This is a genomic window from Clostridium sp. CTA-5, assembly GCF_054768135.1.
Window position 1 is genome coordinate 1 of sequence record NZ_BAAAAT010000001.1, and the last position, 230686, is coordinate 230686.

Genomic DNA, 230686 nt, shown 5'->3' on the forward strand with positions numbered 1-230686 from the left:
GTATATTTCAGAGGATATGAAGATAAAGATGAAATAGAATATAATAAACAATTAATAGATTTTAGAAATAAAATAAGAGGTACAGAAACAAAATATAGTGAAAAAATAGATAAAGATAATAAAAATGAAACAGAAAATATAGTTAATGATAAAGAAAAACTATTACCATTAGGTTCAATAATTACAGTTGAAGGAAGTAATAAAAAATTAATGATAATAGGAAGAGTAGGAAATGCTAAAGGTGGAAATCCTGACAAAATATATGATTATATAGCTTGTATATATCCAGAAGGGAATATTAGTCCCGATAATGATTATTTATTTAATGCCAATATTATTAATAAGGTATATTTTAGAGGATATGAAGATGAAAAAGAAATAAAATACAATAAACAACTTATAAAAAACAGAGAGCTTTTAAAAAAATAAGTTGTTTATAAAATTATAGATGAAAAATCTAATTTATGCCCATTAAGTAAATACAAATTAAGTAATATGTGTTTATTTAATGGGTTATTTTCATAATATGTAGATGCTATTTAGGATTATTAAATGCATGTATAGAAGCAGGAGAAAAAGCATTTGAAGGATTTTTAGAAATTTATCAAAATGCATTAGCAGTGTCAGGAGGTATTTATCTACTAAGTAGCGTAGCTAAAGGATCAATTGCATTATCAAAAAGTAAAAAAGCAAAAGAATTTATAGACTTATTAAAAGGTACTAAAATAGCTAGTAAAACAAATGATAAAATTGATGATTTTGAAAAATGGTTAAAAGGAATATTAAAACCTAATGAAGGTGTAAGTGTAAATAAGGGAGTAGGTAAAGCTGAAGCTATTAGAGAAGATATGTTAAACAATGGTGCTAAATGGAAGTCAGATAAAGCACTTGATAAACATGTCGCTAAACGTATTAAAAAAGGACATATTCCAGATGATTGGACGGCTGAGGAGTATAATAATAAAATAAATGAAATTATGGAAAAAGATAATCTTGAAGTATATGAGTATACTAAGAATGAAAAAACGGGAGAACCATTTGAACAAAAATATTATATTTATGGTGACAGTGAATGGGTGGTAATGGTTGGTGAAAATGGAGCTATGGAAACAGCATTTCCACCAGATGCTGTTAATGGAGGATACTCAGGATATTTAGAAAGTTTAAAGGTTGATAGAATAAAATAAGGAGTTAGATAGTTATGAGTGAAGAACTAAAAAAATTAATAAAGAATTATGGCATTGATATGGAAGACGAATTAGATGTTAGTCCATTTGAGTTTGATTATACATTTAGAACTAGAGAATATTTAGCGAAAGAATATCAATTATTGGATAGTGATGATAAAGAAAAGTTAGAATATTATGATACAATATTAATTAGTAGAGCGAAAGAGTTTTATGAATATTTAAAACCGTTGAAAATATGGGGCAATAGTACCACACCAATTGAATACTGGTGGTGGCATTTGGAGAAAGTTATATCAGGAGAACTTAAAGTTGAGATTAAAAAGAATGAAGTTAGTTATCATGGAAAAATTATTAAATTAAATATAAAATAACGCTATGTTACTACAAATTAATATATTATCTGAATGCATAAACCAAAATTGGAATAGAAGATATATAAATCAATATAATAACGAAGATATTTTACTGCATAATTCAAATTTTGTAGCAAGTTTTGGTAGAAACAATAAGAAAAATACACTCTAAAAACTGCAAACAGCCATCAAAATGAGGTTTGAATGTTCTCTTCTATGGAAAGCATAGGATATTCAGCAAAAACTTCTTTTTATGTCTGATTCAAGCAAATAACAAAATTCCAACTGATGCTGTAAAGGTATCGGTTGGAATTTTTCTTTCTAATGTCTAACTTGTATACAGTAGGACATAGCTTGGTACACGGTAATTAAAGATTCCTTTGAGTTTACAAAAGATTAACAGATTTATTAATGACAGTAGATGATGATATAATTTTTATCATAATTAAAGATTGAAGTGTTTCGAAATGATTTTCTAAAATCATTCCGAGATGCTCTTTTTTAATTATCTAATTTTAGTAAAGATAACCATAAATTAACCGATAATAACAGGTATAGCTGTAAAAAATTATCATTTAAAGGCAAAAGGATATCTGGGTGTACTTGCTTCTAATTCGAAAAAAGATTTTATTAATGGAGACTGTGAAGTAGGATTGGCTGATGGAATGGGAGGCAGTCTTGAAATAGAATCTAAGAAAGATACAGATTAAAGGATTTTAGAATGATTAATTTATAAGTATTTAATATATAAGGTGGAAGTAAAATGAAAATAATTAATTTAGTAGAAAAAAGATTATACAAGAAAAATATCATTTTAGGAGTATTTGTAATAAGTATAGTTGTTATGTTAAATGGATGTGGGTTTAAATTAACAATTGGGAATGCAGATAAAAAAGATGATACAAATACAACAGTTAGTCAACAGAGGGAAGTGGAATATAGTAAAGATGAATTGTTGCCATTAGGAACAGTAGTATTATTAAAGGATTCAAATAGACAGTTAATGATAACAGGAAGAATGCGAAAACTTGAGGGGGATTCAAGCGAAAAAATATGGGACTATTCTGGGTGTGAATATCCAAGGGGATTTATGAGTCCTCAGGATAGTTATTTATTTAATATAGATCAAATTGAAAAAGTATATTTCAAAGGATATGAGGATGAAGAAGAATTTGAGTATAGAAGTAAAATAAGTGAGGAAAAAATAACTAACAGTGGTAAAACATCAATAACTAAAGCTAGTAAAGATTCAATTGAGGATGTATCTAATGATAAGAATGAATTATTACCATTAGGTTCAATAGTTACATTTGAAGGAACCAATAAAAAAGTTATAATAATAGGACGAATTGAACATTTAAAGGGAGACGATTCTGACAAAATATATGATTATGCAGGGTGTATATATCCAGAAGGAAGTGTTAGTGCTAATAGCAATTATTTATTTGATGCCGCTCTTATTAATAAAGTATATTTTAAAGGATATCAAGATGAAAAAGAAATAGAATATAATAAACAGTTAATAAAGTATAGAGAATCATTAAAAAAATAAAGATCAAAAATCTAATTTATGCCCATTAAGTAAATACAAATTAAGTAATATGTGTTTGCTTAATGGGTTATTTTCATGATATGTAGATGATATTTAGGAGTAGTAAATGCATGTATAGAAGCAGTAGAAAAAGCAATTGAAGGATTTTCAGAAATTTATCAAAATGATTAGCAGTGTCAGTAGGTATTTCTTTAATAAGTAGAGTAGCTAAAGGATTAATTGCATTATCAAAAAGTAAAAAAGCAAAAGAATTTATAGACTTATTAAAAGGTACTAAAATAGCTAGTAAAACAACTGACAAAATTGATGATTTTGAAAAATGGTTAAAAGGAATATTAAAACCTAATGAAGGTGTAAGTGTAAATAAGGGGGTAAGTAACCCTGAATTTAGTGAACTTAACAATGTATATTCTAATATTGAAGAAATAAGAAGTGGAAATAAAAGTTTAGTATATGATGAACGAACATTAAGGAGAATGTCAGAGGATGGAGGAGCTTATCATAATATTCCAACTATTCTTGATGAATCTATAATGTCAGGTGAACCATATGTTATAAGAGCTAATGGAAGAGTTGAATTCTTAAAAAAGGGAAGCGTAGGCACTATATCAGCAAAAACAAATAAATATAGTGTAAAGGAAGGGATATATCATATGACTAAAGAAGGTAATTCTGTTAAACATAAGTTATTTGTTCCAGAGGATGATTGGGCTAGATTTGCTAAACGTTGGGGGCTTCCTGGCTATGATTTAATTGATTAATTGGAGGAGTATAAATATGGAAATAGTTTTAAGTGGTGACATATATGATGAAAAAATTAGTGTTAAATATGATGATATTATAATTTACAATGGTTATGTAGATAACTTGGTAACATCTGTAGACGCAGATTCAGGTTTAGAATTAAAATTAAATTATAGTAATCAATCTAATCAGAGCAATGTTATAGCTAGGCGTTTAGGAGAGGATATATTCTGGATTCCGAATATAAATTATTGCTTTAAAGAAAAGTATAAGTATATACCAATAATCTTTTCAGTATCTGAATTTAAAAAATTATGGGACAATATGAGATACGATTTTCATGATGATATTAATAAAATAAAGGAAGTAACTAATGAGGAAGTTATGTTAACTTGGTATATTACAAGTAATATTAGAGAGAGTATAAATAGTATAGATGATTATGCAAATATACTAAGTAGTAAGTTTATATGTACAGATATAGAGGGGGAAAATATAGATAAACAAATTTTAAAACTTTTCAATTATAATGAAATACTAGATAAAATTAATCTCGTTGGTATATGTGAAGGAAGTAATAATATAGTTAATGCTAAGATATATTTAGATGATAATATTGAATGGGATGCAATTAAAATTGATGATGAAACTAATATTTATTTAAACTTAGCTAATAAAAAGTATATACCTATATTAAACTAGATTCAAAATTAAGGAATAACTTGCTACAAAATTACTAGATTAAAAGAAATATAGTAAATTAACAAAAGCTCTAAATTGGATTGATTGCATAATCTAAATAATGCAGTGACAAGATGAAATGAATCAGTTGAATTTAAGTAGGCTGGTTCATTATCTTTTTAGCAGTTAACATATTCAATAAATACATCATTCAAAAGAACTATATTAAAAAGCAACAATAATACATCAGAAAACAGAGTTTTAAAAGCCTCTGGATAAGAGTTGCATTGAATTTAAAAAGTGATTAATAAAGGCTAAAACAACTGATTTAATAGAAATTGATATATGATTAAAATCTTTTTAACAATATCTCAAGTATAAGCATCTGATAAAGGAGTCCCTATGCAATAATCAATAATAGCACATTTAGGAGACAGTAGAACAAGGCTAATAGCGATATTTACCTTGATGACCTAGGAAATCCTAGGTTCAATAATTCCACTTAAAAGTTAATGGAATTATGAACATAATACATGTATATCACCTACAAAAGCTTATTCCGAGCAATATGAAGGCGTACTAGTGTAATTCAAAGTGAAAGCAGGTACTACACAAGTCCTAGAAGAAATAGGAGTAAGAAATGGTTCAAGTATAGTAGCTGAAACATACCCTAATATGCCAAGGGTTTCAAAAGGTTGGAATCAAAATAATGCTTTCTTTAAAGGTGAAGGTATAAGTGTGAATATGTCTATAGGTGAACCTCAAATTAATATCGGATTGGGAAAAGGTAAAGCATTAGATATATTTAATGATAATATAATTAATTTTAAGAGGGAGTAATTAAATGACACAAAAGGAAAGAGAATTAATTAGGCAACTTATTAAAAAGTCTGTATCTAAAGAATACTTTTTAGAAAATTTTACTGTTAATGTATTAGATAATTCGAATTATATTAAACAATTGTTAGAAAGCGCTTATGATGAAAAGGAGGCTTATTATGTTGACTACTTATTACATGTTGGATTTACGTTTAAACTTTTCACAGAAGAATATATAGAAATACTATGTAAGCTTATTGAATCAATATGGCATGAGCAACATGAAAACATTGCTGGGATTTTTCAATTTCTAAAATCACCGCAAAGCGTAGAAAGTTTATATAAGACAGCTATTACTCAGTTTGAGTATTTAGATTATGATGAGGGCTATGCACTAGCTGTAAAAATGGATGATGTACAGGTCTGGCTGGGCAGAAAAAGATGGTCAAGAGCGAATATTAGCTATTGATATAAAAAGAGAAGGATTTGAAGAAATTATTGAAAATGCGGTCTTGTCTTCTTTTAAGGAAGAAATATATGTGTCTTACGAAGAGTGGAAATCTAGACTTAAAGTATCAGAAGTTAGGTGCCAATGGGACCCGGATAGAGATATATATGGTAATCCATTAAATAGACGTGCTATACAATTAGGACTTAGGGGAAGTATGGTTGAGAATTATGTTAATAAATGGATTACTAGTATTCTCGGCATCACAGATTATGTGAATAATGTTTGCGAGTCAATAAGGTTGGGAAAATTTCAGGAAAATATGTTACCGAAAGAACAGGAATATCTGTTGAGTAATAATCAGAAAGTGATACTAGGGGTAAAATCAAAAGATTAATATGAATTTAACTAGGTATTTTGATATGCTTCCCGTACAATAGACAGTTTAAATAATAAAACTATCTATTGTAATAAGGAGCATATTTGGGAGTTAATATAAAATAGTGAACACAAAAAGTCAAATTTTTCAGACTACAATCCTTGCTGAAATTATAATTAATAAGATATAATAAAGATATATAAGCGTATTAAGATATATATAGAAATTAACTCTTTTAAAGAAAGTGAGGTGAAGACTTTGTCAAAGAAACATGACTATGACGCAGCATGGAAAACAATACTTGAAGCATTTGAAGTGGAAGTTGTGGAAGTATTATTCCCTGAAATATTTGATGAGATTGCATGGGAACTTGGAACTGAAAGTTTAGATTTAGAGCTTCAAGAAATTCAAAGAGAAATTTTTGATAAAGATAGTGCTGAAAAGATAATTTCAGATAAAATAATAAAAGTAAAACTTAAAGATAATAATAGCAAAATTTTATTTATTCATGTTGAAGTTCAAAGTTATAGTAGTGATGAAGATGCTTTCGGCGAAAGAATGTTTAGATATTTTTATAGAATATGGGATAAATTCAGATATAAAAATAAGGATAAGAGTGAAGTTATAGGAGCAGCTATATATACCTATAAAGGTGAACGTGGAAAAGACAAAAGGTATGTATATAAAGTTCCAAATATAGAAGATGAAATTTTAATTTATAATTTTAGAACAATAGATGTTGAAAAAATAAATTTAAAGAGCATAAGTGAAGATAATCCACTTAAATTAGTATTTAAGATGGCAAAAACGTTATTAGAAACAAAGTCATTAGATGAGGATATTTATAAAGCAAAAATACAACTTGCAGAAGAATTAGTTGAGTATGATAAAGTTAAAAATGAAGAACAAATAAAAGCATTAGCAGATTTTTTAGAATATTTATTTTTAATAAAAGATAAAGAATTAGAACAAAAATTTGAAGAATATAAAAGAGAAAGAGGAGGTGCTGTAAAAATGACTGTTGATCAAATAAGACAAAAATATTATGAACAAAAAGGGGAAGAGAAAGGAATCGAAAAAGGAATTGAAAAAGGAATCAAAAAAGGAAAAATTGAGATTGCTAAAAATTTGTTAGATCTTTTAGATGATGAAACAATAGCATTAAAGACAGGCCTGACCATTGATGAAATAAAGAAACTAAGATTAAATTAAAATAATTAAGAATTAGAGTAACAGCAATAATCAGAAGTGGTGATATTGCTGTTATTTTTTATTTGCAAAATTATACTTATAATAGTATGAATAAATTAACTTCTATATATAATGAAGAAATAGGGATCATAGAAAAAACTTTTGAATATGATCTTCATGGAAACATAATAAAAGAAATAGATAATGAAGGGAATATAACTTTATTTAAATATGATTTAACTAACAACTTAATTGAAAAGAAGGTTCCAGTTGAAATAGTAAATTCAGATTCAAATGAAAGCTCAGATAATAAAAATTCAGAAAGTAAAATTAAATATCAAGTAACCTCATATTGCTATGATAAAAATGGAAATAAGATATTAGAAAAGCATGGAATTGATTCAGTATTTGAAGATGAAATATGCAACAACTATAATGAAATTTATTTTACTTATGATAAAGAAAATAGACTTATAGAAGTTAAAGATAAATGTGGAGCTAAGGCAAGATATAAATATGATTGCTTAAACCATAAAATATATGAAAGCTTTAAAATTAATGATACTACAAATAAAATAATTCATTATGTTTATGATAAAGTAGGAAATTTAATTGAGAAGAAAGAAGAAATAGATGGTAAATTTATATCTTCTAAGAATAAAGGAAAAAATATTTGGTCTATAACAAAATATGAATATGATAAGAATGGAAATCTAACTAGGATAATAACGCCAAAGGGCTATGAAATATTAAAAGTTTATGATCAAATTGATAGAGTTATAGAAGAACATGAAAAAGATAAAATTATGATGAAAAAGTTGGAAAACTTGCGAGTAGATTTAACAAATTAAGAAAAAAGAATCAACTAACGGTCTATGAATTAAATAATGGTATAACAGCACAATGGATACCTATAGATATTAATGGTATGTTTGGACATTTAGGATGTGTTTCAGAGCTAGAGACACAAAATTCTGTGATTAAAAATCCAAAGTGCCCTAAATAATCATAAATTTAAAAAAGCAGAGAATAAGCCTGACAGATATTCTTTTACGACGTTTTGTGCATAGAGAAAGGAATGGTTATAATTATGAAAGATATAATAATTGATGATAGTGTAATTGGAAAGTTAATTTATAGAAAAGATAATTGGAGGAGAATTAATCCTGTAAATTATAGCTTTAATGGGGAAGAGAGAAATATAGAAATCGAAATTGATATATTAGCTGGAGAAGCCACAGAATATGAGCTAGGAATAGGGAATTGGGAAGAAGAAGATTTTGATGACGATGAATTAACAGAACATAGAGAATATAAAGAGCAAGTGAGATATATGTATAAAAAATATATCGGGGATTTCGAAGAGACCTTAAAGTTAATTGAAAAAATTATAAGAGAAGATTATGATGAGTTTATTAGCAAAACAACAAAAGATGATATTGTTAAAATTATAGGTAAAGAAAATTACAAAATTATAAATAAAAATAATAGTAATATCATTAATTTAGTTGAATTAGATAAAGTAACTATATTCGATAAGAGAGTTAGAATTATTGGCAGATGTAAATGGTATGTTAATAATGAGTTTGGCATTAATTTCTGGAAAGATGGTAAATATAGTGTGGGTAATTTGGATACTATTTACTAGATTTAAATATCTAAAAAGGAAAAGTGTACCCAAGAAGGTAGAGTATAATAAAAAGTGACTCTACCTACTTTATGTTCTATGAAAAAATAATAATATCAATAGTATAAAAGACATCACAGGAAAGAGCAGTATTTATAACTGATGAAAATGAAAGAGTTAGAAATGAATACTATTATGATGTATTTGGTAATGTATTAGATTCAAGAGAAGAAGTCCATAAGAGAATAACTTATACAGGTCAACAATTTAATGGAATAACTAAGCAATACTACTTAAGATCTAGATATTATAACCATGTTATAGGTAAGTTTACCCAAGAAGATGTATATAGAGGTGATGGGCTGAATATTTATGTTTATTGTAGAAATAATCCGATTGTTTATTATGATCCTAGTGGATTTCATAAAGAAATACCTATGTATGAAATTGTGGGTCAAATAAAACATCTTATAATTCAGCAGCTATTAATATAGTAAAATCTAATACTCAATCTAAAAGAAGTGGAAATAGGATTGTTCAAATTAATATAAATAAATTTTCTAATGATCAAGTAATAGTTAATTTATCATTAGATGATGAAACAAGAAGTGTAAGATTAAATAGAAATAAGAAAGCAATGAATTCTTCAGCTAATTTTTCAGAGGTATTAATAAAAGGTAAAATACCACCAGAAGCTGTTACACTTTTAGATGAGTCAGAAATAAAAAGAATTAGGAATACACCTAAACAAATAAGTACAATAGATAAAGATTATAAAGAAAAGGGAGAACGTCTTAAAAAGAAAAATGCATGTATTGGAAAGGGAAAAAGTTTCAAATAGGAAGAGGAATCAGATTATGAAAAATAACGAAATTATAGCTGATATTGAATTGTTAAATAAGTATGAATATTATGCATGGGAAATTGTATGTGAATTAAGAGCAGCAGACGATTTAGACCATAAAAAAGTAAAAGAAGTTTTGGGCATATTAGAAAATATGGTAGAAGTGTATAAAGGGAAAAATCAAATAGACAAGTTAGTAGCAGAAACATTTGAATCAATACCAGAAACTATTATTGATATAGGTAAAATAAATATAGTAGAAGGAAAAGAAATACAACTTTTTGGATATAAATATTTAGAATTTAGAACTTTAATATTAGGAAAAAAGATATATAGTAAGCAGACAATAGTAAACAAAGAATTAATAGATGAGTTTAAAGAAAATAGTATAGGAGAAACAGGAATTTTTCATTTGATTAAGCAAAACAATAAATTAGATATGGAAAAGGTAAAAAAAATATTTAAAGCTTTGAATGATATGGTAAAAATTTATGAAGATCATTGCATAATAGATAAAGAAATTGTTGAAATAATAATATCAATTAATTTCTATCTATATGAAGAAAATTTACAAACTAATGGACAAATTTCAAATAATTTTGTTGGACAATTTCAAAATTATAAAAGAAAATTATTTGAAATTAAAGAGTAAAATTGAGGTGATTGTTTTGAGTACAAAGAGAGTATTTAGAATTATAAATGATAGAGAAATAGAATCAGTAGATATAGAAGTTGATGAGGTTGCTAGAGCAAGTTATAAAGAAAAACAAAATTATGTTAGGATATTGCATAAAAAATTTAATGATATTTATAAGAATGAAAAAGTTTTAGAAATATCAACAAAGGCCCCTGTTGATTTAGGAAAGAAACTTAGTGCATTTAATTTAGAGTATGAAATTAAGAATAACAAATATTTTCTTGAATGTGTGTTCCAATCAAGTAAGATATTTAAAACTGGAGGACCATATAAAGATTTTCTTTTAATGGAGCCAGTAGAGGTAAAAAGGGATAAAAGACTAAGGAATTCAGGTGAATTAGTAGGATTTAGGCTTGAAGGTATAGACTATCCTTTAGAACCTAAAACTTTATTTTATGATTGGATTTATGTAAATACATTGTATAAGCAACCTAATTTATACAAGAAAATTATTGAATATAATGCATTTACAGATATTGAATTTAATCCCCAAAGGGCTATAAATTGTCAAGCAAAATCTGTTGCATTATTTGTATCTTTATACAAAAGAAGATTAATTGAACAAGCATTATCAGATATAGATATATTTAAACAATATGTGTAGTTAATAGAAAATTACTCGTAAACTTATGATAGCTACATTGAAGGTATAAAATTTTCTAAATATGAATTTGAAATAAATAAAGAAATTATTAAAGCAGATGATACATGATATGCTCCTCATACAGTAGACAAGTTTAAATAATAAAACTATCTACTGTAATGAGGAGCATATTTGGGGGTTAATATAAAATAGTGAACACAAAAAGTCAAGATTTTCAGCCTACAATCCTTGCTGAAATTATAATTAATAAGATATAATAAAGATATATAAACGTATTAAGATATATATAGAAATTAACTCTTTTAAAGAAAGTGAGGTGAAGACCTTGTCAAAGAAACATGACTATGACGCAGCGTGGAAAACAATACTTGAAGCATTTGAAGTAGAAGTTGTAGAAGTATTATTCCCTGAAATATTTGATGAGATTGCATGGGGACTTGGAACTGAAAGTTTAGATTTAGAGCTTCAAGAAATTCAAAGAGAAATTTTTGATAAAGATAGTGCTGAAAAGATAATTTCTGATAAAATAATAAAGGTAAATCTTAAAGATAATAATAGCAAAATTTTATTTATTCATGTTGAAGTTCAAAGTTATAGTAGTGACGAAGATGCTTTCGGTGAAAGAATGTTTAGATATTTTTATAGAATATGGGATAAATTTAGATATAAAAATAAGGATAAGAGTGAAGTTATAGGAGCAGCTATATATACGTATAAAGGTGAACGTGGAAAAGACAAAAGGTATGTATATAAAGTCCCCAATATAGAAGATGAAATTTTAATTTATAATTTTAGAACAATAGATGTTGAAAAAATAGACTTAGAAAACATAAGTTATGATAATCCTTTAAAATTAGTATTTAAGATGGCAAAAACGTTACTAGAAACAAAGTCATCAGATGATGATATTTATAAATCAAAAATACAACTTGCAGAAGAATTAGTTGAATATGATAAAGTTAAAAATGAAGAACAAATAAAAGCATTAGCAGACTTTTTAGAGTATTTATTTTTAATAAAAGATAAAGAATTAGAACAAAAATTTGAAGAATATAAAAGAGAAAGAGGAGGTGCTGTAAGAATGACTGTTGATCAAATAAGGCAAAAGTATTATGAACAAAAAGGTAAAGAAGTTGGAATTCAAGAAGGAATGCAAAAAGGAAAAAAAGAAGGTAAGATTGAGGTTGCTAAAAATTTATTGGATGTTTTAGATGATGAAACAATAGCATTAAAGACAGGCCTTAGCATTGATGAAATAAAGAAACTAAGATTAAATTAAAATAATTAAGAATTAAAGTAACAGCAATAACATGAGATAGTGGTATTGCTGTTATTTTTTATCTAAAAGAATTATATTTACGATACCTAAAATACACTTACTCATTTTACAAATGTAAGTGGAAATGCAGCAAGATTATTTAATAAAGCACATTGATAGAAATGAAAATCATGTTGATAGAAAGTATAATATTGATAGAAATATAGTTTCAATAAAAGCTTATACAATAGATGAGGGGACGATTAATCCGGGAAAAACTTTTGTTTATATGATGGAGCCGGCAGAAGTAGCTAGATATGAAGCATATTGGAAACATTGAAAAAATAAAAGAAAATGGAGAATTTGTATATAAAGTGATGAATGGAAAAAACATCAATACAAGGCAACGATTATATACGGTAACAGGAGAAAGAAGCATTAAAGATGTAAAGAATTAATAGTAAGACTGGAGAAACGTATATAAGATAAACTATATTTAATAAATATGGAAGAAGAATAGGTAATAATGATTATACTGACCATGGTAGACCTGATATTCCATCACATACAAATCCTCATCCAAATCCTTATAACAATCCAGCACAACATGGTGACGGGTATATCCTGATACACCATAAGGGAGGTGAGTAAATGACAATAGCAAACTCTCTATATATAGCGGTAATAATTGGTTATTATTCAAAATCAGATTGGCAAAAATGGGCTGATGAAGAAATACTAAATAATGATGATGTTGAAGAATGGGTATATAATGTTTCATTAGCTAAAGATACAGATGAGTTATACAAAGCTATATATGAAAAAAGAATAGAAGAATCATATTATCAAAATAATGAATTTTTACAAGAGGATGTTATAGTTGGATATTACTATATGTTATATAGAGAAAAAAGAATAATCTTATATGAATTAATTAGTAGACTAAGTGATGAAGATGATATAAGTTCTAGTTCATCTATACATGAAATTCAAAACTTTTATATAATATTAAAAGAGATAAATGAAAACAATGGATTAATAGAGAATTGTGAATTTATTGAAAAAATCATGGGTTTATTGGAGACTTATAGAAAACTAGCAGAGGAACAAAAAATAAAGTTAAATTTACATTAAATTATTGAATAACTAAATGCAAAATTAGATATTAACTCAATTCATAATAATTTTAATTAACATAGTATAGTGATGTTAATAAAATATAAAGATTAGATTACTGCATAATCTAAATAATGTAGTGCATAGGGGGGAATGTGGAAGCGTGGCAGATAATATTAAAAAGTAAATTCTAGTTAATGAAACTAAAAATACTTTCTAAAATATTTACCACCTATTACCCCTTTTAACCTAAAGTAAAAGAAAATATCGTTGTAATGAAAATATAGATACTATAGTAGTGTCGATATTTTTTATAGAAGGTGTTAAGGGATGAAATATATCCAAGAGTAAACGGAGTAAAATGATTGCCATATCACTATTTTATTTGACAACAAGAAGTTTCTATATATCAATAATACTAAAGAAGCAATAAGGAAGAATGTAAAATGATAAATAATAAAATGATAGAAATTGAAGAAAGTATTAATAAACTAACAGTTGATTTATTAGTTCCAATTAGAACTTCAAAGACTGTTAATAAAGAAGCATTTGATAAATTATATTTACTACTTGATGAGTTAAAGATTCTTATAAAAGGAGAGCTGATAATAAGTAGGAAACTAGCAGGATTGTTGTTCTTTATTTATACTTCTATATCAGCAGAAGCAGAACACGCTCATTATTTAAGTCCTATCTTTATTGAGGTAGGAAGACTAGAAGACTATTTAAGCAAGATATTATGGGACTCACCTTTCGGTCAAGGTGTATAAAATAAATTTGGAGATAAGGAGATAATTGAGAAAACCACTAAAGACTACTATTGGGGATGCGGTGAAGATGGAACTGGGAAAAATATTGTTGGAGACTAGAGATATTTTACGTAACTATAAATATGGTTATTAACCAAAGATAAAATATTAACTGCAAAGAAATGAGCAATCTAACTGAAAAATAATATAATGATTTTTCAGTGCTCAAAGCGATTGAATTTGCTAGTGTACAGGTTAGAAGTTAAAGTACTATTTACTGCATAATATTAATAATGCAGTAAAAAGATAAAATGAATCAGCTGAAAGTAAGTAGGCTGGTTCATTTCGTTTTTTTAGCAGTTTTATAGACATAAGTGTATGATAAAGCAGATATTGGAGTTGAATTAGATATTTGTAAGCCGGGTATGTTATACTATTGGCAAGTAAATAGAAAAGATGAACAAGAGCAATTAGAAACAAGTACTTCAAATGTACCAGAAGTTAGCTCATCTCAAACTACATCTCCAATATTAGATAATTCTGCTGAAGATTCTTATGAATATCCAGCAGATTATTCATAAGAATTTTAGGAAAAGTGGAAGAGGTAACTGGGCTTATTGGTGCAGTTTTAGTAACATATGTAATAATATTAGAGGGATCTCGATTGTTTCCTCCAATAAACTTAATACCAGTACTATAAATATTTTTTGAGGTGAAAATATGAATAAAATAGTAGAGTATGGAAAACACATTTATGGATGTATCTCAACATATGATTCTTTGTTAGATAAAGGAATAGTAATTATTGAACTTGTAGAAGAATTTATAGATAAAGTAGTTAAATCAATAAATAAAAGCTTGAAATATGAAATTAATTTAAATGGAAAAAAATATAACTATGAATATTCAAATTGGGAAAAAACTAAAATTTTAATTAATGAAGGTAAAGTTGAAAAGCTAAATTTTGTTCATTTTGATAAAAAAATGATTGATGCAAAAATTAAAGGAATAGATTGTCCAGAGGCGTATACATCGCCAGATATTATTAACTTAAATATTTTATCCAATATTGAAAATCCTAAAAGGGCAAGTCTTATAGAATTTTCAATAAATAAATGGACTTGTGTCAAAGATGATTCTAAGTATGTTTGTTTGGAATATCAAAAGTTAATAGAAATGGTGTTAGCGAATATAGATTGTGTAGGAGGGTTTATTACATTAGATTGTATGGGATCATATTGTTCTTTTAGTCCACATGAAAGATATGTAGGGCTTACATATTTGAGCGCATCAGAAAAATTTGATAAATATTTTAGAGGATACAGCTGGGGAAATTATTTAAGTAAAAACCATGTAAATTTATTAGGTGGAATAGAAAAAATCAAAAAGGAAGCACCTGTTTATTTGGTTAAATCACTGAGTGATAATGGAGCATATTTGCAGTTGACAGAAGATATTGATAATGTATCAGATGAAGATTTAAGAAAATTAAAAAGATATTTTCAACCTATATTACCTAAAGCTCCAAGAATGTTTTTTCCATCAGAAGCTTTATATAAAAGAATGATAATTGATGAAGATGATGAATTAACTTATTTAGAAAATGATAAGTAAATATAAATAAGTTCAATAAAAGACGATAACCTAAGGAATACAGTAGCTGGATTTATAACTAAAGCTCAAGATACTAAAGATATGAATGGTAATATTATTTCTGAGTACACAATGTAATATTTGAAGCTTAACGAAGGTGCAGAATTATACAGGATAAATAGTGAAACAGGAATTAATTGTGAAATATTTGGATGATAAGTTTGTAAAAAAAAATAAATGGAGAGGAGTTATTTATGTTACTTGGTAAATATACGTTATATATGGGTAGACAGTATGAAGTTCTTGATTATGACAAAAAAATAAAATTATTAAACTAAAATCAGATGATAGTAAGATAAAAAATAAAATTGTAAAAAGAAGTGATGTTGAAGAAATATACTATATACAGACTAATTGTTTTTATAAAGGATACAAGTTTCAAGTTATATCAGAAAAAGAGGATAGTATATTGATTTATAATAGTAACAATGAAGTAGGAGTTAAGTTAAATATGGAATTCATAGAACGTTCTGTATATCATAAATGGATAAGAAAGAGCGAAGTAGATAGAATATTGGAAGATAAGACTCTATTGAACTTATGAAATTTTACTTAACCATTAACTGAAATTATAAAGTTGGGGTATAAAAATGCATAATTATGATGTTAGAAATAGAATTATAGAAATAAGCAAAAAGTAGGAGTACTTACAGGAGTTATTACAAATCCTTTCAAGAGAAGCAATGATATATTATTGCTCGTGTAATTCTGAAAATTTACTGGCTAAAGTTATGAAAAAAGGGTTAGTTGATGGTGAAATTATTAAATGTAATGAGTATGGTATAATGACTTATTGGTCAGAATTGAAGCTGATGTAAAAAATTCTATATAGATTTTGTAACTAAAATTGAAATGCAAAATGAATTAAAGCATTAAAATATAGAAAAAAGGTTTAGAGTTAACCAAAATTAAGGTTAATTCTAAACCTTTTGTTTTTAGCAAATATAACCTCTATTAAAGCTAATTGTAAATTAACCGATAATAAATCTGTTTGGGAAAAAATAATAAATAAGTCTTTTTTATATATTTAAGTATTAAATTAGAATTATTATTCGTAATTAATGTAAGAATGCCTAAGAGAATTTATTAGTAAAAAGGTTGGAGAAATGGACAAAAAATTAAATTAATAAAAAGAGTGATCATAAACTTTGACCAGTTTTTGTGATCGCTTTGTAAATATAAGGAGGTAATTATGGAATGTAAGTTTAATGAAAATCTACCAGAACCAGAATTGATTACTAAAAGTAGAAGGATTTTAAATATTATACAAGCTGTATTAATAGGTTTTAGAGTTATAATCATTTTATTTTATGGTATATTGTCAACTATGGGAGCAGATATAGGGGAAGAACCCCTAAAATTACTTATAGAAATAGGTGTAATAAGTATCTTTTTAGATATTATCAAAAGTGGAAAAAAGCAAATTGCTATACTGCCTTTACTAGGAGGAATTAAATCTATAGTTGAAGTTTTTAGTCTATCTGATAGTAGTATTATTGTTATATTTATGAGTTGCTATCTAGCAGTTATGGGTTTTTTTCAGATTTTATCTATGGGCTATATTCTTTTTAGTAAAAAAATTGAATTTTATTGCAACTATGTTTTATATAATAAGAATAATTAAAAATGTTAAAGATTAAAGTTTATTAAAGAATGAAAAATGAGGTAAGAATAAATAAAATGAAAATTAACTTTATTCATGATTTTAATCTGAATTCTGAAGAAGGATTCTTTAAAATCCAAAAAAGACTAGCTAAAGATATTAAATTAAAAAATAGTTTTTGTATTGATAATATAAAAACATGTGCAGGTGTTGATCTTGCATATTGGATAAAAGATGAAGAAGAGTATGCTACATGCTGTATAGTAATAATTGATTATAAAACTAAGGAAGTATTAGAGAAAGTATATAGTTATGGGAAGATAAATGAACCATATATACCAGGATACTTAGCATTTAGAGAATTACCTTTAATAATTAAAGCGGTTGAAAAATTAAAAATAGAGCCTGATATTTTTGTATTTGATGGGAATGGATATTTACATTTTAATCATATGGGAAGTGCAACACATGCTTCATTTTTCTTAAACAAAGCAACAATAGGTGTAGCAAAAAGTTATCTTAAAATTAAAGGAATAGATTTTGAAATGCCTAAAGAAGAAATAGGAGCATATAATGATATAGTCATAGACAATGAAGTTTATGGAAGAGTGTTAAGAACTAGAAGTAATGTAAAACCAATATTTATTTCATGTGGAAATTATATTGATTTAGAAACAAGTACAGAGATAATAATGAATTTATTATATAAAGACAGTAGAATTCCAATTCCAGTTAGATTAGCTGATTTAGAAACACATACAATGAGAAATGAGTTAAAGGAAAAAATTTGATTGTATAAAAATCATTAAATTAACTTAAATATATATCTATAGTCAAAAAATTCTATATAGATTTTGTAACTAAAATTGAAACGCAAAATGAATTAAAGCATTAAAATATAGAAAAAAGGTTTAGGGTTAACCAAAATTAAGGTTAATTCTAAACTTTTATTTTTAGCAAATATAACATCTATTAAAGCTAATTGTAAATTAACCGATAATAAATCTTGCTGGGAAAAAATAAGAAATAATGCTTTTTTATATATTTAAGTATTAAATTAGAATTATTTTTAGTAATTAATGTAAGAATGCCTAGGAGAATTTATGAGTAAAAAGGTTATAGAAATGGATAAAAAATTAAATTAACAAAAAGAGTAGTCATAAACTTTGACCAGTTTTTGTGATAGCTCTGTAAATATAAGGAGGTAATTATGGAAGATAAATTTAATGAAAATCTACCGGAACCAGAATTAATCACTAAAAGTAGAAGGATTTTAGATATTATACAAGCTGTATTAATAGGTTTTAGAGTTATAATCATTTTATTTTGTGTTATATTGTCAATTATAGGAGAAGAAGATATGGGAGGAAATGTAATAAAATTAATTATAGAAATAGGTGTAATATGTTTCTTTTTACATATTATCAAAAATGGAAAAAAGAAAATTGCTATATTGCCTTTGCTAGGAGGAGTTATAGGTCTTACATCTATAAGTGAAATTTTTAGTTTATCTGATGGTAGTATTATTCTTACACTTAGCAGTTACTGTCTAGTATTTATGGTATTTTTTCAGATTGCATCTATGCTATATATTCTTTCTAGTAAAAAAATTGAATTTTATTGTCATTATGTTTTATATAATAAAAATAATTAAAAATTAAAGTTTATAAATTATGTAAAAGAACAGTCTACTGTTTTATTTGAAACTTGAACTGGTTATTAAATTTTATATAAAAGTATTGAGAAACAAAATGCCGTAAATTCATTGTCCTGAAATAGACAAAGAAATATGATGATTAATATTTTTTAAAACACTTAGGATTTAATTATCTTAGGTGTTTTTTAGATTATAAATATCCTTTTTAGTGGAGTTTTATTAGAAACTGATAAAGGTAATATGAAAAGATTAGGTGATGTTGTATTAAGAGAAAAAATAGAAGACTTATTAATTGATTTTGTATATTAGGGAATCAATTAATTGTAAATTTCTTTAAACTTTTATATTTAATATAAATAGATTTTTATTCTGACTTGGAAATCAAAGGTAAAGAAATGACTAATTCAAACGAAAATATACTATATATAGTTAAAAATGGAACCTATTATAATGAGTTAAAAGTAAAAGTTTTTTATTAATTAATACTAAAGGAAGGTATCTTAATAAATGTAAAATGTGATTTGATATACACAAATTTTAATTATAAATAAAGGCTATGTTTTAAGTGAAAAAATAAAAAACAGGGGGATGAATAATGGCCATTATAGGAATTGACTTAGGAACTACTAATAGTTTGGTATCTTATTTTACTGAGGATGGACCTGTTATTATACCAAATAGATTAGGAGATTTATTAACTCCGTCTGTAGTAAGTATAGATAAAAATGGACAAATTTATATTGGTAAGATTGCTAGAGAAAGACAGAGTGTTTATCCAGAAAACACTGTTGCAGTTTTCAAAAGAAGTATGGGAAGTGAAAGGGTATTTAAGATTGGAAGTAAAGAGTTTTTATCAGAAGAGTTATCTTCTTTTATACTTCGTTCTTTAAAGGAAGATGCAGAACTTTATTTAAAAGAAGATGTAGTTGAAGCAATTATCAGTGTACCAGCGTATTTTAATGATGCTCAACGTAAAGCAACTAAAAGAGCTGGAGAGCTTGCAGGATTAAAGGTTGAAAGATTAATTAATGAACCAACGGCAGCGGCCATAGCTTATGGGCTTAATCAAAAAAATGATAATACTAAGTTTTTAGTATTTGATCTTGGTGGAGGAACATTTGATGTTTCTATTTTAGAATTATATAAAAATATTATGGAAGTAAGGGCTGTAGCTGGGAATAATTATTTAGGTGGAGAAGACTTTACTGAGATAATTGAAAGCATGTTTATTAATACACATAAATTAGATAAGGAAAAGTTAGATAACAAAACTTTATCTAATATAAGAAGACAAGCTGAAATTACTAAATTGAGCTTTAATAAAGAAAAAGAAGTAGCAATGAAATGTAAGATTAAAGAGGAAATATTAGAATACAAACTAAATTTAGATGATTATGAAAAGTCATGTCAATTAATACTAAAAAAACTTAGAAGACCGATTGAAAGAGCTTTAAGTGACGCATCTATAAAAATTAGAGAAATAGATAGCATAGTTCTTGTTGGAGGAGCAACAAAGCTACCTATTATAAGAAATTTTGTTGCTAAATTATTTGGAAGATTACCTCTTGTTCATATTAATCCTGATGAAGCAGTAGCGCTTGGAGCTGCTATTCAAGGTGCTATGAAATCTAGAGATAAAGCAATTAAAGAAATAGTTTTAACAGATGTATGTCCTTACACTTTAGGTACAAGTATTTCTATTGAAAAAGCTAATGGAAATTATGAAAGTGGACATTTTTATCCAATCATTGAGAGAAATACTATAATTCCTGTTAGTAAGACTGATAGATTATATACGATATATGATAATCAAAGTGCTATATCAGTAAAGGTGCTTCAAGGTGAAAGTAGATTATCTAAAGATAATATTTATCTTGGTGAAATTAATGTACCAGTTCCAAAAGGGAAAGGTGGAGAACAATCTATAGATATACGCTATACATATGATATTAATGGAATATTAGAAGTAGAGGTAAAAGTAGTTAGCACTGAATTTAAGAAAAGAATAGTTATAAAAAATAATTCAAATTCTATGAGTGATGAAGAAGTTGAAAAAAGATTAGAAGAACTTAATGAACTTAAAATTCATCCAAGAGAGGAAGAAGAAAATAAACTTCTTTTATCTAGGGGTGAAAGACTATATGAAGAAAACATAGGAGAGAGAAGAGATTATATAGCTAAAATTCTTGAAGAATTTGAAAATGTATTAGATAAACAAGATAGAAGAGAAGTTGAAAAAGCAGCAAAAGAGCTTAAAGAAATATTAGATAATATTGATTATGACTGGTTATAGGGGGATAGTATGGATAAATGGTTAATACTAGGAATAAAAGAAACTAAAGATAAAAATTTAATTAAGGAAGCTTATATAGAGAAATTGCCTATATATAACCCTGAAGATGATGCTGAAGGATTTCAAAAGTTAAGAAATGCTTATGAAGAAGCTTTAAAAATGGCAGATGAGTGCGATAAGGATGAAGATAAATCACCAGCAGGAATATGGATTAATAAAGTTAAAAAATTATATAATGAGTTTTCTTTAAGGATTGATGAAATATATTGGGAGCAATTATTAGATGAAGATATTTGTTTTCAATTAGATTCAGCAGAAGAAGTTAGTGATAAGTTAGTTACTTTTCTTATGGATAAATATTATATTCCAAGTAAGATATTTAAGTTATTTGATGAAAATTTTAATTGGAGTGAAAAAGAAGAAGAACTTAAACAAAGTTATCCTGAAAACTTTGTTGATTTTTTGATGTATAAAATAAATAGTAATGATGATATAAGATATGATCTTTTTAATTGTGATGAAGACGGAAATTATGATGAATTTATATACCTTTTTTATGAGTTAAGATCAGCACTAAAAGAGGATAAACTAGATGAAGCAAAAAAATTATTAGATAGTGTAGAAGAACTTAATATTGAGCATCCAGATATGACAATATTAAAAATTAAGTATTATCTTTATTCAAAAGAAGTTGAAAAGGCTAAAGTATTAGGAGACGAGTTAATTAAAGAATATGAAGACAAAGATTCTTATTTTATATTAGCACAAGTTGAGTCTTATTTAGGAGAAGACCATATTCAAAATGCCAAGGAATATTATGAAAAAGTTCTTGAAGAGGATAAAGAAAATATAGGTGCTATAAAAGGCCTTGGAGATTGTTATTTTGAATTTGGTGATTATGAAGAAGCAAAAGAGTATTACATAAAAGTATTAGATGTATATCCTTATAATGAATATGTAATGGCATGTGTTCGTAATACTGATTTAAAGCTTATAGAAAAGTATAAAGAAGAAGTTAAAAGTGCAAAAGATAATAAACTTAAATTTAAATTAGCTTGGCTACAATTTCAAGTATATGATTATGAAAATACAAAAGAGACAGCAGAAAGTATAGAACCAGAAGATGATGAAAAGTGCCAATATTATGATTTATTAGGAAGAACTTATTCTGAATTAAAAAAATATGAAGAAGCTTTTACTTTGTTTGAAAAATGGTATGAAATAAATGATGATGAGGATAACACAGCATATATTTGTCTTCAAAAGGGTAAACAGCTTGAAAATTTAAATAAATTGGATGAAGCTTTAGAATTGTACAATAAAGCCCTAGAATTAAATAATAAATATGGAGAAGCTAACTTTAGAAAGTGCAGAGTGCTTAATGAATTAAATAGATATGAAGAGGCTGTATATGCCTGCGATATAGCATTAGAACTTAACGATAATAACGCACACGTGTATTTATGCAAAGGGGAAGCACTTTATAAATTAGGAAACTTTAGAGAATCAATAGAAAGCTTAGATAAATGTATAAGTATATATCCTTATTTTATAGATGCCTACATTATTGAAATTAAAATATATTATAAAGTAGGACAATATGAAAGTGTATTAAGTTTAATAAAGGAAACTGAAGATTATGATATAACAAATAGAGAAGTTCAAATAAATAAGCTTAGAGCATTAATAAAATTAGAAAAATATGATGAAGCTTTTGATTTAGCTAACAAACTTTTAGAAGAGGAAGGAGATAAGGATGAGGTTTACTATGAATTATCTTTATTAAGTTCTTATAAAGAAGATTATGATAAAGCTATTTTTTATGTTAATGAGTGCATAAAAATAAATGAGGATAAATTAAGTAATTATTACTTACGTATGAGTTTATATAGGGATCTTAAAAAATATAATGAGGCATTAAAAGATGCAGACACAATTATAAAAAAAGATCCTAATCAAGATGTTGCTTATGAAAGAAAGGCAATGTTATTCAATGAAATGGGATTATATAAAAAATGCATAAGTTGTTATATAAGAGCTATAAAAATAGATCCCAACTATGATGAATATTATAATAGCCTTGGACAAGTTTATGAAAAAGTGGAAAACTTTAAAGAAGCCTTTAATTGTTATGAGAAAGCTATAGAAATAAATCCTAAACAAGCATATGCATATTGCAATATAGCTAATTTATATGGAAGCTGGCGTGGAGATTATCAAAAGAAGATAGAGTATATAGAGAAACAAATTGAATTTAATAATGACTATGAATATTTTTATAATTCAATAGGTGCTACTTATGCTTATGATTTAGATGATTATGAGAACGCTATAAAATACTTTAATAAAACAATAGTTGTAAATAATGAAAATGACTATGCCTTTGTAAATTTAGGATATTGTTATGGATTCTTAAAAGAGTATACAAAAGCTATTGAGTGTTATACAAAAGGATTAGAAATAACAGGTGGTAATGAATATATATATAATCAACTTGCAAAGTTATATGAAAATGATGTAAATGATTATAATAAAGCAATTGAAAACTATAAAAATTTAATCAAGTTAAACCCAAATAAAGAGGAGATATATTCTGATATTGCAAATTGTTATAGAAAGTTAGGAGATTATAATTCAGCATTAACTTATTATCAAAAACAAATTGAAGAAACTGGAGAAACTGCATATTTATATAATTGCATAGGGGTACTATATGAAATAAGATTTGAAAATTATAAAAAGGCAATTGAAAATTATAAAAAAGCTGTTGAACTTGATCCAATGCATAAGGATGCATATAAAAATATTGGAGATTGTTATGAAAAAGCTTGGGATAATTATAAAGAAGCAATTAAGTATTATAAAAATCAAGAGAAATACTTAGAGGATGAAAGAGAAATTAGTATTAATATAGCAGAGGCATATTATAAATTAGGAAAGAAATTAAGTGCTAAAAAGTATTATAAAAAAGCATTAGAATATTATCTGGAAAAGATTAGAGATGGAGAAAATATTGCGTGTACTTATAAGAGTGTAGCACATTGTTATAGCAAATTAGGAAAGAATGATGAAGCTTATAATTTTTATATAAAGGCAATTGAAACAGCACCAATTGGTTGTGATTGTGATGAGAAAAATTGTCATTCATCTTACTTTGGAATTGGAAAGATATATAAGGAAAAGAAAGACTATGAAAAGGCACTAGAATATTTTGATAAAGCTTTGGAAATAAAATTTGATGATGAATATAAAGAAGAAAAAGATAAGATTTTAGAATTAATTAAAGGATAACACTATATTAAAAAATACTAATATTTTCTTAAAAGTCTATGTTTTAAAACAGTGTTGATATTATAAAAAAGTTATTTAACTTTAGGGATAGGGCTTAAATATTCAATTTATAAGAAAATTAGTGTAATTAATTTATAAATCATTATAAAAAATTCCAAAATAAATAAAAAATGGTTGACAAGAAAAATTAACAGGAATATAATTTTAAACAAGTCACAAATAAATCTAATATATTTTATGTTTTAAAATATAAACATAGTTTTAAAGCATAATGAAATTTTAAGAAAGAATTTTTAAAGGAGGTAGGATTATGTTTACAAAATTAGTAGCGGAATTAATGATTCCAGTAACAGGATTAAAAACAAATAATAATAGTAGCCCTATCTCAAGTAGTGGAGTGTAAATATAATTAGTTTTTACCTTTGCTATAATAAACTTTGATTTTACAAGGTTGTGGGCTATTGCCCATGACCTTTTGTTATTTAAAATTCATTCTAGATAAAATTTTAATGTAATTTTAGGTCATGGGATATCCGTGGCCTTTTTCTTTTGGTCATGGAGGAAATTTTACATTTAGGAGGGGCAAAATGAAAAGGATTTTTAAGTATATTTTCAAATATAAACTATGGGTAATCATAGGAAGTTTGGGGATGATGGGAGTTATTGGATTAGATTTATGTGTACCTTTTCTTCTAAAAGAATTTTTAGATAGAGGGATTACTGGTGGCGAAACACAGGTAGTTAAACCTATTATATTAATACTTTTAGCAATAACAATATTAAAGGCTTTATTAGGATATGTTAAGGAATATCTTTATGATATAGCTAGTAGTGAGGTTCATGAAGAAATAAAAGATGATTTATTTAGTCATATACAGACTTTAGAATTCAAGTATTTTGATGATATGAATACCGGAGAACTTATGTCAAGAATAGGTGAGGATGCTGAAACAATTTGGGAAACCATAGCATTTGGCTTAAGATTTCTTATAGAAAATATATTGTTTTTTGTAGGATCGTCTATCATTCTATTTTATCTAAATTGGAAATTAGCATTAGCATGTATAGTTGTTATGCTTCCAATTGGATTTATTGGGATAAAGCTTGAAAATAAATTTGATGAAACTTATGGGAAAATAAGTGATAAAACTGCCGATATAAATACAGCTGCACAAGAAAATATTGCAGGAGTTAGATTGGTTAAAGCATTTACTAGAGAAAAATATGAGATTAAAAAATTTATGAAGTTAAATAATGAATATTGTGATTTAAATATGGAACAAGCAGATATAATCGGAAGGTACTTTCCACCAATTGAGTTTTTAACTAATGTATCTTTAGTAGTTATGATTGTTTTAGGCGGATATTTTGTAATGGATGGTGAGGTTTCTTTAGGGATATTAATAGCTTTTAGTGGCTATATATGGAATCTTATATGGCCTGTTAGAAATCTTGGAGAACTTTTAAATCTTTTATCAAGAAATGCTGCTTCAGTTAAAAAGATTTTTAATATTATGGATAGAAAATCTGAAATTACAAGTAAAAAAGAAAATTATGCACCTGAAAAAATAAGAGGAGAAATTGAGTTTAAAAATGTAACTTTTAAATATTCTGATGAAGAGGTATTAAAAAATGTTAATCTTAAAATTCCAGCAGGAAGTACAGTAGCAGTCATGGGAACTACAGGTTCAGGCAAAACTTCATTGTTAAGTTTAATTGGTAGACATTATGATATTTTAAATGGCGAAGTTTTAGTAGATGGTGTTAATGTTAAAAATTATGCTTTAAATTCTTTAAGAAATAATATGAGTATAGTACCACAAGATACGTTTCTGTTTTCTGATACTATTATGAAAAATCTTAAATTTAGTAATAGTAGAGCTAGTTATGAAGAAGTTGTTGATGCTTGTAAGGCAGCTTGTTGCTATAAATTTATTGAATCTTTAGAAGATGGATTTGAAACAGAGATAGGGGAAAGAGGGTTAGGTCTTTCGGGAGGACAAAAACAAAGAATAGCTATTGGAAGAGCTCTTTTAAGAAAGTCACCTATATTAATTTTAGATGATGCCACATCTGCTTTAGATATGGAGACTGAACATGAATTATTATCAAATTTAAATAAGAGAAAGATGTCTTGTACAACATTTATTATTGCTCACAGAATTTCAGCTGTAAAAAATGCAGACATAATACTCTATATTGAAGATGGGAAAATAAAGGAGATTGGAAATCATAAGGAATTGCTTAAGAAAAAAGGAGAATATTTTAATATATATTCTGAGCAATTTAAGGATTTTGGTTCACTTGAAAAAGAGGTGATATAATGTCTAGAAATACAATAAAAAAAGATGAAAAAACAACTAGAAGAAGTAAAAAGGAACTTATTAAAAACTTATTAGTTTATTTAAGACCTTATAAGAAAGAATCTTTGCTAGTTATTGTATTAATGCTATATGTAATGCTATGTGGAGTTTTAAATCCATATTTATTAAAAGTAGCTATAGATAATAAGGTTGCTAACGGAGATATAAAAGGATTAATTAATATTGGAATAATTCTTATAGGATTAAACTTGGTTGCATGGATAGTATCCGTGATAAGATGGAAAAAAATATACTTTATTACTAATAATATATTGCTTAATATAAGAGGTGAATTATATACTCATATACAAACTCTTTCTTTTGATTTTTTTGATAGTAGACCAGTAGGAAAGATATTAGCAAGAGTTGTGGGTGATGTTAATTCTTTAAAAAATTTATTTAATCAAAGTATTCAAATGTTAATACCACAAATATTAAATTTAGTTTTGTTATCAATAGCTATGCTGATGCTTAATGTTAAACTTGCTCTTGTATGTATAATTCTTTTACCTATACTAGGTGTAGCTATGTTTTGTATTGAAATATTCTCAAGAAGAAGATGGGAAGTGTATAGAGCTAAAAGATCAAATTTAAATGCTTTTACACATGAAGAATTTTCAGGGGTTAAAGTGGTACAATCTTTTGCAAAAGAAAAAGATACTAATGATGACTTTCAAAAATTAGTAACAGAGCAAAAGAAAAGATGGAATGCCGCAGTTAGACTTAATGATTTATTTTGGCCTTTAGTTGAATTATCATCAGGTATTGCGATTGTAGTAGTACTAGCAGTAGGATATAAATTAGTAATATCAAGAGAGATAGAAATAGGAACTTTAATAGCTTTTTCAATGTATTCAGGTATGTTTTGGAGACCTATAATGAATCTTTCAAGTTTTTATAATACACTAATAACAAACCTTTCAGCAGCAGATAGAATATTTGATATTTTAGATGTTAAACCAGGTATAGTTGATGCATATAACGCTAAAAAAATAGGTGAAATTAATGGTATGGTAGAATTTAAAAATGTTAGTTTTGCTTATGAAGAAGGTAATGATATTTTAAAAAATGTAAGTTTTAAGATTAATCCAGGTGAAAAAATAGCTTTAGTTGGAGCTACAGGTGCTGGAAAATCTACTATTGTTTCATTATTAAGTAGATTTTATGATGTTACTTCAGGTCAAATTTTAGTTGATGGTAAAGATATTAGTAAAGTAGAGCTAGAATCATATAGAAGTCAAATGGGTATTATGCTTCAAGATACATTTCTTTTTTCTACATCTATAATGGAGAATATAAGATATGGCAGACTTGACGCCACTGATGAAGAGGTAATTAAAGCTGCTAAGGCAGTAAATGCTCATGAATTTATTATGAAGCTTGAAAAAGGATATGATACTGAAGTCAATGAAAGAGGTTCTAGATTATCTTTAGGTCAAAGGCAGTTAGTGTCATTTGCAAGAGCTCTATTAGCTGATCCAAGAATATTAATTCTAGATGAAGCAACTTCAAATATTGATACTCAAACAGAAAGATTGGTTCAAGATGGTATAGAAAAATTATTAGAGGGAAGAACTTCTTTTGTTATTGCTCATAGATTATCAACTATAAGAGATTGTGATAAAATTATGGTTGTAGATGATGGAAGAATTATTGAATCTGGTAATCATGAACAATTAATCAATAAAAAAATGGCTTATTATGATTTATATATGGCTCAATATAAGTTTTTAAATCAAGGAGCTTAGAATAAAAGAAACCAATACAAGTTATTTAAATACAATTTAGATATTTAAGAAGTATTAGGAATATATAATAAAGGAACTGTTATATAAAAAATAAATCTAAATTAAAATAAAAATGGATTCGTAAGTAATGCGAATCCATTTTTAAATTTGTGAAGAATTTTAAAATATATTTGAATTTTGAGATGATGGATTAAATCCAGAATTAAGAAAATAGTTTTATAAACTTAAAAGAACAATATAAAAAGGTAAGTTTAAGTAAAGTTAATTATAAATTAGTTGATAATAAAAAAAATAATGTGATATTTTTCAAGTTAAAGATTTTGCATAACGTATTTTTAATAGGAGAATATAATAGGGTAATAATTTTGAAGGAGGTAATCAATATGCCAGGAAAAGCACAAGATTATGTAAATCAAGGAATGGGTACTGTTCAAACAGCAGTAAATGCATTACAACAAGCTATGAATAAAGCAGAAAAGCAAGAAAATAAAGATGTCATTCAAAATGCTATTAGTAGCCTTAATAATGCTTGTAGTTCTTTATCAAATTATAAAGACTAATATAGTTTAAAAATGTTAAAAAGTTTAGATTTAACTGATATTTTAAGTTAAATCTAAACTTTTTAATTTTTTCATTAACTTCTTTTCACTTATAAAGTGTGTAATAGAAATTTTTAAATGTTAACTATCAATTAAGATTCGGGACAGCTACTTTTTTATACAAAATATTGATAAATTCCTAGAATAATTACTATAAATCCACATATCAAGTAAGAATATTTAATAATGAATTTTGAAAAAGAAGTTTTGCTTAAATATTCTCCGACAATAATAGATAATATAGTAACTATAAAATTAAAGAAAACACTAATAGGTATATTTATTCCAATAAGTCCTCCTAAAATTCCAAATCCTAAATTATTTTTTGAAAGATTTAGTGCCAATAATAGAGAGTTTTTAAAACTTATATTGTTGGAATTAGCAACTTTAGAAAAATCTCCTTCGTTTAAAATAACACTAAAGTTAGATGTATTTTCTACATAATAATAAGTATCTTTTCCTAAACGTTTTTTTTGCATTCTTATATATTCTACAAAAAAGTAAATTCCTATAAATATTAAGACAACACATCCAAATAAAACTAAAATTTCATTTAATAAAAACTTTTTAATAAAAACTCCTAAATACATAGAACAAAATGTTGAAATTGTTGTAATAATTGAAATGATTATAATTTGAAATTTGCTAATAGGTATCTTTTTTATTCCTTGAAAGTTTGAAATTCTAAAAGTATCTAAGTTTGATGAAATTGATAGTAATAATGGAGAAAAAAATTCCATATCGTACTCCAAAAACATTGATTTAATATAGTATATTCTTATTAATCAAAAATGACTAAAAAATAGGTCTATTAACAGATAAATAAAAATATATTAAAATAATTAATAAAACGTATGATAAAAGTCGTATTTATTTTACATATAGTTAAAAATATGATAAGATAATTCTAATTATTATTATATGTAAGTTATTTGTAATTAAAAAATAATATTAAAGAGGTGATTTAGATGGGGTTAAGAAAGTAGACAAAAAGATTATATTTATTATAAAAATATATGGAATAATTGAGGGACTGCTTCTCTGTTTTTAAATTGATTTATATTTTAGGCATAATCAAAAAAATAATCAGTGTATTTTGAATTCATTATTTTTATTCATATGCCTTATAACACTTATTTAATTTGGGGAGATGATAAAATGTTAAATTATAAAAAATATAAAAGATTTGAAACAGTTAAGTTGGAAAATAGAAAATGGCCTAATAATGAAATAAAGAAGGCACCTATCTGGTGTAGTGTTGATCTAAGAGATGGTAACCAAGCTCTTATAAATCCAATGACGGTAGATGAAAAATTAGAAATGTTTAAATTACTTGTAAAACTTGGTTTTAAGGAGATTGAGATAGGTTTTCCATCAGCATCTCAAATAGAATATGATTTTTTAAGAAGATTAATTGATGAAAATCATGTTCCAGATGATGTTGTATTACAAGTTTTAACACAGGCTAGACCTCATTTAATAACTAAAACTTTTGAATCACTAAAGGGGCTAAAAAAAGCTATTGTTCATATATACAATTCAACATCAGTACTTCAAAGAGATGTTGTTTTTAATATGAGCAAAGAAGAAATTAAAAAGATTGCTGTAGAGGGAACTGAATTAGTAAAAGAATATTCTAAAGAATTTGATGGAGAGATATTACTAGAATATTCTCCAGAAAGTTTTACTGGTACAGAAGTAGAATATGCTTTAGAAATATGTGAAGCAGTAGCAGATGTATGGGAAGCCAGTAAAGATAAAAAAATAATTATAAATCTTCCATCAACAGTACAAATGGACACTCCTAATATATTTGCAGATCAAATAGAATGGATGTGTAGAAATTTTAAAAACAGGGAAAGAATTATTGTAAGTGTACACCCTCATAATGATAGGGGAACTGGAGTTGCAGATGCAGAATTAGCTCTTTTAGCAGGAGCAGATAGGGTTGAAGGGACTTTATTTGGAAATGGAGAAAGAACCGGAAACGTTGATATTTTAAATATAGCATATAATATGTTTTCGCATGGAGTTAATCCAAATTTAAATATAGAAAATGTCAATGAGATTATTGATGTATATGAGAGATGCGTTAAAATCCCAGTACATGTAAGACATCCATATGCAGGAAAACTTGTTTTTACAGCTTTTTCAGGATCACATCAAGATGCTATTAATAAAGGTATGGACAAGTATAAAGAAAGAGAAAATAAAATATGGGAAGTTCCATATTTGCCAGTGGATCCAAGTGATTTGGGAAGAGAATATGAAGCTTTAGTTAGAATAAATAGTCAATCTGGTAAAGGCGGAGTTGCTTTTGTTATGGATCATTGCTTTGGATTTAAGCTTCCTAAGATGATGCAAAAAGAATTTTCAGATGTAATACAAAAATTATCTGAAGAAAAAGGAGAAATTGCACCCGATGAAATAATGGAACAGTTCACTAAGGAATACTTAGATATTGAACAACCATTTAAGTTAATTAGTTGTATAATTACTGATATAGATGATGATGATTGTACAGAAAATACTAAGGTTGATGTACTATTAATATATAAAGGGGAAGAATTTAAACTTCAAGGTTTGGGTAATGGACCAATAGATTCATTAAAAAGAGCTTTGGTTGCAAGTAAATTAATAGATACTAGAATAATTGATTATAAGGAGCATGCTTTAAGCACTGGATCTGAGGCTAAGGCTGCGGCATATGTGTATATGGAAAGAAATGATACACATGAAAAAACTTTTGGTGTAGGTGTTAATAGTAATATTACAAGAGCTTCAATAAAATCGATATTTAGTGCTCTTAACCGTCTATATTTATAGAATAATAAGTTGAATTTTATAATATTACTTAATCTATTTTAAATAATAACATTTATTTAAAACTTATAATAACAATAAAATATAATTCTTAGTAAACCTTCAAAGTCTTAAAGTGATTCTTGAAGGTTTATTTATGATAATATTTAACTTTAAAAATAAATATAATTTATTCAATAAAATATATTTAAAAATTTGTATAGATATTAGCTTATTAAGTCGAATCATAAAATAAGCTACTATATTTTTTAATAATTTCATGTTATTATTTTAATATACATATTTTAGGATTATGTTGTTTGAAAATAATAATAAATATTAAAATAATACATTAATGTTTATTAAAAACGAAGCAAAAAAGAATAAAATTATGGTGGTGAAGAATGAATAGCATTATTGATCTTAAAGAGATAATAAACATTGAAGCTTTCCAAAATATTCAGGATGACATTGCAAAAGCTTCTGGAATTGCTATTATAACTGTTGATTATAAAGGTAAGCCTATTACAAAACATAGTTGTTGTTCTGAATTTTGTAATATAATACGCAAAGACCCAAAAGAAGGAGAACTTTGTGAAAGATGCGATTCAAGAGGTGGGATTGAAGCTACAAGAACGGAAAAACCATACATATATATTTGTCATAAAGGTATAGTAGATTTTGCAGTTCCTATCATAGTTCGAGGTCAATATTTAGGGGCTATAATGGCAGGACAAGTTTTAATTAATAAAGATGAAGAAAAGTATTTAGAAAAGGTTGTAAATATTAATTCTGATTTAGGTGATAATAAGGACGTTGTAAATGCATATAACAATTTGACAATAATTCCATTAGATAAAATTAAACATATTGCTCAAATGATATTACATTTATCAAAATACATAGTAGAAGAGGGTATGCATAAAATAACGACTAAAAAATTAAGTGAAAGTAATGAAAAAATTACTAAATCGGAAATAAACCAATTAAAATTGCAAAATGAATTAGAAAAGTTAAAATTAAAATCTTTAACTTCTAAGATAAATCCTAATTTTGTATTTGATATTATGAATAATATTTATTCACTTTCACTAATAGAAGATGCAGAACAAACTAGCAATATCACTTATAGGTTCACAAGATTTATTAGAGATACATTTTATAAGTCTAATAAAATAGTTACTATAAAAGAAGAACTTGATTATTGTTTAGAGTATTTAAATTTACAAAAAAATAGATTTGTTCATAGATTAAATTATAATATAAATTTAGAAATTCAAGAAGATTTTAAAGTTCCGTTTATGAGCATATACCCTTTTGTTGAAAACGTTATTCAACATGGGTTAAAACAAAAAGAAGATGTTGGAAATATAGATGTAATTGTGAAAAAAAAAGATGAACATATTATAATTTCTATAATAGATAATGGAATTGGAATATCGAATGAAAAATTAAAAAATCTGAATTTAAAAGAAGATAATTTTACTTGTTCTTCTGGAGGGATAATAGTTGCAAAGCAAAGAATAAAAAATTTTTTTAAGTATGATTATTGTATAAATATAAAAAGTGATTTAGAGATAGGTACTAAAGTTACAATAAGCTTACCAATTGATGAAAGGTAGGTAAATATATGTGTAATGTTATTTTAGTGAATGATGAATGCATTGAATTAGAAGCACTAAAAAAAGTTATAAATAAGACTAGTGCTAAAATAGACATAGTTGGAACAGCTGAAAATGGTAAAAAAGCAATAGAGCTTGATAAAAGACTTAATCCAGATGTAATAATTATTGATAATGAAATGCCTGGAATGAATGGTGTTGAAGCTGCAAAGATTATTAAAGAAAGAGACAAGGATAAGATTATAATATTACTTATGGAATATTATAATTTAAATAATATAAAGAAAAATTTAAATGCAGATGATTATATATTAAAGCCAATAAGTTTAGAGAATTTGTCAGAAGTTTTAAATAAACATATTATAAATTTAGAAACAAATGAAAATAAATTGCTCTCAAAAGAATTATCACTTTTAAATAAAATAATCTCTAATGAAGAAGATATTGCTGATGTATTTAATAATTTACTATATGGATACAAGCTTTTAAGTAATTGGGATATTGATAAATATAAAAGTAGATGTAAAGATCTATTAAATAAAATGATTAATATATTTGTAAGGATTAGAAATAAAAATAAAGTTAGTACAAATATCAATTCATATACAGAGAAAATAGATAATCTTTATAATATATCTAAGATTGATATTATAATGAATGAATTTTTAGATTTTATGTGCAAAGATAATTCAGATGATATTATTAGGCAAAAATTAATTGGGTGTAAAGAAATAAGCAAGGTTTTAAATCCTGTATTAAACTATATAAGCGAAAATTATAGAGAAAAAATAACATTAGAAAGTGGAGCAAAATCTTGTAATTTAAGTATTTTCTATTTTAGTAAATTGTTTAAAAGAGATATAGGAATGAAATTTGTTGATTATATTAATTTATATAAAATAGAAAAGGCTAAAGACTTATTGGTTAATACAGATATGACAATTATAGATATATCTATAAATTTAGGCTATGATGAATCGGGATATTTCTCTAAAGTATTTAAAAAAATAGTTGGTGTTACTCCTTCTGTATATAGAAATAGTAGTAAGTAATACAACTAAATTAAAAGTTATTTGATGATGAGGAAAAATCATTATCAAATAGCTTTATTTTTTACTATGTTTTAATTTTAGATTGATATTATAGATAAAAACGTATGGACAGAGTTAAATTTGTAGTTTGATTATCAATAAATACAAGTTTTAATCACATTATACTTAATGAATCTTAAGCTAAGATTTTTAAATTAATAGATTATTAAATATAACAATTGATAAAAACGTTATCATAACAGCAAAAAATTACTGTATTATAAAAAATAATATAAAAACAGCAAAATAGTACAAATAGTAAACAATATAATTTGTTAAAAAATTATCAATATAATGATAATATTAAATCAATCAAATGAGAGTTGTGATTGGAGGAATTAAAAAATGATAAGTAAAGGGTTTAGTAAACAAAGCGAAAGAATAAACGTTTTAAAAGCTCAAATATTAAATGCAAAACCATGTGTTGAGGCAGAAAGAGCAGTATTAATAACAGAATCTTTTAAAGAAACAGAAGGTCAGCCAGCAGTATTAAGAAGAGCATTAGCGTTAAAGAATATCTTAAAAAATATTCCTGTAACAATTAGAGAAGAGGAACTTATAGTTGGCAGTTTAACTAAGGAACCAAGATCTTCTCAAGTATTCCCTGAATTTTCAAACAAGTGGTTAAAAGATGAACTTGATAGAATTGATAAAAGAAATGGAGATGCATTTCAAATATCAGAAGAAAGCAAAGAAAAATTACAATCTGTATTTGAATATTGGGATGGAAAAACAACAAGTGAATTAGCAACTTCGTACATGTCAGAAGAAACAGTAAATGCAGTAAATGCAGATATATTTACAGTAGGAAATTATTATTATAACGGAGTAGGACATATTGCAGTAAGTTATGATAAAGTATTAAAAATTGGATTTAATGGAATTATAAAAGAAGCAAAAGAACAATTAGAAAAAAGTAGAAGTATAGATCCAGATTTTATAAAAAAAGAAAAGTTTTTAACTAGTGTTATTATTTCTTGTGAAGCTGCAATAGAATATGCAAACAGATATGCAGAAAAAGCTAAAGAACTTGCAAAAAATATTAATGATGAAAGAAGAAAAGTAGAACTTGAAAGAATTTCGGAAATATGTACAAAAGTACCAGCAGAGGGAGCTACATCATTCTATGAAGCTTGTCAATCATTCTGGTTTGTTCATGCAATAATAAATATAGAATCTAATGGACATTCTATTTCACCAGCAAGATTTGACCAGTATATGTATCCATATTATGCAAATGATAAAAATATAACAAAAGAATTTGCACAAGAATTAATAGATTGTATATGGATAAAATTAAATGATATTAACAAGGTAAGAGATGAAATTTCAACTAAGCATTTTGGTGGCTATCCAATGTACCAAAACTTAATTGCTGGAGGGCAAACTCCTGAAGGAAAAGATGCAACAAATGAAATATCGTATATGTGTTTAGAAGCATCAGTACATGTTAAATTACCTCAACCATCTTTATCAGTAAGAATATGGAATAAGACACCAGATGAATTCATGCTTAGAGCAGCAGAATTAACTAGAGAAGGATTAGGACTTCCTGCTTATTACAATGATGAAGTTATTGTTCCAGCTTTAGTTGCTAGAGGACTTACATTAGAAGATGCAAGAGACTATGGAATAATTGGATGTGTTGAACCACAAAAGCCTGGAAAAACAGAAGGATGGCATGATTCAGCATTCTTTAATCTTGCTAGAATAGTAGAATTAACTATAAATTCAGGATTAGATAATAACAAGCAAATAGGACCTAAGACTCAAAACTTTGAAGAAATGACTTCTTTTGAAGAATTTATGATTGCTTATCAAGCGCAAATGGAGTATTTTGTAAGACATATGTGTACAGCGGATAATTGTATAGATATTGCTCATGCAGAAAGAGCACCATTACCTTTCTTATCTTCAATGGTTGATGATTGTATTGGAAGAGGAAAGAGTCTTCAAGATGGTGGAGCAGAATATAACTTTAGTGGGCCACAAGGTGTTGGAGTAGCTAATATTGGAGATTCACTAGTAGCAGTTAAAAAACTTGTTTTTGATGAAAAGAGAATAACTTCATGTGAGTTAAAGAAAGTATTAAATAATGATTTTAAAGATTCAGAAGATATACAAGCTTTACTTAAAAAAGCACCTAAGTTTGGAAATGATATAGATGAAGTAGATGATTTAGCTAGAGAAGGCGCATTAGTATATAGCAAAGAAGTTAATAAATACACAAATCCAAGAGGTGGTAAGTTCCAACCAGGATTATATCCATCATCAATAAATGTATTCTTTGGAAGTTTAACAGGGGCAACTCCAGATGGTAGAAACTGTGGACAACCATTAGCAGATGGTGTTTCTCCATCAAGAGGATGTGATACTTCAGGTCCTACTGCGGCTTGTAATTCAGTTGCAAAATTAGACCATTTTATAGCATCAAATGGAACATTATTTAATCAAAAATTCCATCCATCAGCATTGAAAGGTGATAATGGATTAATGAATTTAACAGCATTAATAAGAAGTTACTTTGATCAAAAAGGATTCCATGTTCAATTTAATGTAATAGATAAAGATATATTAATTGCAGCACAAAAAAATCCAGAAAATTATCAAGATTTAATTGTTAGAGTTGCAGGATATAGTGCACAATTTATATCACTAGATAAATCTATACAAAATGACATTATTGCAAGAACAGAACATGTTATGTAAAAAGTTTTAAGAGGAGGATATGAACGTGATGAGTACAGACATAAAAGGAGTTATATTTAATATACAGAAATTTTCATTGCATGATGGACCAGGAATAAGAACTATAGTGTTTTTCAAAGGATGTCCAATGTCATGTTTATGGTGTAGCAATCCAGAATCACAAGATATTGCTCCTCAAATAATGTTTAATAAAAATTTATGTACTAAATGTGGAAGATGCAAATCACAATGTGAAAGCTTAGCTATTAATATTGATTCATCATATAGAATAAATGAAGACAAATGCACTTTATGTAGTAAGTGTGTTGAGAATTGTTTAAATGGAGCACTTGTTATGGAAGGCAAAGAGTGTAGTACAGATCAAATCATTGAGGAATTAAAAAAAGATAGTGTCCATTATAGAAGATCAAAGGGTGGAATAACTTTATCTGGAGGAGAAGTACTGCTTCAACCTGATTTTGCAGTAGAACTTTTAAAAAAGTGTAAAGCATATGGATGGCATACAGCTATTGAAACTGCTATGTATGTAAATAGTGAAGCTGTTAAAAAAGTACTTCCATATATAGATTTAGCTATGATTGATATAAAGAGTATGAATAGCGAAATACATAAAAAATTCACAGGAGTAGATAATAAAATAATTTTAAATAATATTAAATTAAGTGATGAAATATCAAAAGAAATAATAATTAGAGTCCCTGTTATTGAAGGATTTAATGCAGATTTTGAAAGCATAAGGGAAATAGCAGAGTTTTCAAAAACATTAAAGAAATTAAAAAGAATAGATCTTCTTCCATATCATAACTATGGAGAAAGCAAATACGAGGCTATTGGAAAAGAATATCTTTTAAAAGAATTAAAAACTCCTAGTGAAGAGAAGATGAGAGAATTAAAATCTCTAGTAGAAAATATGGGAATATATTGTACCATAGGGGCACAGTAATTTGTAGTTAACAAATATTATTAAAGTCAAAAGAATTTATAAAAAAGCAATATATTACCAAATTGATAAACCTTAAGAAAGAATTGAACAATAGATTACTAGTACAAAACAATAAAATTTATTAATAATAAATAAGTGATTTGATAGTATTAACTTTGAAGAAAAACTATTAATAAACAAAAGTTGATTAAAGTTAATATTGATTAGTAAAAAAATATATTAATGGAGAGTGAAATATAATGAGAATGTACGATTACTTAGTACCAAGCGTAAACTTTATGGGAGCAAACTCAATATCAGTAGTAGGCGAAAGATGCAAAATATTAGGCGGAAAGAAAGCTTTAATAGTTACAGATAGATTTTTAAGAGATATGGAAGGTGGAGCTGTTCAATTAACAACTAAATATTTAACTGAAGCAGGATTAGAAGTTGTATATTATGATGGTGTTGAACCTAATCCAAAGGATACTAATGTTTTAGATGGATTAGAAATTTTCAAAAAAGAAAACTGTGACCTGATAGTAACAGTAGGTGGAGGAAGTGCACATGACTGTGGTAAAGGAATAGGAATAGCTGCAACTCATGAAGGAGATCTTTATGATTATGCTGGAATAGAAACACTTTCTAATCCACTACCTCCAATAGTAGCAGTAAATACAACAGCAGGAACAGCAAGTGAAGTAACACGTCATTGTGTTTTAACTAATACAAAAAAGAAAATAAAATTTGTTATAGTAAGCTGGAGAAACTTACCATTAGTTTCTATAAATGATCCAATGCTTATGGTTAAGAAGCCAGCAGGATTAACAGCAGCTACAGGAATGGATGCATTAACTCATGCAATTGAAGCTTATGTATCAAAAGATGCAAATCCAGTAACAGATGCAGCAGCTATACAAGCAATTAAATTAATTTCACAAAGCTTAAGACAAGCGGTAGCTTTAGGTGAAAACCTTGAGGCAAGAGAAAACATGGCTTATGGATCATTACTTGCAGGAATGGCATTTAATAATGCTAATTTAGGATATGTACATGCTATGGCACATCAACTTGGTGGATTATATGATATGCCACATGGTGTTGCAAATGCTATGCTATTACCACATGTTGAACGTTATAATATGATTTCAAATCCTAAGAAGTTTGCTGATATAGCAGAATTTATGGGTGAAAACATTCAAGGTCTTTCAGTTATGGAAGCAGCAGAAAAAGCTATAGATGCTATGTTTAGACTTTCAAAAGACATTGGTATTCCAACAAGCTTAAAGGAAATGGGAATTAAAGAAGAAGATTTTGAATATATGGCAGAATTAGCACTTCAAGATGGAAATGCATTTAGTAATCCAAGAAAAGGAAATGAAAAAGATATAGTAAACATCTTTAGAGCAGCTTACTAAATTTATAATTAACATATTAAAGCCTCAAAAAGTTATTTAGTTAAGTAACTTTTTGAGGCTTTGTAATTTAATTAGTCAGCTATATTTTGAGTAAATGTTGATATTTTAGAGTTCTTAAAGTAAATTCTTCTGTCCATGAGCTTTATACTACAATATCAACACTGTTTTAAAACATAGCCCTTTATCGTAATTTCTTTAAATCATCTAAAGTAAGAGTTCCTTTGACATCAATAATAATTTCATTATTATTTACTTTAAAATCTTTAATTTCTATACCTTTAAGATTATTAGCTAAGACAATATCGCCAGAATTTTTATCAATATATATAAATTCATTAGATTTTAATCTTGAAAATACCAAATCTTTATTTATATTTATGAAGCCTAAGTGCCCACTTTCATAGTGGAAAGTGCATTTATTATTTATTAATTTTCCAGTAAAAATCATATTACCTTCAAGAGGAATTCCATTATATTTTAAATGAAATAGGATATTTATTTTATTATCAGCTATATCAACTTTTAATCCAGTTAATGTATCTGATATTTTAGCGTTGCTATCTTTAATTAAGCTAATAAATAAATCAGTTAAATCATCTTCAGAAAGAGTTAAAGAAGTTTCTAGAGAGATTTCTTTAGATGAAAGGTTTAGATGATTTGCAGTTAATTTATCTAATAAAATTTTTTCATTAAAGTTTGATGAAGAATTTATATTTTTGACCTCAGTTTTAGGATAAAAACCTATATAATAAGTTGCGCTTAAAGCCACAATTATAAAGAATATAGTTCCTAAAAATATATTGAATTTTTTTACTTTACTCATGTTAAATTTCACTTCCCTAATTTGCTTTATATAATTTTTGTCAATTAGATTCTATAACAAGTTATTATATATTTAGTGTAATGTTTATTTTAGACTAAAAAATAAATAACTTAGTAATGTTATAAATCAGATAAATATTTGTATTATTAATATTGTAACTTAATTTTAACTTAGATGATATAAAAAAGAAATGATTATAAAGTAAATCTTAATAAATTATAAGAAATATTTAGCATTATTTTATATTAGATTAAGAAATATTATGTTAAAATTCAGTTTGTTATATTAAACAAACTTATAGATAAACTTATGAAGGGAAGAATTTATAAAGTATGAAAGCTTTAAAAAAAATAATAATTACTATATTTTCTACAATTATGACGATTTTCTTTATGTGTATATTAATATTTATATATTCGTGTTATGTAGAACCTAAATTATTAAGTGTTAAAAATATAGAATTTAATTCAAAAGATAATGTTCAAAATTCTAAAAGAATAGAGGTTGCACAAATATCAGATATTCATTTAGGTAAATATTATTCCATTGAACAATTAGAAAAACTAGTAGATAAGGTTAATAAACAAAACCCAGATATCATAGTTTTTACTGGAGATTTATTTGATAATATAAGTACTTTTGATAGGGCAAAAGATGTTTCCCCTATATTAAGTAAACTAAGTGCTTCTATTGGTAAATTTGCTGTTTTTGGTAATCATGATTATGGAGGAGGTGCAGAAAAAGCATATAAAAATATTATGAAGGAAAGTGGGTTTAAGCTTTTAGTTAATGAAAAATATAATATTAACTTAAATTCAGGAAAAAATTTAAGTATTTTAGGATTAGATGATGGACTTTTAGGTAAGCCAAATATAAATCAAACTATTAAAAATATAGAAACAGATAGTTATAATTTATTGCTTTTACATGAACCTGATTTAGCCGATAAATTTTTAGATTATAATATTGATTTTATACTTTCAGGCCATAGCCATGGAGGACAAGTTAAAATTCCTTTTTGGGGAGAAATAGTAACTCCACCTCTAGCTCAAAAATATAAAGATGGACTTTATGAACTTAATACATCAAGGAATACAAATTTATATGTTAATTCTGGTATAGGAAATACAAAACTTCCGTTTAGGTTTTTAAATGTACCAGAGATATCAATTTTTGAGTTAAATATATAAAAAATTATGCCATATTGTTTAAAACAAAATTTTGACAAATAACATTTTGTAAGTTAAATAATATTTTTAGATACAGAGAGTTTCTTTTATTGAAATATTAAGTAAATTTACAATAAAATTTCTTTTAAACTCTCTTTTTTCTAAATTTAGGACATTTTTTTGAGTTTGTTAAATGTATTATTAAATGGTACAATTTATTAGACATAATAAGGGGGAATTTTACAATGAATAAAAAAATAGTCAAAATAGGAGCGATTGCGTTAATTGCAATATGTGGTAATAGTGTACCAGCATTTGCTTATGATAAAAGTACAAGCTCAGAAGTTGAAATTTCTGAACAAAATAAATTTGAAGCTGAAAGAAATTGGCTTAATATGGAGGTAGCAGAACAATTACATAAAGATTTAAGAGATCTTACAGAACAAGATTTTCTTAAAATCAAAAAGATTGATTTGCATTATAAGAGACTAGAAGGAGAAATACCAGAAACTATAAGCTTATTAAAGAATTTAGAGTATTTAAATTTAAATTATTGTAAATTAGATAAGGTACCAGAAAGTATAACAGAATTAACAAAGTTAACATATTTAGATTTAGGAGATAATAAATTTAGAGAATTACCAAAAAATTTCGAAGAAAAGATAGCATCTGGACAATATGCATATGTAGATGTTGAAGGCAAAGATCTTAGATTAAATGAAGGAATGTATTTTCTAAAAGGAAAATGGTCTTACTTAGATAGACATGGAGAAAGACTTACAGGAGTTCAAAAGATAGATGGAAAAACTTATAATTTTGGTGAAGATGGAACTTTAAAAATTGGTTGGGATAAGATAGAAGATAAGTGGTATTATTATGATACATCAGGAGAAATATTAAAGAATACATGGAAAGTAATAAATAATAAAACATATTATTTTAATGAAAATGGAGAAATGAAAACAGGGTTTCTTACAGTAGGTTCTAATAAATATTATTTAAGTGAAAATGGCGATAAAGTAACAGGCTGGAAAACTATAGATAATAAAACATATTATTTTAATAGTGATGGAGTTATGAAAACTGGATGGTTAGATATTGGAGAAGATAAGTATTATTTTGATGAAAATGGAGCAATGGCAGCTGGCGAAGAAAAAGTTATAGATGGCAAAAGATATAGATTTTATGCAGAAGGTATGCTAGCTAAAAATTTATGGCTTGATGATTATACATATGTACAACCTAATGGAGATGTTGTAAATACGTATTCTAATTATTCACATTCTAATGATCAATATAATGCCTTTAAGTATATGACAAATGTTAATAATCAAGTTAGTGTTCATAATAAGGCTATATATTTACATGGAGGAGACACTAGCAATAATTGTGTATACTTTTTGTCAGAGGTTTTAAGAAGAAATGGAGTATGGTTACCAGAACAAACATGTAATACTTATCAACTTGAAAGAGAATTAATAGATAGAGGGTTTGTATCAAGTACTGATTTTACTCAATTAAAACCAGGAGATATTCTTTTTACAAATGGTTATACTCATGTTTATATGTTTATGTGCTGGAAGGACAACCAGTATGCATATATAGTAGATAATCAAAGAGATAAGTTTGGAAATAATATACTTCATATAAGAAATGTATATAATGATGATGCGATATATAGTACAGATAGAGCAACACATTTTTATTATTATCAATCTAGATAATATTTAAATTGGGGAGGGAGATAAATATGGATATACAAATTAATAAAGAATATCTTTTAAATACAGCAAAAGAAATATTAGAATTCAATAGTCCAACTGGTTTTTGTTTTGAAATAATGGACAAGATAAAAGAGATAGCAGAAGGATTCGGATATGAATTTGAAACAACAAGAAAAGGCTGTGGAATAATAACTATAAAAGGAAGTTCGTATGATGAAGTAATAGGGTTATCAGCTCATGTTGATACTTTAGGTGCAATGGTAAGATCCATAACAAGTGAGGGTAAGCTTAAGTTTACATTGCTTGGAGGTCCTATAGTTCCTACTTTAGATGCTGAATATTGTACAATTAGAACAAGAGAAGGTAAACTTTATAGTGGAACATTTTTAAGTACAAGTCCTGCTGCACATGTATTTGAGGATAGTTCAAGTAAAACACGTGAACCTAAAAATATGGAAATAAGAATTGATGAAATAGTAAAATCTAAAGAAGATACTGAAAAATTAGGTATTTGTCCAGGTGATTTTATATTTATTGATCCCAAAACCACAATAACTGAAAGTGGATTCATTAAATCAAGGTTCATAGATGATAAAGGAAGCGTATCTTGTTTAATGGCTTTATTAGAATTATTTAATAGAGAAAAAATAGTTCCTAAGTTCACAACTAAAATATTTATTTCTGTGTATGAAGAAGTAGGACATGGCTCTTCATATATTCCAGAAGATATTACAGAGATGATAGCAGTGGATATGGGATGTATAGGTGATGATTTAAGTTGCACAGAATATGATGTTTCAATTTGTGCAAAAGATTCAGGTGGACCTTACGACTATAATATGGTTACAAAGTTAGTTAATTTAGCAAAAGGCAATAAATTAAATTATGCAGTAGATATTTATCCAATGTATGGTTCAGACGTTGGAGCAGCACTTAAAGGGGGAAACAATATAAGAGGAGCCCTTATAGGACCAGGTGTTCATGCATCTCATGGTATGGAAAGAACTCATTACAATGCCTTTGAAAATACAATTAAATTATTGTATTTATACTTAACTAGATAGAAATTTTATTCATTGATTTTATATAAAAAATACATTCGTCAAAAAAATTGTCAAAAATAGATTAAAAAAGATTTTTATTATTACTAGCTGATTTCTGTATGGTACAGGAATCAGCTTTTTATATTATTCTATATTAGATTTGGCATAGGTCTAAGTAATATTAAAATTACTTAAGGCAAACAGGAATATAATTAATAAATATTAGGCATAATCAAAAAAATAACAAGTCCATCTACCAAGCCTATTTTTCATTATACTGCGTCAGTAGATTTGCCTAATAGACTAGCTATGAAGCAAATCTACTTTCTTGTCTAATGAAAAATAATCAGGGTATTTTGGACTCGTTATTTTTATTCGTATGCCTTATTAATAAAATACTATAAAATTTAGAAGGAATTTCATAGTATTTTATATAATAAACTTATATGAGAGGAGGGATAAAATGAAGGTCATTAATAAAGAAAGTAAATGTAATGCATGTCATAATATTGTAAAGTGGAATTGCATAATCTATGGTGAAAAATCACCAGAACATATTAAAAGAGAAGGGATGGAAGCACAAGAGGTGATAGCAATTGGTGAAAGTGCAGGTAATGAGGGTATAGTAACAGATTATATTGCAATTGTTAAATGTCCATTTTGTAATACAAAAAATAAATTTTCAATATAGAAGAACGCGTTGTGCTATTATTATCTTTAAAGATAATAATATATAATTAATTAAATTAACTAATGCATATGAAATAAAATAGACGAGCATACTTGTTTATTATTTTTTTGAATGTGCCTAAAGTAATTAATTAAAAAGACGATAATTAATTAAGTACGGTTTAATTATCCAAAAAATTAGAAAAAATAAATGGTAGTAATATATTAATTATGTTACTACCATTTATTTTTTTACTATGTTTTAAGTGAATGTTGATATTGTAGTACAAACAAAGTTCTATTTATATATAACTTGTAGAAAACGCATAAACACATAGTATGTAAAGTAGATTTTTTTATAATATTATTTGTAAAATCTTATATTTAAGAAATAATTAATATATTTGACAACAATCTGACAAAATCTAATAATAATATATTTATAGAAAGGATGTGCAATTTGAATGGCAACAGAAAATAATAAATTAGAAATTAGAAAAGAAGTTACAATAGAAGATAAAAAAATATTAAATATAGCTTTAAATGGTATAAAAGGATGGAATTTTAATCCTATAGCAGTGGTTACTAATGATATAGAAGAGTATTATTTTATATGTAAAGTAAAAACTATTATAGAAAATTTTCAAATGAAAGTAGCAAAATTATATATTAAAATTAAAGATAATACTCCAATTTTATTGGGGATAGAGGAAATAGCTTAGTCTAGTAAATATTAAGAATAAATAAAATACTTAAGATTTAAATAAGTAATATATATTTACTATTAAAATAACAGACTAAAAAAATAGTCTGTTATTTTAGGTACAGTAATAAACTTAACCCTTAGAAAATTTATCATTTCCTTTACAATTAAAGTCTTTTTTCCAAGCCTTATCAGCATATGGTTTAAAATCAGCTGCTAATTTATCAAGTTTATCTTGAAAAGTTTTATTACGCAGCATATTTCTACCACTATCGTCAGTTGGGTATGCTTTTACTTTTTTACTTACCTCTCTAATTACATTTGTATTATCAATCATCATACATGGCATTAACATATTTTCATTATAAGGTTGTTTTTTTCTTAGTTCTTTGAATAACTCACTTCTAAATATATCAATTAAAGATTTATTTTTTACATTATCACACGCTATATGAGCAAATATACATGGTTCTACATCACCATTAGCATTTATATGACAATAATATTTACTAGCAATGCAACCACCAACATGAGGTGCATCATTAAAGAAATCTATAGTAAAATAAGGTTTTGTTACTCTGATTTTTTTTGTTCTTCTACCAAGTTCTATTCTTTGAGTAGGAGTAAGCATATTATCTAGATTGACTCCTTCACCAACAGGCATGTACATGAAATACCAGTTCATTTTTGAACCCTTTGTAATTAACATATCTATAAATTCATTAGATGTTACTGTATTCATATTATGGGTTGAAGTAGCAGAAGATACACCAAAAGGAATGCCCCTTTCTTTAAGAAGATCCATCCCAGCCATAACCATATCAAAAGTACCTTCTCCTCTTCTTGAATCAGTTTCTTCTTTAAAACCTTCAAGTGAGAACATTGGCATAACATTACCTAAAGTAGCTAATTTATCAGCAGTTTTTTCAGTGATTAAAGTTCCGTTTGTAAAAGGAGTAAATAATATATCATTATATTTTTTATAAATATCATACATAAAATCAACGAAGAATGGTTCTCCACCTAAAACAATTATATAATGAATTCCTAAATCGTGGGCCTCACCAATAATTTTATCTACTTCTTCGTATGTAAGTCCTTTAGATTTATCATATTTGGCAGCATAACATCCACTGCAATGTAAATTGCATTTCATTGATGGACTTATAAGTAAAACAAAAGGGACTTTAGTATTTTCTGATAAAAGCATTTTTTTTCTTTTTTCCCCACCTGACCATATAGCATTACCTAGAAAGTTTATAAAAAACTTTTTTAAGAATTTAGGATTTACTGTTGTTAATATATTTTGTATAAATTCTTTAACAGCAGGTATTTCATTATAATAAGAATGTATAGATTCTAAAGCAACCTTACTATCTTCATCTTTAGATAGCTTAGTAATTAAATTAAAAAGTTTTTCAGTATTTTTCTCTGGATTTTTTTCTAGAAATGAACATACTTTTGCCATAACTATATTCCGAGTTGAGTTTTTAAAATATTCATTAAAACTCATAATAAAATTTCCTCCTTAAAATATATAATATATGCAAAAAACATATAGTATTTACTTTATAGATATATTCGACAAATATGAAAATATACTACAGGATATAGTACAAAGCATAAAATGTATCTAATAAAAGAATTAAATATTTATATATATGTTCTAATTAAGTTGTTACATTTAAAATTTTTTATAGAATTTTTATAGAAAATTATATAAAAGATTAACAATATTGACTCAGAATCATATATATCATAAATTCTTTGTACAAGTTCTTCACTATACTGGTAAGCAATACTATTTATAAATATTTTAAGATTTATATTAATGAACAAACTTTATTGGAACTTATATAATTCTTTAATTTATTTAATATCTCTTATTGCAACATATAGAATAAAATAATTATATAGTTATATTAGGTTATAATTTAAGGAGATTAAAGATTTATCTTTTACTATATAAATTATTTCTATTATAATATAGTAGGTATAAGACACATTAAAAAAATAATAGTCCAGTATGAGTATAATCATCTATTTTATGTTAACAAATTTACCTGACAGTGTAGTATTAAGTAAACTTGCTTCATTGTCTGACATAAAATATACAACGCCTCTTTGGTTTATTATTTTAAGTAAAATTTTAAGGTTGGTACATAAAAATGGAAAAAAGAATTGATTTAACAGAAGGAAAGATTGTAGAAAAACTTATAAAATTAGCTTTGCCTATTATGGGGACATCCTTTATTCAGATGGCTTATAATATGACAGATATGATATGGATTGGAAAAGTTGGAAGTAAAGCTGTTGCTGGAGTTGGAACAGCAGGATTTTTCCCATGGCTTGCTATAGCATTTATAATGATTTCTAAAACAGGAGCTGAAATAAAGGTTGCTCAAAAGATAGGAGAAAAAAATATAAAGAAAGTAAAGTCATATATAATAAGTGCTATACAAATAAATATAGCTCTTGCAATTATATATACATTAGTGCTACTTATATTCAATAATTCATTAATAGGCTTTTTTAATTTAGGAGATTCAGAAGTAATATCAATGGCTAAAACTTATTTAATAATAGTGGCGATTGGTATGATTTTTACATTTATAAATCCTGTATTTACAGCAATATTTAATGGAGTTGGTAGTAGTAAAACTCCGTTTATAATTAATACTATAGGACTTATCTTTAATATGGTTTTTGATCCGGTTTTAATACTAGGAATAGGACCATTTCCTAAATGGGGAGTTGCAGGAGCTGCTATAGCAACAGTAGGGGCGCAAGTTATTGTTAGCTTATGTTTTATATTTATTATTATTAAGTCAAAAGAAGAGTATTTAAAAATAAATATTCTAAAAAGACCAGAGTATAGATATATAAAAATATTATTTCAGATAGGGCTTCCAGGAGGGATTCAAAATGGACTATTTACTATATTTTCTATGTGCATAGGAAGAATTATAGCTGTATTTGGTCCAGTTCCAATAGCAGTCCAAAAGGTAGGATCACAGATTGAAGCAATATCGTGGATGACAGCCGGTGGTTTTTCTACAGCACTTGGAACTTTTGTGGGACAAAACTATGGAAGCAAAAAATATGAAAGAATTAATAAAGGTGTAAAAGTAACAATAATCATGGCTGTAATTATTGGTATATTAGCGACTTTTTTATTGGTATTTGCTGGTGATCATGTATTTAGATTCTTTTTAAATGATCCTGAGGCTGTAGAACAAGGAAAAGTATATTTAAGAATACTTGGATACTCACAATTGTTTATGTGTATAGAAATAACTATAACAGGAGCATTTAATGGACTTGGACGAACTTATATACCATCTATTATAAGTATTTTATTAACTGGAGCTAGAGTGCCAGCTTCATATATTTTATCTCAAGCTAATTTACTTGGCATGGATGGAATTTGGTGGAGTATAAGTATAAGTAGTGTTTTAAAGGGAATAATTTTAATTTCAATATATCTATTTTTATTTAAAATCAATAAACTATATAAAAAGTATCATAAGAATTCAGAAGAGCTTGTAAGTTAATAAATTTTATGTGATATTTTAGCTTAAAATAAATGATTTTTAAAGATCATCCCTAAAATAAGATTATTTTACATTAAATGCATAAAAATGTATGATAATTGTACGAATATATAAATAGGAGGGGATTTAAAATGATAACTTGTAAAAATCTTTATGAAAATAAAAATATTGAAATTATAGAAGCTAAAGGAAATGTTAAAGTTCTTGAATATAAAAAAGATTTAAGTACAAATACTGCAAATGCAATGGCTTCATATTACGCGTCAGAAATGAATGTTAGAAAAAGACAAGTTCTAATTGAATTAAAAGGAAATGCTTATACAATCAGTGCAGGAGCAATGCAATGGACTGCAGGAAATGTTAGTATGTCTGCTGATGTTAAAGGAATTGGTGATTTTTTTGGAAAAGCATTATCATCTAAAGTAACAAAGGAATCCACAATTAAACCTAAATATCAAGGAAATGGATTATTAATGTTAGAGCCTACTTATAAACATATTTTACTTGAAGATGTTTCACAGTGGGATGGTATGGTACTTGATGATGGACTTTTTCTTGCTTGTGAATCAAAAATTCAACAAAAGGTAGTAGCTAGAACAAATCTTTCATCAGCAGTACTAGGAAAAGAAGGATTATTTAATTTATGTCTTAAAGGGGAAGGAATTGCAGTATTAGAAAGTCCTGTTCCAAGAGATGAACTTATAGAATTTGTACTAGATAACGATGAAGTTAGAATTGATGGGAATTTTGCAATTGCTTGGTCTAATTCATTAGATTTTAGAGTTGAAAAGTCTAGTAAAAGTTTAATTGGATCTGCTGTTTCAGGAGAAGGATTTGTAAATGTATATCGTGGAACAGGAAGAATCCTTATGGCTCCTATAGGATAACATAAAAATTAAATTAAAAAATATAATTTATCTTTTTGATACATATTTAGGAACATTCAAAAAATAATAGACTAATAAGCTCGTTTATTTTGTGTCATACTGCGTCAATAAGTTTAGCTATTAACTGAACTTGATTCCTTGTCTGACACAGAATATACAATACCTGTTTGGTCTATTATTTTATTTTTAGGCTATGTTTTAAAACCGTGTTGATATTGCAGTATAAGAGTAAATTCCTCTGTCCATGAGCGTTATACTACAATATCAACATTCACTTAAAACATAGCCTATTTTTAAAATAATATTAAGAAAAGCATAATTGCATAATAGAAAAATATTATAATTTTCTTATTATTTAATTATATAATCTCATATTTAACTTTAATTTTTCTTATTGCACGAGATTCATCATAATGATATTTTAATCCAGATTTAAAAATAGTATTTTTTCTTTTAAGAGTAGGAATTTTATCAAGAGGAAAACATCCAAAATCTCTAATTATAAATTTAACCATACGACCAATCATTTGCTTAAACATATCTTCAGGCATACCACCTTCAAAAAAATTTTCTATTTCAGGAATAACGCCTTCAATTGCAGGTCTATTTGATTTCGCTGCTTCAATCATATTATATATACTCTTAGCTTCACATAAAAAACAAAAAATTTTAGGTGTAAGATAAAAAGATTCATATTTTATATACATCCTATGTTCTGCTTGATTAAAAAAATCATCTACATCATACATAAAATCACTCCTAAGCTTTCATTAATTATTAAACGTTAATATAAGATACCTTAATTAATATAACATAATAATAAAAAATTGGCAATATTTATAAAAATATATATGGAAAAACACATTATATATATAAATAATAAAATTAAGTAATATTTATAGGAGTTTTATTATAAATAAATATATAGAGTATTATTTTTAATAGAATAGGAGGGTGAGCTTTATGGTGAGTAAAATTGATATATTTTCAGGATTTTTAGGTGCTGGAAAAACAATGTTAATTAAAAAATTATTGAAAGAAAAAATTTATGGTAAAAATACAGTTATAATAGAAAATGAATTTGGTGAAGTAGGAATAGATGGATCTATATTAAGAGAAACAGAAATTGAGATAAAGGAAATAAATGCAGGATGCATTTGCTGTCAAGTAACTGGAAATTTTACAGATGCAATAATAGAGGTTATAGAAAAATATAGTCCAGAAAACATTATTATTGAACCTTCAGGGGTAGCTAAACTGAGTGAAATATTAAAAATTCTTGATAATAGTAAGTTTAAAGAAAAATTTGTAATTAATAATATAATTACAGTAATAGATATACAAAGATACAATATGTATATAAAAAATTTTAGTGATTTTTATAAAGATCAAATAAAAAATGCTAGCACATTAGTGCTAAGTAGATGCCAATTAGTAAATAGTAGTGAAATAGATTTAGTAGTAAATTCTCTTAACAAACTTAATGTTAAGGCTCCAATTATTTATAAATCATGGGATAATATAAGTTCTGATGAATGGAAAGAAATATATAAAATTAAACCTAAAAAAACTTATAATGAAAATGAATTCATAATCAATAAAATAGCTAAACATTCAGCATTTAGAAGAGAAATTAGTCATTCGGCTAAAGAGTTTTTTGAAAGTTATCCTATAGATCTAAATGATAAGATGAGTGAGGAAGAACTACGAACTAAATTCAAGATTATTGAAGAGAATAAAGAATATGGAAATATAATAAGAGCCAAAGGTATAGTTGAAGTTATAAATGAGGGGTACTATCAATTTGATTATGTACCAAATGAATTTCAAAGTAGAAAAATAAAATGGGCAAATAAAAGAGTGATTTCTATAATTGGAAGCAATTTAAACAAAAAAGAATTAGTTAGATTATTTAGCTAAGGTGGTATTAAAATGAAAACAGAAATAGAGATCGTAACAGGTTTTTTAGGTGCTGGTAAGACAAGCTTTATAAATTCATTAGTAAAAGAGAGTTATGTAGATGGAGAAAAAATTATTGTAATACAATTAGAAAAAGGACAAAGTAATATAGATAAAAGTCTAATAAATGAAAATTTAATAGAAGTAATTTATTTAAATGACTTAAATGAACTAAATGATAAAATGCTAACATTAATAAAAGAAAATTATCCTAATCGTATAATTATAGAATTTAATGGAACTTTTAATATAGAAGATTTATTTAAAATAATGAATGAAAGAGAAAATAAAAAATGTATTAGAGTTGAAACAATATATTTTATTGGAGATAGCAAAAATTTAGAGTTATATATAAAAAATATGGGAAACTTTTTAGTTCCATTTATAGAATATTCAAATATTTTAGTTTTAAATAATATAGAGTATTGTAATGACAAAGAAAGAGAAAATATACTAAAAATAATAAATAATTTAAATCCAAGCGCTTTTATTTTGGAAGTAAAAAATAAATACTTATTTAATGCATCTCTTATAGAAAATAAAGTACTAAATAATAATATATTTAAAAGGATAAAAATTAAATTAGGAAAATCCAATAACATTTTAAGGAGAAAAAAGAGTGAATAATAGAAGAAGAGGTTTTTGGCTATTGGTGCTTATTGTTTTTTCTGCAAGTATTATATTATATAAATTAGGCATTGATGATAAAGAAAAAATGCAAAATTTTTATCATATATTCACACATATAATACTAGAAGCAATTCCTTTTATTATTTTAGGTGCTATTGTTTCTGCAGTAATGCAGATATATATATCAAATGAGACTATAACTAAGATCATACCTAAAAATAATGTGATTGGGTATTTTGGAGCAGCTTTAATAGGTTTGATTTTTCCAGTATGTGAATGTGCAATAATTCCAATAACTAGAGCACTTATAAAAAAGGGTGTACCATTAGGATTTGCTATAACATTTATGTTAGCAGTACCTATAATAAATCCTGTGGTTATAATGTCAACTTACACTGCATTTTATGATGTACCCTCAATGGTGATTATTAGAGTTGTTGGTGGGATAGTTGCAGCAATTTCAATAGGAATTATTGCAAGTTTACTTCAGGGGAGAAAAAATTATTTAAGATTAGATTATTTAATAGAAAATAGGTCTTATTGTAATTGTGGATGTAATAGTAATTTTTCTATTGATAAAAACACAAATAGATTGAAATTAGTGTTAGAACATGCAAGTAAAGAATTTTTCGATATATTGATTTATCTTTTAGCTGGAACTTTTATAGCAACAGGATTTCAAGTAGTAATATCTACTGATAAGTTTAATAGTATTGGAAATGGGAAAATATTATCTATAATATTTATGATGGTTTTAGCATTTATTCTTTCTATATGTTCAGAAGCGGATGCTTTTATAGGAAGAAGTCTACTTAATCAATATTCCTTTAGTAGTGTAGCTGTGTTTTTAATTATGGGACCTATGCTTGACATTAAAAATCTTATGATGTTATGTGGAACATTTAAAAAAGGTTTTGTATTAAAACTATCACTAATCATTACTTTAGTAATTGGAACACTTGGATATATATTTGTAATATCAGGTTTATAAATATAGATTTAAATTCTAAATTACATTTTTTGGCTTATTAATAACTTATAAGTTATTAATTATGATATTACTATAAAAATAGATTAAAAAAATCGCTATGTTTTAAGTAAATTTATCTGTTTATGAGTTTTATCAGATATCTAGCATTTATGACTTTATAACATCTACACGCTCCTGGATAATAATTTGTAACCCTCAGTTGAAAGCAAGTTTCACTGAGACTAATAACTTTGTTGATACTTACAATATTAACACTATTTTAAAATATAACAGAAAAAATAAATAATAAGGTGTTGTTATTTATTTTAATAGAATATATTAACTCACCTTATTATATAAAAAATTATTTATTAATTAAATTTTTGAGCTTAAAATCTTTATCTGACATGTGACTGAATACTAAACCATATGATAAATTTAAGAGTGATTTTAGTTCATTATAGTTTTCCTTATAGATATTCTTTATATTTATATTTATAATTTGATTTTTAAATTCCTCATGTTCTAATAAGTGTTCCTCTAAATCAGAAACATTAAGTTTCTTTAAATAAATTTCTTCATAATAAAAATGAAAAGTTAAAAACTCTCTAAAATCACAAATTATTTTAATAGCGTCATCTACTTTATAAACACCTATAGGTTTTTCTAAAAGCATTTCAAGTGATCTACATAGATCAAAGAGATATTTATGATGATCGTCTATAATTTTTATTCCAATTTTTAGGTTGTCATCCCATTTGATCATAAGATAGTCCTCCTATTTATATAATATATCTGTTATTATATAAATTATACAATAAATATACATTTAAACACAAATAAATATTTAATTTTATTAAAGTAAATATTTCAAATAAGTAAAATACATGAGAAATTTAGTCGTAAATAGTAGAAAATATAAGTTTTTAAATAAAAAGTTTAGTATGTTTATAAAAATTTAAGTATATTTATGCAAAAAAGAGTGGGCTAAAACAATTAAAAATTTATTTTAACCTACTCTTTTATAATAAACATATAAAATATATAAAAATTAATTATACATAATTAATTTTTATATTATTGAGCATATTTTTCATCTAAAATAATTTCAATATAACTAAGTTTATTTTCAACTTTAGCATCTGAAGCTACTGTTATTTTAAATGTATCAAATTTATTATTCCAGATAAGTCCAATAGGAGCAGTTACGTCTGGAGTATCTGCATTAATGCCTAATACATTTAATATATTAATACCATCATTAGGATATCTCATAGTTTTTATAGGTGTTATCTTAATGATCGCAGATTTTGAATCAACATAAGTTATTTCAAAGTTATAATTATCTTTTTGATAAGTAGACTTAATATCTTCAGTATTTTTAGGTTCTCCTAAAAGTTTACTAATTGCTTTTGAATCTTTTTCCTTTAAGTCAGAAATACTAACTACTTTTTTTACTTCTACAGTAGGAGTTTCAACATCTCCAGGAGTAGCAGGCTCAGGTACTGGTTCAGGTTCTTTTTCTTCACCATTTACTTGAGTTTGTTCAGTAGTTGAGTTAGTATTATTAGCATTTTGTTTATTACCACCACAAGAAATTAAAGTTGTAGTAGATAATATTGCAACTAATAGAAGTGTAATAACCTTTTTTTTCATAATCTTTCCCCCTAAATTACTAAATTTATAAGTGTAATTTTAGTAATATATCTAATGAATTGAAATAAAACAATTTCTTCATTAGATTATAACATCATTTTATACTTATAAAGTCAATTTAATAAAATCGTAATAAAGATTAAATTATAATTTAATCTTTTTAGAACTTTGAGTATTTAAAGAAAAAGGTATTTTAAAATCATGTTCACAATAATACACTCCAAGAAGTATTAATATAGCACCTATAACAGAATATGTTGTAATCTTTTCATGAAGTATGAAAAAAGAACTAACCATTGTTATTGCAGGAATTAAATAGATATAATTATTAGTTTTGATTACACCTAGCTTGTCTACAGTGTAGTTCCATGTTACATAACATATTCCAGAAGCTATTATTCCTAAAAATAATAAATTAAAACTATTTTCAAATTTAAATAAGTCCTTAATAATTATTTTGTTTTTTGAAGTTAATACAATTGGCAAGATTGTAATTAAGGCATAAAAAAATACTTTTCTAGTTATGTATATGGAATTATAATTATTAATTATTTTCTTTAAAGTTACAGAATAAATAGCCCAACATAAAGCAGCACCAAAGGCTAATATGTCGCCTAAAGGGTTTAATTTTAAAATGAAGTTACCATTAAAAATAACTAAAAAAACACCATATATTGCAATTATAAAACCAATAAAAATATTCTTATTTAGTTCTTCACCATTAGTGAAAAAATGTGCCATAAATGCTGTAAGAATAGGTGCAGTTGCAAGAATTAAAGCTACATTTGAAGTAAGAGAATATATCAGTGCTGTATTTTCAGTGATAAAGTAAAGGGATCCTCCAGTTATTCCACTAACTAAAAACATTAATTCTTTCTTAAATGATTCTATCTTATGGAATTTAGGATAAATAATAATAAGCATTATATATGCTATTAAAAATCTAAGAAACATGATTTGAGAGGGATCAAAAGTATTAAGCAATATTTTTGTTGATACTAATGTATTTCCCCAAACTATTACTGTAAATAGTGCTAATAGATTTAAAAATAAATTTTTGTTTTTCATTAAATCACCTCCATTTTTTTATTATACATATGTTGAAAATTTAATGTGCAACAAAATATTATACAGTTCTTTAATTTATATAAGTTCCAATAAAGTTTGTTCATTAATATAAATCTTAAAATATTTATAAATGTTATGACATTCCAGTATAGTGAGGAACTTATATAGAAAATTTATGATATATATGCTTCTAACTAGATATTATTAATTAAAGATATAATTTTCTATAAAAATTATATAAAAGATTATAAATGTAATAACTTAATTAGAACATATATATTAAATAATTTTTATTGCAACATATATACTTTATAAAAGATTATACATTAGTGGTTAAATAGTGTAAATCTATAAAAATAATGAATCAAAAGATATCATATATTTTATACAAGAAGAAAAAATTAGTTAATAATAACATATTATTAATTTTGTCTATAAAGTATCCTACACAATATATAAACGTATTAGTTTATTATTTTTAAATATACGTTAATATAAAATAGAAAGTCTAATTTTAGAATAGTGTTTACATATCTAAAATTAGACTTTTCATATAATTAAAATTTTTTATTTATTAGAATTATTAATGGATATAGCAAATATTCTATATAAGTTTCTTGCTGTATTTATATCAATGAAGAAACTTTAATGGAACCTAGATACTTTCTAATACACCTTTATAAACTCTTTTTTCTTCAAAATTAATATTAAATTCTTTTTCATATTTTTTAATTATATTAATTTGTTTGTCTGTAGCTAAACAAATACAAGTACCATCTGCGTTTCCTCTTGCAGTTCTACCAGATCTATGTAAGTATTCATTAAGTTTTAATGGAAGATCAAGATTAAATACATGAGTTATATCTGGAATATCAAGACCTCTAGCTGATATATCAGATGAAACTAATATTTTAATCTTACCATTTCTAAAACTATCAATAGCTTTTTTTCTTTCCTCTTTAGATATGTTTCCACTCATAGCAAAGCAATCTTTACTGTGATAATTAAGTTTTAATGTAGTTAATTCAATATCTTCATTACTATTAACAAATACTAAAGCTTTTGCAGGATTTTCAGCTGCAATAATTTTTCTAAGAACTTCAAATTTATCTCTTCTATCACATTTTACATATATATGTGAAATATTAGGATTAACGGAAGCTTTAACTTCAGATTTTAATACTAAAGGTTCTTTCATTAATTCCTTAGCCGTTTCAAGGGTTTCTTTTCTTATAGAAGCAGAGAAAGCCATAAGCTGTCTATCTCTCATAGTTGTTTTTATTACATCTTTAACAATAGATGATCTCTTAGGGTCTAAAAGATTATCGGCTTCATCTATAACTATTGTTTTTATTGTATGAGCGGTTATTTTCTTCTTTCTTATAAGGTCAAGCACTCTTCCTGTTGAACCTACAATTATATGTGGTTTATTCTCCTTAAGTTTTTTTATTTGATTATTAATATTAACATCACCAATTATCCCCATTGATTTTACAGGAATTCCTGAATTAGTTGAAAGTAATTTTATTTGTGCATCTATTTGCATAACTAATTCATGTGTTGGTGCTAATATTATAGCTTGCATTTCTTTTTTTTCAGTATTTATTCTTTGAAATATAGGAAGAACATAAGCAAGAGTTTTACCGCTTCCAGTAAAAGCTTCACCTATAATGTCTCTATTTTCTAAAGCTGGTTCAATTGTAACTGCTTGTATTTCAGTAGGAACTGTTATTCCTTGTTTTTCTAACCCTTTTATTATATCTAAACTTAAATTTAAATCTTTAAATGAAGTGTTCATATAAAAAAATTCTCCTTTGCTTAAAATTTACTTAAAAATAGTTAATACGCTTAATTATATACTTAAAACATTTATTTTTCTAGTTAAACTTGTATATGTAGGATATAATCATATAGTTGAGGTGTATTATTAAAGTTATACTTTAATATGTAAAAATATAATATTTTTAAACACAAATAATAAAAGAAATAGTAGTATTACTAATTGCGTATTTAATAGATATAATATTATATTTTTAAAACTATGATATATTAGTTATTTTATTAGGGGATAGCGATAATATATTTAACTATAAAATATTTACTTTAGGCTATATTTAAAATGAATATTATTTTAAATGATAGTTTTAGTTAAAATAATATTAAAACTTAATTTTAGAGTTGTAAATTTGTTTATAAAGAATAAATGAAGATTATACTAATTTATATATAGTTTATGTATAAAACGAATTTTTATAGAGCAATCTTAATTATGATTAAATGAGGAGAATTTTAAAGAATGAATAAAGAATTTGAAAAATTTGAGCTTAGTGATGAAATTTTAAAATCTATCGAAAGCTTAGGATATAAAAAACCATCAGAAGTACAAGAAAAAGTAATACCTGAAATACTTAGAAATAAAGATTTAGTAGTTAAATCTCAAACAGGTAGTGGTAAGACAGCAGCATTTGGTATACCATTATGTGAAAAAATAGATTGGGATGAAAATAATGCACAAGTATTAGTGCTTACACCAACTAGGGAACTTGCAGTTCAGGTGAATGAGGATATATGTAATATAGGAAGATTTAAGAGAATAAATTCAGTTGCCGTATTTGGTAAACAATCAATTATAGAGCAAGAAAAAAAGTTAAAACAAAAAACTCATGTTGTTGTTGGTACTCCAGGAAGAATATTAGACCATATAGATAGAGGAAGTCTTGATGTATCGAAAATCAAATATTTTGTTATAGATGAAGCTGATGAAATGTTTAATATGGGATTCATAAGACAAGTAGAGGGTGTAATAAGAAGAATACCTAAAAATAGGATTACTTTATTATTTTCGGCTACTATTTCAGATGAGATAAAAGAATTATGTGATAAACATATGAAAAAACCAGTAAATATAGAGATAAAGGCTCAAAAATTAATAACAGATAAAATAGATCACTATATTTATTATGTAGAACATGATGAAAAATTAGAAACATTAAATAACTTACTTATATATGAAAGACCTGAAACAGGAGTTGTATTTTGTAGAACAAAAGAAAATGTAGATAAGGTATTTGATTATTTAAAAGATAAGAATTATTCTATTGGAAAAATCCATGGTGGAATGCTTCAAAAAGAAAGACTTAATGCTATGGAGGAGTTTAGAAAAGGAAACTTTAGAATATTAATAGCAACTGATATAGCCTCAAGGGGAATTGATATCGAGGGAATAACTCATGTGATAAACTTTGATATTCCAGTAGAAAAGGAAGCATATGTACATAGAATAGGAAGAACAGGACGTGCTGGTGCAAAGGGGAAAGCATTAACTTTTTGCAAAAATGAAGGAGATAGATATTTAAATCAGATTGAAGAATTTATTGGTTTTAATATAGAAGTTAAAGAAATTCCAACTAAAGAAGAAGTGGATAAAAATTTAAAAAGTGAGATAGAATTTTTAAAAACAAGACCTAAGAAGAAAACAGAAAAAGCTAAGGTCATAAATAAGAATATAATGAAAATATATTTAAATGGAGGAAAGAAAAAAAAGATTCGTCCAGGGGATATAGTTGGAGCAATCACTAAAATATCAGGAGTAAATGGAGAAGATGTTGGAATAATTGATGTTCAAGATATGGGTTCATATGTTGATATACTGAATGGAAAAGGTAACATTGTTATTAATGCTTTAAAAACTACAACAATTAAAGGTAAGAAGCTTAGATGTGAAAAAGCAAGAAACTAAAAAGAAATTGTGGTAAAATATATATAATAAAACCATTTTTATGATTTTCAATATAAAGCTATGTTTTAAAACTGTGTTGATATTTGAATATAAAGCCCATGGATAGGAAAATTTATTTAAAATATAGCATAATATAATAGAGAAGATTAATTATAAAAATATATTTTTAATAATAGTCATAAAAATGAAATATAGTAAAGAGGTGTAGTAAAAATGCTTTCAAATAGAAATGCTAAATGTTGGTGTGGCAGTGGATTAAAATATAAAAGATGTCACTTGGAATTTGATGAAAAACTAGAAAGTTTAAGATTAAAAGGTGAAATAGTTCCTGATAGAGATATAATAAAAAGTCAAGAGGACATCGAAGGAATAAGAAAGAGTTCAGAAGTTAACAATGGAGTTTTAGATTTAGTTGCAAGTAAAATAAAAGCAGGAATGTCTACGGCTGACATAGATAAATTAGTTTATGATTATACAGTAGAACATGGTGCAATACCTGCACCTTTAAATTTTGAAGGTTTCCCAAAGAGTGTATGTACTTCAATTAATAATGAAGTATGTCATGGTATACCAGATGAAAAGATAATTCTTAAAGAAGGAGATATTGTAAATGTAGATGTATCAACAATTCTTAATGGATATTATTCAGATGCATCAAGAATGTTTATGATAGGAGAAGTTAGCGAAGAAGCTAAAAAATTAGTTGAAGTAGCTAAAGAGTGTATGGAAGCTGGGGTAAAAGCTATAAAACCTTGGGGACACTTAGGAGATATCGGAGCAGCTTGTCAAGAAGTAGCTCATAAAAATGGTTATACAATAGTTAGAGCTTTAGGAGGACATGGAGTAGGAAACCAATTCCACGAAGAACCTTTTGTACCTCATATAGGAAAAAAGGGAACAGACATGGTTTTAGTACCAGGTATGGTCTTAACAGTAGAACCAATGGTTAATGCTGGAGGATATGAAGTATATGTTGATGCAGAAAATGAATGGACTATATATACTGAAGATGATTCATTATCAGCTCAATGGGAACATACAGTTTTAATAACTGAAACTGGAATTGAAATTTTAGCTAAATAATTACAGGATATTTAATAATCAAAATGTTTATATAATTGTGAAATGAAATACTATCTTATGTTTTTTAAATATGGGGTAGTATTTTTTATTTGTATAAAAATTTTAAAGTTTAGAAGACTGATAAAATCTAAGGTTATTAAGAGATTGTTAATTGTTCATTAAGCGTTAGAATGGCTTCTATTTTAAATATTAAAAATTATTATTAAATGATATTGACAAAACTAAATTTGGTTGTATAATATATCTAATAAATACAGAAAATGTATTGATTGGGAAGAGTATAAGTATAAATTTATTACAGAGAGCCTTAGATATGCTGAAAAGAGGTATAATATATATATTTAGAAAATCACCCATGAACAGTCTACTGAAATTAATTAAGGGATAGGAAATAAAATAATAGATCAAAGAGGTGTTTGTATATTCTGTGTAAGACAAGGAAGCAAATTCAGTTAATAGGGGGGCTATTAGCTAAATTTACTGATGCAAAATAGACTAGCATACTGTTCCATTATTTTTTTGAATGTACCTAAAGTAAGTAAGAACGTCTGACATACGTTATAGTGTTACATACAATTAAAGTATAATTTGTATGTGTTAAAGTGGCTGAGATTATCAGCAAATTGAGTGGTACCGCAGAATAATAAGTTTTGTCTCATTTAGAGATGAAGCTTTTTTTATTTTATATAAAAATAATAAGCAATAAAACAGGGGGAAACAAAAATGAAATATTCTAATCAATTTTTACCAAACTATACTGTTGGGGAAGAGTCCTATAAAGCAGTTTCAGCTATTACTGGAAGGTATGGAAAAAAGGCAGTGGTAATTGGGGGCAAAACTGCAATATTAAAATCAAAAGATGTATTATTAGAGGGTATAAAGAATTCAGAAGTAAGAATAATTGACTTTGTATGGTATGGGGGGAATTCTTCTTATGAAAATGTAGATATATTGATAAATAATGAAAATGTAAAAAATGCAGATATGATTTATGCAGTAGGAGGAGGAAGAGCTATAGATACCTGCAAGGTTGTAAGTGATAAATTAAATAAACCTCTTTTTTCATTTCCGACTATTGCGTCTAATTGTGCAGCGTGTACATGTATTTCAGTGATATATAATACTGATGATACATTTAGGGAATATTATTATCCAAAGACACCAGCAGATCATACATTCATAAATACAAAAATAATTGCTGAAGCACCGGTTTCATTACTTTTTGCAGGTATTGGAGATGCTTTATCTAAAGAATATGAAGTTCTTTTAGCAGCAAGAAAAGAAAATTTATCTCATTCACCACTTATGGGTGCAAATTTAAGTAAAGCCTGTGGTTTACCATTAATAGAATATGGCAAAAAAGCATTGGATAGTTGTAAAAATAATATGGTAACATTTGAATTAGAACAGGTTGCATTAGATATAATAATTTCAACTGGAATTGTATCTAATATGACTTCGAAAAAAGGCGAGTATTACTATAATAGCAGTTTGGCTCATTGTGTATATTATGGAGCTACAATGGTTCCTAAAGCGGCTTCACATCTTCATGGTGAAATAGTTGCATTTGGTGTTTTATGTCTTCTTACTTATGATGAGCAGTTTGAAGAAAGAAAAAAGATTGCAGAATTCAATAAATCTGTAGGATTACCTTTATGTCTTGATGATATTAATATAACTAAGAATGATGTAAAAGTAATGGCTCAGAAGGCTTCAACAGTTACTGAATGGACATGTGCTCCTTATGAAATAACAAAGGAAAAGTTTGTTAAGGCAATTTTAGATACTGATGATTATGGAAAATCATTAAAGTAATATAGAAATTTATTTTATTAATAAAGATCTCCTTTTTATGAAATTGATTGTTTTGCAGTAAGAATAATTTTAGAACATTTATTTTAGATTGGTATAAATATATTATATAAGTACTTATCTTAGTAAAGTTTTATTAATATATAAGTTATTAATATTAAGGAGTTTTTTATATGGAAGATGAACAAATAAAGGATATTATAGTAGCTTTAATAAACAATAAGATGTTTCCAGAAGGAAAAGATGAAGAACATACTGCTAAATATGTAGCTAGATTTATTAAGACATTAAGAAAAGAATTAGAAAAGTAAGATTATTTTAAGAATGTAGTGGGGGCTGGTGGTGCTTCGCCTCCACCATAAAATCCACGACTATGTGTAATGTAGCTTAAATATCTGATTACACATAGTCGTGTTTTTTGTTGTTACAGTTGTGTTATTAATATAGTAGAGTATATATCAATCAAAGTCATGAAATTTAATAAGAAAAATAATAACTAAGTTATCGCTTTAATAAAAGTACTTAAAATTATAAATTATACTTCTGCTATGTGTTGATTCTTTTATGCGTACATTAGACAAATGGGATTTGCGTTAAAATTTGAGTATGGAGTATTTGGTTAGATTAAAATCAATAAGGCTCAAAATGAGTTTTTGGTATTAATGTGTTTTATTGACAAATAACTCACTGGACAATTATACTAATTATGGATGAATATATATAATTATGTACTGATGAGAGAATTGAAGAAGTATATTACTTTTAGATAGAAAATATTAATAATATAAAAACGCTTGATATAGATATTGAAGAAAGTAAATTAAATAAGCGGGGGTAAAACAAGTGAAATTTAGTGGAAATGATATATTTAAATTTATTTTTCCAGAGCTTCAGATAATTGAAGTTATTAAGGAGCATGGTTTTATAGTAAGACCTAGTGAAAATAAAAGGCAAAAGCAAACTCAAAATATGAGTCAGAAATATAGCCAAGAAAGTTCATATTCAAGAGATAATCATATAAGCATGAATAATCGTATTAAACAGACTTTTACTAATAGAGCAAATGCAGAACAGAATATAAATACAGCAGCATATCAACATAAAGATACTTCAAAAGTAAATAGCAACAATATATCAGATATGTTTAATATTGTTAGAAGAGAAATAGGAAACTTAATTATAGGACAAGCAGATTATTTAGATAATCTCTGCATAGCATTTAAGCGTCCTTTTGTAACAGGATATGATAATTTGAAGCCTAAAAATGTTATTTTTATTCTTGGAAATAAAGGTACAGGGAAGCATAGCAGTATATCTTTTATTTCAGGACTTCTTAAACAAAGTAAAATAATTAGCAGTGATGTTATGTCGACTATAGACCTTTCTTTATATGCTACTGTTTCAGAATTTCAGATATTTTTATCAGATTTATATAAAGCGTTGTATGGTGAGTCTGACATCGTAATTTTTGATAATTTTGACAAGTGTCATTCTAGTATTATTGATGTAATAGAAACTTTAACAACTACTGGAAAATATACTCTTAGCTCAAGATATGTATTTCAGAATAATAATCTTGTTGAGGCAAATGGAATGCTTCTGCAAGACTCAATAAGTGAGATAAGTTCTAATAACAAGTATTTTGTTTTTCCTTCAGAAAAGTCCGAGAAGGATGTAATGAATACCTTTGGAGCAAAGTTTATGGAATGTGTAGGTGATATACTTCATACTGAAAACTTTAGTTGTGATGAATTAAATAAAATAGCAGAAAAATTAATTGGAAAAAATAAGAGAAAATGTAGTGAAAATCTCTCAATAGTTTTACAGTGTGATAATACTGTTTCTCAGGTGATTGTATCAAATTATAGAAGTGTATCTGGAATAAATGGTCTGGAAAAGTACATTGATTCTAATATATACAAGCCATTGGCGGAGCTTAAACTTAAGATTATTATTAAAAATAATCAGAACGTATTTTTATCTGTTATAGATGGTAAACTTTCAGCACAAATTGATGATAATTTAATAAGATTAACTGATGTTTTACCACAAAAGAACATGTCTGGGCTTGATGATGTAAGAAAGGAAGTAAAAGAAGTTATAGGGCTTGAATCTGTAAAACAGTATGTTTTAAGTCTTGAAGATAATTTAAAAATCCAAAAAATACGTGAAAATGCTGGATTTAAGGCTGCAAATATTTCAATGCATATGATATTTACTGGGAATCCTGGGACAGGTAAAACTACAATTGCACGTATAGTTGCAAAATATCTAAAGGCACTTGGTGTGTTATCGCAAGGACAATTAAGAGAAGTCACCAGGGCAGATCTTGTGGGGCAATATGTGGGACAGACAGCAAAATTAACTAATGACGCTATAAAATCTGCGTTAGGTGGAGTTTTATTTATTGATGAAGCCTATGCACTTTGTAGAGATAAGCATGATGCTTTTGGACTTGAGGCAATAGATACATTGGTTAAAGGTATTGAAGATAACAGAGATGATTTAGTTGTAATTTTAGCTGGATATAAAGATGAAATGGGAGAGTTTTTAAAAACTAATTCAGGTTTAAAATCGCGTTTTCCAAATCTAATTGATTTTGAGGATTATACATCTGAAGAAATGTATGAAATTTCGCTTATTACAGCAAAATCAAAGGGCTATAAAGTATCAGAAGATTGCAAAGATCCACTTATAAAATTATTTGATAAGAAACAAATTAAAGGCAGAAATGATAGTGGAAATGGTCGTCTTGTTAGAAATGTTATAGAAAGTTCTATACTTAATCAATCCAAACGTCTATTAGTTAATCAGACTGCAGCAATGGACTTATTAACCTATGATGATTTTAAATTTGAAGAAACAGGGAAGTTTGATTTGGAAGCAAGTCTTTCTAAGATTATTGGTCTTGAAAATGTTAAGGATTTTGTTAGAACTCAATATAAGTTATTAATTGCACAAGAAAAACGTAGAAAAGCAGGAATGATGATAGATGCATCACAGGCTCTAAATATGATTTTCAGTGGTAATCCGGGAACAGGGAAAACAACAATAGCAAGAATTGTTGCAGAGATGTTCAAAGAAATGGGACTTTTAAAATCTGGTCATTTAATAGAAACTGACCGCAGTGGCCTAGTAGCTGAGTATGCAGGGCAGACAGCTAAGAAAACTGAAGAAGTATTTAGGTCTGCTTTAGGAGGCATTTTATTTATTGATGAAGCATATGCATTAGCTAATGATGGTGGAAGCTTTGGAAAGGAAGCGATAGATACACTAGTTAAACTTATAGAAGATAGTAGAGGAGAAATAATTGTCATTCTTGCTGGTTATAAGAAAGAAATGTCAGACTTCTTAAAGAGCAATTCTGGACTTGAATCAAGATTTCCTCTTATGATTGATTTTCCAGATTACAGTGCAGATGATTTATTTGAAATAAGTTTAAAGATGATTAAGGATAAAGGCTTTGTATTAGATAATGGAGCAGATACACTTATGAAAGAACAAATCTCTCAATTGCATAAACAATCCAATGCACATTCTGGAAATGGACGTATGGTGAGAAATTATATTGAAGAAATAATGAGAAAACAATCATCTAGAATTGCAATGAATGATGTGTCAGTAGCTGAGATGAATATAATTATAAGTGATGATATAGAAGTTAAAAATAAATCAGTGGATAACTTCAATTTAGAGAATCAATTATCTAAAATAATAGGTCTTGAAGAAGTTAAAGATTATATACGTGGTTTAAGTGCAAGGCTTAGAATGCAAAATGAACGTAAAAAACTTGGACTTCCTGTTGATAGTAAACAGACTCTTCATATGATTTTTAAGGGGAACCCTGGAACTGGAAAGACTATGATGGCAAGAACAGTAGCTGAAGTTTTGTATAATATGGGTGTAATTAAAACAAGTAAACTTGTAGAAATAGATAGAGCTGGACTTGTTGCAGGTTATGTGGGACAAACAGCAATTAAAACAAGGGAAAAAATTATGGAAGCAATGGATGGTGTATTGTTTATTGATGAAGCATATTCATTATCTCAAGGTGGAGATAACGATTTTGGAAAAGAAGCAATAGATACATTAGTAAAGCTTATGGATGATTATAGAGATAGACTAGTTGTAATATTAGCTGGATATAGTGATGATATGGATAAATTCCTTTTTATAAATGCCGGATTGAAATCAAGGTTTCCTAATATAATAAAATTTGAAGATTATTCTGGAGAGCAATTAGTAGAGATAGCTGAAATGTTATTTGAAGATAATGGATATGAAATTCATTCATCAGCTAAAAACAAGCTTAAAGATATATTTGATGCAGTAAGGCTTGAACCTCAATTTGGAAATGGGCGTTATGTGAGAAATCTGTATGAAAAAGCAGTGAATAATCAAGCAGTGCGCTTAAGTTCAGATATGGATTTAACAAAAGAAGAATTGATTACAATAGTTGATACTGATATAGAAAGGGTGTGATTTAGGTGAAATCTTTAAAAAAAATTTTAGGAAATACTGTAGCTGCTGTTTATTTTGTTTTTCCAATGTCTTTGGTATTACTTCTGTTAATTTTTATGCCCATTGCTTTTTTAATGGATGTTAGCGCTGTAAGAGGTTCTGGATTTGCTGGACCGAATTCAAGTGCTGCATTTATAGGTTTTGGCGGATTATTTATTGGTTTATCTTTACTTATTCCACCACTTAGAAAAATGTATAGAGTATTTCCTTGGTTATATTCATTTACAAAGATTTTCTATGTAAATCTAATAATTCTTTGTATTGGAGAGTCAATATTAAACTTTGGATATGAGGTACAGAGCAATGCTCGTCATGTTACCTTTTTCATTCTGATGATAGTGCAATTATTTATTTGTAGAATAGGAATGTGTATTTATTTTAAGTTAAAGCCAGTAAAGCATGTTGAAGAGAGGTAAATTTATGAGTAATGAACAACAGAATTTTAAAAATAACATTAAAAAGGATATTAAAACTAATTTAAATACGAATTATGATACAGATGAACAGTCAAATAGTTTTAGAAATCAGTCTGATGAGGAACAACTTGATGTTAATGATAAGGAAAATGTCAGATTTGAAGATACAGAAAGAGAAGTTGATGAGAAAGCTAATAGAAAACAAATTGATAAGCCTCTTAAAATCTTTGGAATAATATGTATTGCTGTTTCTATAATTGCAATTACGTTATCAGGTACTTCAAAAGTAGATACTTCTGAATCTGCACAAAATGCATTGAAAAATGGAGAATCTACAGCTGTTTCAGCAGGAACTATTTTATTATCAAAAGATGAAAATGCTGAACCTAAAGATTACACAATCACACATAAATCTGATGCGGAGGATACTAAAATTTGGGTATGGGATTATGCAGCAGAAGATGGAGACTATGTACAAGTACTTGTAAATGGCTCTCCAATAGGAGATGCTTTTATGATTAAGCATAAACCTAAAGAAATTAATGTTCCATCGGTAGGTAAAGTTCAAATAAAAGGAATAAAAGATGGTGGCGGTGGCATAACTTATGCTGTTAGGTATGATATCAATGGAACAAGTTATTTCAATGGAACTCCTGAAGGGGAATCAAATACTTATACGTTAACTAATAAGTAGATAGATTCTAATTTTTAAAGTAACAGAATGAGATGAAACTTATTGGTGGATTTCAAAGGTAAATTTTCGTCTCAACCATTAAAACTCTAGACAGAAATGTTGTTGACTAGCTTATCTTTGTATTAATTGACAATGTATTTATAATAAGTTATAATAATTTAAAAATTAATGAAAAAATTATTTGTATAACCTCAAGAATATGGTTTGAGGGTATCTACCAGGAACCGTAAAATCCTGATTACAAAGAAAAAGATGTATCTTTTTTTCTTTGTAATCAGGATTTTTTATTTTAAACAAAATTTAATTGGTAATTTTTGGAGAGGAAGTGCTTTATGAAAATTGATATGAATTTATTAAAGAAAAGAATTAAGGTGGCTAGTAAGGAGGTAAAGGCAGATACTATTGTAAAAAATGGGAAAATACTAAATGTTTTTACTGGAGATATTACAGAAGGTGATATAGCTATTGTAGATGGGATTATAGCAGGTATTGGTCAGTATGATGGAGAAGAAATTATAGATGCACAGGATAAGGTTATAGTTCCTGGATTTATTGATGGCCATATGCATATAGAAAGTACAATGTTAACACCACATGAATTATCAAAGGTTCTTGTTCAACATGGTGTTACTACAGTAATGGCAGATCCTCACGAACTTGCAAATGTTGCAGGTACAGAGGGAATTGATTTTATGTTAAATGGATCAGAAGGATTGCCATTAGATGTGTTTATTATGCTTCCTTCATGTGTTCCAGCAACTTCTTTTGAAAATAGTGGAGCAAAACTTGATGCAGAAGATTTACAACCTTTTTACACACATCCAAGGGTATTAGGACTTGCAGAATTTATGGATTATTCATCAATAGTGAACTTAAATGAGGAAATGTTACAGAAAATTATCAATGCTCATTTAAATGGAAGTGTCATAGATGGACATGCTACAGGGCTTAGTAAAGAAGAACTAAACGTATATATATCAGCAGGAATTTATGCAGATCATGAATGTGCAAATGTAAAGGAAGCAAAGGAACGTTTAGAGTTAGGTATGTATTTAATGATTAGGGAAGGAACAGCAGCTAAAGAATTAAAAAAACTAATAAAAGTTGTTACTCCAACAAATTCAAGAAGATGTATGCTAGTCACAGATGATAAGTTACTTGATGATTTAATTGCAGAAGGTAGTGTAGATCATAATGTTAGGCTTGCAATAAAAGAAGGATTAGATCCAGTTACAGCAATTCAAATGGTAACAATTAATGCAGCAGAATTTTTTGGACTTCGTAGTTTTGGAGCAATAGCACCAGGATATCAGGCTGATTTATTAATATTAGATGAATTACAGAGTATTTCAATAGATAAGGTTTTAAAAAAGGGAAAATGTGTTGTTGATAATGGGGAAATAAAGAAAGAAGAATTTAAAATAAATGATAATAGTAAAGAATTAGCATCTAAGTTACCGAAGATAAATATGAAAGAGTTAGAAAAAAATAATTTTGAAATACCTTTATCTTCTGATTTATGTAATATAATAGAAATAATTCCTGATAGTTTAATAACATATCATAGGGTCGAAAAAGTTGATATAGATAAAGGAATTTTTATCACATCCATTTCTAATGATCAATTAAAGATGGCTGTAATAGAAAGACATCATCAAACAGGAAATATTGGACTTGGAATTGTCAAAGGATTTGGTATAAAAAATGGTGCAATTGCAACAACAGTAGCTCATGATTCACATAATATTGTTGTTATTGGAACATCTGATGAAGAAATGTTTTTAGCAGTTGATCATCTTAAAAAGATGAATGGAGGAATTGCAATTGTTTCAGGTAAAGAAGTTATAGCATCACTACCTCTTTCAATAGGAGGATTAATATCAGAAAATAGTTATTTAGAGGTTAAAAAGCAACTTAATAGTTTAAATCAAGCTTTAAGTATAATAGGATTTGAAGCAGATTTTAATCCTTTTTTAACTTTATCATTTTTAACTTTACCAGTTATTCCAGAAATTAAGTTAACAGATACGGGGTTGTTTGAATTTAAAACATTTTCTCATATAAAAGTTCAGGTTTAAAAATTTTTTACACTAGAATTATTATTTAATGAACATGTTCATTATTTCCTGCAAAATAACAAATCATATAATGAAATTCATTATATGAGAATGAAGGTAAAAAATAATGATATAAAATAGTGGATTTTACATGTTGCCCTTTGCTTTTAGCATGAAACCTACGAAAATCTAGAATTTCGTAGGTTTTTAAATTTGCAATAATTTAGGTGAATATTCTATAATTTATAATAAACATAAAGTGATTTAATTAATAAAAATCTGTTATATGCTACTGATGTAGAGGAAGTGTTATAAGAAATTGCATCTAAACCAATATATGAATTTTACTAAGGTGCTTAAGTAATACATAGACAGATTCTGTAAGGGAGAGATTATGAATAAAATTAAGTTTAGAAATTTTATAAAAAAGATATTAGTATCATTATTGATGATTTTTGTATTTGATGGATCAACCATTGCATTTGCAAGAGCAGGAGGTGGTGGACATTCAAGTTCATCTCATAGTAGTTCATCAAACAGCAGTTCTTCAGGAAGTGGTAACTTACTTGAACTTATAGGTATTTTTATTGTATTGCTTTGTATTTTTTCAGCTGTAAAATTTGTTTTTAAATTAATATTAGATAAAAGGAAAGCCAAAAGTATTTCAGTGATAAAGGAATTATCCCAAAATGACAATGATTGGGATTATAATAATATGAAGAAAGATATTGAAGAAGCTTTTTATAAAGTACAAGCTGCGTGGATGGAAAGAAATCAAGACTTAGCAAGAGAATATATGAGTGATAAATTGTATAATAAACATAAATTAGAAACTAAAGACATGAGAATTAAAAAAGAGATAAATATTCTTGAAGACATGACATTATTAAGTGATGCTCCTATTGGACTACAGGATTTTGAAGGTATTAACAAAGATTGTATATGGGTTCATATTAGGGCAAAATCAAAGGATTATACAGTTGATGAAAAAAACGGTAAAGTAGTAGAAGGGGAACCTGATAAGATTGTTCATTTTGAAGAATATTGGAAGTTTATAAGAAATGAATATAGATGGATATTAGATGAAATAAGGCAAACAGATGATATAAGAACCTTAAAGTTCCTTCAAATAAAGGTTAACAATTAGAAAATTTAATGAGTATGCTTTTCCTCAATCAAATAAGAATAGCAATTTTAATACAATGATTTAAAGTATTTGTGTATATCTTTTAATGGATTTTTAGTGGCAGGGGATGTATATTTTTATGTAAAATTAAAATTTTATTATAATTCAAAGAATATAAATGTAAAACTGAAGAATTTTAATATTATAGATAGGCTTTAAGGTAAGTCTATCTTATTTTATATGTCTAAAAATATATGGGTGTTACTGGTGAAAAGTATAATAAAATTAAAGAATTTTATTATATGTGTTGAAGGGGAATTTTTATTTAAAAATTATTTATAGTTTATTATGATTACAAGTTTTTAGATGTTTATTTATTGTAGAAGTACATAATGAGCTATATATTTTGTATCAGAATGTAAGATTGAATATTCATAATTTTGCAAAAAAAGCATTAACATTATTTTTGTGTTACAATATACACAACGAAATTTTTGCGTGTCTTTTTATAAGAACCAGAGTTAATCACTATTAACTAGAGGAATACAGCATAAATGGCAAATTTTATTATAAATACTAAAATGAAAGTTTTCAGATTTATGAATTTATATATAGAAAATTATGCATATATATTTGCTGTAAGAAACTAAAATGATAAAACTTTAAAGTATAAATTACTGAAAGGAGATATTAAATGAAAAAATTAGGATTAGCAATTCAAATTGTTTTAGGTCTTGTACTAGGAATTATAGTAGGAGCTGTTTTTCATGGTAATTTAGTTATTGAATCATATTTACAATCCCTAGGAGATATTTTTATACGTTTAATCAAAATGATAGTTGTACCTATTGTATTTTCATCACTTGTTGTTGGGGTTGCAGGTGTTGGAGATATCAAAAAGTTAGGAAGAATAGGTGGAAAAACACTTATTTATTTTGAAGTAGTAACTACAGTAGCTATTATATTAGGGTTATTGGTAGCTAATTTATTTCACCCAGGCATTGGGGTAAATATTCAGGAACTTTCAGCAACTAGCATTGATAAATATGTGGCTACAGCAGAAACAGCAGCTAAACATGGATTTATGGATACTTTAATAAATATTGTTCCAACTAATGTTTTTGAATCTTTTGTAAAAGGAGATTTACTTTCAATAATCTTCTTCTCAGTTATGTTTGGACTAGGAGTTGCTGCTATTGGTGATAAAGGAAAGCCAGTTCTTAAATTATGTCAAGGGATAGCAGATGCAATGTTTTGGGTGACAAATCAAATTATGAAAGTTGCACCACTAGGAGTATTTGGATTAATAGGAGTAACGGTTTCTAAATTTGGGTTAGCTTCGTTAGTTCCATTAGCTAAATTAGTTATAAATGTTTATGGTGCTATGATCTTCTTTGTATTTGTTATACTTGCTTTAGTTGGCAAAATGTGCGGAGTAAAGATTATGTCAATCATAAAGATTTTAAAGGATGAACTTATTCTTGCTTATACTACAGCAAGTTCTGAGACAGTTTTACCAAAGCTTATGGAAAAAATGGAGAAGTTCGGATGTCCAAAATCAATTACATCATTTGTTATTCCAACAGGGTATTCTTTTAATTTAGATGGCTCTGTATTATATCAAGCTATTGCATCAATTTTTATTGCACAAATATATGGAATTCATTTACCAATCTTAACACAAATTAATTTAATGATTGTGTTAATGGTTACTTCAAAAGGTATGGCAGCAGTGCCAGGAACATCTTTTGTAGTTTTATTAGCTACTTTAGGTTCTGTAGGGATACCAGTAGAAGGAATAGCTTTTATAGCTGGAATAGATCGTATTATTGATATGGGAAGAACTGTTGTAAATGTAATTGGGAATTCATTAGCTGTTGTTGTTATATCTAAGTGGGAAGGACAGTATAATACTGATAAAGGAAATGAATACTTTAAATCTATTAAAGAGGCAGCATAATTAAGAATTTACATAGAAAAAATATTCAATACATATATAATTTTAAATCTCTTACACTTATAAACGTAGTATAATTATGATTATAAGTGTAAGAGATTTTTTTAGGAGGTATTATTTTGGAAAAAGAAGAAGTTGAATTTTTACCATCAGGACTAGTAAGCTGCTTGTTAGATGGCAGAGAAGTAAGTATATTAAAGATATCTCCTGAAAAGTTAACTGTTCGTGTTACTCAGGAAATAGACAATATAGACTGTATAAAAGTAGCATTTTATATATTTGATGAATGCATATATAAGGAAGTATTAATAAAAGATTATAGTATTATAGAAAAAAGAAAAGCTGATTTTAGTTTAGTATATGCTTTCTCTATTAAAGCTCAAGAATATGTATATAATGTAAGAAATATTTTTAAAAATTATTCAAAATATATTAGGCTAAAAGCTTTTGGTGATGTAAATGAGTTTTCAAAAGAAATGGTTGGATATCCAGAGGAATTGGATTATGAATTTTATGAGTATTATTTAGAGCAAAAAAGAGATTGGATGTTAGAATTAAACTATGAAAACTGGAATGAGAATATTATTGATTCAACAGAATTAGCTATTACTTTAGATAATAATATTTTATATAAAAAGTATATGGACAAGGATATTAAAAATTTTAAGAATGATTATTTAAAAGATAATTTCGCTGATAATTATAAGTTGTTTCAAAAAGATATTACAAGGCTTTATATTGGAAATCAATTTTGTCACAATTTATTTCCAGACATGAATTTATTAAAGAATATGATTAAAAAAGCTAAAGAAGAAAAGCTAAATATAACATTATGTTTTACATATATGAGAGAGAATTATATAGAAAAAATAAAAGAGATTATAAATGAAGTATATAATTGGTGTTATGAAAATAATACGAAAATAGAGATTATAATAAATGATTTTGGAATGATAAAATTAGTTGAAGATAAAACTGATTATTTGAATTTGTCATTAGGAGTTTTATTAAATAAGAGAAAAAAAGATCCAAGATATATTTATAAGAAAGGATATATTGAAAATAAAAAACTTATAGCAGAAAACAGTCTTGATAGTTCAATTTTAAAAAAATTTCTTAAAGACTGTAATATTGAACGATATGAATATGAAAATTGTGCCTATAAAATTTCTATTGCAGAAGGAAGTCATAGTCTTCATATTCCTTTTTATCAAACAAACACATCACAATATTGTCCACTATATGCAATGTGTAAAACAATGGACAGAGGGAAGCAGAAGCTTGTTGATGGCTGTCCAAATTATTGCAAGGATTATGTAGTTATGTATCCCAAACATTTAAAAATGGTTGGAAGATATAATTCTTTATTTGGGTTTGATGATACTTTACTTAAAAATCCAAAAGAGCTAGAGCAATATATAAATAGCGGTATAGATAGAATTGTTTTAAATTTTATATGAATACAGTTTAAGATAAAGAAAATCATAGACAAGTATTTAGGTCTAGTATTTTCTTTCATTTACTTAGGAGGAAAATATAATGAAGATAGTAGCTGGATTAGGATGTATTGATGATTATATAGCATTGGTGAAAGCAGGAGCAGATGAAGTATTTTGTGGTTATGTTCCTTATGAGTGGAATAAAAAATATGGTAATTTGTTTCCTTTAAATAGAAGAGAAGTGCTTTATTATAATATTCAGATAAGTTCTTTTGAGGACATGAAAATACTAAAAAAAATGGTTGATGTATATAAGGTGCCGGTAAGTATAACTTTTAATTATTTATATTATATTGAAGAACAATATGAAATGATAGCTAAAATAATAAAAGATTTAATACAGGTTGGATTTAATAATTTTATTATAGCAGATATTGCACTTATATTATATTTGAAAGAAAACCATATAAAATGTTCTATACATTTAAGTGGAGAATGTGCTGAACTAAATAGTTTTTCAATTGATTTTTTTAATAAACTAGATATATCTCGTTACATATTTCATAGAAAAAATTCAATTGAAGATATGAAATCATGTATAAGTAATAATAAAGTAAAAAATCTAGAGTATGAAGCATTTATTTTAAATGAGAGATGTCATTATACTGGTGCTTTTTGTAATTCTCTACATTGTGATGAGATGATACATTTATGTAAAATGCCATATTATTTATCAAAAGTTAGTAAAGATATAAATAATTTTAAAGAAGTTGATAAGAAAATTGAAAGTTATTATAAAGAACCAGATGATAATGAAGAATTTTATATGAAAAATGAATTCGATATAGAAAATGAAGATGAAACAGCAGATTCTTATATTTTTGGAGAGACAGGCTGTGGAGTATGTTCTTTAAACAGATTAAAAGAAGCTGGTGTTACACATTTAAAAGTAGTTGGAAGAGGAAATTCAATTAATAATATGGAAAAGGATGTACAAAATTTAAAAAAAGCTATAGATATGCTAGATAATATTCAAGACAGTAATACGTATGAAAAAGAAGTGAAAAACAAATTATTTAGTGGTAAATGTAGTGGACAATGCTATTATAATTAAATTCAATAAAATTCACTTTAATTCAAATGGGAGATATGATATTAACAAAGTTGACATTTTTCTTTTAGATGGAATTAAAGCTAATGAAAAAGGAATTTATAGATATGGTTATACACTAACATAATTTTATATTGATGAATAATGAAAAGTCCTTGGAGTTAAGGGCTTTTTTGTTTTTTTAAACTTAAAATATTAGATGAAAAAAATATATACTTCAAATTAATAATAGTCAAAAGGTATGTTTATAATAATTTGTATTATAAATATATCTATATGAGTGATAATGTTATGTTATTAAATAATAAAGTTAATAATTATAAATTTAATACAAATCTTTATAACATAAAAACAAACATGAATTTATTAGTAGGATGAATTTAGTGGAATGAATTTTAAAAAATAATACATAATAAAACTAGAAACTAAATTTATTACTAACTAGAATAGGATATTTTAATAAATTCATGATGTAATACATATTTGTTGTGCATCAAGAAAGTATATTTCTTTCATAGTAAACCTATTAGATGAATATAGAGTAAAAAAATAAACTAAGGAGAATAATATGTATTTATTAAGAAGAGTATTAAAAATTATAACAACTTCAATTATAATTTTAATTATACTAGCAAGCAACAGTAGAAAAGCTATAAGTATTACCAAAGATATTCAAACAAGAGACCTTATTAAAGTAGCTGTACTTGCAAAAGATCTTGCTAATGATGATTATCTTATAAAGATATGTAAAGATTTCGAAGAGATTGAAAGAAAAAATCAAGGCAAGATTAAATTTACCTGTTATGATTCAAAATCTAATTTAGCAATACAAAATGAAATTATTGATAAAGTACTTAAAAGTGGTATTGATCTTATATTACTAGATACAGCTGATACAAGATATTTACAAGAAACTATTAATAAAATTAAGATATATAATGTTCCGGTAATCGTATTTAATAGAGAACCACTTACAATGGAGGCTATTAAATCTTATCCAAAAGCTTTATATATAGGAACCGATTCAAAACAATCTGGAATAATGCAAGGAGAAATGCTTATTGATGAATGGAATACTAATAAAGAGCTGATTGATAGAAATAAAGATAATACAATGCAATATATTATGTTACAAGGTGAACGTTATAATAAGGTGCCAATCGAAAGAACCAAATATTCTGTTTTAACACTTCAACAAGCTGGAATACAAACAGAAGAACTTGCGTCAATAGTTGGTCAATGGGATTTGGAATTAGCTAAAAGTGAAGTTAAATCATTGCTTTTAAAATATGGAAACAGAATTGAAGTTATAATATCAAACGATGATACAATGGCACTAGGAGCTATTCAAGCGTTACAAGAATTTGGATATAATAAAGGAGATAAAACAAAAACAATTCCTATTGTTGGAGTTGATGCAGTGCCAGAAGCTCGAGAATTGATTGATAAAGGAATGATGCTAGGTTCTGTTGTTCATGATCCAATTGATTTGGTTGACGCTCTTTATAGTGTAGGTATGAATTTAGTTAATAATATAAATCCAGTTGAAGGTACTAAATATAAGCTTGATGATACAAAAGTTTCAATACATATTCCATTTAGAGGTTATATACAAAATATTAAAGGTTATGTGGAAAACAAATAATAATCACAAATATATAAGTAAAGTCTATTCTTCATTTAAATGCGTTAAAGATAAATAGCATAAAATTAAAATTAAAGAAAATCTCCTGTTATTTGAAATGCACCAAATATTAGATATAAAAATCTAATATTTTAAGGTGCATTTTAAATGAAAAAATATTCTAGTATAGTTATCCATTTAGAATTTTAAAACATAGGGATAAATATTTTTATTTATGTTATACTATATGCTGTGAATTGGATTTTTATATGGAATTTTGTCGAATATATTCCATTATAGAAAGTCTAAGGAAAAAATTAAAACTTATAGACAATTGAAAGGGGCTTTAAATGAAAAAAATAGGACTAGCAATTCAAATTCTTATTGGACTTACACTAGGTATTATAGTAGGAGGTGTTTTCTATGGTAATCCAGTTGTTGGGTCATATTTACAACCATTTGGGGATATTTTTATTAGATTAATCAAAATGATAGTTGTCCCTATCGTATTTTCATCACTTGTTGTTGGTGTCGCTGGTGTAGGTGATATTAAACAAGTGGGTAAAATTGGTGGAAAAACAATACTTTATTTTGAAGTGGTAACTACAGGTGCCATTATATTAGGTTTACTAGTAGCAAATTTATTTCATCCAGGAACTGGGGTAAATATTCAGGAACTTTCAACAATAAGTATTGATAAATATATAAGTACAGCGGAAGCAGCAACTAAGCATGGCTTTATGGATACATTTATAAATATTGTTCCGACTAATATTTTTGATTCACTTGTTAAAGGGGATTTACTTCCTGTTATATTCTTTTCAGTTATGTTTGGCTTAGGTGTTGCTGCAATTGGTGATAAAGGAAAACCTGTTCTTGCTATTTGTCAAGGTGTGGCTGATGCAATGTTTTGGGTAACCAATCAAATTATGAAACTTGCTCCACTAGGGGTATTTGGTTTAATAGGTGTAACAGTTTCTAAATTTGGACTAGCTTCATTGATTCCATTAGGAAAATTAATTATTACTGTTTATGGAGCTATGATTTTTTTTGTACTTGTTGTGCTTGGTTTTGTGGGAAAAATATTTGGAATAAGTATTATGGCACTTATAAAAATTTTAAAAGATGAAATTATTCTCGCTTATACTACAGCAAGTTCTGAAGCAGTTTTACCAAAACTTATGGAAAAGATGGAGAAGTTCGGATGTCCAAAGGCAATTACATCATTTGTTATTCCAACAGGATATTCTTTCAACTTAGATGGATCTACATTGTATCAAGCTATTGGAGCACTTTTTATTGCACAAATATATGGAATTCATTTACCGATTGCTACTCAAATTAATTTAGTATTTGTATTAATGCTTACTTCAAAAGGTATGGCAGGAGTGCCTGGTGCATCTTTCGTAGTTTTACTAGCCACTGTAGGTTCAGTGGGTATCCCAGTAGAAGGAGTAGCTTTTATTGCTGGAATCGATCGTATTGTTGATATGGCAAGAACTACTGTTAATGTAATTGGAAATTCATTGGCTGTTGTTGTTATATCTAAGTGGGAAGGAAAATATAACTCTGAAGAAGGAGAAAAATATTTTGAATCTATTAAAAATGTAGCGTAATTAAATAAAATAAAAAACAGAGATAGAGAAGAAATATTTAATACATAATTAAGACGAACATACAGTCTTCTTTTACGGAAAATATGCATAATATTAGGAAAGGTTATTTTCTTTATATATGACTTAAGTTTAATCTCTTGTCCTTATAATCATAGTGAATTTATGTTTATAAGGACGAGAGATTTTTATTATTATCTCAAAAATAATTTGTGCAAGTTTGTATAGATAAATCAGATATAATTTATGAGATAAACTTTATGCTTTAGTAAGATTAAGAAAGTAATTTTTACTTGAATTCTTTATAATTTAGTAATAGGTACAAATACTTCTATAAAATGATAAATTTTCTTAATATGTTACATGAATAATAGTTAAATATATGTTTATAATAATGTAGATTATAAATATTATGTATAGGGATGATGATTATGGAAGCTTTAGAAAGAGTATATTCATATGTATTTAAAAAAATACTAAAAACTATAAATCCTGTAAAGAAGAGAATAATGAAAGCTGAGTGTATAGTTCATAAATTTATAAATATTCAGTCTTTGGTAATATTAGAAAATGATGGAAATATGGAGGCCTATAAACTTATGAAGTCATATATAAATGATATTAATGCGGGAGTAGTTTGGGCAGATCAGGATTTAAAAAGTAGTAATCATTTTTATAATCCACATAGGGATGAGGGGTTATATGGTAATAGTGATGCGAAAAAAGAATGTGTATCTTATTATATTAGGGCACTAAATGAATATTTTCATGGAAATATTAAAGGTTCAATGTTCTATTTAGGTGCTACTTGTCATTTAATTCAAGACTTAACAGTTCCTCAGCATGCTAATGTTCACTTATTAAATGACCATAAAAGTTATGAGAATTGGGTAATTAGAACTCATAAAACTTATAATGAATTTAAAATAGAAAAAGGGGGTATATATTTTAATTCCTTAAAACATTATATTGATTTTAATAGTAATAAGGCCATAAATGTATATAGAAAGTATTCTTGTGTGCCCAATAAGCAGATTAGATTTCGTATGATTACTTTAAATGTTTTAACAATGGCTCAAGCTACTACTGCTGGTTTGATGTTTAAGTTTTATAAAGATATACAAAGAGTTAAACCTCTTATAGCTAAAAAACATAAAAAGCATTTTGAAAACATATTAAGCAAGTTACTATAGTAGATATATTAATTTTTCTAGAAGTTAGATTTAGAAATTAGATAAAATTATAAGTAAAAATAATAGTTTTATAATATTAATTAAGTTTAGATAGTTACTAATGCCTTGCTTTGCTTCAAAAATTAAACTCATAACAATATAGAAAAACGTATTGTTGTGAGTTATTTTAGTTTATAGGCATTTAGAGAAAAAAAGAATACTTATAGTAACTTTAAGAAAGAATATATATAAGTTAGAATTATTAAATTATGTTTTAACAATTAATATAATAAAATTTAGAAAGAATTAATAGGAATAGAATGAATATCTAATTTAGATAATTATTTCACTAATTTTATTTAGTTTTAAATTGATATTGTTACTTTGTTATAAATGTTTTTAATATTATGATAAAAATGCTTTTCGATTTTGATTAAAGTAAAAAAAATGTTGCAACTTTATTAAAAATATATTAATATATAACAATAAAAGTTAAAAGTTCAGATGAAGATAGCGGGAGAGTAATGGCTATGGCTGTTCACCGAAGAAGTAAATCTTTCAGGTACCTATTTAATTAGAGATGACCGCTATTGGATGAACCCTTGGAGAGACTCGAAATAGAGCACCGAAGGAGAAAGTTGTAAAGGCGAAACTCTCAGGTAAAAGGACAGGGGACAGGTAACATATCTTACAAAAGTAATATATTATTAATTACTTCATTTAGATCTTATCTATTCCCATTTGTATCTCCAATTATAAAATATTTACATAAGAAAAGGTATATTTTAGTATATGCTTTTTAACTAACATGGAGGGATAAAATGGATAAATCAACAAAAGTATTTACTTCAATCTATTCTATAGTATATGGAGGGTCCACTTTTAGTGTTACTGATGGAAACTGGAATCTATCTAATTGGGTGTCTAGGATTAACTGAAAGTTTTTGATACATCATTGAAATAGAAAGTTATATCTCAATGATTAAATAAAAACTTTAGAAAGTTGTGATTACAGTAAAACAGATAAAAAACAGTAACATTCAGAAAGGCGGGATATATATGTCAGAGAATCAAAATTTATCGAGAGGATTAAAGAATCGTCATGTTCAATTACTTGCAATTGGAGGGGCTATTGGTACAGGGTTATTCCTTGGTTCAGGCAGGTCTATTCACCAGGCAGGCCCATCTATTTTATTTGCTTATATGATAACAGGAGTAATTTGTTTTTTTATTATGCGTGCCCTTGGGGAATTATTACTTTCTAATTTAAACTATCATTCTTTTGTAGACTTTGTACATGATTATTTAGGGAACGGAGCAGCATTCATTACTGGGTGGACATACTGGTTCTGCTGGATTTCACTCGCTATGGCTGATTTAACTGCTGCAGGACTTTATATACAATACTGGTTTCCTAATATAGCTCAATGGGTTCCAAGTCTTATAGCTCTTGTAATTTTACTAATTATGAATCTTACAGCAGTTAAGTTATTTGGAGAAATGGAATTTTGGTTTGCTTTAATTAAAATTGTTGCAATTTTATCACTAATAATTATTGGTATATTTATGATTATTAAAGGTTTTTCTACAGATGCTGGTGTATCTAGTTTTACAAACCTTTGGAGTCATGATGGTTGGTTCCCAAATGGGGTAAGTGGTTTTATTCTTTCATTTCAAATGGTTGTATTTGCTTTTACTGGAATCGAATTAGTTGGTTTAACAGCTGGTGAAACTGAAAATCCAGAACATGTTATTCCAAAGGCTATTAATAATATTCCAATTAGAATTATTATTTTCTATATCGGAGCACTTACTGTTATTATGAGTATATACCCATGGAATTCAATTAATCCAGATAAAAGTCCATTTGTACAGGTATTTGCTGCAGTAGGAATAGCGGCAGCAGCAAGCATTGTAAATTTTGTTGTACTAACATCAGCTGCATCTGCTTGTAATAGCGGTATATTCAGTACGAGTCGTATGGTTTATTCACTTGCTAAAGAAAATAATGCACCTGAGTCAATGAAAAAATTAACTTCGCATCAAGTACCTTCTAATGCTATAATGTTCTCTGCAACTGTTATTTTGATTTCAGTTATTCTTAATTATATTATGCCAGAAGGGGTATTTATACTTATTACCAGTATATCAACATTTTGCTTTATTTTTATTTGGGCAATTATAGTTATCTGTCATTTAAGATATCGTAAAGTTAATCCTGAACTTGCTGCTAAAAGTAAATTCAGAATGCCACTTTATCCAATTGCTAATTACATAATTTTAGCATTTATTACGTTTGTTATAGTTGTATTGGCACTTAATAAAGAAACTCGTGTAGCATTGTTTGTAACACCTGTATGGTTTATAATGCTTGGATTGATTTACAAGATACTTAAAGCAAAGAAATGTTAAAAAATTAATAAATATAAAATATATACATATGGTATTTATAATACCAAAGAGATTTATAAATTATTTTGAATAAATATAAAATAGATGAAAAATTATTTATATCATTTATATTGGTAATTTGTTAGATTATAATATATTACTAAGTAGAGATATTTTAATAAAAGATTAGATAAATTTAAGAAGATGATTTCTAAATTAAACAGGAATCATCTTTTTTAATTATAAAATTTAAAATAAAAATATATATTTATATATAAGTTATATATTTTCAGATTAAAGATAATACTTTAAATTAATTTTTATTTTCAGTATAATATTTTAAGAAATGATAAGAAAAGTTACAATAAAAGTATTAACTAAGTAGTTTTAAATGGAGAGAGAATATGACAGATTATTATAAAATATTGGGTGTAGAAAAAAGTGCATCAAAAGCAGAGATAAAAGAAGCATATGAAAAGCAAGTAGAAAAAATAAAAAAAGAAGTAGTTAATGAAAAACGACTTAATGAATTTTTAAAGGTATTTGATCAGGCATATGAAGCTTTAAATAGTTTAGAAGGAAGTCAATTTGATAAAGATGAAACATTAATTATAAATCCTAAAGATGTGCAAAAAGAATTAGATTTTAATAATGTAAGCAATACTTATAAAGCTAAAAATAATCCAAGAAGTAAAAGAAAAAGTTCTAATATTCAAAAGAATAATTTTACTTCCAAAGGAATTTCGAAAAATAAAGATAAAAAGAATAAGTATAATGATGATAAATTAGAAAATGATAGAAAACAAAAAGAGAGTGAAAAAACGCCTAAAAGTGATAGTGGACAAATATTTGATTTATTTATGTTGCCATTTAAAATATTAGCATTACCATTAGTAGTGATATTATCAGTAATAATATTATTATTTCAAATAATAAATGTGGTTTCATGGATAGCATCTAAATTATTAATAGTAGGATCTATATCAGTAGGAGCAATCCATTTATATCAAGTTAAATTAGGACAAACTATAAATTATAATATATTAATTTTAGCTGTGTCAGTTTTATTAGCATCATTCTTTTTGCCTTACATATTAAACTTTATGTTAAAGGTATTACAAAAATTAAATAATGTATTGAAAGATTTTGTTTTTTAATTAAGTAGATAAGAAAAAAGAAGCTTGATATAATGTTTTTTCAGAATATTTATAAAGGAGTTAATTATTAATGAAATATTATTTAGCACCAATGGAAGGAATTACGGGATATGTATATAGAAATTCTTATGAAAAATTTTTCAATAATATTGATAAATATTTTACCCCTTTTATTGTTACAAACAAAAGTAAAAGTCTTAAAACAAAAGAATTAAGAGATGTTTTACCTGAAAATAATAAAGGGATGAATATAGTACCACAAATACTTACTAATGATTCAGAAGGTTTTATTCTTACTTCAAGAAAATTACAACAATTAGGTTATAATGAGGTTAATTTAAATTTAGGATGCCCAGCAGGTACAGTTGTTTCCAAAAACAGAGGGTCAGGATTTTTAGCAAAAAGAGAAGAACTTGATAGGTTTTTAGAGGAAATATTTAAAATTGATGATATGAAGATTTCTATAAAAACTAGAATAGGAAAAGATAGTTCAGAGGAATTTTATGAGTTAATAAAATTATACAATAAATATCCTATAGAAGAATTAATTATTCATCCTAGAACACAAAAAGATTTTTATGGGAATAAGCCTAATTTAGAGGTATTTAAAGATGCATTATCTTTAAGTACTAATCCAGTATGTTATAATGGAGATATTTTTACTAGTGATGATTATAATAAATTAATAAAGACTTTTCCAGAAGTAGAAACAGTAATGTTAGGAAGAGGTATATTAGCTAATCCAGGCTTAATGAATAAGATAAAAAATAATACTGATATAGATAAAAAAGTGTTAAAGGATTTTCATGATGAAATTTTTAATAAATATAGAGAATTATTTAATGAAGATAGAAATGCAATTTTTAGGATGAAAGAATTATGGGGATATATGATTTATATATTTTCAGATAATAAAAAATATGCTAAAAAAATAAAGAAAGCACAAAAATTAAGTGATTATAATGAAGCAGTTTTAAGTTTATTTAGAGAACAAGAAATTATAGAAGGGGCAGGATTATTTAATAATCAATGTTAAGTAGAGTTATTATGTAAAGACAAATATATGAGAATATAATAAGTTATTTAGATAGTTTATAATTTTATAACTTTTAAGAAAGTTTTAGATGTTAGAATAGGATTATAATATAAAAAATATATTCATTGTATAGTCAATAAAGATATAAGAATTTTAATTTGTATTCTTATATCTTTATTTTTTACTTTTTATAAAATGATATTGTTATAGAAATTGTATAATGTTAACTAAATAATTGGACTATGTTTTAAAATAAATTATATGATGGTAAACATAAAATTATAAGAAACAGTTTAGTACAAGGATTTGGATTTACTTATGAACTGACAAATAAAACATTAAAGCTTAATAATACTGAATTAGAATATTTTTTTTATTAATACAAATGCTAAGATTAATAATTATATTAAAAATGTATTTGGGAGGAATTAAATGAGCATTTTAAAAAAAATATTAATATCTATTATGATTCTAATAATAATAATAATTCTACCAATAGGAGTTTTAAAAAATAATGTATGTGCTAATTCAAATTTTACTCAAGAGACCCCAGTTAAAATAGCTGTATTCTCAGATAATTCTAATGCCATGTACATTTCTTTACTTAAACAAAATTTAGAACGTATTGAAAATGAAAATAAAGATAAAGTTAAATTTACTTTTTTTGATGCAAAAGATAACCAAAGTTTACAAAATGAAAGTATTGAAAAAGCTCTTACAGAAAAATATGATCTTTTTATTATAAATTTAATTAGTCATAATTTAGAAGATGTAGAAAGTACTTTAATTAAAGTTATGAAAAAAAATATTCCTTTTATTTTGAATCCAGATCCAACTGAAGAAGTAAGAAACTTGGTTAAAGGATATAAGAGATGTGTGATTGTTGGGGCAGATTTTAAGCAATCTGGTACTATGGAGGGAAAAATACTTGTTAATGAATGGAATTCTAATAAAGAGTTAATAGATAAAAATCATGATAATGTATTGCAGTATGTTATGTTAAAAGGTAGAATCGGTAGTCCATTAACATCTTTAAGAACAAAGTATTCCATTTTAGCACTTAATGAAGCTGGAATAAAAACAGAAGAGATTGCTTCAGTTAATTGTGAATGGATACAAGATTGCGCTAGAAATTCTATTGAATCTCTGTTTCTTAAATATGGTAACAAAATAGAAGCTATAATTTCTAATAATGATGCGATGGCAATTGGTGCTGTCGAAGCTTTACAAAAGTACGGATATAATAAAGGAAACAAAGAAAAAACAATCCCAGTTGTAGGGATTGATGGTATGCCAATTGCTAAAGATTTAATTCAAAAAGGGTTTATGACAGGTACTGTTGTTTTAGATCCCCAAGAGCTTGCTGAAGCGCTCTATTCAATTGGGATGAATTTAGCAACTGGTAGACCACCACTTGAGAATACAAACTATAAATTTGATGATACAGGATTTACAGTTCATTTAAATTATAATGAATACACAAAGTAAATATGAAAGTTTAATCATTCTTAAATTGTAAGAACATTAACTATTTTATAATATATTTTAAAGATGTTATATTAGCAAAAGGAAATGATTAAATTAAAAAATATAAAGATAATATAAAATTTATTAAAATAGTTTTAAAACTAAGCCAACTGTTTAGATAAAAATTCTAAATAGTTGGCTTTTTTGTATAGTTTATTAAATATCAATTATATAGTAAAAAAATAATTTAGACAAAAAAATAGTATACTAAAGATAAAGAATTTTATTATATTTGTTAATAAGAGATTTAGTAAATAAAGTATAGTATAGCTCTTTAATAGACATAAATAATGATTTTAATACAATAGAAAAGAAATTTCCTTATATAAATATATAGTCATAAAAATAGTTAAAATGTTGAAGAATAAAAATCTAAATATGGGATTTATTGACTGGGAAATGTTGGAGTGGTATTCTATTTGTATAGAATACCAAAGAAAATGATTACGGTGAGTTCTCATGCAATAAAATTAAATACTAAAAGAAAGGATAATTTTTATGAAGAAAAGAAATTCACTAATTCTAATTTCAACATTATTAATGATATCTATTATGCTAGGAGGATGTGGACAAACATCAAAACCTACGACTGCAAACAATAAACAGGATAAGTCTTTATTAATTTATTGTTCTGCAGGTTTAAAAAAGCCTATGGATGAAATGGGTAAAAAATTTGAGGAACAAAATGGTGTTAAAGCCGAATTTACTTATGCCAATGCATCAGATCTTATAGGACAAATGGAAATTTCACATAAAGGAGATATTTGTGTATTGCCTTCAAATAAGGACTATGAAACAGCAAACCAAAAAGAATTAACATTAGACAAAAAAGATTTAACATATCATATACCAGTTATTGCTGTAACTAAAGGAAATCCGCTTGATATAAAAAGCTTACAAGATTTTTCAAAGTCTAGTGTTAGAGTTATTTTAGGAGATCCTCAAACATCACCATTAGGAAAATTAGCTATGAAATTATTTACGAAAGTTGGTATTCAAGAGGAGGTAAAACCTAATGTTGTTTCAACTGTTTCAACTGTAAATGAAATAGTGACATACCTTTCAATGAATAAAGCAGATGCTTCAATTATTTGGGAAGATAATGCTCTTAATGCAGGTAAAGATATAGATTGTGTTCAAATTCCAAAGGAACAAAATTCTGTTGAAAAGGTAAATATAAGCACTCTAAAAAGCTGTGAAGATAAGGAACTATGTCAAAAATTTATTGATTTTACTAATTCAGATGAAGGAAAGGCTATATTTACAAAGCATAATCTAAAACCTATTGAATAGTATTTGGATTGTAAATGTTTACTTAAAGTATTGAGAGGCTAATTAATGAGACTTAATAAAAATTTTAAAGACATTTTTTTTAAAACATCTATATGTATATTTCTTTTTGCTTTTGTATTATTTATAATTTTTGCAATATTGGGTGTATTACTAAGAGGCATTCCTAATTTAATAGAAAGCCTCTTAGACAAAGAAATTCAATTTGCAATTAAGTTAAGCTTTTTTACATCAACTATATCAACAATAATTTGTCTGATATTTTCAATACCTATATCGTATGGACTAGCTAGGTTTAATTTTTGGGGTAAAAAAATTATAAATGCAATAATACAAATGCCAATTTCAATTCCACCAATTGCATCAGGAATAGCACTTTTACTGTTATTCACTACAAAGCCGATAGAGAATACAGTTGCTAAATTGGGAATAGATCCTGTTTTCTCTATATATGGAATAATAGTAGCTCATTTTTTTATTAATACTCCATATATGATAAGAATTTTAAAAGTAACTTTTGAAAGTATTAATCCTAAGTTAGAATTTGTTGCTAGAACACTTGGTTATAGCAGTTGTGAATCATTCTTTAAGGTAACGCTTCCTTTAGCTAGAAATGGGTTAATTTCAGGGGTTATAATTGTATGGACTAGTGCATTAGGTGAATTTGGTACTGCACTTATGCTTGCAGGCGCTATTCGTATGAAAACAGAAACCTTACCAGCAGCAATATTTTTAAATTTAGCTGGTGGGGAATTAGATAAAGCTTTAGCAGCAGCAACAATATTAATAATTATGTCTATAGTTTGTTTGTCTGTTTTTCAATTATTTGAAAAGAGAAGTATAGAAAATATTAAATAATACGTAAAAGGGGTTATTTCATGCTTAAATTAGAGCATATTTATAAAAAACTTGGTAACTTTATACTTAAGGATATAAGCTTTGAAGTAAAAGAAGGCGAATATTTTGTTATATTAGGACCAACGGGATCAGGGAAGACTATAATTTTAGAAACCATAGCTGGAATTTATAATCTGGATAAAGGAAGTATATACATAAATGATAAAAATTTAAGCAATGTTCCGCCGGAGCATAGAAATATAGGATTTGTATATCAAGATTATTTGTTATTTCCTCATTTATCTGTAAGAGAAAACATCCTTTTTAGTTCTAAAGTAAAGAGTATGTCTAAAAATAGTGCAGAACAGACTTTGATTGATATATGTGAAATGCTTAATATAAAGCATTTATTAAATAGAAATACATCTATGTTAAGTGGAGGAGAACAACAACGAGTTGCCTTTGCAAGAGCTATTATTACTTCTCCACAAATATTATTATTGGATGAAGTTAGCAGTGCACTTGATCCTTGTACTAAAGAAGTTTTTCAACAAAATCTAAAAAAGTTGCATAAAAACCTAAATACTACAACTATTCATGTTACTCATGATTTTAATGAGGCGTTGTATTTAGCAGATAGAATAGCAGTTATGAATAATGGAGAGATTCATCAAATTGGAACTCCTGAGGAAATATTTAAACATCCCGCATCAGAATTTATAGCTAACTTTACAGGATTCAGTAATTTATTTAAATGTAAAGTAAGTGATGGAATAGCAACTTTATTAAATGGAATGAAGTTTGTTGTTAAAAGTAGCAAAACAGTTAATGAGGGATTAGCAGCAGTACGTAGTGAAAACATTTTTTTATTTTTAGATTTTAAAAATAAAAGCTTTGAAAATACATTCAAAGGTAGAATTATTGAAATCATTAATCAAGGTTTTATAAAGAAAGTTATAATTGATATAGGAATTGAATTAAGTTCTTTTGTAACAGAAAAATATATTGAAGATTTAAGGCTAAATCCAGGAAAAGAAGTTTATGTTGGAATTAAAGATAGTGATATACAAATTTTGTAATATAATCATGGGGGTAATAGTATGAAGCAAATAGAATTTTATAATAATCTATTTAATAAATTTATTAATATAGTTAATGATAATAGTTTTTTTAATGATGAAGTTAAAATAAAAGGAAAGGCTTTAAAACCAGAAGAAGCTATAGGAAATCCAGAAAGAAAAGATTTTCCTATTATAAAGGGAAAGGAAAAATTACTTGAAGCAGATTTTAGAGGACAAAAAGGCCAAGCTTTTACTGATATGCCTAATAATTTTGAAGGAACTTTAAAACAAATTGTTGAAATGCCTTTAAAAACTAATTTTGATACTGCTGTATATATTGCAACTTTAAATGCTGTATGTAGATATTTAAACTTAACAGACAAAACAATTCATTGTAAAGATGGAGAGCCAGAAGTATGTGCAGAAAAGTTTGCTGATTACATTAAAGATAAATATGGTGATCCTAAAATAGCGATGATAGGATATCAACCTGCAATATTGGAGAATCTTTCTAAAAAATTTTCTCTTAGAATTGTGGATTTGGCTTCAGATACAATCAGTAAGATTAAATATGGTGTATTAGTTGAAGATGGAAATAAATCTACAGATGATTTGTTGAATTGGTGCGATATAGTAGTTGCTACAGGCAGCACAATAGCAAATAAAACAATAACAAATTTTTTAATAGATAAGCCTGCTATTTTTTTTGGTACAACTCTTGCAGGAGCAGCAGCTTTAATGAAGCTTGAAAGATTTTGCCCATGTTCAAAATAATATGCAAACTGTTAATAAATAAGATATATTATTTGGTGTAGTTAACTACAGTGTGTAAATTAAATATTTGAGTTTAAATATAACTGGAATTTTATTTTCTAGTTATATTTTTTTCATGCAAATTATTAATTTAAAAAATTCTATATAGCTGAGAAATAATAATTGTATTCAAAATTTAATAGTAATTAACATAAATAGAATTTATCAAATTAACGTTTATAAATTTATAATTCTTAAGGATAACATAATTATATATGGTAAAAATAATTTATAAGAGGTGAGATAAATGAGTACAAAATATAAAAATACTAAAAAGAAAATGGCATCTTTGGGTCTCAAAAAGACTGAAAATGGTGATTATACTTATATAGATGTCAATGATAAAAATTCAGAATTTAAACCAGTAAGACGAAGTCAAAATAAAAGTTAGATATTAAATTAAAAAAATATTTAGATAATCATCCCACAAAAAGTATATTTTTTGTGGGTATTTTCTTAGTTGACAGAGTATATCTTCAAATGTACCGATACATTTGAAATTTATTTAGTACAAGCTATAATAAGCATAACGATAAAAAAGTTGGGGGTAATATATATGTCAAAATATGAATTAAACAAAAATTTAGCACAAATGCTTAAAGGTGGAGTAATTATGGATGTAGTAAATGCTGAGCAGGCTATCATTGCTGAAAAGGCAGGAGCATGTGCAGTTATGGCACTTGAAAAGGTACCAGCAGACATTAGAAAAGAAGGCGGAGTTGCAAGAATGTCTGATCCTAAGATGATAAAGGAAATACAAGCCGCTGTTTCTATACCAGTTATGGCGAAAGTTAGAATAGGGCATTTTGTTGAGGCTGAAATATTAGAAGCAATAGGAATAGATTTTATAGATGAAAGTGAAGTTTTAACATATGCAGATGATAAGTATCATATAGATAAAAAAAGTTTTAAGGTTCCTTTTGTATGTGGTGCAAGAAATTTAGGAGAAGCTTTAAGAAGAATAGGAGAAGGGGCAGCTATGATAAGAACTAAGGGAGAAGCAGGAACAGGTGATGTAGTTCAGGCAGTTAAACATATGAGATGTATTATGGATGATATTAGAAGAGTTAAAAATTCTCCAAAGGATGAATTAATGACTTTAGCAAAGGAATTTGAAGCACCGTATCATCTTATAGAATATGTTTGGGAAAATGGTAAGTTACCAGTAGTTAATTTTGCAGCTGGTGGAGTTGCTACACCAGCTGATGCAGCACTTATGATGAAGCTTGGAGCAGAAGGTGTATTTGTTGGTTCAGGAATATTTAAATCAGGAGATCCTGAAAAAAGAGCGAAGGCTATAGTTATGGCAACAACATATTATAATGAGCCTAAAATGCTTGCAGAAATATCAGAAGATCTTGGAGAAGCAATGGTTGGAATAAATTGTAGTGAATCAGTTACTAAATTTGAAGAAAGAGGCTGGTAATGGTGAAAATAGCTGTACTAGCACTTCAAGGTGGAGTAGAAGAACATATTAATCATTTAAAATCTCTTGGTTGTGAAACCGTTGAAGTACGAAAAGTTGAAGAATTGAATGATTTAGATGGACTTATTCTTCCAGGTGGAGAAAGTACTACAATTGGAAAATTATTAAAGAAAACTGGTATTTTTGATAAGCTTAAAGAAAAAATACTAGATGGTTTTCCGGTTTGGGGAACTTGTGCTGGTATGATACTACTTGCGAAAAATATTGAAAATGATGAAACTAGATATTTACAGACAATGGATATAAGTGTAAAGAGAAATGCTTATGGTACTCAAATTGATAGTTTTGTAATAGAACAAAAGGTAGTAGATGTTTGCCAAGAACCAATACCATTGGTATTTATAAGAGCACCATATATTACAGGGGTAGAGTGTAATGTAAAAATAATATGTAAAGTGGACGATAATATTGTAGCAGCAAGACAAGATAATATGTTAGTAACATCATTTCATCCTGAGTTAACAAATAACTTAGAAATGCATAAATATTTTATAAATATGTGTAGTAAAAGATAGTTAATTATAAATTAAGCCAATAAAAATCGTGGATATATGGAGGTTACAATATATTAAAATAATATAATAAGATTAAATTAAATATTTAAGTTTAAATATAACTGGAATTTTGTTTTCTAGTTATATTTTTTTTCATGCAAATTATTAATTTAAAAAAGTATAACGTTTAATTAAATGCAGAATAATTATAAAAATGTAAGAAATTTAACGAATTATTTAAAAAAGTATATATAATATATTAAATATAAAATAAACATAAATTTACATCATAAATCCAAAATAGTAAAGTATAGAACGTTAATGAATTATGTGGAAAATATATATAAAGGAGAAGAGAATGGATTTATTTAAACAAAAGAATAAAAAGAAATTAATATTTAAATCAGTTGAAAGCAAATTTATGGCTATTGTTGGAACTATATTGATAATTAGTTCAATAATTACTAACAGTATTATTTTGAGGTTTATGGAAAATAAACAATATAAACAAATATTATCTAATTTTGAATCACAAATAAGAGGAATGTCAACATCAATTGATTATTTATTAAAGAGTGAATCAGTAGAACTCAATGGATATTTGTATGATAAAAAGTTTATTGATTTTGCTAAAGTTAATATAGATGAACTGAAAAGTGAAAATAGTGATTTAATTAAATCTCAAAGTACATTAAATAATATATTTATAAAAAATATTAAAAATACTAATATTGAAAATGAATATTTAATTAATAAAGATGGAATAATCATCGCTGCTGCGAATGAAAAAGGATTATTATTAGATGTATCAAGTAGAGACTATTTTATTAATATAAAGAATGGGGAAGATACATACATTTCCGATATAATTAAATCAAATGAAACAGGAAATTGCATTAATGTTATAGCTAGAAGAATGTATGATGAAAATGGTAATTTTAATGGATTGATATGTAGGGATGTTATTGCAGATGTATATAAACCTATATTAAGTCAATATAATAATGGCAGATATAATGTGATTTTAACTGATTCAAATGGAAATATTATATATGATGAAAATAAGGATTTGATTGGAAAGAAAACAGGTATAGATGTATTAGATAATAATTCAAATAAAAAAACTAATGAAATCAATAAAATTAGTTATAAATATGAAGAAAAAGATAAACTTGCTTTATGTACTGTAGTTCCGAGTGTTGGATGGTATGTTTATTCAACAGGATATATAGAAGATATGTCTGCTTCAGCAAAAGTAGCTTCTAATTATGCTAAAATTATTTTAATAGTAGTATTAATAATATCATTAATAATTACTTATTATTTATCAAAGAAGTTTACCAATCCTATAAAAAAATTAACTAATCATATGGACGTAATCTCAAATGGAGATTTAAGCATTAAAATTAAAGATATTTGTACAGAAGATGAAACTGAACAATTAGCTAATAAAATTAATTCAACTACTAAAAAATTATCAAGTATAATAGGAAATGTTCATCATTCTGTAGTTATTGTTAATGAACAATCACAAAAATTATTTGTAATTAGTAAAGATGTTTCAGCTTCAAATATAGAGATAACTCAAGCTATGAATGGTATATCTGAAAAAATATGTAATGTAGCTCAGCAAGTAGAAGAATGCAGAATACAAACTTTAGATTTAGATAATGCTATAAATAATCTCGAAGAAAAGAACAAGTCTATGATTCTTCAAAATAACGAAGTAATAAATTCACTTAATGAAAATGAAAAAAAGGTATCTTCTTTAGTTGATTTAAAACAAGAATCAATATATAGTTTTAATGAATTAAAAAATATTATGAAAAAGTTATTTGATGAAATAAATAATATATCTAACTTTTTAGAACTTATCAATAATATTGCAAAACAAACTAATCTCTTATCACTTAATGCAGCAATTGAAGCTGCAAGAGCTGGAGAAGCAGGAAAGGGGTTTGCAGTTGTTTCAAATGAAATAAAAAGTTTATCTAATGAAACACAACAAGCTACTGAAAATATTTTTTCAATTATAGAAAATATTAATTCTTTAGTTAATACAACTAGGAGTACTTTAAATAATACAGAAGAAATAAGTAATGCAGAAAATGAAGCATTTGAACTTATGCAACATGCTTTTATTGAAATACAAAAAGTTTTAAATAAAATGGTTAAGACCACGACTGCGATATCAAAAGATATAAATATAGTAAATGATAAGAAAACAAAAGGATTATCTGCAATTTTAGAAGTTACAGATTCAACTCAGCAAATAGCAGGTATAACTGAAGAAGTAACTGCATCTATAAATGAACAGCAATCTTCATTTGAAAATGTAAATAATAGTGTTCAAGAATTACAACATATGTCGGAAGAAGTATCAAGAAATGTTGATGTATTTAAAATATAATAAAACAGTTAAGGTTTAATTAAACTGATAGAGAAAGCACTCATTTATAAATATGAGTGCTTTATTTTATAATTTTATATAAAAATTATAAATGTATTAACTTATTTTTGGAATTTTTCTATATAGAGTCCTGTTAAAAAAATGTAGATTTTATGTTATGTCTTTTTAAGACATTAAGTATATCTAAAGTTTCATTATCTTCAAAACCTGAATCAAAAGTAAAACAAATTTGTTTAGTTTTATTTTTTACTAGATATAAGAATTGATGGATCTGCTTTAAAATTTTCTACTTGATCCAAGATATCACCTCACTTTCTTATATCATAATATGAAACCATATTTCTTATGTGCATAATGAATAAAACCATAAATTTACATTTGTACAAAATTTAATTTTAATTAAAATGATATTTTGATTAAAAATTACGTTCTGGAACAACCCAATTTCCAGTAGCAACTATCATAGCTATAAGTTTAAGTGTGTTGCCATAGAAAAGCGAATTTTCAATTGGTGTGTCTATTAATATTTTCCAAAGTTCTATTGTCCATATTTCATTTTTATTTTGAATGAGTGATGAAACTAAAAATGGAGCAATAAAGGATAAATCATTAGGAACACCAAAAGCTTCACCGGGAGTAGATTGAGCTACATAGTAACCAGAAACTATATTTTTAGGATTAGAATTCGTCTTTGTAATTATCCAATTATTTAGTGTAGAAAGTTGATTTGTAATAGGAGTATTATTTAATAAAATATCCATTGAATAACGCCAAGGAGTTTTACAGCTGTTATAATAATAATCTCCATCATGAATTGTTTCTAGAATTTTTTCTTTTGGCGCTATAAATTGATTTTTATCTTTAATAAAAAAATCTGGCATAAGTCCATTTTTTTTACTTTCTCTATTCATTTGATTATTTATTATATTATTAATTCGTTTAATTACATTTCTCCAAGCGTTACTATTTGTTAAATCAACTTTAACAAATTCCTTTAAAATATAAACACTAAAATCGGAGCTCCTAGTTATGCCTTTAAATTTACTATTAACATTTGTATTAACCCAATCTCCTAAATTTAATATATAATCTTCTTTATCAACACAACTATCCATTAATGCATTAATTCTTTTAAGAGCTTCTTTTTTATACTCTATTTTGTCTTCTTTTCTCCAAAGTTTATTAGCAATAAGGAGTCCATAGCATATATCTATATCACCATTAGTAGCAGAGGCGGTTTTAGGGTTAGTGTTTATTATATCGCCATTATTAGCAATAATTTGTTGCCATGCCATTAGATTATCGTTATAAATACTAGGATAAGCTTTTATGAAATTATAGATATTATTAAAATGTTCTTTAGCTGTAGTATCAAAGTTACTCATAATTGAGAAAATTATCATACCATACCCCATTGCTGTAGAAGATGTAACTGCATTATTTTCAGTAGGAGCTTCCAAAGTATCAAAGAGATATTCTTTTGTAGGAGAGGAGTTTTTTACAGTTCTTAAGTAAAGTTTTTTCCATTTATGATAAAAAGAGAGTAGTTCTAAAGTAAGTTCTTCATTAGAGTATTTTTTCATAATAATATTTTTATAGATTTTTATCACCTCAATAAAATTATATTATTAACATATGTGTTAGAATAAAAAATGAAGACAAAAAGCTTTAATTATTTTTGTAGGTATATTTATCTAAAAAAGTATTAATATACATTGAATAAATGAAGAGTCTATGATATTATAAATCGGAAATATAAAGAAGCGGAGTCTTGAAATTTGTGATTGTCTCTAAGTTAATGTAATATACCAACTTTTGTTTAGACATAGTAAATAAGGCATATATGTATAAGATATTTTTTGAGACAACTTAAAATTAAATAACAGACGATGAGCATTTAAGGAGAACGGACGATTATGAAAAAAAATGAATACGGATTATTTACAGCAATAACCATGATTATAGGGATAGTTATTGGATCAGGGATTTTTTTTAAGAGTGATAATATATTAGTTGCTACTGGCGGGAGTATTAGTCTAGGAGTATTAGTTTTTTGTATTGCGTCGATAGCTATTATATTTGGTAGTTTAACAATTGCAGAATTAGCATCAAGAAACTCAAAAGAGGGCGGAATAATAGCATATGCTGAGGAGTATTATAGTAAAGCAGTTGCTTGTTCATTTGGATGGATGAATACATTTATATATTATCCTGCATTACTTGCAGTTGTTGGATGGGTAACAGGAATATACACATGTATGTTATTTGAAATAGAAGGAACATTAGAAAAGCAAATAGCTATAGGACTATTTGTTATTTTACTTTTCTTTTTATTAAATATTTTATCAGCTAAATTAGGAGGATATTTTCAAAATTTAGCTACAGTAATAAAATTAATACCTTTAGTAATGATTGCAGTTATAGGAGTTACTTTTGGACATGCAAGTAGCATAAACTTAACAGATGTTACTAATATGCAATCATTTGCTTGGATTTCGGCAATAGCTCCAATATCATTTTCATTTGATGGATGGATAATAGCTACATCTATTGGACATGAAATAAAAGATTCTAAAAAGAATTTACCTATAGCGTTAATTGTAGCACCAATAATTATTCTAATTATATATATAGTATATTTTGTGGGAATATCAATATATATAGGGCCAGAAAAAATTATGGCTTTAGGAGATGCTCATGTTGATGTTGTAGCAAATAATTTATTTGGACCTATGGGTGCTAAAATACTATTAATATTTGTTATTACTTCAGTTTTAGGTGCTGCTAATGGATTAGTATTAGCAATGCTAAGAATGCCATATTCTTTAGCAAAAAGGGAGATGTTCCCATACTCTGATAAAGTATCTAATTTTAATAAAAAACTAGGTATTCCTGTGATTTCAGCTTTTATTGCTATTGGAATTTGTTTTATATTAATTATTATGCATTATTTAACTCAGAAGTTTAATTTATTACCTAATTCAGATATTTCTGAAATAGCAGTTACAATAAATTATGTGATATATATACTTTTATATTATAAAGTATTAAAAATGGGACTAAGGAAAGAAATTAAGAGTAAATTTAGAGGAATTGTATGTCCAGCTATGGCTATATTAGGTTCAGTTATTATTTTATTAGGAAGTATATGTAATCCATTATTTATTTTATATATTATAATATGTGCTATGGTTACAGGAACAGCAATTTTATTCTGGAAAAGTAAAGAAAATAAGAAGGGTGACAATATAAAGAATAGTATAAATATAATAGAAGAAATATAATTTAGTAAGAATTTAATAGAAAAAGGTGTTACTACAAAATGATTAAAAATTTATTTTGTAGTAACACCTTTTTGCTTTATAAACCTTTTAAAAAGAAAATGTATGGGTTAAGGTTTACTATAATACCATTTTGGAGATTAAAGAGTTTCATATAGTATTAATTATTTAACTTTGATTAGCATATTCTATATCAGTTACTAATATTAATCAAACTAATAATTAAAATGGAAATAAGTCTGACAAAGTAGATATAAGGAGGAGATTAATATAAAGAGATTAGACTTATTTAAGGATAATGGAGATAGTAGAGATAGCATAGTAGAAGATGATATAGCTAATATGCCTGATGAAAAGTTTTTTGCATTACTAGATACTGTTTATGCTGTAATAGAATATAAAGGTGATATTGCTAGCGTTGTAAAAAAAATTCCTAATGCTCGTGTTTTTATTGTGGATCAAAATCGTGCAATATTAGCAGTTAGAGGAGATATGAAGGAAGTAACAGATAAACTTTTTGATGTAATTGTTTATGTAAATAGAAGTTCACTTTATACATTATGTGACATTTCACCAGTAGAAGCATCCGGAGCGACTAAATTCCATAATAGTGTTTATTTACCATTAGATGGACATGGAATTATTGTTGGAATAATTGATACAGGGATAGATTATTTAAATGAAGAGTTTATCAATGAAGATGATACTTCAAGGATTTTAACTATTTGGGATCAAAATTTAACTATTGGTAAAAAACCAGAAGGGCAGTTTGTTGGAAGTGAGTATAATAGAGAAGAAATAAATAAGGCTATTAAAGCTAAAAAAGAAGGGAAAGATCCTTATGAGATAGTGCCTTCAAAAGATGAAGTAGGACACGGGACAAGCATGGCATCAATTGTTGGAGCAAGAGGGGTAAATCCATCAGTTAAGGGGACTGCACCAAATTGTGAATTTTCTATTGTAAAATTGGGGCCTGCACCAGAATCATTAAGAGATACACTAGGAGTTTATGGTGATAGTCCTACGTTTTCAACTTCAGTTGTATTTTTAGGTATGAAATATTTATATGATATATCTTACAAATTTAAAAAGCCTATAGTAATACTTGTACCTTTTGGTGGAGCTAGGGGAGGGCATAATGGATTAGCAATTAACGAAAGATATATAGATGAAATTTCAAAGAAGAGAGGAATAACTGTAGTTGTGCCAATAGGTAATCAGGGTAATGCAGAAAATCATACATCAGGAAAGATAGCTAAAAATGGTGATATCCAAAATATTGAAATTAAAATAGGAAAAAAACAAAAAAATATAAATTTTGAAATTTGGATTAAGAAACCAGACAAATTTGCATTGTCAATTATTTCACCTTCAGGAGAAATAATTGAGAGAATACCACCTAGCGTTAATAAAATAACAAAATTTAAATTTTTATATGAAGGTACTATGATATATGTAGAGTATTTTATACCTGAAGCATTAACAGGTGAAGAATTAATTCAGATTAATGCTAAAAACATAACAGAGGGAATATGGACATTTAAACTTATAGGAGAACTGGTAGCAACAGGTACTTATGATGCATATTTATTACAAAGAGAACTATTAGCACCAGATACAAAATTTTTAAAACCAGATTCATATGGAACTTTAACTATTCCATCATCATCAGATTATGCTATATCTGTTGGCTATTATAATCAAAATGATAATTCAAATGTAGTAGAATCAGGTAAAGGATATACAAGAGATGGAAGAGTTAAACCAGATTTGGTTGCAGGCGGAATAAATGCTTTAGTAACTACTATAGATTCTAAAACAAAAGCTGTCAGTGGATCAAGTGTAGCAGCTGCGATAGTGGCTGGATGTGTAGCACTTATATTACAATGGGGAATTATTAATGGTAATGATATAAAATTATATTCTACAAAAGTAAAAACTTATTTAATAGGAGGGACAGCAAAGAGAGAAGGAGATATATATCCTAATCCACAGTGGGGATATGGAATTATTGATATGAAAAATATTTTTGATAATATTAGATCAAAGTTTAGTCAATCTAGATGTAATAATTATAGAGTTATTGAAAAAGCAATAGATAAAAATGAATATTATGTAGGTAATTTATTTATAAGACTACCGAGAAAGTAATTAGTTAAGATGTTAAAATAATTAATTAACTTATGAGGCGTTTTTATACTGAAAAAGAATTAGATAAAAGATAAAATTATAATTGGTTAAATTATGGGGAATTTCTATATTAGTTAATTGAAATATTACAATTTAAATTAAAAGATATGAAGGTTAAATGTTTTTTATTAATTAATATTTGAATAATCTATTATATAGCTATATTTTTGGGAGGAGATTAACATAGAAATTAACAAGTTTGATTCTAAATTAAACTTATTAAATTTGCCCCAAAGAGCTAATGTTAGAAGCCAAGTTAACTTAAAGAAGAGTATAGAAAATATTACAAATCAGGAATTTTTTACACTGGAAGGTACTATTTTTGCAACTATAGAATATCAGGGGGATATTATCGGTGCCGCAAAAGAAATCCCTAATGCTCGTATTTTTATTTATGATAAAAATCGTGCAATATTAGCTGTACAAGGAGATTTAAATGAAGTAATTAATAAGCTTTATGATGTAATTGTTTATGTAGTTCCTACTGTATTGCATACATTATGTGATATTTCGCCAGTAGAAGCATCCGGAGCACTTATGTTTCACAATAGTGTTTACTTACCACTAGACGGATTAGGGGTTACTATAGGTATAGTTGATACAGGCATAGATTATCTAAATGAAGAGTTTATTAATGAAGATGATACCACAAGAATCTTGGCTATTTGGGATCAAGATATTTCTAGTGGAAAAACACCAGTGGGGCAGTATGGTGGCAGTGAATATACTAAAGAAGAAATAAATAAAGCAATTAAGGCTAAAAAAAATGGTGAAGATCCTTACAAAATAGTGCCGGCAAAGGATGTAAATGGTCATGGGACTAGTATGGCAGAAATTATAGGAGCAAGAGGTGCAAATCCAGCTGTTAGAGGAGTAGCACCAAAATGTAATTTTGCTGTTGTAAAGTTAAGTCCAGCAGTATGGGCATTAAGAGATAATTTTGGAGTATATGGTGATGTCCCTGCTTTTTCAACTTCAGTTGTATTTGCAGGTATTAAGTATTTATATGATCTATCGCGTAGATTAAAAACACCTATGGTAATACTTGTACCTTTAGGTACAAATATTGGTCCTCATAATGGTTTATCTTTTGTTGAAAGATATATAGATGAGATTTCAAGGGTGAAAGGTATAACTGTAGTTGTAGCTGGTGGAAATCAAGGAAGTTCAGATACTCATACATCTGGAACTATAGCTGAGACCGGTGATATTAAGAGTATTGAACTTAAAATAGATAAAGATCAAAAAAATATATATTTTGAAATTTGGATTAAGAAACCTGATAAATTTGCATTGTCAATTGTTTCGCCTTCAGGAGAAATAATTGAGAGAATACCTCCTAGTCTTAATAAAATAACAGAAATTAAATTTCTATATGAAAGTACCATAATATATGTAGAATATTCAATACCAGAAACATTAACTGGTGAGGAGAGAATTATAATTAAAGCCAGAAATATAAAGGAAGGAATTTGGACATTTAGACTTACAGGTGAATTAGTTATAAGTAAAAAATATGATGCATATTTACTGCAGAGAGAGTTATTAGCTCCAGGTACGAAATTTTTAAATCCAGACGCAGATATAACATTAACGATTCCATCAACATCATTATATGCTATATCTGTTGGTTATTATAATCAAAATGATAATTCGAATATAGTAGAATCAGGCAAAGGATATACAAGAGATGGAAGAGTTAAGCCAGATTTGGTTGCAGGTGGAATAAATGCTTTAGTAACTACTATAGATTCTAAAACAAAAACTGTTAGTGGGTCAAGTGTAGCATCTGCTGTAGTGGCAGGATGTGTAGCACTTATATTACAATGGGGAATTATTAATGGTAATGATATCAATTTATATGCTACAAAAGTAAAAACCTATTTAATAGGAGGTACAACAAAGAGAGAAGGAGATATATATCCTAATCCACAGTGGGGATATGGAATTATTAATATGAAAAATATTTTTGATAATATGAGAGCAAAAATTATTCCATATATAAAGCATATAAATGGAGTTGAAGAAAAAATAATGTATAAAAATGAATATTATGTAGGAAATCTATTTATAAGATTACCTAGATAGTATTTTAATTTCAATAAGTTAGAATATATAGATATCTTTTGGAAGGTGATTAATATAGAAAATATCAAGCTTGATGCTAAATTAAACTTATTAAATAAAATACCTGAACAATTATTATATAAGATAGTGTCTTTATCTGAAAATGAAAAAATTAATAAAGGGAGCGTAGAATTGGTAGTTTTATTTGGAGATAAGTTAGATAAAGTTACTAAATCTATAGAAAGTATAGGCGCAACATTTGAAAATTTAGGCTTTGGTTTTGGAATTATTACATTAAAATCTGAAGATATACGTAAAGTATCTCAAATAGAAGGTGTACAATATATAGAATTACCTAAGGTTCTATTTACTTCTGATTTTGAAAGTAATAAGGCTTGTTGTGTTCCAAATGTTTGGGATCGTTATGGATTAACAGGAGAAGGAGTATTAGTTGGTTTTATTGATACTGGTATAGATTATACTCATCCTGCTTTTAGGGATGAATCTGGGAATAGTAGAATTGATTTTATTTATGATTTAGGAGAGGATAAAAAAGTTTATGATAAATCACAAATAAATGAAGCATTAAAAGCAGAAGACCCATATTCAGTTGTAAATGTACAAGATTTAATGGGACATGGTACACATGTGGCTGGAATAGCTTGTGCAGGTGGAAAAATACCTAAACAAAATTATGGAGTAGCTTTTAAAAGTTCTATTGCTATGGTTAAAATAACTAAATATGGTTTTCTAAACTTTGCTTTAAGTACACAAATAATGAGGGGGATAAAGTTTCTTATAGACAAAGCTGAGGAAATCAATAAACCTCTTGTAATAAATCTTAGTTTAAGTACTAATGATGGAGCACATAATGGAACAAGTCTTTTAGAACAATATATAGAAACTATATGTAGACTTGAGAGAGTAGCAATAGTTATTGCAGCAGGTAATGAGGGAGAGGCAGCTCACCATATTGGTGGTAATTTAATGGATATAAACATAATTTCTTTAAGTATATCAGATTCCGAAAGGGCAATAGCATTACAATTATATAAGCCTCTTTTAGCGGAAATTTCTATTGAAGTGGAGAATCCCTTAGGACAAAAAAGTGGAGAAATAGTTATACGTTCCGGATATAGAGAGGTTAACATTGGTATTGATAAATGTATTATTTATAATACAGGTCCAAAACCCTTTGATATAAATGGAGAAATATCTATAAGTCTTTTACCAGGAGAAGAATTTTTACCAAGTGGAGAATGGAAAGTAACTTTAAAGGTTCTTAATAAATATAATGGAGTGTATGATATATGGCTTCCTATTACAGAGTCTCTTAATCCAAAAACAAGATTTCTCAATCCAAATGTTTATAATACATTAGGAATTCCTGCTACAGTACAAAGTGTAATATCGGTTGGAAGTTATAATAGCATGACTAATACTTTTTCATCTTTTTCTGGCAGGGGAAAACTTTATAAAACATCATTTATAAAGCCTGATATAGTTGCGCCAGGAGAAAATATATTATCAGTATCTCGAAATGGAGGATTTGATACTAAGACAGGAACTTCAATGGCATCGCCTCATGTAGCAGGAATATGTGCATTACTTTTACAATGGGGAATAGTTAAGGGGAATGATCTTTTTCTTTATGGAGAAAGGCTTAAATATTATATTTCAAAAGCAGCAAAGAGAGATAGGGTAGAGGTATCTTATCCAGATCCTAGTTTCGGATATGGCACTATATGTGCTTATGATTCTTTAGATTTATTAAAATTAGCTAATATCAGAGGTGATAATTTAGAAGAAAGTAACTTAGATAATGTTATATATAAAAATTATAGAGTTCAAGAAAAAATAATAAGTAACCTAGAGTATTATATAGGTAATTTGTTTATAAGATTACCTACATAAAATAAAAAGAATAGCACATATTGACACATTTAAATTGTTAATCTAAACAATATTATTATATATCTGAAAGGAGGGATTAGTATAAAAAAGAGTAAAATTTATAAAAAAGATATTAGAGAGACATCAGATGATATTTTAATTGGGCCAGATATAAGTTATGCAATAATAGATTATGCTGGAGATATTGTTAATGAAGTAAAAAAAATAAAAAATGTTAATGTATTTATAATTGATGAAAATCGTGCATTATTATCAGTTAAGGATATAAGTGTAGATGATGTAGTTTCCAAACTTTCAGATGTAATTATTTATGAAAATAAAACATTTGTGTATTCATTATGTGCTATTTCGCCAATAGAAGCATCAGGAACACAACAGTTTTATAACAATAAATATTTACCATTAGATGGCTCAGGAATTATTGTTGGAATAATAGATACTGGTATAGATTATTTAAATGAAGAGTTTATTAATGAAGATGGAACCTCGAGAATTTTCACTATTTGGGATCAAAGTATTAATACAGGAAAAAGACCTACTAATCAACCAATAGGAAGTGAATATACAAGAGAAGAGATAACAAATGCAATTAAGGCTAAAATTGATGGGAAAGATCCATACGAAATAGTTCCTTCTAAGGATGAAATAGGTCATGGTACTAATATGGCAGGAATTGTTGGAGCTAGAGGAGCAAATTCAGAATTTTTAGGAACAGCACCACGATGTGATTTAGCTATTGTAAAGTTACTTCCTGCAAGTCAAAAATTAAGAAATGAATCATATATATATGGGAATGCAACAGTATTTTCAGGTATTGTAATATTTTTAGCACTTAAATATCTATATGAACTTTCAATTAATTTAAAAAAGCCAATTGTAATATTACTCCCTTTAGGATATAACATTGGAGGTCACAATGGGTTAGCTCTTAATGAGAGGTATATAGATGAAATTTCTAGAATTAGAGGAGTTGCAGTTGTTGTACCAACTGGAAATGAAGGAGATGCAGATATTCATACATCAGGAGTAATTGCTAAAGAAGGTGATGTTGGGAACATTGAACTTATAGTTGATGAAAATCAAAAAAATTTAAGATTTGAGATTTGGATTTCTAGACCGGATAAGCTTACATTATCAATTACTTCGCCTTCAGGAGAAATAGTTGAGAGAATACCTCCAACAAGTCAAAAAGTTACAGAGATTAATTTTATATATGAAAAAACAAAAATGTTTATTCAATATTTTAAACCAGAAGAAATAAGTGGAGACGAAAAAATTAGTATTACAGCATTGAATATAACTGGAGGTATATGGAACTTTAAACTTTTAGGAGAAATAATATATATAGGAAAGTATGATGCGTATTTACCGCAGAAAGAAATAATTGCTCCTAATACAAAATTTTTAAGTCCTAATCCAGAAGAGACATTGATGATTCCTTCAACATCAAGATATGCAATAACAGTTGGATATTATGATCAAACTAATAACTCTATTGTAGTAGATTCTGGTAGAGGATATACAAGAGATGGTAGAATAAAGCCTGATTTAGTAGCAGGAGGAATTAACGCCTTAGCTTTATATGGAGGAAAAACTAAAAAATTTATAAGTGGATCAAGTGTAGCAGCTGCTGTAGTGGCTGGATGTTCAGCACTTGTATTTCAATGGGGAATTATTGATTTAAAAGATAAAGCAATGTATTCAATAAAACTTAAAACATATTTAATAAGAGGGACATCAAAAAGAGAAGGTGATATATATCCAAATCCACAATGGGGATATGGAGCTATAAATATGAAGGGTGTTTTTGATAATATTAGAGGATTAAAAGAGAAAGAAAGTAGACAAGAGATTCAAAAACAAAATTCTGTTGATTCAAATAAAAACTATTTTTTTGATGTAAATAATAATATTGTCTTAATAGAATATAAAGGTGATATTATCAAGGCTATAAATAAGTTTCCTAACACTGAAGTATTCATAATAGATGATAAACGTGCATTGATTACAACACCATATTCAATCTATAAAGAAGTATTAAAATTAACACCTGAAATAGTGTATGTAGATTTAGATGCACCTCTTACACTTTGTGATATTTCACCAATAGAAGCATCTGGAGTAACTGTATTTCATAATAATGTATATTTGCCACTAAATGGTTCAGGTGTAATTGTAGGCATAATTGATACTGGAATAGACTATTTAAATGAAGAATTTATAAATGAAGATGGAACATCTAGAATTGTAGCACTTATGGATAGAGGAATTCCAGATAATAAATCTCCACTTAGATGTGCGGTATATAAAAATGAAGATATAAATAAGGCAATACAAGCTAAAAAAGATGGAAAGGATCCATATGAAATCGTACCATCTAAGGATGAAATAGGACATGGAACAAAGATGGCAGGAATAATTGCAGCAAGAGGAGCTAATCCAGATTTAATCGGCGCAGCACCTAGATGTGATCTAGCAATAGTAAAGCTTAGAAATGCGTTTAAGACTTTTAGAGATGATTATGGAGTTTATGGGGATGAACCTGTATTTAAAACAACAGGTTTAATACTTGCAATAAAATATTTATATGAATTATCGATTGAATTAAAAAAACCTATTGTAATATATTCTCCATTCGTAACTAATATTGGTCCTCATAATGGAAAAGCATTTACTGAAAAATATATAAATGAAATTTCTATTTATAATGGGGTTGCAGTTGTAATTCCAACAGGTAATGAAGGAAATACAGATACTCATACTTCTGGAATATTAAAAAATAAAGGGGATCAAGCAATTGTAGAAATACAAATAGGAAAAAATCAAAAGGATATATTTATTGAAATATGGATGTCAATACCAGATAAAATAGGATTATCAATAGTCTCTCCTACAGGAGAAGTTATTAGAGAAATATATCCAAAGTTTAAGACTGAAATAGAGATTAGTTTTTTATATGAAGAAACTAAGATGTCTATACAATATTTTACACCTGAAGAATTAACCGGAGAACAAAAAATAATTATAACTGCAAGAAATATAAGAGAAGGTATATGGCAATTTAGGCTTATAGGAGAATTGATAGTAGTTGGAAAATATGATGTTTGGATACTTCAAAGAAAAATTATAGCACCAAATACAAAGTTTTTAAATCCTATATCGGATACAACATTAACTACTCCAGCAACATCTAAAGGAGCAATAACTGTAGGATTTTATAATCAAAATAATAATTCTATTTTACCTGAATCAGGAAAGGGATATACTAGAGATAATATGATTAAACCTGATATAGCAGCAGGTGGAATCAATGCACGTACAACTACTGTAGGAGGAAGAATTGAAACTGTTAGTGGCTCAAGTGTAGCAGCTGCTATAACAGCAGGGGCTTGTGCATTATTATTTGAATGGGGAATTGTTCAAGGAAATGATACAACAATGTATGCTACAAAGTTAAAAACTTATATAATAAGAGGAGCTAATAAGAGGCCAGGAGATACTTATCCTAATCCTCAGTGGGGATATGGGATGTTAAATGTAAAGGGGATTTTTGATAATATTAGAGGATTAAAAAGTGAAAAAAGTAGGGAAATACCAACAGAGAAAAAGATAAATTATTTTTTGCTAGAGAATAACGTAAATACAATGGTGGAATATAAGGGTGATATAGTTGGTGCAATGAAAAAGTTTCCAAATTCACAAGTATATATACTAGATGAAAAAAGTGCTTTTATATCGTTGCCATATGAGATAGTTAATAAAGTATTAAAAACAACTCCAGAAATAGTATATATAGATCCAGGGTCACCTTTAACTTTATGTGAGATATCTCCAGTAGTAGTTTCACAGGCTACATTGTTTCATAAGAATGAATCTTTACAATTAAATGGTTCAGGTGTTATTGTTGGAATAGTTGATACAGGAATAGATTACTTAAATGAGGAGTTTATAAATGAAGATGGGACTTCTAGGATATTAGGCATTTATGATCAAAATATTGATGGTAAAACTCCTCCAGTTGGACAACCAGTAGGAACTATATATACTCAAGATGATATAAATAAAGCAATACAAGAAAAGAAAAAAGGAGGAGATCCATATTCAATTGTAGCATCTAAAGATGAAATAGGACATGGAACAAAAATTGCAGGAATAGTAGCTGCAAGTGGGGTTAATCCAGAACTTGTAGGAGTAGCACCAAAATGTAATTTAGCAGTTGTAAATCTTAGACCTGGAAATGAAGTTTTTAGAAAAACTTATGCTATTTATGGAAATGAAGTTTCATATAAAAATACTGCAGTATTTTTAGGTGTTAGATATTTATTTAAACTAGCTTCTAGTTTAAATAAACCAATTGTAATATATATTCCATTAGGCACTAATATAGGACCACATACTGGAGAATCTTATGTTGAAAGATATTCAGAGGTAATTTCTAGAAATATTGGAGTGGCAGTAGTGGCACCAACAGGTAATCAAGGAAATACTTCAACTCATACTTCAGGAGTGATAAAAAAGGCAGGAGATATATCTATTATAGAGCTTAAAATAGGAGCAGATCAAAAAGATATAAGAATTGAAATATGGATTTCAAAACCAGATAAAGTATCACTTTCAATAACATCTCCTACAGGTGAAGTTATAAAAAGAATACCTCCAAAGCTTAAAGAAGTAACAGATATAGAATTTGTATATGAAGAAACTAAAATGACAGTAGAATATTTTATACCAGAAGAAATTAGTGGAGATCAAAAGATACTTATTATGGCAAGAGACATCAGAGAAGGAATTTGGCAATTTAAGCTTATAGGAGAATTTATTGTGGTTGGAAAATATGATTCTTGGATATTGCAAAAAGAACTTATAGCAAAAGAAACAAGATTTATTAGACCCAATCCATATACTACATTAATGCTACCAGGAACTTCAAGCAGTGTAATAACAGCAGCATACTATAATCAAAATAATAATTCTATTGTTCCACAATCAGGCAGAGGGTACACAAGAAATGATATGGTAAAACCAGATATAGCAGCAGCAGGAATAAACGCTATTACAACCACTGTAGGAGGAAAAACTGCAATTATTACAGGCTCGAGTGTAGCAGGAGCTGTTGTAGCAGGATCTTGTGCATTATTATTTCAATGGGGAATTGTTGATGGAAATGATATTGAAATGTATGCTGAAAAATTAAAAACATATCTAATTAGAGGTGCTGAAAAGCGACCAGGAGATGTATATCCTAATCCTCAATGGGGATATGGGATGCTTAATTTAAAAGGTGTTTTTGATAATATCAGATTAAGAAAAGACGATAAAAATAATAATTATAATATAAAAACAAAACAAACATGGAATGAATATTATGTAGGTAATTTATTTATAAGATTACCTAAGGCACAATCAAAAAAATAACAAGTCTATTTGCAAGCTTATTTTCCATCATGCTGCCTTTTCAAATTGACCTAATAGGCACGCAATGAGGACAATTCATATCCTTGCCTGATGAAAAATATCCATTGCAACTCTGGACTTATTATTTATTTTCATGTGCCTAAATTTTGCAATATAAATTATATTTAATAAGTCTCCTGTATAGCTTAAGAAGATAATTAAACAATATAGGAGACTATTAATTTTAGATTTTAAAATATAAAAATTATTATGATTTTAGTTAGCAATATGTTTTAATAAGCTGAATATAATAATTAGTAATACAGTAATTAAATAGGTGGTAAGCTATGTATTTATCGATACCGAAAAACTTTTTGATACCAGTTGGTTATTTAGAAGAAGAGATTTTAAATGAAAATAATTCAGATATTGATTTTATAAATAAAATTATAAAGAGAAAGCAATTAGTATTAGGTATATCTGTACCTACTGAAAAACAAAAGATATGGGTTATAGAAAAAGAGTATATGAAAAAATATGCTGAATCTAAAGGAGCTACAGTAAAAATAGAAAATGCTGATGATGATGCAGATAAACAAATTTCACAAGTAGAAAATTTAATATCACAAGGTATAGACATCTTAATTATTGCACCAGTAGATTCAGTAGCTGCATCAGGTATTGTTGAAAAAGCTCACAAAGCGGGAATCAAAGTAATAGCTTTTGATAGAATTATAGAAAATAGCGATTTAGATATGTATATATCTTTTAATACTATAAGGGTTGGAGAGCTTCAAGGTCGTTTCCTTACTCAGAAAGTTCCAAATGGAAATTATATTATTATGTCAGGAGATCCACGTGATAATAATGCTAAAGGATTAAAGGAAGGAGCAATGAAATATATACAACCACTAGTTGATAAAGGTGATATAAAAATAGTTACAGACATGGCGGTAGATAAATGGAATCCAAGGAATGCTTTTAAGATAGTTGAACAGTCTTTAATTAATAATAACAATAAAATTAATGGTATATTAGCACCAAATGATAGTACAGCAGGTGGAGCAATTGAAGCACTACAAGCACAGGGGTTAGCAGGAAAAGTAGTAGTAACAGGTCAAGATGGAGATTTAGATGCTCTTCAAAGAATAATCAAAGGAACTCAATTGATGACAGTATTTAAAGATCCTAAAAAATTGGGTAAGGCTACTATAGATACTGCAATAAAATTAGTTAATGGAGAAAGTATAGATATAAGTGGAAGTATAAATAATGGTAAAATAGATGTGCCTTTAATTCTAGTTAACCCAATAGCTATAGACAAAAATAATATAGATAGTGAGCTTATAAATAGTGGATATTTTAAGAAAGAAGAAATTTACAATATATAAGTATAAAATAATGTATACTTATATCATTAACCCTCATGACAATTACTATCATGGGGGTTAATGATATTTATGGAATATATTAAATCAAAAATTCTTTTATTTTATAAGTAGATTTATATGTTAGATAAATATATAAGTTCCAATAAAGTTTATTCATTAATCAACGAGTATAGTGAAAAACTTATATAGAAAATTTATTATATATATAATTCTAAGTGGATAGTATTAATACAGGTATGGACCTTTTATAAAAATTAAATAAAAAAAATTATAAGTTCATTAAATTAATTAGAATATATATTAAAAATTAAAATTAGAAATACAATAAATATTTTAGTAGAATTTAATAACATTATACATAAAACTTTTATAAAATTTACTTAAAAAATAGAATTAATTAAGTTAGTGTAGAAGTAATTTAAAAGTTTTTATTTATGGGGGAAATATATGAATATATGTATTAAAAGTTCAAAAATACTAATAATTGTACTAAAGTATACAAAAATAACAACGAAAACTTATTTGTATGCAAATTTTTAGATAGGAGTATTTTAATGAATTTATTAAATTTAAACAAAAGAATATTATATTGTACATATGTTTTGGTGATTGTATTATTATTCTCTGGATGTTCTAAAGATAAATCTTTAGGTTTAAGTTCAGAGTCTAAAAATGAGCAAACCAAAACTTATTTAGAAGAAACTAATAGTAAGAGTGAAAATATGATTATGGATTTTAATAAAAAATTACTATTAAAAAAACCAAACAAGCCTATTAATAAAAATCCTTCAATATTATTTTTAGGTAATAGCTTTTTATTTGTAAATGATTTACCATCAATGTTTACTAAACTTTCAGAGAGTGGAGGTATTAGTCCTAATATTTATGATCTTTCAGAAGGGTGTTATCGCTTAGAATTATTTGCAGATAAAAAAGATGAGGTAGGAGCAATTGCGTATGATGCTTTAGAAAATTATCAGTGGGATTATGTAGTTTTACAAGAGCAAAGCAGAATTCCAACGGTAGATGCTGATAATAGCATGTATCCAGCATCAAGGAAACTTGATAAACTAATAAAAGCTGGAAATGGACAAACTGCATTTTTTATGACATGGGCGTATAAAAATGGAGATGATTTATCTGAATTTGGAATAAATCAAAAAACAACAAGAGAAGAAATGCAAACACAAATAGCTAATAGTTATTTCTCTATTTCAAAAGAGTTGGATTCACTTCTTTCTCCAGCAGGTATAGCATTTATGAGATGTGCAGAAAAATATCCTGAAATTAATTTATGGGATGAAGAAGATTTAATGCACCCTAGTGTTTATGGAACATATTTAGCATCATGTACTTTATATGCAACTCTTTATGATGAATCGCCAGTTGGACTTGAATATACAGCTGATTTAGATTCAGATACTGCACTAAAGTTACAAAAAATAGCAAATGATACTGTTTTTAATTAATAGAAATTTATAAATAAACTAGTTATAATAGTAAATAAGTTTATAAAATAAAAAACTTATTAGGAGAAAACAATGTATATTGATGCACATACTCATTTAGATTTTTTTAAAGAGAATATAGAGAATGCTATAGATGAAATTAATAATCTTAAAATTTTAACTATTACAAATGGTATGGACGTAGAGAGTTATTTAAAAAATAAAGAATATACTAAAAAGAGCAAATATATTAAAGCAACTTTTGGAATACATCCTTGGAAGGCATATGAATACCAGGGCAAACTTAAAGATCTAGTTCCTTATATTGAAGAAAGTGACTTGATTGGCGAAATAGGTTTAGATTTTTTTTGGATAGAAGACCAAAAAACTTATAAGGCACAGAGAAGAATTTTTAATTTTATATTGGAAGAAAGTATTAAAAGGAATAAGATTATATCAATACATACAAAGGGTGCAGAAAAAGAAATTTACAATATTCTTAAAAAATATAATTATAGTAATGTAATTATTCATTGGTATAGTGGTGATTTTGAAACTTTAGATAATCTTATAAAATTAGGTTGCTATTTTACGATAAGTGTTGATATAGGATATTCAAAATTAACAGAAGAAGTGTTAATTAAAATTCCAATAGACAGATTACTTGTAGAAACTGATGGACCAACAGCTTTAGAATGGGTAAATGGAGAATATGGATATCCAAAAGTAATAATTGATGTTATGAAAAGTGTATCTAAAATAAAAAAAATTCCAATTGAAGAATTATCAAAAATTATAGAGAAGAATTTTTTTAGATTAACAGAACTTTAGATTAAAAGATATGTTTTAAGGTATTAGCAGTTATTTAAATATAAGTAACATTGAAAAAAATAATAGACCTGTATACTCGTCTATTTTGTGTAATACTGCAGTAACAAATTTAGCCAATAGCTCGCTATTAACTGAGTTTGTTTTCTTGTCTGACATAGAATATACAAACTATCTTTAGGCTATTATTTTATTTCAGGCGCCTAATTAGATTATAGTATAGACTAATTAATAAAAAGTATTAATTATATTGACACAATAGGAAAAAAAATATATAGTTAACTTATAATAACATAATAACAGCTGGGGAGTTAGTAAACTATCTGAGAGGAAATTATTTGAAATTTCGACCCATAACCTGATTTGGATAATGTCAACGTAGGGAGACTGTATTATTTAAGTATAATATTAAATTAGTAACCACAAGCATAAAATTGTCTGGATTAGATGATTTTATGCTTTTTTTATTCTTTAGGAAATTATATTTTTTAAATCTGTGAATAACTTAGATTATATTTTTGCTTAAGGATTAAGAAATAAAACCTAAAGAATAAAAAGAAAATATATTCGCCTGCCAGATTTTTCTCACATACGTTCGAAAAGGCAGATGCGTAAAAAAAATCGACGGCTCCACAGTCGCCTTAGCGATTTTTTTATTCTTTAGGAAATTATATTAAAAAATAAATAACTTAAATTATAATTTTGTTTTAAAATATAGTTTAAAAATTAGGAGGATTAATATGACAGTATGTAATGTGAGCTTACAAGTAATACCAAAGGTACCAGATGAGATGACCTATCCAGTAGTGGATAAGGTTATAGAATACATTCAATCAACAGGGGTAAAATATGAAGTAGGTCCGATGGAGACAACAATGGAAGGGGAGTTAGACTTTCTTCTTCAAATTGTAAAAAGAGCACAAGAAATTTGTGTAGAAGAGGGAGCATCTAGAGTAGCTTCTATTGTAAAGATTGACTATAAAAAAGAGGGCGTAACAATTGATGAAAAGATTAAAAAATATAGGGGATAAGTTAATACCATTAAGTTTTGTTATTGGACTTTTAATATTGTGGGAAATAATTATTTTGTTAGGTGGAATTCAAAAATATATTATGCCAGCTCCAAGCGATATTATTAAGGTTCTTATAAACGATTTTAGTATAATGTTTCCTCATATATTAATTACAATATATGAGGGTATAGTAGGATTTATTTTAGCTATAATATCAGCATTAATTTTAGCAATATTTATGGATATGATTCCACTAATAAGAAGAACTCTTTATCCGATATTTGTGATATCACAAACCATACCAATAATTGCATTAGCTCCACTATTTATAATTTGGTTTGGATTTGGAACTTTACCTAAAATAATAGTTGTAGTATTAGTATGCTTTTTCCCAATTGTTATTAGTATATCAGATGGATTAAATTCTGTAGATAACGATTTTATAAATCATTTTAAATTGATGGGTGCATCAAAATTAAAGGTGTTTTTACACTTAAAACTTCCTTATGGAATTCTAAGCTTTTTTTCTGGAATGAGAATTGCAGCAACTTATAGTATTATGGGTGCGGTAATTGGAGAATGGCTTGGAGGGGATAGAGGACTTGGCGTATATATGACGAGAGCTAGAAGCTCATATGCATTAGATAAGATGTTTGCAGCGATAATTGTAATTGTTGCAATTAGTATGGGGATATTTATTTTAGTTACATTTATTGAAAGAAAATTTACACCATGGAAAAGAGTAGAAGGTTAGATATTATTTAAATCATGTAAAAATAAATAAGTTAAGACTTAAGGAGGACTATTTATGAAAAAGAGGAGATTACTAGCATTAGCAATGTCAGCATTATTAATTTCTACTGGATTAGTTGGATGCAATTCAACTAAAAAGAGTGCAAAGGAAGAAGGTCTACAAAAGGTTAAGTTAATTTTAGATTATACACCTAATACAAATCATACAGGTATTTATGTAGCTCAGGAGAAAGGATATTATAAGGAACAAGGATTAGATGTTGAAATCATTCAACCCTCAGAAGGTGCAGCTTTACAATTAATTTCAGCTGGAAAAGCAGATTTTGCTATAAGTTATCAAGAAGATTTAACGTTTGCTAGAACTTCAGATATTCAATTACCAGTTAAAGCTATTGCTACAATTATTCAAAATAACACATCAGGATTTGCATCACCAAAAGAAAAGGGAATAAAAACAGTAAAAGATTTTGAAGGAAAAGTATATGGTGGATGGGGAAGTCCTAGTGAAGAAGCAATTTTAAAGACTGTAATGGAAAAAGGGGGAGCTGATTTTTCAAAACTTAAGAAAGTAGATGCAGGTACAGAAGATTTCTTTATAGCTACAAAGAATAATATAGATTTTGAGTGGGTTTTTGAAGGATGGACTAATATAGAAGCTAAGGAAAGAAACTTTGATATAAATTATATACCACTTAGAGAATTAGATGAATCATTAAACTACTATACTCCAATTATAGCAACTACAGAAGATCAGATTAATAATAACCCAGAATTGGTTAAGAAATTTTTAACGGCTACATCAAAAGGATATGAAGAATGTATATCAAATCCAGAAGAAAGTGCAAAATTATTAGTTTCAAAAGTGCCAGAAATTGATGAAAATTTAGCAATAGATAGTATGAAATTCCTAGCTAAAGAATATAAGGCTGATGCAAAAAAATGGGGTGAAATGAAGGATAGTGTTTGGGATAATTACACAAAATTCCTTTTAGATAATGGAATTATTACTAAGGATATGAAAGCAAGTGAGGCTTATACAAATGAATTCTTACCAAAATAAAATAGAACTTGCAAAGGTTAAAAAAAGCTTTGGTGAGTTAGAAATATTAAAAGATATAACATTTAATGTAAGAGAAGGTGAGCTTATTTCAATTGTAGGGCCATCAGGAAGTGGAAAAAGTACTATTTTTAATATTATTACTAAAATAATAAATGAGGATAGTGGAGATATAGTTGTTAATGGCAATGCTAGCTACATGTATCAAAAAGATATGATGGTCCCTTGGAAGAAGGTAATAGATAACATAGGAATACCACTTATATTTAAAGGCTCTAATAAGAAAGATGCTAGAGAAATAGTATTAAAATATATTGATATATTTGGTCTTAAAGGTTTTGAATATAAATATCCAACTCAATTATCCGGAGGAATGAAGCAAAGAGCAAATTTGTTAAAAACCTATTTGACGTCAAAAGATATAATGTTGTTAGATGAACCATTTGCAGCACTAGATTCAATAACTAGAAAGAAAATGCAAAAGTGGCTTTTAGATTTAATTAGAGAAATGAAGACTACAATATTATTTATAACACATGATATAGAAGAGGCTATATTTCTTTCAAATAGAATATATGTAATTTCTCAAAAACCAGCAGTAATAAGGGGAGAAATTAATGTTAATCTAGGTGGAATTAGAGAAGAAGATATTGTAACAGATGATAAATTTATAAAAATAAAAAAAGAAGTGTTAAATTTAATGAAATCTTAAAAATTGTTTTTAATAAAATTAAGTTTAAATATATTTATAAAGGAAGGTGATGTTTTAAGTGAATGTGAATATTATAGTATAAAGCTCATGGACAGAAGAATTTACTTTAAGAACTCTAAAATAAAGTTTAGTCCAATTAATGCATGCTCCCAATCAAAGATTGTTGACAAGCAATTAATTGGACAAAACTTCATTAAGAGTTCTAAAAAGTAAATTCCAATGCCAGTTCGCCCTTATACTATAATATTCACACTATTTTAAAACACATCTATGTAATAAAGAATGAACTATTTAAAAATAATGTTTATGCATTTAAAATAGTTCATTCTTTATTTTTTTAAATTATATTATTCAATAGATTGTAATAAATTAAATTACAATTTTGTTTTAAGTTAAATTACAATTTTGTTTTAAGTTAAAGAAATAAAAACTAACGAACTAAAAGTTATCGGTTGTATTTTATACATATGTTTGAAAAATTTGCTGTATAAAAAATTAATATATTGTATTTATTAATTTTTTACGGTATACTTTAAACATAAACTTTAAAAAGTTTATTTAAAAAGTTTTGAAAGCGTGGAATGTACATGAGTAAAATATCTGGTAAACCAAAAGAATTAAAAAGAGTAAACATTTCATTAATATTAGAATTTATAAGAAATAACCGGAGTGCAAGTAGAACAGAAATTGTTAAAGGAACTGGTATTAGTCAAACTACAGTTGGAAAGTTATTATCAGAATTACAAAGTAGTAATGACATAATAAATATAGGATTAGATAAGTCAAGTGGTGGAAGAAGAGCTGAAAGGTATTCACTAAATAAAAATAAAAGCTATGTATTGTCGATAATTATAAATGGAGAATATTTAATATATAACTTAGTAAATAGTATAGGTAATATTATAGAAAGCAATAAAATTGAAACGAATGAACTTTTAGATAAGGTTATTATAGATGATTTAATTGATAGTTTTATAAAAAACAATAAAGATATAAAAGCAATAGGAATATGTGTGCCGGGGGTTATTAGTAAGAATGGATATTTGTCTGGAAGAACATTTTCAGAGTTAAAGGAAATAGATATAAATAGACATATTCAAGAAAAATATAATATACCTGTATTTTTAGAAAATGATTTAAATTCAGCTGCTTTAGGATTCTTAGATGAATATGTAAATAATCAAAAAAGCAATGCAAAAGAATGTTTAAATATGGTATACATTAATTTTAATAAATTAGGAGCTGGAGCAGGAATAATAATTAATAACAAATTAGTAAAAGGAAAAGATAATTTTGCTGGAGAGATTGGATTTATAAAATTTGGAAATCAACAAGTAAATGAATTATTGAAAAACAAACCAAATGATAAAGAGTATATAGAGATAGTAGTAAATATAATATCAGCAATTAATTTTATAATTAATCCTTCATTAATAGTGTTAGGAGGAAACGACTTTAGATACAATTTAATTGAAGAAATTAAGAAAAATTATAAAGAAAATAATATTAAAACAGAAATATGTATAGCTAAGGATGATATCGACATTTCTTTTAAAGGAATTAATAAAATGTTATTAAATTTAATAGATAACAATATAAAATTGGTAAAAAATTTATAGATAAAATTTAAATGGGGGTAGAAAATATGTATAAGTATATTATATTTGACATTGATGGAACTATTTTAGATACTGAGTTAGCTGTTCTTTCATCACTTCAAAAAGTAGTTTTAGAGGAATTAAATAAAAAGGTAGATACCGAAGAACTTAGATTTGCATTAGGAATTCCAGGAGAGGCAGCATTAAATCAATTGGGAATATATAATATTGATGAAGTAAATAATAAGTGGAATGAATACTTAAAAGAATATTTTCATACTATAAAAGTTTTTGAAGGTTTTAAAGATACTTTAGAAGAATTAAGCAATAGAAATGTAAAGATGGGAATAGTTACTTCAAAAAGTAAAGTTGAGTATATAAATGATTTTGAACCATTTGGTTTAAATAATCATTTTGATTTAGTAATTTGTGCAGATGATACAAAAAAACACAAACCTAATCCAGATCCAATTTTAAAGTTTATTGAGTTATCAAATGTTAATAAATCAGAGGCCATATATATAGGAGATACTAAGTATGATATGGATTGTGCTTCAAGTGCAGGAATAGATTTTGCATTGGCATCATGGGGATGTAAATCACCTGAAAATATTATTACAAAGTTTAATTTCAATGAGCCTAAAGATATTCTTAAAATTTTATAAAAAAGTAGATTTTCTAAATAAGATAATATTTTATTTCCTATGTTTTAAGTTAATGTTGATATTAAATATAATGGTGAAAGGGTATTTTCCCATGAACTTTTATATTTAATATCAACTATTTTTTTATGGGGTATTTATCTTAAAATAAAATATATTAGTTTTTTATAATATTTTATATATGGCTTATTAAACTTATATGCATGAAATAAATTCAAGATTCTATAGTCATTTTTGTAATTTTGTATTAAAATATATAAAATTAATGATTAGTGAGGTGGACATTATGATAAATAATTCATCAAAAAAAGATAAGTTATTAAATAAACAATTTAATAAAATAAATAAAATAGAAGAAAAAATACTAACAAAAAAAGAAAATGGATTTATAAAAAATAAACTAAATCCATATAAACAAAAAGTTGAAGAAAAAATACCTAAAAAACTTCAAAGTACTTTAGAAAGCGCTTTTGAAAAGGGGTTTAAAATAGTTTTTCAAAAAGGAACTAGTATTATTGAGAAAAGTTATAAAAAAGAAAAAATAAAAAATGAATTTGATATAGATAATTATGGTTTCGATAAGCAAACAACCAAAAAGAATTTAAAAAAGATAGATAGAAAGACAAATAATAAGCTTATCTTAAATAAATCAATAAGTATTTTAGAAGGAGGTGCACTGGGTATATTAGGCATTGGTTTACCTGATATACCATTATTTATCGGTGTTATATTAAAGACTATTTATGAAATATGTTTAGGATATGGATATAATTATGATACTAATCAAGAAAAGGCATATATTTTAAATATTATTTGTGCTGCTGTAACTAATGGGGATACACAAAAGAGATATATAGAAGAAATCGACTTAATAGGGTCAGAAATAGACAATGGAATTGTAAAACAATATTGTCTTGATGATTTAACTGAGCATTGTTCTAAATATATGGCAAGTTCAATGTTAACTTCAAAATTTATTCAGGGGTTACCTTTAGTTGGAATTGTGGGAGGAATCACCAATTACAAAACTATCAAAGACATAAGTAATATAGCAAAGATTAAATATAAGAAGAGATATTTAAATAAGATAAGGAACAATTAAAAAATCTTAATACAAAATAGTTGTAATTTTTTACATATATGCCTTTTAAACCATATGCAAGAAAAGGCATATATGTTTTTATATAATTATGCTATACTACTTGAAGGAAGATATATTGAAAGGAAAAAGTAACGAATGAATAAAAGACAAATAGTTATAATTTCTAGTAGTGAAGAAGATTTTTTAAAGTTACCTAATAGGTTTATGAATAAAAAATATAAATTAAAAATACATAAAAATATAAATGAAGTTATTGAAGCTGATATAAATTTAATAATAATAGATATTAATATAGGACATAAAGAATGTATTAGATGTATAAAAAAGATAAGAAGTCAATTTCTAAAAGTTAAGGTAGAAATAATAGTATGTTTAAATAAAGAGAATATTCAAGACTTAAAAGAATATATAGAAGTTGGAGCAAATGAGTATATATTAAAGCCATTTATTTTAGAAGAAATAGAATTAAGAATTAATAATCACCTTAAATTAATGGAAGCTGAAAAAAATTCTAAAATTAAAGATATACAGTTTGACGCATTATTGAATAATACTCCATTTATGGCTTGGTTTAAGGATAAAGATAGTAATTATATAAAAGTAAATAATGAATTTATGGAGCATAGTGGAAAGACTATGGAAGAGGTAAAAGGTAGAGGAGATCATTATGTATGGAATGGAAATGTAGGGGATAGATGCAGAGAATTTGACTTAGAGGTTATGAATAAAAGAAAACAAGTAGTTTTTGATGAAATAATTCTAGGTAAAAAAGGATTTAAACAGTTTAATATGTATAAAGCACCAGTAGTAAATGAGTTTGATGATGTTATAGGAACTATTGGCATTGCTAGAGATATCACTGATTTAAAAAATAAAGATGCAAAACTACAAATACTTATGGATAATTTACCATTTCCAGTATGGTTAAGCGATGCAAATGGAATATATGTTAATGGAAATGAAAAATTTGCAGATTACTTTAATTTAAGCATTGATGAATTAATAGGGAAAACTCCTAGAGAGGTTTATAAAGAAGATCTCGTAAAGAAAATCTATGATGAAAATGAGAAAGTAATTAAGAATAGAGAACCAATGAAGTTTGATTCTATTATAAAAACTAATAATGGAATTAGGGTAGTAGAAATTTATAAAACACCTGTATTTGATATAGGAAATCAAGTTATAGGAATTACTTGTGCACTTGTAGATGTTACAGATATTAAAGAAGCACAAAAAGAAATAAAGAAACAAGCATTTACAGATGCACTTACTGAAATAGCAAATAGAAGAGCATTGTATGATTATATGGAAAAAGAGACTGATTATAGTAAAATAGGTATGATGCTTGTAGATATTGATAATTTTAAAGATATAAATGATTATTATGGACATCATTTTGGTGATAAAATTATTATATATGTAGCAAATGAACTTAAAAAAATTTGTAAAGATACTTTTATATGCCGTTTCGGTGGAGATGAATTTTTAGCAGTTTTTAAAGATGTAGAAGATGAAAAAATTATATGTGATAAGGCAAAAAAGATATTAGAAAAAGTGCATTTGTATAAAGAACATGATTTTTCTGTTAGTATAGGAATAGGAATGGGAGATAATGTAACAGATATAGATAAATTACTTATAAAAGTAGATATAGCAATGTACAAATCAAAAGAATTAGGCAAAAATAGATTTATGACATATACTAAAGAATTAGAAGAAGAAAAGAATTTAATTTTAAATATAGAAAAAGATTTAAAATGTGCAGTTAAAAAAAATGAAGTAAAATTATTTTATCAACCTCAATATACAATAGATAAAAAGTTAAAAGGATTTGAGGCCTTATTCAGATGGAAGAATAAAAAATATAAAGATGTCAGTGTTATTAAAATAATAGAGATCATGGAAAACAGTAATTTAATAATAGACATAGGATATTATATAATGAGTGAAGCATGTAAATTTGCTAAAAAAATAAATGAAAATAGAAAAGAAAAAATTGTGGTTTCAGTAAATATATCAGCAATCCAAATAATGGAGAAAGATTTTATAAATAAGGTAAAATCAATAATAAATAAAACAGGTGTAGAGATAGATTGTATTGGAATGGAAATAACAGAAACAATATTAATTAAAAATATAGAAGAAAATACAATCAAAATTAAAGAACTAAAAGATATGGGAATAATGATTAGTTTGGATGATTTTGGTAGTGGATATTCATCTCTTAATTACATTGTAAATATGCCTTTATCTATAATTAAAATAGATAAGAGTTTTATATGGGGAATGGATGTAAAAAAAGAATATATAAAACTTTTAAAATTAATGATAGAATCATCCCATTCATTAAATTTACCAATAGTAGCAGAAGGTGTTGAAACTAAAGAACAATTAGAAAAATTAAATAAAATGAATGTAGACTATGTTCAAGGTTATTTATTTTCAAAACCATTAGAAGAAAAAGAAGCATTAAAGTTAGTTTAAAAGAATAACTATGTTTTAAGTAGAGGTTTATATTATAGTTAAAACTCATAGATAGAGGAATCTACTTAAAATATATCTAAATATACTAGTAATGAAATTACAAAGAGTATTAAACCATAGATTGTACAATATGTATAGTCTATGGTTTATTATTTTAATGAACAAACTTTATTGGAAATTATATAATAAGAATATTAATTGCATAGTAATAAAAAAGTATGTAAAACTAAGATTGTATTAAATTATAAGAGGTGTAATCATGAAGAATATATTAGGATATTATTTAATGCCACATCCACCTATAATAATTCCGGATATTGGAAAAGGTGAAGAAAAAAAGATTGAATCAACTTTAAATTCCTGTAATAAAATAGCTCAGGAAATCTCAGATATAAAACCTAATACAATAGTAGTTATAACTCCACATGCTACTATGTTTTCAGATGCTATAGCTATATCAAATGAAGAAAAAATTAGTGGCGATTTAAGCAAATTTAATTGTTTAAATATAAAAATGAATATTTCAATAGATAGGGAACTTAATAATAAAATTATTCAATTATGTGCAGATGAAGAAATTCCAGCAGTACCTGTTGATTCAAAGTTTTTATTACAATTTAATAGAAAATATGAATTAGATCATGGAACCATGGTACCTTTATATTTTGTAAATAAATATTATAAAGAATATAAATTAGTTCATATAACTTATTCTATGATAGGAGATTTGAATTTGTATAAGTTTGGTATGAACATTAAAAAAGCAATAGAAGAGTTAAATAGAAAAGTTGTAATTATAGCTAGTGGTGATCTTTCTCATAAACTTAAGGAAGAGGGACCATATTCATATTCTCCATATGGAGAAAAATTTGATAAAGAACTTTTAAATAACTTAGAAAAAGGTAATGTTTTAGAGATATTTAATATGAATAAAACTATGATAGAAAAAGCAGGAGAGTGTGGATTAAATTCTATCTTAGTACTTCTTGGAGCGACAGAAGGAAGTAATATTAAAGGAAATATTTTATCTTATGAAGGACCTTTTGGAGTTGGGTATGGTGTAATGAAATTTGATTTAGAAGATGGAAATAATAATACTTTAGAGTGTATAGCAAAAAAGAAAGAAGAAAATTTAAGAAAAAAAATAAATGATTCAAATCCATATGTAAAATTGGCAAGAGAAAACTTAATTTATTATTTTATACATGGAAAGAAAATTAAAGATTTATCTAATATATCTAATGAACTTTTAAATCAAAAACATGGTGTTTTTGTATCATTAAAAAAGTTTGGAAATTTAAGAGGATGCATTGGAACTATACTGCCAACAACCAATAACATAGCTGAAGAAATAATAAAAAATTCTATAGAAGCGGCAATACATGATCCAAGGTTTGCACCAGTATCAGAAAGCGAATTAGAAGATATAGAAATATCTGTAGACGTACTTATGGATGCTCAGCCTTGTAGAAAAGAAGAATTAAATCCTAAAAAATATGGAGTAATAGTTAGTAACGGATATAAAAGAGGACTATTATTACCAGATCTTGAAGGAGTAGACACAATAGAAGAACAATTAAAAATTGCATGTGAAAAAGCAGGATTATGGCAAAATGAAAATTATAATATAGAAAAGTTCGAGGTTATAAGATATAAAGAAGGTGAGTAAAATTTGGATTGCAAAATATCATTTTATGATGAGCTAAATAAGGGAGTTAGATGCAATGTATGTCCACATAAATGTATGTTAGAAGAAGGGAAGTTTGGTTTATGTAGGATTAGAACTGTAAAATCTAAGATACCAGTTGCAATAAATTATGGAGAGGTAACTTCAGCAGGAGTTGATCCTATAGAAAAGAAGCCATTATATCATTTTAAACCTTCTAAAAATATATTATCTATTGGAAGTTTTGGATGCAATATGACATGTAGTTTTTGTCAAAATTATGAGATATCTCAAAATAAACCACAAACTCAATATGTTAGCATAGAGGATTTAATTAGAATTATATCTACAGTAGAAAATAATGTGGGTATTGCTTTTACTTACAATGAACCATTTATGTGGTATGAATATATTTATGATGCAGCTAAGAAACTAAAAGAATATGATAAAAACATAAATATAGTTATAGTAACTAATGGATATATAAATGAAGAACCATTAATTAAACTGCTTCCATTTATCGATGCCATGAATATTGATTTAAAAGGATATACCAATAGATACTATAATGAAATTTGTGGCGCAAAATTAGAACCAGTATTAGATACTATAAAAACGTGTAGTAAACATTGTCATGTAGAAATAACAACATTATTAGTTAGTGATGAAAATGATTCATTAGAAGAAACAAGAGAAATATCAAAGTTTATATCGGATATAGATAAAAATATACCATTACATTTGAGTAGATATTTTCCAAGATATAAGATGCAAAATGATGCAACTGAAATAGAAAAAATAATAAAATTTAGAGAGGAAGCTAAGAAATATTTAAATTATGTATATATTGGAAATGTTAATGGCGTAGATAATAATATGTATTGTCCAAAGTGTGGAAAGTTACTTATAAAGAGAGATGGATATAATACTCAAGTTTTAACTAATGAAAATAAGTGTAAAGAATGTGGTGAAAAGATAAATATAATATTGTAAAAAAGTTTTAGAAAAAGTCTATGTTTTAAAATATCAACATTCACTAAAAAATAGCGAATAAATATGAAACAATTATAAATACTATATAACAATTATTTAATTAAATATTTATTTTTAAAAGATTTATAGTTATATCTAAACTTAATATGACTGTAAATCTTTTTTAATTTTTTAAAACATAGATGGTTAAAATATCATTATAGATTTTGAATTTAAATAACATTTTAAAATATATAAGTCTTAGAAAAATTTCTTAATTAAAAATAAATTTACTTGTCAGATTTTTTTAAGATAATACGAATAGTATTATGAAAAGATGATTTTTAAGGAGGTGTATCATAATTACTGATATTCAGTTATTAAATTTACTAGACTCTGATCCAGAAAAGGGATTAGATGAGATGATGAATTGTTATATGCCACTTATTTATACAATAGTAGCTAATAAAATTTCAGGAATATATTCAAGAGAAGATATAGAAGAATGTGTAAGTGATGTATTTATTGATGTATTTAATAATAGAAGTAGGATTGATATTAATAAAGGATCTATTAAAGCTTTTTTAGCTGTTATAGCAAAAAGAAAAGCTATAGATTTATATAGAAAAAAAGATGGGAAGAGAAACTTTCATAATGTTTCTATAGATGATTTATTTGATATTAGTAATGATGAAGATATTACTAATTTAGTAACTAAAAAAGAAGAACATTCTAAATTGATAGAGGCAATAAAAAAATTAGAACAACCAGATAGAGAAATAATTATAAGAAAATATTATTTAAATCAAAGTTCAAAGGAAATTTCTAAAGCTATTGATTTAAAAGTTAATACTATAGATAAAAAAGCATCTAGATGTTTACAGAAGTTAAAAAAAATATTAGGAGGTGTTTTATAATTTGGAAGATAGATTAGCAGAGTTATTAGATGAGATAAATATAAAAGATACTAGTATTCTTTTAGAAGATGATATTAATTTACAAATGAGTTCATTTTCTAAAAGAAATATTATGAAATCAGTAAAGAAAAAAGTTGAAAATAAAAAAGAAAATTGTAATGCAAACAAAAGAGAAAACCATAATTTTATGAATGAATTTTTAGGGGGATTTTTTATGAAAAGAAAATTAGTTTTAAGTGCAGCAGTAATAGTAGGAATTATGACATGTGGAATAGGGGGATACTCTTATGCTACAACACCAACAGCTTATGTAAGTCTTGATATTAATCCTAGTGTTGAATTAGGGGTAAATGCATTTGATAAAGTTGTGTCTGTTGAAGGATATAACGAAGATGGTAATAATATATTAGAAAATGAAGATCTAAAGAGTATGAATATTAATGATGCAGTTGAGGAATTAGTTTCTAATGCTATTGATAAAGGATATGTAACTCCTGATAATGATGCAGTTATATCAATTACAACTGCTACAAATGATACTTCAGTTTCAGAAAAGCTTCAAGATTCATTAAAAGATGCTACAAATGAAGTTTTAGAAAATAATAATATTGAAGCAGAAATTCAAGAAGACAATGTAGCTTTACAAAGAAGAGAAGAAGCAAGACAATTAGGAATAACACCAGGAAAATTAAATCTTATACAAAAACTTCAAACATTAGATCCAAATATAAAAGTAGAAGATTATAAAAATGCTTCTGTAAAAGAAATACAAAAGAAAAATAAAGAATTAAGAAAAAATAATATAAATACTGAAGAAAATAATGATGATGTAATAAATAAAGATGAAAATAATGTTCTAAATGAACAAAAAAATAAGCAAGATTTAAATAAAGATATGAAAGAAGCAAAAGAAAAGCAAGATAAAGAAAATAATAATAATAAAAACAAAGATAAAGAATTTAATGAAAACAAACCAGAAAATAATTCTTTAAAATCACAAAATGATAATTCAAAGAAAGAACAAGATAATGTTGATAAAGGAAACAGTAATTCAAATAAATCAGAAAAAAATAATAATTCATCAAATGCACAAAATAAAAATCCAAATAAACAATAGTAAATAAGTTATAAATACTTATTTAAACATAGTAAGTAAATAAAAGTATTATCTCAAATACACAAAAATATTTTTGAGATAATACTTTTTAATGTATAGTAAAGTCTAAAATTTTTAAAGTTAAGGCTATGTTTTAAGTGAATGTTGATATTGTAGTATAAAGCTCATGGACAGGGGAATTTACTTTAAGAACTCTAAAATAAAGCTTAGTCCAATTAATGCATGCTCCCAATCAGAGATTGTTGACAAGCAATTAATTTGACAAATCTTCATTAAGAGTTCTAAAAAGTAAATTCCAATGCCAGTTCGCCCTTATATTACAATATCAACACTGTTTTAAAACATAGCCAAAGTTAAAAAATATAAGGTTATAGAGAAGCTTTTGAATTGTTGATTTAAGTGTAATGTAGCTACTTTGGTATATAGATTAAATGTTTTATGTTAAAATTATAATATGAAAATTAAAAGATATACTAAGGGGGGATATTTATATATAATTATCCATTATATAGACCACCTAGTGAGAGTAATAGTCTTATCATACAAGCAACGCTAGGATGTTCACATAATAAATGCAACTTTTGCAATATGTATAAATCAAAGAAATTTACTATAAGACCTTTAAAAGATATTAAAAACGATATAATTTATTTTAGGCAATTATATGGATATGTAGAAAAAATATTTTTAGCAGATGGAGATGCTCTTATTATTAATACTGAAGATTTAAAGGAATTATTAAAATATATAAAAGATGTATTTCCAGAATGTAAGAGGATAACCCTTTATGGTTCACCTAAATCTATATTACTTAAAAGTCTAGAGGAATTAAATGATCTTAAAAATTTAGGATTATATATGATATATATGGGAGTTGAAAGTGGAGATGATGATGTTTTAAATGATATAAATAAAGGGATAAATTCTAAAGAATTAATTATGTCTGCCAATAGAGTAAAAAGTGCAAAAATATTATTATCAGTAACAGTTATAGCAGGAATTGCAGGAGTAAAGAATAGTAAAATTCATGCAATTAAAACTGGGGAACTTATAACTAAAATAAATCCTGATTATTTAGGTGTACTGACTCTTATGGTAGAAAAAGGAACAAGTTTATATGATAAAATTTTAAATAAAGAATTTAAAGTTTTAAATGATAAAGAAATCTTAAATGAAACTAAGATTTTAATAGAACATATTGATGTAAATACTCCTATGATATTTAGATGTAATCATGCATCAAATTATATTTCGCTAAAAGGGACTTTACCTAAAGATAAGGAAAACTTATTAAATAAAATTTGTTATTATGAAGAAACAAATAGATTAAAACAAGAAGAAGAGAGAAGACTTTAAAATAATTTAAGCTATGTTTTAAAATAGTGTTGATACTACAATATCAACATTCAGTTAAAACATAGCTTTTAATTATTTCAGTTCCAGAGAACAGCTATTTACATATATTGAGTATTAGATAAAGTTTAAATAATTTTGGGAATTGATAATATGAATAATAAAGATGAAAGCCAAAATACTGAAGAATTATCTTATGAAAAAAAGGCAGAATTATTAAAACAGTATTCTGATTATAATTTAATATTAAATACACTTAATGCCATTATTATAGCAGTACTTTTTAATAGAGAATTTGTTAAGAATGAGATGATAAGAATTCAGGATGAATTAAATCAAAAGTCTAGTGGATTATATAATGAAAATTTAAAAGAAATACCTAAAAAAACAAATACTATATATACTATAGCAGCAGGCATATTTTTTCTAATAGAATATGGACGTTATCAAGAAGAATTGAAGAAATTAAAAGAAACTCAAGATTATGAAGGTATTAAAAGTTCGTGGAAAGATACCTTTTCAGCTTTATTAGTTTTTATTGCAGTTAATATGTCAGATACTAATTTGGAAATATAAATAATAAGAAAGTTTAATATGTGTTTAATATAATTAAAAGTGTGTTAAACGGTAAAAAATAATAAACATAATTTTAACTTTTAACCTCATTAGGGATTTTAGTAATATAAAAGTTCAATTAAAATGTCTTTATCAGATGTACAGGTAAAGGGTCTAAAACTATGTTCTAAATCTCATTAAAAAAGCAGTAGGCAAAAATTAATAATATGCTCCTGTCTATTTGACAGGAAGCATATCATTAATTTACTTACTGCTTTAGTTTTTAAATAATATATCAATCTTACAAAAATGTAATTTTACTGAAAGATAAATAAATATGTAATTATAATTAAATATAATAGAATTATTACATGTTAATCAATTAGTAAGATATAGTGATAATACCCTTTAACAATTAGCATAATAATCATTATGTGTAGGTTAAAATTTATAAGTTTAAAAATTATTAAAAATGAGGAGATATACAATGAAAAACATATTAAATGTAGAAAAAATAGAAAAGTATTATGGAAATAAAGCAAATGTAACAAAGGCAATTGATAATATTAGTTTTAAGGTTGATGAAGGTGAATTTGTTGGAATAATGGGACCATCAGGAAGTGGTAAGACAACGTTACTTAACTGTATATCAACAATAGATAATGTTAGTACTGGTAATATACTAATTAATGATAAAGATATTACAAGACTTAAATCAAAAGCATTAGAAAAATTTAGACAAAATGAATTGGGATTTATATTTCAGGATTTTAACTTATTAGATACTTTAACAGCATATGAAAATATAGCATTAGCATTAACTATAAAAGGTGAAAAAGTTTCTAAAGTGGATAAAAAGATACAAGAAGTTTCTAAATATTTAGGGATTGAGCAGGTTTTAAACAAATATCCATATCAAATGTCAGGTGGACAAAAACAAAGAATAGCATGTGCTAGAGCTATAGTCAAAAATCCATCGTTAGTTCTTGCAGATGAACCAACAGGAGCACTTGATTCAAAAGCAGCGAGATTATTACTTGAAAGATTTGAATGCTTAAATAAGGAATTAAAATCTACTATTCTTATGGTTACTCATGATGCATTTACTGCAAGCTATGCACATAGAATTCTCTTTATAAAAGATGGGCAAATATTTACTGAGTTAGTAAGAGGAAATGATACTAGAAAAGAATTTTTTAATAAAATTATAGAAGTTATAACCCTTTTAGGAGGAGATGATAATAATGTATTCTAAAATTGCAATAGGAAATGTAAAAAAGAGTTTTAAAGATTATGCTATATATTTTTTAACGTTAACATTAGCTGTTTGTATATTTTATAGCTTTAATTCAATAGAGTCTCAAAAAGCTATTCTTGAAATTAATAAGTCAGACACACAATATATTAAGTTATTAAATGATGTTATAGCAGGTATATCAGTATTTGTATCTGTTATATTAGGCGGATTAATATTATATGCTAATAATTTTTTAATAAAAAAGCGTAAAAAAGAATTAGGAACTTATATGATATTAGGCATGGGAAAAAACAAAATATCTAAAATATTAATTTTAGAAACATTTTTAGTTGGACTTTTATCTTTAGCTAGTGGACTTTTATTGGGTTTTGTAGCAGCACAAGGTTTATCTGTTTTTACTGCAAAGCTATTTGATGTAGGAATGAGTGAATATAAATTCTCAATTTCCACTTTTGCTATAGTTAAAACAGCACTATATTTTGGGATGATTTTTTTACTAGTTATGATATTTAATACAATTGTTATATCAAAATATAAAATAATAGATTTATTAAGAGCAGGTAAAAAAAATGAAAGTATAAAATTTAAAAACCCAATTATATATTTAATGAGCTTTACAGTATGTATAGTATCTCTTGGATTTGCTTATAAAATGATATTATCAGTAGGATTAGATGTTAAAGATATAAGATTTACGTTATCAATTTTGCTAGGGATAATTGGAACTTTGTTATTTTTCTTTAGTCTTTCAGGATTTGGACTATACATAATAGAGAAGAATAAAAAAATATATTTTAAAGAATTAAATATATTTATATTAAAACAAATAAATAGTAAAATTAATACAAACTTTTTATCAATGGCTATAATGTGTTTAATGTTATTTTTAACTATTACTATATTATCAACAGGAATTGCTTTTAAAAGTGCATTAGAATCAAGTCTTAAAGATACAACTCCATTTGATGCAAGTGCTACTTTATACATAGATGAAAATAATAATTTTGATAGTATAGAAGAAAACCTAAAAAATATTAGATTTGAATTTGATAACGGAGAAAAATACATATATTTCAAAGAATATGATTCAAAGGTAGATATAAAAGAGTTAATAAGTGCACATGTAGAGGATAAAAATAAAAGCAAATTAGATAATTATAAACTTTCAAACGTACATCTTATTAAATTATCAGATTATAATAAAATAAAAAAAATGAAAGATAAAGAATCAGTAACTCTAAAAAATAATGAAGTCTTAATATTATCTAACAATAGTGATATAGTATCAATTATCAATAAATTTTTAGAAAATAACCATAATCTTAATATAAATAAAAAAGAATATACTATAAAAAATGATAAAACAATAGAAGATTCTCTTATTACTAATTTAGTTAAAAGCAATATTTGTACTTTAATAGTTAATGATGAAGTGATAAATAATTTCAAACCATTATCAGATAATTTAAATATAAAGTATAGTGAAAAGGGTAAAGAAAAATCACAAGAAAAAATATCTAAATTTTTTAATAGTTTTAAAAGTGAAAAGATAGATTTTAATAAGACTGATTTTATAAATGGAATAACAAAAGAGGAAGTATATTCTGAAAATAAAGGTATGACAATAGTAATATTATTTGTTGGAATATATTTAGGAATAATATTTTTGATATCTAGTATGGCAGTACTTGCATTACAACAATTATCGGAAGCTAGTGATAGTGCAGATAGATATAAATCATTAAAGAAAATTGGTGCAAATGATAAGATGATTAATAAAACTATATTTATTCAAACTTTAATATATTTTAGTCTTCCAATAGGCCTTGCTTTTATACATTCAGTTATTAGTGTAAAAGTGTGTAACAATTTTATATCTATGTTTAATAATACTAATATATTAGGGAATTCATTAATTACAGCTTTAGTGTTTTTAATTGTTTATATTGGATATTTTTATGCTACATATACAGGATATAAGAATATAATTACAAGTAGCAAATAAAACAATATATTTAAAATATAACCTAAAAGAGCTGTTTTAAAATAAATATACTATGTTTTTAGGTTAATTTTAAGTTATATTATAATATTAGAAATAACAATAAATTAATTAATAATAGTAAATATAAAGGCTATCTAAAATACATAAATATGTTTTTAAGATAGCCTTTTAAATCTAAAATTTAAATTACTGTTTAAATTTAAAATTTTTATTGAAATAATTTTAAAGCACTTAATTGCAGTATACAATATATAATTATAAAATACATTACATAAACTAAGGTTAAATAAAAATAGATAGGATGAAGGAGATTATGAAAATAATTATTGTTGAAGATGATCAAGTAATCAGAGAGGAACTTGAAAATCTTTTAAATAGATATGGATATGAAGTTAAATCACCAAGTGATTTTAGTAATATTATAGACTATATAGAAAAAGAAAATGCTAATATTATATTATTAGATATTAATCTTCCATTTTTTGATGGTTATCATATTTGTAGAGAGGTAAGAAAAAAATCAGATGTACCAATAATTATAGTAACTAGTAGAGATAGTCAAGTGGATGAACTTATGAGTATGAATTTTGGAGCAGATGATTTTATAACTAAGCCATACAATACGGAAATATTATTAGCACGTATAAGTTCTATTTTAAAAAGGACTTATGGAAATAATTCATCACAGGATACTTTAACATATAAAAATTTAAATATAAATTTAGCCAATGCTACTATTAAGGTAGGAGAAAAATCATTAGAATTAACTAAAAATGAAATTAAGATACTTTCATTTTTAATAAAAAATAAAGGGAATATAGTATCAAGAGAAACTCTTATGAATTATTTATGGAATTCAGATTGTTTTGTAGATGATAATACTCTTTCAGTAAATGTTACAAGATTAAGAAAGAAGCTTATTGATATAGGAGCAGAGAATATTATAGAAACTAAGAGAGGATTAGGTTATATAATTCAATGAGTATAGAGGAATTTTTAAAAGAAAAAGCTCCTTTTTTATTTTTAAATTTAGTCTTATTTATTTTTGTTGCAACTATAATGATTTTAATAGATATATCTATAGTTATAATTTTTTTAACTTTTTGTATTTGGTTTGTACCATTAGTTTCATATATGATCATAGAATTAATAAAACATAAGAGATATTATGATGAGATTCAGGGAATATTAGAAAATTTAGAGAAAAAATATTTATTATCAGAAGTTATAAATGAACCTAATTTTATTGATGGAAGAATTATTTATAATATACTTAAAGAGACATGTAGATATATGAATGAAAATGTGAAATATTATAAAGATATGCAACATGATTATAGAGAATATATTGAAACTTGGGTACATGAAATAAAGACGCCAATAGCATCAACAAAATTAATTATAGAGAATAATAACAACCAAGTAACAGATAGAATAAATATTCAAATAAATAGAATTGAAACATTCATAGAGCAGGTATTATATTATTCAAGGAGTAATGATGCTAATAAGGATTATATTATAAAAGAAGTTGAATTAAATAAAGTTGTAATGAATGTTATAAAAAGAAATTCTAGAGATTTTATTAATAAAAAAATAAAATTCGATGTGAAAAATATAGATAAAACAATATATAGTGATATTCAATGGATTGAATTCATATTAAATCAGATAATATTGAATTCCATTAAATATTCAAAGGAGAGAGACGGAAAAATAGCTATTTATTCATCTCAAAATTCAAATTCTATAATATTAACTATAGAAGATAATGGGGTTGGAATAGTAGAAAAAGATATAAATAAAGTTTTTGAAAAAGGTTTTACTGGTGAGAATGGAAGAAAGTTTGGAAAAGCAACGGGAATGGGCTTGTATTTATGTAAAAAACTTTGCAATAAACTTGGATTAGGTATTAATATTGATTCAAAAGTAAACGAAGGAACTAAGGTTAATATAATTTTTCCGTTAAGTAACTTTATGAATTTTTAATAATTAATCATTTGTTAAGTGAAGGTTGATATTATAGTATAAAGCAAATTCAAATGCCAAATTTTCAAGCTTTATAAAGTTTTAGCAACAGTTCACACTTATATTACAATAATGAAAGATAAGTGTAAGACTAATAAATATAAGATAATTTTAAAATCAGCTATAATTAATTCATAAGATAAAACAAGGAGCTGATTTAAATGAAAAACATTTTTGAAGTAATAAAAATAATTGCTTTAGTAATATTTGTAGGCTACGATGAAGAAAATTTTGAAATGATATAATAAGTTAAAATAAAAAATGATATTAATAATTTAAATATTCTCTGTAAATAACACAAATATAAAGTGATATTTACAGAGTTTTTTTAGGTATGTTTATTTTAAACATATTAACTTACAAAAATGTAATCTTAATGAAATGTAAAACAATATGTAATTAAGTATAAATAATTTAAAATCGTTAGTGTAATGAATTTAAAAATTGTTAGGAGGAAAACAGATGAAAAGATTTAATACTTTTATATTAAAAATTATGGCAATTATATTTATGACTTTAGATCATGTTTATACTTATAGTGCAGGTAAAGGGGATATAAATATTCCAATATGGTTTGGATACTTAGGAAAATTAGCAGCACCAATATTTTTCTATTTAATAGTAGAAGGATTTTTTTATACAAAAAGTAGAAAAAAATATAGTGGAAGACTTTTAGGATTTGCAGGGTTAATGGCAATAATAGATATTATTTTAGATATACATAATAATGTATTTTTATCATTAGGATTAGGTGTAATACTAATGAGTATTATAGAATATTGTAAAGAAAATAAAACAAATAGTAAGAAATTAATATTTGGAGTATTAGTATCTGTATTAATGATGTTTACAGAAGCATCATATTATGGTTTAGGAATGATATTAACGTTTTATTTTTTTAGAGAGAAGAAAGTTATTATGTCTATAGTTTATATAGTATTTAGTTTGTTGCCGGTTTTAGGAAATTTAAGTTTAGGAGAATATTTTACTGAATCTATATTTTTATGGGATTATCAATGGATGATGGTATTTTCAATAATATTTATTAATATGTACAATGGAAAATTAGGCTTAAATAATAAGTGTGTAAAGTGGTTTTTTTATGGTTTTTATCCTATACATTTAATAATTATTGTATTAATAAGCAATATGTATTAAATTGATTATTGTAAAAGAAAAACTAGATTGAAATAAGAAGAGATAAGACTTTGATATAACACAATTACATTAATAAAAAGATTCACTAGATGTATAATTTTCTAGTGAATCTTTTTATTATATACTACTCGTATTTAAATTTAATAGATATTTCTTTAATTTGACCTTTAGAATCTTTTCTAATATTAAAGTGTTTTATATCAATGAAATCATTATTTAATTGGTGGGTTAATTCTGTAATAGTAGCTTTGGTTTTTTTAGCTAATTCTCCATCTTCTATTATTCTAAAGCGAGACTTTCTACAAGTAGTTTCTTCACTTTTATCATCAATAATAACGAAATATTCAGGGGCTTCCTCAATAACTAAATATTCTTTACCTAAAGTTAAAGTTGAGCATAAATTATTATCTATACATTTAACTATCATAATAAATACCTCCTAATGTTAAGTTTATATATAAATATTAGTATAAAAATTTATTAATTAATACTAGGAAAATTTATAAAAATAATAATCAAAAATAGTAAAATCTTATAAGGTCTAAATTAATATATATGTTACAATAAAAATTATTCAATAAATTAAAGAATCGTATAGTATTTTGTAGCACATTTAAAGTTGCAACATATATAATATAAATTAAAAAACTTATAGGAACATTTTACTTTGATAATAAATTTGATGAGTTTAATAATTACCAAGATAGTAAAAAAGGAATAAAATATAGAATATCTAAAATATAGTGATAAATATATAATTATTTATCACAAATAATTAAAAGGAGAAGAGATATCTATAATGTGCATAGATATGCCAGAAACTATTGAAGTGTATAATCATTATAAATTTGCTATAAGAGTTAAATAATATAGAAAATTAGTTTAAAAATTGTTATAGTTTGTTATTAAAAAGTAAAATAATAAGAAAAGTTTCACTTTTATACAGTAATGCATATATTAAAATATAAAGAATCTCTTTGCACTGCATATAAATCTACAGTACAAACTGAGCAGGCGATGGATCTATTGTATGGTTCATGAGGCCGGGCTGCAATAGGCAGCAGCAGATGAAACATGCACATCTGCGGGACAGTAGTATGTTCCGCAGGTGTGTTTTTTTATTCTTTAGAAAGTAAAGAAATTAAATTTATAGATAACTTTTATGAAAGTTTAGCTTATAAATATAAAGATATTGTCTAAAGAATAAAAAAAATATACACGTGGAATAATAAAAAATTATGTTGGATGTATGAAGTGCCATAGAGCTATCTTAAAACGCCAGTTAGGCGATAAGGGGGTAACTTTTATGACAAAAGAACAAATTATAACTAATGGGTTAACTAGTATAGAAGTAAAAAAACGACAACAAAGATATGGAAAAAATGAACTAATACCAAATCAAAAACAGAGTTTTTTTAAAAAAGTTATTAATATTATATGTGAACCTATGTTTTTACTATTGATTTTAGCAGCAGTAATATACTTTGTATTAGGAGAACCACGAGATGGAGCAGTTATGCTAATTTTTGTGGTTGGTGTTATAAGTATAGATGTAATACAGGAATGGAAAACAGATAAAACATTAAATGCACTTAAAGATTTATCTGAACCCAATATTACTGTAATTAGGGATGGAAAAGAAATTTTAATACCTAGTATAGATTTAGTGCCAGGTGATTTAATGATTATTACAGAGGGAATAAAAATTCCAGCAGATGGAGAAATACTTAAAGCAAGCGATTTATGTGTTGATGAATCCTCGTTAACTGGTGAAGCCGAAGGTGTTTGGAAAACAACTATTGAGAATTCAGAATTTTCTACAGATTATTGGAGAAATGATTATTGTTATGCAGGAACTTTAGTTATACAAGGAAGTGCTTATATATTAGTAGATAAAATAGGTTTATCTACTGAATATGGGAAGATAGGTAATGATGTGGCATCAGCACCAGAAAAACCAACGCAACTTCAAAAACAGACTGGTAGCTTAGTAAAACTATGGTCAGGAATCGCTGCTGTATTATTTATATTGGTTGGTATAATAACTTATTTTAATATTTCAGATCATGAACTTAAAGATAGAATTATTGAAAGTATTTTGTCAGGTATAACTCTTGCAATGGCAATGATACCAGAAGAATTTCCAGTTATTCTTACTGTATTCTTATCTATGGGAGCATGGAGGCTTGCTAAAAAAAAGTCACTTGTTCGTAAATTGCCATCAGTAGAAACATTAGGGGCTGTTTCAGTACTTTGTGTTGATAAAACTGGAACTATTACAATGAATAAGATGACAGTGTGTGATACTTGGTCATTTAATAAAGAAGATAACAAACTATGCTTATGTGAAATAATGGGTTTAGCATGTGAGACGGATGCATATGATCCAATGGAAAAAGCAATGTTAAATTATTGTGAAAATTTAGGAATATTAAAAAACCATTTATTTGGAGGAGAACTAATAACAGAGTATGCTTTTACTAATGAGTTAAAAATGATGGGACATGTTTGGAGGCATGATGGAGAAATTATAATTGCAGCGAAAGGGTCCCCTGAACGTATTTTAACAATTTGCAATCTCTCAGAAAAAGAACGTAAATTAACAGAAGATAAAATTATAGATATGTCTAAACGTGGATTAAGAGTTATAGCGGTAGGAGAAATGCATGTGAAAAATGAATCTGAAATACCAACAAAACTTATAGATTGTAGTCTTACACTATCAGGATTGATTGGACTTACTGATCCTCCAAGAAAATCGGTAAAAGAGGATATCTATCATTGTACACGTGCAGGAGTAAGAGTAGTTATGATTACTGGAGATAATGGCATTACTGCAAGTAGTATAGCAAAACAAATTGGTATGCCTAATAGTGAAAATATTATTACTGGTGATGAACTTAATAATATGAGTGATGAAGAATTATGTAAACGTGTGAAAGAGGTGAGTATATTTTCTCGTGTTGTGCCAGAACATAAAATGCGTATTGTTAGGGCTTTTAAAGATAATGGAGAAATTGTAGCAATGACTGGTGATGGTGTAAATGATGCACCGGCTTTAAAATATGCTGATATTGGTATAGCTATGGGGAAACATGGGTCTGAAGTTTCTCGTGAAGCTGCTGATTTAATTCTTATGGACGATAATTTTTCTGTAATTGTAGATACTATAAAAGACGGACGTAGAATATATGATAATATTCGTAAGGCTATGGGGTATGTCTTTACTATTCATATTCCAATTGCATTTGCATCATTATTAGCTCCAATGCTTAAAATTAGTTCAGCTAATCTGTTTTTATTACCAATTCATGTAGTCCTTTTAGAACTTATTATAGATCCGACGTGTTCAATTGTTTTAGAACGTCAACCAGCGGAAGATGATATTATGGAACGTAAACCTCGTAATTCAAATGAAAAAATTTTAACAACAGGTACACTTGTTAAAAATATTTTGCAGGGAATTGTAGTTTTTGTGGCTTCATTTGGTATGTACTTTATAATTCTTAATCAAGGAATTAAAGATGCAGAAGTTGCTCGTTCAATGGGACTCGTAATAATTATGATAGCAAATCTTTTTCTTGTACAAGTGAATAGTTCGGATTCAGTTTTTGTGTTAAAATCAATGAAGTATTTAATAAAGGATAAAATTATGTGGATTGTTAATATAGGAACAATACTAGGTATATTAATAATTCTATATACTCCTTTAAATGGGTTTTTAAAATTAGCACCGCTTAATATTGGACAATTTTTACTAAGTTTTGGAATTGCAGCACTATCAGTGCTTTGGTATGAAATTATTAAGTTTATTAAATGCATCTATTCTAGAACCAAATAAAGATTATATATTTCTCCTTTCCTGATGAAAAATATCCATTGAACTTTTGGATTTGTTATTTATTTTTATGTGGCTAAAACTCGTTGTGTATTTTAATGTACAACGAGTTTTATATTAATGAACAAACTTTATTGGAACTTATATATATTTTTGTTTTATGTAAATAATTTATACGATATAATATAATAAAGAAAATTGGAGAAACATTAATTTTTTTGTTATAATTAGGCTTAAAGAAAGGATTGAATTGTTATGGAAATAGGGAGAGTACGAAGTGGAAGTGTAACATCTGAAAGAAAAATTGTATCAGAAAAAAAAGATTTCTCACAAAGTTTTAATCATGCTAGAGAAAGAAAATCAGAGGAACAACTTCGAAAATTGATGGATGATATAAAGAAGAGAGGAAATAAGCTTGTATTAACAAAAACGTATGTTGATGTTGCTATGTATAAGAAGATGATAAAAGAGTATTTAGAATCTATTTTAAAGTTTATGTATGACACTAAAAAAGATATTAGTTTTTGGCAAACACAATATTTCGTTACAGTAGATACGATAGATGAAAAACTTGAAGAATTAACTAATTTACTTTTATCAGAAGAAAAAGAAAATATAAATATTGCTTCAACTATAGATGAAATTCAAGGATTAATTGTAGATATATATAGATAAATAGATTTTTTAATTAAGGATAAGGTTTTGACTTTGGCTAAAATTTATATATGTAGAAGTGTCATGGAATTATATTAAGGCACATTCAAAAAAATAATAGACTAATATGCTCGTCTATTTTGTATCATACTGTATCAGCAATTTGCTATTAACTGAGCTTAATTCTTTATCTGACACATGATATACAGAGTCTCTTTGCTTTATTATTTTATTTCATATACCTAACAAATGATATTAACTTTAAATTAGGCTAATATCATTTTTTATTTTACAGAAAATTATAGTTTTTTAAGACAGAAATTTTAATAAAATCTAAGACTAGAAAGTTTTTTAAAATTGTTAATTAAATTTGGAGTAGAAAATTTATTTTTAGTATAAATGTAAAATAATACATTTAATTATTGTTTTTTGGATATACTTAATTTTAGGTTTTAATATAATTGTGTTATTATAATCATTATTAAAGATAATTTAAGGATGTGAATTTTAATGAAAAAAATATCGATATTTTTAGTATTACTCTTATCAATCTTTATGTTTACAGGATGTACTGGTTCTAACATGACAGATGATACTAAAGAAATTAACTTTATAGTTCCAGATGGTCTTCCAGCTATATCAGTAGCTAAAATTATAAAAGAAAAACCAGAAATAAAAAAGGGATATAACGTTAAATATAACATAGAAAAAACATCGGATAATGTAGTTACATCTGTTATGAAAGGTGAGCCTGATATTGCAATAGTCCCTTCAAATTTAGCAGCTACATCTTTTAATAAAAATGGAGATTATGTAATAGCTGGAACCGTAGGTTGGGGATCATTTTTCTTAGTTTCAACTGAGGATAACCAAACAGTTGAAAGCTTAAAAGGTAAAGAAATATATAATATAGGAAAGGGATTAACTCCTGATATTATAACTAAATTGGTTTTGAAAAATAAGGGAATAGATGTTGATAAAGATATTAACTTTAGTTATGTAGGTGGAGTGACAGAGCTTTCACCAATAATATTATCTGATAAAGCTAAATATGCGGTATTACCAGAACCAGCTTTATCTAATGTTTCGAGTAAGAAAGAAAACCTAAATGTAATTTTAAATCTTAATGAAGAATGGAAAAAAGACAATAATATAGAATATGGATTTCCACAATCAACAATAATAGTAAAAAAAGATTTAGTAAGTAAAGATAAAAAATTTGTAGATAATATTTTAAAAGAAATTAAAAATAGTACTACATGGGCATATGAAGATAGAGAAGGATTAGGAACATATTGTGAAGAAATAGGAGTTTCTGCAAAAAAACCAATAATAATTTCAGCAATGGATAAATCTAATATAAAATATATAGCTATTAAGGATTCTATTAAAGAATATCAAACTTATTTTAATAAACTATATGAATTTGATAGTAATACGGTAGGAGGAAAAGTGCCAGATGAAGGAATATACATGGAGAAGTAAATTAGGTATTTTATTATCATGTTTATTTTTTTTAATAGTATGGCAAGTTTTGGCGACGATAATTAATAATGATATATATCTTCCAACAATAAATCAAATACTAGGTGAAACTAAAAATATTATTTGCAATGATGATTTCTTAAAAATAATTTTAAGTAGTTTATATAGGACAGCACTAAGTTATATTTTTGCTGTATTATTAGCTGTAGTTTTAGGGGTACTAACATTTTTGTACCCCTTTTTTAAATTTTTAATGGCACCTATTAATGCTTTTGCAAAAACTATTCCAACAATGGTATTAGTTGTTTTGGCATTAGTTTGGTTTAATAAAGATAAAGCACCGTTTGTAGTAGGATTTGCTATAATATTTCCAATATTATATGAAGGAATCTTGAGTAATCTTATAAATTTTGATAAAAAGTTGATTGAAATGCTAGATATATATGAGGTATCGTTAAATGATAGAATAAGAAGTGTATATTGGCCAATTATAAAGTTTTATTTAATAAGCATATTTGTGTCTACATTTTCATTGGCTTTTAAGGTTGTTATTGCTGGAGAAGTACATGGACAACCTAAATTTGGTATTGGCTCTGCAATACAATTAGAAAAGGTTAATTTTAATACCAGTGGAATATTTGCATGGATAGTTATAATTGCCGTAATATCAATAATTTTTGAATTTATTAATAGAATTTTTAAAAATAGTACATACAGGTGGAAGAAAAATGAAATTGGAAGTTAGAAATTTAACAAAATCTTATAATAATGAGAGAATATTTGAAAATTTTAATTTACAATTTTCAGATAAAAAAGTTAATTGTATAATAGGGGAATCGGGATGTGGTAAAAGTACTTTATTAAATATTTTAGCACATATGATTTCAATAGATGATGGTGAAATTTTAGGAATATCTCAACAAGACATAAGTTATATTTTTCAAGAAGATAGGTTAATAGACTGGCTTACAATTAAAGAAAATCTAAATCTTACTTTAAAAAAATATTATAGTGATTTGGAAAGAGAGAGTAGAATTAATAATTTGCTTGTGTCTTTGGGACTTGAAAATGTGAAAGATAGATATCCGAGTGAATTAAGTGGAGGAATGAAACAAAGAATAAATATAGCTAGAGCTTTTGGAAAACCATCAAAATTAATATTGATGGATGAGCCATTTAAATCATTAGATTATACATTAAAGTATAAAATTATAGATGAATTTAGGAGTATGCTTTTAAAAGAAAATAGAATGGTTATATTAGTTACTCATGATGTTGAGGAGGCAATATATTTTGAAGGAAATATAATAGTTTTAGGAAAAAGGCCTGTGGAAGTAAAAAGGATTTTTTCTAAAGATTTATATAATTCTAAAGAAGAAATTATTAAATTAATAAGATAGAAATTAATTAAAACATATTTTAAGATTATGTTGATATTGTAGTATAAACAAAGTTCTTAGTCTCAGGTGAAACTTGCTTTCAACTGAGGGTTAGAAATTGTTATCTTAAGAAAGGAAGGATTATATGATAAAAAAATTTATTAGTTTTTATAAACCATATAAAAAACTGTTCATTTTTGATTTGATTGCAGCATTTATAGCAGCACTATGTGATTTAGTATATCCAATGATGACTAGAACACTTATAAATGATTCTATTCCGAATAAGAATATAAGGTTAATAGTAGTGTTTGCAGTTGTACTATTACTTATATTTATGGTTAAAGCTTTGTGTGGATACTTTATGCAATATTGGGGACATGTTGTTGGGGTAAGAATGCAGGCAGATATGAGAAGAGATGTATTTAAGCATTTACAAAGGTTACCTAATAAGTATTTTGATAATAATAAAACTGGAGATATAATGTCTAGAATAATAAATGATTTAATGGATATTTCTGAGCTGGCTCATCATGGACCAGAAGATATATTTATATCTATTGTTATGCTTATAGGATCGTTTATTATACTTTGTACAATAAATATACCACTTACATTAATAATATTTGTTTTTATTCCACCAATAGTGATTTTTACAATGTTTCAAAGGAAAAGAATGAATAAAGCATTTTTAGATACTAAAGTTGAAACAGGAGCAGTAAATGCAAATCTTCAAAATAGTATTTCTGGAATAAGTATTTCTAAAGCATTTGTAAGTCATGAATCAGAAGAAGAAAAGTTTGAAATCGGAAATAAGAGGTTTATAGTCGCTAGAGAAAAAGCTTATAAGGTTATGGCAGAATATTTTGCTGGGGCTGGATTAGGTATTGATGTATTAAATTATATAGGATTAATTTGTGGTGGGATTTTTACGTTTGTTGGGATTATAGATATTGGTGACTATATGGCATATATGCTATATATAAGACTTTTTACAGATCCAATTAAAAAATTAATAAACTTTATGGAACAGTTTCAAAATGGTATAACTGGATTTGAAAGATATATGCAAATTATGAATGAAGAACAAGAAAAAGATAAAGAAGAGGCAATAAACCTATCAAATGTAAAAGGCGAAATAGAGTTTAAAAATATAGATTTTAGTTATGATGGGCAAGATATTTTAAAAGATTTTTCTATTAAAATTAAGACAGGAGAAATGCTAGCCTTAGTTGGACATTCAGGAACAGGTAAGACAACGATTTGTAATCTTATTCCTAGATTCTATGATGTAAAACGTGGAGATATATTGATAGATGGTAAGAGTATATATGATGTAAGCTTAAATTCTTTAAGAAGTAACATTGGAATAGTACAGCAAGAAGTATTTTTATTTACAGGAACAATAAGAGATAATATTTTATATGGTAAAAATGATGCTACTGAAGAGGAAATATTATCTGCTGCTAAAATGGCTAATATACATGAATTTATTGAAAACTTACCTCAAGGTTATGATACATATATTGGTGAAAGAGGAGTTAAACTATCAGGAGGGCAAAAACAACGTATTTCTATTGCAAGAGTATTTTTAAAGAATCCATCAGTTTTGATACTTGATGAAGCCACATCTGCATTAGATAATGCAACTGAACATATAATACAAGAATCACTTAAAAAATTATGTAAAGGAAGAACTACAATAGTGGTAGCTCATAGATTGTCAACAATTAAAAATGCAGATGAAATAGTTGTTATTGGGAATAAAGGAATAATTGAAAAAGGGACTCATAAACAATTGATTACTCAAAATGGAGAATATAATAAACTACAAAATATAGCATCAATTTAATATATTACCCAAAATTGCAATATTAGATTATATATAGAAAAATATTAATGCAAGGTTATAATAATAGTAATTATATTAATAAATAAACTTTATTGGAACTTATACTATTAATTAGAACAATAATTAATACAAGTGAATATTTTGATAGAAGAGATATAAAATATAATTAAGATTAATAGATTAATTAAAAAATAAATTGGAATAAAATGAATAAAAATATATACTTATATATGGATATAAGTAAGGAGGAGAATTATGATTAAGCATATAAATGATTCAGATTTTGAAAATGAAGTTTTAAATTGTGATGAATTAGTTTTAGTGGATTTTTGGGCTACTTGGTGTGGACCTTGTAGAATGTTAGCACCAGTTTTAGAAGAGTTAGATAAAGAATTTAAACATGTTAAATTTACAAAAGTAGATGTTGATAAAAATCCATTAATATCTATGCAACATGGAATTCAAAGTATACCAACTATTAAATTATTTAAAGGTGGAAAACCAGTAGAAACATCAGTTGGATTTTTACCAAAAGAAGCTTTAGAAGATTTAATCAAAAATAACCTATAGAGAATAAGGTGGTAACTATGGAAAAAAGATATGACATAGCAATAATAGGAAGTGGACCAGCAGGTCTTTCAGCAGCATTAAATGCTAAAATAAGAAACAAGAGTTTTATTATATTTGGAAATAAAAATCTAAGCTCTAAATTGCAAAAAGCTCCTAAGGTCAATAATTATTTGGGCTTTTATGGAGTAACAGGAGAAGAATTAAAGGAAAAATTTATACATCATATAAAATCTATGGATATAAATATTCAAGAAGAGCGTGTAAATAATATTTACGCAATGGGAGAATATTTTACTTTAATGGTTAATGAAAAGATGTATGAGGCTAAAACCGTAATTCTTGCTACTGGAGTGGAATATACAAAAGCACTTGAAGGTGAGGAAGAATTTTTAGGAAAAGGAGTTGGGTATTGTGCAACATGTGATGCACCTTTATACAAAGATAAAGTAGTTTCTATAATATCTTATAATAAAGAAGGCGAAAAAGATGCTTCATATGTTAGTGAATTAGCTGAATCTGTTTATTATATACCTATGTATAGAGATGTATATAATATAAATGATAAGGTAAATATTATAGAAGATAAACCAATAAAAATTATAGGAAATCAAAGAGTAGAAAAACTAGTATTAAAAGATAATGAACTAGAAACAGATGGAGTTTTTCTATTAAAAGATTCCATATCACCTAAACAACTAGTACCAGGACTTAAAATATTAGATGGGCATGTTGAAGTAGATAGAAATATGCAAACTAGTATAAAAGGTTGTTTTGCAGCTGGAGATTGTGTTGGTAAGCCATATCAATATATTAAAGCGGCAGGAGAAGGTAATATAGCAGCCTTAAGTGCAGTAGCATATTTGGATTCTTTAAAATAGTAAGGCATAACCTAAAAAATAACAAGTCCATCTGTCAAGCCTATTTTCCATTATACTGCGTGAGCAAATTTGCCTAATAGGCTTTCTATGAGACCAATCTGTTTCTTGTCTAATGAAAAAATAATCATAGCATTTTGGACTCGCTATTTTTTTCATATACCTAAATAGCTGTATTTATTACTAAATACAGCTATTATTTTTATATTCGCCTTGATGAATTTTTTATTTGTTTTTCAAAGCACGTACAGTTTTAATCTTATTGTACAAAGATTCTTTATTAGTTTCTAACGATTCTGATAAATTATCAATATCAACTAAACTTTTAGAAATATCATTAATATCAATCAATCCTTTGTTTGCTGAAATAAGTTTGTCTAATAAAGATTTATTGTTTTTTAAAGAAATAAAACCATTTAAAGTTTCTTTGAATGATTTATCATAATTCATTTTTTTATTTGTATAATAAAGTGAATTAAAAGTATGGCGATCTAAAATTTTATTAGTACCTTCTATTTTAGGTATTAAGTAGTCGTTATCAGTATAATAATTAGTATTAATCATTTTATATACCCCCCTTTAAATTACTCTACAATATATATATTCGGATACAATTAGTAAAACTTTACAAAATAAATATTTATATTAATGGACAAAATTTACATTAAATGATTTAATATTTTATAAAGGGTATTTAAAGTTGTTTATATAATAGTTAAGATTACAACATATTATATGAATTATGGGAGGGTAAAATGAATAAAAATGAAAAGGATGATATTAAAGAATTAAAGTATTTCAAATTATTGGCAAAACAATATCCTACTATAGCAGCTGCATCAACAGAAATTATAAATTTAGAGGCTATATTAAATTTGCCTAAAGGAACAGAACACTTTTTAAGTGATATTCATGGAGAATATGAACATTTTATTCATGTATTAAGAAATGCATCAGGTGTTGTAAAAAGAAAGATAGAAGACGTATTTGGGAACTCTTTATTGGAAAGTGATAAAAAAAGTTTGGCTACTTTAATATATTATCCAGAACAAAAATTAGATATAGTATTAAAAGAAGAAAAAGATATAGATGATTGGTATAAAATAATTTTAAACAGACTTATAGAGATTTGTAGATATTCTTCGTCTAAATACACAAGATCTAAAGTGAGAAAAGCATTACCAGTTGATTTTGCTTATATAATAGAAGAATTATTACATGAACAATTCAATGGTATAGATAAACAAGAATATTATGATAGAATAATAACTACAATTATTGATATAGGAAGGGCTAAAGAATTTATTATTGCTTTATCAAAACTTATACAAAGGTTAGTTATAGATAGACTTCATATAATAGGAGATATATATGATAGAGGACCAAGGCCAGATATAATATTAGATACACTTATGGATTATCATTCAGTTGATATTCAATGGGGGAATCATGATATGCTATGGATGGGGGCGGCTGCTGGGGTAAAACCGTGTATAGCAAACGTTGTAAGAATATCTACAAGATATGCAAACTTAGATTTAATAGAGGAGATATATGGGATAAATCTTTTGCCATTAGCAACATTTGCTTTAAAATATTATAAAGATGATCCATGTAAAGATTTTATACCTAAAGTAAAAGAAGAAAATTCAACCTTAAATCAGGAGATAGAATTAGTTTCAAAAATGCATAAGGCAATTACTGTTTTACAATTTAAACTAGAAAAAGAAGTTATAGATAGAAGACCAGAATTTGAATTAGAAAATAGATTACTATTAGATAAAATAGATTATAAAAAAGGAACAATAATACTAGAAGGAAAAGAATATAAATTAAATGATACTAACTTTCCTACAATAAATCCAGATAATCCTTATGAACTTACACCTGATGAAGTTATTCTTATAGATAAATTGGTATTTTCTTTTACTAATAGTGAAAAACTACAAAAGCATATTAGATTTCTTTTTTCAAAGGGAAGCATGTTTTTAAAATGTAATTCAAATCTTTTGTTTCATGGATGTATTCCTATAGATGAAAATTTTAATTTTAAAAGTATGAAGATACACGACAAAGAATATAAAGGTAAAAAATTGATGGAAAAGTTTGATTCTTTATCAAGAGAAGGTTATTTTGAAAAAGTTGATAGTCAAGGTAAACTTTATGGTATGGATATTATGTGGTATTTATGGACAGGACCTGTATCACCTCTATTTGGTAAAGAACAGATGAAGACTTTTGAAAGATATTTTATTGATGATGAAGAATCCCATATAGAAAAAAAGACATCATATTATGATTATAGAGATAGTGAAAAAATGTGTAATATAGTATTAGGGGAATTTGGATTGAAATCTAAAGAATCAATAATAATAAATGGACATGTACCTGTTAAGAAAAAAGAAGGAGAAAGTCCTATAAAAGCTAATGGGAAACTAATAGTAATAGATGGAGGATTCTCTAAGGCCTATCAAAAGCAAACAGGAATAGCAGGGTATACACTTATATATAATTCATATGGATTGCAAATAGTATCTCATGAGTACTTTTCTTCTACAGAAGAATCAATAATGCAGGAAAAAGATATTTTATCAACAATAATGGTAATAGAACAAAAGTTAAAAAGAAAAACAGTAGGAGATACTGATATAGGTATGGAATTGAAGAATCAAATTAAAGATTTGAAGGCATTATTAACAATTTATAGAAAAGGTTTAATAAAGGAAATGAGATAAATTAATATTTATAATAAAATGAGGCCATCTAAAATACATTCTTTAAGTATTTTAGATAGCCTTTTACTTTAGTTAAATATGTAATATTAACTATATCACTAAAATTATTTTTAAGTAAACATAGAATTGTCTTATTCATCATCATAGTCATCTTGAGATATTATTTTATTTAAGTAAAAATAAAATTCTACACCATTTGGAATATTTCTAAAACTAAATTTACTATTATGAAGTTGTAATATATTTTTTACTATTGATAATCCGAGCCCTGTGCTATTCTCACATCTTTGTCTAGATTTATCAATTCTATAAAATTTATCAAATAATTTATCAATCTCCTCTTCAGGTATATTAATTCCCATATTTTGAATTGATATTTTAAATTTATCATTCTCTTCATTTATACTTATATTTATAGAATTTCCATCAGGAGTGTATTTAATTGCATTAGTAATAAGGTTAGTTAATACTTGTTCCATTTGGAAAGTATCAGCATAAACATAACTATAATCATTTGAAGAAGAAAAATTTATAGTGAGATTATTTTCTTCAATATTTAAACTATGATTTTTTAAGATTTTATTTATTAATCTATTAATATTAAAAGCTTCTGGGGAAGGCTTTACAGTACCTGATTCAAGTTTTGAAAGCTCTAACATATTTGTAACTAAAGTTCCCATTTTTTGAGATTCTCCTATTATAGTTTCTAAATAGTTTAAAGCATCATCTCCAGTAACTATACCATCTTTAATTCCCTCAGCATATCCTTTAATTATTCCAATAGGAGTTTTTAGTTCATGACTAACATCAGCTATGAATTCTTTTCTCATATTTTCTAATTTTCTCTCTTTTTCAATATCTTCTTCTAACTTTTGATTTTTATGTTGCAAATCTAATAATGCTGACTGAAGATTTTTTGATAAGAAATTTAATGTTCTGGCTAAGTTACCAATTTCATCTTCACTATTAATATCACATGAAACATTAAAATTCATATTAGACATTTTATTAGCAACCGAATTTAATGTTATTAATGGTTTAGAAATTAAATTAGAATAAATTGAAGATAATATAATTGCAATAATAGTCAAACCTAAGAATAAATATATATAAAATTCATCGATAACTTTTGATGCTTCTTCAATCGGCTGAATAGAAGAAACAGATATTATGATACTATCGTTATGAGATTTTAAGGACATAGGCGCAATTATTCCTATTTTTTGAGTGCTATTATTTTGATTATAAAAATTAGTAACTTTAATTTTTGAAGAATTAATTACGTCTAAGATTAAAGATTTATTATTAATTAATTCAGTACAAAAACCAGTCAATATATTAATATCCTCTTCATTTTCGAATTTACTAGGTAAATACATTAGTTCTCCATTTAAAGAGAATATCGCTATTTTAGAGTTATTATCATTTTCAAATTTTCCAAGTGCTTGATATAAAGCATAGTCATTATTATTTTGATAAGAATAGAGTGTTTGAAATTTACTAATTTCTTTAACTAAAAATGAAGTTTTCCTATAAAAATAAAATTTTTGAAACAAAAATGATTGCGTAAAGTAAATTAATAACATTAAACCTGACATAAGGCCAAGTGTTATTATAAATAATCTTTTTGATAAACTTTTTTTCATCTATTTTACCTCAAATTTATACCCGCTACCACGTACAGTAACTATGTAAGATGCTTTATCTAATAATTTTTCTCTTAATCTTTTTATATTTGTATCCACAGTACGAATATCACCATAGTAATCAATGCCCCATACATTATCTAATATATTGTCACGACTTAAAGCTATCCCTTGATTATTAATTAAATAAATTAAAAGTTCATATTCTTTTGGAGATAGGGTAATATCTATATCATCAATTTTAACTTCATGAGAAAGCTGATTAATACTAAGACCATTAAAATTTTGTATACTAGAGTCTAGGTTTTGTCGTGTTCTTTTAAGTAAGACTTTAACTTTAGCTATTAAGACTTTAGGACTAAATGGTTTAGTTACATAATCATCAGCACCATAATCATATCCTTCAAGTTTATTTTCTTCTTCTCCTTTAGCAGTAAGCAAAATAACAGGAATACTAGATACTTCTCTAAGTTTTCTAAGCATAGTTAAACCATCCATTTTTGGCATCATTATATCTAAAATTATTAAATCAATTTTTTCTTTACTAAAGGTTATTAATCCTTCTTCACCATTAGAGGCTTCAAATACATTAAATTCATCTTTTATAAGATAGTCTCTAAGTAAAAATCTAATTTTAAGTTCGTCTTCTACAATTAAAATAGACTTTTTCATAATGTTCATCTCCCTTTTAAAGTTAAATAGCAATACTTTTCTCTATATTTTAGCATTACTTTAAGAATATATCTACATATAAGAATCTATATATATTAATGAAGTTAAAATAATGTGTTATAATTTTATTTTAGGAAGTTCAAAGAATTATACTAAAGAATTGAATTTACAATTAGACATGTTATATTAATTGAAATTTAATATGACTATAATATGTTTTATAAATTAATAGTATAATTTAATAATATAAGGCATAATCAAAAAATAACAAGTCCATCTGCCAAACCTATTTTTCATTATACTGAATTAGCAGATTTGTCTAATAGGCTTGCTATGAGACTAATCTACTTCCTTGCCTAATGAAAAATAATCAGGGCATTTTGGAGTTGTTATGTCCCTTCATATGCCTAAGCTAGAAAAAAGTTTTATATGATAGAAAAATATTAGGAGAGAATAAATGATAAAATTGAATTTTAATGCCAAAAGACACAAGTTAAATAATGGGTTAGAGGTAATAACTATAAATAAAGATACACAAATAGCCTCAATAAACATAGGAATTAAAGTGGGAGCTTTATATGAATCTTTAGAACAAAAAGGAATAAGCCATTTTGTTGAGCATTGTTTATTTAAAGGAACTGATAAGAGAGATGATAAAAAGCTTAACGATGATTTAGAATCTTTAGGTGGAGAATACAATGCATATACTGATTATGATGCAACTGTATACACAATAAGCTGTTTGATGGAAGAATTGAATAACGGAGTTAGTATATTAAGTGATATGATTATAAATTCCAAGTTTGAGGAAAGTGAAATTGAAAAAGAACGTGGTGTTATACTTGCTGAAATAAGAACAGGTAAAGATGATTTAGAAGATTATAGTTTTAAAAATGTAAATAATATTGCATTTACCCAAAGTGCGCTTAAGTATGATGTTACAGGTCTTGAAGAAAATATAAAGAAATTTACTCAAAATGAAATAATTGGTTATTATAAAGAACATTATACTCCAGAAAATTCTCTTATTACTATGGTTTCATCATTAAATCACGAAGAAGCAATAGAACTAATAAATAAAAATTTTGAATCATGGACTGGTAATAAGCCTAAAGTGTTAAATTGTATAAAAGAGAAAAATAAAAATATAACAAAAGTTACTTATAAAAAGGATATAGAACAAAGTACAATAGTATATTTATTTACATTTAATGAATTAGAAAAGGATGATGAATTGCCACTTAGAATATTAAATCATAGGCTAGGAGAAAGTGCTAATTCATTACTTTTTAGAGAAGTTAGAGAAAATAGAGGATTAGCTTATGATATATATACTCATCTAGAAATAACAAATAATATAAAAACTTTATATATATACACTTCTGTAGGAGAAGAAAATGTGGAAGAAGCTAAAATCGCAATTGACGAAACGTTGAATAATGTAATTAATGGCAAGATTGAAATAGGTGATAGAGATTTAGAAATCATGAAAAAGGTGCACAAAACAGCTGTTATATCAACTTTAGAAGATTCTTCAGAGTTATGTAATTATATATTGCATCAAGCTCTTGAAGATGAAGATATATTTGAATTTGTGAAGGATATGGAAAGATTAAATAATGTTGATAAAGGTAAAATTAATGAAGTTGCCAAAAAAGTATTGTTGAATCCAACAATCCACATATTGAAATCAAACTAAGTAGTAATTACAATAATAATTAAAGAAAATAGGATGGAAATTTACTATGGCAAAGATAACAAAATTGGAATTTCAAAAAAGAAACAAAGAAAGAGTAAATGTATTTTTAGATGAGGAATATGCATTTTCAATAAGTGCAGAATTAATATATAAAGAAGGCATTAAATTAAAAGATGAAGTTGATTTTGAAAAGCTTAAAATTTTAGCTTATAAAGATCAAATCATGAAATGTAGAGAAGCTGCTATAAGAACAATAGAAAAAAGTCATAAAACAGAGAAACAAGTTAGAGAAAAACTAATTTTAAAAGGATATGAAGAAGAAGCTATTGAAAAGGCAATTGATTTTTTAAAAGAATATAATTATTTAAATGATGAATATTATACAAAACTTTTTGTTAAAGAAAAATTAAAATCACAGGGTAGTAATAAAATTAAATATTCTTTAATGCAAAAGGGGATATCAAAAGAAATAATAGAAGAAGAATTAAATAATGTAGATAGAGAAAATGAAAAATCCATAGCAATAGATTTAGCTCAAAGAAAAATAGTAACTATTAGAAAATCTGAAAATGATAAATATAAGATATCAAACAAATTATATAGATTTTTACTTTCTAAAGGTTATGGATATGAAGTCGTTAATGAAGTTGTTAAAGAAGTTATAAATGATGAAAGTCTTAACTAAAGGAGAAATTAAATGGATAAAATTCTTTTATACAAAATGATAATTTTTGGTATAATAGGGACATCAGTACTAATTAACATAAGAAGAGTGTTGAAAAATTCCAATATTGATTATGCAATTGTTCCTATACTAGATATAATATCTAGTATAATAACGTTCGTAATAATTTTAACTAAATATGATAAAGTAAATGGTATTTTATCATATTTAATTAATAATTTCTTTACAGGTAGATATTTAACTAAAGGGATAGTTAAGATATTTGGAATTATGATTTTATTTTTTCTTATAAGATTTATAATAAGACAAGTATTTCAAATAATACAAACATTTATTTTTAGTGGTGGAAAAAAAATTATAAATCAAAGTAAGACATTATTAATTATATTTTCAATTATATTTGGAATAATTAGAGCGAGTATTTTTATATTAATAATGTTTGTTCCGATAATAATGTTTAATTCAATTCCTAATAATCATTTTAAAATTAATATTTTTAATGATATTGAATCATTTAATAAAATAGAAAATATTATAGATAAAAATAAAACAGAAATTATCAATAATGGGCTAATTCAAGATATAGCTTCAAATAAAATTATATATTATAATGGAGTTACTTTAGAAGATGGGGTAAAATCTAATAATAGTATTGATGAAAAGGCAAAAAAGATAATAGCTTCAGGTACTACTGATAGAGAAAAAGCAAAAAAATTATATTCTTGGATTGGATCTAATATAACATATGATTATGACAAAGCTAATAAAGTATTAAATGCACAAGATGTAAAAAATAGTGGAGCTATATCTGCATATCAAGAAAAAAGTGGTATATGTTTTGATTATGCATGTCTTTATGTAGCTATGTCAAGAGCAGTAGGACTTAATGTAAGACTAATAACAGGAGAAGCTTATAATGGCGAAAATTATGTGAGCCATGCATGGAATGAAGTATATTTAAGGGATGAAAATAAATGGATTAAAGTAGATCCAACATTTTATAATGCGGGTAATTATTTTGATTCAAATAATTTTGATGAAATACATAAAAAAACTAATATTGCTGGTGAATGGTAAAATAATTTAAGATAAATAAGAGGTATAGTATTAAAATACCTCTTATAAGTAATTATTATATTATAATTAAAAGTTTAGGATTGATACATGAATCATATGGGGATTTAATAAATTTAACTTCTGCTGAGTTTAGGCAAAAGAAGGTTAATAGCCTTCTCACAATCAGTATCAGTGTCGTTAAGACACCAAGCTATATTAAAAAATTGGAGAGCTTTATTTAAATCTTCTTTCATTGTATAGCAGTATCCTAAATTAAAGAAGTATTTACTTTCATGTTGAATTGCAATGGCATTTTTTAACATAGTTATTGCTTTATTAAAATCTTTTAATTTAATAAAGCAAACACCAGCATTATAATATGAACAAGCTTCATTTTGCTTTTGGATAACAGACTTTTTATAACAATCTATAGCTTTAATATAATCTTTAGAATTGTATAATTTATTTCCTTCATTAAAGTAATTCATTTTAACCTCCAAATTGTATATAGTATTAGAAAAATTACAATAAAAAATACTAAATTATATTTTAAGTATAGACAGGTATAATAAGGTATATACATATATTTAAGTGGTTGAAGGAATTTTTATATATACGTAATAAAGTTTATAGAAAATTTGTAATGAAATTAGAGTAGGTGAATTTTAATGAATAACTATAACATAGGTTTAGATATAGGATCAACAACAGTAAAGTTGGTAATTCTTAATTCTGAAAATACAACTGTATATAGTAAATATACAAGACACTTTTCAGATATTAAAAGCACAGTCGTAGAATTAATCGAAGAAAGTTATGAAAATTTAGGGAATATTAATTGTACATTAAGTGTAACAGGATCAGGTGGATTATCAGTTTCAAAATGGTTGGATGTAGAATTTGTTCAAGAGGTAATAGCTTGTTCTAAGACCGTAGAAACAATTATTCCAAAAACTGATGTTGTAATAGAATTAGGAGGAGAAGATGCTAAGATAACATATTTTAGAGGTGGATTAGAGCAAAGAATGAATGGTAGCTGTGCAGGGGGAACAGGTGCTTTTATTGATCAAATGTCTGTTTTACTTAATACAGACGCTATGGGATTAAATGAGCATGCAAAAGAATTTAAAGTAATATATCCGATTGCATCTAGATGTGGGGTTTTTGCAAAAACAGACATACAACCACTTATAAATGAAGGAGCAAATAAAGAAGATATTGCAGCATCAATTTTTCAAGCTGTAGTTAACCAAACTATAGGAGGCCTTGCATGTGGTAAACCTATTAAAGGAAATGTAGCATTTTTAGGGGGACCGTTATGTTTTCTATCAGAACTTAGAAAAAGATTTATAGAAACTTTAAATTTAACAGAAGAACAAGTTATTTTTCCTAAAAATTCGCACTTGTTTGTTGCGCAAGGAGCAGCACTTTTATCTAAAAATACTAATTCTATTACTCTTAAAGAAATAGTTAGTAAAGTAAAGAATTTATCTGGAATACAGGATAATGATTGTGAAAGATTAGAACCATTATTTGGAAACGAATCGGATTATTTAGAATTTAGAGAAAGACATGATAAAGAAAAAGTAAAAAGAGATAATCTTAGTTCATATAAGGGGGATGCATTTTTAGGAATAGATGCTGGTTCAACAACAACTAAGGTTGTTCTAATAAATGAATCTGGAGATCTTTTATATTCTCTATATGAGGGGAATGAAGGAAATCCATTAAAAAAAGTTGTTGAAATGTTAAAAGATTTATATTCTAAAATCCCTAAAGAAGTCAGAATCGTAAATTCTGCTGTAACAGGATATGGAGAAGCTTTAATTAAATCAGCACTCCATATAGATATTGGAGAAATAGAGACAATTGCACATTATAAAGCAGCAGAATATTTTTTACCAGGAGTTGATTTCATATTAGATATTGGTGGACAAGATATGAAATGCTTAAAGATAAAAAATGGAACTGTAGATAGTATTTTATTAAATGAAGCATGTTCATCAGGTTGTGGTTCATTTATAGAAACATTTGCAAAATCATTAAATATGAAAGTAGAAAATTTCGCTAAAGAGGCAATATATTCAAAGGCACCAGTTGATTTAGGTTCTAGATGTACAGTGTTTATGAATTCTAGAGTTAAACAATCACAAAAAGAAGGCGCAGAAGTTTCAGATATATCTGCCGGGCTATCATATTCAGTAATAAAAAATGCTTTATTTAAAGTCATAAAATTAAGAGATGAAAAAGAGATGGGAAATAAAATTATAGTACAGGGTGGAACTTTTTATAATGAAGCAGTACTTAGAAGTTTTGAAATAATCTCTGGGAGAAAAGCAGTTAGACCTGATATTGCAGGGCTTATGGGAGCTTTTGGTTGTGCATTGATTTCTAAAGAAAGATATGTTAATGGAAGTAAATCAACTATACTTAATAAAAATGAAATAGATAAATTTAATATGAAATCTTCTTTTGAAAGATGTGGGAAATGTGGTAATAATTGTTTACTAACAATCAATAAATTTTCTACAGATGAAGAATTTATTTCTGGAAATAGGTGTGAAAAAGCGTTAGGAATAGAAAAATCAAAAAATGATATACCTAATTTATATAAATATAAATATAAAAGAACATTTAATTATATACCACTTAAAGATAATGAAGCTAAAAGAGGAGTTATTGGAATTCCAAGAGTGCTTAATATTTATGAAAATTATCCATTTTGGTTCACATTATTAACTGATCTTGGATTTAGAGTGAAATTATCACCTTTATCAAGTAAAAAAATATATGAAATGGGGATTGAAACTATTCCTTCAGAATCAGCTTGTTATCCAGCAAAATTAGTTCATGGACATATTATGTCTCTTATACATTCAGGGATAAAGACAATATTTTATCCATGTATACCATATGAAAAAAATGAATTTAGCGATGCAAATAATAATTATAATTGTCCTATGGTAACTTCTTATCCAGAATTAATTAGAAATAATGTAGATGAATTAAATAATAAAGGAATTAATTATATAGCACCATTCTTCTCATTAGATAATGAAAAAGAATTAGCAAAAAGAATAGTAGCAGAATTTAAGGAATTTAATATTACATTAAAAGAGGCAGAACATGCTGTCTCAGTGGCAACTAAAGAAAGACAAGCTTATAAAAAGGATATTCAAAATAAGGGAGAAGAAGTTTTAAAATACTTAAAAGAAAATAATAAATATGGTATTGTTTTATGTGGTAGACCATATCATATAGATCCCGAAATAAATCATGGAATTCCTGATGTAATAGCATCATATGGAATGGCTGTATTAACAGAGGATAGTATATCACATTTAGGTGTTTTAAAAGATAAACTTAGAGTTGTAGATCAATGGACTTATCACTCTAGATTATATAGAGCAGCAGAAGTTGTTTCAGAAAATGATAATCTTGAAATAATACAATTGAATTCTTTTGGTTGCGGGTTAGATGCAGTTACAACTGACCAAGTGAATGAAATTATAAGTTCAAAAGGAAAAATTTATACATTACTTAAAATTGATGAAGGAAATAATTTAGGTGCGGCTAGAATAAGAATAAGATCATTAAAGGCAGCTATTGAAGAAAGAATTAGAAAAAATTATAAACCTGTAGAAGAAAAAATAGAATATAAAAATCCAGTGTTTACTAAAAAAATGAGAAAAACACATACAATTTTATGCCCTCAGATGTCACCTATTCATTTTGATTTAGTACAGGAGGCAGTAAGAGCTAGTGGATATAATTTAGAGGTACTTCCATCAACAGATTCAAAAGCTATTCATGAGGGATTAAAGTATGTTAATAATGATGCATGTTATCCATCTATAATAGTTATTGGTCAGATAATTAATGCTTTAAAATCAGGTAAATATGATTTAAACAACACATCAGTTATAATAAGCCAGACAGGTGGAGGATGTAGAGCTACGAATTATATTGGATTTCTAAAAATGGCATTAAAACATGCAGGATTTGAAAATATACCTGTAATTTCTCTAAATGCAGTAGGTCTAGAAAAACAACCAGGTTTTAAGATAACATTAAAACTTATAAATAGAGCTCTTATGGCTTTAGTATACGGAGATTTATTTATGAAAACTTTATATAGGACAAGACCTTATGAGAAAATTAAAGGGTCTGCAAATTCTTTATATAAAGAGTTTAATGAAAAAGTAAAAGAGAATTTAAGAAATGGAAGTAAAAGAGAATTTAAGAAAAATATAAAAAATATTATTGAAGCATTTGATAATTTACCTTTGCTTGATATTAAAAAACCACGTGTTGGAATTGTAGGAGAAATCTTAGTTAAATTCCATCCAACAGCTAATAATGACATAGTGGGTATTTTAGAAAAAGAAGGTGCAGAAGCTGTAGTACCAGATTTATTGGATTTCTTTTTCTATTCAGCACTTGATGCTACTTTTAAACATGATTATCTTGCAGGAAGTAGAGTGGAAAAAGATTTAAATAATATTGCAATTGCTTTTATGGAGACTTATAGAAAAACTATGAAAAAATCTTTAGAAAGTAGTAAAAGATTTAGTCCACCTAAGCATATACTTGAACTTGGTAAATTAGCATCACCAATATTATCGCTTGGAAATCAAACTGGAGAAGGATGGTTTTTAACAGCTGAAATGATTGAATTAATTGAAAGTAATGCTGAAAATATAGTATGTATGCAACCTTTTGCCTGTTTGCCTAATCATGTAACAGGAAAAGGTATGATGAAAAAACTTAAAGAAATATATCCAGAATCTAATATAGTTGCTATAGATTATGATCCAGGTGCTTCAAATGTAAACCAATTAAATAGAATTAAACTAATGCTTTCAGTAGCATTTAAAAAACTAGAAGAAGAAACAATACAATATAAAGAATATGAAGAAGCTGAAGAAGAAAATGGGCTTAATAAGCAAGTTAGCCTTACTTAAATAATAGAAAGACTTCCTATCAATGATTATTGTAAAAGGAAGTCTTTCTGTATAATTAAATAATATTTGTATATATTAATACTGTTTTAAAATATAACTTGAAACTTAGAATATATAAGTTTCAAGGAAGTTTATTCAGTAATATAAATATTGAAATATTAATAGTATCATAATTTAATATATATAGTTTGAAGTGGATAGTAATATAATACATATATAAATCTTTTGGAAAAAACATAAATAATTAACTAATTAGAACAATATATACTTAGTGAATAAAAAAGGGGAATTATGAAGATGAAGTTAGAATTAACAATATTTGAATTAGGTCAAATACTAAAAAAATTAGAGAAAAATTATAAATTAGATTTGTTAGTAAAATCTAATTTAAGTGGTGGTTGGATGACAATAAAAGGAGAAGCAAGTATTGAAAAAATTCCTGGATTAAGCTTAGATTGCACTAATAGAGGAAATAATATTATAGATATAAAAGTTACGGATCAAACAGAACAAGGAGCTACTATAAAGCTTACAGGTGCTAAAGATAAAAAATTTAATTTAGACATTTCATCAGCAAGATATAAAGAGTTATCTAAAAATAAATTTGCATCAAATGAAATAAAAATAAATGATAACGAATGTAAATTAAGAATAGATGAAAATATGATATTTACAATAAAGGCAAGTGTTGATGAAATTCAGAATATTATTAAGTAATTTTAGACTTAAATAAACTTGTATTTAAAATATAGTGTAAAATTTGCAAATATGAGTTTATTTTAAATGGTATTATATAACTTTATGTGTAGTTTTAAAATAGAATATATAACTTTAAAAGATTCAGGTGTACTTAATGTACACCTTTTTATATACAAAGATATCAAAAAAAGTTTATAATATTATATAATTATATAAATGAAATTAATTTGAAATTAACTAATATTAAGTTGATTTATCAATAAAAATGATGTTTTGCCATAAAGTATAGGTAAAAACTTAAGATAGATAATATCTGGAGGGTAACAAAATGGATCAAGATGAGAGAAGAATCTATATAAAGAAAGAATTAGAGATTAATAAAAAAGTAGAAATAGAAGAATTAAGTAAGAAGTTAGATGTATCAGAGATGACAATAAGAAGAGACTTTGAATATTTAGAAAAAAAGGGTGTATTAAGAAGAATATCTAAAGGTGCAATATTAAACTTAATTAAAGATGAAGATATAATAGATGATAGTTTAAGTATTAGAAATCTTCAAAATATTCAAGGTAAAAAAATTATAGCTAAATATGGCAGTCAACTTATTAATGATGGAGATATAATATGTTTGGATGCATCAACTACTATATATGAACTATGTCCATATATATTAAACAAAAAGATAACTATTGTCACTAATTCTATTAGAATAGCTCAATATTTTAATACTGCTAAAAATATTACTGTAATATTGGCTGGTGGTGTTCTAAGGTATGCGACACTTTCATTAATAGGATCTGATACCGAGAAATTTTTAAAAAGATATAATACAAATAAACTATTTATATCTGCAAAAGCTTTATCTTATGATAATGGATTAACAGATATAAATATGTTTGAGGTAAATACTAAAAGGGCTGCAATGGAAAATACAAGTGAGGTAATAGTTTTATTAGATCATACTAAGCTTAATAAAACATCATTAACAAAAGTTTGTGATATCAAAAATATTTCTAAAATTGTAATAGATGGATTAAAGGAATTTTCACAAGAAGAACTAGAAACTTTAGAGTTAATAGAAAAAGATAATGTAGAGATTATAATTGCAAAATAAAAAATTAATAAATATTAAATAAACTAAGAATATGATTATTAAAAGGTAGTGACTAATAGATTCTTATTAATAATTATATTTTTAGTTATTTTTGTTTAATCATATGTGTTTAAAAATAACATGGTGTTATTTTTGAAAAGCGAAGAAAAAATTAGAAAATCTTAAGTAAATGATTACAAACAATCAATTTAAGGCGAATTTAACAATTTAACGCTAAAATAAGGTTTGTTATTTTATTTATAATAATGTAATATTTGATCAAGGCGTTAAAAATTAACATAAAATAATATTATATACATACTATAAAATAACAAAAATTAATTATAGATGGGGGTATTATAAATGGAAAAGTATAAAGAAATGACCAATGAATTAATTTTACAATATGTAAAGGAACTTAAGTTATTTCCAGAAGATCACAAACTTTCAAGTAAAGAAATTGGAGATGGAAATTTAAATTATGTTTTTAGAGTAGTTAATTTAGAAACTAATAAATCTATAATAATAAAACAAGCCTTACCATACTTAAGGGTTGCAGGATCAGGATGGAAATTAACTTTAGATAGAAATAGAATTGAATCAGAAGCTATGCAACTTCAAAATAAAGTATATCCTAATTCTGTTCCACAAATATATCATCATAGTGAAGATTATGCCTTAACTGTTATGGAAGATTTGGGTAACATGGATGTTTTAAGAAAAGGTTTAATGTCAATGAAAAAGTACCCTAAATTTCCTAAACAAATAGGTAAATTTATGGCTAGAAATTTATTTTTAACTTCTGATATGGGTATGGGACCTATGGAAAAGAAAAAAAGGGTTGGCACATTTATAAGTCCAGAACTTTGTGATATAACAGAGAGATTAGTATTAAATGATCCTTATATGGATGCAGAATCTAATGATATTAATGAATATATAAAAGATTATGTAAAAAATGAAATATGGGAGGCAAAAAAAGTTCGTCTTGAAACTGCAAAATTAAAAAATATTTTTATGACTAAGGCAGAATCATTGCTTCATGGTGATTTGCATACAGGATCAATATTTATAGATCAAGATAAGTCAATTGTTTTCGATACAGAGTTTGCTTTTTATGGGCCTTATAGTTATGACATAGGATTATTATTTGCAAATATAGTATTAAATTATGTTTCTTGGGAAGGAAGAACAGATAGGAAGCCTAATGACATAAAAGAATATAGAGAATATTTATTAGATTTAAGTAACGAAATTTGGAATGAATTTTATGTAGAATTAGATTATCTATGGAATAATGAATCTAAAGATATAATAACTGAAGTAGAGGGATATGAAAAAGACTATGTAGAGAATTTATTACATGAAACTATTGGATTCTGTTCATGTGAAGTTATGAGAAGAATTATAGGAATGGCTCATGTCCCAGACTTAGATGAAATAGAAAATTTACAAGATAGAGCAAAAGCACAAATTATGGGATTAAATATTGCTAAAGAAATGCTTATAAACAGAGAGAAAATAAATTTATTTAAAGAACTTATAGAATTAATATCAAATCAAACTAAATAATAATTAGGGGGGAAAACATATGTCAGAATTATTAGCAATTAAATGGAATGATGAAAAGGACAAGCTTATATTATTAGATCAAACTAAACTTCCAAATTCAATAGAATATATAAGTTATAATACTGTGAAAGGTGTATACGATTCAATAAAAGATATGATAGTCAGAGGAGCACCAGCTATTGGAGTTACTGCTGGGTATGGAATGTACTTTAGTGCAAAAAGTGCACCAGAAGATTCTTTTGAAAATTTTTATAAGGCAATTGAAAAAGATGGTGAGTATTTAAATTTAAGTAGACCAACTGCTGTTAATCTTTCTTGGGCAGTTAATAGAATGCTTAATAAAGCTAAGGAAGTAGAGAATTTACCAGTAAGAGAAATTAAAACTATATTAAGGGATGAAGCAAAATTAATTCATCAACAAGATATAGAAATATGCAAAACAATAGGAGAAAATTTAATTACATTATTAAAGGATGGAATGGGACTGTTAACTCATTGTAATGCAGGACAATTAGCAACATCTAAATATGGTACTGCAACAGCGCCTATGTATCTTGCAAAGGAAAAAGGATGGAAATTTAAGGTGTATTCAGATGAGACAAGACCTAGACTTCAAGGATCTACATTAACAGCATTAGAACTTTATATGGCAGGAATCGATGTAACTACTATTATAGATAATATGGCAGCAGTAGTTATGTCACAAAATAAGATAGATGCAGTAATTGTTGGTTGTGATAGAATAGCAGCCAATGGTGATACTGCAAATAAAATAGGAACATTTGGTGTTTCAATTTTAGCTAAGTATTTTAATGTACCAATGTATATAGCAGCACCAACACCAAGTATAGATTTAAATACTTTAACAGGAAAAGATATTCCTATTGAAGAAAGAGATCCAGAAGAGGTAACTTGTAGATTTGGAGTATGGACAGCACCAAAAGGAGTAAATGTATATAATCCATCTTTTGATGTAACACCACATGAAAATATAACTGCTATTGTTACAGAAAAAGGTATAGTTTATCCACCTTTTAAAGAAAATTTAGAAAAATTATTTAAATAATTGCTAAAAAATTTTAAGATAAGGGGGTATATTATGGGAAATATAATAAATTATATTTTAGATTTGGGAGCAGCAGTATTTTTACCAATTATTATGATTTTAATTGGATTAGCAGTAAAAATGAAACCTAAAAAAGCTATATTATGTGGATTAACTTTAGGAATAGCTTTTACAGCTATAAATGTTGTTCTTACATTTATGTTTGATTCAATAAGTCCAGCTGCTAGTGCATTTGTTAAAAGTACAGGTATAGAACTTACAGCAGTAGATGTTGGGTGGTCTCCTGTTGCAAGTATTGCATGGGCATGGCCTTATGCATTGATGGTTTTTCCTATACAAATAGGAATAAATATTATAATGTTAGCTTTTGGATGGACAAATTGTTTAAACGTTGACATGTGGAATGTATGGGGAAAGATATTTACAGCTATTTTAGTAGTTTCTTTAACAGGAAATGTACCAATAGCTCTTATAATTGCAGGAATTCAAGTGGTTTTTGAATTAAAGAATGCAGATATAGTACAAAAATCTATTTATAGATTATCAAGAATAAAAAATGTTACATGTGGACATGTAATGAACTTAGAGGCTGTTGTTTTAGCACCAATTAATAAATTATTAGATCATATTCCAGCTATTAATAATATTAATTTAGATGCTAATAAGCTAAAAGAGAAGATAGGTGTCTTTGGTGAAAATAGTGTTATGGGATTTATAGTAGGAGTATTAATAGCTGCATGTGGAAGATGTAGTTTAAAAGTTATCTTACAAACAGGAGTCGGTGTTGCAACTGCACTGGTATTATTCCCTATAGCAGCTAATTTTTTTATAGATGCTCTTGGACCAATAGCAGAATCAGCGGGAAATTTTATGAAGAAAAAATATAAGAATAGGGACTTTTATATAGGTGTGGATTGGTCTGTGCTTGGAGGAAGAACTGAATTATGGGTAATATCAATATTACTAGTTCCTGTTGAGTTAATATTTGCAATATTACTTGCTAAACTAGGCATTAATAGTGTTTTACCATTAGCAGCAATACTTAATGTTGCAGCAACAGTTCCTGCATTAATTTTAACAGGTGGAAATTTAGTTAGAATGTTCATAATGGGAGTAGTAACTACACCGATATATTTAATCGTTTCATCACAATTTGCACCAATGATTACTAATTTAGCAATAGCACAAAAAACATTAACAGTTCCTGATGGTCAATTTTTAACTTATTATGGAACTGAAGGACCAGAAATTAGATGGTGCTTAGTACATGCCGCTAATATAATAAATGGAGATGTAATTGGAATAGTATCGCTTATTGTCTTTACAGCTTTATTCTTCTGGTATAAAAAATATATGAAAAATAAGGATGCTCAGTTAGATAGTATTATAGTAGGAGAAGGAGAAGATGTATGTTAGAAGATCTCAAAAAAAAGTTAACAAAAATTGCGAAAAAAGCAGAAGAAGAAGGATTGTGTAAACATAAATCAGGGAATTTTAGTGTTAGAGATAAAGAAACAGGATATATTTTAGTAACTCCCTCAGCAATTGCTAGAGAAAATTTAACTTATAACGATATTTGTATAGTAGATATAAATGCAAATTTAATAGAAGTAAATACAAATGTAAAACCTACAAGTGAATTACTTATGCATTTAGAAGTTTATAAATGTAGAAAAGATGTAACTGCTATTGTTCATACACATTCAAAATTTGCAACTGCATTTTCTGTACTTAATAAAGAAATACCACCTATAGTATATGAAGTAGTAAATGTAGTTGGAAATGATGGAAGAATAAAGGTTGCACCATATGCAAGACCAGGTACAGTAGAATTAGCTAAAAGTATTGTAGAACCAATAAAAAAAGCAGATGCTTGTTTAATGGCAAATCATGGAGCTTTAGCAGTATCAAATGATATTGATGATGCATTACTAAAAGCATCATATGTAGAAGAAATTGCTGAGGTATATTACAGAACGCTTTTAATAAATGGAGGAATAGAACCAAAAGCTATTTCAGAAGAAGAATTAGCATGTTGGAAGTATCCAGATCAAATAAATTTAAGTAATAAATAAAAGAATTTAGGTTATTTTAATAAAAATTATAATACTTCTATCGCATAAAATATTTATATAAGCACATCATATCAATGAGTGAGGTGAAATATTATGGATAATAATAAAAGTAGATTAAAAGATAAGCCCAAATCTAATGCTGAACGTAGAAAAATGGAACCTAAAAGTAACTCAGATTTAGGAATTATTGATGGTAAAAAAATAGGAGCACCATCACGTAAAGAAAAGGATCATTTCTAAAAATTAAATAATATCTAATCTAAAAAAGAAAGTATGGTTTAAAAATTACTTAATGAAATTTAACCATACTTTTTTGTTTATCTACTTTTAAGTGGAGATTGATATTTTAAAAGATAGCTTTTTTATTTATATATTTTGTAATAAGGTACATGAAATAAATTAAAGAACTGCAAAGTCTTTTTTGCACATTTAAATTTGTAACATATATATATTAAATTTAAGTAACGCTAAAAAATAAAACATAGATAATTTTTTATATTAGTATTTACTTAAAAGCATAATTAAAAAAATTTAATTAAATATAAAACATATAAGAAGTATAAAATAAGTACAAGTGTACACCATAATGTTGAGGTGATATTAATGAGTAATAAAAGCAATAAAATGAGAGAAAATAATAAAAGAAAAAAGAAAAATGTAAATCATAATCCACAAGCTGAAAGTGTAAAAGCAGTTTTTGGAGAACCAAAAGCTAAGACATATGACCCAACAGATTTTAAGATTTAATAGAGAAAAATAGTTATAAAATAAAGCATGAGTAAATGAAGTTACTCATGCTTTATTTATATGAATAAAAAATTAATGACTTTATAAATGAAAATTAGAGATTTTTTATTTTATATCAAAATTAAGAGTATAACTTCCTTCTAGCCATTTATCTAATCCTTCTTTAGTAAAAAAACATCTACTTTTACCAACTTGAAAGTGAGGAATTCTAGATTCCGGGTCATTAACAACTTTCCATAATTCATCAGGAGCAATTCCTAAATAAGTAGCAGCATCTTGAATTGATAATGTATGTTGTGAAATATCTGTAGGTTCTTTAACTAAATGTGAAAAATTAGTGGTTAATAAATCAGGTAAATCAGAAATATCACTAGATATGATATGAAATCCATTATTGAAGGAATATTTTAAGTTTTGTATACTATTACTTATAATTATTGCACTAACTAATAAAGAAAGTGAAAATATAACTATTGCAATGCAGTATTTTGTATCTCTATTTAAATTATTAAATTTATTTTTATCTGAAGTAGTTGGATTTTTTAGATTTTCCTTATTATTACACAAACTAAAACCTCCTATAAAAATCCCTTATATAAACATTATACTATATATTACTGGAAAATTTTTAAGATTAGGAGTAATATAATATGATTGTGTTAAATCAATACTTTTAAAATTAGTAAATTATCCTGAGAGGGAATAGTATAGTTATTAGAGGGGAGAGAGGGCTATAATATGTTTATAAGAAAAAATGTTTTGAAATTAGCTATACCTATAATAATAGAGCAAACATTTGTTATGCTTTTGGGTGTATGTAATACAATGATGGCAGGACATATAGGGGAAGAAGCAGTTTCTGCAATTGGAATGGTAGATTCAATAAATAATATGTTTATATCTTTTTTTGCGGCCTTATCTGTTGGAGCTACTGTAGTCGTTGCACAGCATATTGGAAAAGAAAATCATAAAAAAGCAAATGAAACAGCTAGACAAGCTTTGGCATCTGGATGCTGTTTGGCTGTTTTGATAAGTATTTTAATGTGGATTTTGCGTGTTCCAATGATCAACTCTTTGTATGGTACTGCGGAAGAATTAGTAAAATTAAATGCAAAAATATATTTAGAACTTACACTTATTACATATCCTTTTATTGCAGTACAGCAAATTGCAAATGGAGTATTAAGAGGATGCGGAGATACAAAAACACCAATGTATATTACAATGCTTATGAATATTATCAACATAATTTTGGGATATATATTAATTTACGGAATAAAAGATGTTAAGTTGTTAGGATATGTTTTAAATACAACATCATATGGAATAGAGGGTGCTGCCATATCAATTGCAATTGCAAGATTGGTTGGAACAATCCTTATAGGAATTGTTTTATTTAGAGGAAGCAGAGTTATAAGAATAAGAAAAATTTTCCCATTTAAATTTAATTTAGGAATACAAAAGAGTATATTTAACATAGGAATACCAGCAGGGGTTGAGCAAGTACTTTTTAATGCAGGAAAATTGATTGTTCAAATATTTATAGTAACTATGGGAACCGAATCAATAGCAGCAAATGCAATAGGTTCATCAATAGCAACTATTGTTGCAGTCCCAGGAAATGCACTATGTTTAGCTGCAACAACTTTAGTAGGTCAATATGTAGGAAGAGATGATACAAAAGGTGCCAAAAGTACACTTGTTTATTTAACCAAATTTGGAACAGTATGTTTAGTAGCAATAGGTTTAATATTTATTCCTATTTCAGAATGGGTATCTTCTTTTTATACAGATAATATAGAGGTAATAAAACTTTCAGCTACATTAATTAAAAGTAATAGCGTGGCTTTAATAGTATGGCCTATTTCTTTTATATTATCATCAGGGTTAAAGGGAGCTGGAGATACAAGATATACTATGTTAACAGCTTTTGTGGGAATGTGGATTTTTAGAATATTTACAGGCTATATTTTAGCAATAGTATTTAGACTTGGTGTTTTAGGAATTTGGATTGGAATGTATACAGATTGGCTGATTAGAGGAGTAATGTATTGCTTTAGGCTTAAAGGTGAAAAGTGGCTTAAACATAAAGTTGTATAAGAAATTTAAATAATAGTTTTAAAACTTTGCTATGTTTTAAGTGAATGTTTATATTGTAGTATAAACAGAATTCTTAGTATCATACAAAGCTTGTCTTTGACTGATGGTTAGAAGTCGTTATCTAGGAGCTAGTATCTGTTATGAAATTACAGATACTAGCTATCCGGATAAACCTCATGGACAGAACTTAAATGGTGTAGAATGTTTTAAGTGGAATTTTTAAGTTTATGTATAATATGATATGATTATATATATGTTTCTAACTATATACTGTTTATCAAAGATATAATTTTCTATAAAAATTATATAAAAGATTATAAATGTATTAACCTACTTAGAACATATATTAAATTAGATTTAAGTAAAACTAGTAAATAATAATATGCAGAGGATGACGTAATATGGAAGAATTTATAGTATTAGAAGGATTAAGTGAAAAAGAAATATGGGAAAAGATATATAATAAAGAATTGAATTGTAAAAAAAATATATTAGAATATATAGAAATTACCAAAATACTTAAAAAGTCAAATGCTAATGAACAACAATTTCAAGATACTTATAATTTTATTTATGACAGCATCGATGCTATGGCTGATAAAATAAAACCAAATACCATTATGTATTTAAAAAACCAACTTAAAAATCAACTTGGAAAATATGTTGCAATAAAAGATCCTAAAAAAGAAAATGGATTTATAAAATTTTTTAAAGAAGCATATCCTGAAAAGAATAGAAGAAAAGATTTTACCTGGGTATTAATGGACATTAATAAAATAACAGAGGAACAAATTTGGAATACACTAACTTATATTAATAGAGAATGTTTAAAAAATAATTGTAAATTAAGTGATGAAGAAAAATCTGATATTATTAAGATAGTAGAGAAATTAATTGCGAAAAATAACATAAAATATATAAATCAAGTTAAAAGTCTAGAGAAGCTTCTTAATGTTTTAAAAATTAAAATTATAACAGTAAATAATAGATATAGCCTTAAGTCTATAAAGTAATTTTGGATTTATATTTGGTATAAGTTTTGTATTTAGGAACATGAAATAAATAATAAGCCAAAGAAGCGTTGTATATTTTGTGTCAGGCAATGAAGCAAGTTCAGTTAATAGTGAGTTGTTAGCTAAATTTGTTGATGCAGTATGACGCAAAATAGATGAGCTACTGGTCTGTTATTTTTTTGAATCTACCTTAATAGCTATGTTGTGAAACATAGCTATTTTTTATGCATCAATTATGAAATAGGATAATAAATTTACAATAAAGGCAAGAATATCCTAAAGAAATAAACTTTAAAGGCGATAATTGTATGTAAAAAATTACATAAAAAGGGGTAAATAATGGATATAAAGATAGATGATAAAATTATAAATAATACTTTGAGTAGTTCAAAAAATATATCTAGAAATAATACTAATACATTTAAAGAGGAATTTAATAAAGCTTTATTAGAAGAAAATGATAAAAAAGTACCTAATATTAAAGGATTAAACAAGAATATTAATGACCCACAAAATATATGTAAAAAGTCAAGTACTAAAAATGATGTAATTAAAGTTTATGGAAAAAATAATGAACTTATAGTAAAATCCATAAAAGATATGGAGAAAATATTTAATATAGATATAATAGGAAACGAGGACAAATATTTTAAAGAAGATAATAAAATAGATATTTTAAAAATTATAGATAATTATGGAGATAATGTAGGTGATAATGATTTAGAAGATTTGCAAAAAACAGTAACAACACTATGGAAAGAAAATATGATTACTGATGAAGATTATTTTTATGCAATAAAATGGATAGCATTAAAAGTAGAGCAAAAAGCAATTAAAATACAGTTAGAAAATGTAAAGAAGAAAACAGAAGATTATATATATTATAAAGATTTTAATAAACCGCAAATTAAAAACATATTAAAATAAAAAAATCCTCACTAACATTAAATATTAAATTAATTTTAATGTTAGTGAGGACTTTTTTTTATGGATAATTTAGCTTCATAGTTAAATACTATTAATAACATTTAATAAATAACTTAGAGTCTGGTTGATATATGATAACCTATAAAAAATATAATAAAGAATACTTTTTAAAGGTATTATTAAATGTATTTATGGAGGATAAAATCAAATGATAAAAAAATTATTAAAACTTAATATATTTGTAATTATAATAATTTTAATATTTACTGGATGTAGCCAAAATTCAATAACAACGAATTTAAATTTCAAATTATCAAATCTAGTGAAAGTAGGAGTATTATTATACAAAGCAGATGATGAATATATTACTTTAGTTCGTAAAAACTTAGAAGAAATTCAAAAAGAAAATCAAGGTAAGGTTGAATTTAGTTTTTTTGATGCAGAAAATAATCAAGATAATCAGAATGAACAACTTAGAACAGTATTAAACCAAGGTGTAGATTTATTATTAGTAAATTTAGTTGATGTAAGTGAAGAATCAACACAAACAGTTATAAATAAAATAAAAGAAAGAAATTTACCAGTAATTTTATTTAATAGTGAACCAGTTTCAAAAAATCCTATTAAATCATATAATAAAGCAATTGTTTTATCAACAGAGTTAGAAGAAGCAGGTATTTTACAAGGAAACATTATTGCTGATTTATGGAATAAAGATAATTTGGGAATAGATAGAAATAGAGATAATGAACTTCAATATGTTATGTTAATGGGGATTAAAACTAGGATGGAGGCGATTGCAAGAACTAAATATTCTATTGAAACTATCCAAAAAGATGGAATAAAAACTGAAGAACTTGCATTAAGGGTTTGTAATTGGGATTTTACATTAGCAGAAGAGGCAGTTAGACAATTATTTTATCAATATGGAAATAGAATTGAAGCAATAATTGCTAATAATGATGCGATGGCAGAAGGTGCTATCAAGGCATTACAAGGATTTGGTTATAACAAAGGAAATAAATCAAAAATTATTACTGTTGTTGGCGTTGATGGGACTCCAGAAGCACAACAATTAATTAAAGAAGGATTTATGTCAGGTACTGTTATTCAAGATCCACATGCAGAAGCAGAGGCACTTTATACTTTAGGAATGAATCTAGTTAATGGAAAAAATTCAATTGAAGGAACAAACTATCAATTTGATGAAACAGGAGTTACAATTCGTATGCCATATAAAGAATATAAACCTAGCTAATTATGTTTAATTTAATGTTATTTTATATATAAAATTTTAAGCGTACACTTATATTATATAGGTGTATGCTTTTTGTGCGTATAAACATATTAAAACATTGCTTTTATATTCTTAAAATTAACTTTAAATAATGGTTATATTATATAAAGTATACGGAAATTCAATAAATAAAATAGAAGATTAATATTATAGTAATAAAAACTGATAATATTTTTCATTAAATAGATATATTTATAAAACTAACCCATATTTAGGTAAAGAAACCCTATTAATTATCGAGAATAACATAAGAGTTAATATAAATGTACTAAAGAAAGTTGCAGGTGAAATGATATGAAGATTTTATTTAAATATAATTCAGAAGAAATTTTAAATATTAATACAGTATCTGTTATAGGAGATTTTAATAACTATAATCCTGATAAAGGGTTAATGAAAAAAGAAGATGGAGTTTGGATTTTTACTTGTGATCTTAAAGAAGGAGAATATAAGTATAAGTTTTTAATAAATGGTGAATTAAAACTCAATGATCCAACTTCCAATATATATTTGCCTGATGATAATGAAGAACTTTGGTCAGTGATAATGATAAATGAAAATGATCAAAGGTTATATAATAATACTCAATATAATGTAAATATAGATAAATATAATATAACTTGTAATATAAATGAGAAAGAGGAGGTTACAAATAAAAAAATATTTAATATTTTATCTGATAAAAAAGTTGTGGTAAGATTGGATTTTACTCAAGTAACAGGTCTTCACTGTGTAACAATTGCATGGTTTAACCCACTAGGAGAGTTGTTTCAATTTGCTGAAAATAGTTTATTTACACCACAAAATAATAATGAGCCAATAAAGCTATGGTTTTGGATGGAATTAAATGATTCAAGAATAAAACAATTATGTGGTAATTGGACTCTAAAGATATTTATTGATGGAGAGTTTATATTAGAAGATGAATTTAAGATTAATCAATTAAATTCATATTCATCATTAGGAAAAATGATATAAGGTTATATATAATATTTATTTATATATATTTTAAGAAGGGTGGTATAGCCAATGAAATGTGGAATAATAAATAATACTAATACGTTTGTTAATATTAATAATGATGATAATAAGATTTCAAAAAATAATGAAGAAGTAAAAGTAGTTCAACATAATGTAAGTTTAGAAGATAAAGTTGAAATAACTAAATCAGAATTAAATAAAAATGATAATAATAGTGAAAAAAATTCTAAAGAAAATAAATTAACTAAAAGTTCAATAGGAGATTCTATTTTTTCAGCAGCGCATAATGTTATGTCAGGTATTAAAGCGGCAGTTAAAATAGGAACGTCTATAGTTGATAATACTAGTAAGGCGATAATATCAGTTAGTGAAAGTGTAGCAAATACAGTTACTAAAGTTTCAAAAAGTATTGTTAAAGCAACAAACTCAATTACTAATACAATACAAAAAACAGCAGAATCAGTAAAAGATAATGTAACCAATACTGCTGAGCAGATATCAACTACAGTAAAACAAGTTACAACTACTGCAGGGCAGTTAAAAGAGGCAGCAAAAACAGTAAAGGATTCAGCTAAAGATTTAATAAGTACAGTAACAAAGAGTACAATATCATTAAGTGCAGATGTTACAAGTTGTGTAGCAACAGTAGGTAAAACTGTATCAACAATAGGAATAGCAATATCAAATCCAACCTCAGGACCTATAGGGAAAGTAATACAAACAGGAGCAGCTATAAAATCAGGCATAGATGGAGTTAAAGATCCTATAATGAGAATTCCAACAACAATAAAAAATGCATATAAAAATATAAGTAATGATTATAATATGATAGTTGCCACTGTAAATAGTTCAATGTCAACTATTAATGAAGTTAAAAACAATATAGTAACTGTAAGTAAAAATGTTGTTTCTAATGTAAAAAATGTAGCAAAACAGGTAAAAGAAGCTAGTATAAGTGTTACAAATGACCTAAATGAAATGAAAAATACTGTAACTAATTCAATAAAGACAGGTAGTAATGAAGTAACAAGTGCAGTTAAAGAGGCCTATACAAATATTAAAAGAGATATTGATGAAGCACTTAAACAAGATGAATATAGTAGTGTTTACCAAGTTGCTATGGCATAAGTATTTAGCTAATTAAGATTATATATGTTGCAAATTTAAACATTCAACAAACTCTAAATAGCTACTTGATTTATTAAAGACTCCTTATTTCAACATATATATGTGCAAAAATGCATACTTTAAGAGTTACTCTGGTAATTTATTTATTATTAAATAAGTATAAATATAACTAAAATAACACATCCTTATAGCATAGAAATGTTGTAAGGATGTGTTATTATTATGTCTTGGTTCATTATTCTAGTAATATTTATTCTAGTATGCTTATTAGGTGCATGGATATTTAGTCGTTATAAAAGAAATTAAAATAAATAATATTTAAAAGTGTGTACTTAATATTTAAGTACACACTTTTAAATTTAAATTATCTTTTAAAATTAGACTGTTTAAGTAGGAAAAATTTTATCTTAGAGTTTGTCTTTAATTTTAAAGGTATATACTTACTAAGTTTAATGTTTTTAATATATTTGAGGATTATTTTAAATGAGTTGTTGTATTTAAAAACAAGTATGTAGTACAATAAATAAAGAGAAAAACTTGTCGAAAAAGGAGAAAACATGAATAAAAGGTTTATACTAAAAAAAATAATTATTTTAGTTATATTTTTTAGTTTTTTAATAAATACTCAAAATGTTGTTAAAGCATACAATAATATTAATTTTAAAAATATTAGCATAGATGATGGATTATCCCAATCTAGTGTAGAAGATATTTTTCAAGATAGTATGGGTTATATTTGGATAGGGACTCATGATGGATTAAATAGGTATAATGGAAAAGATTTTAAAGTTTATAAATATGAGGAGAATTCAAGTAATAGTATTTCAAGTAATAGTATAACAGTAATTAAAGAAGATAACGATAGGAATTTATGGGTAGGTACAGCGAGTGGATTGAGTAAGATTAATTTAAAAGATGATAAAATTACTAATTATTATGATAAGCTATCGGAAGGTAACTTATCTAATTATAATATTTGTGATATTTTAATTACTCATGATCAAAAAATACTAGTTGGTACAGCTGATGGCTTAAATATTTATAATAAAGATGAAGATAAATTTGAAAGAATTTTATATGATAATGATAAGCAAATTCTTACTAATCAAGTTATATATAGTTTAGATGAAGATGAGGATGGAAATATATGGATAGGGACTGAGGATGGATTAAATAAAGTAAACATGGAAACTAAAAATATAGAATTTTTATATAACACTAATAATAATGATAAAAATTCTATAAAGAAAGTATATTCAGATAAATGTGGTAAAGTTTGGATAGGTACATCAGGTGCAGGGCTATTAAAGGTAGATATAAAAACCAATAATATAATTGAATATAGACCTAAATATATTAAAGGGAAAAAAGAATTTGAAGATGGAACTTTACAAGGTGGAGTCGTTAAAGATATTTTAAGAGACAGTAGAGGAGTAATCTGGGTATGTACGGATTGTGGACTGTCTATGTATGATGATGAAGATGGAAAGTTTATAACTTACATAAATAAAGTTTATGATAAATTTAGTTTAATAAATAAAACAACATTTTCTATAATGGAAGATTCTACAGGTTTGATATGGGTGGGCACATATTCTGGCATAAGTACTTTTGATCCTAATAATGGAATAAAACATTATAAATATGATCCTTTTTTAAAACGTACATTAAGTGATAACTCTATACAAGGTATTTATGAGGATAATGATGGATTTGTTTGGATAGGTACTAGTAATAAAGGATTGAATATAATGGATCCCAAAACAGAAGTTATAACAAGAATGAATTCTAAAAACAGTAATATATTAAGTGATAAAATTAAATTTATAACTGGAAAAGAAAATGAAGTCTGGATAGGAACAGATAATGGTTTAAATAAAATTGATAAAAATACTAATGAAATTAAATCCTATAAAATTGAAAATGGATTAACTAATACTAATATAAGAACTTTGTTTATAGATAATAAAGACTATTTATGGATAGGAACAACGGATGGGATTAATCTTTTAAATTTAAAAGATGATACTATATCAGATATCACATATATTTTTAAAAATAATAATATAGTAGATACCTATATTAGCAGTATATATCAGGATAAAGAAGGAATGTACTGGATAGGATTGTATATGAATGGAGGATTAGTAAAACTAAATCCATATGATATGAGTATAAAAAATTATACTAAAGTTGAAGGAGATAATAATACAATAAGTTGTAATGCTATAACTTCAATAGTTGAAGATGAAAAAAATAATATGTGGATAGGTACTAAATATGGATTAAATAAATTTGATAAAAATACAGAAAAATTTACACGATATACAGAAAAAGATGGCCTTACTAACAATAATATTTATGGAATATTAATTGATAACAATGGTAATCCGTGGACAAGTACTAATAATGGTATATCAAAATTAGATGTAAGTAATAATACATTCACTAATTTAAATGTATCAAATGGACTTCAAAGTAATGAATTTAATGGAAATAGTTCTTTTAAAAATAAAGATGGAGAATTTTTATTTGGAGGTATTAATGGATTAAATATATTTGATCCATTACAAATAAATCAAAATAAAAGTTTATCTAAAGTTTCTTTTGAAAGTTTTGAAGTAAAAGGTAAAACATATAAGAATATAGATGGATTGAAATTTAATTCTGATGAAAATATAATAAAAGTTAAATTGTTTATTCCAGATTATAAAAATAAAGATTCTATGAAGTATCTTTATAAACTAGAGGGAATAGATACTGAGTGGAATATCGGAAAAGACAATGAATTTACTTATAATAATATAAAACCTGGAAATTACATATTAAAAGCAAAAGTTGAAAAACCAGATGGAAGTATGAGTGAGGAAAGTCAAATTATATTTACAGTAAAACCTCCATTATGGAAAAGTACACAAGCAATTATATTATATATAATTTTATTTATATTAATAATTTATCTAAATCTTAACAAAATGAAGAAACTTGATAAAATGGTTGAAAAAAGAACAAGTCAATTAAGAGATGAAATGGATAAAAACAGTACACTACTAAATAAAGTTATTAACTTAGAAAGAAATAAGAATAACTATTTTGTTAATCTTTCTCATGAATTAAGAACACCATTAAATGTAATTTGTTCCACTGAACAATTAATCTTTGAGCTAAACAAGAAGGACAGTGGTATAAATAAGGAAAAGTTAGATTATTATATGAAGGTGATAAAAAGGAATTCAAATAGATTACTAAAATTAATAAATAATATAATAGATACTAATAAGATTGAAAGTGGCAGATATGAAGTGAATTTCAAAGAAAATGATATAGTATATTTAGTGGAAGAAACTGCATTAAGCTTAAAAGATTATATTGAAAATAAAGGAATAAATTTAATTATAGATCCTGAGATGGAGGAAAAAGTAATAGAATGTGACAAATATGAAATAGAAAGATGTATAGTAAACTTAGTAAGTAACGCTGCAAAGTTTACACCAGAAGGAGGAAAAATAGAAGTTATATTGAAAGAATTAAATGATGGTATTATGATAAAAATTAAGGATACGGGTATAGGTATAGATCCTAAATATCATAAAGCTATATTTGATAGATTTAATCAAATCGTAGATGCTAATTCAGAATTAAAGGGCGGAAGTGGATTAGGTTTAACAATAACTAAACAGATTATAGAACTTCATAAAGGAAAAATTTATCTTGAAAGTGAAGTTGGAAAAGGGACAGAATTTATAATAGTATTACCAAATAAGATAAATAATAAGGAATCTATATAAATAAATTTGGATATGTTTTAAAACAGTGTTAATATTGTAGTATAAAGCTCGTAAACAAGGGGATTTAAAAGGAAACTAGGCTCATATACATTCGCTAAGTAAGTTCAAGTAGCAAAATATAAAATTTGAATTCTCACTTTGGAACTCTCACTTAAGAGTCAAAAAAAGCAAATTTCAATGCCTGTTTGTTCTTATTCTACAATATCAACGTTTATTTAAAACATAGTCTTTATATAAGAAGGATGGTCATTAGATGAGAATAAATAAGCTTCTTAGCAATTTAGGTGTTTGTTCAAGAAGGGAAGCTAATAGATTGATTGAAGATAATAGAGTGATTGTAAATGGTATAATGTGTATACCAGGACAGTGGGTAGAGGAAGAGGATAATATTCTTATTGATAATAAGCCTATTCCAGTAAAGAAAAAAATTTATATTGTATTAAATAAACCAGTAGGAATAACTTGCACAGCTTCAAAAGATGTGGAAGGCAACATAATAAGTTTTCTCAACTATCCAGAATATATTTTCCCAGTTGGAAGATTAGATAAAGCTTCTCAAGGCTTGATTTTATTAACTAATGATGGTGATTTAGCTAATAAAATTTTAGAATCAGAGAATAAACATGAAAAAGAATATATAGTAACGTTAGATAAAGATTTCGATGATAATTTTATTGATGGAATGTCAAATGGCGTTGAAATATGTGGGGTAAAAACTAGAAAATGTACTGTTACTAGAATTTCAGATAATACATTTTCTATTATATTAACTCAAGGTCTTAATAAACAAATTCGTAGAATGAGTAAAGTATTTGGATATACTGTACAAAGGCTAGAAAGAGTTAGAATTATGAATATAAAAATGGATGGAATAGAAATAGGAAAATGGCGTTACTTATCACATGAAGAAATAAATGGGTTAAAAAATGGGTAAATTATAGTTATGTTTTAAGTGACTGTTGATATTGTAGTATAAAGCTTATGGACAGAAGAATTTACTTTAAGAACTCTAAAATAAAACTTAGTCCAATTAATGCATGTTCCCAATCAAAGATTGCTGACAAGCAATTAATTGAACAAATTTGTATTAAGAGTTCTAAAAAGCAAATTCCAATGCCAGTGCGCTCTTATACTACAATATCAATAATGTTTTAAAATATATCTATAATTAATATATATAAAGGGGAGAAGAATTATGGAGAATTTTAATTATTCAATACCAACTAAAATTTATTTTGGAAAAGGACAAATAAAAAATCTAGGAGAAATTATAAAAGAATATGGAAGTAAAATTCTTATAGTTTATGGTGGAGGAAGTATAAAAAAGATAGGTTTATATGATCAAATAACTGAGATTTTAAATAATAACAATTTATCATACGTAGAACTTTCTGGAGTAGATCCAAACCCAAGAATAGAATCTGTTAGAGAAGGTATTAAGATTTGCAGAGATAATGATGTAGAAGTTGTTTTAGCTGTTGGTGGAGGAAGTACAATAGATTGTGCAAAAGTAATCGCAGCAGGAGTAAATTATCAGGGAGATGCTTGGGATATAGTGTTAAATCCAAGTAAAATAACAAAGGCTTTACCAATTATAACAGTATTAACACTAGCTGCAACTGGATCAGAAATGGATCCATATGCAGTTATATCTGATATGAGTAAGAATGAAAAACTTGGAACAGGACATGATGAAATGAAACCTAGAGTTTCTATATTGGATCCTGAATATACTTACTCAGTACCTAAAAATCAAACTGCAGCAGGAACAGCTGATATAATGAGCCATATATTTGAAAGTTATTTTAATAATACAAAAGGTGCATTTATTCAAGATAGAACAGCAGAAGGATTACTTAGGACTTGTATAAAATATGGTAAAATAGCTGCAGATTGTCCAAATGATTATGAGGCAAGAGCAAACTTAATGTGGGTATCTAGTTTAGCTATAAATGGATTAATATCATATGGCACTAAAGGAGAATGGTCTGTTCATCCAATGGAGCATGAATTAAGTGCATTTTATGATATAACTCATGGTGTTGGTTTGGCAATATTAACTCCTCATTGGATGAAATATGTTTTAAGTGATAAAACAGTTGATAAGTTCGTAGAGTATGGAGTAAATGTTTGGGATATAGATAAAAATCTAGATAAATATGAAATTGCAAATAAGGCAATAGATAAAACATCAGAATTCTTTAAAGAATTAGGAATACCTTCAACTTTAAGAGAAGTGGGTATAGGGGAAGAACATTTAGAAGAAATGTCTAAAAAAGCAGTAAATGGTGGACTGAAAAATGCATTTAAACCACTTACTTCAGAAGATGTGTTTAATATTTATAAATTAGCACTTTAATTTTTTTATTCTTTAAGAAATTATATTTTTTTTAATCTGTGGATAACTTAGATTATATTTTTGCTTAAAGATTAAGAAATAAAACCTAAAGAATAAAAAATAATCATATGCTGAACCATTATTCCTACACTACGTTTGGAAAGGGTGCATGGCTAAAAAAATCGACGCTCCACAGTCGCTTAGCGATTTTTTTATTAGTAATTTAATTAAAATATTAAATAAACAATGGACTATCTCAAAATCATATGTATTTGAGATAGTCCATTTTATATTCTTTCTTTCTTAAAGGCAAAGAATTTCATTAATATAAACGTAACAGGAACACCTATTAAAGCAGCTAATCCATAAGCTATAAGTTTATGAAGTCCCATTATATTAAATACTAATAATACAACTATATTTTGAATAATAAAATTTGGTATATATGATATTGCAAATTTTATAAATTTACTAAAATCAAGTCTTTCTTTGAAAGTTATAAAACTATTTAATAGATAAGATATAAATAATCCTGATATATAACCTAATATGAAAGCTATGTTTTCATTTAAAAAACTTGAATATATATAAGAAAAAACAACACCATTAAAGGTATTGATAATTCCTATTATTACGAACATGATAAATTGTTTTGAGAAAAATGTATCTTTAAATTTTTGAATAAAATTAGTCATAATGTTTTCCTCTAAATATCAGATTTATCATCATCTATTAGCTTATCAGCAATAATAAATCTTGGTCTTTGTTTAGTTTCATTATATATTTTACCGATATATTCTCCAATTATACCTAAAGATAAAAGTTGTATTCCACCAAGTAACCAAATAGAAAGTGTTAGTGATGTCCAACCAGTTACTGTTTTTCCAAGGAATTTAACAACAAGAGAATAAATTAAAGCAATAAAACTAACGAAAAATATAAAAAATCCCAAACTAGTGATTATTCTTATAGGTTTTATACTAAAAGAAGTTATTCCATCTAAAGCAAAAGCAAGCATCTTTTTTAATGGATACTTTGATTCACCAGCAAATCTTTCATGACGTTCATATTCAACAACTGAAAACTTATAACCTATTAATGGAACTATTCCTCTAAGAAATAAATTAACTTCTTTAAATTGGCTTAAACCTTCTAAAGCTCGTTTGCTCATAAGTCTATAATCAGCATGGTTGTACATAACATCAACACCAAGTGCGTTCATAAATTTGTAAAAACCTAAAGCAGTTGTTCTTTTGAAAAATGTATCTGTTTTTCTGGAAGATCTAACACCGTAGACTACATCACTTCCACTATAATATTCTTCTACAAATTTATCAATGACTTCTATATCATCTTGTAAATCAGCATCTAATGATATTGTCATATCAGCATATTCTTTAGCTGTCATAAGGCCAGCAAGTAATGCATTTTGATGTCCTTTATTTCTTGATAAATTTACTCCACTAAATATAGAGTTTTGGGAATGTAACTCTTGAATTATATTCCAAGTTTTATCTTTTGAACCGTCATTAACAAAAAGTATTTTACTATTCTTAGATATAAGATTTTTATCTATCATAGTGTTCATTTTTATTAATAATCTCTTTGCTGTTTCATGTAAAACAGCCTCTTCATTATAACAAGGGATTACCAAGTACAGGCAATCAGTCATATATATTACCTCCGATTTATTAATTACATTTAAAGTATAATTAGTTTTAAATTTACTATATAACTTAATTATTATATAGGCTAAAAATCTCCATAACATTATAAGCCATAATATTCAAATTGTAAATATAACAATAATTAACTTAGTCTTTATTTGTAAAAATAATGATTAAGCATTCTAGTCATTGTTTAAAAAGTCTATTATAATTTATTTTATTAGTGTAAATAAATTATCAAAGAATAAAGGATTTGGAAAAAGAAAATGATTTAGAAATTATATATTTAATAAAGGAGAAAATTAATGAAAATATTAAATTATGGAGATAAGGTTGGAATTGTAGCTTGTTCTAATGGTTTAGATAAAAGTTATCAATATAAAATTATTGAATTAGAAAATACATTAAATTTATTAGGACTTAAAGTTATATTTAGTGAAAAGTTATATAAAGAGAACTCTATATTTAATGGAACAGGTAGAGAAAAAGCAAATATATTGATGAATTTATTTAAAGATTCTAAAGTTAAAGCTATATTTGATGTATCTGGTGGAGATTTAGCTAATGAAGTTTTAGAATATTTAGATTATGAAGAAATAAAGAAAAATTCTAAACCTTTTTTTGGATATAGTGATTTATCTGTTGTTATAAATTCATTATATTCTAAAGCGGGTATTGAAACTTACTTATATCAAATAAAAAATTTGATTGGGGATGATTCTGAAATTCAAATTAAGAACTTTACAGAAACATTTATGCAAGAAAAGAATAGTCTTTTTGATTTTAAATATGAATGGATACAAGGCAAATATATGAATGGCATAGTAGTTGGGGGAAATATACGTTGTTTTTTAAAGCTTGCTGGAACAGAATATATGCCTAATTTTAAAAATAAGATTCTATTATTAGAAAGTTTAAGTGGCGATGTAGCTAAGATGAGCACATATTTAACACAGTATAAGCAGTTAGGTGTATTTAAAAATATAAATGGTATGATATTAGGTGATTTTACAGAGATGGAAAATAAGAAATATACACCTAATATAATTGAATTAGTACAGAAAATAGTAGATAATACTGATATACCTATAATAAAAACAAGTGAGATCGGACATGGTTCAGACTCAAAGTGCATTGTTATAGGAAAAAACATAAATTTAAAATAATTTAATTTTATAAATGGTATGAGGGTGAATCATGATATGTAAAGTACTATTATTGACAAAACATAACCGTTAATATATTATAAGATAAAGAAAATACAAATTAATAATAAAAGCAATGAGAAAGAGGAGTAAAAACTGAAAATATTAAAGGAAACTAGATTATTAAGTTTAGGAGTACTGTTCTTAGTACAATAAAGAACAATGTTAGAGAGAGGGAATAGGTGAAAGCCCTTATATGGAAGGTTTTGAAGGTAGCTTTTGAGCTTCTTTGGTGAAATAGTAGTAGCTAAAGACGGTTTGTCTAAATCGTTATTGAATTAAGAGCCTATAAATAGCATCATAGTTATATGCTAAAGTAGGAATAAAGGTGGTACCGCGAGTCTTCGTCCTTTTATGGATTGAAGGCTTTTTTTATTTTTATTAAATTAAAATGATACTTAGTTAGCAAAATACACAAACAAATGCTAATTGAAATAAAGGGAGGAACATAAATGTCAGAAATTAAAAACATATCAACAACATATGATCCAAAAGAATTTGAAGATAGGATTTATAAGAACTGGGAAGAAAAAAAATATTTTACACCAGTAATTGATAAAAAGAAGAAACCATATACAATAATTATGCCACCACCAAACATAACTGGTGAACTGCACTTAGGTCATGCTTTTGATGATACTCTTCAAGATATGCTTATTAGATTTAAGAGAATGCAAGGATACTGTGCTTTATGGTTACCAGGAGAAGATCATGCATCTATTGCAACAGAAGTTAAAGTTGCAAATGAATTAGCTAAACAAGGGTATAACAAAAAAGAAATGGGAAGAGAAGCATTCCTTGAAAAAGTTTGGGAATGGAGCGATGATTATAGAGCAAGAATAAGAAATCAAGTTAAAAAACTTGGAGTTTCTGCTGACTTCACAAGAGAAGCATTTACAATGGATGAAAATTTAAGTGCAGCTGTAAAACATGTATTTGTTAAACTTTATAATGAAGGATTAATATATCAAGGAAACAGAATAACTAACTGGTGTACTCATTGTCAAACAGCACTTTCAGATGCTGAAATTGAATATGAAGAACAAGCAGGTCATTTTTGGCACATAAACTACCCATTAGCTGATGGTTCAGGAGTTTTAGAAATTGCAACAACTAGACCAGAAACATTACTTGGAGATAGTGGGGTAGCTGTTAACCCTAACGATGAAAGATACAAACATCTTATAGGAAAAACTGTAATATTACCACTTGTAAATAGAGAAATTCCTATAGTAGGAGATGACTATGTTGATTTAGAGTTTGGTACTGGTGCCGTTAAAATGACTCCAGCTCATGACCCTAATGACTTTGAAGTAGGTAAGAGACACAACCTTGAAATCATAAGAGTTATGGATGACAAGGGTATTATAAATGAAAAAGGTGGAAAATATAAAGGCTTAGATAGATATGAAGCTAGAAAAGCTATAGTTAAGGATTTAGAAAGCCTAGGACTTTTAGTTAAAATAAAAGATCACTCTCATAATGTTGGTACACATGATAGATGTGGTACTACAGTAGAACCAATAATATCTAAACAATGGTATGTTAAGATGGAATCTTTAGCAAAGCCTGCTGTAGAAGTAGTTAAAAACGGAAAAACAAAATTTGTTCCAGAAAGATTTGATAAGACATACTTCAACTGGATGGAAAACATTCAAGATTGGTGTATTTCAAGACAATTATGGTGGGGACATAGAATACCAGTTTATTACTGTCAAGATTGTGGAGAGATGATGGTAGTTGAAGAAGCACCAACTAAGTGCTGTAAATGCGGATCTACTAATATAGAGCAAGATAATGATGTACTTGATACATGGTTCTCTTCAGCATTATGGCCTTTCTCAACATTAGGTTGGCCAAACAAAACTGAAGACTTAGAATATTTCTATCCAAACAATGTATTAGTTACTGGACATGATATAATCTTCTTCTGGGTTGCTAGAATGATATTCTCAGGACTTCATTGTATGGGAGAAACTCCATTTAATACTGTATTAATTCATGGTCTTATAAGAGATTCTCAAGGTAGAAAGATGAGTAAATCTTTAGGTAATGGTGTTAACCCATTAGAAGTAATTGATGAGTATGGTGCTGATGCTTTAAGATTTATGATTGCAACTGGTAATGCACCAGGAAATGATATGAGATATTATCCTGAAAGAGTTGAAGCTTCAAGAAACTTTGCTAATAAAATTTGGAATGCTTCAAGATTTGTTATGATGAATCTTGATAAAGAAGTTATGAACAAATATAAAGATTGCAAAGAATATTCTTTAGCTGATAAATGGATATTATCACAAATGAATACTGTAGTTAAAGAAGTTACAGAAAACATGGAAAAATTTGAACTTGGAATTGCAATGCAAAAAGTTTATGATTTCATGTGGACTGAGTTCTGTGATTGGTATATAGAACTCGTTAAACCGGTATTCTATGGAGAAGATGAAAAAGCTAAAGGTATAGTTTATAATGTGTTAAATACTGTTTTAGTTACAGGATTAAAATTATTACATCCAGCTATGCCATTTATAACAGAAGAAATATTTACTCATTTAACAGATGAAGAAACAATAACAACATCTGCTTGGCCGTTATTTGACAAAGCTCTAGTAAATCAAGAATCTGAAAATGATATGGCTTATGTAATTGAAGCTATTAAAGGATTAAGAAATGTAAGAGCTGAAATGAATGTACCACCATCAAGAAAAGCTAAAGTTATATGCTATATTGCAGAAGATGCAAAACAAGCATTTACAGCTGGTAAAGCATACATGGAAAAATTAGCATCAGCTTCAGAAGTTGAATTTATAGCTGATAAATCAAATGTTCCAGAAAATGCTGTATCATTAGTAGTCAAGGGTGGAGAATTATTTATGCCATTACTTGATCTTGTAGATAAAGATAAAGAACTTGAAAGATTAAATAAAGAGCTTAAGAAACTAGAAGGCGAAATTGATAGAATAGATAAAAAACTAGGAAATCAAGGTTTTGTAGCTAAAGCTCCAGAAGCTGTTGTTAATGCAGAAAAAGAAAAAAGAGTAAAGTATGTAGAAATGCTTGAAGCTGTTAAAGTTAGAATTGAAGCTTTAAATTAAAAATGCAATATTGAGAGGTTGCACACATTATTTTGATGTTTGTGCAACCTTTTCATATATATTAAAAATACAGTAATAAAATTAATGAAATTTTTTATTATATAGGGCGTTTCTAACTGTATAGTATTAATGCAGAGTCTTATTTTCTATAAAAAGTATAAATGTATCAACTTAATTAGAAAATATATATATTAATATAAGTTTATATTTTAAGAATATATTATAATCATATTAATAATAAATTTAAAAGTATAGGTTAATATTAAAGAAAGAATATATATGCAAGGAGGAGTAAAAATGATTGTAACAACAACACCATCTATAGAAGGTAAAAAAATTATAGAATACAAAGGAGTTGTATTTGGAGAGGTTATTTCAGGAGTTAATTTTATAAAAGATTTTGCAGCAGGATTGTCTAACTTTTTTGGTGGACGTTCTAATACTTATGAAGATGAATTAATTCAAGCGAGACAAAATGCTATGAAAGAAATGGAAACAAGAGCATCTCAAATGGGTGCTAATGCAATTGTAGGAGTAGATATTGATTATGAAGTATTAGGTTCTGATAATGGAATGCTTATGGTGACAGCTTCAGGTACTGCTGTTTATTATGAGTAATTTAAAATTAACAATTTAATGTTTAAAAGCTATGTTTTAAAATAGTGATTATATATAATTATTAGATCTTAATAAAAACATAGCATTATATTAATTATGTAGTTTATTATAAGTAAAGAGGATAGTGTATGAAAATGAATTATAATGAAGCAATGAAATATTTAAGTAGTGTGGGTAGATTTGGATCAAACTATGGATTAAAAAGAACATATAGATTATTAGAGTTGTTAGGCAATCCACAAAAAAAATTAAAGTTAGTACATATAGCAGGAACGAATGGAAAGGGATCTACTACTGCAATGATAACTAATATGTTAATGGGGCTTGGATATAGAGTGGGAATGTACACTTCCCCTTATTTAGAAGAGTTTGAAGAAAGAATTCAAATAAATGGTATGAATATAGAAAAAGATGTACTAGCTAGACTTATGGGAGTTGTAAAAGAAGCAGTAGATAAAGTGATAGAAGAAGGATATGAACATCCAACTGAATTTGAAATATTAACTTCACTTATGTATCTATATTATTTTGAGGAAAAAGTTGATTATGCAGTTATTGAAGTAGGTCTTGGAGGCGAATTAGATTCAACTAATGTAATAATACCAGTAGTTAGTGTTATTACATCAATTAGTATGGATCATATGAATATATTAGGCAATACCTTAAGTGAAATTGCTATTCAAAAAGCAGGAATAATAAAAGAAAACATTCCAGTTATAGTATACCCACAAAAAGAAGAAGCAAGGAATGCAATATTAAATAAAGCAGAGAATGTAAACTCAAAAGTATATGAAGTATCTAAAGAGAGTGGAAAATTTATTAGAATGATTTCTGATGAAAAAGTTTATCAAGAGGTAGAAGTTAAAGGTCTAAAAAATATATATAAAGTTAAATTACCACTTATAGGGGAGCATCAAATTTTGAATCTAAGTTTAGCTTTAAATACAATAGAGATATTGTGTGAAAGAGAAAATATTGATTTAAATAAAGAGTTAATTGAAAAATCTATTAAAAATGTAGTATGGAAGGGACGATTAGAGGTATTAAGAACTAATCCTTTAGTAGTAATAGATGGAGCACATAATATAGATGGAATAAAAATGCTTAGAAAAAATATTGAAAAATATTTTACGTATAATAATATGTATTTATTATTAGGGATTCTTGCAGATAAACAAGTTGAAGATATGGTTAAAGAGATAACACCACTGGCACATAAAGTTTATGCATTGACTCCTCATAGTGAGAGAGCTGAATTAAGTGAAGAATTAAAAAAAGAAGTATTAAAATATAATGAAAATACTATAGCATTAGAAGATTATGAAGAAGCATATAAATCAGTAATAAATGAAGCAAATTATGATGATTTAATTTTAATAAGTGGATCATTATATATGGTAGGAGATATGAGAAAAACAATAAATAATATGGTAAAATAATATCATAAATAATTTAAAGTATGGCTATGTTTTAAATGAATGTTGATATTGTAGTATAAAGTGAATAAGATGTATTTTAGGCACATTCTTTAAAATAATAGATTTATATCTATTATTTTAAAGAATGTGCCTTAGCAAAATAGTTATAATTAATAAAGTTTTAAATAATTAATAAGAGTTGGTATTACTTTAAGTAAAGGGGATGAGAGGTGTATGTGCAATATTAATATTGATGATTATATAGATAATAAAAAATCTATATATAGAGAGCTAGAAGAGTTTTATTATAAAAATCCAGGCATACCATATAGTTATCAAGATTTTGAAATGGCAGGATTTAATGAGTTTAATGTAGCGTTTAATAAAACAAAGCCATTAGAAGTTTATGACCAAATTAAACTATCTAATGAACTTATAAATATTTTATTAGGTTATGATAGAAATAATAAAAAAGAGGTTTTAGAAAATATTAAAGGATATCTTACACTTAATCCTATAATTAATTATTATGATATCTTTTTAAGAAGTTTTAGAGCTATTTATGAAGGTAATAATAAATATAAAGAAAATTTAATTAATATTATCAAGTCATTACTTTATGAAAGTGATTCAAGTGAAGAAATAAAGCTTTCTTTGATAATGCAGTGTGTTATTAAATTAGATAAAATTGATGAAATTTTAAATTTACTTTCAATCAATAATGAGTATACATTTTATATAATTAAGGTATATGAATCAATGGAAAATTCTAATCAGAATATATTTACGTTAGCTAAAAAATCAAATTGGTATGGTAAACCTGTTTGTATACAATCGCTTCAACCTGTAAATAGTGTTATAAAAGAGTGGTTAATGCAAGAATCACTTGAAAATAATTTGGGTGATGTAGAGTGTCTATCATATACAATATTAGCATTAGATATATTGAAATATTTAAAATCTGGAAAGGTTAATGAGGATAATATACAATCAATGTCAAAATCGATTAGTTTGTTGTTTTCTGAATATAGTATAGATAGTATTGATGATGGTTTAAATATATGTTTTGAATTTTTAAAAATTGTTAATCAATTTGGTAAAGACATATATAGTTTATATGCAACAACATCAATTGAATATGCTATAGAGGCACTTATTTTAGATGAATATGATATTGATGATGTAGAAGATATATGTTCTTTAAATCCACAATATAAAAATATAATAATACTTGCAAATAAAATATATAAAAAGAATTTATGGAGAGATATCATTTTAAATGAAATAGGAAACATAGAATTAAATACAGAAATAATAATAAGTTCAGCAGAAAAAACTAATCTTAGGCTTAAAAAGAGAGAATTTGAACTTCTTATAAAGAGAGATATTACTAATCCTAACTTATATAGATATGCATTTGAAAAAGGAAGTAAAGCTATAAAACAACTTACTTTAAAATTAGCTTATGAAAAATTAGAATTTATAAATATTTTAAATATAAATGAAAATATAAACTTAGATGAATTAAACATTGAACAAATTAATCATATTTGTTTTTATTTTTTAGTAAAAGGTATAAAATATGAAGAATTTCCTGAAAAATATAAAAACATAAATTTAGATGCATTAAAAGCATCTTTAATTGAAACACGTACTCAAGCTATTAGAAATTTAACTATAATTAAGGATGAATTTGATTTAAATGATATAAGTGTTATAGAAGAAGCGATTAAAAATGAAAAAGTAGCAACTTTAAAAACTTACTTAAAATCTTTAATAGGTAAAAGTGATGAAAGAAGAAAACAATATATTAGTACAGAAGATATAGAAATAATACCACATGTTAAGGATGTATATATAATGTCTACTGAAATTGCAGGAACTAGATATGTGGATTTATCTGAGGTATATGGTGTTTTAAGTGAGGGACAAATAGTATATTTAAATAGGCAAAAAGATAATGTTTATGATAAAAATGCTATACAAGTAGTAATACAAAAAGGATATATTATAGGCTATATACCAAGAAGTGATAATTTAATTTTAAAAAATCTAATTGATAAAGGAAAATATTTATATGGAGTAATCAATAAGTTAAGTGGTGATTATGAAAATATAAGAATTGATGTCTATTTAAGTTATAAAGATGTAATAAATGAAATAACAACAACATTATCTTTACTGTCAAATAGAGATAGCAAATACATGCAATAATTATATAAGCTTGGAAGTTGTATGTTATATTATAAATATTTTTATTGTCCCAAAATAATTTTGACCGTAAAGTAAGAATTGTGTTTATGAATATTCTAATAAAGATATATCCAATTAATTAAAGTTCCAATCAAAAAGTTGGAGCAAGTAATTAATTGGATATTTTTAAATTTTCGCTATATTTTAAGTGACTATTGATATTCTAGTATAAGCCTGAACTGGCATTGAAATTTACTTTTTAGAAATATGTTTATACTATAATGTCACACTGTTTAAAAACATAGTATTTTTATGTTATTGTGATTTCCATTCTATTAAAGCTTTCGCTAATTGATCAGGGCAAGAAGTCTCTTTAGCATTACATTTTATTCCTAACAATTTATTAATAGCTGTATCAACATCCATCCCTTTTACTAAAGCACCAATACCTAAAAGATTTCCTGCACAACCACCTATAAAATCAACAGATTGTATTTTATTGTTTTCTATTTCAATATTAATAATTGATGAACACACACCTTTAGTATTATATGAAAACATTTTCAAAATTCCCCCTTACTATTAAAATATTTTAATAAGGCACATTAAATAAAATAATAGATTTAATAGACAAGCATACTGGTCTATTATTTTTTTGAATGTGCCTAAATAATAAAATGTTCTAATACATTATATTAACATATTTATTATAGTAGGATTTTGTCAATAAATAAAGATATTACAGAAAATTACTTGTACCAATAATATGTTTTAAGAATATATTATAATACAAAGATGATTATCCAAGAGGAGAGAGGAAAATGAAGTCAATTATTGTATGTAATACTGGATCAGATACTTTAAATAAAATCTGTGTTAAAACTTTAAATGTTGAAACTCTAAAGTTATCTCTTGGGGAATCAAGAGTTGGTCCTCATGGGCTATCAATATATTCAGATAAACTTTTTGTAGCAAATAATTATAGTAATACTGTATCTTTAATAAATATAGATATGTTTAAAGAAGAAAAAAATTTTTATATAGGTTCTCATCCAAATGACTTAGTTGTATATAATGAAAAATTATATGTTATATGTGGAGAATCTAATTCTCTTCTTGTATATGATTTAATTAATAATAAAGTTAATTTTGAATTACCTATGGGTATATTCCCTCATAGCATAGCAATATTTAATGAAGGAAATAATATATTTATAAGTAATATGGGAGAAGATAGTATATCTGTAATTGATTGTATAGAAAATAGAGAAATTAAAAAAATAAAATGTGAAAAATATCCTGCAAAAATAGTTATATCAAAAGATAAAAAATATTTATATGTATGTGAAAGTCATGTAGGACATAATATAAAAGGCAGCATATTAATAATATCATTAAAAAATTTCACAATACAAAGAAGAATTAAGGTTGGAGTTTCTCCAGTGGATATATGGGAAGAAAATGGATATATTTACGTATCTAATTTATTAGAAGGAAGTATTAGTATTGTTAACTTAAATAAAGCTATAGAAGAAAGGAAAATATTTGTTGGAGGAATGCCGAGAGGAATTATTAAGGTTGGTGAACGCATTTTTATTGGAGATTATTTAAATGGACAATTAAAGGTAATTAATTTAAAGGAAAAAAGTATAAAAACCATAGCAATAGGATCCGAACCTAATGCTATGATTTTAATTAATGATCTTCATTAAATAACATATTTATTATATTTGTGTATATATCTGACGGGTTTTCTTTCCACTTAGCACAAAGTGCTACAGCTTGGCTTTTTGAAGGAACTGTTAATTTTAGTTCCATAAGTAAGCTTTGATTTTCTAGAGCTCTTAAATCTACTATAAAATTATCATTACTATCTAATGTATAATCACTATGTATAGTAAGTTCTTTTTTTATAAGGTCTAATTTATCTTTTATATAGTTATCTATAATAGAAATTTTTGAAGGGGATATTCTGTCTTTAAATAATGAAAGAACAGTATCTCCTTTTTTTGTCAAATATAGTAACTGTTTATCATTAATTTTCTTATAAATAACAAAATCTGAACTCTCTAATTCACATAAATATTGTTGAAGTGTGAAGTAATTGATGAAATTATTTTCAAGAATTATTTCGGTAAATTGAGTGTTAGATATTGGGTCTTTTATTGATTTTAATATATATAGCATTAATAATTTATTTTCTGCTAATTCTGATGAACTTTCGTACATAAACTACCCCCATAATTATTGAAATAATACTTTTATTATAACATAAAATATTGTTTATGGAATATATTTAGTATTAATAAATAGCTAAAAGAATATAAATAAACTTTAATGCATTATTATAAATATTAGCTATATGATAAGTTAATTAATTATATAAGTTCCAATAAAGTTTGTTCATTAATATAAATTTTAGAATATTTATAAATGATATGACTCACCAGTCTAATGAGCGACTTAATTAGAACGTATATATAGAGAAGGAGATGTAAAAAGTTGAAATGGCGAAAATGTAGGATTTTTCTAGATTTAGTGCTTATTTTTTGTTTAATACTTATGTCATTTAGTATAAACCCCAATATTCAAACTACATCAGAAAAGATAGAGGATAACCCAATATATTCTGTAGAATGTGAAAATAAATCTGTTAGTTTAACATTTGATATAAATTGGGCGGAAAAAGATAATCTTCAAAGCATATTAGCAATATTAGATAAATATAATGTAAAAGGAACATTTTTTATAATGGGAGGTTGGGTTAATTATAGTAGTGAAAATGTTGAAAAATTAAAGTCTATAAAGGAAGGGGGGCATGAAATAGGTAGCCATAGCTATATTCATCCTAGTTTTTCCAAGATAAGTGAGAGCAGAATAGAAGATGAACTTAAAAAGACAGATGAAATTATTGAAAAATATATAGGAGAAAAGCCAAAACTTTTTAGATTCCCAAGTGGAGATTATAATAAGCAGTCTCTTAGAAAAGTAAAAAGTTTAGGATATATTCCTATACAATGGAATGTAGATTCTGTTGATTGGAAAGAGTTAGGGCAAGAAGTTGAATATAAGCGTGTAATGAAAGGTGTAGCACCTGGATCTATATTACTTTTCCATAATAATGCAAAATATACTCCTGCTAATTTAGAAAGAATTATAAGTGAGCTTAAAGCCCAAGAATACCAGTTTAAAGCAGTAGGAGAACTTATATATTTTGAAGATTATTATATTGACGAAAATGGAATTCAACATAAAAATAATAATAAAGATTGAAAATAAACCAGTAATTGTATTATAATGGTAATAAGTGCTAGTGGGAGTACTATTTACTAAATTTATTTACGGTGGAGAGAGGGGTAACAATGGATAATTTAATGTTAAATAACAAAATTTACCTTGAAGGTAAAGTGGCATCTGAATTGGAATTCAGCCATGAAATGTATGGAGAGGGGTTTTATACTTTTGATTTGGATGTGATGAGACTAAGCGATTCGGTTGATAGACTAAATATAACCGTTTCAGAAAGACTAATTAATAATATACAATTAAATATTGGATCAGATATAATAGTGGAAGGACAATTAAGATCTTATAATAAATTTGTAGATGGATCCAATAAACTTATACTTACTGTTTTTGCACGAAATATTGAGGAATGTTTAGAAAGAAGTAAAAATCCTAATGAAATATTCTTAGATGGATATATTTGCAAAGAGCCTATTTATAGGACAACACCATTCGGTAGAGAAATTGCTGATGTATTACTTGCAGTAAATAGAGCATATAACAAATCAGATTATATTCCAACAATTGCATGGGGCAGAAATTCTAGATTCTGTCAAACATTAAATGTTGGTGATAATATAAGAGTATGGGGAAGAGTGCAAAGTAGAGAATATCAAAAGAAGGTTTCAGACACAGAAAGTGTTAAGAAAATTGCTTATGAAGTATCCATATCTAAGATGGAAAAAGTTGAAAGAGAAGAGTCTTCAAATGAAGAAGGTGCAGTTTAAACTTTAATTAATATATAGTTATTATAAGTTTGTAAACTATCTCGATATTATAAAATAAAAAGAGGATTTCATAATATGAAATCCTCTTTTTATTATGTAAGAAGTTATTTTCTTAAGTCATCTAAAAGTTGAGTTTTCCCCTTAGTTTTTTCATCAACTGATTTTATAACTTTAGCAGGAGAACCAGCAACAACCATTCCTTCAGCAACATCTTCAGCAACAACTGACCCAGCAGCAACAACGGCACCAGTACCAATCTTAACTCCTTCTAGAATTACAGAATTAGCACCAATTAAAACATTATCTCCTATAATACAAGGCTCTTTACTTGGCGGCTCTAAAACACCGGCAACAACAGCGCCAGCACCAAGATGAACATTTTTACCAAGTTTACCACGAGCACCAACTACAGCATTCATATCAACCATAGTACCTTCACCTATTTCAGCGCCTATATTAATTACAGCTCCCATCATTACTACAGCATTCTTTCCAATAGTAACTTTATCTCTGATTATTGCACCGGGTTCTATTCTTGCTTCGACTTCTAACAAATCAAGCATAGGAATAGCAGAATTTCTTCTATCATTTTCTATTCTAAAGTGTTTAATAAGATGCTTATTATCTAATATTATTTTAGTAACAGCATCAGATTCTCCTATTAATATGTAAAAACTATTAGCTCCATACCATTCTATATTATCCATTGAAGCATTACTTAAGTCTCCATTAACATACACTTTAACTGGTGTTGATTTTTTTGATTCTTTAATAAATCTAGCGATTTCATAAGGATCAGTTAGATTATAAGACATTGTATCACCCTTTCATTATTTACAATTAATTTAATTATAATAAAAATATAAAATAAATAAAAGAGTAAAAACATATAAGTTCCAAAAAATTTGTTTATTAATATAAATCTTAGAATATTTATAAACTGTATTGCTTACTATTATAGTGAGGAACTTATATAGAAAATTTATGATATATATGCGTCTAACTCGATATTGTTAATTAAAAATTATATAAAAGATTATAAATGTATTAACTTAATTAGACATATATATAAATAGTTTGAATGACATATATTAATAATGTAAAATAGTCTTATAAAAAATAGGTCTACTCATATGTATTCATTAATTAAGTTGGAGAAACAAGATATAAAATATTAGTAAGACAAGGTGAGTTTTAAGAAAATAAATCAGTATATCATTTTGGGGCTCTCACGTATAAAAGTATGGATATAAGGCACGTTCAATTTTATGTGCCTTATATAAGTAATAGAATATGAAATAAAATTTAAGAGGGAGATATAAAATATGAATAAAAGAGTAAAAAATGTGCAAATTTCAGGGATAAGAAGATTCTATGAAAAAGTTCAAAAAGTTGAAGGTGCTATATCTTTAACACTTGGGCAACCTGATTTTAATGTGCCTGAGAATATAAAAAAATCAATGATTAAATCAATTGAGGAAAATAAAACTACATATACATCAAATGCAGGAATTGAAGAGTTAAGAGAGGAAATAAGTAAATACTTAAGAAAGTTTAATATTAATTATAATAAAGACGAAATTTGTATAACGGTGGGAGGAAGTGAGGGATTATATATAGTATTATCTGCACTTATAAATGAGGGAGATAAAATTTTAATTCCATCACCTGCTTATCCAGCATATGAAAGTATATCAAATATAATAGGAGCGAATATAATAAATTATTCTTTAAATGAAGATTTCACATTGAATATAGATGAGATTAAGAAAAAAATAGATGAACAGAATATTAAGTATTTACTTCTTTCTTTTCCATCAAATCCAACAGGGGCTATATTATCTAAAGAACAAAGAGATGATTTAATAAATTTAATAAAAGAAAATGATATTATTGTAATTACAGATGAAATGTATTCCGCAATAATCTTTGATGAATATTATTCAGTAGCTCAAAGTGATGAAATAAAAGAAAAAGTAATATATGTAAGTGGATTCTCAAAAATATTTTCAATGACAGGTCTTAGAATAGGATATTTTGCATGTAGTGATAAACTTATGAAAGAATTAATAAAAGTACATCAATATGCAGTATCATGTGCAACATCAATATCTCAATGGGGAGCTTTAGAGGGCTTAAAAAGTTGCCTTGAGGATGTTGAAAAAATGAAAAATACTTTTGAAAAGAGAAAGAATTATTGTATTAAAAGATTAAATGAAATTGGAATAGATGTAGTGAATCCTAAAGGGGCTTTTTACATTTTCCCATCAATAAAAAAGTTTAATATGTCTTCTGAAGAATTTTGTACGAGATTATTAAGAGAAGGAAAAGTAGCTTGTGTACCAGGAAGTGCATTTGGAGAGCTTGGAGAAGGTTATATGAGAATATCATATTGCTATTCAGATGATGTATTAACGGAAGCTTTTAATAGATTAGAAAATTTTATAAAAGCATTAGGTAGCTCAAAATAAATAATTAGTCAGTATTCCTCTCTTTTGTGCACTATACTGCATCACCAAATACAGCTAATAGTAGTATTATTAACTGCATTTACTTTCTTGTATAGTTCAAAAAATGCTACAAATCTTTAATTAATTATTTATTTTACAGTGCCTTATAGTATATTTTGTATTAAATATTTATATATATAGATATTTAATACATTTTTTTTTATTCTTTATGGGATTGTATAAGTAAAGATTTGAGAAATAAAATATTAAACATAAAAATAAATAAAGTTTTTTAAATATAAATTTTAGGATATAGAAAATTATTAAATTTTTAATTAATATATCTGAAAAAATAATGAATTATTAGTAGATTTTGTAATAATTTTTTTATAAAAAAATATTAAACTGAATAAAAATATAAGAAAAATAAGCCGATTTTAAAATAAAATATAATAAATCAAGTGTTTTTTGATAAATTGTTATTATTAATGTGTTAAATAATAATTTGATAATAGGGGAATTGTTTGACAAAAGTCTAAAATATTATATAATTTAATAAATATTAACTATTAAAAATTAAAAAATGATATTAATAATTTCTTGGGGTTCAAAATAAAGATGATTATTATGTCGGTTAAATAAAAAGGAGGGTAATAATAATGAAAAAAAGTAAAATTAAAAAGCTGTGTGCTATAACTTTAGCGTTGACTTTAGGGAGTTCAGTTTTAGCAGGTTGTGGTGGAACAGCCAAAAAAGCAGCGGAAAAAGGTGGTCAAGTTCTTACCTATAATTTGAATGCTGATCCCAAAACTTTAGATCCTGCATTAAATAATGCAGTGGATGGAGCTATAGTACTTGTAAACACTTTTGAGGGACTATGCAAATTAGATGAGAATGATAAAGCAATTCCAGGAGTAGCAGAAAAATGGGATATTTCTAAAGATGGAACAGTTTATACATTTCATTTAAGAGATAATAAATGGTCAAATGGAGAACCTGTTACAGCAGCAGATTTTGAATATGCTTGGAAGAGAGTAATAAATCCTAAGACTGCTGCTGAGTATGCATATCAAATGTCATATATAAAGGGTGCTGATGAATTCAACCAAACAAAAGACCTTAATGGAGATGGTAAAATAGATACTATAGATGATATTGGAGTTAAAGCTATAGATGATAAGACATTAGAAGTTACTTTGAAAGAACCATGTTCATATTTCTTAGAATTAACAGCTTTTCCATGTTATTTTCCAGTAAATAAACAATTAGTTGAAGGAAATGCTCAATGGGCTAATAATGCTGAAACATATGTTTCAAATGGACCGTTTAAAATTACAAAATATGCTATAAAAGATGAAATAGTATTAGATAAAAATGAAAATTATTATGATAAGGATAAAGTTAAACTAGATAAAGTTGATATGAAGCTTGTTACTGAAGAAACATCAGCATGGGCAAGTTACCAATCAGGACAATTCGATATGGTAGATGTTGTACCGTTATCAGAAGTTCAAACAGCAGTTAAGGATGGGACAGCTAAAATATTTGATCAATTAGGAACATATTTCTATTGTGTTAATGTTTCTGAAAAAGCTAAATCAATAAATCCAGAAGCTGCAAAAGTTTTATCTGATGTAAAGGTAAGAAAAGCGTTAGCACTTGCTATAGATAGACCATCATTAGTTAAAAATGTAACTAAAGCTGAACAAATACCAGCTTATAGCTTTGTTCCAGAAGGAATTAAAGGAAAAGATGAAAAAGATTTTGCAGGAAAGAAATACTTTAAGCCAGAAGGAGATATTGAAGAAGCTAAAAAATTATTAGCTGAAGCAGGTTATCCAAATGGAGAAGGGTTCCCTTCAATAGTATTAAGTTTTAATCCTGAAAGTGGTCATGGAACAATTGCTCAAGCTGTTCAAGATATGTGGAAAAATAATTTAGGAATAAATATTGAGCTTCAAAGTCAAGAATGGAAAGTATTCCAAAAAACAAGAGATAATAAGGAATATCTAATAGCAAGACATGCATGGATTGGAGATTATGTAGATCCAATGACATTCTTAGAAATGTGGATTAGTACTTCAGGACAAAATAATGCAGGATATAATAATCCTAAATATGATGAATTAATTAAATCAGCAAAGACAGAGCAAGATGCTACAAAGAGATTTGATTTAATGCATCAAGCAGAAGATGTATTAATGGAAGATATGCCTATAATTCCTGTATACTATTATACTAATCCAAAAGGTATAAAGGATTATGTTAAAGATGTTAGAGTATCTCCATTAGGATTTATATACTTTGATAAAGCATATATAGAAGGAAAGTAAGTTATTTCTAAATTGCTTCAATAGAATATATAGAGTTAATTCTCTATATATTCGAAGCGATTTTTTTATTCTTTAGGAAATTATATATTTTAAAATCTGTGGATAACTTAGATTATATTATTGCTTAAAGATTAAGAAATAAAACCTAAAGAATAAAAAGAAAATATATTCGCCTGCTAGATTTTTCTCACATACGTTCGAAAAGGCAGATGCGTAAAAAAAATTGACGGCTCCACAGTCGCCTTGGCGATTTTTTTATTTATATATTATACATAGTATTATTATATTGCTTTTATAAATTAATTTTAGACATCATTAAATAACTATATTTATGTTAGGGGTTACACAATAAATGTTATATCTAAAAACAATAATATTTATGTAATTTAAATAAGCATTAACTCTTGATTGTTAAATATTGAAAGTATAATTTTTAACGATAGATATATACTTTTATGGAAAATATATAAAGAATAATAAAAAAATGATATTTATAAAGAAATAAGTTATTAATTGTTAATTGAAATATAGCTAAATTGATAAAAAAATAATTAATAATACTGTTAGTTTTTAAAAATATAGATAAGCAAACTAAATTTAATTAATATATCAATTAAATTCGGATAAAAATAATTGATTAGTAATGAGAAATACATTTGTATTTGAGGGAAATACACGGTTTGAGAGGTATTATTATGAATGGTTTTCATTATTATATTGTTAAATAAAGAGCCTTACAAGTTATGATTTATTGACAAAATTTAATATTATTATATAATTATTAAATAAATAGACTAAAAAAGAAAATTCGAATTTTATAACAAGGGAGAGAGAAAGATGCTAAAATATATCGGGAAAAGATTGTTAGCAAGTATATTAACAATATGGGTTGTTATAACATTAACATTTTTTCTAATGAGACTTATGCCTGGTGGTCCATTTGATAGTGATAAATTAACACCTGAAATTAGAGCTAATATGGAAGCAAAATATGGCATGGACAAGCCACTAGGGGAGCAATATACAATGTATATGAAAAACTTAGTTAAAGGAGATTTAGGTGAATCCATGACTTTTAAAGGAAGAAAGGTATCAGATACAATATCTTATTCATTTCCAGCATCAGCAAAAATTGGTCTAGTAAGTGTAGCTTCATCAGTTATTGTTGGAGTAGGACTAGGGATTGTTGCGGCACTTAAAAAAGGTAAATGGGCAGATTCTCTTATTATGCTTTTAGTAACTTTAGGAATAACTATACCAAGTTTTGTAATAGGAGCTGTTTTAATATACTTCTTAACTGTAGAGTTAGGATTATTACCAGCAACAGGATTTAGTAGTTGGAAACATTATATTATGCCTGTTATAGCATTATCATTAGGATCAATGGCTTTTATTACAAGACTTACAAGAAACAAGTTATTAGATGTTTTAAAGTCTGATTATATAAGAACAGCAAAAGCTAAAGGATTAAGTAGAGGCACTGTTATCTTAAAACATGCATTAAGAAATTCATTAATTCCAATAGTTACATATATTGGACCTTTAATAGCTAGTATTTTAACAGGAAGTTTCGTTGTAGAAAAGATATTTGCTATTCCGGGATTAGGTAATGAATTTGTACAATCTGTTACAAATAGAGATTATACTATGCTACTTGGAGTTACAGTATTCTATTGTACAATGCTAATAATGTTTAATTTTATAGTAGACATTATGTATGTAGTAATTGATCCAAGAATAAAATTAGAAGATGTAGAAGTCTAGAAAGAAGGGGAGAGAAGATATGGAACAAGAAATAATTTTAGAAAAGGACTTATTTACTCCTCTAACTGAAGAAGAAAAAAAGGTCGATGTGGTTATAAGACCTAGTATTGGTTATTGGAAAGATGCATGGAATAGATTAAAAAGTAATAAGATGGCATTAATATCATTAATAGCAATAATATTAATTATAGGAGCAGCATTTATAGTCCCATGGGTATCTAGTTTTAATTATTCAGAAACAAGATTAGATTTAGCTAATTTAAAACCTTCATCAGAACATTGGTTTGGAACAGACCAGTTAGGAAGAGATATATTTGTAAGAGTATTTTATGGATCTAGATATTCTTTAATAATTGGTATAGCAGCAGCATTTATTAATTTATTTATCGGAGTATTATATGGTGGAATATCAGGATTTTTGGGCGGAAAAGTTGATAATATAATGATGAGAATAGTTGATGTTTTATATTCTATTCCGTTAACTATATATGTAATAATTTTAATGGCTATTTTAAATAAGCCAGGAAGTGCAGGAAGTGGTCTTTCTACAATAATAATAGCTCTTTCTATCTCTTATTGGATTGGAATGGCTAGAATAGTAAGAGGTGATGTACTTCAATTAAAGCAACAAGAATTTGTTCTTGCAGCAAAAGCACTTGGAGCTTCAAATACTAGAATATTAATTAGACATTTAATACCAAACTGTATTGGTTCTATAATGGTTACAATGACATTATTAATACCTCAAGCTATCTTTACAGAAGCATTTTTAAGCTTTATAGGATTAGGTCTTATTCCACCTAAAGCATCATTGGGTACTTTAGCTAATGAAGCAATGAAAGCTATTTATCAATATCCTTATCAATTGTTATTCCCAGCAGTAGCAATCTGTTTAATTATATTGGCATTTAATCTTTTTGGTGATGGATTAAGCGATGCATTAGATCCTAAGAACAAGAGATAGGGGGAAGAGTAATGGAAAAGTTATTAGAAGTAAAAGATTTAAGAACTTCCTTTAAAACTAATGTAGGTGAAGTACATGCAGTAAGAGGTGTATCTTTTTATTTAGATAAAGGAGAAGCTTTAGGAATAGTAGGAGAATCAGGTTGTGGTAAAAGTGTTACAATGATGTCTATTATGAGATTATTAGCTGACAATGGAAAGCTTGTTGGTGGAGAAATACATTTTGATGGAAAAGATATTTCTAATGTAAAAGAAAAAGAAATGGAACATATTAGAGGAAATGAAATAGGGATGATATTCCAAGATCCTATGACATCATTAAATCCAGTTTATACAATTGGAGATCAACTAATTGAGCCACTATTAAAACATAGATCTATGAGTAGATCAGAAGCAAAAAAACAAGCGATTGAAATGTTAAATTTAGTTGGTATACCAAGTCCTGAAAAAAGAATGAAACAATATCCCCATGAATTTTCAGGTGGTATGAGACAAAGAGCAATGATTGCTATGAGCTTAATTTGTAAGCCAAAGCTTATTATAGCGGATGAACCAACAACAGCATTAGACGTAACAATTCAAGCACAAATTTTAGATTTAATGAAAGATTTAAAAGATAAACTTAATACTTCAATTATATTAATAACTCATGATTTAGGAGTTGTTGCAGATTTATGTAGTAGAATAAATGTAATGTATGGTGGAATAGTAGTAGAAACAGGTTCTACTGAAGATATATTCTACAGAGGAAGACATCCGTATACTTGGGGATTATTAAGAAGTGTACCAAATCCAAAAGAAAATAAAAAAGAAAAACTTAAACCTATAGAAGGTCAACCACCAGATTTATTAAAACCACCAGTGGGATGTCCATTTGCTGCTAGGTGTGAATATGCAATGAAAGTTTGCCTTCAAAAACAACCTCCACACTTTGAAGTAGGAGAGAATCATAAAGTTGCGTGTTGGTTATGTCATGAAAATGCACCAACGGTTGAATCACCTATAAGGAGGGAAAGATAGTGGAAAATAAGAATGAAGTAATTTTAGAAGTAAAAGATTTATGTAAATATTTTCCGGTTAATAAAGGACTATTTAAGGGGAAAAGCTATGTTAAAGCTGTAGATAGAGTTTCTTTTACAATAAATAAAGGTGAAACATTAGGTTTAGTAGGAGAATCAGGTTGTGGTAAGACAACAACAGGAAGAACTATATTAAAACTGTATAATCCTACAGCAGGAAAAATAATATTTAAGGGAAAAGATATAACTAATTATTCAATTAAGGAAATGGTTCCTTTAAGAAAAGAATTACAAATGATATTCCAAGATCCATATGCTTCATTAAATCCAAGAATGACTGTTGGAGATATAATTGGAGAGGCTATAGATGTTCATAATTTATATAAAGGTGAAGAAAGAACTGAAAGAATTAGAAGCCTTTTATCAAAAGTTGGTCTTGCAAGTGATCATATAAATAGATATCCACATGAATTTTCAGGTGGTCAAAGACAAAGAATAGGTATTGCAAGAGCGTTAGCAGTTCAACCATCTTTAATAGTATGTGATGAACCAATATCAGCACTTGATGTTTCAATTCAAGCTCAAGTTATAAATATGCTTGAAGAACTTCAAGAAGAATTAGGATTAACATATTTATTTATTGCACATGACCTTTCAATGGTTAAACATATATCGACACATATTGGAGTTATGTATTTAGGAAGAATGGTAGAAAAAGGAGAAAGTAATACTGTTTATTCTGAAGGATTGCATCCGTATACACAAGCTCTTTTATCAGCAGTACCTATACCTGATCCGGATATAGCAAAAAATAATAATAGAATAATATTAGAAGGAGATATTCCTTCTCCTATAGATCCACCACCAGGATGTAGATTCCAAGGTAGATGTAGATATGCAAAACCTATTTGTAGTGAGGTTGATCCTGAATTAAAAGAAGTTAAACCAGGACATTTTGTAGCATGTCATTTATATGATTAGTTAATATATTACAAAGTAATATAACAGATTTCTAAGTTTTATGTAGAAAATATTAAAGTATACATAAAATTTAGAAATCACTCTTTATAAATATAAGCTTTTTAATTTAGGCACATTCAAAAAAATAATAGACCAGTATGCTCGTCTATTTTGCGTCATACTGCGTCAGCAAATTTAGTTAATAGCTCACTATTAGCTGAATTTGTTTCCTTGTCTGACATAGAATATACAACGCCTCTTTGGTCTATTATTTTATTTCATGTGCCTTATTTGTAAAAGTAGAGAGTATAAATATATAAAAATACAAATATCTATAGATAAAAAGTATTTAGTTTTATGCAACCGTTATCTGTGATTGTATATGTTTCTTTATTTAAATTAGAAACTATATTATTTGAGAGTGTGTTACTGTAATACTCATAGCTAGATAAATATGACTATTACAGATGCTATCTGCCAGAGAGAATGATACGTTGAATTTACTAAATATTATAAATAAACTATATTTATAATTTAAGGGGGAAAAATAATGAAATTAAGCAAACTTAAGAAGTTGTGTGCTATATCTTTAGCATTAACTTTAGGAGTTTCAGTATTAACTGGATGTGGAGGAGGATCTAAAAATTCATCTGGACAAGTTTTAACATATAATTTAGCAGCTGATCCTAAAACATTAGATCCAGCGTTAAATGCATCTCTTGATGGAGGCATAGTATTAGAAAATGTTTTTGAGGGTTTATGTAAATTAGATAATAACGATAAAGCTATTCCAGGAATGGCAGAATCATGGGATATATCAAAAGATGGAACTATCTATACTTTTCATTTAAGAGATAGTAAATGGTCAAATGGAGATCCGGTTACAGCTAACGATTTTGAATATGCCTGGAAGAGAGTATTAAATCCACAAATAGCTGCAGAGTATGCTTATCAAATGTCATATATTAAAGGTGCAGATGAGTATAATAAAAATAAAGGAAGTATAGACAATGTTGGGGTTAAAGCTATTGATGATAAAACATTAGAGGTTACTTTAAACCAACCATGTTCATACTTTTTGGAATTAACAGCATTTCCTTGTTATTTTCCAGTGAATAAAACTTTAGTTGAGGGTAATGCAGAATGGGCAAATAAGGCTGAAACTTATGTTTCAAATGGACCATTTAAAATTACTGATTACAAAATAAAAGATCAAATTTTATTAGAAAAAAATCCAGAATATTATTCAAAAGATTCTGTTAAACTTGATAAGGTAGATGTTAAACTTGTTACAGAATTTACTTCTGCATGGGCAGGCTATAAATCAGGTGAGTTTGATATGGTAGATAAACTTCCAACTTCAGAAATAGAAACTGCATTAGCTGATGGAAGTGCTCAATCATTTAAAACTGTAGCTAATTACTTTTTTGTTATAAATCTTGATACAGCAAAAACAACTGCTATTGATCCAAATGCAGCAAAAGTATTGTCAGATAAAAAGGTAAGAAAAGCATTAAACCTTGCACTAGATAGAGAATCTCTTGTTAAAAATGTATTAAAAGGTGGAGAAACACCTGCTCATAGTTTTGTTACACCAGGAATAGTAGAAGGAAATGGAAAAGACTTTGCTTCGAAAGAATATTTTAAACCAGAGGGTAATTTAGAAGAAGCTAAGAAATTATTAGCAGAAGCTGGATATCCAAATGGAGAAGGTTTCCCAACATTGGTATTTACTTATAATCCTGAGGAGCCAAATACTAATGTAGCACAAGCTGTTCAAGATATGTGGAAGAATAATTTAGGAATAAATGTTCAACTTCAAAGTCAAGAATGGAAAGTATATCAAACTACAAGAACTTCAGGTCAATATGAAATAGGAAGACATGGATGGAACGGAGATTATATAGATCCTATGACATTCTTAGAAATGTGGCAAAGTGATTCTGGAATGAATGTAGCTAAATATAAGAATGAAGCATATGATAAATTAATAGATTCTGCAAGATTAGAACAAAGTCCTGAAAAAAGATTTGAATTACTTCATCAAGCGGAAGATGTGTTAATAGAAGATATGCCAATAATTCCTTTATATTATAAAGTAGATGTTAAGGGAATAAAGAATTATGTAAAAGATGTTAGGGTATCTCCACTTGGATTCGTATATTTTGATAAGGCATATATAGAAGGAAAATAATTAATATATAAAAATAGACCTAATTTTAGGTCTATTTTTGTTTTACAGAAATTTTTAAAATTTAAAGGTCGATAAAATCTAAGTTTAATAGGACATTTTTAAATTAATAATGAAATAATGTCATTATTAATTAGGTGTGACATAGACACTTCTTATAATTAAAATAGGAGACGTATAAGCCTCCTATTTTAAGAATTTCAATATCCTTTAAATTTATTTAGTTATACCTATAACATCATCCATGTTATATAAGCCTGGGTCAGATATAGTTCCCATGTATTCACAAGCTTTTAAAGCGCCGATTGCAAATACTTCTCTTGATATAGCTTTGTGAGATAGTTCTATTATTTCGCCACTTCCAGCAAATATAACATCATGATCTCCAACTATAGAACCACCTCTAATGGCATGAATTCCAATTTCATTTTCTTCTCTCTTAGATGAACCAGAACGTCCATATACAAATTTAGTTTCTTCTGCTATAGATTCCTTTATTGTATCAGCTAGTAATACAGCAGTACCACTTGGAGAATCAACTTTTTGGTTATGATGTTTTTCAATTATTTCAATATCATAGCTACCATAAAGAAGTGGTGCTACTTTTCTTAATAAAGAATTTAATAGGTTGATTCCAAGAGACATATTAGCTGAACGGAATAAAGGTAGAGTTTTACTTTTTTCATCTATTAAAGCTAAATCTTCATTTGAAAAACCAGTTGAACATATAACTAAAGGTTTTTTTGTTTTTTCAGTTAAATTTATTAAACCTGGCAAAGCATCAGCTCTTGAAAAATCTAGTAAAACGTCATAGTCTATATTTAATTCTTCAGTATTCTTATATATAGGATAAGAAGTTTCAGAAGGAAATCTATCTACTCCAGCAATTATTTCTAAATTTTTAAATTTAGTTGCACACTCAGTAATAACTTTTCCCATTTTTCCTGAACAACCATTTAATACTATTCTAATCATTTTATCACCTTATATTAATTTATTTTCTTTTAAAACAGTTTTTAATACTTCTAGATTGTTATCATCCATTTCACAAAGTGGAAGTCTTAAAGGTCCAACTTCTAAACCCATAAGATTCATTGCTGTTTTAATAGGGATAGGATTAGTTTCTATAAATAAAGTATTAGTTAAAGATAATCTATTTAACTGAATGTTTAAAGCATCACTAAACTTACCATTTAAGCAATTTGTTGTAAGCTCGTGAACTTCTTTAGGAATAACATTAGCTAAAACAGATATAACACCTTTGCCTCCAAGAGACATAATAGGCACTATTTGATCATCATTACCTGAGTATATATCTATTTTATCTTTACATAATGCTTTCATTTCAACTATTTGGCTTATATTGCCACTAGCTTCTTTTATAGCAACTATATTATTTAATTTAGATATTTCCACTAAGTCGCTAGGGGAAATATTTACACCAGTTCTACTTGGCACATTATAAAGAATTATAGGTGTTTTTACTGCATCATTTATGGCAGTAAAATGTTTCAATAAACCTTTTTTAGATGTTTTATTATAATAAGGGGTAATTACAAGTAGTCCATCAACACCAACACTTTCTGCATATTTACTCATTTCAATAGCAGAGTTAGTGTTGTTTGAACCTGTACCTGCAATTACAGGTATTCTTTTATTTACTACGTCAACAGTAAATTTAATTGTTTTTTTCTTTTCTTCTTCTGTCATTGTAGTAGCTTCACCTGTAGTACCACAAATAACTATAGCATCTGTACCTTCTTCAATATGCCACTCTAATAAATCTTTTAGCTTATCATAATTTACTCCATTATCATCAAAAGGAGTAATTATAGCTACACCTGAACCTTCAAATACTGACATTTAAATTCCTCCATTATTAATTGTTAGATTGGATCATTATTTCAGCAATTTGAATAGCATTAAGAGCTGCTCCTTTTCTTATGTTATCACCTACAACCCATAGGTTTAGGCCATTATCAACACTGAAGTCTCTTCTAATTCTACCTACATAAACATCATCTTTTCCTGAAACTAAAAGTGGTGTAGGATATTTTAATTCCTTAACATCATCATATACAGTTACACCCTTAGTGTTTCTTAATAATTCAAAAATATCTTCAATTTCAAATGGTGAGTTAAACTCAACATTTATACTTTCACTATGACTGTTTAATACTGGTACTCTTGCAGTAGTAGCAGTGATTTTCATATCAGGACAATGAAGAATCTTTCTTGTTTCTTTAATCATTTTTTCTTCTTCTTTAGTATATCCATTATCTAAAAATACATCTATATGAGGTAATATATTACCTGCTATAGGATATGGAAATTTTTTTGGTTCGATTCCTTTTAGTCCGTCTTCTAAATCTTGTATTGCTTGAACACCAGCTCCAGATACTGCTTGATAAGTTGAATAAACTATTCTTTTAATTCCATATTTATCATTTAAAGCTTTCATAATAGGCATTGCTTGAATTGTTGAACAATTTGGATTTGCAATTATTCCTTTGTGAAGTTTTATATCTTCAGGATTAACTTCAGGTACTACAAGAGGTACCTCAGGATCCATTCTCCAAGCACTACTGTTATCTATTACTACAGCACCATATGAAGCAAATATAGGTGCAAATTGTTTACTTGCATCTCCACCTGCTGAAAAAAGTGCATAATCTATATTTTTATCTTTTATATTCTTTTCACAAGTTTCCTCAACAGAATAATCCTTTCCTTTAAATTTTAATATTTTACCTTCAGATTTCTTAGAGGCGAAAAGATATAAATTTTTTACTGGAAAATCTCTTTGTTCCAAGATTTCTAAAAACTTTCTACCTACATTTCCAGTAGCCCCAACTATTGCGATATTATACACGATAATCCCTCCTAATTTATTGTTTTACAATTATACAATATACAAATACTATAGTTAAATATGATAAAAATATCAAGTGTAAGGTGAGAAATAAGTTGAAATTTTTAATATCATATTAAAGTTTAGTACATACTAATAATGTATTCAGAACATAGTATTAGTGAAATAATAAAAATAAATTAATATATATGTTCTAATCTAAGTTACTGAATTTATAATTTTTTATTTAGCTTTTATAGAAAGTAACTATGTATATTAATACTCTAATATTAGAACTATATATATAATAAATTTTTTATATAAGTTCCTTGTTATATTATTTTAGTTAATCAATAAAGTTATATATTTTATTAATACTAGTTTAATTAAAAAATTTTATTATTTATTTTTTGAGAGGAGTTGATAGATATATGAGTAGTACACCATTAAAAAAAATAATAAAATCAAAAATAAAATCAAATAAAGAACTTACAGAACTTGAAAAGATGAGAGAAAAACTTAAGTATGAAATTGCAGAAGAATTAGGTTTAAGCGATAAAGTAAATAAAGAAGGTTGGGGTGGTCTTTCAGCAGAAGAGACTGGGCGCATAGGAGGACTTATGACTAAACGAAAAAAACAACTCAAGATGCCAACTAATAATCAAATAATAGAAGGCAATGATGGTATGGAAGATGCAGAAAAATAATCTATATAGTGTGTACATTAAGACATAATAGAAATTTTTATATATTTTAAAGTAAATTTAGATAATAGGTTAAAATAAGCCATAAAGTTGACTAATTAAGTATTAAGATATAATATAATTGTTGGAATAATTATATTTAAGGATGGTTAACAACTTATGGCTTATGGAGAGTTTGCAAATATTTATGATAAATTAATATATGAAGATATAGATTATACTTTAGTTAGCAATAGAATATTAGAGCTATGTAAAGAACATGGAATAGGATATGACGATTATTTAGATTTAGCATGTGGAACAGGTAATGTTGGTGTAAATGTAGCTAAATATTTTAAAAATATTTATGCAGTAGATTTATCAGAAGATATGTTAAATGTAGCTTTTGATAAATTTAAAAAAAGCAAAATTAAAGCTAAAATAATATGTCAAGATATGTCCGATTTATCATTAAATCACAAGTTTAATCTAATAACATCTGTACTTGACTCAACTAATTATATTACAGATAATGAAGATTTAATTGAATACTTCAAAGGTGTATATAATCATTTAAAAGAAGATGGATTATTTATATTTGACATAAACTCTTATTATAAGTTATCAACTATATTAGGAAATAATATATATACATATAATTCAGATGATGTTTTCTATACATGGGAAAATGTTTTTGAAGATGAAATATTAAATATGTTTTTAACTTTTTTTGTTAAGGACAAGGATACTAGCTTATATGAAAAGTTTGAAGAAGAACATATAGAAAAAGCTTATAAGGAAGAATATATAGAAAAAGCTTTGAAGCAATGTGGTTTTAAAATGCTTGGGAAATTTGAGGGATACGTTAATAAAGACGTGGATGAAGAGAGTGAAAGAATAGTTTACGTTGTAAGTAAATAAATGGAGGCGATATTTATGAAAGATAAAATTGTTAGAGCAACAGCAAAAGAAGGTATGATTAGAATAATTGGAGGGATTACAACTAATTTAGTTAGTGAAGGAAGTAAAATACATGATTGTACTCCTGTAGCAGCTGCTGCATTAGGAAGAATGCTTACAGCTGGAACATTAATGGGGGCTACACTAAAATCTGATAAAGAATCAGTTACATTAAAAATTAATGGAGGGGGAGAAGCAAGAGGTATAACAATAACTGCTCACAATGATGCAAATGTTAAAGGCTTTATAGGAAACCCTCATATAAATAGAGAACTTAATGAAAAAGGTAAATTAGATGTTGGAGGTGCTATTGGTAAAGATGGTCTTTTATATGTAATAAAAGATTTAGGATTAAAAGATCCATATGTAGGTCAAGTACCAATATATAGTGGAGAAATTGCAGAGGATTTTGCTTATTATTTTACAGTATCAGAGCAAACACCATCAGCAGTATCATTAGGAGTTTTAGTTGATAAAGATTTATCAATAAAAGCAGCAGGTGGATTTATAATTCAAATGATGCCAGGTGCAGATCCATTATTAGCAGATTTAGTAACATATAGATTAGAAGAAATACCACCTATTACTTCATTAATATCAGAAGGAAAAACTATAGAGGAGATATTAGAATTTATTTTTGAAGGAATGGATTTAAATATATTAGATTCAATATACCCAGAATATAAATGTGATTGTTCTAGAGAAAAAGTAGAAAAGGCTTTAATCTCTATAGGAAAAAGTGATTTACAAGAAATATATGATGAAGGAAAAAATGAAGAAATAGTATGTAATTTTTGTAATACAAAATATGCATTTACAAATGAAGATATAGGAACTTTATTAAAAAATAATACAAAATAAAATATACAACGCATTGTTGCTTTATTATTTTATTTCATGTGGCTAATATAAAGTCTATATTTTGGTATAAATAGAATTATTAGTCTCAAGTTAAGCATATATGAATGATAGTTAGAAAAGATTCTGCAGGAACTAGAAGTCATATATGAATAGTACTGATTTAATTATTGAATAAAACTCAATAAATAGAAAAAGTTACTTAGAATATAGAAAAATGTGTTTTAACAAATTAATGTTAAAACACATTTTTTTTATTCATAGAGGAAGTTATAGAATTTCTAAAGAATATAACTTCCAATAAAGTTTGTTCATTAATATAAATCTTAAAATATTTATAAATAATATTACTGACCACTATAGTAAGGAACTTATATAAAAGATTATAAATGTAATAACTTAATTAGAAAATATATATGAAATGATTATAAAATTTAGAGTAAAGATTTATGCTCTAATTACCAACTGTTCATTGAAGTATGGCATAGCCACTTTAATCTTTTTTAGAAATTTATAAAAAGATTAATTAGGAACACAACAAAATTAAAATCATATTATTATATAGTGAAGATTATTAAAATAGTACTAATGTTTAAAGGGTAAGTAAACTACCTCTATCTATTAATTTACCTTTTCTTAAATAAATAGGAGATATATTGTATTTAGAGAGAAATTTTTTTATTTCATTACCCCATTTATAATTATCTAATTCACCAAAGAAAGCAATCCTATCTTTAGATATCATTCCACCAGTACCTCCTATAAATCCATAGTTTAATGAAGGAAGAACTATATCACCAGGTGGGAGTAAAAGAACATCAAAATTTAAATTAATTAAATTTTTGTAAATCCCAACATCACTGGTTATAAGTGATCTGTCATTAATAGGTAGTACAGAACATTTAGTATAACCTTGAGATACATGAATTAAATTTTTTAATTTTTGGGATTCTAAAAGGTTTTTATCAGTATATTTTAGATTGTGTATAAAATAATTATCAAGAATTAATGAGTTTAAAATTATATCTCCAGGATATGTATTAGACAAGGATGTTTTTGAAATAATATAGTTTATATTCTTATTGTTTAAGGTTTTTATAAAATTTTTACATATATTTTTTTGTAGAATTATTTTATTATTTGAGCCATTTTTTAATATATTCAATTGAATATCTGGATGTCCATTTATTGCTTCATATACATTTGGACATTTAGGAACTAATAGTGGTTCTATTTTGATTTTAATTAGGTTATCCAGTTCTTCTTTAGTTGCTCTATAATCTATAAAACAATACATAATAGTACTCCTTTAATATTAATTAAGGTACATTCAAAAAATAATAGACCAGTATGCTTACCTATTTTACGTCATACTGAGTCGGCAAATTTAGTTAATAGTTTGCTATTAACTAAACTTGTCTCATTGTCTGCCATAAAATATATGACACATATTTGGTATATTATTTTCTTTCATGTACCTAATAAAAAGTTACTACAATATTATTAAAAATACAATACCCTATTAAAATGGGAATTAAAGAATTTTTTTATTCGCATAACTCATTTGAATTTACTACATACTAATGTAAGAAGGGAGTGAAATCCATGCTTGTTTTAAAATTAGCTTATAATGAGGAATTAGATTTTGTCAGTGAATTACAAGAGCTAAGAGAATTACTAAAGAAAAAAGATATAATAATAGGATTAGTAGAAAGTATTGAAGGAGAAACTCATATTATTAAAATTATTTGTGAAGAAGAATCGTATAATGAAAAAATAGAAGATATAATTAATTTATATGTAAGTAATATTTTATATAGAATAGTAATTGATAATTATAGAAAAAAAGAGATGCTTGAATTTTTGACAGAAAGTTATTTTTTCTTAAAACAAGATGAAATATTAGAAGTAGAAGATAAGATAATAAAAATCTTAAAATGTGAAGAGTGTTTAAAAGATATAAATTCTGTATACTATTTAAATAAAATGAACGGAATAGTTGAAGAAATAAGAGAATGTATAAAAGAAAAACAAGAAATTAATATAAATGGTTTTATTACATTTAGAATGAGAAAACTTAGAGAAGATATAGAAAAAATAATACAAAAAGTTGTAGAAGACTTTATAGTTGAAAAAGAATATCAGGAATTTGTAAAATTATTAAAATATTTTGTTGATATACAAGAGTGTAAAATAGATTTGATAAATATAATAATAGAAGATGATGGAGGATATATAGTAACAGATAATAATGAAAAAGATTTGTTGAAAAATTTTATGCAAGAATTTGCTGATTGTAAAAGAATAAGTGATGTAAGTACTGAAGATGTATTAATAAGTGGACTAATCACAAATACTCCAAAAAAAATCATCATTCATAAAAAAGAAAATTCTACGAATAAAGAATTTTTAGAAACTATAAATAGTGTCTTTGGTGAAAGAGTTGAATATTGTTCTGGGTGCAATAAATGTATAAATAAAAAAATAAATGTAAAAAGTATTGACACATTATAAGAGAAATGATAGAATAATTTTTGTCAAGAAGAAACATAGCCGTTTCTCACCGTACAGTTTAAAGTTACTAGTATGGTTAATATCTCTAGATTCAAAGTAGTGATAATACAAGACGGCAATGTTGCCGTCTTTTTATTATGTATATAGCTATTCGGAGGTGAAAAGTATTAGTAAAGATTATTTTATTAATGAAGAAATAAGACAAAAGGAATTAAGAGTAGTTGCAAATGATGGATCTCAACTAGGTGTAATATCTTCAAGAGAAGCTATGAAGATAGCAGAAGAACAAGAGTTAGATTTAGTTATGATTTCACCAAATGCAAACCCTCCAGTTTGTAAGATAATGGACTTTGGTAAGTTCATATATGAGCAATCTAAAAAAGAAAAAGAAGCAAAGAAAAAACAAAAAGTTATAAGCATCAAAGAAGTAAGAGTTGGTCTTACAATAGAAGAACATGATATTGAAATAAAAGCAAAAAATGCTAGAAAGTTCTTATTAGATGGAGATAAAGTTAAAATCACTGTTAGGTTTAGAGGTAGAGAGATGGAACTTACTCATATTGGGCAAAGGATTCTCGATAACTTCGCAAATAAATTACAAGATGTCTGCCAAATAGAAAAACATCCTAAAAAGGAAGGCAGAAATATGACAATGGTTTTAGGCCCTAAAAAGGCATAACTTGAGAGGAGGATTTTATCATGCCAAAAATGAAAAGTCATAGAGGTGCAGCAAAAAGATTTAAGAAAACAGGAACAGGAAAACTTAAGAGAGCTAAAGCTTTCAAGAGCCATATCCTAACTAAGAAAAGTTCTAAAACAAAGAGAAATCTTAGAAAAGCTGGCTACGTGTCAAAATCACAAGAAAAAGTAATGAAGAAATTATTACCATATCTATAATTAACGATAGATTACAGGAGGTTTAAAGCATGGCAAGAGTAAAAAGAGCAAAAAACGCTCGTAAGAATCATAAAAAAGTTTTAAAACTTGCAAAAGGATACTACGGTGGAAAGAGTAAGTTATTTAAAACTGCTAACGAATCAGTAATTAGAGCATTAAGAAATTCTTATGTTGGAAGAAAAAATAAGAAGAGAGATTATAGAAGACTATGGATTGCTAGAATAAATGCAGCAACAAGAATGAATGGTCTTTCATATTCAAAATTCATGAATGGAATTAAATTAGCAGGAATTGATATAAACAGAAAAATGTTATCAGAAATAGCTATAAATGATTCAAAAGCGTTTGCAGATTTAGTAGAAGTTGCTAAAAAACAAATAAACGCTTAGTATAAAATGCGACTTAGGTCGCATTTTATTTATATATTCAAGAATTATTATGTAGATAAAATTATCTAATAATTCTTTAATATATAACATATAGCAAAATGGTATATAAAAAATAGAAAGAATAAAATATTATTTAAATTATATTTGATAAGGTGAAAAAATTAACCTTTAGGGGTGAGTATATGTCAAAGTTTTTAACTAAAAAGGTACGACTTAATGCTGTACAAGTATTATCATTAGGTTTTGCAATAGTAATATTTATAGGGGCTCTTCTATTAACCTTACCTATTTCATCAGCTTCTGGTGTATATACAAATTTTATAGATGCTATTTTTACATCAACATCCGCAGTTTGTGTTACAGGACTTATTACGTTAGATACAGGGACTTATTGGAGTCCTTTTGGACAAACAGTAATTATCCTTTTAATAGAGATAGGCGGTCTAGGATTTATGTCTCTTACAACTTTTATAGCAATATTGTTTGGAAAGAAAATAACACTAAGGGACAGATTGCTTATGCAAGAGGCTATGAACACATTTAATATTGAAGGTTTAGTAAGAATGGTTCAGTATGTATTTGCCTTAACATTTTCTGTTCAGTTTTGTGGGGCACTATTGTTATCAACGCAATTCATACCACAGTTTGGAATTATAAAAGGTAGTTTATACAGTTTATTTCATTCTATATCTGCTTTTTGTAATGCAGGATTTGATTTGATTGGTAATTTTAATAGTTTGGTTGGATATTCAAGCAATGTGGTTATACTTTTAACAATAAGTTCATTAATTATTATTGGAGGATTAGGATTTACAGTTTGGCTTGAAATATATAATTATAAAGGAGCAAAAAGACTATCTGTTAATTCTAAAATGGTTCTTTTAGTTACAGCTGGATTAATAATAGGGGGATTCTTATTACTATTAATTTTTGAATATAACAATCCGAATACATTTGGAAATATGAATTTTAAAGACAAAATTCTAAATGCATATTTCGCATCTGTATCTCCAAGAACAGCAGGTTTTAATAGTGTATCTACTGATGGAATGTCTATGTCAGGAAAATTAGTAACAATATTCTTAATGTTTATTGGAGGATCATCAGGATCTACAGCAGGAGGATTAAAAACGGCTACATTTGGTATTTTAATGTTTACTGTAATTTCTGTATTAAGAGGAAGAGAAGATACTGAAGTTTTCAAAAGAAGATTTTCAAAAGATATAGTTTACAGAGCTTTTACGTTACTTGTTATTGCAATGATGTTAGTAATGGGAGTTACCATGATTTTAACAGTAACAGAACCAGATCAATCATTTATAAATTTACTTTATGAAGCAACATCTGCTTTTGGAACAGTAGGATTAACTACTGGAGTAACTCAACAGTTATCAACAGTAGGTAAAATAATAATAGCAATCACAATGTATTGTGGTAGAGTAGGACCAGTAACAGTAATTTTAGCATTGGTAAGTAAAAAGAAAAAAACAGGATATAAATATCCTGAAGCGAAGATATTAATAGGTTAGGAGTGACTTGATTTGACAAACAAACAATTTGTTGTAATTGGACTTGGAAGATTTGGGTCTTCTGTTGCAGAAACTTTATATGAATTAGGGAATGATGTTTTAGTAATTGATAAAGATGAAGACATAATACAAGAAATTTCTGATAATGTTACTCATGCAGTACAAATGGATGCTACTGATGAAAGTGCTTTAAGGACATTAGGTCTTAGAAATTTTGATGTTGCAATAGTTACTATAGGGGCTAATATACAAGCAAGCGTTATGGCAACATTACTTGTTAAAGAGTTAGGCGTCAAGTATATAATAGCTAAAGCAAATAATAAAATACACTCTAAAGTATTATATAAAATTGGTGCTGATAGAGTAATTTTACCAGAACAAGATATGGGAGTTAGAGTAGCACATAATTTAGTTTCATCAAGTATACTAGATTATATTGAATTATCTCCAGATTATAGTATAATGGAAATTCAAGCATTAGAAGAATGGAACGGTAAGAGCTTAAGAGATATAAAATTAAGAAGTCAATATGGAATAAATGTTATGGCAATTAAAAAAGGTGATGATATAAATATTTCTCCTTATGCAGATGATATTGTAAATGCTAATGATATAATAGTTGCCATAGGATCAGCAAAAGATTTAAGTAAGCTTGAGGGTATGATAGTAAGATTAAATTAATTGAGGTGTATATACTTTGATTTTTATTGAAAGTAAAGATAATAATTTATATAAAGATACTAAAAAATTAAAAGATAGAAAAAATAGAAATAAAAATAATAAGTATGTTATTGAAGGTTTTAGATTAATTGATGAAGGATTTAAGGCAAATTTAGATATTGATTATTTAATGCTAACTAAGAATGCATATGAAAAAATAGAAACTTATCTTGGAGACGAAATAAAAGATAAGGTGAAGATATACTGTATTTCAGATAACTTATTTAAAGATTTAACATCTACAGAAAATCCACAAGGTATAATAGCTGTGACTAGTATGAAACAGAAGAAATTTGATGTTTCAGGAGATTTTTATTTATTTTGTGATAAACTGCAAGATCCAGGAAATATGGGAACAATAATTAGGACTGCACATGCTGCTGGAGTAAATGGGATAATACTTTCAAAAGGAACAGTTGATATATATAATGAAAAGACAATAAGAGCAACTATGGGTTCACTTTTTTATCTTCCTATTTATTATGATGAAGATTTATCATTAATAAAAAACTTAAAGCAGGATGGATTTAAATTAGTAGTAACTTCACTTGAAAGTAGTGAAGATTTCTTTAAAGAAGAATTATCAGGGAAAATAATATTAACTGTTGGTAATGAAGGAAACGGTGTTTCAGAAGAGGTCTTGAACTTAGCAGATAGTAGAGTGAAAATTCCTATGCCAGGAGGAGCCGAATCTTTAAATGTAGCAATAGCCACATCAATTATAATTTATGAAAAGGTACGACAAAATTCTATTTAAGGTACATTCAAAAAATAATAGACCACTCTGCTTGTTTATTTTGCGTCATACTTTGTCGCCAAGTTTCACTAATAGTTCACTATTAGCGAGCCTTAGCTTCTCGTCTGACACAAAATATACAGCGTATTTTTGATTTATTATTTTCTTTCATGTGCCTAAACAAAATTTGGATTAATCTATTGAAATTAAATTGGTTTATTTGTATAATGATATAGAATTAAATAATAAAAGACTATGAACGAGAGAGTAGATATTAAGAAATTTGTAGGGAGAAAAAGCCATAGACTGAAAGCTTTTTTAAATGAAATAGTATTGAAGTTCACTCGGGAGTCCTAACTGTGAAATTTTAAAGTAGTAGTTAGCGGTAATACCGTTAAAATATTAAGTTGGATTCTTATATTATAAGTTTCAATTAGGGTGGTAACGCGGATAATTCGTCCCTTTTATTAGGGATGGATTTTTTTTGCTTAAAAATAAGGCACATTCAAAAAATAATAGACCAGTATTTTCATCTATTTTGTGTCATACTGCGTCAGAAAATTTAGCTAATAGCTCACTGTTAAGTGAAGTTGCTTCCTTGTCTGACACAGAATATAGAACACATCTTTGATCTATTATTTTATTTCATGTGCCTAACACGGTACTTAATATTAATTAAAAATATTACCAATATTGAAAGGAGAAAAGAAATGAAAGAAAAACTTAAAGAAATTCAAGAAGCTGCATTGAAAAAACTTGAAAGTGTTTCAAAAAGCAGTGAATTAGAAGAAATAAGAGTTAAATTCTTAGGAAAAAAAGGAGAACTTACTACAATATTAAGAGGCATGGGTAGTGTATCACCTGAAGAAAGACCTCTAATAGGTAAATTAGTTAATGAAGCAAAAAGCATATTAGAAGATAAAATAGAGCTAATTGCAAGTGATATAAAACAAAAAGAAAAACAAAAGAAACTTTCTAGTGAAGTTATAGATATTTCTCTTCCAGGAAAGAAGAAGGTAATAGGAAAAAGACATCCATTAGATTTAACATTAGAAAGTATGAAGGAAATTTTTATTTCAATGGGATTTACTATTGAAGAAGGTCCAGAAGTAGAACTTGATCATTATAATTTTGAAGCATTAAATATTCCAAAGGATCATCCAGCAAGAAGTGAGCAAGATACATTCTATATAAATGATAATATAGTTTTAAGAACGCAAACTTCTCCAGTTCAAATTAGAACAATGGAAAAACAACAACCACCAATAAAGATGATTTCTCCAGGAAAAGTTTATAGATCAGATGCAGTTGATGCAACTCATTCACCTATATTCTATCAAATGGAAGGTTTAGTTATAGATAAAGGAGTTACTTTTGCAGATTTAAAAGGAACTTTAGAACTATTTGCTAAAAAGATGTTTGGCGATAAAGTTGTAACAAAATTTAGACCACATCATTTCCCATTTACAGAACCATCAGCTGAAATGGATGCAACTTGTTTCGTATGTGGAGGAGAAGGTTGTAAAGTATGTAAAGGCAGTGGATGGATAGAAGTACTAGGATGCGGAATGGTACATCCAAACGTATTAAGAAATTGTGGAATAGATCCTGAAGTTTATAGCGGATTTGCATTTGGATTTGGTGTTGATAGAATGGTAATGCTTAAGTACGGTATAGATGATATCAGATTATTATATGAAAGTGATATGAGATTTTTAAATCAATTCTAAACTACGGAGGTAAGAAATATGAAGATACCATATAATTGGTTAAAAGATTATGCAGAAATAAATGTAAGTCCAAAAGAATTAGGAGATAGATTAACTTTATCAGGTTCACAACTTGAAGAAGTAATTGTTCAAGGAGATGTAATACAAAATGTAGTTACAGGAAAAATTGTAAAGATTGAAAAACATCCAGATGCGGATAAATTAAGTATTTGTCAAGTGGATATTGGAACTGAAGAAATACAAATAGTAACTGCAGCAACTAATATGAAAGAACAAGATGTTGTGCCTGTTGCTTTACATGGTTCAGTCTTAGCAGATGGAACTAAAATTAAAAAAGGAAAACTTAGAGGTGTTGTTTCAAATGGTATGTTCTGCTCAGAAGAAGAATTAGGAACAGCAGGAGATGAGCCGGTTCATGGTTTATTAATATTACCAACTGATACTGAATTAGGTAAAGATATTAAAGAAGTTTTAGGATTAAATAAGGCAATATTAGATTTTGAAATAACTTCAAATAGACCAGATTGTTTAAGTATGATAGGTATGGCAAGAGAAGCAGCTGCAACTTTAAGAACTTCTTATAAAATGCCTAATTTAGAATACAAAACTTCAAATTCATCTAATATTAATGATGATCTTAAGGTTGAAATAAAAGATGAACTTTGCAATAGATATATGGCAAGAGGAGTTAAGAATGTTAAAATTGCACCATCACCAGGTTGGATGCAAGAAAGGTTACTTGAAGCAGGTGTAAGACCTATAAACAATATTGTTGATATAACAAATTTTGTTATGTTAGAAATAGGTCAGCCAATGCATGCTTTCGATAGAAGAGAGCTTACAAATAATAAAATAGTTGTAGAAAGAGCGAATGATAAAGAAAAGTTTACAACTTTAGATGAAATTGAAAGAGAATTAGATAGCTCTATGCTTTGTATTAAAGATGGAGATAGAACAGTAGCTCTTGCTGGAATAATGGGTGGTTTAAACTCAGAAGTTAAAGATGATACTATAGAAATTGTTTTTGAATGTGCAAATTTTGATGGAACTAATATAAGAGTAAATTCTAAAAGATTAAATTTAAGAACAGAAGCTTCTGCTAGATTTGAAAAAGACATTGATCCAAACTTAGCACAATTAGCATTAGATAGAGCTTGTGCTTTAGTATGTGAGCTAGGTATTGGAGAAGTTATGGAAGGTACTATAGATATCTATCCTAATAAAAAGGAAGTAGGAAACTTAGTTGTTGATTCTAATTGGATAAATAAATTCTTAGGTACAGATATTTCTAAAGATGAAATGAAAAAGGCTTTAGATAGTTTAGAGATATTAACTGAAATAGATGGAGATAATCTAGTATTAAAAACTCCTACATTTAGAATAGACCTTGCAATTAAAGAAGATATTGCAGAAGAAGTTGCTAGAATTTATGGATATGATAAGATTCCTACAACAATATTTAAGGTTTCTACTGAAAGAGAATCTAAATACAGAAAAGAAGTATTAGATGATAACATAATACTACTTGCAACTGGAAGTGGATTAAATCAATCTATCAGTTATTCATTTGTATCACCAAAAGTATTTGATAAGGTTAATTTATCAGAAGATAGTGAACTTAGAAATGTAGTTAAGATAAAGAATCCATTAGGAGAAGATTACAGTGTTATGAGAACAACAACACTTCCTTCAATTATGGAATCTTTAGAAAGAAATTATGCTAGAAATAACGATTTTGTTAGATTATTTGAAATGGGAAAAGTATATATTCCAAATGAAGATGAAACAAAACTTCCAACTGAAAAGAATATATTAACTATTGGAATCTATGGTGATTGTGATTACTTAGATTTAAAAGGAATAGTTGAAAATATACTTGAAGGCTTAGGAATAAATAATGCAAATTATGTAAGAGAAAGTGACAATTCAAGTTATCATCCAGGAAAAACAGCAGCATTAATGCTTGGTAAGAATAAGGTGGGTGTGTTTGGAGAAGTTCACCCAGATGTTACAGACAACTATGGATTAGATGTCCCTTGCTTTGTTGCAGAAATAAATCTAGATGTTTTATATGAAAATGCTGAAATAGCTAGAAAATATAAAGCACTTCCAAAATTCCCAGCAGTAACTAGAGATATTGCATTATTAGTTGATGATGAAGTCTTAGTTCAAGAAATTGATCAAACGATAAGAAAAGCTGGTGGAAATATTGTTGAAAAGGTAGAGTTATTTGATATATATAAAGGAAAACAAATACCTGAAGGCAAAAAGAGCATAGCTTATGCAATTGCATATAGAGATGAAAATAAAACTTTAACAGATAAAGAAGTTAATAAGACACATGATAAGATATTAAGATCTTTAGAATATAAACTTGGAGCAACTTTAAGAGATTAATTTAATATACCCAAAAGTACTAGTTCATGCTTTTTAAACTGTACGCTTTGTGAAGGACAGTTTAAAAAAGAGTAGACTAATTTAGAAGATGATTTCTGTATTGAACAGAAGTCATCTTTTTTTATTTTATTACTCTCTATAATTATTATGATAATCTATTTAGAGAGTTTATGTGTTTCCTTTATAGATGTTGGAACTGTTGCTACTTTAATGACAGTAAACAAGTGCTTCAAAATACATTAGAATTTAATAAAATAACTATATTTCCGATATTAAAATATCATAATCTAAGAATAGAATTAGATAATTTTTATGATTTTTAAATTTTAATTGATTGTTTTAGAAAGCTGAAAGTAAAAAGAGGAATTTAACGTGATGGTAAAATGAATTATTTTAAGTATACTAAATATGTATTTGAAATAACAAAAGAGGAAATCTCATAAGAAAGTTAAAAAAGTTTTTCTCACAAAGACTGTATAAAAAAATATGGTTCTATTGTTAAAAAAACATTATTGTGATATTATTTTATTGTATTTTTTAACACTAAGATAAAAATAAGGGGGGCAAAATGAAAAAATTAATAGAAAAATGGAATAATATAAGTTTAGTTAAAAGAATCATATTCGGTCTAATATTAGGAATAATAATTGCATTAACAATCCCAGATTTAGGAGCACCAATATCGATACTTGGATCATTATTTGTAGGTGCATTAAAAGCAATAGCTCCATTATTAGTATTTTTCTTAGTAATGTCTGCACTTTCTCAGTTTAAGGAAGGTAAAAAGACTAACATGAAGTCAGTTATATTATTATATCTTTTAGGAACACTTTCAGCAGGAGTAGTTGGAGTTATTGGTAGCTTTCTATTCCCTATTAAATTAGTTCTTACTACAAGTGTAGATAATTTAACACCACCAAGTGGAGTAGGAGAAGTATTAAATAATTTATTAATGAGTATAGTATCTAATCCAGTTAGCGCACTTTCTAATGCTAATTATATAGGAATATTATTTTGGGCAGTAATTTTAGGATTTGCTCTAAAAAATGCTAATGAAGGTTCTAAGGAACTTATAGCAAACCTTTCAGATGCTATATCACATGTTGTAAGATGGATAATCAATTTAGCACCATTTGGAATAATGGGACTTGTATTTGATAGTATATCTAAGCAAGGGATAGAATCATTAATTAAATATGGACAATTGATATTAGTACTAGTTGGGTGTATGGCATTTTTTGCTTTAGTAGTAAACCCAATAATAACTTTTATATTAATACATAAAAATCCATATCCACTTGTTATTAAATGTTTAAAAGATAGTGGTATTACAGCATTCTTCACTCGTAGTTCAGCTGCTAATATACCTGTAAATATGGCATTATGTGAGGAACTTGGACTAAATGAAGATACGTATTCAATTTCTATACCACTTGGAGCAACTATAAATATGGGTGGTGCTGCTATAACTATATCAGTATTAGCACTTGCTGCAACTCATACTCTTGGTATAAATGTAGATCTTGGTACAACTATAATATTAACTATATTATCAGCTGTCAGTGCATGTGGAACTTCAGGAGTAGCGGGGGGATCATTATTATTAGTACCACTTGCTTGTAGTTTATTTGGTATTCCAAATGATATTGCTATGCAAGTAGTTGGTGTTGGATTTGTAATTGGTGTTATACAAGATTCTTGTGAAACTGCACTTAATTCTTCAACAGATGTACTTTATACTGCAGTAGCTGACTTTGCACAAAGACGTAGGTTAGAATTACAACAATAGTTTAAAAAAACTCTTACTTGTATTAAATGTACAAGTAAGAGTTTTCTTTTTATTATAATAAATAGATTAATGATTGTCCCTATTTATTATTTATTTGAGTTTTCATTTAGAAATTTCATTGCAAGTTCATCTTTTAATCCAGGCACATTAGTGGTTCCATTTTCTTTGGCGATTCTATAAAATTCACATTTATAATTAATGCTATGCAAAGCTTTCTGCAAAGTAGCAATTTTCTGTTCTGTCTTTTTTTTCTGATTAAGGAACAATTCATATCTTAAGTCAATAGTGGAATCTCCTTCTTCGCACCATTCAAAAAATTGTTTGATATCCTTAAGTGGCACACCTGTATTTTTTAAACATTCTATCATTCTTAGACATTCTATGTCTGTATCATCAAATACTCGTATGTTTCCAGAAGTTCTATTTACAAGAGGAAGAAGTCCTTCTTTATCATAGTAACGTAGGGCTGATATTGATATATTTAACATTTTAGATATCTCACCAATGGAATAATTCATAAAGTACCTCCAAAAATATTTTTAAATTTTTCATAAAAAGGGTTGACCTAAAGTTAGGTTTAGGTATTAGCATATAAATATATTAAGTCATTTAAGAAGATTTTGCAATAATAAATCAAATTTTATTAGTTAACTAAAACTATATTTGAATATGATAAATGGCTTACATCAAGTGATGTAAGCCTATAATTATATTATAAACTGTAAAATTCTTATTTTGATTTAAATATTTTATATTTCATAATCTTACTAACAATAAAGAAAATTAATAATATTATTATAAATAATTTATCACTTATAACATTTAATCTTAAAAATAAACCTAAAATTATAATTATTATTCCTAAAATAGAATAGTACAATTTATATAAATATATGTTATTTTTATTTGGAAATATATTGGCCATTAAGATATTCAATAATCCTAATAACATTGTAATTATCCCTAATGTTCCAATTGACAAGATATCATCTCCTACAAATTAATATATATCAGATTTATATTCTAATTAATTGTAAAAAATATCTCAATAGATAATTTTGTATTTGCAGAAAATTTTTCTTTTTTTAAACTTTATTTCATGTATTTTTCAACTAATTCATAACATCTTTCCTTAGTTGTTTCTGCTAAACTTAAAGTATATATGTATGGATATATACTTCCACCTTCATAAGGTGATGAGTCATTTTTAGCTGTATTATCTCTACATGATATCCATTTAATTTCTTCATTCTCTAATTTCTTCATATCATCAGATGATAATTGCTTTTTTAATACACCATATATTTCATTTAATGCATCATCCCATCTTTTATGTCTTTCACCTGCTGCTGAAACCATATTTGCAGTAATACCTGTAGCATCCTTTTCATCTAAATCCTTCATTCCTAATTTAATAATATCTAGTTTATTTATATATATCTGTTTTGTACTTTCCTGTGTTTTTTGGGTCTCATTATTTTCTTTTACTGTTTTATCTTTATTATTTGTTACTTTACTGTTTTCAACAGTCTTAGCATTTGATTTAGTATCTGAATCATTATTTGCTTCAGTTATATCATTTTGATTAGTTTTGCTATTTTCATTAGATACATTTTCTTGTTGTTCATTTTTAGGAGGAATATCCTTATTACTGTTTGTACACCCTATAAGGTTAAAACCTGTTAATCCTATTAAAACTAAACACATTATTACTTTTTGCTTCATTAGAAATTCTCCTTAGATATTAATATAAATTTTAATTATAAGATTATGTTTTTAAAATATCAACATTTACTTAAAACATAAATATGATAAATTCTTTTATGTACCTTATATAATAGCATATTTTCACAAATATTTTAGTTTTTAGAAAATAAAGATTATCAAAAAAGATTTTCAGACAAAATGGCAGCAGGAGAAGCAAAATTAAAAGGCATGTTTAAAAGAATGATATTAAGCTAATGATATTAAAAGTATATTGGCTTATGTTATAATAAGTATACTGTAATGAGAAACAAACTATGGAAGGAGATGATAGTTTGACTATGTATTTAAACACAGATAGGCCACTAAAAAATTATAAAGAACTTATGAATGAAAAGTACTTTGTAGATAAATCACTAATAATAAAATTATTAAATGAAAAAATATCAACTAAGAGCAAGTACGTATGTGTTACAAGACCAAGGCGGTTTGGAAAATCAAGTGTTGTAGATATGCTTGGATCATATTATTCTAAGGCAGTAGATTCAAAAAAAATTTTTGATAAGCTTAAAATAAGTAAAGTTAATAGTTATGAAGAACATCTAAATAAATATAATGTAATTAATATATCTTTTAATGCAATATCTGAAATTGGAAACACCTATGATGATTATATTAAGATGATAAGAGATACAATAAAAAAAGATATCGTTGAAAAGTATCCACATATTAATCCAGAGGAGTATTTTAATTTAAGCTCTATGTTATATGATACTAAGGATGAATTTATTTTTATATTTGATGAGTGGGATTATATTTTCACTAATAATCTTTTTGAAGAAAATCAAATTGATTTCTTAGAATTTTTAAGAAACCTTTTAAAAGATCAACCATATGTGGCACTTTGCTATATGACAGGGGTTTTACCAATTAAAAAATATTCAAGTGGTTCTGCACTTAATATGTTTGATGAATATACATTCTTAAGAGATAGGAGTTTTGGAGAATTTTTTGGTTTTACTGAAGAGGAAGTAAAGACTCTATGTACAATAAATGGTGAGATAAGCTTTGAAGAACTTGAAAGCTGGTATAATGGATATTTAACAGCATTAGGAATCAAAGTATATAATCCTAGATCAGTTGTTAAAGCACTACAAAATAACCATTGTGAAAGTTATTGGACTAATACAGGTGCTATGGACGAGGTATCAGAGTATCTTAAGTATAATACTTTGGAAATTAGAGATGATGTTATAGAAATGGTGTCTGGTGAAGAAATTGATATTATAATTGATGAAGAGTTTAGAGCAGGGCAAGGAGCTCCAAGAAACAAGGAAGAAATTTATTCAGCTATGATAGTGCTTGGATTTTTATCATATAATGATGGATATTTAAAGATTCCTAATAAAGAATTAATGAAAGAGTTTGAAAAAGCTTTAAGAGATAAATCTTTTGGATATGTTTCAAAGATAATAGAAAATTCTAAGAAAATGTTAAAATCAACAGTTAAGGGGGATACAAAAGTTATAGAAGAAATCCTTCATGATATTCATAACTCAGAAATTCCAGTTTTACAGTATAATGATGAAAATAGCCTGTCTTGTGTTTTAACTTTAGCATATCTCTCTGCTAGAGATACTTATAGAGTAGAGCGTGAGGAAAAGACGGGGAAAGGTTATGCTGATTTTACTTTTCATCCAAGGCGAAAGAATGATATTCCTTTTATTGTTGAACTTAAAAAAGATGAATTACCAGAAGTAGTAATAAAACAAATCATAGAAAAAGAATATGTAGAAAAATTCAAGAAAGAAAATGAAGGTAAAAAAGTATTAGCTGTAGCGATATGTTATGATTCAAAGAAGAAGGAACATAAGTGTAAAATTCAAGCAATTTAATTAGAATAATATAGATTCTATTTATAAAGAAATAATATCAACTTTGTAGTGTTAGGCATTAGTATAACTTGCCTAACACTATTTTTATAAGTGAAAATGCCATTTAGAAGTTATTTATATTTGAATGGAGGAAAGAATGTGAGGAGAAAAATAATTTATGAAAAAGCCATACATTTATTGAATGAAAGCAATACACTTGCATTATCAGTCGTTGATGAAAATAATTATCCTAACATTTATCCAATGGAAAAAGTGATTTCAGTAAATTTGAATATTGTAATAAGTGAGAGATTTTGCATTTTTACAATGAAACCTACGACTGTTCATATATAGTTTAAATAGCTATATATGGACAGTCTTTTTTTTGGTAGCTCAACTGATACACATTATTATTTTTAAAAAATATATTGATATTTTTTATTGAACGGAATATAATGAATCTGAATTCAGATTCATTATATAGGAGGAAAATGTTATGAAAGACATTAATTCTAATAAACCAGAAAGCAAAAGTGCTATAAAAAGAAAAGCCATAATTGAAGCGGCGGCAAGAGTTTTTTCCGAAAAAGGATACATAGATTCTTCAATAAAAAACATAACTGATGAAGCCTCTGTAGCCGTAGGTACTTTTTATACTTACTTTAATAACAAAGAAGAAGTCCTAGAACAAATTTACGAAGATATTTCATATATGAGTTTGAAAATAGCTTCGGATGTTTCTATGGATGAAAATGCTAATGTCATTAAAAAATTTACTTTAGCAATGACTTGTGCAATTTGCATATATGTAAAAAATAGGGATCTATCAAAAATACTGTTTGTAAGGTCTATGGGAATAAATGAATTATTTGAGAAGAAACGCTGGGAGATACTAGACAGGACAAATGTTTTTTTAAGAGATATATTAGAGCATTTAAAAACAATGCACTTATCTAATATTCATGATATAAATGTAACTTCAGTTTTGCTTACTCAAAGTATATTTGGTGTTGTAACATACTTGCTTGAAGAAAGGCTTACAAGTGATTTGAAAGATGTAATCTTTACTTTATGTACTTATCATCTTAAAGCTTTAAATATAAATTTTACAGATAACGAAGTAAATCAATATATTAACCAAGTGCTTTCATCAGATTATGAAAACTTTATTAAATACGAGGAGAGGTAGTTATGAAAGAATATCGTTCAAAAGAAATTTATGGTGATTTTTATGAAAATGATAGTAAACCATTAGTTGTTATCTTAGGTGGAAGTAGACCAGGGCTTCCGGCTCCATTAAGTGAAGAACTATTGAATTATTTAAAACAGAATTATAATGTTTTATTACTAGCATATTTTGGGGTTGGGGATCTCCAAAAAACTTTAGAAAGAGTTCCTATGGAATACTTTGTGAATGCTATTAATTTTATTAAAGAAAAATATAAAATAGCTGATAATCAAGTAGTTGTTATTGGGCAATCAAAAGGAGGAGAAGCAGCTTTGCTATTATCGAATTATATGCAATCAGAAATTACGATTGCTTGTGTTGCTAGTTGTTATGTATT

193 protein-coding genes, 4 riboswitches and 1 other annotated feature (1 of these 198 cut by a window edge) are annotated in these 230686 nt (G+C 26.4%); of the genes, 166 read left to right on the forward strand and 27 right to left on the reverse strand.

Features of this window, described 5'->3' with window-relative positions; genetic code table 11:
• The 33 genes from ACYUET_RS00005 to ACYUET_RS00165 form a co-directional block, all read left to right on the forward strand.
• The coding region (locus ACYUET_RS00005) for a DUF4176 domain-containing protein (protein WP_460276943.1) at window positions 1–429 on the forward strand (429 nt) is incomplete at its 5' end.
• Between the two features lie 191 nt (window positions 430–620).
• The gene (locus tag ACYUET_RS00010) at window positions 621–1187 is read left to right on the forward strand and encodes a hypothetical protein (RefSeq protein ID WP_460276945.1); all 567 of its coding nucleotides are present in this window, start codon (window positions 621–623) and stop codon (window positions 1185–1187) included.
• Between the two features lie 14 nt (window positions 1188–1201).
• A complete protein-coding gene (locus ACYUET_RS00015) occupies window positions 1202–1561 on the forward strand; it encodes a hypothetical protein (RefSeq protein WP_460276947.1) in 360 nt (119 codons plus the stop codon).
• Between the two features lie 745 nt (window positions 1562–2306).
• A complete protein-coding gene (locus ACYUET_RS00020) occupies window positions 2307–3095 on the forward strand; it encodes a DUF4176 domain-containing protein (RefSeq protein WP_460276949.1) in 789 nt (262 codons plus the stop codon).
• A 173-nt stretch (window positions 3096–3268) separates the two neighbouring features.
• Window positions 3269–3856, forward strand: coding sequence for a hypothetical protein (locus ACYUET_RS00025; RefSeq protein ID WP_460276951.1), 588 nt, complete (start codon window positions 3269–3271; stop codon window positions 3854–3856).
• A 16-nt stretch (window positions 3857–3872) separates the two neighbouring features.
• Window positions 3873–4541: a hypothetical protein gene (locus ACYUET_RS00030; protein WP_460276953.1), complete on the forward strand. Its 669-nt coding sequence runs from the start codon at window positions 3873–3875 to the stop codon at window positions 4539–4541.
• A 573-nt stretch (window positions 4542–5114) separates the two neighbouring features.
• The gene (locus tag ACYUET_RS00035) at window positions 5115–5360 is read left to right on the forward strand and encodes a hypothetical protein (RefSeq protein ID WP_460276954.1); all 246 of its coding nucleotides are present in this window, start codon (window positions 5115–5117) and stop codon (window positions 5358–5360) included.
• Between the two features lie 4 nt (window positions 5361–5364).
• Window positions 5365–5808 (forward strand): hypothetical protein, encoded by a 444-nt coding sequence (locus tag ACYUET_RS00040; RefSeq protein ID WP_460276956.1) that lies wholly within the window; start codon window positions 5365–5367, stop codon window positions 5806–5808.
• The gene (locus ACYUET_RS00045) at window positions 5750–6184 is read left to right on the forward strand and encodes a DUF4291 family protein (protein ID WP_460276957.1); all 435 of its coding nucleotides are present in this window, start codon (window positions 5750–5752) and stop codon (window positions 6182–6184) included. The genes ACYUET_RS00040 and ACYUET_RS00045 overlap by 59 nt, the downstream gene beginning before the upstream one ends.
• A 240-nt stretch (window positions 6185–6424) precedes the next feature.
• Window positions 6425–7378 carry an Rpn family recombination-promoting nuclease/putative transposase gene (locus ACYUET_RS00050; protein ID WP_460276958.1) on the forward strand — a complete coding sequence of 318 codons (954 nt, stop codon included), beginning with the start codon at window positions 6425–6427 and terminating at the stop codon, window positions 7376–7378.
• 62 nt (window positions 7379–7440) lie between these two features.
• On the forward strand, window positions 7441–8208 hold the full coding sequence (locus tag ACYUET_RS00055; RefSeq protein WP_460276959.1) for an RHS repeat domain-containing protein: 768 nt from the start codon (window positions 7441–7443) through the stop codon (window positions 8206–8208).
• Window positions 8209–8447: 239 nt separating this feature from the next.
• Window positions 8448–9005: a hypothetical protein gene (locus ACYUET_RS00060; RefSeq protein ID WP_460276961.1), complete on the forward strand. Its 558-nt coding sequence runs from the start codon at window positions 8448–8450 to the stop codon at window positions 9003–9005.
• A 134-nt stretch (window positions 9006–9139) separates the two neighbouring features.
• On the forward strand, window positions 9140–9478 hold the full coding sequence (locus ACYUET_RS00065; RefSeq protein ID WP_460278215.1) for an RHS repeat-associated core domain-containing protein: 339 nt from the start codon (window positions 9140–9142) through the stop codon (window positions 9476–9478).
• Between the two features lie 143 nt (window positions 9479–9621).
• On the forward strand, window positions 9622–9825 hold the full coding sequence (locus tag ACYUET_RS00070) for a hypothetical protein (protein WP_460276962.1): 204 nt from the start codon (window positions 9622–9624) through the stop codon (window positions 9823–9825).
• Window positions 9826–9841: 16 nt separating this feature from the next.
• Window positions 9842–10480 carry a hypothetical protein gene (locus tag ACYUET_RS00075; protein WP_460276963.1) on the forward strand — a complete coding sequence of 213 codons (639 nt, stop codon included), beginning with the start codon at window positions 9842–9844 and terminating at the stop codon, window positions 10478–10480.
• 16 nt (window positions 10481–10496) lie between these two features.
• On the forward strand, window positions 10497–11129 hold the full coding sequence (locus ACYUET_RS00080; protein ID WP_460276964.1) for a DarT1-associated NADAR antitoxin family protein: 633 nt from the start codon (window positions 10497–10499) through the stop codon (window positions 11127–11129).
• A gap of 325 nt (window positions 11130–11454) precedes the next feature.
• Entirely contained in the window at window positions 11455–12408 is a 954-nt protein-coding gene (locus tag ACYUET_RS00085) for an Rpn family recombination-promoting nuclease/putative transposase (RefSeq protein ID WP_460276965.1), read from the forward strand.
• A 124-nt stretch (window positions 12409–12532) separates the two neighbouring features.
• Window positions 12533–12727, forward strand: coding sequence for a hypothetical protein (locus ACYUET_RS00090; protein WP_460276966.1), 195 nt, complete (start codon window positions 12533–12535; stop codon window positions 12725–12727).
• Window positions 12705–12845, forward strand: coding sequence for a hypothetical protein (locus ACYUET_RS00095; RefSeq protein WP_460276967.1), 141 nt, complete (start codon window positions 12705–12707; stop codon window positions 12843–12845). Before ACYUET_RS00090 ends, ACYUET_RS00095 begins: the two co-directional genes overlap by 23 nt.
• Before the next feature lie 193 nt (window positions 12846–13038).
• Window positions 13039–13521, forward strand: coding sequence for a hypothetical protein (locus tag ACYUET_RS00100; RefSeq protein ID WP_460276968.1), 483 nt, complete (start codon window positions 13039–13041; stop codon window positions 13519–13521).
• 428 nt (window positions 13522–13949) lie between these two features.
• Entirely contained in the window at window positions 13950–14273 is a 324-nt protein-coding gene (locus ACYUET_RS00105) for a hypothetical protein (RefSeq protein ID WP_460276970.1), read from the forward strand.
• A 353-nt stretch (window positions 14274–14626) separates the two neighbouring features.
• Complete coding sequence (locus tag ACYUET_RS00110) at window positions 14627–14833, forward strand: hypothetical protein (protein ID WP_460276972.1); 207 nt, start codon at window positions 14627–14629, stop codon at window positions 14831–14833.
• Between the two features lie 139 nt (window positions 14834–14972).
• Window positions 14973–15866 carry a hypothetical protein gene (locus ACYUET_RS00115; RefSeq protein WP_460276973.1) on the forward strand — a complete coding sequence of 298 codons (894 nt, stop codon included), beginning with the start codon at window positions 14973–14975 and terminating at the stop codon, window positions 15864–15866.
• Window positions 15867–16314: 448 nt separating this feature from the next.
• Entirely contained in the window at window positions 16315–16449 is a 135-nt protein-coding gene (locus ACYUET_RS00120; RefSeq protein ID WP_460276975.1) for a hypothetical protein, read from the forward strand.
• Between the two features lie 139 nt (window positions 16450–16588).
• Window positions 16589–16723, forward strand: coding sequence for a hypothetical protein (locus ACYUET_RS00125; RefSeq protein WP_460276976.1), 135 nt, complete (start codon window positions 16589–16591; stop codon window positions 16721–16723).
• 374 nt (window positions 16724–17097) lie between these two features.
• A complete protein-coding gene (locus ACYUET_RS00130) occupies window positions 17098–17529 on the forward strand; it encodes a hypothetical protein (protein ID WP_460276978.1) in 432 nt (143 codons plus the stop codon).
• A gap of 56 nt (window positions 17530–17585) precedes the next feature.
• Window positions 17586–18299, forward strand: a complete 714-nt coding sequence (locus tag ACYUET_RS00135) for an endonuclease V (RefSeq protein ID WP_460276979.1) — start codon at window positions 17586–17588, stop codon at window positions 18297–18299.
• 419 nt (window positions 18300–18718) lie between these two features.
• Entirely contained in the window at window positions 18719–19162 is a 444-nt protein-coding gene (locus tag ACYUET_RS00140; protein ID WP_460276981.1) for a hypothetical protein, read from the forward strand.
• A 598-nt stretch (window positions 19163–19760) separates the two neighbouring features.
• Complete coding sequence (locus tag ACYUET_RS00145) at window positions 19761–21458, forward strand: Hsp70 family protein (RefSeq protein ID WP_460276982.1); 1698 nt, start codon at window positions 19761–19763, stop codon at window positions 21456–21458.
• A gap of 9 nt (window positions 21459–21467) precedes the next feature.
• A complete protein-coding gene (locus ACYUET_RS00150) occupies window positions 21468–24749 on the forward strand; it encodes a tetratricopeptide repeat protein (RefSeq protein ID WP_460276984.1) in 3282 nt (1093 codons plus the stop codon).
• Window positions 24750–25336: 587 nt separating this feature from the next.
• Window positions 25337–27073, forward strand: a complete 1737-nt coding sequence (locus ACYUET_RS00155) for an ABC transporter ATP-binding protein (protein ID WP_460276985.1) — start codon at window positions 25337–25339, stop codon at window positions 27071–27073.
• Window positions 27073–28860 (forward strand): ABC transporter ATP-binding protein, encoded by a 1788-nt coding sequence (locus ACYUET_RS00160; protein WP_460276986.1) that lies wholly within the window; start codon window positions 27073–27075, stop codon window positions 28858–28860. The genes ACYUET_RS00155 and ACYUET_RS00160 overlap by 1 nt, the downstream gene beginning before the upstream one ends.
• A 383-nt stretch (window positions 28861–29243) precedes the next feature.
• Window positions 29244–29420 carry a hypothetical protein gene (locus tag ACYUET_RS00165; RefSeq protein WP_460276988.1) on the forward strand — a complete coding sequence of 59 codons (177 nt, stop codon included), beginning with the start codon at window positions 29244–29246 and terminating at the stop codon, window positions 29418–29420.
• A gap of 155 nt (window positions 29421–29575) precedes the next feature.
• Here the strand turns inward: ACYUET_RS00165 and ACYUET_RS00170 are convergent, their stop codons facing one another.
• Window positions 29576–30199, reverse strand: coding sequence for an MntP/YtaF family protein (locus ACYUET_RS00170; RefSeq protein ID WP_460276989.1), 624 nt, complete (start codon window positions 30197–30199; stop codon window positions 29576–29578).
• A gap of 418 nt (window positions 30200–30617) precedes the next feature.
• Here ACYUET_RS00170 and leuA point away from each other — a divergent pair, with 418 nt between their 5' ends.
• The 6 genes from leuA to dhaT all read left to right on the forward strand — a co-directional run bounded on the left by leuA (window position 30618) and on the right by dhaT (window position 40023).
• Window positions 30618–32285, forward strand: a complete 1668-nt coding sequence (gene leuA, locus ACYUET_RS00175; protein ID WP_460276991.1) for a 2-isopropylmalate synthase — start codon at window positions 30618–30620, stop codon at window positions 32283–32285.
• A 380-nt stretch (window positions 32286–32665) separates the two neighbouring features.
• Window positions 32666–33883, forward strand: a complete 1218-nt coding sequence (locus ACYUET_RS00180; protein ID WP_460276993.1) for a PocR ligand-binding domain-containing protein — start codon at window positions 32666–32668, stop codon at window positions 33881–33883.
• Between the two features lie 8 nt (window positions 33884–33891).
• Entirely contained in the window at window positions 33892–34935 is a 1044-nt protein-coding gene (locus ACYUET_RS00185) for a response regulator transcription factor (protein WP_460276994.1), read from the forward strand.
• A gap of 384 nt (window positions 34936–35319) precedes the next feature.
• Entirely contained in the window at window positions 35320–37683 is a 2364-nt protein-coding gene (gene dhaB1 / locus ACYUET_RS00190) for a glycyl radical glycerol dehydratase DhaB1 (protein ID WP_460276996.1), read from the forward strand.
• 28 nt (window positions 37684–37711) lie between these two features.
• Window positions 37712–38626, forward strand: a complete 915-nt coding sequence (gene dhaB2 / locus ACYUET_RS00195; RefSeq protein ID WP_460276998.1) for a glycerol dehydratase activator DhaB2 — start codon at window positions 37712–37714, stop codon at window positions 38624–38626.
• A 239-nt stretch (window positions 38627–38865) separates the two neighbouring features.
• On the forward strand, window positions 38866–40023 hold the full coding sequence (dhaT, locus tag ACYUET_RS00200; protein ID WP_460276999.1) for a 1,3-propanediol dehydrogenase: 1158 nt from the start codon (window positions 38866–38868) through the stop codon (window positions 40021–40023).
• A gap of 181 nt (window positions 40024–40204) precedes the next feature.
• Here dhaT and ACYUET_RS00205 read toward each other — a convergent pair whose 3' ends face one another.
• Entirely contained in the window at window positions 40205–40846 is a 642-nt protein-coding gene (locus tag ACYUET_RS00205; RefSeq protein ID WP_460277000.1) for a hypothetical protein, read from the reverse strand.
• A gap of 332 nt (window positions 40847–41178) precedes the next feature.
• Between ACYUET_RS00205 and ACYUET_RS00210 the strand changes: the two genes are divergently transcribed.
• From ACYUET_RS00210 to ACYUET_RS00230, 5 genes are all read left to right on the forward strand, one after another.
• Window positions 41179–42036, forward strand: a complete 858-nt coding sequence (locus ACYUET_RS00210; RefSeq protein WP_460277002.1) for a metallophosphoesterase — start codon at window positions 41179–41181, stop codon at window positions 42034–42036.
• Between the two features lie 224 nt (window positions 42037–42260).
• A complete protein-coding gene (locus ACYUET_RS00215) occupies window positions 42261–43739 on the forward strand; it encodes a leucine-rich repeat domain-containing protein (RefSeq protein WP_460277003.1) in 1479 nt (492 codons plus the stop codon).
• A gap of 26 nt (window positions 43740–43765) precedes the next feature.
• On the forward strand, window positions 43766–44803 hold the full coding sequence (locus ACYUET_RS00220) for a M42 family metallopeptidase (RefSeq protein ID WP_460277004.1): 1038 nt from the start codon (window positions 43766–43768) through the stop codon (window positions 44801–44803).
• 442 nt (window positions 44804–45245) lie between these two features.
• Window positions 45246–45473, forward strand: a complete 228-nt coding sequence (locus ACYUET_RS00225) for a carbon monoxide dehydrogenase (protein WP_460277006.1) — start codon at window positions 45246–45248, stop codon at window positions 45471–45473.
• 442 nt (window positions 45474–45915) lie between these two features.
• The gene (locus tag ACYUET_RS00230) at window positions 45916–46173 is read left to right on the forward strand and encodes a cupredoxin domain-containing protein (protein WP_460277007.1); all 258 of its coding nucleotides are present in this window, start codon (window positions 45916–45918) and stop codon (window positions 46171–46173) included.
• Window positions 46174–46287: 114 nt separating this feature from the next.
• On the opposite strand, the gene ACYUET_RS00235 is transcribed toward ACYUET_RS00230, so the two are convergent.
• Window positions 46288–47667, reverse strand: a complete 1380-nt coding sequence (locus ACYUET_RS00235) for a radical SAM protein (protein ID WP_460277009.1) — start codon at window positions 47665–47667, stop codon at window positions 46288–46290.
• Between the two features lie 655 nt (window positions 47668–48322).
• Between ACYUET_RS00235 and ACYUET_RS00240 the strand changes: the two genes are divergently transcribed.
• The gene (locus tag ACYUET_RS00240; protein ID WP_460277011.1) at window positions 48323–49708 is read left to right on the forward strand and encodes an MATE family efflux transporter; all 1386 of its coding nucleotides are present in this window, start codon (window positions 48323–48325) and stop codon (window positions 49706–49708) included.
• 131 nt (window positions 49709–49839) lie between these two features.
• Window positions 49840–50595 (forward strand): AIM24 family protein, encoded by a 756-nt coding sequence (locus tag ACYUET_RS00245; protein WP_219779236.1) that lies wholly within the window; start codon window positions 49840–49842, stop codon window positions 50593–50595.
• A gap of 359 nt (window positions 50596–50954) precedes the next feature.
• On the opposite strand, the gene ACYUET_RS00250 is transcribed toward ACYUET_RS00245, so the two are convergent.
• The gene (locus ACYUET_RS00250) at window positions 50955–51344 is read right to left on the reverse strand and encodes a hypothetical protein (protein WP_460277013.1); all 390 of its coding nucleotides are present in this window, start codon (window positions 51342–51344) and stop codon (window positions 50955–50957) included.
• A 214-nt stretch (window positions 51345–51558) separates the two neighbouring features.
• On the opposite strand from ACYUET_RS00250, the gene ACYUET_RS00255 reads away from it, so the two are divergent.
• From ACYUET_RS00255 to ACYUET_RS00265, 3 genes are all read left to right on the forward strand, one after another.
• Window positions 51559–52515 carry a GTP-binding protein gene (locus tag ACYUET_RS00255; RefSeq protein ID WP_460277014.1) on the forward strand — a complete coding sequence of 319 codons (957 nt, stop codon included), beginning with the start codon at window positions 51559–51561 and terminating at the stop codon, window positions 52513–52515.
• A gap of 12 nt (window positions 52516–52527) precedes the next feature.
• Window positions 52528–53181 (forward strand): GTP-binding protein, encoded by a 654-nt coding sequence (locus ACYUET_RS00260; protein ID WP_460277016.1) that lies wholly within the window; start codon window positions 52528–52530, stop codon window positions 53179–53181.
• Window positions 53182–53251: 70 nt separating this feature from the next.
• Entirely contained in the window at window positions 53252–54175 is a 924-nt protein-coding gene (locus ACYUET_RS00265) for a permease (RefSeq protein ID WP_460278216.1), read from the forward strand.
• 343 nt (window positions 54176–54518) lie between these two features.
• Here ACYUET_RS00265 and ACYUET_RS00270 read toward each other — a convergent pair whose 3' ends face one another.
• The 4 genes from ACYUET_RS00270 to ACYUET_RS00285 form a co-directional block, all read right to left on the reverse strand.
• The gene (locus ACYUET_RS00270; protein ID WP_460277017.1) at window positions 54519–54920 is read right to left on the reverse strand and encodes a hemerythrin domain-containing protein; all 402 of its coding nucleotides are present in this window, start codon (window positions 54918–54920) and stop codon (window positions 54519–54521) included.
• Between the two features lie 311 nt (window positions 54921–55231).
• Window positions 55232–55810 (reverse strand): hypothetical protein, encoded by a 579-nt coding sequence (locus ACYUET_RS00275; protein ID WP_460277019.1) that lies wholly within the window; start codon window positions 55808–55810, stop codon window positions 55232–55234.
• 144 nt (window positions 55811–55954) lie between these two features.
• A complete protein-coding gene (locus tag ACYUET_RS00280; protein ID WP_460277021.1) occupies window positions 55955–56878 on the reverse strand; it encodes a DMT family transporter in 924 nt (307 codons plus the stop codon).
• 655 nt (window positions 56879–57533) lie between these two features.
• Window positions 57534–58676 carry a DEAD/DEAH box helicase gene (locus ACYUET_RS00285; RefSeq protein ID WP_460277022.1) on the reverse strand — a complete coding sequence of 381 codons (1143 nt, stop codon included), beginning with the start codon at window positions 58674–58676 and terminating at the stop codon, window positions 57534–57536.
• 498 nt (window positions 58677–59174) lie between these two features.
• On the opposite strand from ACYUET_RS00285, the gene ACYUET_RS00290 reads away from it, so the two are divergent.
• The 27 genes from ACYUET_RS00290 (at window position 59175) to ACYUET_RS00420 (ending at window position 95744) form a co-directional block, all read left to right on the forward strand.
• Window positions 59175–60617, forward strand: coding sequence for a DEAD/DEAH box helicase (locus ACYUET_RS00290; protein WP_460277023.1), 1443 nt, complete (start codon window positions 59175–59177; stop codon window positions 60615–60617).
• Between the two features lie 213 nt (window positions 60618–60830).
• Entirely contained in the window at window positions 60831–61700 is an 870-nt protein-coding gene (locus tag ACYUET_RS00295; protein WP_460277024.1) for a methionyl aminopeptidase, read from the forward strand.
• A gap of 723 nt (window positions 61701–62423) precedes the next feature.
• On the forward strand, window positions 62424–63515 hold the full coding sequence (locus ACYUET_RS00300) for an iron-containing alcohol dehydrogenase family protein (RefSeq protein ID WP_460277025.1): 1092 nt from the start codon (window positions 62424–62426) through the stop codon (window positions 63513–63515).
• A gap of 170 nt (window positions 63516–63685) precedes the next feature.
• Window positions 63686–63823, forward strand: a complete 138-nt coding sequence (locus ACYUET_RS00305) for a hypothetical protein (RefSeq protein WP_460277026.1) — start codon at window positions 63686–63688, stop codon at window positions 63821–63823.
• Between the two features lie 532 nt (window positions 63824–64355).
• On the forward strand, window positions 64356–67994 hold the full coding sequence (locus tag ACYUET_RS00310; RefSeq protein ID WP_460277027.1) for an AAA family ATPase: 3639 nt from the start codon (window positions 64356–64358) through the stop codon (window positions 67992–67994).
• 5 nt (window positions 67995–67999) lie between these two features.
• Window positions 68000–68449: a hypothetical protein gene (locus tag ACYUET_RS00315; RefSeq protein WP_460277028.1), complete on the forward strand. Its 450-nt coding sequence runs from the start codon at window positions 68000–68002 to the stop codon at window positions 68447–68449.
• A 4-nt stretch (window positions 68450–68453) separates the two neighbouring features.
• A complete protein-coding gene (locus ACYUET_RS00320; RefSeq protein ID WP_460277030.1) occupies window positions 68454–69143 on the forward strand; it encodes a hypothetical protein in 690 nt (229 codons plus the stop codon).
• 161 nt (window positions 69144–69304) lie between these two features.
• A riboswitch (purine riboswitch) is annotated at window positions 69305–69404 on the forward strand.
• Between the two features lie 71 nt (window positions 69405–69475).
• Window positions 69476–71221 carry an adenine deaminase gene (gene ade, locus ACYUET_RS00325; protein ID WP_460277032.1) on the forward strand — a complete coding sequence of 582 codons (1746 nt, stop codon included), beginning with the start codon at window positions 69476–69478 and terminating at the stop codon, window positions 71219–71221.
• 373 nt (window positions 71222–71594) lie between these two features.
• Window positions 71595–72347: a Tim44 domain-containing protein gene (locus tag ACYUET_RS00330; RefSeq protein ID WP_460277034.1), complete on the forward strand. Its 753-nt coding sequence runs from the start codon at window positions 71595–71597 to the stop codon at window positions 72345–72347.
• A gap of 673 nt (window positions 72348–73020) precedes the next feature.
• Window positions 73021–74286: a cation:dicarboxylate symporter family transporter gene (locus tag ACYUET_RS00335; protein WP_460277035.1), complete on the forward strand. Its 1266-nt coding sequence runs from the start codon at window positions 73021–73023 to the stop codon at window positions 74284–74286.
• Between the two features lie 116 nt (window positions 74287–74402).
• Window positions 74403–75743, forward strand: coding sequence for a hypothetical protein (locus ACYUET_RS00340; RefSeq protein WP_460277036.1), 1341 nt, complete (start codon window positions 74403–74405; stop codon window positions 75741–75743).
• 79 nt (window positions 75744–75822) lie between these two features.
• Window positions 75823–76836, forward strand: coding sequence for a U32 family peptidase (locus tag ACYUET_RS00345; protein WP_460277037.1), 1014 nt, complete (start codon window positions 75823–75825; stop codon window positions 76834–76836).
• Between the two features lie 565 nt (window positions 76837–77401).
• Window positions 77402–78478, forward strand: a complete 1077-nt coding sequence (locus ACYUET_RS00350; RefSeq protein WP_460277038.1) for a galactose ABC transporter substrate-binding protein — start codon at window positions 77402–77404, stop codon at window positions 78476–78478.
• A 329-nt stretch (window positions 78479–78807) separates the two neighbouring features.
• Complete coding sequence (locus ACYUET_RS00355) at window positions 78808–80073, forward strand: cation:dicarboxylate symporter family transporter (protein ID WP_460277039.1); 1266 nt, start codon at window positions 78808–78810, stop codon at window positions 80071–80073.
• A 428-nt stretch (window positions 80074–80501) separates the two neighbouring features.
• Entirely contained in the window at window positions 80502–81263 is a 762-nt protein-coding gene (locus ACYUET_RS00360) for a zinc dependent phospholipase C family protein (protein WP_460277040.1), read from the forward strand.
• A gap of 571 nt (window positions 81264–81834) precedes the next feature.
• A riboswitch (glycine riboswitch) is annotated at window positions 81835–81923 on the forward strand.
• A gap of 378 nt (window positions 81924–82301) precedes the next feature.
• A complete protein-coding gene (locus ACYUET_RS00365) occupies window positions 82302–83654 on the forward strand; it encodes an amino acid permease (protein ID WP_460277041.1) in 1353 nt (450 codons plus the stop codon).
• A 383-nt stretch (window positions 83655–84037) separates the two neighbouring features.
• Window positions 84038–84790, forward strand: a complete 753-nt coding sequence (locus ACYUET_RS00370) for a DnaJ domain-containing protein (protein ID WP_460277042.1) — start codon at window positions 84038–84040, stop codon at window positions 84788–84790.
• A 70-nt stretch (window positions 84791–84860) separates the two neighbouring features.
• The gene (locus ACYUET_RS00375) at window positions 84861–85826 is read left to right on the forward strand and encodes a tRNA dihydrouridine synthase (protein ID WP_460277043.1); all 966 of its coding nucleotides are present in this window, start codon (window positions 84861–84863) and stop codon (window positions 85824–85826) included.
• A gap of 432 nt (window positions 85827–86258) precedes the next feature.
• Window positions 86259–87314: a galactose ABC transporter substrate-binding protein gene (locus ACYUET_RS00380; protein WP_460277045.1), complete on the forward strand. Its 1056-nt coding sequence runs from the start codon at window positions 86259–86261 to the stop codon at window positions 87312–87314.
• A gap of 537 nt (window positions 87315–87851) precedes the next feature.
• Entirely contained in the window at window positions 87852–88646 is a 795-nt protein-coding gene (gene modA / locus ACYUET_RS00385; protein WP_460277047.1) for a molybdate ABC transporter substrate-binding protein, read from the forward strand.
• A gap of 45 nt (window positions 88647–88691) precedes the next feature.
• Window positions 88692–89501, forward strand: coding sequence for an ABC transporter permease (locus tag ACYUET_RS00390; protein ID WP_460277048.1), 810 nt, complete (start codon window positions 88692–88694; stop codon window positions 89499–89501).
• Window positions 89502–89521: 20 nt separating this feature from the next.
• On the forward strand, window positions 89522–90559 hold the full coding sequence (locus tag ACYUET_RS00395) for an ABC transporter ATP-binding protein (RefSeq protein WP_460277049.1): 1038 nt from the start codon (window positions 89522–89524) through the stop codon (window positions 90557–90559).
• A 21-nt stretch (window positions 90560–90580) separates the two neighbouring features.
• Window positions 90581–91315: a Rossmann-like domain-containing protein gene (locus ACYUET_RS00400; protein ID WP_460277050.1), complete on the forward strand. Its 735-nt coding sequence runs from the start codon at window positions 90581–90583 to the stop codon at window positions 91313–91315.
• A 286-nt stretch (window positions 91316–91601) separates the two neighbouring features.
• On the forward strand, window positions 91602–91745 hold the full coding sequence (locus ACYUET_RS00405) for a hypothetical protein (protein ID WP_460277051.1): 144 nt from the start codon (window positions 91602–91604) through the stop codon (window positions 91743–91745).
• A gap of 159 nt (window positions 91746–91904) precedes the next feature.
• Complete coding sequence (pdxS, locus tag ACYUET_RS00410; RefSeq protein ID WP_460278217.1) at window positions 91905–92780, forward strand: pyridoxal 5'-phosphate synthase lyase subunit PdxS; 876 nt, start codon at window positions 91905–91907, stop codon at window positions 92778–92780.
• Between the two features lie 2 nt (window positions 92781–92782).
• A complete protein-coding gene (gene pdxT, locus ACYUET_RS00415; protein WP_460278218.1) occupies window positions 92783–93355 on the forward strand; it encodes a pyridoxal 5'-phosphate synthase glutaminase subunit PdxT in 573 nt (190 codons plus the stop codon).
• Window positions 93356–93692: 337 nt separating this feature from the next.
• Window positions 93693–95744 carry a methyl-accepting chemotaxis protein gene (locus ACYUET_RS00420; RefSeq protein ID WP_460277053.1) on the forward strand — a complete coding sequence of 684 codons (2052 nt, stop codon included), beginning with the start codon at window positions 93693–93695 and terminating at the stop codon, window positions 95742–95744.
• Window positions 95745–95877: 133 nt separating this feature from the next.
• On the opposite strand, the gene ACYUET_RS00425 is transcribed toward ACYUET_RS00420, so the two are convergent.
• The gene (locus tag ACYUET_RS00425; protein ID WP_460278219.1) at window positions 95878–96027 is read right to left on the reverse strand and encodes a polysaccharide deacetylase family protein; all 150 of its coding nucleotides are present in this window, start codon (window positions 96025–96027) and stop codon (window positions 95878–95880) included.
• Window positions 96028–96160: 133 nt separating this feature from the next.
• Complete coding sequence (locus ACYUET_RS00430; protein WP_460277055.1) at window positions 96161–97327, reverse strand: glycosyl hydrolase family 8; 1167 nt, start codon at window positions 97325–97327, stop codon at window positions 96161–96163.
• A 333-nt stretch (window positions 97328–97660) separates the two neighbouring features.
• Here ACYUET_RS00430 and ACYUET_RS00435 point away from each other — a divergent pair, with 333 nt between their 5' ends.
• The 27 genes from ACYUET_RS00435 to ACYUET_RS00565 all read left to right on the forward strand — a co-directional run bounded on the left by ACYUET_RS00435 (window position 97661) and on the right by ACYUET_RS00565 (window position 136667).
• Window positions 97661–99028, forward strand: coding sequence for an APC family permease (locus tag ACYUET_RS00435; RefSeq protein ID WP_460277056.1), 1368 nt, complete (start codon window positions 97661–97663; stop codon window positions 99026–99028).
• A 339-nt stretch (window positions 99029–99367) separates the two neighbouring features.
• Window positions 99368–101176 (forward strand): S8 family peptidase, encoded by a 1809-nt coding sequence (locus tag ACYUET_RS00440; RefSeq protein WP_460277058.1) that lies wholly within the window; start codon window positions 99368–99370, stop codon window positions 101174–101176.
• A 264-nt stretch (window positions 101177–101440) separates the two neighbouring features.
• On the forward strand, window positions 101441–103303 hold the full coding sequence (locus tag ACYUET_RS00445; protein WP_460277059.1) for a S8 family peptidase: 1863 nt from the start codon (window positions 101441–101443) through the stop codon (window positions 103301–103303).
• A gap of 45 nt (window positions 103304–103348) precedes the next feature.
• Window positions 103349–105196 carry a S8 family peptidase gene (locus ACYUET_RS00450; RefSeq protein WP_460277060.1) on the forward strand — a complete coding sequence of 616 codons (1848 nt, stop codon included), beginning with the start codon at window positions 103349–103351 and terminating at the stop codon, window positions 105194–105196.
• Between the two features lie 327 nt (window positions 105197–105523).
• Window positions 105524–110611, forward strand: coding sequence for a S8 family serine peptidase (locus ACYUET_RS00455; protein WP_460277061.1), 5088 nt, complete (start codon window positions 105524–105526; stop codon window positions 110609–110611).
• Between the two features lie 326 nt (window positions 110612–110937).
• Entirely contained in the window at window positions 110938–111981 is a 1044-nt protein-coding gene (locus ACYUET_RS00460) for a sugar ABC transporter substrate-binding protein (protein ID WP_460277062.1), read from the forward strand.
• 554 nt (window positions 111982–112535) lie between these two features.
• Window positions 112536–113450 carry a DUF4886 domain-containing protein gene (locus ACYUET_RS00465; RefSeq protein WP_460277064.1) on the forward strand — a complete coding sequence of 305 codons (915 nt, stop codon included), beginning with the start codon at window positions 112536–112538 and terminating at the stop codon, window positions 113448–113450.
• Between the two features lie 72 nt (window positions 113451–113522).
• Complete coding sequence (locus ACYUET_RS00470; RefSeq protein WP_460277066.1) at window positions 113523–114260, forward strand: TatD family hydrolase; 738 nt, start codon at window positions 113523–113525, stop codon at window positions 114258–114260.
• 291 nt (window positions 114261–114551) lie between these two features.
• A riboswitch (TPP riboswitch) is annotated at window positions 114552–114660 on the forward strand.
• Between the two features lie 337 nt (window positions 114661–114997).
• Window positions 114998–115288 carry a thiamine-binding protein gene (locus ACYUET_RS00475; protein ID WP_460277067.1) on the forward strand — a complete coding sequence of 97 codons (291 nt, stop codon included), beginning with the start codon at window positions 114998–115000 and terminating at the stop codon, window positions 115286–115288.
• A complete protein-coding gene (locus tag ACYUET_RS00480) occupies window positions 115260–116024 on the forward strand; it encodes an ABC transporter permease (protein WP_460277068.1) in 765 nt (254 codons plus the stop codon). The genes ACYUET_RS00475 and ACYUET_RS00480 overlap by 29 nt, the downstream gene beginning before the upstream one ends.
• A gap of 54 nt (window positions 116025–116078) precedes the next feature.
• Entirely contained in the window at window positions 116079–117083 is a 1005-nt protein-coding gene (locus ACYUET_RS00485; protein WP_460277070.1) for an ABC transporter substrate-binding protein, read from the forward strand.
• Window positions 117064–117792, forward strand: coding sequence for an ABC transporter ATP-binding protein (locus ACYUET_RS00490; RefSeq protein WP_460277072.1), 729 nt, complete (start codon window positions 117064–117066; stop codon window positions 117790–117792). Before ACYUET_RS00485 ends, ACYUET_RS00490 begins: the two co-directional genes overlap by 20 nt.
• Before the next feature lie 587 nt (window positions 117793–118379).
• Entirely contained in the window at window positions 118380–119411 is a 1032-nt protein-coding gene (locus ACYUET_RS00495) for an ROK family protein (protein WP_460277074.1), read from the forward strand.
• A 26-nt stretch (window positions 119412–119437) separates the two neighbouring features.
• Window positions 119438–120055 (forward strand): HAD family hydrolase, encoded by a 618-nt coding sequence (locus ACYUET_RS00500; RefSeq protein ID WP_460277076.1) that lies wholly within the window; start codon window positions 119438–119440, stop codon window positions 120053–120055.
• A 283-nt stretch (window positions 120056–120338) separates the two neighbouring features.
• A complete protein-coding gene (locus ACYUET_RS00505; RefSeq protein WP_460277078.1) occupies window positions 120339–121154 on the forward strand; it encodes an EcsC family protein in 816 nt (271 codons plus the stop codon).
• 135 nt (window positions 121155–121289) lie between these two features.
• Complete coding sequence (locus ACYUET_RS00510; RefSeq protein ID WP_460277080.1) at window positions 121290–123638, forward strand: sensor domain-containing protein; 2349 nt, start codon at window positions 121290–121292, stop codon at window positions 123636–123638.
• Window positions 123639–123897: 259 nt separating this feature from the next.
• On the forward strand, window positions 123898–125307 hold the full coding sequence (gene amrA / locus ACYUET_RS00515; RefSeq protein WP_460277081.1) for an AmmeMemoRadiSam system protein A: 1410 nt from the start codon (window positions 123898–123900) through the stop codon (window positions 125305–125307).
• A gap of 3 nt (window positions 125308–125310) precedes the next feature.
• The gene (amrS, locus tag ACYUET_RS00520) at window positions 125311–126297 is read left to right on the forward strand and encodes an AmmeMemoRadiSam system radical SAM enzyme (protein ID WP_460277083.1); all 987 of its coding nucleotides are present in this window, start codon (window positions 125311–125313) and stop codon (window positions 126295–126297) included.
• 401 nt (window positions 126298–126698) lie between these two features.
• Window positions 126699–127193 carry a sigma-70 family RNA polymerase sigma factor gene (locus tag ACYUET_RS00525; protein ID WP_460277085.1) on the forward strand — a complete coding sequence of 165 codons (495 nt, stop codon included), beginning with the start codon at window positions 126699–126701 and terminating at the stop codon, window positions 127191–127193.
• Between the two features lies 1 nt (window position 127194).
• Window positions 127195–128310, forward strand: a complete 1116-nt coding sequence (locus ACYUET_RS00530; RefSeq protein ID WP_460277087.1) for an anti-sigma-I factor RsgI family protein — start codon at window positions 127195–127197, stop codon at window positions 128308–128310.
• 489 nt (window positions 128311–128799) lie between these two features.
• Window positions 128800–129666 carry a radical SAM protein gene (locus ACYUET_RS00535; protein WP_460278220.1) on the forward strand — a complete coding sequence of 289 codons (867 nt, stop codon included), beginning with the start codon at window positions 128800–128802 and terminating at the stop codon, window positions 129664–129666.
• A gap of 150 nt (window positions 129667–129816) precedes the next feature.
• Complete coding sequence (locus tag ACYUET_RS00540) at window positions 129817–130239, forward strand: hypothetical protein (protein WP_460277088.1); 423 nt, start codon at window positions 129817–129819, stop codon at window positions 130237–130239.
• A 466-nt stretch (window positions 130240–130705) separates the two neighbouring features.
• A complete protein-coding gene (locus ACYUET_RS00545; protein ID WP_460277089.1) occupies window positions 130706–131473 on the forward strand; it encodes an ABC transporter ATP-binding protein in 768 nt (255 codons plus the stop codon).
• The gene (locus ACYUET_RS00550; protein ID WP_460277091.1) at window positions 131463–133481 is read left to right on the forward strand and encodes an FtsX-like permease family protein; all 2019 of its coding nucleotides are present in this window, start codon (window positions 131463–131465) and stop codon (window positions 133479–133481) included. The genes ACYUET_RS00545 and ACYUET_RS00550 overlap by 11 nt, the downstream gene beginning before the upstream one ends.
• Window positions 133482–133791: 310 nt before the next feature.
• Window positions 133792–134463: a response regulator transcription factor gene (locus tag ACYUET_RS00555; protein ID WP_460278221.1), complete on the forward strand. Its 672-nt coding sequence runs from the start codon at window positions 133792–133794 to the stop codon at window positions 134461–134463.
• Window positions 134460–135470, forward strand: a complete 1011-nt coding sequence (locus ACYUET_RS00560; RefSeq protein ID WP_460277093.1) for an ATP-binding protein — start codon at window positions 134460–134462, stop codon at window positions 135468–135470. The genes ACYUET_RS00555 and ACYUET_RS00560 overlap by 4 nt, the downstream gene beginning before the upstream one ends.
• Window positions 135471–135971: 501 nt before the next feature.
• On the forward strand, window positions 135972–136667 hold the full coding sequence (locus ACYUET_RS00565; protein ID WP_460277094.1) for a TraX family protein: 696 nt from the start codon (window positions 135972–135974) through the stop codon (window positions 136665–136667).
• Window positions 136668–136791: 124 nt separating this feature from the next.
• Here ACYUET_RS00565 and ACYUET_RS00570 read toward each other — a convergent pair whose 3' ends face one another.
• A complete protein-coding gene (locus ACYUET_RS00570; RefSeq protein ID WP_460277096.1) occupies window positions 136792–137094 on the reverse strand; it encodes a hypothetical protein in 303 nt (100 codons plus the stop codon).
• 569 nt (window positions 137095–137663) lie between these two features.
• Window positions 137664–137762: riboswitch (NiCo riboswitch) on the forward strand.
• 211 nt (window positions 137763–137973) lie between these two features.
• Between ACYUET_RS00570 and ACYUET_RS00575 the strand changes: the two genes are divergently transcribed.
• From ACYUET_RS00575 to ACYUET_RS00610, 8 genes are all read left to right on the forward strand, one after another.
• Window positions 137974–140508 carry a cation-translocating P-type ATPase gene (locus ACYUET_RS00575; protein WP_460277098.1) on the forward strand — a complete coding sequence of 845 codons (2535 nt, stop codon included), beginning with the start codon at window positions 137974–137976 and terminating at the stop codon, window positions 140506–140508.
• A gap of 252 nt (window positions 140509–140760) precedes the next feature.
• Complete coding sequence (locus ACYUET_RS00580) at window positions 140761–141180, forward strand: YaaR family protein (RefSeq protein WP_460277099.1); 420 nt, start codon at window positions 140761–140763, stop codon at window positions 141178–141180.
• Window positions 141181–141669: 489 nt separating this feature from the next.
• Window positions 141670–142644 (forward strand): ABC transporter substrate-binding protein, encoded by a 975-nt coding sequence (locus ACYUET_RS00585; RefSeq protein ID WP_460277100.1) that lies wholly within the window; start codon window positions 141670–141672, stop codon window positions 142642–142644.
• Window positions 142619–143389: an ABC transporter permease gene (locus ACYUET_RS00590; RefSeq protein WP_460277101.1), complete on the forward strand. Its 771-nt coding sequence runs from the start codon at window positions 142619–142621 to the stop codon at window positions 143387–143389. Before ACYUET_RS00585 ends, ACYUET_RS00590 begins: the two co-directional genes overlap by 26 nt.
• Window positions 143373–144044 (forward strand): ABC transporter ATP-binding protein, encoded by a 672-nt coding sequence (locus ACYUET_RS00595; RefSeq protein WP_460277103.1) that lies wholly within the window; start codon window positions 143373–143375, stop codon window positions 144042–144044. The genes ACYUET_RS00590 and ACYUET_RS00595 overlap by 17 nt, the downstream gene beginning before the upstream one ends.
• A 124-nt stretch (window positions 144045–144168) precedes the next feature.
• A complete protein-coding gene (locus ACYUET_RS00600; protein ID WP_460277104.1) occupies window positions 144169–145875 on the forward strand; it encodes an ABC transporter ATP-binding protein in 1707 nt (568 codons plus the stop codon).
• Between the two features lie 255 nt (window positions 145876–146130).
• Window positions 146131–146445 carry a thioredoxin gene (gene trxA / locus ACYUET_RS00605; RefSeq protein WP_460277106.1) on the forward strand — a complete coding sequence of 105 codons (315 nt, stop codon included), beginning with the start codon at window positions 146131–146133 and terminating at the stop codon, window positions 146443–146445.
• Between the two features lie 17 nt (window positions 146446–146462).
• Entirely contained in the window at window positions 146463–147323 is an 861-nt protein-coding gene (locus ACYUET_RS00610; protein ID WP_460277107.1) for an NAD(P)/FAD-dependent oxidoreductase, read from the forward strand.
• 222 nt (window positions 147324–147545) lie between these two features.
• On the opposite strand, the gene ACYUET_RS00615 is transcribed toward ACYUET_RS00610, so the two are convergent.
• Window positions 147546–147884, reverse strand: coding sequence for a hypothetical protein (locus ACYUET_RS00615; protein ID WP_460277108.1), 339 nt, complete (start codon window positions 147882–147884; stop codon window positions 147546–147548).
• A gap of 191 nt (window positions 147885–148075) precedes the next feature.
• On the opposite strand from ACYUET_RS00615, the gene ACYUET_RS00620 reads away from it, so the two are divergent.
• Window positions 148076–150055, forward strand: coding sequence for a fructose-1,6-bisphosphatase (locus ACYUET_RS00620; RefSeq protein ID WP_460277109.1), 1980 nt, complete (start codon window positions 148076–148078; stop codon window positions 150053–150055).
• Window positions 150056–150186: 131 nt separating this feature from the next.
• Here ACYUET_RS00620 and ACYUET_RS00625 read toward each other — a convergent pair whose 3' ends face one another.
• Entirely contained in the window at window positions 150187–151701 is a 1515-nt protein-coding gene (locus ACYUET_RS00625; RefSeq protein ID WP_460277110.1) for a sensor histidine kinase, read from the reverse strand.
• A complete protein-coding gene (locus ACYUET_RS00630; protein ID WP_460277111.1) occupies window positions 151702–152373 on the reverse strand; it encodes a response regulator transcription factor in 672 nt (223 codons plus the stop codon).
• Window positions 152374–152830: 457 nt separating this feature from the next.
• Here ACYUET_RS00630 and ACYUET_RS00635 point away from each other — a divergent pair, with 457 nt between their 5' ends.
• Genes ACYUET_RS00635 through ACYUET_RS00645 form a run of 3 tightly spaced genes read left to right on the forward strand, consistent with a single transcriptional unit; the run spans window position 152831 to window position 155834 of the window.
• The gene (locus tag ACYUET_RS00635) at window positions 152831–154072 is read left to right on the forward strand and encodes a M16 family metallopeptidase (protein ID WP_460277112.1); all 1242 of its coding nucleotides are present in this window, start codon (window positions 152831–152833) and stop codon (window positions 154070–154072) included.
• 46 nt (window positions 154073–154118) lie between these two features.
• A complete protein-coding gene (gene recX, locus ACYUET_RS00640) occupies window positions 154119–154757 on the forward strand; it encodes a recombination regulator RecX (RefSeq protein ID WP_460277114.1) in 639 nt (212 codons plus the stop codon).
• A gap of 12 nt (window positions 154758–154769) precedes the next feature.
• Window positions 154770–155834, forward strand: a complete 1065-nt coding sequence (locus ACYUET_RS00645) for a transglutaminase-like domain-containing protein (RefSeq protein ID WP_460277115.1) — start codon at window positions 154770–154772, stop codon at window positions 155832–155834.
• 113 nt (window positions 155835–155947) lie between these two features.
• Here ACYUET_RS00645 and ACYUET_RS00650 read toward each other — a convergent pair whose 3' ends face one another.
• Window positions 155948–156301: a tetratricopeptide repeat protein gene (locus tag ACYUET_RS00650; RefSeq protein ID WP_460277117.1), complete on the reverse strand. Its 354-nt coding sequence runs from the start codon at window positions 156299–156301 to the stop codon at window positions 155948–155950.
• A gap of 180 nt (window positions 156302–156481) precedes the next feature.
• Between ACYUET_RS00650 and ACYUET_RS00655 the strand changes: the two genes are divergently transcribed.
• The 9 genes from ACYUET_RS00655 to ACYUET_RS00695 all read left to right on the forward strand — a co-directional run bounded on the left by ACYUET_RS00655 (window position 156482) and on the right by ACYUET_RS00695 (window position 168029).
• Entirely contained in the window at window positions 156482–160777 is a 4296-nt protein-coding gene (locus ACYUET_RS00655) for an acyl-CoA dehydratase activase-related protein (protein ID WP_460277118.1), read from the forward strand.
• Between the two features lie 297 nt (window positions 160778–161074).
• Window positions 161075–161494, forward strand: coding sequence for a UDP-N-acetylglucosamine pyrophosphorylase (locus tag ACYUET_RS00660; RefSeq protein ID WP_460277119.1), 420 nt, complete (start codon window positions 161075–161077; stop codon window positions 161492–161494).
• Between the two features lie 310 nt (window positions 161495–161804).
• Entirely contained in the window at window positions 161805–162590 is a 786-nt protein-coding gene (locus tag ACYUET_RS00665) for a DeoR/GlpR family DNA-binding transcription regulator (RefSeq protein WP_460277120.1), read from the forward strand.
• 342 nt (window positions 162591–162932) lie between these two features.
• A complete protein-coding gene (gene mtnK, locus ACYUET_RS00670; protein ID WP_460277121.1) occupies window positions 162933–164141 on the forward strand; it encodes an S-methyl-5-thioribose kinase in 1209 nt (402 codons plus the stop codon).
• Window positions 164142–164160: 19 nt separating this feature from the next.
• Window positions 164161–165207, forward strand: a complete 1047-nt coding sequence (mtnA, locus tag ACYUET_RS00675; RefSeq protein WP_460277122.1) for an S-methyl-5-thioribose-1-phosphate isomerase — start codon at window positions 164161–164163, stop codon at window positions 165205–165207.
• Window positions 165208–165240: 33 nt separating this feature from the next.
• Window positions 165241–166623 carry a PTS galactitol transporter subunit IIC gene (locus tag ACYUET_RS00680; RefSeq protein ID WP_460277123.1) on the forward strand — a complete coding sequence of 461 codons (1383 nt, stop codon included), beginning with the start codon at window positions 165241–165243 and terminating at the stop codon, window positions 166621–166623.
• On the forward strand, window positions 166617–167282 hold the full coding sequence (locus tag ACYUET_RS00685) for a class II aldolase/adducin family protein (RefSeq protein ID WP_460277124.1): 666 nt from the start codon (window positions 166617–166619) through the stop codon (window positions 167280–167282). Before ACYUET_RS00680 ends, ACYUET_RS00685 begins: the two co-directional genes overlap by 7 nt.
• A gap of 93 nt (window positions 167283–167375) precedes the next feature.
• A complete protein-coding gene (locus ACYUET_RS00690; RefSeq protein WP_460277125.1) occupies window positions 167376–167522 on the forward strand; it encodes a hypothetical protein in 147 nt (48 codons plus the stop codon).
• 384 nt (window positions 167523–167906) lie between these two features.
• Window positions 167907–168029, forward strand: a complete 123-nt coding sequence (locus ACYUET_RS00695; protein WP_460278222.1) for a CPC_1213 family protein — start codon at window positions 167907–167909, stop codon at window positions 168027–168029.
• 105 nt (window positions 168030–168134) lie between these two features.
• On the opposite strand, the gene ACYUET_RS00700 is transcribed toward ACYUET_RS00695, so the two are convergent.
• Entirely contained in the window at window positions 168135–168596 is a 462-nt protein-coding gene (locus ACYUET_RS00700; RefSeq protein ID WP_460277126.1) for a helix-turn-helix domain-containing protein, read from the reverse strand.
• A gap of 171 nt (window positions 168597–168767) precedes the next feature.
• Here ACYUET_RS00700 and ACYUET_RS00705 point away from each other — a divergent pair, with 171 nt between their 5' ends.
• From ACYUET_RS00705 to ACYUET_RS00745, 9 genes are all read left to right on the forward strand, one after another.
• Window positions 168768–170129, forward strand: coding sequence for an MATE family efflux transporter (locus ACYUET_RS00705; RefSeq protein ID WP_460277127.1), 1362 nt, complete (start codon window positions 168768–168770; stop codon window positions 170127–170129).
• Window positions 170130–170530: 401 nt separating this feature from the next.
• Entirely contained in the window at window positions 170531–171142 is a 612-nt protein-coding gene (locus tag ACYUET_RS00710) for a hypothetical protein (protein WP_460277128.1), read from the forward strand.
• Between the two features lie 339 nt (window positions 171143–171481).
• Complete coding sequence (locus tag ACYUET_RS00715; RefSeq protein WP_460277130.1) at window positions 171482–172069, forward strand: hypothetical protein; 588 nt, start codon at window positions 171482–171484, stop codon at window positions 172067–172069.
• A gap of 208 nt (window positions 172070–172277) precedes the next feature.
• A complete protein-coding gene (locus tag ACYUET_RS00720; protein ID WP_460277131.1) occupies window positions 172278–173327 on the forward strand; it encodes a galactose ABC transporter substrate-binding protein in 1050 nt (349 codons plus the stop codon).
• 333 nt (window positions 173328–173660) lie between these two features.
• On the forward strand, window positions 173661–174344 hold the full coding sequence (locus ACYUET_RS00725; protein ID WP_460277132.1) for an early set domain-containing protein: 684 nt from the start codon (window positions 173661–173663) through the stop codon (window positions 174342–174344).
• A gap of 51 nt (window positions 174345–174395) precedes the next feature.
• Window positions 174396–175475: a hypothetical protein gene (locus ACYUET_RS00730; protein WP_460277133.1), complete on the forward strand. Its 1080-nt coding sequence runs from the start codon at window positions 174396–174398 to the stop codon at window positions 175473–175475.
• A 557-nt stretch (window positions 175476–176032) separates the two neighbouring features.
• Complete coding sequence (locus ACYUET_RS00735; RefSeq protein WP_460277135.1) at window positions 176033–179263, forward strand: ligand-binding sensor domain-containing protein; 3231 nt, start codon at window positions 176033–176035, stop codon at window positions 179261–179263.
• A gap of 253 nt (window positions 179264–179516) precedes the next feature.
• Window positions 179517–180197 (forward strand): pseudouridine synthase, encoded by a 681-nt coding sequence (locus ACYUET_RS00740; protein ID WP_460277136.1) that lies wholly within the window; start codon window positions 179517–179519, stop codon window positions 180195–180197.
• Between the two features lie 261 nt (window positions 180198–180458).
• Window positions 180459–181622 (forward strand): iron-containing alcohol dehydrogenase, encoded by a 1164-nt coding sequence (locus tag ACYUET_RS00745; protein WP_460277137.1) that lies wholly within the window; start codon window positions 180459–180461, stop codon window positions 181620–181622.
• 266 nt (window positions 181623–181888) lie between these two features.
• On the opposite strand, the gene ACYUET_RS00750 is transcribed toward ACYUET_RS00745, so the two are convergent.
• Entirely contained in the window at window positions 181889–182296 is a 408-nt protein-coding gene (locus tag ACYUET_RS00750; RefSeq protein ID WP_460277139.1) for a GtrA family protein, read from the reverse strand.
• 11 nt (window positions 182297–182307) lie between these two features.
• The gene (locus tag ACYUET_RS00755; RefSeq protein WP_460277141.1) at window positions 182308–183273 is read right to left on the reverse strand and encodes a glycosyltransferase family 2 protein; all 966 of its coding nucleotides are present in this window, start codon (window positions 183271–183273) and stop codon (window positions 182308–182310) included.
• A 300-nt stretch (window positions 183274–183573) separates the two neighbouring features.
• Here ACYUET_RS00755 and ACYUET_RS00760 point away from each other — a divergent pair, with 300 nt between their 5' ends.
• From ACYUET_RS00760 to ACYUET_RS00780, 5 genes are all read left to right on the forward strand, one after another.
• On the forward strand, window positions 183574–184434 hold the full coding sequence (locus tag ACYUET_RS00760) for a S66 family peptidase (RefSeq protein WP_460277143.1): 861 nt from the start codon (window positions 183574–183576) through the stop codon (window positions 184432–184434).
• A 491-nt stretch (window positions 184435–184925) separates the two neighbouring features.
• Complete coding sequence (locus tag ACYUET_RS00765; RefSeq protein ID WP_460277144.1) at window positions 184926–187568, forward strand: valine--tRNA ligase; 2643 nt, start codon at window positions 184926–184928, stop codon at window positions 187566–187568.
• Between the two features lie 297 nt (window positions 187569–187865).
• Window positions 187866–188186, forward strand: coding sequence for a putative heavy metal-binding protein (locus tag ACYUET_RS00770; protein WP_219779101.1), 321 nt, complete (start codon window positions 187866–187868; stop codon window positions 188184–188186).
• A gap of 128 nt (window positions 188187–188314) precedes the next feature.
• A complete protein-coding gene (locus ACYUET_RS00775) occupies window positions 188315–189625 on the forward strand; it encodes a bifunctional folylpolyglutamate synthase/dihydrofolate synthase (protein WP_460277145.1) in 1311 nt (436 codons plus the stop codon).
• Between the two features lie 213 nt (window positions 189626–189838).
• Window positions 189839–191818: an HIRAN domain-containing protein gene (locus ACYUET_RS00780; RefSeq protein WP_460277147.1), complete on the forward strand. Its 1980-nt coding sequence runs from the start codon at window positions 189839–189841 to the stop codon at window positions 191816–191818.
• A gap of 294 nt (window positions 191819–192112) precedes the next feature.
• Here the strand turns inward: ACYUET_RS00780 and ACYUET_RS00785 are convergent, their stop codons facing one another.
• Window positions 192113–192358 carry a TIGR03905 family TSCPD domain-containing protein gene (locus ACYUET_RS00785; protein ID WP_460277148.1) on the reverse strand — a complete coding sequence of 82 codons (246 nt, stop codon included), beginning with the start codon at window positions 192356–192358 and terminating at the stop codon, window positions 192113–192115.
• Window positions 192359–192618: 260 nt separating this feature from the next.
• On the opposite strand from ACYUET_RS00785, the gene ACYUET_RS00790 reads away from it, so the two are divergent.
• Window positions 192619–193509 (forward strand): YncE family protein, encoded by an 891-nt coding sequence (locus tag ACYUET_RS00790; protein ID WP_460277150.1) that lies wholly within the window; start codon window positions 192619–192621, stop codon window positions 193507–193509.
• Here the strand turns inward: ACYUET_RS00790 and ACYUET_RS00795 are convergent.
• Window positions 193493–194026, reverse strand: coding sequence for a DUF4364 family protein (locus ACYUET_RS00795; RefSeq protein WP_460277152.1), 534 nt, complete (start codon window positions 194024–194026; stop codon window positions 193493–193495). The genes ACYUET_RS00790 and ACYUET_RS00795 overlap by 17 nt on opposite strands.
• A gap of 273 nt (window positions 194027–194299) precedes the next feature.
• On the opposite strand from ACYUET_RS00795, the gene ACYUET_RS00800 reads away from it, so the two are divergent.
• Complete coding sequence (locus ACYUET_RS00800) at window positions 194300–195070, forward strand: polysaccharide deacetylase family protein (protein WP_460277154.1); 771 nt, start codon at window positions 194300–194302, stop codon at window positions 195068–195070.
• Window positions 195071–195159: 89 nt separating this feature from the next.
• A complete protein-coding gene (locus tag ACYUET_RS00805) occupies window positions 195160–195810 on the forward strand; it encodes a single-stranded DNA-binding protein (protein WP_460277156.1) in 651 nt (216 codons plus the stop codon).
• Window positions 195811–195914: 104 nt separating this feature from the next.
• Here ACYUET_RS00805 and dapD read toward each other — a convergent pair whose 3' ends face one another.
• Window positions 195915–196625, reverse strand: coding sequence for a 2,3,4,5-tetrahydropyridine-2,6-dicarboxylate N-acetyltransferase (gene dapD, locus ACYUET_RS00810; protein ID WP_460277157.1), 711 nt, complete (start codon window positions 196623–196625; stop codon window positions 195915–195917).
• 510 nt (window positions 196626–197135) lie between these two features.
• Here dapD and ACYUET_RS00815 point away from each other — a divergent pair.
• From ACYUET_RS00815 to ACYUET_RS00845, 7 genes are all read left to right on the forward strand, one after another.
• A complete protein-coding gene (locus ACYUET_RS00815) occupies window positions 197136–198281 on the forward strand; it encodes a pyridoxal phosphate-dependent aminotransferase (RefSeq protein ID WP_460277158.1) in 1146 nt (381 codons plus the stop codon).
• Window positions 198282–198919: 638 nt separating this feature from the next.
• Window positions 198920–200593, forward strand: coding sequence for a peptide ABC transporter substrate-binding protein (locus tag ACYUET_RS00820; RefSeq protein WP_460277159.1), 1674 nt, complete (start codon window positions 198920–198922; stop codon window positions 200591–200593).
• Window positions 200594–201430: 837 nt separating this feature from the next.
• Complete coding sequence (locus tag ACYUET_RS00825; protein WP_460277160.1) at window positions 201431–202357, forward strand: ABC transporter permease; 927 nt, start codon at window positions 201431–201433, stop codon at window positions 202355–202357.
• 19 nt (window positions 202358–202376) lie between these two features.
• Window positions 202377–203321, forward strand: coding sequence for an ABC transporter permease (locus tag ACYUET_RS00830; protein WP_460277162.1), 945 nt, complete (start codon window positions 202377–202379; stop codon window positions 203319–203321).
• A gap of 11 nt (window positions 203322–203332) precedes the next feature.
• Window positions 203333–204340 (forward strand): ABC transporter ATP-binding protein, encoded by a 1008-nt coding sequence (locus ACYUET_RS00835; RefSeq protein WP_460277164.1) that lies wholly within the window; start codon window positions 203333–203335, stop codon window positions 204338–204340.
• Entirely contained in the window at window positions 204340–205320 is a 981-nt protein-coding gene (locus tag ACYUET_RS00840) for an ABC transporter ATP-binding protein (protein ID WP_460277166.1), read from the forward strand. The genes ACYUET_RS00835 and ACYUET_RS00840 overlap by 1 nt, the downstream gene beginning before the upstream one ends.
• A gap of 529 nt (window positions 205321–205849) precedes the next feature.
• On the forward strand, window positions 205850–207493 hold the full coding sequence (locus ACYUET_RS00845) for a peptide ABC transporter substrate-binding protein (protein ID WP_460277167.1): 1644 nt from the start codon (window positions 205850–205852) through the stop codon (window positions 207491–207493).
• Window positions 207494–207706: 213 nt separating this feature from the next.
• Here the strand turns inward: ACYUET_RS00845 and dapB are convergent, their stop codons facing one another.
• The 3 genes from dapB to ACYUET_RS00860 are packed head-to-tail and all read right to left on the reverse strand — an operon-like array spanning window position 207707 to window position 210362.
• On the reverse strand, window positions 207707–208465 hold the full coding sequence (gene dapB, locus ACYUET_RS00850) for a 4-hydroxy-tetrahydrodipicolinate reductase (protein ID WP_460277168.1): 759 nt from the start codon (window positions 208463–208465) through the stop codon (window positions 207707–207709).
• A gap of 9 nt (window positions 208466–208474) precedes the next feature.
• Window positions 208475–209353 (reverse strand): 4-hydroxy-tetrahydrodipicolinate synthase, encoded by an 879-nt coding sequence (gene dapA / locus ACYUET_RS00855; protein ID WP_460277169.1) that lies wholly within the window; start codon window positions 209351–209353, stop codon window positions 208475–208477.
• 16 nt (window positions 209354–209369) lie between these two features.
• Entirely contained in the window at window positions 209370–210362 is a 993-nt protein-coding gene (locus ACYUET_RS00860; RefSeq protein WP_460277171.1) for an aspartate-semialdehyde dehydrogenase, read from the reverse strand.
• A 410-nt stretch (window positions 210363–210772) separates the two neighbouring features.
• Between ACYUET_RS00860 and ACYUET_RS00865 the strand changes: the two genes are divergently transcribed.
• The 3 genes from ACYUET_RS00865 to hslO all read left to right on the forward strand — a co-directional run bounded on the left by ACYUET_RS00865 (window position 210773) and on the right by hslO (window position 212845).
• Window positions 210773–211048 (forward strand): small, acid-soluble spore protein, alpha/beta type, encoded by a 276-nt coding sequence (locus ACYUET_RS00865; protein WP_460277172.1) that lies wholly within the window; start codon window positions 210773–210775, stop codon window positions 211046–211048.
• Between the two features lie 156 nt (window positions 211049–211204).
• The gene (locus tag ACYUET_RS00870; RefSeq protein ID WP_460277174.1) at window positions 211205–211945 is read left to right on the forward strand and encodes a class I SAM-dependent DNA methyltransferase; all 741 of its coding nucleotides are present in this window, start codon (window positions 211205–211207) and stop codon (window positions 211943–211945) included.
• A 15-nt stretch (window positions 211946–211960) separates the two neighbouring features.
• Window positions 211961–212845 carry an Hsp33 family molecular chaperone HslO gene (gene hslO / locus ACYUET_RS00875; protein WP_460277176.1) on the forward strand — a complete coding sequence of 295 codons (885 nt, stop codon included), beginning with the start codon at window positions 211961–211963 and terminating at the stop codon, window positions 212843–212845.
• Between the two features lie 589 nt (window positions 212846–213434).
• Here the strand turns inward: hslO and ACYUET_RS00880 are convergent.
• The gene (locus tag ACYUET_RS00880) at window positions 213435–214139 is read right to left on the reverse strand and encodes a DUF6873 family GME fold protein (protein ID WP_460277178.1); all 705 of its coding nucleotides are present in this window, start codon (window positions 214137–214139) and stop codon (window positions 213435–213437) included.
• Between the two features lie 308 nt (window positions 214140–214447).
• Between ACYUET_RS00880 and ytxC the strand changes: the two genes are divergently transcribed.
• The 11 genes from ytxC (at window position 214448) to sstT (ending at window position 225543) form a co-directional block, all read left to right on the forward strand.
• Window positions 214448–215356 carry a putative sporulation protein YtxC gene (gene ytxC, locus ACYUET_RS00885; RefSeq protein ID WP_460277180.1) on the forward strand — a complete coding sequence of 303 codons (909 nt, stop codon included), beginning with the start codon at window positions 214448–214450 and terminating at the stop codon, window positions 215354–215356.
• Window positions 215357–215513: 157 nt separating this feature from the next.
• Window positions 215514–216035, forward strand: coding sequence for a translation initiation factor IF-3 (gene infC, locus ACYUET_RS00890; protein WP_460277182.1), 522 nt, complete (start codon window positions 215514–215516; stop codon window positions 216033–216035).
• Window positions 216036–216055: 20 nt separating this feature from the next.
• Window positions 216056–216253 (forward strand): 50S ribosomal protein L35, encoded by a 198-nt coding sequence (gene rpmI, locus ACYUET_RS00895; RefSeq protein WP_090089354.1) that lies wholly within the window; start codon window positions 216056–216058, stop codon window positions 216251–216253.
• 29 nt (window positions 216254–216282) lie between these two features.
• On the forward strand, window positions 216283–216642 hold the full coding sequence (rplT, locus tag ACYUET_RS00900; RefSeq protein WP_460277184.1) for a 50S ribosomal protein L20: 360 nt from the start codon (window positions 216283–216285) through the stop codon (window positions 216640–216642).
• 182 nt (window positions 216643–216824) lie between these two features.
• Window positions 216825–218171, forward strand: a complete 1347-nt coding sequence (locus ACYUET_RS00905) for a TrkH family potassium uptake protein (RefSeq protein WP_460277186.1) — start codon at window positions 216825–216827, stop codon at window positions 218169–218171.
• 12 nt (window positions 218172–218183) lie between these two features.
• Window positions 218184–218852: a potassium channel family protein gene (locus tag ACYUET_RS00910; RefSeq protein ID WP_460277187.1), complete on the forward strand. Its 669-nt coding sequence runs from the start codon at window positions 218184–218186 to the stop codon at window positions 218850–218852.
• A gap of 16 nt (window positions 218853–218868) precedes the next feature.
• Window positions 218869–219648: a TrmH family RNA methyltransferase gene (locus tag ACYUET_RS00915; RefSeq protein ID WP_460277189.1), complete on the forward strand. Its 780-nt coding sequence runs from the start codon at window positions 218869–218871 to the stop codon at window positions 219646–219648.
• Window positions 219649–219873: 225 nt separating this feature from the next.
• Window positions 219874–220093: a binding site (T-box leader), on the forward strand.
• Between the two features lie 18 nt (window positions 220094–220111).
• Entirely contained in the window at window positions 220112–220258 is a 147-nt protein-coding gene (locus ACYUET_RS00920; RefSeq protein ID WP_460277191.1) for a hypothetical protein, read from the forward strand.
• A 79-nt stretch (window positions 220259–220337) separates the two neighbouring features.
• Complete coding sequence (gene pheS, locus ACYUET_RS00925) at window positions 220338–221357, forward strand: phenylalanine--tRNA ligase subunit alpha (RefSeq protein ID WP_460277192.1); 1020 nt, start codon at window positions 220338–220340, stop codon at window positions 221355–221357.
• Window positions 221358–221375: 18 nt separating this feature from the next.
• The gene (pheT, locus tag ACYUET_RS00930; protein WP_460277194.1) at window positions 221376–223754 is read left to right on the forward strand and encodes a phenylalanine--tRNA ligase subunit beta; all 2379 of its coding nucleotides are present in this window, start codon (window positions 221376–221378) and stop codon (window positions 223752–223754) included.
• A 568-nt stretch (window positions 223755–224322) separates the two neighbouring features.
• Window positions 224323–225543 carry a serine/threonine transporter SstT gene (gene sstT / locus ACYUET_RS00935; RefSeq protein WP_460277196.1) on the forward strand — a complete coding sequence of 407 codons (1221 nt, stop codon included), beginning with the start codon at window positions 224323–224325 and terminating at the stop codon, window positions 225541–225543.
• An 86-nt stretch (window positions 225544–225629) separates the two neighbouring features.
• Here the strand turns inward: sstT and ACYUET_RS00940 are convergent, their stop codons facing one another.
• Window positions 225630–226061: a MerR family transcriptional regulator gene (locus tag ACYUET_RS00940; protein ID WP_460277198.1), complete on the reverse strand. Its 432-nt coding sequence runs from the start codon at window positions 226059–226061 to the stop codon at window positions 225630–225632.
• A 574-nt stretch (window positions 226062–226635) separates the two neighbouring features.
• A complete protein-coding gene (locus tag ACYUET_RS00945; RefSeq protein WP_460277199.1) occupies window positions 226636–227268 on the reverse strand; it encodes a lysozyme inhibitor LprI family protein in 633 nt (210 codons plus the stop codon).
• Between the two features lie 296 nt (window positions 227269–227564).
• On the opposite strand from ACYUET_RS00945, the gene ACYUET_RS00950 reads away from it, so the two are divergent.
• The 4 genes from ACYUET_RS00950 to ACYUET_RS00965 form a co-directional block, all read left to right on the forward strand.
• Window positions 227565–229142 (forward strand): AAA family ATPase, encoded by a 1578-nt coding sequence (locus ACYUET_RS00950; protein WP_460277201.1) that lies wholly within the window; start codon window positions 227565–227567, stop codon window positions 229140–229142.
• Window positions 229143–229280: 138 nt separating this feature from the next.
• Entirely contained in the window at window positions 229281–229475 is a 195-nt protein-coding gene (locus tag ACYUET_RS00955; protein WP_460277203.1) for a hypothetical protein, read from the forward strand.
• Between the two features lie 142 nt (window positions 229476–229617).
• The gene (locus tag ACYUET_RS00960; protein WP_460277205.1) at window positions 229618–230310 is read left to right on the forward strand and encodes a TetR/AcrR family transcriptional regulator; all 693 of its coding nucleotides are present in this window, start codon (window positions 229618–229620) and stop codon (window positions 230308–230310) included.
• Between the two features lie 2 nt (window positions 230311–230312).
• Window positions 230313–230686, forward strand: the 5' portion of a protein-coding gene (locus ACYUET_RS00965; RefSeq protein WP_460277207.1) for an acyl-CoA thioester hydrolase/BAAT C-terminal domain-containing protein. Its footprint extends 409 nt past the window's final position; the window shows 374 of its 783 coding nt (coding positions 1–374); it begins with the start codon at window positions 230313–230315; its stop codon lies off the right edge, out of view.

Excerpts from the sequence above, each read along its gene's own strand:
- ACYUET_RS00565 (WP_460277094.1), top strand. The coding sequence starts at position 135,972 with ATGAAAAGATTTAATACTTTTATATTAAAAATTATGGCAATTATATTT.
- ACYUET_RS00540 (WP_460277088.1), top strand. The coding sequence starts at position 129,817 with ATGAATAATAAAGATGAAAGCCAAAATACTGAAGAATTATCTTATGAA.
- mtnA (WP_460277122.1), top strand. The coding sequence starts at position 164,161 with ATGTCAGAATTATTAGCAATTAAATGGAATGATGAAAAGGACAAGCTT.
- rpmI (WP_090089354.1), top strand. The coding sequence starts at position 216,056 with ATGCCAAAAATGAAAAGTCATAGAGGTGCAGCAAAAAGATTTAAGAAA.
- ACYUET_RS00680 (WP_460277123.1), top strand. The coding sequence starts at position 165,241 with ATGGGAAATATAATAAATTATATTTTAGATTTGGGAGCAGCAGTATTT.
- ACYUET_RS00170 (WP_460276989.1), bottom strand. The coding sequence starts at position 30,199 with ATGGAATTTTTTTCTCCATTATTACTATCAATTTCATCAAACTTAGAT.
- ACYUET_RS00230 (WP_460277007.1), top strand. The coding sequence starts at position 45,916 with ATGGCAACAGAAAATAATAAATTAGAAATTAGAAAAGAAGTTACAATA.
- ACYUET_RS00550 (WP_460277091.1), top strand. The coding sequence starts at position 131,463 with ATGTATTCTAAAATTGCAATAGGAAATGTAAAAAAGAGTTTTAAAGAT.
- ACYUET_RS00140 (WP_460276981.1), top strand. The coding sequence starts at position 18,719 with ATGGAAGATAAATTTAATGAAAATCTACCGGAACCAGAATTAATCACT.
- ACYUET_RS00160 (WP_460276986.1), top strand. The coding sequence starts at position 27,073 with ATGTCTAGAAATACAATAAAAAAAGATGAAAAAACAACTAGAAGAAGT.
- ACYUET_RS00740 (WP_460277136.1), top strand. The coding sequence starts at position 179,517 with ATGAGAATAAATAAGCTTCTTAGCAATTTAGGTGTTTGTTCAAGAAGG.
- ACYUET_RS00655 (WP_460277118.1), top strand. The coding sequence starts at position 156,482 with ATGAATAACTATAACATAGGTTTAGATATAGGATCAACAACAGTAAAG.
- ACYUET_RS00115 (WP_460276973.1), top strand. The coding sequence starts at position 14,973 with ATGAATAAAATAGTAGAGTATGGAAAACACATTTATGGATGTATCTCA.
- ACYUET_RS00380 (WP_460277045.1), top strand. The coding sequence starts at position 86,259 with ATGAGCATTTTAAAAAAAATATTAATATCTATTATGATTCTAATAATA.
- ACYUET_RS00320 (WP_460277030.1), top strand. The coding sequence starts at position 68,454 with ATGAGTAATGAACAACAGAATTTTAAAAATAACATTAAAAAGGATATT.
- ACYUET_RS00630 (WP_460277111.1), bottom strand. The coding sequence starts at position 152,373 with ATGAAAAAGTCTATTTTAATTGTAGAAGACGAACTTAAAATTAGATTT.
- ACYUET_RS00625 (WP_460277110.1), bottom strand. The coding sequence starts at position 151,701 with ATGAAAAAAAGTTTATCAAAAAGATTATTTATAATAACACTTGGCCTT.
- ACYUET_RS00525 (WP_460277085.1), top strand. The coding sequence starts at position 126,699 with ATGATGAATTGTTATATGCCACTTATTTATACAATAGTAGCTAATAAA.
- ACYUET_RS00420 (WP_460277053.1), top strand. The coding sequence starts at position 93,693 with ATGGATTTATTTAAACAAAAGAATAAAAAGAAATTAATATTTAAATCA.
- trxA (WP_460277106.1), top strand. The coding sequence starts at position 146,131 with ATGATTAAGCATATAAATGATTCAGATTTTGAAAATGAAGTTTTAAAT.
- ACYUET_RS00290 (WP_460277023.1), top strand. The coding sequence starts at position 59,175 with ATGAATAAAGAATTTGAAAAATTTGAGCTTAGTGATGAAATTTTAAAA.
- ACYUET_RS00745 (WP_460277137.1), top strand. The coding sequence starts at position 180,459 with ATGGAGAATTTTAATTATTCAATACCAACTAAAATTTATTTTGGAAAA.
- ACYUET_RS00430 (WP_460277055.1), bottom strand. The coding sequence starts at position 97,327 with ATGAAAAAATACTCTAATGAAGAACTTACTTTAGAACTACTCTCTTTT.
- ACYUET_RS00350 (WP_460277038.1), top strand. The coding sequence starts at position 77,402 with ATGTATTTATTAAGAAGAGTATTAAAAATTATAACAACTTCAATTATA.
- ACYUET_RS00405 (WP_460277051.1), top strand. The coding sequence starts at position 91,602 with ATGAGTACAAAATATAAAAATACTAAAAAGAAAATGGCATCTTTGGGT.
- ACYUET_RS00435 (WP_460277056.1), top strand. The coding sequence starts at position 97,661 with ATGAAAAAAAATGAATACGGATTATTTACAGCAATAACCATGATTATA.
- ade (WP_460277032.1), top strand. The coding sequence starts at position 69,476 with ATGAAAATTGATATGAATTTATTAAAGAAAAGAATTAAGGTGGCTAGT.
- ACYUET_RS00695 (WP_460278222.1), top strand. The coding sequence starts at position 167,907 with ATGAGAGAAAATAATAAAAGAAAAAAGAAAAATGTAAATCATAATCCA.
- ACYUET_RS00395 (WP_460277049.1), top strand. The coding sequence starts at position 89,522 with ATGCTTAAATTAGAGCATATTTATAAAAAACTTGGTAACTTTATACTT.
- dapD (WP_460277157.1), bottom strand. The coding sequence starts at position 196,625 with ATGTCTTATAATCTAACTGATCCTTATGAAATCGCTAGATTTATTAAA.
- ACYUET_RS00725 (WP_460277132.1), top strand. The coding sequence starts at position 173,661 with ATGAAGATTTTATTTAAATATAATTCAGAAGAAATTTTAAATATTAAT.
- ACYUET_RS00620 (WP_460277109.1), top strand. The coding sequence starts at position 148,076 with ATGAATAAAAATGAAAAGGATGATATTAAAGAATTAAAGTATTTCAAA.
- ACYUET_RS00355 (WP_460277039.1), top strand. The coding sequence starts at position 78,808 with ATGAAAAAAATAGGACTAGCAATTCAAATTCTTATTGGACTTACACTA.
- ACYUET_RS00775 (WP_460277145.1), top strand. The coding sequence starts at position 188,315 with ATGAAAATGAATTATAATGAAGCAATGAAATATTTAAGTAGTGTGGGT.
- ACYUET_RS00950 (WP_460277201.1), top strand. The coding sequence starts at position 227,565 with ATGGAAGGAGATGATAGTTTGACTATGTATTTAAACACAGATAGGCCA.
- rplT (WP_460277184.1), top strand. The coding sequence starts at position 216,283 with ATGGCAAGAGTAAAAAGAGCAAAAAACGCTCGTAAGAATCATAAAAAA.
- ACYUET_RS00545 (WP_460277089.1), top strand. The coding sequence starts at position 130,706 with ATGAAAAACATATTAAATGTAGAAAAAATAGAAAAGTATTATGGAAAT.
- ACYUET_RS00795 (WP_460277152.1), bottom strand. The coding sequence starts at position 194,026 with ATGTACGAAAGTTCATCAGAATTAGCAGAAAATAAATTATTAATGCTA.
- ACYUET_RS00470 (WP_460277066.1), top strand. The coding sequence starts at position 113,523 with ATGTATATTGATGCACATACTCATTTAGATTTTTTTAAAGAGAATATA.
- ACYUET_RS00835 (WP_460277164.1), top strand. The coding sequence starts at position 203,333 with ATGGAAAAGTTATTAGAAGTAAAAGATTTAAGAACTTCCTTTAAAACT.
- ACYUET_RS00880 (WP_460277178.1), bottom strand. The coding sequence starts at position 214,139 with ATGTATTGTTTTATAGATTATAGAGCAACTAAAGAAGAACTGGATAAC.
- ACYUET_RS00580 (WP_460277099.1), top strand. The coding sequence starts at position 140,761 with ATGGAAATAGGGAGAGTACGAAGTGGAAGTGTAACATCTGAAAGAAAA.
- dhaB1 (WP_460276996.1), top strand. The coding sequence starts at position 35,320 with ATGATAAGTAAAGGGTTTAGTAAACAAAGCGAAAGAATAAACGTTTTA.
- ACYUET_RS00360 (WP_460277040.1), top strand. The coding sequence starts at position 80,502 with ATGGAAGCTTTAGAAAGAGTATATTCATATGTATTTAAAAAAATACTA.
- dapA (WP_460277169.1), bottom strand. The coding sequence starts at position 209,353 with ATGTCAGTATTTGAAGGTTCAGGTGTAGCTATAATTACTCCTTTTGAT.
- ACYUET_RS00245 (WP_219779236.1), top strand. The coding sequence starts at position 49,840 with ATGATAACTTGTAAAAATCTTTATGAAAATAAAAATATTGAAATTATA.
- ACYUET_RS00235 (WP_460277009.1), bottom strand. The coding sequence starts at position 47,667 with ATGAGTTTTAATGAATATTTTAAAAACTCAACTCGGAATATAGTTATG.
- ACYUET_RS00945 (WP_460277199.1), bottom strand. The coding sequence starts at position 227,268 with ATGAAGCAAAAAGTAATAATGTGTTTAGTTTTAATAGGATTAACAGGT.
- ACYUET_RS00495 (WP_460277074.1), top strand. The coding sequence starts at position 118,380 with ATGAGTAAAATATCTGGTAAACCAAAAGAATTAAAAAGAGTAAACATT.
- ACYUET_RS00780 (WP_460277147.1), top strand. The coding sequence starts at position 189,839 with ATGTGCAATATTAATATTGATGATTATATAGATAATAAAAAATCTATA.
- sstT (WP_460277196.1), top strand. The coding sequence starts at position 224,323 with ATGAAAAAATTAATAGAAAAATGGAATAATATAAGTTTAGTTAAAAGA.
- ACYUET_RS00475 (WP_460277067.1), top strand. The coding sequence starts at position 114,998 with ATGACAGTATGTAATGTGAGCTTACAAGTAATACCAAAGGTACCAGAT.
- ACYUET_RS00270 (WP_460277017.1), bottom strand. The coding sequence starts at position 54,920 with ATGATCAAATGGGATGACAACCTAAAAATTGGAATAAAAATTATAGAC.
- ACYUET_RS00785 (WP_460277148.1), bottom strand. The coding sequence starts at position 192,358 with ATGTTTTCATATAATACTAAAGGTGTGTGTTCATCAATTATTAATATT.
- ACYUET_RS00155 (WP_460276985.1), top strand. The coding sequence starts at position 25,337 with ATGAAAAGGATTTTTAAGTATATTTTCAAATATAAACTATGGGTAATC.
- ACYUET_RS00660 (WP_460277119.1), top strand. The coding sequence starts at position 161,075 with ATGAAGTTAGAATTAACAATATTTGAATTAGGTCAAATACTAAAAAAA.
- ACYUET_RS00575 (WP_460277098.1), top strand. The coding sequence starts at position 137,974 with ATGACAAAAGAACAAATTATAACTAATGGGTTAACTAGTATAGAAGTA.
- ACYUET_RS00095 (WP_460276967.1), top strand. The coding sequence starts at position 12,705 with ATGAAGCATATTGGAAACATTGAAAAAATAAAAGAAAATGGAGAATTT.
- ACYUET_RS00180 (WP_460276993.1), top strand. The coding sequence starts at position 32,666 with ATGAATAGCATTATTGATCTTAAAGAGATAATAAACATTGAAGCTTTC.
- ACYUET_RS00275 (WP_460277019.1), bottom strand. The coding sequence starts at position 55,810 with ATGAAAAAAAAGGTTATTACACTTCTATTAGTTGCAATATTATCTACT.
- leuA (WP_460276991.1), top strand. The coding sequence starts at position 30,618 with ATGTTAAATTATAAAAAATATAAAAGATTTGAAACAGTTAAGTTGGAA.
- ACYUET_RS00960 (WP_460277205.1), top strand. The coding sequence starts at position 229,618 with ATGAAAGACATTAATTCTAATAAACCAGAAAGCAAAAGTGCTATAAAA.
- ACYUET_RS00020 (WP_460276949.1), top strand. The coding sequence starts at position 2,307 with ATGAAAATAATTAATTTAGTAGAAAAAAGATTATACAAGAAAAATATC.
- ACYUET_RS00720 (WP_460277131.1), top strand. The coding sequence starts at position 172,278 with ATGATAAAAAAATTATTAAAACTTAATATATTTGTAATTATAATAATT.
- ACYUET_RS00375 (WP_460277043.1), top strand. The coding sequence starts at position 84,861 with ATGAAATATTATTTAGCACCAATGGAAGGAATTACGGGATATGTATAT.
- ACYUET_RS00790 (WP_460277150.1), top strand. The coding sequence starts at position 192,619 with ATGAAGTCAATTATTGTATGTAATACTGGATCAGATACTTTAAATAAA.
- ACYUET_RS00735 (WP_460277135.1), top strand. The coding sequence starts at position 176,033 with ATGAATAAAAGGTTTATACTAAAAAAAATAATTATTTTAGTTATATTT.
- ACYUET_RS00685 (WP_460277124.1), top strand. The coding sequence starts at position 166,617 with ATGTTAGAAGATCTCAAAAAAAAGTTAACAAAAATTGCGAAAAAAGCA.
- ACYUET_RS00595 (WP_460277103.1), top strand. The coding sequence starts at position 143,373 with ATGAAATTGGAAGTTAGAAATTTAACAAAATCTTATAATAATGAGAGA.
- ACYUET_RS00705 (WP_460277127.1), top strand. The coding sequence starts at position 168,768 with ATGTTTATAAGAAAAAATGTTTTGAAATTAGCTATACCTATAATAATA.
- ACYUET_RS00330 (WP_460277034.1), top strand. The coding sequence starts at position 71,595 with ATGAATAAAATTAAGTTTAGAAATTTTATAAAAAAGATATTAGTATCA.
- ACYUET_RS00760 (WP_460277143.1), top strand. The coding sequence starts at position 183,574 with ATGAAAATATTAAATTATGGAGATAAGGTTGGAATTGTAGCTTGTTCT.
- ACYUET_RS00365 (WP_460277041.1), top strand. The coding sequence starts at position 82,302 with ATGTCAGAGAATCAAAATTTATCGAGAGGATTAAAGAATCGTCATGTT.
- ACYUET_RS00260 (WP_460277016.1), top strand. The coding sequence starts at position 52,528 with ATGAAAACAGAAATAGAGATCGTAACAGGTTTTTTAGGTGCTGGTAAG.
- ACYUET_RS00125 (WP_460276976.1), top strand. The coding sequence starts at position 16,589 with ATGATATATTATTGCTCGTGTAATTCTGAAAATTTACTGGCTAAAGTT.
- recX (WP_460277114.1), top strand. The coding sequence starts at position 154,119 with ATGGCAAAGATAACAAAATTGGAATTTCAAAAAAGAAACAAAGAAAGA.
- ACYUET_RS00865 (WP_460277172.1), top strand. The coding sequence starts at position 210,773 with ATGAGTAGTACACCATTAAAAAAAATAATAAAATCAAAAATAAAATCA.
- ACYUET_RS00130 (WP_460276978.1), top strand. The coding sequence starts at position 17,098 with ATGGAATGTAAGTTTAATGAAAATCTACCAGAACCAGAATTGATTACT.
- ACYUET_RS00905 (WP_460277186.1), top strand. The coding sequence starts at position 216,825 with ATGTCAAAGTTTTTAACTAAAAAGGTACGACTTAATGCTGTACAAGTA.
- ACYUET_RS00105 (WP_460276970.1), top strand. The coding sequence starts at position 13,950 with ATGATAAATAATAAAATGATAGAAATTGAAGAAAGTATTAATAAACTA.
- ACYUET_RS00590 (WP_460277101.1), top strand. The coding sequence starts at position 142,619 with ATGAAGGAATATACATGGAGAAGTAAATTAGGTATTTTATTATCATGT.
- ACYUET_RS00150 (WP_460276984.1), top strand. The coding sequence starts at position 21,468 with ATGGATAAATGGTTAATACTAGGAATAAAAGAAACTAAAGATAAAAAT.
- ACYUET_RS00015 (WP_460276947.1), top strand. The coding sequence starts at position 1,202 with ATGAGTGAAGAACTAAAAAAATTAATAAAGAATTATGGCATTGATATG.
- hslO (WP_460277176.1), top strand. The coding sequence starts at position 211,961 with ATGAAAGATAAAATTGTTAGAGCAACAGCAAAAGAAGGTATGATTAGA.
- ACYUET_RS00730 (WP_460277133.1), top strand. The coding sequence starts at position 174,396 with ATGAAATGTGGAATAATAAATAATACTAATACGTTTGTTAATATTAAT.
- ACYUET_RS00210 (WP_460277002.1), top strand. The coding sequence starts at position 41,179 with ATGAAAGCTTTAAAAAAAATAATAATTACTATATTTTCTACAATTATG.
- ACYUET_RS00490 (WP_460277072.1), top strand. The coding sequence starts at position 117,064 with ATGAATTCTTACCAAAATAAAATAGAACTTGCAAAGGTTAAAAAAAGC.
- ACYUET_RS00845 (WP_460277167.1), top strand. The coding sequence starts at position 205,850 with ATGAAATTAAGCAAACTTAAGAAGTTGTGTGCTATATCTTTAGCATTA.
- ACYUET_RS00615 (WP_460277108.1), bottom strand. The coding sequence starts at position 147,884 with ATGATTAATACTAATTATTATACTGATAACGACTACTTAATACCTAAA.
- ACYUET_RS00335 (WP_460277035.1), top strand. The coding sequence starts at position 73,021 with ATGAAAAAATTAGGATTAGCAATTCAAATTGTTTTAGGTCTTGTACTA.
- ACYUET_RS00145 (WP_460276982.1), top strand. The coding sequence starts at position 19,761 with ATGGCCATTATAGGAATTGACTTAGGAACTACTAATAGTTTGGTATCT.
- ytxC (WP_460277180.1), top strand. The coding sequence starts at position 214,448 with ATGCTTGTTTTAAAATTAGCTTATAATGAGGAATTAGATTTTGTCAGT.
- dhaB2 (WP_460276998.1), top strand. The coding sequence starts at position 37,712 with ATGAGTACAGACATAAAAGGAGTTATATTTAATATACAGAAATTTTCA.
- ACYUET_RS00465 (WP_460277064.1), top strand. The coding sequence starts at position 112,536 with ATGAATTTATTAAATTTAAACAAAAGAATATTATATTGTACATATGTT.
- ACYUET_RS00070 (WP_460276962.1), top strand. The coding sequence starts at position 9,622 with ATGAATTCTTCAGCTAATTTTTCAGAGGTATTAATAAAAGGTAAAATA.
- pheT (WP_460277194.1), top strand. The coding sequence starts at position 221,376 with ATGAAGATACCATATAATTGGTTAAAAGATTATGCAGAAATAAATGTA.
- amrA (WP_460277081.1), top strand. The coding sequence starts at position 123,898 with ATGAAGAATATATTAGGATATTATTTAATGCCACATCCACCTATAATA.
- mtnK (WP_460277121.1), top strand. The coding sequence starts at position 162,933 with ATGGAAAAGTATAAAGAAATGACCAATGAATTAATTTTACAATATGTA.
- ACYUET_RS00390 (WP_460277048.1), top strand. The coding sequence starts at position 88,692 with ATGAGACTTAATAAAAATTTTAAAGACATTTTTTTTAAAACATCTATA.
- ACYUET_RS00805 (WP_460277156.1), top strand. The coding sequence starts at position 195,160 with ATGGATAATTTAATGTTAAATAACAAAATTTACCTTGAAGGTAAAGTG.
- ACYUET_RS00225 (WP_460277006.1), top strand. The coding sequence starts at position 45,246 with ATGAAGGTCATTAATAAAGAAAGTAAATGTAATGCATGTCATAATATT.
- ACYUET_RS00610 (WP_460277107.1), top strand. The coding sequence starts at position 146,463 with ATGGAAAAAAGATATGACATAGCAATAATAGGAAGTGGACCAGCAGGT.
- ACYUET_RS00710 (WP_460277128.1), top strand. The coding sequence starts at position 170,531 with ATGGAAGAATTTATAGTATTAGAAGGATTAAGTGAAAAAGAAATATGG.
- ACYUET_RS00305 (WP_460277026.1), top strand. The coding sequence starts at position 63,686 with ATGGAAGATGAACAAATAAAGGATATTATAGTAGCTTTAATAAACAAT.
- ACYUET_RS00400 (WP_460277050.1), top strand. The coding sequence starts at position 90,581 with ATGAAGCAAATAGAATTTTATAATAATCTATTTAATAAATTTATTAAT.
- ACYUET_RS00825 (WP_460277160.1), top strand. The coding sequence starts at position 201,431 with ATGCTAAAATATATCGGGAAAAGATTGTTAGCAAGTATATTAACAATA.
- pheS (WP_460277192.1), top strand. The coding sequence starts at position 220,338 with ATGAAAGAAAAACTTAAAGAAATTCAAGAAGCTGCATTGAAAAAACTT.
- ACYUET_RS00690 (WP_460277125.1), top strand. The coding sequence starts at position 167,376 with ATGGATAATAATAAAAGTAGATTAAAAGATAAGCCCAAATCTAATGCT.
- ACYUET_RS00255 (WP_460277014.1), top strand. The coding sequence starts at position 51,559 with ATGGTGAGTAAAATTGATATATTTTCAGGATTTTTAGGTGCTGGAAAA.
- ACYUET_RS00280 (WP_460277021.1), bottom strand. The coding sequence starts at position 56,878 with ATGAAAAACAAAAATTTATTTTTAAATCTATTAGCACTATTTACAGTA.
- ACYUET_RS00100 (WP_460276968.1), top strand. The coding sequence starts at position 13,039 with ATGACAATAGCAAACTCTCTATATATAGCGGTAATAATTGGTTATTAT.
- ACYUET_RS00645 (WP_460277115.1), top strand. The coding sequence starts at position 154,770 with ATGGATAAAATTCTTTTATACAAAATGATAATTTTTGGTATAATAGGG.
- ACYUET_RS00040 (WP_460276956.1), top strand. The coding sequence starts at position 5,365 with ATGACACAAAAGGAAAGAGAATTAATTAGGCAACTTATTAAAAAGTCT.
- ACYUET_RS00485 (WP_460277070.1), top strand. The coding sequence starts at position 116,079 with ATGAAAAAGAGGAGATTACTAGCATTAGCAATGTCAGCATTATTAATT.
- ACYUET_RS00285 (WP_460277022.1), bottom strand. The coding sequence starts at position 58,676 with ATGAACACTTCATTTAAAGATTTAAATTTAAGTTTAGATATAATAAAA.
- ACYUET_RS00750 (WP_460277139.1), bottom strand. The coding sequence starts at position 182,296 with ATGACTAATTTTATTCAAAAATTTAAAGATACATTTTTCTCAAAACAA.
- ACYUET_RS00250 (WP_460277013.1), bottom strand. The coding sequence starts at position 51,344 with ATGTATGATGTAGATGATTTTTTTAATCAAGCAGAACATAGGATGTAT.
- ACYUET_RS00755 (WP_460277141.1), bottom strand. The coding sequence starts at position 183,273 with ATGACTGATTGCCTGTACTTGGTAATCCCTTGTTATAATGAAGAGGCT.
- ACYUET_RS00815 (WP_460277158.1), top strand. The coding sequence starts at position 197,136 with ATGAATAAAAGAGTAAAAAATGTGCAAATTTCAGGGATAAGAAGATTC.
- ACYUET_RS00030 (WP_460276953.1), top strand. The coding sequence starts at position 3,873 with ATGGAAATAGTTTTAAGTGGTGACATATATGATGAAAAAATTAGTGTT.
- ACYUET_RS00205 (WP_460277000.1), bottom strand. The coding sequence starts at position 40,846 with ATGAGTAAAGTAAAAAAATTCAATATATTTTTAGGAACTATATTCTTT.
- ACYUET_RS00300 (WP_460277025.1), top strand. The coding sequence starts at position 62,424 with ATGAAATATTCTAATCAATTTTTACCAAACTATACTGTTGGGGAAGAG.
- ACYUET_RS00135 (WP_460276979.1), top strand. The coding sequence starts at position 17,586 with ATGAAAATTAACTTTATTCATGATTTTAATCTGAATTCTGAAGAAGGA.
- ACYUET_RS00940 (WP_460277198.1), bottom strand. The coding sequence starts at position 226,061 with ATGAATTATTCCATTGGTGAGATATCTAAAATGTTAAATATATCAATA.
- ACYUET_RS00570 (WP_460277096.1), bottom strand. The coding sequence starts at position 137,094 with ATGATAGTTAAATGTATAGATAATAATTTATGCTCAACTTTAACTTTA.
- ACYUET_RS00090 (WP_460276966.1), top strand. The coding sequence starts at position 12,533 with ATGCAGCAAGATTATTTAATAAAGCACATTGATAGAAATGAAAATCAT.
- ACYUET_RS00665 (WP_460277120.1), top strand. The coding sequence starts at position 161,805 with ATGGATCAAGATGAGAGAAGAATCTATATAAAGAAAGAATTAGAGATT.
- ACYUET_RS00045 (WP_460276957.1), top strand. The coding sequence starts at position 5,750 with ATGATGTACAGGTCTGGCTGGGCAGAAAAAGATGGTCAAGAGCGAATA.
- ACYUET_RS00240 (WP_460277011.1), top strand. The coding sequence starts at position 48,323 with ATGGAAAAAAGAATTGATTTAACAGAAGGAAAGATTGTAGAAAAACTT.
- ACYUET_RS00500 (WP_460277076.1), top strand. The coding sequence starts at position 119,438 with ATGTATAAGTATATTATATTTGACATTGATGGAACTATTTTAGATACT.
- ACYUET_RS00215 (WP_460277003.1), top strand. The coding sequence starts at position 42,261 with ATGAATAAAAAAATAGTCAAAATAGGAGCGATTGCGTTAATTGCAATA.
- ACYUET_RS00460 (WP_460277062.1), top strand. The coding sequence starts at position 110,938 with ATGTATTTATCGATACCGAAAAACTTTTTGATACCAGTTGGTTATTTA.
- ACYUET_RS00370 (WP_460277042.1), top strand. The coding sequence starts at position 84,038 with ATGACAGATTATTATAAAATATTGGGTGTAGAAAAAAGTGCATCAAAA.
- ACYUET_RS00715 (WP_460277130.1), top strand. The coding sequence starts at position 171,482 with ATGGATATAAAGATAGATGATAAAATTATAAATAATACTTTGAGTAGT.
- modA (WP_460277047.1), top strand. The coding sequence starts at position 87,852 with ATGAAGAAAAGAAATTCACTAATTCTAATTTCAACATTATTAATGATA.
- ACYUET_RS00820 (WP_460277159.1), top strand. The coding sequence starts at position 198,920 with ATGAAAAAAAGTAAAATTAAAAAGCTGTGTGCTATAACTTTAGCGTTG.
- ACYUET_RS00830 (WP_460277162.1), top strand. The coding sequence starts at position 202,377 with ATGGAACAAGAAATAATTTTAGAAAAGGACTTATTTACTCCTCTAACT.
- dhaT (WP_460276999.1), top strand. The coding sequence starts at position 38,866 with ATGAGAATGTACGATTACTTAGTACCAAGCGTAAACTTTATGGGAGCA.
- ACYUET_RS00295 (WP_460277024.1), top strand. The coding sequence starts at position 60,831 with ATGCTTTCAAATAGAAATGCTAAATGTTGGTGTGGCAGTGGATTAAAA.
- ACYUET_RS00870 (WP_460277174.1), top strand. The coding sequence starts at position 211,205 with ATGGCTTATGGAGAGTTTGCAAATATTTATGATAAATTAATATATGAA.
- ACYUET_RS00765 (WP_460277144.1), top strand. The coding sequence starts at position 184,926 with ATGTCAGAAATTAAAAACATATCAACAACATATGATCCAAAAGAATTT.
- ACYUET_RS00770 (WP_219779101.1), top strand. The coding sequence starts at position 187,866 with ATGATTGTAACAACAACACCATCTATAGAAGGTAAAAAAATTATAGAA.
- ACYUET_RS00600 (WP_460277104.1), top strand. The coding sequence starts at position 144,169 with ATGATAAAAAAATTTATTAGTTTTTATAAACCATATAAAAAACTGTTC.
- dapB (WP_460277168.1), bottom strand. The coding sequence starts at position 208,465 with ATGATTAGAATAGTATTAAATGGTTGTTCAGGAAAAATGGGAAAAGTT.
- ACYUET_RS00060 (WP_460276961.1), top strand. The coding sequence starts at position 8,448 with ATGAAAGATATAATAATTGATGATAGTGTAATTGGAAAGTTAATTTAT.
- ACYUET_RS00165 (WP_460276988.1), top strand. The coding sequence starts at position 29,244 with ATGCCAGGAAAAGCACAAGATTATGTAAATCAAGGAATGGGTACTGTT.
- ACYUET_RS00185 (WP_460276994.1), top strand. The coding sequence starts at position 33,892 with ATGTGTAATGTTATTTTAGTGAATGATGAATGCATTGAATTAGAAGCA.
- ACYUET_RS00440 (WP_460277058.1), top strand. The coding sequence starts at position 99,368 with ATGCCTGATGAAAAGTTTTTTGCATTACTAGATACTGTTTATGCTGTA.
- ACYUET_RS00220 (WP_460277004.1), top strand. The coding sequence starts at position 43,766 with ATGGATATACAAATTAATAAAGAATATCTTTTAAATACAGCAAAAGAA.
- ACYUET_RS00650 (WP_460277117.1), bottom strand. The coding sequence starts at position 156,301 with ATGAATTACTTTAATGAAGGAAATAAATTATACAATTCTAAAGATTAT.
- ACYUET_RS00480 (WP_460277068.1), top strand. The coding sequence starts at position 115,260 with ATGAAAAGATTAAAAAATATAGGGGATAAGTTAATACCATTAAGTTTT.
- ACYUET_RS00345 (WP_460277037.1), top strand. The coding sequence starts at position 75,823 with ATGAAGATAGTAGCTGGATTAGGATGTATTGATGATTATATAGCATTG.
- ACYUET_RS00510 (WP_460277080.1), top strand. The coding sequence starts at position 121,290 with ATGAATAAAAGACAAATAGTTATAATTTCTAGTAGTGAAGAAGATTTT.
- ACYUET_RS00585 (WP_460277100.1), top strand. The coding sequence starts at position 141,670 with ATGAAAAAAATATCGATATTTTTAGTATTACTCTTATCAATCTTTATG.
- ACYUET_RS00635 (WP_460277112.1), top strand. The coding sequence starts at position 152,831 with ATGATAAAATTGAATTTTAATGCCAAAAGACACAAGTTAAATAATGGG.
- ACYUET_RS00505 (WP_460277078.1), top strand. The coding sequence starts at position 120,339 with ATGATAAATAATTCATCAAAAAAAGATAAGTTATTAAATAAACAATTT.
- ACYUET_RS00075 (WP_460276963.1), top strand. The coding sequence starts at position 9,842 with ATGAAAAATAACGAAATTATAGCTGATATTGAATTGTTAAATAAGTAT.
- ACYUET_RS00560 (WP_460277093.1), top strand. The coding sequence starts at position 134,460 with ATGAGTATAGAGGAATTTTTAAAAGAAAAAGCTCCTTTTTTATTTTTA.